The organism is Agromyces sp. NPDC058110, from assembly GCF_042884735.1.
Classification (GTDB): Bacteria; Actinomycetota; Actinomycetes; order Actinomycetales; family Microbacteriaceae; genus Agromyces.
This window is the reverse complement of the sequence record NZ_JBHVTI010000002.1, coordinates 486,716-663,011: the sequence shown is the minus strand read 5'-3', so window position 1 is coordinate 663,011 and position 176,296 is coordinate 486,716. Positions and strand designations below refer to the sequence as shown.

167 protein-coding genes are annotated in these 176,296 nt (G+C 71.7%); 44 read left to right on the top strand and 123 right to left on the bottom strand.

Annotated features, from left to right (window positions below):
• Positions 1–567: 567 nt before the first annotated feature.
• The gene (gene tyrS / locus ACFVS8_RS07615; RefSeq protein ID WP_387059727.1) at positions 568–1,869 is read right to left on the bottom strand and encodes a tyrosine--tRNA ligase; all 1,302 of its coding nucleotides are present in this window, start codon (positions 1,867–1,869) and stop codon (positions 568–570) included.
• 154 nt (positions 1,870–2,023) lie between these two features.
• Here tyrS and ACFVS8_RS07610 point away from each other — a divergent pair, with 154 nt between their 5' ends.
• Positions 2,024–2,695, top strand: coding sequence for a DNA-binding protein (locus ACFVS8_RS07610; protein ID WP_387059724.1), 672 nt, complete (start codon positions 2,024–2,026; stop codon positions 2,693–2,695).
• Between the two features lie 79 nt (positions 2,696–2,774).
• Positions 2,775–3,380 (top strand): hypothetical protein, encoded by a 606-nt coding sequence (locus tag ACFVS8_RS07605; protein ID WP_387059722.1) that lies wholly within the window; start codon positions 2,775–2,777, stop codon positions 3,378–3,380.
• A gap of 26 nt (positions 3,381–3,406) precedes the next feature.
• Here ACFVS8_RS07605 and ACFVS8_RS07600 read toward each other — a convergent pair whose 3' ends face one another.
• The 14 genes from ACFVS8_RS07600 to ACFVS8_RS07535 form a co-directional block, all read right to left on the bottom strand.
• Entirely contained in the window at positions 3,407–3,886 is a 480-nt protein-coding gene (locus tag ACFVS8_RS07600; RefSeq protein ID WP_387059719.1) for an AAA family ATPase, read from the bottom strand.
• A gap of 41 nt (positions 3,887–3,927) precedes the next feature.
• The gene (locus ACFVS8_RS07595; RefSeq protein ID WP_387059785.1) at positions 3,928–4,530 is read right to left on the bottom strand and encodes a DNA-3-methyladenine glycosylase; all 603 of its coding nucleotides are present in this window, start codon (positions 4,528–4,530) and stop codon (positions 3,928–3,930) included.
• Between the two features lie 121 nt (positions 4,531–4,651).
• Positions 4,652–6,094, bottom strand: a complete 1,443-nt coding sequence (gene argH / locus ACFVS8_RS07590) for an argininosuccinate lyase (RefSeq protein WP_387059716.1) — start codon at positions 6,092–6,094, stop codon at positions 4,652–4,654.
• The gene (gene argF / locus ACFVS8_RS07585; RefSeq protein WP_387059713.1) at positions 6,091–7,041 is read right to left on the bottom strand and encodes an ornithine carbamoyltransferase; all 951 of its coding nucleotides are present in this window, start codon (positions 7,039–7,041) and stop codon (positions 6,091–6,093) included. Before argF ends, argH begins: the two co-directional genes overlap by 4 nt.
• Positions 7,042–7,096: 55 nt before the next feature.
• On the bottom strand, positions 7,097–8,341 hold the full coding sequence (locus tag ACFVS8_RS07580; protein WP_387059711.1) for an acetylornithine transaminase: 1,245 nt from the start codon (positions 8,339–8,341) through the stop codon (positions 7,097–7,099).
• Positions 8,338–9,252, bottom strand: a complete 915-nt coding sequence (gene argB, locus ACFVS8_RS07575) for an acetylglutamate kinase (protein ID WP_387059708.1) — start codon at positions 9,250–9,252, stop codon at positions 8,338–8,340. Before argB ends, ACFVS8_RS07580 begins: the two co-directional genes overlap by 4 nt.
• Positions 9,252–10,403 (bottom strand): bifunctional glutamate N-acetyltransferase/amino-acid acetyltransferase ArgJ, encoded by a 1,152-nt coding sequence (gene argJ, locus ACFVS8_RS07570; RefSeq protein ID WP_387059706.1) that lies wholly within the window; start codon positions 10,401–10,403, stop codon positions 9,252–9,254. Before argJ ends, argB begins: the two co-directional genes overlap by 1 nt.
• Complete coding sequence (gene argC / locus ACFVS8_RS07565; protein ID WP_387059704.1) at positions 10,400–11,443, bottom strand: N-acetyl-gamma-glutamyl-phosphate reductase; 1,044 nt, start codon at positions 11,441–11,443, stop codon at positions 10,400–10,402. Before argC ends, argJ begins: the two co-directional genes overlap by 4 nt.
• Before the next feature lie 61 nt (positions 11,444–11,504).
• Positions 11,505–11,627 (bottom strand): hypothetical protein, encoded by a 123-nt coding sequence (locus ACFVS8_RS07560; protein WP_387059702.1) that lies wholly within the window; start codon positions 11,625–11,627, stop codon positions 11,505–11,507.
• 91 nt (positions 11,628–11,718) lie between these two features.
• On the bottom strand, positions 11,719–13,479 hold the full coding sequence (locus ACFVS8_RS07555; RefSeq protein WP_387059699.1) for a dipeptide ABC transporter ATP-binding protein: 1,761 nt from the start codon (positions 13,477–13,479) through the stop codon (positions 11,719–11,721).
• Entirely contained in the window at positions 13,476–14,336 is an 861-nt protein-coding gene (locus ACFVS8_RS07550; RefSeq protein WP_387059697.1) for an ABC transporter permease, read from the bottom strand. Before ACFVS8_RS07550 ends, ACFVS8_RS07555 begins: the two co-directional genes overlap by 4 nt.
• Complete coding sequence (locus ACFVS8_RS07545) at positions 14,333–15,367, bottom strand: ABC transporter permease (RefSeq protein ID WP_387059695.1); 1,035 nt, start codon at positions 15,365–15,367, stop codon at positions 14,333–14,335. The genes ACFVS8_RS07550 and ACFVS8_RS07545 overlap by 4 nt, the downstream gene beginning before the upstream one ends.
• The gene (locus tag ACFVS8_RS07540) at positions 15,354–17,000 is read right to left on the bottom strand and encodes an ABC transporter substrate-binding protein (protein WP_387059692.1); all 1,647 of its coding nucleotides are present in this window, start codon (positions 16,998–17,000) and stop codon (positions 15,354–15,356) included. Before ACFVS8_RS07540 ends, ACFVS8_RS07545 begins: the two co-directional genes overlap by 14 nt.
• An 11-nt stretch (positions 17,001–17,011) precedes the next feature.
• Positions 17,012–18,802 carry an amidohydrolase gene (locus ACFVS8_RS07535; protein WP_387059689.1) on the bottom strand — a complete coding sequence of 597 codons (1,791 nt, stop codon included), beginning with the start codon at positions 18,800–18,802 and terminating at the stop codon, positions 17,012–17,014.
• Between the two features lie 185 nt (positions 18,803–18,987).
• Here ACFVS8_RS07535 and ACFVS8_RS07530 point away from each other — a divergent pair, with 185 nt between their 5' ends.
• The gene (locus ACFVS8_RS07530; RefSeq protein ID WP_387059686.1) at positions 18,988–19,716 is read left to right on the top strand and encodes a TetR/AcrR family transcriptional regulator; all 729 of its coding nucleotides are present in this window, start codon (positions 18,988–18,990) and stop codon (positions 19,714–19,716) included.
• 29 nt (positions 19,717–19,745) lie between these two features.
• Here the strand turns inward: ACFVS8_RS07530 and ACFVS8_RS07525 are convergent, their stop codons facing one another.
• The 11 genes from ACFVS8_RS07525 to infC all read right to left on the bottom strand — a co-directional run bounded on the left by ACFVS8_RS07525 (position 19,746) and on the right by infC (position 29,555).
• Positions 19,746–20,153, bottom strand: a complete 408-nt coding sequence (locus ACFVS8_RS07525; RefSeq protein WP_387059683.1) for a DUF1801 domain-containing protein — start codon at positions 20,151–20,153, stop codon at positions 19,746–19,748.
• A 131-nt stretch (positions 20,154–20,284) separates the two neighbouring features.
• Complete coding sequence (gene pheT / locus ACFVS8_RS07520; protein WP_387059680.1) at positions 20,285–22,810, bottom strand: phenylalanine--tRNA ligase subunit beta; 2,526 nt, start codon at positions 22,808–22,810, stop codon at positions 20,285–20,287.
• 4 nt (positions 22,811–22,814) lie between these two features.
• Positions 22,815–23,855, bottom strand: a complete 1,041-nt coding sequence (pheS, locus tag ACFVS8_RS07515; RefSeq protein ID WP_387059678.1) for a phenylalanine--tRNA ligase subunit alpha — start codon at positions 23,853–23,855, stop codon at positions 22,815–22,817.
• Positions 23,856–23,879: 24 nt separating this feature from the next.
• Entirely contained in the window at positions 23,880–24,818 is a 939-nt protein-coding gene (locus tag ACFVS8_RS07510) for an amino acid ABC transporter permease (protein ID WP_387059675.1), read from the bottom strand.
• Positions 24,815–25,462: an amino acid ABC transporter permease gene (locus ACFVS8_RS07505; protein WP_387059673.1), complete on the bottom strand. Its 648-nt coding sequence runs from the start codon at positions 25,460–25,462 to the stop codon at positions 24,815–24,817. Before ACFVS8_RS07505 ends, ACFVS8_RS07510 begins: the two co-directional genes overlap by 4 nt.
• A gap of 70 nt (positions 25,463–25,532) precedes the next feature.
• Positions 25,533–26,396: a glutamate ABC transporter substrate-binding protein gene (locus ACFVS8_RS07500; RefSeq protein WP_387059671.1), complete on the bottom strand. Its 864-nt coding sequence runs from the start codon at positions 26,394–26,396 to the stop codon at positions 25,533–25,535.
• A 79-nt stretch (positions 26,397–26,475) separates the two neighbouring features.
• Complete coding sequence (locus tag ACFVS8_RS07495; RefSeq protein WP_387059668.1) at positions 26,476–27,264, bottom strand: amino acid ABC transporter ATP-binding protein; 789 nt, start codon at positions 27,262–27,264, stop codon at positions 26,476–26,478.
• A gap of 109 nt (positions 27,265–27,373) precedes the next feature.
• Positions 27,374–28,177 (bottom strand): TrmH family RNA methyltransferase, encoded by an 804-nt coding sequence (locus tag ACFVS8_RS07490; RefSeq protein ID WP_387059665.1) that lies wholly within the window; start codon positions 28,175–28,177, stop codon positions 27,374–27,376.
• A gap of 89 nt (positions 28,178–28,266) precedes the next feature.
• Positions 28,267–28,653 carry a 50S ribosomal protein L20 gene (gene rplT / locus ACFVS8_RS07485; protein WP_022890857.1) on the bottom strand — a complete coding sequence of 129 codons (387 nt, stop codon included), beginning with the start codon at positions 28,651–28,653 and terminating at the stop codon, positions 28,267–28,269.
• 32 nt (positions 28,654–28,685) lie between these two features.
• Positions 28,686–28,880, bottom strand: a complete 195-nt coding sequence (gene rpmI / locus ACFVS8_RS07480; protein WP_092968518.1) for a 50S ribosomal protein L35 — start codon at positions 28,878–28,880, stop codon at positions 28,686–28,688.
• A 54-nt stretch (positions 28,881–28,934) separates the two neighbouring features.
• Positions 28,935–29,555 carry a translation initiation factor IF-3 gene (gene infC / locus ACFVS8_RS07475; protein ID WP_387059782.1) on the bottom strand — a complete coding sequence of 207 codons (621 nt, stop codon included), beginning with the start codon at positions 29,553–29,555 and terminating at the stop codon, positions 28,935–28,937.
• Between the two features lie 309 nt (positions 29,556–29,864).
• Between infC and ACFVS8_RS07470 the strand changes: the two genes are divergently transcribed.
• Positions 29,865–30,290 (top strand): DUF1844 domain-containing protein, encoded by a 426-nt coding sequence (locus ACFVS8_RS07470; RefSeq protein WP_387059662.1) that lies wholly within the window; start codon positions 29,865–29,867, stop codon positions 30,288–30,290.
• Positions 30,291–30,341: 51 nt separating this feature from the next.
• Here the strand turns inward: ACFVS8_RS07470 and ACFVS8_RS07465 are convergent, their stop codons facing one another.
• The 9 genes from ACFVS8_RS07465 to ACFVS8_RS07425 form a co-directional block, all read right to left on the bottom strand.
• The gene (locus tag ACFVS8_RS07465; protein WP_387059659.1) at positions 30,342–31,121 is read right to left on the bottom strand and encodes a DNA-formamidopyrimidine glycosylase family protein; all 780 of its coding nucleotides are present in this window, start codon (positions 31,119–31,121) and stop codon (positions 30,342–30,344) included.
• Positions 31,108–35,646, bottom strand: a complete 4,539-nt coding sequence (locus ACFVS8_RS07460) for an ATP-dependent helicase (RefSeq protein WP_387059658.1) — start codon at positions 35,644–35,646, stop codon at positions 31,108–31,110. Before ACFVS8_RS07460 ends, ACFVS8_RS07465 begins: the two co-directional genes overlap by 14 nt.
• A gap of 97 nt (positions 35,647–35,743) precedes the next feature.
• Complete coding sequence (locus ACFVS8_RS07455; protein ID WP_387059655.1) at positions 35,744–37,207, bottom strand: pyridoxal phosphate-dependent decarboxylase family protein; 1,464 nt, start codon at positions 37,205–37,207, stop codon at positions 35,744–35,746.
• 80 nt (positions 37,208–37,287) lie between these two features.
• A complete protein-coding gene (locus ACFVS8_RS07450) occupies positions 37,288–38,055 on the bottom strand; it encodes an SseB family protein (protein ID WP_387059779.1) in 768 nt (255 codons plus the stop codon).
• Positions 38,056–38,134: 79 nt separating this feature from the next.
• Entirely contained in the window at positions 38,135–38,884 is a 750-nt protein-coding gene (priA, locus tag ACFVS8_RS07445; protein ID WP_387059653.1) for a bifunctional 1-(5-phosphoribosyl)-5-((5-phosphoribosylamino)methylideneamino)imidazole-4-carboxamide isomerase/phosphoribosylanthranilate isomerase PriA, read from the bottom strand.
• Positions 38,885–38,989: 105 nt separating this feature from the next.
• Entirely contained in the window at positions 38,990–39,628 is a 639-nt protein-coding gene (gene hisH / locus ACFVS8_RS07440; protein WP_387059650.1) for an imidazole glycerol phosphate synthase subunit HisH, read from the bottom strand.
• Complete coding sequence (gene hisB / locus ACFVS8_RS07435) at positions 39,625–40,239, bottom strand: imidazoleglycerol-phosphate dehydratase HisB (RefSeq protein WP_387059648.1); 615 nt, start codon at positions 40,237–40,239, stop codon at positions 39,625–39,627. The genes hisH and hisB overlap by 4 nt, the downstream gene beginning before the upstream one ends.
• 51 nt (positions 40,240–40,290) lie before the next feature.
• Positions 40,291–41,379 carry a histidinol-phosphate transaminase gene (locus ACFVS8_RS07430; RefSeq protein WP_387059645.1) on the bottom strand — a complete coding sequence of 363 codons (1,089 nt, stop codon included), beginning with the start codon at positions 41,377–41,379 and terminating at the stop codon, positions 40,291–40,293.
• 165 nt (positions 41,380–41,544) lie between these two features.
• A complete protein-coding gene (locus ACFVS8_RS07425; RefSeq protein WP_387059642.1) occupies positions 41,545–41,940 on the bottom strand; it encodes a LysM peptidoglycan-binding domain-containing protein in 396 nt (131 codons plus the stop codon).
• A 267-nt stretch (positions 41,941–42,207) separates the two neighbouring features.
• Between ACFVS8_RS07425 and lexA the strand changes: the two genes are divergently transcribed.
• Positions 42,208–42,897 (top strand): transcriptional repressor LexA, encoded by a 690-nt coding sequence (lexA, locus tag ACFVS8_RS07420; protein WP_387059639.1) that lies wholly within the window; start codon positions 42,208–42,210, stop codon positions 42,895–42,897.
• 59 nt (positions 42,898–42,956) lie between these two features.
• Here lexA and ACFVS8_RS07415 read toward each other — a convergent pair whose 3' ends face one another.
• The 3 genes from ACFVS8_RS07415 to hflX all read right to left on the bottom strand — a co-directional run bounded on the left by ACFVS8_RS07415 (position 42,957) and on the right by hflX (position 46,500).
• Complete coding sequence (locus ACFVS8_RS07415) at positions 42,957–43,505, bottom strand: dihydrofolate reductase family protein (protein WP_387059636.1); 549 nt, start codon at positions 43,503–43,505, stop codon at positions 42,957–42,959.
• Positions 43,506–43,747: 242 nt separating this feature from the next.
• Positions 43,748–44,734 (bottom strand): methylenetetrahydrofolate reductase, encoded by a 987-nt coding sequence (locus tag ACFVS8_RS07410; protein ID WP_387059633.1) that lies wholly within the window; start codon positions 44,732–44,734, stop codon positions 43,748–43,750.
• Between the two features lie 236 nt (positions 44,735–44,970).
• Positions 44,971–46,500: a GTPase HflX gene (gene hflX / locus ACFVS8_RS07405; RefSeq protein ID WP_387059629.1), complete on the bottom strand. Its 1,530-nt coding sequence runs from the start codon at positions 46,498–46,500 to the stop codon at positions 44,971–44,973.
• 155 nt (positions 46,501–46,655) lie between these two features.
• Here hflX and ACFVS8_RS07400 point away from each other — a divergent pair, with 155 nt between their 5' ends.
• Positions 46,656–47,264: a class I SAM-dependent methyltransferase gene (locus tag ACFVS8_RS07400; RefSeq protein WP_387059626.1), complete on the top strand. Its 609-nt coding sequence runs from the start codon at positions 46,656–46,658 to the stop codon at positions 47,262–47,264.
• Positions 47,265–47,364: 100 nt separating this feature from the next.
• On the opposite strand, the gene dapF is transcribed toward ACFVS8_RS07400, so the two are convergent.
• From dapF to ACFVS8_RS07350, 10 genes are all read right to left on the bottom strand, one after another.
• The gene (gene dapF, locus ACFVS8_RS07395) at positions 47,365–48,246 is read right to left on the bottom strand and encodes a diaminopimelate epimerase (RefSeq protein ID WP_387059623.1); all 882 of its coding nucleotides are present in this window, start codon (positions 48,244–48,246) and stop codon (positions 47,365–47,367) included.
• Between the two features lie 4 nt (positions 48,247–48,250).
• Positions 48,251–49,171: a tRNA (adenosine(37)-N6)-dimethylallyltransferase MiaA gene (gene miaA / locus ACFVS8_RS07390; RefSeq protein ID WP_387059620.1), complete on the bottom strand. Its 921-nt coding sequence runs from the start codon at positions 49,169–49,171 to the stop codon at positions 48,251–48,253.
• Positions 49,172–49,203: 32 nt separating this feature from the next.
• Entirely contained in the window at positions 49,204–50,790 is a 1,587-nt protein-coding gene (gene miaB, locus ACFVS8_RS07385; RefSeq protein ID WP_387059776.1) for a tRNA (N6-isopentenyl adenosine(37)-C2)-methylthiotransferase MiaB, read from the bottom strand.
• Positions 50,791–50,850: 60 nt separating this feature from the next.
• Positions 50,851–51,795 carry a RecX family transcriptional regulator gene (locus tag ACFVS8_RS07380; RefSeq protein WP_387059773.1) on the bottom strand — a complete coding sequence of 315 codons (945 nt, stop codon included), beginning with the start codon at positions 51,793–51,795 and terminating at the stop codon, positions 50,851–50,853.
• A 41-nt stretch (positions 51,796–51,836) separates the two neighbouring features.
• Positions 51,837–52,904: a recombinase RecA gene (recA, locus tag ACFVS8_RS07375; RefSeq protein WP_387059617.1), complete on the bottom strand. Its 1,068-nt coding sequence runs from the start codon at positions 52,902–52,904 to the stop codon at positions 51,837–51,839.
• Between the two features lie 248 nt (positions 52,905–53,152).
• The gene (locus tag ACFVS8_RS07370; protein ID WP_387059615.1) at positions 53,153–53,392 is read right to left on the bottom strand and encodes a DUF3046 domain-containing protein; all 240 of its coding nucleotides are present in this window, start codon (positions 53,390–53,392) and stop codon (positions 53,153–53,155) included.
• 109 nt (positions 53,393–53,501) lie between these two features.
• Positions 53,502–53,810: a helix-turn-helix domain-containing protein gene (locus ACFVS8_RS07365; protein ID WP_092968476.1), complete on the bottom strand. Its 309-nt coding sequence runs from the start codon at positions 53,808–53,810 to the stop codon at positions 53,502–53,504.
• Between the two features lie 342 nt (positions 53,811–54,152).
• Complete coding sequence (locus ACFVS8_RS07360; RefSeq protein WP_387059770.1) at positions 54,153–54,674, bottom strand: CinA family protein; 522 nt, start codon at positions 54,672–54,674, stop codon at positions 54,153–54,155.
• 16 nt (positions 54,675–54,690) lie between these two features.
• The gene (gene pgsA / locus ACFVS8_RS07355; protein WP_387059611.1) at positions 54,691–55,293 is read right to left on the bottom strand and encodes a CDP-diacylglycerol--glycerol-3-phosphate 3-phosphatidyltransferase; all 603 of its coding nucleotides are present in this window, start codon (positions 55,291–55,293) and stop codon (positions 54,691–54,693) included.
• 59 nt (positions 55,294–55,352) lie between these two features.
• Complete coding sequence (locus ACFVS8_RS07350) at positions 55,353–58,118, bottom strand: DNA translocase FtsK (RefSeq protein ID WP_387059767.1); 2,766 nt, start codon at positions 58,116–58,118, stop codon at positions 55,353–55,355.
• On the opposite strand from ACFVS8_RS07350, the gene ACFVS8_RS07345 reads away from it, so the two are divergent.
• The gene (locus ACFVS8_RS07345; RefSeq protein WP_387059609.1) at positions 58,117–58,320 is read left to right on the top strand and encodes a hypothetical protein; all 204 of its coding nucleotides are present in this window, start codon (positions 58,117–58,119) and stop codon (positions 58,318–58,320) included. The two genes, ACFVS8_RS07350 and ACFVS8_RS07345, sit on opposite strands and share 2 nt — an antisense overlap.
• Positions 58,321–58,416: 96 nt before the next feature.
• Here the strand turns inward: ACFVS8_RS07345 and ACFVS8_RS07340 are convergent, their stop codons facing one another.
• The 9 genes from ACFVS8_RS07340 to ACFVS8_RS07300 form a co-directional block, all read right to left on the bottom strand.
• Positions 58,417–58,908, bottom strand: a complete 492-nt coding sequence (locus tag ACFVS8_RS07340; RefSeq protein WP_387059608.1) for a GNAT family N-acetyltransferase — start codon at positions 58,906–58,908, stop codon at positions 58,417–58,419.
• Positions 58,909–58,980: 72 nt separating this feature from the next.
• Entirely contained in the window at positions 58,981–60,219 is a 1,239-nt protein-coding gene (locus ACFVS8_RS07335) for an ABC transporter permease (RefSeq protein WP_387059606.1), read from the bottom strand.
• Positions 60,216–61,007, bottom strand: coding sequence for an ABC transporter ATP-binding protein (locus ACFVS8_RS07330; protein WP_387059603.1), 792 nt, complete (start codon positions 61,005–61,007; stop codon positions 60,216–60,218). The genes ACFVS8_RS07335 and ACFVS8_RS07330 overlap by 4 nt, the downstream gene beginning before the upstream one ends.
• Complete coding sequence (locus ACFVS8_RS07325) at positions 61,004–62,038, bottom strand: efflux RND transporter periplasmic adaptor subunit (RefSeq protein WP_387059600.1); 1,035 nt, start codon at positions 62,036–62,038, stop codon at positions 61,004–61,006. The genes ACFVS8_RS07330 and ACFVS8_RS07325 overlap by 4 nt, the downstream gene beginning before the upstream one ends.
• Positions 62,039–62,238: 200 nt before the next feature.
• On the bottom strand, positions 62,239–63,915 hold the full coding sequence (locus ACFVS8_RS07320) for a ribonuclease J (RefSeq protein ID WP_387059597.1): 1,677 nt from the start codon (positions 63,913–63,915) through the stop codon (positions 62,239–62,241).
• Positions 63,916–64,022: 107 nt separating this feature from the next.
• Positions 64,023–64,997, bottom strand: coding sequence for a 4-hydroxy-tetrahydrodipicolinate synthase (gene dapA / locus ACFVS8_RS07315; protein WP_387059594.1), 975 nt, complete (start codon positions 64,995–64,997; stop codon positions 64,023–64,025).
• A 173-nt stretch (positions 64,998–65,170) separates the two neighbouring features.
• Positions 65,171–66,022 carry a DUF559 domain-containing protein gene (locus tag ACFVS8_RS07310; protein ID WP_387059592.1) on the bottom strand — a complete coding sequence of 284 codons (852 nt, stop codon included), beginning with the start codon at positions 66,020–66,022 and terminating at the stop codon, positions 65,171–65,173.
• A gap of 216 nt (positions 66,023–66,238) precedes the next feature.
• Positions 66,239–66,829 (bottom strand): dihydrofolate reductase, encoded by a 591-nt coding sequence (locus ACFVS8_RS07305; protein ID WP_387059589.1) that lies wholly within the window; start codon positions 66,827–66,829, stop codon positions 66,239–66,241.
• Positions 66,826–67,635 (bottom strand): thymidylate synthase, encoded by an 810-nt coding sequence (locus ACFVS8_RS07300; RefSeq protein ID WP_387059586.1) that lies wholly within the window; start codon positions 67,633–67,635, stop codon positions 66,826–66,828. Before ACFVS8_RS07300 ends, ACFVS8_RS07305 begins: the two co-directional genes overlap by 4 nt.
• A 204-nt stretch (positions 67,636–67,839) precedes the next feature.
• Here ACFVS8_RS07300 and ACFVS8_RS07295 point away from each other — a divergent pair, with 204 nt between their 5' ends.
• The 4 genes from ACFVS8_RS07295 (at position 67,840) to ACFVS8_RS07280 (ending at position 70,276) form a co-directional block, all read left to right on the top strand.
• Complete coding sequence (locus ACFVS8_RS07295; RefSeq protein ID WP_387059583.1) at positions 67,840–68,349, top strand: TlpA family protein disulfide reductase; 510 nt, start codon at positions 67,840–67,842, stop codon at positions 68,347–68,349.
• On the top strand, positions 68,336–68,833 hold the full coding sequence (locus ACFVS8_RS07290) for a DUF4395 domain-containing protein (protein ID WP_387059580.1): 498 nt from the start codon (positions 68,336–68,338) through the stop codon (positions 68,831–68,833). Before ACFVS8_RS07295 ends, ACFVS8_RS07290 begins: the two co-directional genes overlap by 14 nt.
• Positions 68,834–68,946: 113 nt before the next feature.
• A complete protein-coding gene (locus tag ACFVS8_RS07285) occupies positions 68,947–69,372 on the top strand; it encodes an OsmC family peroxiredoxin (protein WP_387059577.1) in 426 nt (141 codons plus the stop codon).
• A 1-nt stretch (position 69,373) separates the two neighbouring features.
• Positions 69,374–70,276: a TIGR01777 family oxidoreductase gene (locus tag ACFVS8_RS07280; protein WP_387059574.1), complete on the top strand. Its 903-nt coding sequence runs from the start codon at positions 69,374–69,376 to the stop codon at positions 70,274–70,276.
• Here the strand turns inward: ACFVS8_RS07280 and ACFVS8_RS07275 are convergent.
• Entirely contained in the window at positions 70,251–70,688 is a 438-nt protein-coding gene (locus tag ACFVS8_RS07275) for a hypothetical protein (RefSeq protein WP_387059571.1), read from the bottom strand. The genes ACFVS8_RS07280 and ACFVS8_RS07275 overlap by 26 nt on opposite strands.
• A gap of 25 nt (positions 70,689–70,713) precedes the next feature.
• The gene (gene dapB / locus ACFVS8_RS07270; RefSeq protein ID WP_387059568.1) at positions 70,714–71,523 is read right to left on the bottom strand and encodes a 4-hydroxy-tetrahydrodipicolinate reductase; all 810 of its coding nucleotides are present in this window, start codon (positions 71,521–71,523) and stop codon (positions 70,714–70,716) included.
• Positions 71,524–71,561: 38 nt separating this feature from the next.
• Between dapB and ACFVS8_RS07265 the strand changes: the two genes are divergently transcribed.
• Positions 71,562–72,098 (top strand): GNAT family N-acetyltransferase, encoded by a 537-nt coding sequence (locus ACFVS8_RS07265; protein WP_387059565.1) that lies wholly within the window; start codon positions 71,562–71,564, stop codon positions 72,096–72,098.
• Between the two features lie 114 nt (positions 72,099–72,212).
• On the opposite strand, the gene ACFVS8_RS07260 is transcribed toward ACFVS8_RS07265, so the two are convergent.
• From ACFVS8_RS07260 to ACFVS8_RS07225, 8 genes are all read right to left on the bottom strand, one after another.
• The gene (locus ACFVS8_RS07260) at positions 72,213–72,815 is read right to left on the bottom strand and encodes a histidine phosphatase family protein (RefSeq protein WP_387059562.1); all 603 of its coding nucleotides are present in this window, start codon (positions 72,813–72,815) and stop codon (positions 72,213–72,215) included.
• A 32-nt stretch (positions 72,816–72,847) separates the two neighbouring features.
• A complete protein-coding gene (locus ACFVS8_RS07255) occupies positions 72,848–74,233 on the bottom strand; it encodes a M16 family metallopeptidase (protein ID WP_387059559.1) in 1,386 nt (461 codons plus the stop codon).
• A 119-nt stretch (positions 74,234–74,352) separates the two neighbouring features.
• A complete protein-coding gene (locus ACFVS8_RS07250; protein WP_387059556.1) occupies positions 74,353–75,465 on the bottom strand; it encodes an aldo/keto reductase in 1,113 nt (370 codons plus the stop codon).
• Between the two features lie 170 nt (positions 75,466–75,635).
• Positions 75,636–76,469 (bottom strand): HpcH/HpaI aldolase/citrate lyase family protein, encoded by an 834-nt coding sequence (locus ACFVS8_RS07245; RefSeq protein ID WP_387059553.1) that lies wholly within the window; start codon positions 76,467–76,469, stop codon positions 75,636–75,638.
• Positions 76,466–77,032, bottom strand: a complete 567-nt coding sequence (locus ACFVS8_RS07240) for a MaoC family dehydratase (RefSeq protein WP_387059550.1) — start codon at positions 77,030–77,032, stop codon at positions 76,466–76,468. Before ACFVS8_RS07240 ends, ACFVS8_RS07245 begins: the two co-directional genes overlap by 4 nt.
• Before the next feature lie 9 nt (positions 77,033–77,041).
• A complete protein-coding gene (locus tag ACFVS8_RS07235; RefSeq protein WP_387059547.1) occupies positions 77,042–78,229 on the bottom strand; it encodes an acyl-CoA dehydrogenase family protein in 1,188 nt (395 codons plus the stop codon).
• The gene (locus tag ACFVS8_RS07230) at positions 78,219–80,414 is read right to left on the bottom strand and encodes an acetyl/propionyl/methylcrotonyl-CoA carboxylase subunit alpha (RefSeq protein ID WP_387059544.1); all 2,196 of its coding nucleotides are present in this window, start codon (positions 80,412–80,414) and stop codon (positions 78,219–78,221) included. The genes ACFVS8_RS07235 and ACFVS8_RS07230 overlap by 11 nt, the downstream gene beginning before the upstream one ends.
• A 172-nt stretch (positions 80,415–80,586) precedes the next feature.
• Positions 80,587–81,165, bottom strand: a complete 579-nt coding sequence (locus ACFVS8_RS07225) for a TetR/AcrR family transcriptional regulator (RefSeq protein WP_387059541.1) — start codon at positions 81,163–81,165, stop codon at positions 80,587–80,589.
• Positions 81,166–81,319: 154 nt separating this feature from the next.
• Between ACFVS8_RS07225 and ACFVS8_RS07220 the strand changes: the two genes are divergently transcribed.
• Positions 81,320–82,045, top strand: coding sequence for an MBL fold metallo-hydrolase (locus tag ACFVS8_RS07220; protein WP_387059538.1), 726 nt, complete (start codon positions 81,320–81,322; stop codon positions 82,043–82,045).
• Positions 82,046–82,104: 59 nt separating this feature from the next.
• Here ACFVS8_RS07220 and ACFVS8_RS07215 read toward each other — a convergent pair whose 3' ends face one another.
• The 3 genes from ACFVS8_RS07215 to ACFVS8_RS07205 all read right to left on the bottom strand — a co-directional run bounded on the left by ACFVS8_RS07215 (position 82,105) and on the right by ACFVS8_RS07205 (position 86,232).
• Positions 82,105–82,776 carry a GAP family protein gene (locus ACFVS8_RS07215; RefSeq protein WP_387059535.1) on the bottom strand — a complete coding sequence of 224 codons (672 nt, stop codon included), beginning with the start codon at positions 82,774–82,776 and terminating at the stop codon, positions 82,105–82,107.
• Positions 82,773–84,494, bottom strand: a complete 1,722-nt coding sequence (locus tag ACFVS8_RS07210; RefSeq protein WP_387059532.1) for a SulP family inorganic anion transporter — start codon at positions 84,492–84,494, stop codon at positions 82,773–82,775. The genes ACFVS8_RS07215 and ACFVS8_RS07210 overlap by 4 nt, the downstream gene beginning before the upstream one ends.
• 130 nt (positions 84,495–84,624) lie before the next feature.
• Positions 84,625–86,232, bottom strand: coding sequence for a carboxyl transferase domain-containing protein (locus ACFVS8_RS07205; protein WP_387059529.1), 1,608 nt, complete (start codon positions 86,230–86,232; stop codon positions 84,625–84,627).
• 124 nt (positions 86,233–86,356) lie between these two features.
• Here ACFVS8_RS07205 and ACFVS8_RS07200 point away from each other — a divergent pair, with 124 nt between their 5' ends.
• Both ACFVS8_RS07200 and ACFVS8_RS07195 read left to right on the top strand, forming a co-directional pair.
• Positions 86,357–87,010 (top strand): TetR/AcrR family transcriptional regulator, encoded by a 654-nt coding sequence (locus ACFVS8_RS07200; protein WP_387059526.1) that lies wholly within the window; start codon positions 86,357–86,359, stop codon positions 87,008–87,010.
• Positions 86,989–87,474 (top strand): GNAT family N-acetyltransferase, encoded by a 486-nt coding sequence (locus tag ACFVS8_RS07195; protein ID WP_387059523.1) that lies wholly within the window; start codon positions 86,989–86,991, stop codon positions 87,472–87,474. Before ACFVS8_RS07200 ends, ACFVS8_RS07195 begins: the two co-directional genes overlap by 22 nt.
• 30 nt (positions 87,475–87,504) lie before the next feature.
• Here the strand turns inward: ACFVS8_RS07195 and ACFVS8_RS07190 are convergent, their stop codons facing one another.
• The 4 genes from ACFVS8_RS07190 to pdhA all read right to left on the bottom strand — a co-directional run bounded on the left by ACFVS8_RS07190 (position 87,505) and on the right by pdhA (position 91,584).
• Positions 87,505–87,816 (bottom strand): 4a-hydroxytetrahydrobiopterin dehydratase, encoded by a 312-nt coding sequence (locus ACFVS8_RS07190; protein WP_387059520.1) that lies wholly within the window; start codon positions 87,814–87,816, stop codon positions 87,505–87,507.
• 164 nt (positions 87,817–87,980) lie between these two features.
• On the bottom strand, positions 87,981–89,408 hold the full coding sequence (locus tag ACFVS8_RS07185; RefSeq protein ID WP_387059517.1) for a dihydrolipoamide acetyltransferase family protein: 1,428 nt from the start codon (positions 89,406–89,408) through the stop codon (positions 87,981–87,983).
• Positions 89,405–90,415: an alpha-ketoacid dehydrogenase subunit beta gene (locus ACFVS8_RS07180; protein ID WP_387059514.1), complete on the bottom strand. Its 1,011-nt coding sequence runs from the start codon at positions 90,413–90,415 to the stop codon at positions 89,405–89,407. Before ACFVS8_RS07180 ends, ACFVS8_RS07185 begins: the two co-directional genes overlap by 4 nt.
• On the bottom strand, positions 90,412–91,584 hold the full coding sequence (pdhA, locus tag ACFVS8_RS07175; protein WP_387059512.1) for a pyruvate dehydrogenase (acetyl-transferring) E1 component subunit alpha: 1,173 nt from the start codon (positions 91,582–91,584) through the stop codon (positions 90,412–90,414). Before pdhA ends, ACFVS8_RS07180 begins: the two co-directional genes overlap by 4 nt.
• A gap of 164 nt (positions 91,585–91,748) precedes the next feature.
• Here pdhA and ACFVS8_RS07170 point away from each other — a divergent pair, with 164 nt between their 5' ends.
• The 4 genes from ACFVS8_RS07170 (at position 91,749) to ACFVS8_RS07155 (ending at position 94,108) form a co-directional block, all read left to right on the top strand.
• A complete protein-coding gene (locus tag ACFVS8_RS07170) occupies positions 91,749–92,213 on the top strand; it encodes an Lrp/AsnC family transcriptional regulator (RefSeq protein WP_387059510.1) in 465 nt (154 codons plus the stop codon).
• A gap of 7 nt (positions 92,214–92,220) precedes the next feature.
• Positions 92,221–93,111: a RimK family alpha-L-glutamate ligase gene (locus ACFVS8_RS07165; protein WP_387059508.1), complete on the top strand. Its 891-nt coding sequence runs from the start codon at positions 92,221–92,223 to the stop codon at positions 93,109–93,111.
• A 126-nt stretch (positions 93,112–93,237) separates the two neighbouring features.
• Positions 93,238–93,894 (top strand): ArsR/SmtB family transcription factor, encoded by a 657-nt coding sequence (locus ACFVS8_RS07160; RefSeq protein WP_387059506.1) that lies wholly within the window; start codon positions 93,238–93,240, stop codon positions 93,892–93,894.
• A gap of 1 nt (position 93,895) precedes the next feature.
• Positions 93,896–94,108, top strand: a complete 213-nt coding sequence (locus tag ACFVS8_RS07155; protein WP_387059504.1) for a hypothetical protein — start codon at positions 93,896–93,898, stop codon at positions 94,106–94,108.
• 102 nt (positions 94,109–94,210) lie between these two features.
• Here the strand turns inward: ACFVS8_RS07155 and ACFVS8_RS07150 are convergent, their stop codons facing one another.
• Positions 94,211–95,056 (bottom strand): SGNH/GDSL hydrolase family protein, encoded by an 846-nt coding sequence (locus tag ACFVS8_RS07150; RefSeq protein WP_387059502.1) that lies wholly within the window; start codon positions 95,054–95,056, stop codon positions 94,211–94,213.
• Between the two features lie 248 nt (positions 95,057–95,304).
• A complete protein-coding gene (locus ACFVS8_RS07145; RefSeq protein WP_387059500.1) occupies positions 95,305–97,587 on the bottom strand; it encodes a polyribonucleotide nucleotidyltransferase in 2,283 nt (760 codons plus the stop codon).
• Positions 97,588–97,913: 326 nt separating this feature from the next.
• Here ACFVS8_RS07145 and ACFVS8_RS07140 point away from each other — a divergent pair, with 326 nt between their 5' ends.
• On the top strand, positions 97,914–99,215 hold the full coding sequence (locus ACFVS8_RS07140) for a DUF4232 domain-containing protein (protein WP_387059497.1): 1,302 nt from the start codon (positions 97,914–97,916) through the stop codon (positions 99,213–99,215).
• On the opposite strand, the gene ACFVS8_RS07135 is transcribed toward ACFVS8_RS07140, so the two are convergent.
• Positions 99,178–101,292, bottom strand: a complete 2,115-nt coding sequence (locus tag ACFVS8_RS07135) for a glycosyltransferase (RefSeq protein WP_387059494.1) — start codon at positions 101,290–101,292, stop codon at positions 99,178–99,180. The two genes, ACFVS8_RS07140 and ACFVS8_RS07135, sit on opposite strands and share 38 nt — an antisense overlap.
• 136 nt (positions 101,293–101,428) lie before the next feature.
• Here ACFVS8_RS07135 and ACFVS8_RS07130 point away from each other — a divergent pair, with 136 nt between their 5' ends.
• The 7 genes from ACFVS8_RS07130 (at position 101,429) to ACFVS8_RS07100 (ending at position 111,065) form a co-directional block, all read left to right on the top strand.
• Positions 101,429–102,103 carry a TetR family transcriptional regulator gene (locus ACFVS8_RS07130; RefSeq protein WP_387059491.1) on the top strand — a complete coding sequence of 225 codons (675 nt, stop codon included), beginning with the start codon at positions 101,429–101,431 and terminating at the stop codon, positions 102,101–102,103.
• Positions 102,104–102,147: 44 nt separating this feature from the next.
• Entirely contained in the window at positions 102,148–103,089 is a 942-nt protein-coding gene (locus tag ACFVS8_RS07125; protein WP_387059488.1) for an ATP-binding cassette domain-containing protein, read from the top strand.
• A complete protein-coding gene (locus tag ACFVS8_RS07120; protein WP_387059485.1) occupies positions 103,086–104,750 on the top strand; it encodes an ABC transporter permease in 1,665 nt (554 codons plus the stop codon). The genes ACFVS8_RS07125 and ACFVS8_RS07120 overlap by 4 nt, the downstream gene beginning before the upstream one ends.
• 40 nt (positions 104,751–104,790) lie before the next feature.
• On the top strand, positions 104,791–104,979 hold the full coding sequence (locus tag ACFVS8_RS07115) for a DUF5302 domain-containing protein (protein WP_387059482.1): 189 nt from the start codon (positions 104,791–104,793) through the stop codon (positions 104,977–104,979).
• Between the two features lie 147 nt (positions 104,980–105,126).
• Positions 105,127–109,020 (top strand): DUF3376 domain-containing protein, encoded by a 3,894-nt coding sequence (locus ACFVS8_RS07110; protein ID WP_387059480.1) that lies wholly within the window; start codon positions 105,127–105,129, stop codon positions 109,018–109,020.
• A gap of 91 nt (positions 109,021–109,111) precedes the next feature.
• Positions 109,112–109,720 carry a DedA family protein gene (locus tag ACFVS8_RS07105; protein WP_387059477.1) on the top strand — a complete coding sequence of 203 codons (609 nt, stop codon included), beginning with the start codon at positions 109,112–109,114 and terminating at the stop codon, positions 109,718–109,720.
• Positions 109,721–109,832: 112 nt separating this feature from the next.
• A complete protein-coding gene (locus ACFVS8_RS07100) occupies positions 109,833–111,065 on the top strand; it encodes an oxygenase MpaB family protein (RefSeq protein ID WP_387059474.1) in 1,233 nt (410 codons plus the stop codon).
• Positions 111,066–111,199: 134 nt separating this feature from the next.
• Here the strand turns inward: ACFVS8_RS07100 and ACFVS8_RS07095 are convergent, their stop codons facing one another.
• The 3 genes from ACFVS8_RS07095 to ACFVS8_RS07085 all read right to left on the bottom strand — a co-directional run bounded on the left by ACFVS8_RS07095 (position 111,200) and on the right by ACFVS8_RS07085 (position 114,728).
• Positions 111,200–111,850: a CE1759 family FMN reductase gene (locus ACFVS8_RS07095; protein ID WP_387059471.1), complete on the bottom strand. Its 651-nt coding sequence runs from the start codon at positions 111,848–111,850 to the stop codon at positions 111,200–111,202.
• Positions 111,851–111,860: 10 nt separating this feature from the next.
• On the bottom strand, positions 111,861–113,084 hold the full coding sequence (locus ACFVS8_RS07090) for an LLM class flavin-dependent oxidoreductase (protein WP_387059468.1): 1,224 nt from the start codon (positions 113,082–113,084) through the stop codon (positions 111,861–111,863).
• Positions 113,085–113,246: 162 nt separating this feature from the next.
• The gene (locus ACFVS8_RS07085; protein WP_387059464.1) at positions 113,247–114,728 is read right to left on the bottom strand and encodes a M28 family metallopeptidase; all 1,482 of its coding nucleotides are present in this window, start codon (positions 114,726–114,728) and stop codon (positions 113,247–113,249) included.
• Between the two features lie 368 nt (positions 114,729–115,096).
• Here ACFVS8_RS07085 and ACFVS8_RS07080 point away from each other — a divergent pair, with 368 nt between their 5' ends.
• The gene (locus ACFVS8_RS07080) at positions 115,097–115,495 is read left to right on the top strand and encodes a thioredoxin family protein (protein ID WP_387059461.1); all 399 of its coding nucleotides are present in this window, start codon (positions 115,097–115,099) and stop codon (positions 115,493–115,495) included.
• A gap of 25 nt (positions 115,496–115,520) precedes the next feature.
• On the opposite strand, the gene ACFVS8_RS07075 is transcribed toward ACFVS8_RS07080, so the two are convergent.
• The 3 genes from ACFVS8_RS07075 to ACFVS8_RS07065 form a co-directional block, all read right to left on the bottom strand.
• On the bottom strand, positions 115,521–116,138 hold the full coding sequence (locus ACFVS8_RS07075) for a hypothetical protein (RefSeq protein ID WP_387059458.1): 618 nt from the start codon (positions 116,136–116,138) through the stop codon (positions 115,521–115,523).
• A 70-nt stretch (positions 116,139–116,208) separates the two neighbouring features.
• Positions 116,209–117,135, bottom strand: a complete 927-nt coding sequence (locus tag ACFVS8_RS07070; protein ID WP_387059455.1) for an LLM class flavin-dependent oxidoreductase — start codon at positions 117,133–117,135, stop codon at positions 116,209–116,211.
• A 9-nt stretch (positions 117,136–117,144) separates the two neighbouring features.
• Entirely contained in the window at positions 117,145–118,149 is a 1,005-nt protein-coding gene (locus ACFVS8_RS07065; RefSeq protein WP_387059452.1) for a DMT family transporter, read from the bottom strand.
• 138 nt (positions 118,150–118,287) lie between these two features.
• Here ACFVS8_RS07065 and ACFVS8_RS07060 point away from each other — a divergent pair, with 138 nt between their 5' ends.
• A complete protein-coding gene (locus ACFVS8_RS07060; protein WP_387059449.1) occupies positions 118,288–118,836 on the top strand; it encodes a CGNR zinc finger domain-containing protein in 549 nt (182 codons plus the stop codon).
• Positions 118,837–118,853: 17 nt separating this feature from the next.
• On the opposite strand, the gene ACFVS8_RS07055 is transcribed toward ACFVS8_RS07060, so the two are convergent.
• Positions 118,854–119,579, bottom strand: coding sequence for an HNH endonuclease family protein (locus ACFVS8_RS07055; RefSeq protein ID WP_387059446.1), 726 nt, complete (start codon positions 119,577–119,579; stop codon positions 118,854–118,856).
• 196 nt (positions 119,580–119,775) lie between these two features.
• On the bottom strand, positions 119,776–120,045 hold the full coding sequence (gene rpsO / locus ACFVS8_RS07050; protein ID WP_056658110.1) for a 30S ribosomal protein S15: 270 nt from the start codon (positions 120,043–120,045) through the stop codon (positions 119,776–119,778).
• Positions 120,046–120,712: 667 nt separating this feature from the next.
• Here rpsO and ACFVS8_RS07045 point away from each other — a divergent pair.
• Genes ACFVS8_RS07045 through ACFVS8_RS07035 form a run of 3 tightly spaced genes read left to right on the top strand, consistent with a single transcriptional unit; the run spans position 120,713 to position 122,161 of the window.
• Entirely contained in the window at positions 120,713–121,273 is a 561-nt protein-coding gene (locus ACFVS8_RS07045) for a hypothetical protein (RefSeq protein ID WP_387059441.1), read from the top strand.
• Entirely contained in the window at positions 121,270–121,770 is a 501-nt protein-coding gene (locus ACFVS8_RS07040; protein WP_387059438.1) for a hypothetical protein, read from the top strand. The genes ACFVS8_RS07045 and ACFVS8_RS07040 overlap by 4 nt, the downstream gene beginning before the upstream one ends.
• A gap of 4 nt (positions 121,771–121,774) precedes the next feature.
• Positions 121,775–122,161 carry a DUF488 domain-containing protein gene (locus tag ACFVS8_RS07035; RefSeq protein ID WP_387059435.1) on the top strand — a complete coding sequence of 129 codons (387 nt, stop codon included), beginning with the start codon at positions 121,775–121,777 and terminating at the stop codon, positions 122,159–122,161.
• A gap of 12 nt (positions 122,162–122,173) precedes the next feature.
• Here ACFVS8_RS07035 and ACFVS8_RS07030 read toward each other — a convergent pair whose 3' ends face one another.
• On the bottom strand, positions 122,174–123,349 hold the full coding sequence (locus ACFVS8_RS07030; RefSeq protein ID WP_387059432.1) for a CPBP family intramembrane glutamic endopeptidase: 1,176 nt from the start codon (positions 123,347–123,349) through the stop codon (positions 122,174–122,176).
• 177 nt (positions 123,350–123,526) lie between these two features.
• Between ACFVS8_RS07030 and ACFVS8_RS07025 the strand changes: the two genes are divergently transcribed.
• Positions 123,527–124,648, top strand: coding sequence for an FAD-dependent oxidoreductase (locus ACFVS8_RS07025; protein WP_387059429.1), 1,122 nt, complete (start codon positions 123,527–123,529; stop codon positions 124,646–124,648).
• A 19-nt stretch (positions 124,649–124,667) separates the two neighbouring features.
• On the opposite strand, the gene ACFVS8_RS07020 is transcribed toward ACFVS8_RS07025, so the two are convergent.
• Together ACFVS8_RS07020 and ACFVS8_RS07015 are read right to left on the bottom strand one after the other, a co-directional pair.
• The gene (locus ACFVS8_RS07020; RefSeq protein WP_387059426.1) at positions 124,668–125,552 is read right to left on the bottom strand and encodes a CPBP family intramembrane glutamic endopeptidase; all 885 of its coding nucleotides are present in this window, start codon (positions 125,550–125,552) and stop codon (positions 124,668–124,670) included.
• A gap of 10 nt (positions 125,553–125,562) precedes the next feature.
• Positions 125,563–126,453: a hypothetical protein gene (locus ACFVS8_RS07015; protein WP_387059423.1), complete on the bottom strand. Its 891-nt coding sequence runs from the start codon at positions 126,451–126,453 to the stop codon at positions 125,563–125,565.
• An 82-nt stretch (positions 126,454–126,535) separates the two neighbouring features.
• Here ACFVS8_RS07015 and ACFVS8_RS07010 point away from each other — a divergent pair, with 82 nt between their 5' ends.
• Positions 126,536–127,594, top strand: coding sequence for a M4 family metallopeptidase (locus ACFVS8_RS07010; protein WP_387059420.1), 1,059 nt, complete (start codon positions 126,536–126,538; stop codon positions 127,592–127,594).
• 25 nt (positions 127,595–127,619) lie between these two features.
• Positions 127,620–127,985 (top strand): protealysin inhibitor emfourin, encoded by a 366-nt coding sequence (locus ACFVS8_RS07005; protein ID WP_387059417.1) that lies wholly within the window; start codon positions 127,620–127,622, stop codon positions 127,983–127,985.
• Here the strand turns inward: ACFVS8_RS07005 and ACFVS8_RS07000 are convergent.
• The 8 genes from ACFVS8_RS07000 to ACFVS8_RS06965 all read right to left on the bottom strand — a co-directional run bounded on the left by ACFVS8_RS07000 (position 127,897) and on the right by ACFVS8_RS06965 (position 136,860).
• Positions 127,897–128,658, bottom strand: coding sequence for a lysoplasmalogenase (locus ACFVS8_RS07000; protein ID WP_387059414.1), 762 nt, complete (start codon positions 128,656–128,658; stop codon positions 127,897–127,899). The two genes, ACFVS8_RS07005 and ACFVS8_RS07000, sit on opposite strands and share 89 nt — an antisense overlap.
• Positions 128,659–128,784: 126 nt before the next feature.
• A complete protein-coding gene (locus ACFVS8_RS06995) occupies positions 128,785–129,156 on the bottom strand; it encodes an FKBP-type peptidyl-prolyl cis-trans isomerase (protein ID WP_157428182.1) in 372 nt (123 codons plus the stop codon).
• Positions 129,157–129,322: 166 nt separating this feature from the next.
• Positions 129,323–129,883 (bottom strand): DUF779 domain-containing protein, encoded by a 561-nt coding sequence (locus tag ACFVS8_RS06990; protein ID WP_387059411.1) that lies wholly within the window; start codon positions 129,881–129,883, stop codon positions 129,323–129,325.
• A 14-nt stretch (positions 129,884–129,897) separates the two neighbouring features.
• Positions 129,898–131,421 (bottom strand): aldehyde dehydrogenase family protein, encoded by a 1,524-nt coding sequence (locus ACFVS8_RS06985; protein ID WP_387059408.1) that lies wholly within the window; start codon positions 131,419–131,421, stop codon positions 129,898–129,900.
• A gap of 419 nt (positions 131,422–131,840) precedes the next feature.
• Complete coding sequence (locus ACFVS8_RS06980; RefSeq protein WP_387059405.1) at positions 131,841–132,500, bottom strand: hypothetical protein; 660 nt, start codon at positions 132,498–132,500, stop codon at positions 131,841–131,843.
• A gap of 261 nt (positions 132,501–132,761) precedes the next feature.
• Positions 132,762–134,051, bottom strand: coding sequence for a GAF domain-containing protein (locus ACFVS8_RS06975; protein WP_387059402.1), 1,290 nt, complete (start codon positions 134,049–134,051; stop codon positions 132,762–132,764).
• Positions 134,052–134,143: 92 nt separating this feature from the next.
• A complete protein-coding gene (locus tag ACFVS8_RS06970; protein ID WP_387059399.1) occupies positions 134,144–135,358 on the bottom strand; it encodes a PrsW family intramembrane metalloprotease in 1,215 nt (404 codons plus the stop codon).
• Entirely contained in the window at positions 135,355–136,860 is a 1,506-nt protein-coding gene (locus ACFVS8_RS06965) for an FAD-binding oxidoreductase (protein WP_387059396.1), read from the bottom strand. Before ACFVS8_RS06965 ends, ACFVS8_RS06970 begins: the two co-directional genes overlap by 4 nt.
• 75 nt (positions 136,861–136,935) lie before the next feature.
• Between ACFVS8_RS06965 and ACFVS8_RS06960 the strand changes: the two genes are divergently transcribed.
• Positions 136,936–138,558, top strand: coding sequence for a DNA-3-methyladenine glycosylase 2 family protein (locus ACFVS8_RS06960; RefSeq protein WP_387059393.1), 1,623 nt, complete (start codon positions 136,936–136,938; stop codon positions 138,556–138,558).
• Between the two features lie 100 nt (positions 138,559–138,658).
• Positions 138,659–139,330 carry a FadR/GntR family transcriptional regulator gene (locus ACFVS8_RS06955; protein WP_387059390.1) on the top strand — a complete coding sequence of 224 codons (672 nt, stop codon included), beginning with the start codon at positions 138,659–138,661 and terminating at the stop codon, positions 139,328–139,330.
• Between the two features lie 151 nt (positions 139,331–139,481).
• Here ACFVS8_RS06955 and ACFVS8_RS06950 read toward each other — a convergent pair whose 3' ends face one another.
• The 4 genes from ACFVS8_RS06950 to ACFVS8_RS06935 all read right to left on the bottom strand — a co-directional run bounded on the left by ACFVS8_RS06950 (position 139,482) and on the right by ACFVS8_RS06935 (position 144,445).
• Positions 139,482–140,462, bottom strand: a complete 981-nt coding sequence (locus tag ACFVS8_RS06950; RefSeq protein ID WP_387059387.1) for an ABC transporter substrate-binding protein — start codon at positions 140,460–140,462, stop codon at positions 139,482–139,484.
• A 112-nt stretch (positions 140,463–140,574) separates the two neighbouring features.
• Entirely contained in the window at positions 140,575–141,612 is a 1,038-nt protein-coding gene (locus ACFVS8_RS06945) for an ABC transporter permease (RefSeq protein WP_387059384.1), read from the bottom strand.
• On the bottom strand, positions 141,609–143,144 hold the full coding sequence (locus ACFVS8_RS06940; RefSeq protein ID WP_387059381.1) for a sugar ABC transporter ATP-binding protein: 1,536 nt from the start codon (positions 143,142–143,144) through the stop codon (positions 141,609–141,611). The genes ACFVS8_RS06945 and ACFVS8_RS06940 overlap by 4 nt, the downstream gene beginning before the upstream one ends.
• Positions 143,141–144,445, bottom strand: a complete 1,305-nt coding sequence (locus ACFVS8_RS06935; RefSeq protein ID WP_387059378.1) for an enolase C-terminal domain-like protein — start codon at positions 144,443–144,445, stop codon at positions 143,141–143,143. Before ACFVS8_RS06935 ends, ACFVS8_RS06940 begins: the two co-directional genes overlap by 4 nt.
• A 245-nt stretch (positions 144,446–144,690) precedes the next feature.
• Here ACFVS8_RS06935 and ACFVS8_RS06930 point away from each other — a divergent pair, with 245 nt between their 5' ends.
• Positions 144,691–145,692 (top strand): fumarylacetoacetate hydrolase family protein, encoded by a 1,002-nt coding sequence (locus tag ACFVS8_RS06930; RefSeq protein ID WP_387059375.1) that lies wholly within the window; start codon positions 144,691–144,693, stop codon positions 145,690–145,692.
• Positions 145,693–145,815: 123 nt separating this feature from the next.
• On the opposite strand, the gene ACFVS8_RS06925 is transcribed toward ACFVS8_RS06930, so the two are convergent.
• Both ACFVS8_RS06925 and ACFVS8_RS06920 read right to left on the bottom strand, forming a co-directional pair.
• Positions 145,816–147,282 carry an aspartate ammonia-lyase gene (locus ACFVS8_RS06925; RefSeq protein ID WP_387059372.1) on the bottom strand — a complete coding sequence of 489 codons (1,467 nt, stop codon included), beginning with the start codon at positions 147,280–147,282 and terminating at the stop codon, positions 145,816–145,818.
• 143 nt (positions 147,283–147,425) lie between these two features.
• Complete coding sequence (locus ACFVS8_RS06920; RefSeq protein ID WP_387059369.1) at positions 147,426–147,752, bottom strand: DUF4190 domain-containing protein; 327 nt, start codon at positions 147,750–147,752, stop codon at positions 147,426–147,428.
• Between the two features lie 121 nt (positions 147,753–147,873).
• Here ACFVS8_RS06920 and ACFVS8_RS06915 point away from each other — a divergent pair, with 121 nt between their 5' ends.
• Positions 147,874–149,214, top strand: a complete 1,341-nt coding sequence (locus ACFVS8_RS06915) for a uracil-xanthine permease family protein (protein ID WP_387059367.1) — start codon at positions 147,874–147,876, stop codon at positions 149,212–149,214.
• Between the two features lie 74 nt (positions 149,215–149,288).
• On the opposite strand, the gene ACFVS8_RS06910 is transcribed toward ACFVS8_RS06915, so the two are convergent.
• The 8 genes from ACFVS8_RS06910 to ACFVS8_RS06875 form a co-directional block, all read right to left on the bottom strand.
• A complete protein-coding gene (locus tag ACFVS8_RS06910; protein ID WP_387059364.1) occupies positions 149,289–150,740 on the bottom strand; it encodes an NCS2 family permease in 1,452 nt (483 codons plus the stop codon).
• A 101-nt stretch (positions 150,741–150,841) separates the two neighbouring features.
• Positions 150,842–151,186, bottom strand: coding sequence for a peptidase (locus tag ACFVS8_RS06905; protein ID WP_387059361.1), 345 nt, complete (start codon positions 151,184–151,186; stop codon positions 150,842–150,844).
• Positions 151,183–152,361 (bottom strand): anion permease, encoded by a 1,179-nt coding sequence (locus ACFVS8_RS06900; RefSeq protein WP_387059358.1) that lies wholly within the window; start codon positions 152,359–152,361, stop codon positions 151,183–151,185. Before ACFVS8_RS06900 ends, ACFVS8_RS06905 begins: the two co-directional genes overlap by 4 nt.
• A 101-nt stretch (positions 152,362–152,462) precedes the next feature.
• Entirely contained in the window at positions 152,463–152,945 is a 483-nt protein-coding gene (locus tag ACFVS8_RS06895) for an 8-oxo-dGTP diphosphatase (protein ID WP_387059355.1), read from the bottom strand.
• 25 nt (positions 152,946–152,970) lie between these two features.
• The gene (locus ACFVS8_RS06890) at positions 152,971–154,002 is read right to left on the bottom strand and encodes a 6-phosphofructokinase (RefSeq protein ID WP_387059352.1); all 1,032 of its coding nucleotides are present in this window, start codon (positions 154,000–154,002) and stop codon (positions 152,971–152,973) included.
• A gap of 170 nt (positions 154,003–154,172) precedes the next feature.
• On the bottom strand, positions 154,173–156,296 hold the full coding sequence (locus ACFVS8_RS06885; RefSeq protein ID WP_387059349.1) for a DEAD/DEAH box helicase: 2,124 nt from the start codon (positions 156,294–156,296) through the stop codon (positions 154,173–154,175).
• Between the two features lie 356 nt (positions 156,297–156,652).
• Entirely contained in the window at positions 156,653–157,384 is a 732-nt protein-coding gene (locus ACFVS8_RS06880) for a ZIP family metal transporter (protein WP_387059346.1), read from the bottom strand.
• Positions 157,385–157,386: 2 nt separating this feature from the next.
• Entirely contained in the window at positions 157,387–159,351 is a 1,965-nt protein-coding gene (locus tag ACFVS8_RS06875) for a DUF2207 family protein (RefSeq protein WP_387059343.1), read from the bottom strand.
• A 78-nt stretch (positions 159,352–159,429) separates the two neighbouring features.
• Here ACFVS8_RS06875 and ACFVS8_RS06870 point away from each other — a divergent pair, with 78 nt between their 5' ends.
• Together ACFVS8_RS06870 and mmuM are read left to right on the top strand one after the other, a co-directional pair.
• Positions 159,430–159,708: a metal-sensitive transcriptional regulator gene (locus tag ACFVS8_RS06870; RefSeq protein ID WP_092968329.1), complete on the top strand. Its 279-nt coding sequence runs from the start codon at positions 159,430–159,432 to the stop codon at positions 159,706–159,708.
• Positions 159,701–160,612, top strand: coding sequence for a homocysteine S-methyltransferase (mmuM, locus tag ACFVS8_RS06865; protein ID WP_387059339.1), 912 nt, complete (start codon positions 159,701–159,703; stop codon positions 160,610–160,612). The genes ACFVS8_RS06870 and mmuM overlap by 8 nt, the downstream gene beginning before the upstream one ends.
• A 37-nt stretch (positions 160,613–160,649) precedes the next feature.
• On the opposite strand, the gene ACFVS8_RS06860 is transcribed toward mmuM, so the two are convergent.
• The 7 genes from ACFVS8_RS06860 to ACFVS8_RS06830 form a co-directional block, all read right to left on the bottom strand.
• The gene (locus ACFVS8_RS06860; protein WP_387059336.1) at positions 160,650–161,570 is read right to left on the bottom strand and encodes a glycerophosphodiester phosphodiesterase; all 921 of its coding nucleotides are present in this window, start codon (positions 161,568–161,570) and stop codon (positions 160,650–160,652) included.
• Between the two features lie 59 nt (positions 161,571–161,629).
• Positions 161,630–163,156 (bottom strand): SDR family oxidoreductase, encoded by a 1,527-nt coding sequence (locus tag ACFVS8_RS06855; protein WP_387059333.1) that lies wholly within the window; start codon positions 163,154–163,156, stop codon positions 161,630–161,632.
• 54 nt (positions 163,157–163,210) lie between these two features.
• Positions 163,211–163,450, bottom strand: coding sequence for a hypothetical protein (locus tag ACFVS8_RS06850; RefSeq protein WP_387059330.1), 240 nt, complete (start codon positions 163,448–163,450; stop codon positions 163,211–163,213).
• Positions 163,451–163,457: 7 nt separating this feature from the next.
• Entirely contained in the window at positions 163,458–164,318 is an 861-nt protein-coding gene (locus ACFVS8_RS06845; protein ID WP_387059327.1) for an aldehyde dehydrogenase family protein, read from the bottom strand.
• Positions 164,315–165,919, bottom strand: coding sequence for an aldehyde dehydrogenase family protein (locus ACFVS8_RS06840; protein WP_387059324.1), 1,605 nt, complete (start codon positions 165,917–165,919; stop codon positions 164,315–164,317). Before ACFVS8_RS06840 ends, ACFVS8_RS06845 begins: the two co-directional genes overlap by 4 nt.
• Before the next feature lie 16 nt (positions 165,920–165,935).
• The gene (deoC, locus tag ACFVS8_RS06835; protein ID WP_387059321.1) at positions 165,936–166,943 is read right to left on the bottom strand and encodes a deoxyribose-phosphate aldolase; all 1,008 of its coding nucleotides are present in this window, start codon (positions 166,941–166,943) and stop codon (positions 165,936–165,938) included.
• 64 nt (positions 166,944–167,007) lie between these two features.
• On the bottom strand, positions 167,008–167,952 hold the full coding sequence (locus tag ACFVS8_RS06830) for a sugar-binding transcriptional regulator (RefSeq protein ID WP_387059318.1): 945 nt from the start codon (positions 167,950–167,952) through the stop codon (positions 167,008–167,010).
• A 117-nt stretch (positions 167,953–168,069) separates the two neighbouring features.
• Between ACFVS8_RS06830 and ACFVS8_RS06825 the strand changes: the two genes are divergently transcribed.
• The gene (locus ACFVS8_RS06825; protein WP_387059315.1) at positions 168,070–169,002 is read left to right on the top strand and encodes an ROK family protein; all 933 of its coding nucleotides are present in this window, start codon (positions 168,070–168,072) and stop codon (positions 169,000–169,002) included.
• Positions 169,003–169,130: 128 nt separating this feature from the next.
• Complete coding sequence (locus ACFVS8_RS06820) at positions 169,131–169,826, top strand: hypothetical protein (protein ID WP_387059312.1); 696 nt, start codon at positions 169,131–169,133, stop codon at positions 169,824–169,826.
• Positions 169,827–169,872: 46 nt separating this feature from the next.
• Here the strand turns inward: ACFVS8_RS06820 and ACFVS8_RS06815 are convergent, their stop codons facing one another.
• The 5 genes from ACFVS8_RS06815 to truB all read right to left on the bottom strand — a co-directional run bounded on the left by ACFVS8_RS06815 (position 169,873) and on the right by truB (position 173,875).
• Complete coding sequence (locus ACFVS8_RS06815; protein ID WP_387059309.1) at positions 169,873–171,105, bottom strand: CynX/NimT family MFS transporter; 1,233 nt, start codon at positions 171,103–171,105, stop codon at positions 169,873–169,875.
• Positions 171,102–172,031 carry a bifunctional riboflavin kinase/FAD synthetase gene (locus ACFVS8_RS06810; RefSeq protein ID WP_387059307.1) on the bottom strand — a complete coding sequence of 310 codons (930 nt, stop codon included), beginning with the start codon at positions 172,029–172,031 and terminating at the stop codon, positions 171,102–171,104. Before ACFVS8_RS06810 ends, ACFVS8_RS06815 begins: the two co-directional genes overlap by 4 nt.
• The gene (locus ACFVS8_RS06805) at positions 172,028–172,474 is read right to left on the bottom strand and encodes a hypothetical protein (protein ID WP_387059764.1); all 447 of its coding nucleotides are present in this window, start codon (positions 172,472–172,474) and stop codon (positions 172,028–172,030) included. Before ACFVS8_RS06805 ends, ACFVS8_RS06810 begins: the two co-directional genes overlap by 4 nt.
• Positions 172,475–172,586: 112 nt before the next feature.
• Complete coding sequence (locus ACFVS8_RS06800) at positions 172,587–172,955, bottom strand: hypothetical protein (protein WP_387059304.1); 369 nt, start codon at positions 172,953–172,955, stop codon at positions 172,587–172,589.
• Positions 172,952–173,875, bottom strand: a complete 924-nt coding sequence (truB, locus tag ACFVS8_RS06795) for a tRNA pseudouridine(55) synthase TruB (protein ID WP_387059301.1) — start codon at positions 173,873–173,875, stop codon at positions 172,952–172,954. The genes ACFVS8_RS06800 and truB overlap by 4 nt, the downstream gene beginning before the upstream one ends.
• Before the next feature lie 183 nt (positions 173,876–174,058).
• Between truB and ACFVS8_RS06790 the strand changes: the two genes are divergently transcribed.
• The gene (locus ACFVS8_RS06790; RefSeq protein ID WP_387059298.1) at positions 174,059–175,057 is read left to right on the top strand and encodes a ketopantoate reductase family protein; all 999 of its coding nucleotides are present in this window, start codon (positions 174,059–174,061) and stop codon (positions 175,055–175,057) included.
• A 158-nt stretch (positions 175,058–175,215) separates the two neighbouring features.
• On the opposite strand, the gene ACFVS8_RS06785 is transcribed toward ACFVS8_RS06790, so the two are convergent.
• A partial coding sequence (locus ACFVS8_RS06785; protein WP_387059296.1) for a hypothetical protein occupies positions 175,216–176,296 on the bottom strand: 1,081 nt, incomplete at its 5' end.

The window sequence follows — 176,296 nt, the reverse complement described above, 5'->3', positions numbered from 1 at the left end:
ACGCTGTTGAGTTCTCAAGAAACGGACGCACCCAAACAATCACCCGAACCAAGCCGGGCCCTCATTCAGGGCAACCTGTCAACCATACCACCACATCAAGCTGATTGAACCTGCTGTTGCAGCTCCGAACACCCAGTGATCAGCAGTCGGATCGAACCGACTACGAAAGGTGGAAGGAATCACACTCTAGACTTGAAATCACCGAGTCGCAATCGCGCCTACGAGGTTATTTGGCTAGAGCATCAACCCGACCGCCGCTCCGAACCTTGCGATTCGTTCCGGCCGCCGTGGCGACAGATAGAAACCTACCTGCGGGTTCGGTTCTCGGCCAAATCCGCGTTGCATCCCGGGCGTGTCGCGCCCCGGCTCGGCATCGATTCCCCGATCAGCCTGAGATCCGCCAAAGTAGCACCGCCGGCATCCGCACGTCGTCGAGTCCGACCCTGCCGTCGGTGCACCGACACGCAGCAGTGCCAGACGCAGATCGACCCCGTTCACCGCGAAGCGATGAACGGGGTCGATCCGGTTCCGCACTGCAGAACTCGGCGATGCCGAAGGTGGATTCGACTATTCGACGAAGATGCCGGCGAGCGTCTTCTTGCCCCGTCGGAGCACGGCCATGCCGCCCCGCGGAACGCGCCCCTCGATGGTCGCGGTCTCGTCGTCGATGCGCACGTTGTCGAGCGAGACGCCGCCCTGCGCGATGGCGCGGCGACCCTCGCTCACCGACTTCACGAGTCCGGTGTCGAAGAGCAGCTGCGCTACGGGTGCATCGGGCGAGGTCGTGGTGTTCGGCAGCTCACGGAGGGCCGACTCGAGCGTGTCCGCGTCGAGCGCCGACAGGTCGCCCTGCCCGAAGAGCGCCTCGGAGGCCGCGATGACGGCGGCCGTGGCATCCGCCCCGTGCACCAGGGTGGTGACCTCGTTCGCGAGCGTGCGCTGGGCCTCCCGGCGGAACGGCTCGCTCTCGACGAGCGCGGCGAGCCGCTCGATGCGCTCGCGCGTCAGGAAGGTGAACACCTTGAGGCGGCCGATCACGTCGGCGTCGTCGGTGTTGAGCCAGAACTGGTAGAAGCGGTACGGGCTGCACATCTCGGCGTCGAGCCAGATGGCGTTGCCCTCGCTCTTGCCGAACTTCGTGCCGTCGGAGTTCGTGATGAGCGGGGTGCCGATGGCGTGCGCGCTGCGGCCCTCGACCCTGTGGATCAGGTCGGTGCCGCTCGTGAGGTTGCCCCACTGGTCGCTGCCGCCGGTCTGCAGCACGCATCCGTACTGCCGGTACAGCTCGAGGTAATCGAAGCCCTGGAGGATCTGGTAGCTGAACTCGGTGTAGCTGATGCCGGCGTCGGAGTTGAGGCGCGACGCGACGGCGTCTTTCTTGAGCATGGTGCCGACGCGGTAGTGCTTGCCGATCTCACGCAGGAAGTCGATGGCGCTGAGGCCCTCGGTCCAGTCGAGGTTGTTGACCAGGCGCACGGCGTTGTCGCCCTCGGCGGAGAGGAAGCGACTCACCTGCGCCTGCAGGCGACCGACCCACTCGACGACCGTCTCCTTCGTGTTGAGCGTGCGCTCGGCCGTGGGGCGGGGATCGCCGATCAGGCCGGTCGAACCGCCGACGAGGCCGAGCGGCTTGTGCCCGGCGAGCTGGAGCCGGCGCATAGTGAGCAGCTGCACCAGGTTTCCGAGGTGCAGGCTGGGCGCCGTGGGGTCGAATCCGCAGTAATACGTGATCGGATCGCCGGCGAGGAGTGCTTTCAGCGAGGCTTCGTCGGTGGAGACGTGCACGAGGCCGCGCCAGCGGAGCTCCTCCCAGACGTCGTCGAATGCGGCGTCGTTCTGCTGGGATGCGAGGATCACGGGGTCTGACACCCAGCAAGGCTATCAGCGGGCGCCGGCGCGGGAATCGCTCATGGAGCGACCGCGTCTTCCGTTAAGTCAAGCCTGAAGCATTGATCTGTTTGAATAAAGCCTGTACCCTTGATGTCAGCAATGCAACGCTGAGGGATTGAGCGGAGGAGGCGCGATGTTCGTGATCACGGCGGATCAGGTGGGGAGCCGTCGAGGCGCCGATCGAGCGGGCGACCTGATTGCAGCGCTCGAGCGCGCGCACGGCGATGCGCTCCTGCTTCCGGCCGACCAGACGGCGGGCGACGAGATCCAGCTGGCCACGTCGACGGCGTCGACGGCGCTCGCGATCGTGCTCGACGCGACGCGCGACGGACGGTGGAGCGTCGGGCTCGGCGTCGGCGGTGTGCGGACCCCGCTGCCCGACGCGGCGCGAAAGGCCACGGGCACGGCATTCATCGCCGCGCGCGAGGCCGTGCAGGCGGCGAAGCGTGCCGACGGACGGTTCGCGCTGCGCGCGGCATCCGAGGTCCCCGAGTCGGGACTCGACCCAGGCACGACGACGACAGCCGAAGTCGGCGGCGCGATCGACGCAGCCGGTGTCGAGGCGCTCGTGCGCCTGCTCGTGCTGCTCAGGGAACGTCGGAGCGAGCCGGGCTGGGAGGTCGTCGACCTGGCCCGCGGCGGGCGCCTCCAGAAGGACGTCGCAGCCGACCTCGGCATCAGCCCGGCTGCCGTGAGCGCCCGGCTGAAGGCGGCCATGTGGCGTGCCGAGTCCGACGCGATCGCACCGCTCGAGCGGCTGCTCGCCGAGCTCGACGCCCGAGCGGACTCCGACCGCACACGCTGAGGCCGAGCGACCCGCGCACCGGTCGGGATCGCTACGCTGTTCGCAACCGCTCCGTGGACCCCTACGCCGAAGGAACCCCGTGTTCGATCCCACCGCCGTCACGAACGCCATCGCCTCGACGATCCTGTTCCTCGCGCTCGCCGGCGCTGCCGGGTTCTCGATCCTCGCGCACCTGCGGTTCCGAGCCGCCTTCGTCTGGATCGCGGCGGGAGCACTGCTCATCGCCCTGCTCTGCGCCTCGGCGCTCACCGAGCCGGCACCGGGCGGCTTCGCGCCGCTCGCGACCGCGCTCGCGTTCACGGCCGCGGTCTTCGGCGGCAGCCCCGCAGCCGCCACCGCGCTCAACCTCGCGATGGGCGGGAGCGTCTCGCCCGGCCTGCACGGCGGCATCATCGTGAGCGAGAAGGCGACGACCGCCGAGGAGCGCCAGGGCCTCGTCGCCGCGCCCAAGCGCGAGGTGCTGCGCGGCGGACTGGTCATCGGCTTCCTCGAGCGCATCGCTGCGGCCGGGTCGATCATCGCCGGGTTCCCCGAGGGCCTCGCGATCGTCGTGGCGGTCAAGGGCGTCGGCCGGTTCACCGAGCTGGAGGCGCCGGAGGCGCGCGAGCGATTCATCATCGGCACCCTCGCGAGCCTCATCTGGGCGTGCGCCGCGGCGCTGATCGTGCAGATCGCGGTGCACTGAGTCGCGCGGATCGAGGTCGCGTCGCCTCAGCTGACGATCTCGAGGGGACCCTCGTCGGGCGTGGGCGGCTCGAACCGCTCGAAGTACTCCGTCGCCGTCTGCTCGGTCAGCGGCCAATCGTCGGCATGCCTGCCGTGCCGGTCGCCGATCCGGCTCAGGATGGTCTCGAGGCTCGTCGCGACGTAGACGGTCTCGGGCACGACGCCCTGCGGTGCGAGCAGCTCGCGGAACTCATCGCGTTGTCGCCTGAACCAGAATCCGAAGTCGAGCACGACGTCGTCGCCCGCCGCGACCAGCCGCAGCAGGCGCGCCTTCAGCGCTACCGCCACCTCGGCGACCACGTCGGCCGGGGGCATCGTGGTGATTCCGCGATCCCAGAACTCCACCTCGAACGACAGGCGCGTCCAGCCGTCGCGCTCGAGGCGCTTGGCGTAGGTGGTCTTGCCTGCACCGCCCGGCCCGCACATCATCACGACGCGGGATGCTCGAATGCTGGTCGCTGCCACGGTTCCGAAGGTACGTGCCGCTACCGACATCGAGTGCGCGGTCAGGCGTGCGACTTCGCGTGCCGTCGGTACGGCGAGACTCCGGGGTCGCCCGGCAGCCAGAAGCGCCACGGGTACGCCGCTCCCCCGCCTGCCCCACTGACCCCCGTGCGCGGCCCCGACTCGGATTCCGGAGCCTCGGCGAGGACCTCGATCCGGAACGGGGGCGCGAGCAGGTCCGCACCGGTCGCGGCGAGCGGCACGCCGAGGGCGACGGCGAGCCGAGCCGGCCCGCGTGCGAGATCCCGATCGGATGCCGCGCCGCGCCGCCCGCGCGCGAGCTCGAGCCCCTCGACCACCGTGCCGCCCCGCAGCAGCACGGCCGATGCCCGGCCGTCGACGCCCGACACCACGTTCAGGCACGTGTGCATGCCGTAGGTGAAGTAGGCGTAGAGGTGCGCGGGCGCGCCGAACATCACCGCTGTGCGGGGCGTCTCGCCGCGGTGCGCATGCGAGCCGGGATCCTCCCCCACCCCGCGATAGGCCTCGACCTCCGACAGCCGCACCGCGACACGGCCCTCGTCGGAGTCGTACGCGAGCACGGCGCCGAGCAGCAGCGGTGCGAGCTCGACGGAGTCGCGTGCGAAGAACGCACGGTCGGGCACACGCCGCGCGTCGCACGCCGAGCCGCCGAGGGTCGGAACGACCTCGTCAGCGGCCCGGCGCGGCATCCGCTCGCTCATCGACGCGCCGTCGGATGCATCATCGGCAGTCGGCGTTCGGCGCTCAGCGGTCGGCGTCGGGAAGCCCCGCGACGAGGTGCCGCACGCGATCGGCGAGCAACGCGAATTGGTCGGCGACCCGTGCCGGAGCCGTGCCGCTCACGCCGTCGCGACTCGCGACCGAACCTTCGATCGTGAGCACCTCGCGCACCTCCGGCTCGAGCCGGGCGTCGATCTCGGCCAGGGCCGCGTCGTCGACCTCGTCGAGCTCGAGCGAGTGCTCCTCGGCGTAGCGCACCAGCGCTCCCGTGATCTCGTGCGCGTCGCGGAACGGCACGTGGCGCTTCACGAGCCACTCGGCGACGTCGGTCGCGAGGGAGAACCCGGCGGGCGCGAGCTCGGCCATGCGCTCGGTGTGGAACGTGAGCGTCGCGATCATGCCGGTGAAGGCGGGCAGCAGCACCTCGAGCGTCTCGACCGAGTCGAAGACGGGCTCCTTGTCTTCCTGCAGGTCGCGGTTGTAGGCCAGCGGCAGCGCCTTGAGCGTCGCGAGCAGGCCGGTGAGGTTGCCGATGAGCCGGCCCGACTTGCCGCGCGCGAGCTCGGCGATGTCGGGGTTCTTCTTCTGCGGCATGATCGACGAGCCGGTCGAGTAGCCGTCGTGCAGCGTGACGAACCCGAACTCGCGCGTGTTCCAGAGGATGATCTCTTCGGCGATGCGCGAGAGGTCGATGCCGATCATGGCCGACACGAACGCGAACTCCGCGACGACGTCGCGGCTCGCGGTGCCGTCGATCGAATTCTCGGACGGGCTCGCGAGGCCCAGGTCGTGGGCGACGGATGCCGCGTCGAGGCCGAGCGTCGACCCGGCCAGGGCGCCGCCGCCGTAGGGCGAGACATCCGCCCGCTTGGTCCAGTCGACGAGGCGCTCGAGGTCGCGCGACAGCGCCCAGCCGTGGGCGAGCAGGTGGTGCGCGAGCAGCACGGGCTGCGCGTGCTGCAGGTGGGTGCGGCCGGGCATGATCGCGGTGCGGTGCGCGTCGGCCTGCGCGGACAGGGCGTCGATGAGGTGCACGAGCTGACGCCCGATGACCGCGACGTGGTCTTTCAGGTAGAGGCGCACGAGGGTCGCGATCTGGTCGTTGCGGCTGCGGCCCGCGCGGAGCTTGCCGCCGAGCTCGGGGCCGACGATGCCGATGAGCGCGGCCTCGAGCGCGCCGTGCACGTCTTCGTCGGACTCGGTCGCGACGATGTCGCCGTTCGCGACGCGCGCCTCGAGCGTGTCGAGGCCGGCGAGCATGGTGTCGAGCTCTGCCGCGTCGAGGTACCCGGCACCGGCGAGTGCCCGTGCGTGGGCGCGCGACCCCGCGATGTCGTACGGGGCGAGCTGCCAGTCGAAGTGCGTCGACTTCGACAGCGCCTGCAGCTCGGGCGACGGTCCGCTCGCGAAGCGCGCACCCCAGAGGGCGCCCTCGTTCGTGCCGTGCTGGGCGGGGGTCTCGGTCATCGTGCGTTCTCCTCGGTGACGGCGGTGTTCTGCGCCAGCAGCCACACGAGCAGCGCCTTCTGCGCGTGCAAGCGGTTCTCGGCCTCGTCCCACACGACCGACTGCGGCCCGTCGATGACGGAGGCTCCGACCTCGTAGCCCCGATACGCGGGCAAGCAGTGCAGGAAGATCGCCTCGTCGGCCGCTTCGGCCATGAGCGCGTCGTCGACGCCGTAGCCGGCGAACTCGGCGATGCGCTCGGCCTTCTCGGCCTCCTGCCCCATCGAGATCCAGGTGTCGGTCACGACGACGTCGGCATCGGCCACGGCCTCGTGCGGGTTCGACGTGACGAGCACGGAACCGCCGGTCGTCGCGGCGATGCGGCGGGCGTCGTCGACGATGTCGGCGCGCGGCGGGTACCCGGCGGGCGTGCCGATGCGCACGTGCATGCCTGCGGTGACGCCCGCGAGCAGGTAGGAGTGCGCCATGTTGTTCGCGCCATCGCCGACGTACGCGAGCGAGCGGCCGGCGAGATCGCTGAAGCGCTCCTTGACCGTCAGCAGGTCGGCGAGGAGCTGGCACGGGTGGAAGTCGTCGGAGAGCGCGTTGACGACCGGCACCGTGGTGCCGGCGGCCATCTCCTCGAGGCCCGACTGGGCGAAGGTGCGCCAGACGATCGCGTCGACCATGCGTTCGAGCACACGAGCAGTGTCGGCGACCGACTCCTTGCCGCCGAGCTGGCTGTCGGCCGACGAGATGATCAGCGGCGCGCCGCCGAGGTCGGTGATGCCGACCGAGAACGAGATGCGCGTGCGCGTGGAGGTCTTGTCGAAGAACACGGCGACCGTGCGGGGGCCCTCGAGCGGTCGCTCGGCGAAGCGGTCGGACTTGAGGCGCACGGCGAGGTCGAGCACCTCGGCCTGCTCGGCGGGCGAGAGGTCGTCGTCGCGGAGGAAGTGGCGGGTCATGCGGTGGTTTCCGTTCGGTGGGTCGGCCTCGGCCGACGCGTCGGGTCGGTGGGGTTCAGGATGTCGCGCGCGCGACGTCGTCGAGTGCGGCGGCGAATCGGTCGGCGAAGGCGTCGATCTCGGCATCGCCGATGATGAGCGGCGGCGCGAGGCGGATGGTCACGTCGTTCGCGGCGTTCACGATGAGGCCGTGCGCGAGTGCCGCGTCGACGACCTTTCCCGCGACGGGCTGCGTGAGCCCCACGCCGATCAGGAGTCCGCGACCTCGTGTGGCCGCGACGAGCGGGGAGCCGATGGCGGCGATGCGCTCGCGCACCTGCGGGCCGCGGCGGGCGGCGTTGCCGACCAGGTCGGCGCGCTCGATCTCGCCGAGCACCGCGTTCGCGACGGCCGTCGCGAGCGGGTTGCCGCCGAACGTGGATCCGTGCTGCCCCTTCGAGTAGAGGTCGGATGCCGCACCGAACGTCACGAGTCCGCCGATCGGGATGCCGCCGCCGATGCCCTTTGCGACGGTGATGGCGTCTGGCTCGATGCCGGCGTGCTGGAACCCGAACCACGCGCCCGTGCGCCCGGCCCCGGTCTGGATCTCGTCGACGATGAGCAGTGCGCCGTGGCGACGTGTCAGCTCGCGCGCGGCCTCGAGGTAGCCGTCGGGCAGCTCGACCACGCCCGCCTCGCCCTGGATGGGCTCGACGATGAGCGCGGCCACCGCGTCGTCGAGCGACGCCTCGAGGGCCTCGATCGTGGCGGGGATGTGCTCGACGCCGCCCGCGAGCGGCTCGAACGCCTCGCGCATGTGCGGCTTGCCGGTGAGGGCGAGCGAGCCCATCGTGCGCCCGTGGAACGCGTCGACGAGCGCGAGCACCCTGGTGCGGGCGCCGCCGGAGTTGTTCAGTCGCGCGAGCTTGAACGCGGCCTCGTTCGCCTCGGCGCCGGAGTTGCCGAACCAGGCACGACCGTGCTCGCCGGCGCCCGCGAGGCGCACGATGCGCTCGGCGAGCTCGAGGGCGGGCTCGGTCATGAAGTAGTTCGACACGTGCGCGAGCGTCGCGGACTGGCGACTGACCGCCTCGACGAACGCCGGATGCGCGTGCCCGAGGGAGTTGACGGCGATGCCGGCGAGGAAGTCGAGGTACTCGGTGCCCTCGTCGTCCCACACGTAGGCGCCGTGTCCGTGGTCGAGCTTGCGGAGCGGCATGCCGATGGAGCGCATGATGCGCCGGTCGAAGCGCTGCTGCCAGTCGGCCTGGGTCTCGGAATGCGTCTCAGCCGGCGTCTCGGTCTGCTGCGTCTCGCTCATGCCGCCACCACCTCGGTTCCGATGCCCGCGGGCGTGAAGATCTCGAGGAGGATCGAGTGCGGCACGCGTCCGTCGATGATGGCGGCTTTCGCGACGCCTCCCTCGACGGCCTCGAGGCACGCGGCCATCTTCGGGATCATGCCTGACTCGAGGCTCGGCAGGAGCTCGGCGAGCTCGGCCGAGTCGATCTGCGAGACGAGCGAGTCGCGGTTCGGCCAGTCGTGGTAGAGCCCCGCGACATCCGTCAGCACGACGAGCTTCGCCGCGCCGAGGGCGACCGCGAGGGCCGCGGCGGCGGAGTCGGCGTTGACGTTGAGCGACTGCCCGGGGTGGTCGGCGTCGGGTGCGATCGAGGACACCACCGGGATGCGTCCGGCCTCGAGCTGGGCGATGACGGCGGCCGGGTCGACCTCGACCACGTCGCCGACCTGCCCGAGGTCGAGCTCCTCGCCGTCGACGACGACGCCGCGGCGACGTCCGCGGAACAGGCCCGCGTCTTCACCGGAGAGCCCGATGGCGAGCGGTCCGTGCTCGTTCACGAGCGAGACGAGCTCGCGGTTGACCTGGCCCGACAGCACCATGCGCACCACGTCCATCGCCTCGGGGGTCGTGACGCGGTAGCCGCCGCGGAACTCGCTCTCGATGCCGAGCCGTTCGAGCATCGACGAGATCTGCGGGCCGCCGCCGTGCACGACGACGGGCTTGATGCCCGCGTACCGGAGGTAGACCATGTCTTCGGCGAACGCCCGCTGCAGCTCGGGGCTGACCATCGCGTTGCCGCCGAACTTCACGACCACGGTCTCGCCGTGGAAGCGCTTCAGCCAGGGCAGGGCGTCGATGAGCACGTGGGCCTTCGCCGACGCCGTGGACTCGGCGTCGGCGGTGTCGGTCTCTGCGCGTGTCTGCATCATCAGCTCGCGTACGCGCTGTTCTCGTGCACGTAGTCGTGCGTGAGGTCGTTCGTCAGGATGGTGGCGGATGCCTCGCCCGCGTGCAGCTCGACGAGCACGTGCGTGGCGCGCGGCGTCAGGTCGACCTGATCGCGTGGCGCGTCGGGACGACCGGCATGGCACACGCGCACCCCGTTCATCGAGACGTCGACGAGGTACGGGTCGAACGGCGCCTGCGTCGTGCCGATCGCGGCGAGCACGCGGCCCCAGTTCGGGTCGTTGCCGAAGATCGCGGCCTTGAACAGGTTGTTGCGGGCGACCGAGCGCCCGACCTCGACCGCGTCGTCTTCGGTCACCGCGCCGCGCACCTCGATCGCGATGTCGTGACTGGCGCCCTCGGCGTCGGCCTGGAGCTGCTCGGCGAGGGAGCGGCACGCTGCGGTGACCGCGTCGCTGAACGCGGCGGCATCCGGAACCACGCCGGAAGCACCGGAGGCCAGCAGCGTGACCTGGTCGTTCGTCGACATGCATCCGTCGGAGTCGAGCCGGTCGAACGTGACCCTGGTGGCCTCGCGCAACGCGGCGTCGAGCTCGGCGCTCGGAAGGTCGGCATCGGTCGTGAGCACGACGAGCATGGTCGCGAGGCCCGGTGCGAGCATGCCCGCGCCCTTCGCGATGCCGCCGACGCGCCATCCGTCGCCCTCGACCACGACGGTCTTCGGCTTGGTGTCGGTGGTCATGATCGCGCGCGCCGCGTCGCCGCCGCCGTCGGCCGCGAGCCGGGCCGCGGCCGAGAGCACGCCCTCTTCGAGCACCTCGCCGTCGAGCTGGTCGCCGATGAGGCCGGTCGAGCAGACGAGCACGTCGCCCGCAGCGATGCCCAGGGCGGATGCCGCGGCCTCGGCCGTGCGGTGCGTGACCTGGAACCCCTCGGGGCCGGTGAAGCAGTTGGCCCCGCCCGAGTTCAGCACGATGGCCGACACGACGCCGTCGAGGATGACCTGCTGCGACCAGAGGATCGGGTTCGCCTTGGCCCGGTTCGAGGTGAACACGGCAGCTGCCGCGGCCGACGGCCCCCGGTTGACGACGAGCGCGAGGTCGAGGGCGCCGGAGCGCTTGATGCCCGCGGCGATGCCCGCGGCCTCGAAGCCTGCTGGAGCGGTGACGGTCACGGGGCGACTCCGTTCATGGGAAGGCCGGTGTACTCGGCGAGTCCGAGGGCGATGTTCGCCGACTGGATGGCGGCACCCGCGGTGCCCTTGACGAGGTTGTCGACCGCCGCGACGACGACCACGCGACCGGCGGCCTCGTCGATCGCGAGGCCGATGAGCGCGGTGTTCGCGCCGAGCACGTCGGACGTGCGCGGGAACTGGCCCTCGGGCAGCAGTTGCACGAACCGCTCGCCCGCATAGGCGTCTTCCCAGGCCGCGCGCACGGCCGCGGCATCCGTTCCGGGCACGATGCGCGCCGTCGAGGTCGCGAGGATGCCGCGGCTCATCGGCACCAGCACCGGCGTGAAGGAGATCGTGGGGTCTGCCGCGCCGGCCCAGCGGAGGGCCTGCTGGATCTCGGGGATGTGCCGATGGCTGCCGCCGACCGCGTACGGGTTCGCGGAGCCGAGCAGCTCGGACGCGAGCAGGTTCACCTTCGGGCTCTTGCCCGCACCCGACGGGCCGACCGCGAGCACCGAGACGAGGTCGCGGTCCTCGATGACGCCGGCACGGATGCCGGGGGCGAGCGACAGGGCGACGGTCGACGCGTTGCAGCCGGGCGCCGCGATGCGGCGAGCGCCCGTGAGGCGTTCGCGCTGCGTGCCCGACAGGCGCGGCAGCTCGGGCACGCCGTAGCTCCAGGCGCCGTGGTGCTCTCCGCCGTAGAACGCGGCCCAGTCCGCGCTCGACTCGAGCCGGTGGTCGGCGCCGCAGTCGACGACGAGCGTGTCGGGCGAGAGCTCGGCGGCGATCGCCCCCGACGTGCCGTGCGGCAGCGCCAGGAAGACGAGGTCGTGACCGCCGAGCGTCTCGGCGCTCGTCTCCTTCAGCGTGAGGTGCGTGAACGAGCGCAGGTGCGGCTGCACCGAGACGAGGGACTGGCCGGCGTTCGAATGCGCGGTGACCGTGCGCACCTCGAACTCGGGATGATCTGCGAGCAGCCGGAGAAGTTCTCCTCCGGCATACCCGGACGCGCCGGAGACGGCGACGGAGTACGTCATGGAATCCACCTTAAGGTCTGAACGAGCGTGGCGATGTTCCGGCGACGCCCCGCGTCAGGCCTCAGACCTGTGCAGGGGTCGCCGACATTCGGCGCTCGCCACGACGTCGGTTGCGCACGATCTCGGTGCGCGCGACCCCGGCACGCGCGACGCGTGCGACGAGGGCGGACCGGGTGGCGGACATGCGACGACCCTAGCGGCGGCACGACGCCGATCGCAAACCCATGACGTCACGTGGCCCGGGCCGCCGGCTCAGGGGCCGGCGGCGGGGCGGGTCACGACGCGACGGCCCCCGCACCGACGGGCCGCGGCACCGAGTCGACCAGCAGCTGCGTGTACGGGTGCTGCGGGGCGTCGAGCAGCTCGGCCGTGACGCCCCGCTCGACGATCTCGCCCCGGTGCATGACGAGCGTCTGCTCGCACACGCGCCGCACGACGGTGAGGTCGTGGCTGATGAAGAGCACGGTCAGGCCCTGCTCGCGACGCAGCTCGGCCACGAGGTCGAGCACCTGCGCCTGCACCGAGACGTCGAGCGCGCTCGTGGCCTCGTCCATGACGAGCACCTCGGGTTCGATCGCGATCGCACGGGCGATCGCGATGCGCTGGCGCTGGCCGCCCGACAGCGTGCGGGGGCGCGCGTCGGCGTGCGCCGCCGTGAGCCCGACGCGCTCGAGCAGTGCGACGGCGCGGTCTCGCGCCTGCGGGCGCCCGAGGCGGGTGTGCAGCCGGAGCGCGTCCTCGATGGCACGACCGGCGGTGATGCGCGGGTCGAGCGAGAGGTACGGGTCCTGGAAGACCATCTGCACGCTGCGCGCACGGGCGAGCCGTTCGGCCCGGTTGCGCGGGACGGCCGCACGGTCGCGTCCGCCGATCGTGAGCGTGCCCGTGTCGGCCTGCTCGAGGCCGACGATCATGCGCGCGAGCGTGGACTTGCCCGATCCGGACTCCCCCACCACGGCGAGCGCGGCGCCGCGTTCGAGCTCGAACGCGGCGTCGGCCACGGCGACGACCGGCGGCTTGCCGTGCAGGTGGTACGTCTTCGAGAGTCCGGCGACCGACAGCGCCGACGGTTCGGTACGGGCGGCGGCGGCCTGGTGCGCGGGGACCGGCTCGGAGCGGTCGTCGGGGCCGAGCGCGCGCACCGGGGCATCCGTCGCCCCGATGCCCCGGTCGGCGGCCGCGGGCTCGACCGCGAGGGTCGGCGTGGCGGCGACGAGTCGTCGCGTGTAGGCCGCCTCGGGCGCCACGAGCACCCGCATGGCCGGGCCCTCCTCCTCGACCCGACCGGCATGCATGACGACGACGCGATCGCAGACGGATGCCGCGAGGTTCAGGTCGTGCGTGATGAGGAGCATGCCCATGCCCCGGCTCGCCCGCTGCTCGACGAGCACCCGCATGATCTCGGCCTGCGTCGTGACATCCAGCGCCGTCGTCGGCTCGTCGCAGACGAGCAGCTTCGGCGAGCTCGTGAGCGCACCCGCGATCATGACGCGCTGCAGCATGCCGCCCGAGAACTCGTGCGGGTACTGCGCGAGGTGGTCCTCGGGGCGCGGGAGGCGAACGGCGGAGAGCAGGTCGATCGCGCGCGCCTCGGCCTCGGCGGGTGACAGCCCGTCGCAGAGCCGCAGCGTCTCGGTCATGTGGTCGCCGAGAGTGCGCATCGGGTTGATGCCCGCACGCGGGTCCTGGAAGATCATGGCCGCGGAGTGGCGTCGGAGCTCGAGCACCTCGCGCTTCGAGGCGCCGAGCACGTCGTGGCCGTCGAGCACGACGCGGCCGCCGCGCCGCGACCCGGCCGGGGTGAGGCCGAGCACCGTGCGCGCGGTCAGCGACTTGCCGGATCCGGACTCCCCCACGAGGCCGACCGTCTCGCCGGCCTCGACCCGCAGCGAGATGCCGTGCAGGAGGCTTCGACCGTCGGCGAGCTCGAGCGTGAGGTCGCGGATGTCGAGGAGGCTCGTGCCGGTGCCGGTCGGGGTGCCGGTGGCGGTGGCGGCGCCGGTCGGGGTGCCGCTGTTCGTGCTGGATGCGATCATGCGGGCGTTCCTCCGATGCGGTCGGAGAGCTCTTCTCCGATGATGTTGACGGCGACGACGGCGACCACCACGGCGATCGCGGGCACCAGGGCGGGAAGGAAGTATCCGCCCACGATGCCCGCCTGGGCCTCGTTGATCATCGCGCCCCAGTCGGGCGTCGGCGGCTGCACGCCGAGTCCGAGGAACGAGAGGCCGGCGAGCTCGGCGAGCACGTAGCCGAAGTTCAGGGTGGACTGGGCGCCGACGATGGGGGTGACGTTCGGCAGCACCCGGCGCAGCGCGATGAACGCGCCGCCGAACCCCGCGACGCGGTACGCGGCGACGTAGGGGCGCGACCGCTCGGCCTTCACGAGCGTGCGCGTCAGGCGGGCCACGAACGGGGCGTACGCGATGCTCATGGCGATGACGGGCGCGACGAGCCCCTTGCCGAAGAGCGCGACCGCCATGATCGCGAGCAGCAGCGAGGGGAACGCGAACAGCACGTCGAAGACGCGACCGAGGACCGCGTCGATCCAGCCGCCCCGCCAGCCGGCGAGGAGGCCGAGGAGCATGCCGATGATCGTCGAGCCGATGACCACGAGCAGCGGGCCGAGCAGGGCCGTGCGCGCGCCGTACATCAGGCGGCTCAGGAGGTCGCGGCCGAGGCCGTCGGTGCCGAGCCAGTGGGCGGGGCTCGGTCCTGCGTTCACGGCGAGGAAGTCGGGCGCGTCGGGAGGGTACGGTGCGAGGAGCGGCGCGAAGATTGCCGCGATCGTCATCACGACGAGCACCGAGAGGGCGACCGTGAAGGTCGTGCTGCCGATGCGTGCGCGGGGTGCGCGCAGCACCTTCATCGCGAGGGTGGGAGTCGTGGTCATCGTGCTGAAGCTCCTGCTGCCGATCTGGGGTCGATCACGGGTTCGAGGATGTCGATGATCGCGTTCACCACGACGAACGCGGTGACGACGAGCATCACGATGGCCTGCACCACCGGGAAGTCGAGCCGGTCGACCGACTGCACGAGCAGCGAGCCGATGCCCGAGAGCCCGAACGCGGACTCGACGATCGTGCTCGCCACGAGGAGGCCGGCGACGAGCACGCCGCTCACCGTCAGGATGGGCCCGAGCGAGTTGCGGAAGACGTGGCGGCGGATCACGGTGCCGCGCTTGAGCCCGCGGCTCGTGGCGACCTCGACGTGCTCGCGCCCCAGCTGCTCGACCATGGAGGTGCGGGTGACCTTGCCGACGAGCACGACGAAGACGATCGCGAGCGCGGTCGACGGCAGCACCAGGTGGTACACCATGTCGCCGAACCCCTCCCCCGACCCGAAGGTCGGGAACCATCCGAGCTGCACGGCGAAGATCGAGATCAGCAGGATCGATCCGACGAACGACGGGATCGCGCTCAGCACGGTCAGCCCGATCAGGGTGACCCGGTCGAGCACCCGGCCCCTGTTGAGCGCCGCGACGATGCCGGCCGTGATGCCCACCACCGCGATGCCGAGACCGGCCATCACGACGAGCATGAGCGTGACCGGCAGCCGGTCGCCGATGACGGTCGAGACGTCCTGCCGGTACTGCAGCGAGCGGCCGAAGTCGCCCTGCAGCGCGCCGACGACCCAGTTCAGGTACTGCTGCCACGGCGGAAGGTCGAGGCCGTACTGCGCGGTCACCTGGGCGACCGCCTCGGCGCTCGGCTTGCGCCCGCGGAGCAGGAAGCTCACCGGGTCGCCCGGCACGAGGAACCGCGAGAAGAACACGAGCAGCGACGCGAGGAAGAGCGTGAGCACCAGCCCGCCGAGCTTGCCGGCGACACGTCGGAGGCCGGCCGCGGTGAAGCGGCCGTGGGCGCCGGACCCCGCGGCCGCCGCCTGAGCGGCGACCGCGAGGGTCTTGCTATCGAGCGCCAATGGTCGCCGCCCACGGGAAGTACAGGAACGCGATCGACGGCGCGACCCCGGTGATGCGCTCACCCTGGTACGCGGTCATCGGCGTCGTGTAGAGCGGAAGCCACGGCAGCTCCTGGTTCGCGATGTGCTGCAGCCGGCTCGACAGCTCGGCACGCGCATCCGGGTCCTCGGTGCCGACCGCCTCGTTCGCGATCGCGTCGAAGTCGGGGTCGCTCCATCCGCCGTAGTTGCTGAACTCGCCCGTGCGGAGCACCGCGTACATCTCGAGCGGGTCGGGGCTGGAGAGGTACCAGGTGGTGAGGTAGAGGTCGACGCCCTCGCGCGCGCTCGGGTCGGAGAACAGCGCGGTGTAGGCGCTGGGCGTCACGGTCTTGATCTCGGCCTCGAGGCCGATCGACTGGGCGGCCGCGACCGTCGCCTGGGAGACGACGTTGAACTCGTTCGTGATCGGCGCGGTGGCGAAGACGATCTTCTGCCCGGTCGCGCCCGCCTCCTCGACGAGCTTCTTCGCGGCCTCGACGTCGTGCGGGTACTCCTCGAGGTCGTCGAAGGCCGCGTCGCGGGTCTCGTCGGACGCCCCGCCCCACACCGAGTCGGTGGTGAGGGCGTTCCACACCTCGCCGTAGCCCTTGGCGCCGGCCTGCAGGATGCCCTCGCGGTCGAGCGCCATGAGCAGGGCCCTGCGCACCCGGACATCGCCCAGCGGGCCGTCGAGGTTCGAGATCACGAGGTCGTTGACCGCCGTCGTCAGGCCGAACGACACCTCGCCCTTCGTGGCCTGCAACTGGGGGATCCCGTCGACCGGCAGCATCCAGCTGCCGTCGACGTCGCCCGACTTCATGGCGTTGACGCGGGCGGTGGGGTCGCCGAGGAAGACGAACCGCACCTCGCCCGACTTCGCGCGGAGCGAGTCGTCCCAGTAGTCGTCGTACCTGGTGAGGGTGATGGACTCGCCGGACTTCCACTCGGTGAGCTCGAACGGTCCGGTGCAGTTGACGAGCCCGGTCGAGTTGCCGTAGTCGGCGCCCTTCTCGGCGAGCGTCGCCGCCGATTCGACGACGCCTGCAGCACCGCCCATGCCCTGGTTGAACTGGCTGTCGGGGATCGCCGTGGTGACCGTGACCTCGCGATCGCCGGTCTGCTCGATCGACGTGACGTTCTGGTACACCGAGTACCAGAACGAGCCGACGGCCGGGTCGAGGTGGCGCTGCATCGACGCGACGACGTCGGCGGCCGTGAGCGGGCTCCCGTCGTGGAACGTGACGCCGTCGCGGATCTCGTACACCCAGGTGGTCGGCGTCGGGTTGCTGAACGACTCCGCCAGCGCGGGCGAGAGCGAGTAGTCGGGGTTCAGCCGCAGCAGCGACTCGCACACGTTCGAGAGCACCTGGTTGTCGGCGTAGTCGAACGCGTGGGCGTAGTCGAGCGAGTACGGCTCGGCGTAGCTCGCCCAGGTGAACGAGTCGATGTCGCCCGAGGGCGCGGTCGTCTGGCTCGTGAGCTCGAACTCCGGTGCGGCGGTCGGCGTGGGCGGCGCCGCGGTGCACGCGGTGAGCACGAGCGCGCCGGCGGCGAGGCCGGAGACGATCAGGGCGCCGCGGGTTCGACCGCGGCGGGAACGGGTGATGGGCATGTCGGGGCTCCTCAGTGTGCGGTGGCGGGGGCCGGGTCGGCCGGTGCGGACGGTGCGGGGACGGCCGGTTCGGACCGTGCGGGGACGGCTGCTTCGGGGGCGGATGGTGCGAGGTCGGAGGCTTCGGGCTCGGATGTCGCAGGGACGCGCCCGGAGACGAGCTCGCCCTCGATCCAGGTCGACGTGACGCAGGCACGGTGGATCTCGGCATCCGGAAGACCGAACGGGTCGGGCTCGATGACGACGAGGTTCGCGAGGTAGCCCTCGCGCACGTGGCCGGTGTCGTGGTCCCGGTGGTTCACCCAGGCGCTGCCCGACGTGTAGGCGGCGAGCGCCGTGGCGAGGTCGAGGCGCTGATGGGCCCCGCCGAGCGGCGGCACGTCGGCGTCGGCCCCGGGCACGACGCGCGTCATCGCGATGTGGATCGCGGCGAGCGGGTCGGCCGACGAGACCGGCCAGTCGCTGCCGGCGGCGAGCCGCGCGCCGTGGCGCACGAGGTCTCCGAACGGGTATTGACGCGCCTCCGAGCCCTCCTCGAGGAACGGCAGCGTGAGTTCGTCGAGCTGCGCCTCGTGCGCGGCCCACAGCGCCTGCAGGTTGGCGACCGCGTCGAGCGGGGCGAATCGCGCGGTGTCGGCTTCGGCGACGACCTGGAGGTGCGCGAGATGGTGTCGGCCGTCGGTCGCGCCGTTCGCCTCGCGGGCGGCCTCGACGGCGTCGAGCGCCTCGCGCACGGCACGATCGCCCAGCGCATGGAAGTGCACCTGCATGCCCGCGGCGTCCAGCGCCGTCACCGCCATTCGCAGCAGGTCGGGATCGACGAACGAGAGGCCGCGGTTGCCCGTTGCGTGCCCGTGCGCGTCGCGGTACGGGGCGAGCATCGCGGCCGTCTGATTCTCGGCGACGCCGTCGACCATGATCTTCACCGTGCCGAGCGAGAAGCGGGCCGGGTCGCGGTCCGAGGCCAGGTCGTCGCGGCGCCTGAGCATGGTCTCGACCTGCTCGAGCCCGCCCGAGCGCTCCCACCACTGGGCGCCGACGACGTGCACCTTGAGCGCGCCCTCGTCGATCGCCCGGAGGTAGGCCGAGGTCGGATCCGGCGTGCCGGTCGAGGCGCCGGCGACCAGGGCATCCTGCCAGCCGGTGATGCCGAGCGAGAGCAGCAGCTCCTGCGCGCGCAGCAGGCCGCGGTACGTGAGGTCGTCGTCGATCGCGGGCCGCACGTGGGCGAAGAGGTCGGCGGCGCCCTCGTGGAAGGTGCCGGCCGCCTGACCGTCGTCTTCGCGCTCGACTCGACCGTCGGAGGGGTCGGCCGTCGTGGCGTCGATACCGGCGAGGCGGATCGCGGCGGTGTTCGCCCAGGCGCTGTGGTGGTCGCGGCTCATGAGCAGCACGGGGCGGTCGGGCACGACCGCGTCGAGCAGTCCGCGCGTCGGCGCGCCACCCGGGAAGTCCGACATCGACCATCCGCCGCCGAGGATCCACGGCTCGTCGGGGTGGTCGAGGGCGTAGGCGAGCACGCGGGCGACGGCGTCGTCGGCATCCGCTGCGCCGCTCAGGTCGCACTGGAGGAGCTCGACTCCCCCGCCGACGGGGTGGATGTGGGCGTCCTGGAACCCGGGCGAGAGCAGCGCCCCCTCGAGGTCGATGACGCGGGTGCCGTCGCCGACGAGGTCGGCGACGTCGTGCTCGGGAGTGATCGCGGTGATGCGCCCGCCGGTCACGCCGACGGCGTGGCCCAGCAGGGGCGTACCGGTGCCGGTGAAGACCGGGCCGCCGGTGAAGAGGATGTCGACTGCCACATCCGCCTCCGTTCTCGTTCGATGTGGAGGCGACAGTACTGGTCGATCGACGCGACGTCAACAGTGTTGACATCACCGTTGTCCAAGTTGTTATGATCGCTCCACGGCGCACTGACCGCGCGACGCCGGCCCGGCGTCGCGCGTGGCAGGATGGTGCGCATCTCCGTGCGACAGAAGGGTGTTCGATGGCGACCGCGACCGGACCAGGCCGAACCGCCGCTGCCCGCGGCACTGCGAAAGTGCGCCTCGATCGCGAGACGATCGTCGCGGCCGGCCTCGAGCTCGCCGCACGCACCGGCACCACCGTCATCTCGGTGCGCGACCTCGGCACCAGGCTCGGAGCCGACCCGACCGCGATCTACCGGCACTTCCGCAACAAGGAGCAGCTCATGCAGGCGCTGCTCGACGAGCTCAACACGCGCGCCGTCGCCGCGGTCACCGCCGACCCGACGGAGTGGCGCGACCGCCTGCGCCAGCTGGCGAGCGCCACCTTCGACGAGTTCGCCGCCCACCCCGCGATCGCGGTCGAGGCCGTCGTGCTCACCACCCACGGCCCCGGCGAGCTCGACGCGATCGAGCTCATGCTCGACGCGTTCACGCGAGCCGGCCTCGGCGACGACGCCGTCGTGCACTACTACGCCCTGCTGGCCTCGCACACGCTCTCGACGGCGGCCGGCATCGCCCGCAGCCGCAGCGCGCTCCCCCCGGGCGACCACGATGCCAGCCCGTGGTTCGACGGACCGATACTGGCCGACCCCAGGACGCACCCCCGCACGGCCGCACTCGCGCTCGAGATCGCCGAGCTCGAGGACCGCGAGCTCTTCCGGATCGGCGTCGAGTCCGTCATCGAGTCGGCCGAACGCGCGGCCTCGGGATCAGGCGCGGGTTCGCGCGGTGCCGGTTCAGGAGCCTGAGCCGCCCGAACGCAGCGGATGCACCGGCCTCACCCGCGGGCCTGGATCCACGACCGATCGATGAGCGAGGTCAGCACCTCGAGATCGACGTTCGCGAGTCGCCCCACCCAGATGCAGTCGACGCCGAGCTTGATCTTGCCGAGCCGCTCGACGAGTGCCTCCCCGCCGGGCAGCTGCAGCCCGTACAACGACATGTTGGCCTTGCGCGGCGAGAAGCCCACGATCGGCCACTCGCCGGTGCGGCCCGAGGCGTAGCTGTAGTGCTGCACCCCGTACCCGATGATCGTCGGGCCCCACATGACCGCGTCGGTGTCGGCCACGCGGTCGAACAGTTCGCGCAGCACCAGGGCGTCCTCCCGCCGGCCGGCGGGCTCGACCCCGTCGATGAAGTCGGCGACGGATGCCCCGGTCGGCTGGGTCTTCGCTTCGGCGCTCATGCCTCAGGGTAACGCCGGCGGCGGGTCGCCCGCATGCGTCGCACTCGCGCGGCGGCGGAACGCCGAACGCCGGGCGGGACGAGAGTCCCGGCCGGCGCTCGTGCACTCGCGCGCTCCTGCGCTCCGTGCGGCTAGTCGCGGATCGCAGCCCCCGTGCGCTCGCCCGCAAGGGCGGCGCCGGCCAGCTTCGCCTCGCTCGCCTCGGCCGCCGTCAGCGTGCGGTCGGCAGCGCGGAACCTGAGCGCGAAGGTGAGGCTCTTCGACCCGTCGGGCACCCCCTGGCCGCGGTAGTCGTCGACGAGGTGCAGCGACTCGAGCAGCTCGCCCGCGCCCTCGACGACGGAGTCCGCCACGACCGCTGCCGGCACCTCGACGCCCACGACGAGCGAGAGGTCCTGCGTCGCCGCGGGGAACGTGCCGATCGTGCTCGCCTCGGGCTGCACGACCGCTCCCGCGATGACGGCGTCGAGGTCGAGCTCGAGCACCGCGACCACGCGGGGAAGGTCGGCCGCTTCGGCGATCGCGGGCAGCAGTTCGCCGGCGAACCCGACGGTCGCGCCCCCGACGCGCAGCTCGGCCGTGCGGCCTGGGTGCATCGCCTGATGCAAGCCCTGCACGACCTCGATCTCGGCGCCGGCCGCGAGGCCGACGCGGCGCACGGCGTCGAGCGCGTCGACGACACCTGCCGCGATCGCGGCCTGGCCGGGCTGCTTCGTGACCGAATCGCCCACGAAGAGCGCCGCCACGTGCCGGGGCTGCGGCGGGATGCCCGCGTCGAGCTCGGCCAGCGCGTCGTCGCCCGGCAGTGCCGCGCCGACGGGCAGCTCGCTCGAGCCGTACTCGCGGCCGGCCTCGGGCAGGAACACGAGCCCCTGCTCGAACAGCGCGACGTCGACGAGACCTCGGGAACGATTGCGCTTGGCCGCACCGATGAGCCCGGGCAGCAGCGAACGACGCAGCAGCGCGTTCGTCGCGTCGAGCGCGTTCGCGAGCTTCACGGATGCCACCGGCGAGCCGTCGACGCTGCCGTAGAGGGCGTTGTCGGCCTCGTTCGAGAACGGGAACGAGAGCACCTCGGTCGCGCCCCCGACGGCGAGCGCGTCGGCGACGCGTCGTCGGATGCGCTGCGAGCGTGTGAGTCCGCGACCAGGAGGCGCGACGGGCAGCACCGACGGGATGCGCTCGTACCCGCCGAGGCGGGCCACCTCTTCGACGAGCTCTTCGGGGCCGGTCAGGTCGGGGCGCCACGCCGGCGGGACGACCGAGAAGCCGCCCTCGACCCGCGTGATGACGCCGCCGACCTCGGCGAGCGCATCGTGCACCTCGTCGTCGGAAGCGGCGATGCCGGTCACCCGCTCGACGTAGCCGTCGGGCAGCAGGATCGCGGCGCGCTCTGGCACCGTGCGGATGATCGAGCCGCCGTCGTCGGCGGTGCCGCCGGCGAGGTCGACCATGAGCTGGGCGACGCGGGCGACCGCGACCGGTCCGATGGTCGGGTCGACGCCGCGCTCATAGCGCTTGGCGGCCTCGCTCGGGAGCTTGTGCCGACGGGCGGTGCGTGCGATCGACACCGGATCCCAGTGCGCGGCCTCGATGAGCACGTTCGTCGTGGTGTCGCCCATCTCGGTCTCGGCGCCGCCCATGACCCCGGCCAGGCCGATCGGTCCGCGGTCGTCGGTCACGACGACGTCTTCTGCGTGCAGCGTGCGCGCCTTGCCGTCGAGGGTCGTGAACGGCTCGCCCGCGGTCGCGCGGCGCACGACGATGCCTCCGCGGAGCGCGTCGAGGTCGTAGCCGTGGATCGGCTGGCCGAGTTCGAGCATGACGTAATTGGTGATGTCGACGAGCAGCGAGAGCGAGCGGATGCCGGCGAGCTTCAGTCGCGCGATCATCCACGCGGGCGTCGGGCGCGAGGGGTCGACGCCCCGCACGATGCGGGTCGCGAACGCCTGCGACGCGATGTTGCCGCGGATCGGCGCCTGATCGTCGATGACGACGGGGAACCCGCCGGTTGCGGCATCCGTCGCCTCGGTCTGGTGCACGGGATCGCGGAAGGCGGCACCCGTCGCGTGCGCGTACTCGCGGGCGACGCCGCGGATCGAGAACGCATAGCCCCGGTCGGGCGTGACGTTCAGCTCGACCGCGGTGTCGTCGAGCCCGAGGAGCTTGATGGCGTCGGTGCCCACGGGCGCGTCGATGCCGAGCGTCGACAACCGCAGGATACCGTCGTGGTCTTCGCCGAGGCCCAGCTCGCGAGCCGAGGCGATCATGCCGTCGGACACGTGGCCGTAGGTCTTGCGCGCCGCGATCGGGAACGGGCCGGGCAGCACCGCGCCGGGCAGGGTCACGACGACCTTGTCGCCGACGAAGAAGTTGCGGGCGCCGCACACGATGCCGTGCACGGCCTCACCGCCGTCTGCCGCGGTCTCGCCGTCGGGTGCGACGCGCACCTGGCACCAGCGGATCGTCTTGCCGTTCGACTGCGGTTCCTCGACGAACTCGAGGACCTCGCCGACGACGATCGGGCCCACGAGGTCGAACGTGTGCACGTCCTCCTCTTCGAGGCCGACCTCGACGAGGGCGGCGTGCACCTGCTCGGGCGTCGTCCCGGGGACGAGCTCGACGTACTCGGCGAGCCAACTCAGCGGCACTCGCATGTCTTCAGACCACCATTCCGAACTGCTGGGAGAACCGGACGTCTCCCTCGACCATCTCGCGCATGTCCTGCACGCCGTTGCGGAGCATGAGGCCCCGCTCGATGCCCATGCCGAACGCGAACCCCGTGTAGACGTCGGGATCGATGCCCGCCGAACGCAGCACGTTCGGGTGCACCATGCCGCAGCCGCCCCACTCGATCCAGCGCGGGCCCGTCTTGAAGGTCGGGTGCCAGAAGTCGAGCTCGGCCGACGGCTCCGTGAACGGGAAGTAGCTCGGGCGCAGTCGCACCTTGGCCTCGTCGCCGAAGATCGACTTCACGAAGTGGTCGAGGGTGCCCTTGAGGTGGGCCATCGTGAGGCCCTTGTCGACCGCGAGCCCTTCGAACTGCATGAAGACGGGCAGGTGGGTCGCGTCGAACTCGTCGGTGCGGTAGACCCGGCCCGGGGCGAGCACGTAGATCGGCACCTCGCGGTCGAGCATCGAGCGCACCTGCACGGGGCTCGTGTGCGTGCGCATCACGAGGTGCGCCTCGGGCGGGTCGACGAAGAAGGTGTCCTGCATGGCGCGCGCCGGGTGGTCGGCGTCGAAGTTCAGCGCGTCGAAGTTGAACCACTCGCTCTCGACCTCTGGGCCTTCGGCGATCTCCCAGCCCATGCCGGTGAACACGTCGCACACGCGGTCTTCGAGGAGGGCGAGCGGATGCCGCGAGCCGGCGCTGTAGCGCGACGGCAGCGCGGTGACATCCACCGTCTCGGCCTCGAGCTGGGCCGCGGCCTCTGCGGCGACGATCTCGGACTCGCGCGCGGCGAACGCCTGGTTGACCCGGCCACGCGCGCCGCCGACCAGCTTGCCGAGCGCGGCCTTCTGGTCGTTGGGAACGTTGCGGAGTTCGGCGTTCAGCTGGGCGAGTTCGCTCTTCTCGCCGGTGTGCTCGGCGCGGACGGCCTTCAGCGCGGCGGAATCGCCGGCCGAGGCGATCGCGGCGAGCGCCGCGGCGACCGCGGACTCGACGGACTGCTCGGTGATTTCACGGGGCTCGGACACAAGGAACGAGTCTAGCGGCCCCGGCTAGCGCGGGCTGTTGTCTTCGGACTGCCGGGCCGCCGCATTCGCCTCGGCGACGAGCAGTGCCTGGCTCGGGTCCTCCGGCAGGTCGCCACCGCCGCCGGTGCGACCGGGTCGAAGACGGCGATCGCCGCGCTTGGCCAGCCACCGGGCGAACCACGACAGCGAGAGGTTCATGATCAGGTAGAGCACCCACGTGACGATGAACAGCGAGAAGAGGTAGCGATTGCCGAAGAAGCTCGACAGGTTGTTGAGGGTGACCCTGAGCAGCTCCTGATAGCCGACGATGTACCCGAGCGATGTGTCCTTCAGCAGCACGACGAGCTGGGCGACGATGATCGGCAGCATCTGGCGGAACGCCTGCGGGAACTCGACGAGGAGCTTCGACTGCAGCGGTCGCATGCCGAGGCTCAGGCCGGCCTCGCGCTGACCCCGCGGGAGTGCGGCCAGGCCAGCGCGGAGCGCCTCGCCGATGAGCGCGCCGTTGTAGACGGCGAGCGCCCACACGACGGCCCAGTACTGGCCGGTCGAGCCGACGAGCAGGATGAACAGCATCATGAGCAGCACGGGCATGCCGCGGAAGAACTCGATCACGACGGCCGTGGGGATCCGGATCCATGCGGACTCGGCGCTGCGCAGGAGCGAGAAGACGACGCCGAGCAGGACCGCGAGGATCGCAGCCACGATGGCCGCCCGCAGGGTTCCCCACACGCCGTTGAAGATGATGAAGCCCCAGACTTCGGGGTCGGCGTAGATGTCCCAGCGGCTCGGATCGAACATGCCCGGCAGCGTGACGCCGCCCGACTCGCGGGGTGCGTTCAGGGTGAGGACGATCCACACGATGCCGGCGGCGACGAGCACGCCGGCGATGATCGAGAGGACGAGCGACCTGCGTCTCGCCTTGGGACCCGGGACGTCGAAGAGCACGTTCGCACCGGTCATCGCTGCACCACCCATCGGCGTTCGAGTTGGGCCGCCAGAAGTCCGAGCGGCACGGTGATGAGCAGGTAGAACGTGGCCACGCCGAGCAGCACCGCGATCACGGCGTTGCCGTTCGCGTTGGCGAGCTCCTTGCCGACGGTGAACAGCTCGACGACGAAGAACCCGCCGGCGACCGACGTGTTCTTGGTCAGCGCGATGAAGACGTTGATGAGCGGCGGGATCGTCATTCGGAAGGCCTGCGGGAAGATGACGAGCGTGACCGTCTGGCCGAATCCGAGCCCGAGACTGCGGGCGGCCTCCGCCTGGCCGACCGGCACGCCGTTGACACCCGATCGCAGCGCCTCGGCCACGAACGGCGAGGTGTAGACGGCGAGGCCGATCATCGCCGCGCTCGAGTACGGCAGCCGCGACCCGAGGTACGGCAGGATCAGTGCGCAGAAGAAGAGCACGAGCGTGAGCGGGGTGTTGCGCACGATCTCGGTGTACACGGTCGCGAATCCACGCAGTGTGCCGACCGGGGAGATGCGCATCGCCGCGACGAGCGTGCCGAGCACCAGCGCCGCGAGGCCGCTCACGATGAGCAGCAGCACGGTCATGCCGAATCCGTCGAGATAGCGCGGCAGGTTGTCGATGACGACGTCCACGTGGCTCCTTCAGCATGGGAGGGATGCCGCGTGCGACCGCTCGTTCGCGGCCGCACGCGGCATCCGGGGTTCAGTTCTCGTAACGGTCGACCGCGGGCGGGTCGACGAACGGGAGCACGGTGCCGGCCGTGGAGTTCCACGCCTCCTCGTAGCGACCGTCGTCGTACGACTCCTCGAGCACGTCGTTGATGAACATGCGGAAGTCGGTGTCGTCGAGCTTCACGCCGATGCCGTACGGCTCCTCGGTGAACGGCTCGCCGACGACCTTGAACTCGCCCTCGTTCTGGGCGGCGAGACCCGCGAGGATGACGTTGTCGGTCGAGACCGCGACGACCTCGCCCGCGCGCAGCGGCTCGAGGCAGTTCGTGTAGGTGTCGGTCAGCACCGGCTCGGCGCCGATCTCGGCGAGCTTCTCGGCCGGGGTCGAGCCCGTCACCGAGCAGACCTTCTCGCCGACGAGGTCGTCCTCGCTCGTGATGTCGTCGTTGTCGGCGAGCACCAGGATCGACTGGCCGGCCATGTAGTACGGCCCGGCGAACGAGATGACCTCCTTGCGCTCGTCGTTGATCGTGTAGGTCGCGACCACGAGGTCGACCTGGCCGCTCTCGATGAACGGCTCGCGGTTCGCCGAGACGGTCTCGACCCAGTTGATCTTGTCTTCGGCGATGCCGAGCTCGGAGGCGATGATCTTGCCGATCTCGACATCGAAGCCCTCGGGCTCGCCCGACGGGCCCGCGAGGCCGAACAGCGGCTGGTCGAACTTCGTGCCGATCGTGATCTCACCGGCCTCCTGGAGCCGGGCCATGGTCGTTCCGGCCTCGAACGTGGGCGCCGGTTCGTCGGATCCGGCGTCGTCGCTGCCGCTCGTGCAGCCTGCCAGTGCGAGCGTCGCCGCGGCAGCTGCGGCGACGAGTGCGATCCTCATGCGTTTCATGGGTTCCTGCCTCTTCTCGTGTGCGGTGTGTCCTGACCGCTCGTGGCGGCCGAGGTCTCGTGGTCGAGCCGTGCTCGGGCTAGTGCTCGAGGATCTTCGACAGGAAGTCCTTGGCACGGTCGGACTTCGGGTGGTCGAAGAACTCGGCGGGCGTCGCCTCCTCGACGATGCGGCCGTCGGCCATGAACAGCACCCGGTCGGCGGCCTTGCGCGCGAAGCCCATCTCGTGGGTCACGACGATCATCGTCATGCCGTCTTTCGCGAGGCCGACCATGACGTCGAGCACCTCGTTGATCATCTCGGGGTCGAGCGCGCTCGTCGGCTCGTCCATCAGGATGAGCTTCGGGTTCATGGCGAGCGAACGGGCGATCGCGACGCGCTGCTGCTGACCGCCCGAGAGCTGTGCGGGCAGCTTCTTCGCCTGGTTCGCGACCCCGACGCGATCGAGCAGCTTCATGGCCTCGGCCTCGGCGGCCTTGCGCGACATCCGCTTCACCCTGATCGGGGCGAGGGTGACGTTCTCGAGCACCGTCTTGTGCGCGAACAGGTTGAACGACTGGAAGACCATGCCGACGTCGGCGCGCAGCTTCGCGAGCGCCGCGCCCTCGTCGGGCAGCGTCTGACCGTCGATCGAGATCGATCCGGAGTCGATGGTCTCGAGCCGGTTGATCGCCCGGCAGAGCGTGGACTTGCCCGAGCCGCTCGGCCCGATGACCACGACGACCTCTCCGCGGTTCACGACCGTGTTGATGTCGTTCAGCACGTGGAGCTCGCCGAAGTGCTTGTCGACGTGCTCGACGACGACGAGCGGCTCGCCGCGGCGCACCGAGATGTTGGACGTCGGCGGCGCTGGCTGGGTCGGCTCCATACCCCCCAAACTAGGGGCTGCGACGAGGTGAACACAGGGGGGCCACGTCGTTGGTTACCTTTTCGTGACCGTCGCCGTGACATTCACCGCGACCCGGCACTCGCCCGGCTCAGCTGCTGCGGTGCGCGAAGGCGCTCTCGTACAGGCAGACGGATGCCGCGGTCGCGAGGTTCATCGACTCGGCATGCCCGTAGATCGGCACCGTGACGACCCGGTCGGCGAGCTCGAGCTGCTCATCGGTGAGGCCGCGCGCCTCGTTGCCGAACAGCCACGCCGTGGGCTTCGCGAGGACGCCGTCGGTGCGGGCTTCCAGCAGGTCGTCGCCCTTGACGTCGGCCGCGAGCACCGTGAGCCCGGCCGCCCTGGCGCGCACGAGCACGTCGGCCAGGTCGGCGCCGACCGCGACCGGCACGTGGAAGATGGATCCGGTCGAGCTGCGCACGACCTTGGGGTTGTACAGGTCAACCGCGCGACCCGTGAACACGACCGCGTCGGCGCCCGCGGCATCCGCTGCCCTGACGATGGTGCCCGCGTTGCCGGGATCGCGCACCTCCTCGAGGATCGCGATGAGTTTCGGGGCGGCCGCGAAGACGTCTTTCACCGCGGTCGGGAACTGGCGGCACACGGCGACGAAGCCCTGCGGCGTCACCGTGTCCGCCATGGCCTCGAGCACCTCCTCGGTGACGTACTCGAGGTCGACCTCGGCGTCGGCCGCCGCAGCGGCGATCTCGGGGTGGCGGTCGAGCGCCGTCGGGGTCGCGAACAGCTCGATCACGAGTTCGGGGCGGAAGGCCAGCGACTCGGACACGGCCTGCGGGCCCTCGAGCAGGAAGAGCCCGCTCTCGGTGCGCGACGCCTTCTTCGCGAGCTTCGCGACCGACCGGACACGGGGAGAGCGGGGGTTCTCGAGCATGAGGCGATTCTAGGGCGGGAACGCCGAACGGCCCGGCACCGCTTGCTGCTGCAGGGGTGCCGGGCCGTTCGACGTGGTGAAGCTGCTGCTTACGCGGCGGTCTTCGGGGCCGAGGTGTCGGCCGGGAGCGCCTTCTTGGCCGACTCGACGAGCGCGGCGAAGGTCGCGGGCTCGTTCACGGCGAGCTCGGCGAGGATGCGGCGGTCGACCTCGATGCCCGCGAGGCCGAGGCCCTGGATCAGGCGGTTGTAGGTCAGGCCGTTCGCACGCGAGGCCGCGTTGATCCGCTGGATCCAGAGGCGACGGAAGTCGCCCTTCTTCTTGCGGCGGTCGTTGTACGAGTAGACGAGGGAGTGGGTGACCTGCTCCTTGGCCTTGCGGTACAGACGCGAACGCTGGCCGCGGTAACCCTCGGCGCGCTCGAGGATGACGCGACGCTTCTTGTGGGCGTTGACCGCCCTCTTCACTCTTGCCATTGCTCTGTTTCTTCCTTAACGGGTCTCGCGGCTCAGTGGCCGAGAAGCTTCTTGATGACCTTGGCGTCGGGGGCCGACACGACCTTGTCCTGGTTCAGACGGGCCTTGCGCTTCGAGGCCTTGACCTCGAGGTTGTGGCGCATTCCGGCCTGCTGCTTCTTGATCTTGCCGCTGCCGGTGATCTTGAAGCGCTTCTTGGACCCGGAGTGGGTCTTCTGCTTCGGCATCTCGTGTGTCTCCTTGGTTCTGCCGCCAACTCGTGGCGGACGTGGGTGTCTGGCCTACGCCTCGGCGGTTTCGGCCGTCTGCGACTCGGTCTCGCCGTCGGCATCCGCCGCCGGCCGGGCCTTCGCCGCAGCACGCTGTGCATTCGCCTCGGCCTTGGCCTCGGACTTGTTCTTGAGAGGGGCGATCACCATGACCATGTTGCGGCCATCGATCGTGGGGTTGTGCTCGACCGTGCCGAACTCGGCGACGTCTTCGGCGAAGCGCTGCAGCAGGCGGACGCCCATCTCGGGACGCGACTGCTCGCGGCCGCGGAAGAGGATCATCGCCTTGACCTTGTCGCCGGCCTTCAGGAAGCCGATCGCGCGCTTCATCTTGGTCTCGTAGTCGTGCTTGTCGATCTTGAGGCGGAACCGGACCTCTTTGAGGATCGTGTTCGCCTGGTTGCGCCGGGCCTCTTTCGCCTTCTGCGCAGCCTCGTACTTGAACTTGCCGTAGTCCATGATCTTGGCGACCGGCGGCTTGGAGTTCGGAGCGACCTCGACGAGGTCGAGGTCGGCTTCCTGCGCAAGGCGCAGGGCCACCTCGATCTTCACGACGCCGACCTGCTCTCCGCCGGGACCCACGAGGCGGACCTCGGGAACGCGGATACGGTCATTGGTACGGGGATCGCTGATGCGGGTACTCCTCTACTCAAGCTTCTTCACTCGACGGGAGACCGGATGCCGCCCATCGTTCCGAGAGCGAAGATCCACGCATGCCGCACGGAATCACACCGTGCAACTCTGCGGCCCCCTGTGCCTTGCGGCTTCTACTCCATGCCGTTGCCGGCGATGAAGCGGAGGGCAAACAACCCGGTAACCTTGATGAAGCGGTAAGCGCGGGTGGGAGAATCTCCACTTTCGCACTGGGACAAGCCCAGCCGTACCGGGGACGAGCCCCGGCAGACCGGAGCAGTGCTCCGGACCGAACGAGTCTAGCAGAGGATGTCTGTGAGCAAGAATTCAGACGAGTCCACCTTCGTCGACGGGGGCCACGATGCCCATCTCGACGGCCACGACGACGATCAGCGCGAGCTCGTCGACGCCGTCGACGACGCCACCCGCGACATCGCCGATGTTCCCGCCGTCGAGATCATCACCACGGCCGCGGTGCACCTCATGAGCGCCGCCGCGGTGAAGGTCGGCCTCGCCGACGACCCCGAGTCGCAGATCGACCTCGACGAGGCGCGGAAGCTCATCAACGCGCTCGCCGGCCTCATCACGGCAGGCGCCCCCGAGATCAGCGACATGCACGCCCGGTCGCTCCGCGACGGCCTCCGCTCGCTGCAGCTCGCGTTCCGCGAGGCATCCGTGATCGCCGACCCCATCGGCCAGGGACCCGGCGAGAAGTGGACCGGTCCGGTCAACTGACCGCGCTTCACGGAGGGGTCGTCGCTTCATGCGGCGGCCCCTCCGCCGTGCTCAGCGCTGGCAGTTCGGACACCAGAACGCGATGCGCTGCTCGAGTTCGCTGCGGCCGAGCTCGCCCCGTTCGATGCGCGTGCCGCACCGACGGCACGGCTCCCCGGCGCGGCCATAGACCCAGAGCCGCTGCCCGCGCCGGTCGACGCCCGTCGTGACGCGCGCGGCGCGGTCGCGGTTGGCGACGATGAGGCGCCTGCCGAGTGCGACCACGACCGGCACGTCGGGCACGGTCGCGACCTCGCGATCGGGGCGGATGCCGCGGAGGAAGCACAGCTCGTTGACGTAGACGTTGCCGAGCCCGGCGAGGTTGCGCTGGTCGAGCAGTGCGACCGCGATGGGCACGTCGGCGTGCGCTCGGAGGCGACGCACCGCCTCGTCGGCGTTCCAGTCGGGTCCGAGCAGGTCGGGCCCGAGGTATGCGAGTGCGGCCTCGTCGTCGCCGCGCGCGAGCACCTCGACGAGTCCGAGCTCGAAGCCGATGGCCGTGGCCGTCGGCGTCTCGAGCACGACGCGGGCCAGGTGCGCGGGCTTCGGCCACCGCTCGCCGGGTCGGAGCACGCGCCACTCGCCCTCCATCTTCAGATGCGAATGGATGCTCCACTCCCCCGTGCGGATGAGCAGGTGCTTGCCCCGGCTCACCACCTCCTCGACCACCTCGCCCGACAGGTCGGCAGCCGCGTAGCGCGGAACGCGGAAGTCCGTGCGGACCAGCTCGGACCCCGCGAGCGCCGCGCGGAGTCGGCCGGCCGCCCGGAAGACGGTGTCACCCTCTGGCATCGAGCCGGAGCCCCTTCGGGGTCTCGCCGAAGCCCGCGGCGCGCAGCGCGTCTCCGAACGGCGTGCCGAGCACGAACGCGCCGTTGACGCTCTCGACGGCGAGGCGGCGCACCCGGCCGGTGCGCACCAGCGCGGCGATCGCGTCGGCGGCCGCGCGCAGCACGACCGGGTCGTCGTGATAGGCCAGCATCGTCTTGCCGCCCCGCTCGACGTACGCGACGAGCTCGCCGTCGGAGACGACGACGAGGGCCCCGGCCTTGCGGGCGGCGCGATGCGAGCTCTCACCCGGCGGATCTGGCCACGCCAGTGCCGCGCCGTACGCGTTCGCCGGGTCGGTCGCCGCGAGGGCGTGCACCCGAGGCGGCTCGCTCGGGCGATCATCGCGATCCGCGAACCCGCGCAGGCGGTCGACGGCTCCTGGACCGGCGAACTGCGCGGCGCCGAGGCCCTCGACGAAGTAGCCGCGCCGCGCTCGACCCGACTCCTCGAACCCGCTGAGGGTGCGGTAGAGCAGCGCGAACCCGCCGAGCACGCCCTCGGCGACGACGGTGCCCCGCGTCACGAGCCCGTGGCGGTCGAGCATGGTCTCGGCGAGCGCGTGGGCCCTGCGCGTCGCGTCGTCATCGGGCACGGGGAGGATCGACCAGCGACCGGCGACCGACGGCGGCCCCGACCGCAGCACCGCCGAGGAGGCCCTGGGCAGCGAGCGGCCCCGCATCATGCGCGACCGCGGAGCGGGTCTCGTCGCCCGGTGCGCGCTGCGCCCGCCCGCGATGAGCGACCGCACCGGGGCGAACGTGTCGTTCGTGACGAGCCCCGCCCACACGAGCCCCCAGAGCGCCTCGACGAGCTCGTCGTCGACGATCGGGGCGTCGAGCGTGCCGAACCGCCCGACCGCGTCGGAGAGCTGCCGGAAGAAGTAGGCCCCGCCCGACCCGAGCGCGACGAGCACCTCCCGCTGGAGGGCGGTCGTCTCGACTCCGACGGGCGGATCGAGCGTCAGCGGCGCGGACTCGGCCAGGTGCAGCGTGATCCAGCCGTCGTCGCCCGCGAGCGAGCCGGAGCCCGCCCAGAGGACCTCGCCGGCGGCCATCAGCTCGTCGAGCATCGCCGGGCTGTAGTCGGACACCCTCGCGGGCAGCACGAGCGACTCCCACGCCGACGCCGGCAGGCGCACTCCCTCGAGCTGCTCGACCGCCGAGAGCACCCCGTCGATGCCGTGCAACGGTCGCCCGATGCGCTGCCACTCCGGCAGGAACCGCGCGAGCACGGCCTGCGGCACCGGCTCGACCTCGTGCCGGAGGGCGGCGAGCGAACGCCGTCGGATCTTGCGGAGCACCTCGGCGTCGCACCACTCAGTCGCGGTGCCGTGCGGGCGGAACTCCCCCTCGACGACGCGGCGCTCGTCGGCCAGCCTGCGGAGCGCGCCCTTCGCGACCGCGACGCCGATGCCGAACCGGTCGGCGGCCTCCTCGGCCGCGAACGGCCCGTGCGTGCGCGCGTAGCGGCTCACGAGATCGCCGAGCGGGTCGCCGACCTGCTCGGCGAACGCGACGGCGACCCCGGGCGGCACGGGCACGCCGAGCGCGTCGCGAAAGCGCCCGACGTCTTCGATGGCCGCGACGTGCTCGCGACCCGCGAAGGTCAGCCGCACCGCACGACGCGCCGCGACGAGCTCGTCGACCGCGACCGCGGGATCGGTCTCGGCCTGCACGCGCTCGGCGATCTCGTGCACCGTCAGCGGACCGAGCCAGCGGAGCAGGTCGGCGACGCCCTCGGTGCCGCGCACCCGGCGATCGTCGGCGAGCCGCTGCAGCTCGCGCTCGGTCGCCGCGATGACGCCGGGATCGAGGAGCTCGCGAAGCTCGACCCGCCCGAGCAGCTCGCCGAGCAGCGCGGTGTCGATCGCGAGCGCGGCCGCGCGGCGTTCGGCGAGCGGCGAATCGCCCTCGTACATGAACGCGCCGACGTAGCCGAACAGCAGCGAGCTCGCGAACGGGCTCGGCGAGTCGGTCGTCGTCTCGACCAGGCGCACGCGCCGCGCCGCGACATCGCGAGCCAGCTCGATGAGCGCCGGCACGTCGTAGACGTCTTGGAGCACCTCGCGAACGGTCTCGAGGATGATCGGGAAGGTCGGGAACGCACTCGCGACCTCGAGGAGCTGGGCGGAGCGCTGCCGCTGCTGCCACAGCGGCGAGCGCCGGCCCGGCTGGTAGTTCGGCAGCAGGAGCGCCCTCGCCGCGCACTCCCGGAACCGGCTCGCGAACAGCGCCGAACCGCCGACTTCGTCGGTCACGAGCTGTTCGAGCTCGTCGGCCTCGAACACGAACAGGTCGGCGCCGGGCGGATCGACGCCCGTGTCGGGAATGCGCACGATGATGCCGTCGTCGGCCGCGACGGCGGCCCCGTCGACCCCGTGCCGCTCGCGCACCCGTGCCGCCACGGCGAGCGCCCACGGCGCGTGCACGGGCATGCCGAACGGCGAGTGCAGGATGACCCGCCAGTCGCCCAGCTCGTCGCGCGTGCGCTCGACGACGAGCGTGCGATCGGAGGGCACGTGGCCGGTCGCCTTCGCCTGATCGGCGAGGAAGCCCACGAGATTGCGCGCCGCGAACGCGTCGAGGCCGGCCGAGGTCACCCGCTCTCGCGCTTCGGCCTCGTCGACGGCCGAGATCTCGCGCATGAAGGCGCCGAGGGCCCGCCCGAGCTCGGCCGGCCGGCCGAGCCCGTCGCCCTTCCAGAACGGCACTCGGCCGGGTTGCCCGAACGCCGGCACCACGTTGACGCGATCGAACGTGATCTCCTGGATGCGCCAGCTCGTGGCGCCGAGCGCGAACACGTCGCCGACCCGGGACTCGTACACCATCTCTTCATCGAGCTCGCCGACCCGGCGCCCGCCGGACTCGTCGCCGACGAGGAAGACGCCGAACATGCCGCGATCGGGGATCGTGCCGCCGCTCGTGACCGCGAGCCGCTGCGCGCCGGGCCGCCCGACGAGGGTGCCGGCCTCGCGGTCCCACACGAGGCGCGGACGCAGCTCGCCGAACCGGTCGGACGGGTAGCGGCCCGCGAGCAGGTCGAGCGTCGCCTCGTAGGCCGACCGAGGCAGCACCGCGAACGGCGCGGCCCTGCGCACGGCGTCGAACCACGCATCGACGTCGAGCTCGTCGACCGCGGCCGCCGCGATCGTCTGCTGCGCGAGGATGTCGAGCGGGTTCGCCGGCACGCGCATCGTCTCGATCGCCCCGGCGAGCATGCGCTCGCTCGTGACGGCCGCATGCACGAGGTCGGCGCGCTGCTTCGGGAAGATCACGCCGCGCGACACCTCGCCGACCTGGTGGCCGGCGCGGCCGAGCCGCTGCAGCCCGCTCGAGACCGACGGCGGCGACTCGACCTGCACGACCAGGTCGACCGCGCCCATGTCGATGCCGAGCTCGAGGCTCGAGGTGGCCACCACGCAGCGCAGCCGCCCGCTCTTCAGGTCGTCTTCGATCTCGGCGCGCTGCTCCTTGCTCACCGACCCGTGGTGCGCGCGGGCGAGCACCGGCGGCGCACCGGAGGTCTGCCCCGACTGAGCCATCACCGCCGCCGGCGGGCCGCTGCCGGCCGCCGCGACGACCAGCGCCTCGCGCTCGGACGCCTCGAGCGCGAGCTCGTTGAGCCGCGCCGTGAGCCGTTCGGCGAGGCGCCTCGAGTTCGCGAACACGATCGACGAGCGATGCGCGAGCACCTGATCGAGGATCGCCTCCTCGACGTGCGGCCAGATCGAACCCGTCGCGTCGTCGCTCGCGGGCAGCTGCGCCATGTCCTCGACGGGCACGACGACCCGCAGGTCGAACCGCTTCTCGCTCGGCGGCGCCACGACCTCGACCGGCGCACTCGCGCAGAGGAACCGCGCCACCTCCTCGACGGGGCGCACGGTCGCCGAGAGCCCGATGCGCTGCGCGGGCTTCGGCAGCAGCGCGTCGAGGCGTTCGAGTGAGAGGGCGAGGTGCGCGCCGCGCTTGGTCGCGGCGACCGCGTGGATCTCGTCGACGATGACGGTCTCGACCGTGCGCAGCGTCTCGCGCGCCTGGGAGGTGAGCATGAGGAAGAGCGACTCGGGCGTCGTGATCAGGATGTCGGGGGGCGTGCGCAGCAGCGCCCGGCGCTCGTTCGCGGGGGTGTCGCCCGACCGCACGCCGACGCTCACGTGCGGAGGCTCGACGCCCAGGCGCTCGGAGACCCGCGCGATGCCCGTGAGCGGAGCCCGGAGGTTGCGCTCGACGTCGACGCCGAGCGCTTTCAGCGGGGAGAGGTAGAGCACCCGGGTGCCGGGTGCGGTGGGCGCGGGCCCGCTGTGCAGCCGGTCGATGGCCGAGAGGAACGCCGAGAGCGTCTTGCCCGAGCCGGTCGGTGCGACGACGAGGGCGTGCGCGCCGCGACCGATGGCCTGCCATGCGGCGGCCTGCACGGCGGTGGGCGCGCGGAAGGACTCCGCGAACCAGGTTCGCGTGGCGTCGGAGAAGGCCTCGAGCGCATCCACCCCTCCATCCTGCCGTCGACCGCCGACACGCGTCAGCCCCGACCGACGGGAAGGTGCGCCAGGGTGGTGCGACAGGTGCGACGGGGAGGTGCCGCCGTCAGCCGGCCAGCACCCGCCGGACGGCGTCAAGCGTCGCCGCGGTCGCCGCGGCATCCGTCGACCGATTGCTGACCGAGAACCGCAGCACGTCGCGGCCCCGCCACCGCGACGGGTGCGCGAGCGCGACGCCGTCGTCGTCGAGCGCCCGTGCGAGCTCGGCGACGTCGTGCCCGTCGAACGCGGCGCAGACCTGGGTGAAGACGACCTCGTTCAGCACCTCGACGCCCTCCATGGCCCGCAGGCCCTCGGCGAGCGCGGTCGCGGCGTCGGCGAGACCGTCGACGAGTTCGGCGACCCCGTCGCGCCCGAGCGTGCGCAGCGCGGCGTAGGTGGGGACGCCGCGTGCGCGCCTCGAGAGTTCGAGCACCCGGTCGGCGGCGTCGATGCCGGTCGCCGCCGCCGGCAGGTACGCGGCGTGCATCGTCATCGCCGCCACGAGCGGCGCCGGGTCGGCGACGGCGACGATGCCCGCGTCGTACGGCACGTTCAGCGTCTTGTGCGCGTCGGTGGCCCACGAGTCGGCGAGCTCGACCCCCGCGACCAGGTGCCGGAGCCGCCCGCTCGCGGCAACCCAGAGCCCGAACGCGCCGTCGACGTGCGCCCACGCGCCCGCCGCGTGCGCGACGCCCACGCACGCCTCGAACGGGTCGGATGCCCCGGAGTGGATGTTGCCCGCCTGGAGGCACACGATCGCCGGACTCGGCCGGTCGTCGCCCGATCCGTCGTCGCCCGATCCGTCGTCGCCCGCCCCGTCATCGCCCCGGCCGTCTTCCCCGGCGGCCGAACCGGCGCCCACCGCGAGCGCCGCCTCCAGCGCCTCGGGCAGCATGCGTCCCTGATCGTCGGTCGCCACGTCGACCGGCCGGCCGAGACCGAGCCACCTGAGCGCGACGTCGACCGACGGATGGTGGTCGTCGCCGGCGAAGACGCGGATGCGCGGCGCGCCCTGGATGCCGTCGACGGCGTCGTCCCACCCGACGCGTTCGAGCACGGCGTGGCGGGCCGCCGCGAGTGCGACCAGGTTCGCCGTCGTCGCGCCCGTGGTGAACCCGGCGACCGTTCCGCTTGGGAGCCCCAGCAGGTCGCACAGCCACTCGGCGGCCAGTTCCTCGGCGCCGTTCACCCCCGGCGTGACCTCGCGGAGCGCCGCGTTCTGGTCCCACGCGCTCACGAGCCAGTCCGCAGCGAGGGCCGATGGCGCGGTGCCGCCGATGACCCAGCCGAAGAAGCGGGGCGACTGCATGGCGATGAGCCCCGGCTCGACGGCCGCGCTCAGCGACTCGACGACCTCGACCGGATCGACGCCCGCATCGGCGAGGTCTCGCCCCAGCGCGTCCTTCACCTGTTCGACGTCCGCGCGCGCCACGATCGACCGGGTGGGCATGCCGTCGAGCCACTCGCGCGAGAGCCTCGCCGCTGCATCGAGCGGGTCGTGGAATTCGTCTTCGGGTCCGGGCACCATCGCTCACCTCGGCGCGATTCTCCACCCACCCGCCACGCGCGGCAACCGGTGAGACGAGGAGCGGGCGGACGGATGCCGCGTCAGGCCGTCGGGCGCAACCGCACCTTGAGCGAGTCGACGCCCGTCGCGATGACGTCGTCGGCCGCCCAGCGCTGCGCGAGGCGCGCCAGCACGGCGTCGAGCTCCGTGCGCTCGAGTCCGGAGACGAGTTCGAGCTCGACCACGAGCTCGGGGCCGACGAGCCTGGCCCCCGGATCTCCGTCGACGAGTCCGACGCCGAGCACCGCCAGCTCGGTCGCCACGGACCGCTCGAACGCGGCGCGGACCGCGTCCGACTCCCCCGCCGGGCACCAGTCCAGGCCCTGGGCGACCGCCCACACGGCCGCACGACGCAGGCCGAACTCCGTCTCCGACCCGGGATCGAGGATGACCCGGTCGGTGCCGTCGTCGGCCGCGGCCAGCGCGACCCTGACGCCGTCGGCCGGCACCGGGCGTGCGACCGGGTTCCACCGCTGCATGGCCTCGACCGAGCTGAACACCGGCAGCACCGGATTGCCGTCGGGCCCCTGCACGGTCACGATCGAGAGCTCCTGGCTCTTCTCGATCGCGTGGCCGTGCTCGCCGATCTCGGTGCCGCCGTCGCCGAGCTGCGCGAGCAGCGGGATGAGCAGGCGCGAGGTCGCGAACGCCTGCACCACATCGGTCGGCCCGCCGTCGCCAGAGCGGAAGCGCGCGATCGCGGCGAGCAGGTGGGGCGGCGCGCTGCCGTCGTCGTGCGCGTGGGCGTTCTGCTCGAACGAGCGGCCCGCCCAGGGCGTGCCCGCCGAGTCCGTGCGACCGCCCGGCATCCGATGGTCGTCGGTCACCGGCGAGGCCTCGAGGTCGCGCGCGCGGTCGCCCGGCTCGGCGCCGGACGGAGCTGCCGGGTCAGTGGGATGCGACATCCAGCGCCTCGGGCAGCGTGAACGCGCCCGCGTACAGCGCCTTGCCGACGATGGCGCCCTCGAGGCCGAGCGGCACGAGCTCGCGGAGCGCGGCGATGTCGTCGAGGTTCGAGATGCCGCCGGAGGCGACGACCGGCCGGTGCGTGCGGTCCATGACCTGGCGCAGCAGGTCGAGGTTCGGGCCCTGCAGCGTGCCGTCCTTCGTGACGTCGGTCACGACGTAGCGGGCCGCCCCGGCCTCCTCGAGGCGGTCCATGACCTGCCAGAGGTCGCCGCCGTCCTTCGTCCAGCCGCGTGCGGCGAGCGTGGTGCCGCGCACGTCGAGGCCGACGGCGATGGCCTCGCCGTACTGCGCGATGACGGATGCCGCCCACTCGGGGTTCTCGAGCGCGGCCGTTCCGAGGTTGATGCGCTTCGCGCCGATCTCGAGCGCGTGCTCGAGCGACTCGTCGTCGCGGATGCCGCCCGAGAGCTCGACGTTCACGCGCCCGCGGACCTGGCGGATCGCCTTCTTCAGGATCGCGCCGTTCGACCCCCGGCCGAACGCCGCGTCGAGGTCGACGAGGTGGATCCACTCGGCGCCCTGATCGGCCCAGTCGACGGCCGCGTCGATGGGGTCGCCGTAGTTCGTCTCGGTGCCGGCTTCGCCCTTCGTCAGGCGGACGGCCTTGCCTCCCGCCACGTCGACTGCCGGCAGCAGCACGAGACGGGGGGTCTTGTTGAACTCACTCATCACTGTCCTCGGAATCGGATGCCTCGGGAAGGCGGCATCGGCACAGTCACAGAAGCTTAGTCCGCGCCGCCGCGAGCGGCTGGATCGTGTGACGCGGCGCGGCGCTCAGTCGAGCGAGCCGAGCCAGTTCGACAGCAGGCGGATGCCGGCGTCGGCCGACTTCTCGGGGTGGAACTGCGTCGCCGACAGGGGGCCGTTCTCGACCGCGGCGAGGAACGGGCCGCCGTGCTCGGCCCACGTGAGGCGCGGCTTCGGGAACGGCGGCATGACGTCGAGGCTCCAGCTCTGCGCGGCGTAGGAGTGCACGAAGTAGAAGCGCTCGTCGGCGATGCCGTCGAAGAGCACCGAGCCCTCGTCGGGCGTCACGGTGTTCCAGCCCATGTGCGGCAGCACGGGTGCGGGCAGCTCGGTCACGACGCCGGGCCATTCGCCGAGGCCCTCGGTGTCGGAGCCGCGTTCGACGCCGCGCTCGAAGAGCACCTGCATGCCCACGCAGATGCCGAGCACGTGACGCCCGCCCGCGAGGCGGCGGTCGATGATCTCGTCGCCGCGCACGGCCCGCAGCTGATCCATGACGGCCTTGAACGCGCCGACGCCGGGCACCAGCAGGCCGTCGGCCTCCAGCGCAGCCGAGCGATCGGACGTGACCTCGACCTCGGCGCCCGCACGCTCGACGGCCTTGGCCGCGGAGTGCACGTTGCCAGACCCGTAATCGAGCACGACCACCCGTCGTGTGCGGGTCACAGGGCGCCCTTCGTCGAGGGGATGCCCGACACCAGCGGGTCGTACGCCTTGGCCTGGCGGAACGCACGCGCGAACGCCTTGAACTCGGCCTCGGCGATGTGGTGCGCGTCGCGGCCGCCGAGCACGTTGACGTGCACCGTCAGCCCGGCGTTGAAGGTGATGGCCTCGAACACGTGCCGCACCATCGAACCCGTGAAGTGCCCGCCGATGAGGTGGTACTCGAACCCGGCCGGCTCCCCGGTGTGCACGAGGTACGGCCGCCCCGAGATGTCGACCACGGCCTGCACGAGCGCCTCGTCGAGCGGCACGAGCGCGTCGCCGTAGCGAGAGATGCCGCGCTTGTCGCCGAGCGCCTGGCGGATCGCCTGGCCGAGCACGATGCCCACGTCTTCGACGGTGTGGTGCACGTCGATCTCGATGTCGCCCTTGGCCCGCACGGTCAGGTCGGTGAGCGAGTGCTTCGCGAACGCCGTCAGCAGGTGGTCGTAGAACGGCACCGAGGTCTCGATGTCGCTCGTGCCCGTGCCGTCGAGGTCGATCGACAGGTCGATGCTCGACTCGCTCGTCTCGCGCTGCACGCGCGCGGTCCGAGGTGCGTTCGTGGTGGTCATGCGTCCATCCTATTCAGCCCGGGTTCGTCGGGTCGGGCGCGGTCGTGCGGCTCAGACGGCGGTCGCCGGCGCGAACGCGGCGATCGCCTCGAGGAAGGCCGTGGTCTCGGTCTCGGTGCCCGCGGTCACGCGCAGGCATCCGGGCAGGCCGATGTCGCGGATCAGGATGCCGCGCTCGAGCAGCGCCTCGAACACGGCGTGGGGGTCGTCGACCCCGCCGAAGAGCACGAAGTTCGCGCCGCTGCGGTACGGAGCGAAGCCGAGGCGCCCGAGTTCGGCGACGATCCGTTCACGCTGCCCGCGGATCTCGTCGACCATCGCGAGCATCTCGTCGGAGTGGGCCAGCGCGCCGAGCGCGGCCGCCTGCGTCAACGCGGAGAGGTGGTACGGCAGGCGCACCAGCCGCAGCGCGTCGACGACGGCCGGGTCGGCCGCGAGGTATCCGACGCGGGCGCCGGCGAAGGCGAACGCCTTGCTCATGGTGCGCGAGACGATGAGGCGCGGGCGACCCTCGAGCAGGGTGAGCGCACTCGGCGTGCCCGGGTCGGCGAACTCGTGGTACGCCTCGTCGACCACGACGATGCCGCTCGCCGCATCGGCGACGGCCGCGATCGTCTCGATCGAGAGCGGGGTGCCCGTGGGGTTGTTCGGGGCGCAGAGCAGCACGATGTCGGGGTCGAGCTCCCGCACGGCGGCGACCGCGGTCTCGGGAGAGAGCTCGAAGTCGTCGTCGCGGGCGGCGGCGATCCACTCGGTGCCGGTGCCGGCCGAGAGCAGGCCGTACATGGAGTACGTCGGAGCGAAGCCGAGCGCGGACCGGCCGGGCCCGCCGAACGCCTGCAGCACGTGCTGCAGCACCTCGTTGGAGCCGTTCGCCGCCCAGATGTTCGACTCGTCGAGCCCGTGGCCGAGGTACGCCGCGAACGCGCGGCGCAGGTCGGTGAACTCCCGATCGGGGTACCGGTTCAGGTGCAGGATCGCCGCGGCGACCCTGGCCACGATGTCGTGCGCGACGGCCTCGGGGATGGGATGCGTGTTCTCGTTGACGTTGAGCGCGACGGGCACGCTCTTCTGCGGGGCGCCGTACGGCGCGCGGCCGCGAAGGTCTTCGCGGATGGGCAGGTCTTCGAGGGAGGTCACCCGATCAATGCTAGCGAGCACCGATGAGCGCCCCGTCCGCCCGTGACGCCGCACGACGGCTGCCTTCGCCCTGGTCGGAACCGGCCTGGCGCCCGGCCGGGACGGCCGCCGGACGCCCGCGCTACCCCTTCAACCGGACCGCCGCCGCGTGCAGCCGTCGAGGTCTTACGGATGCGCCGGGAGGGCGAGCCGCTGACCCGGCTGCACGACCGTGCCGTCGAGCCCGTTGAGACGGATGATGTCGTCGATGATGTCGCGGGGGTCGGCCTGCGGAGCGAGCGACTCGGCGATGCTCCAGAGCGACTCGCCGTCGGCGACCGTGAGGTAGGTGAGCGCCGCACCCTTCGCGCCGTCGACATCTGCCGCCGCCCCGCCGCTGCCCAGCACGAACGAGATCGCCAGCAGCACGAGCGGAATGGCGGCGAGCGCGGTGAACACCGCGCGGCCCCGCCTGGTGAGTCGGAGGTGACTGCGCGCGGTGGCGGGCTCGCGCCCGGCCTCGACCGCGACGGCGGGGTCGGCGTACGACCCGAACGGACCGGCTACCAGCACTGCACTCATCTCGCACCTCCTGGGGTGATTCGCACTCGGCCCACGGTCGGGAGGACCGAATGCGAAACTCTGTTCCGAACATACCTTCGAATTTCGAACTCCGCAAGAACCCGGTACCGGAGAACTTCGGCTCCGGATCTCGCGACACACTCGAACAGATGTTTGCCGCACCCCTTCGGGCCGGATACAGTTTCGAATGTCCGACGACAGTCGATCAGACACCACCGACATTCGATCGGTCCGGCATCGGAACGGTCAGCAAGAGGAGCGACGACGATGAGCACCGAACTCGACGACCAGCGCGAGTCCGGCCGCAGCCGTCGGCGCAAGAGCCTCAGCGCCAAGCAGATCTCGATCCTCGAGGTCATCCAGCGTTCGGTCTCGGGCCGGGGCTACCCGCCGAGCATGCGCGAGATCGGCGACGCGGTCGGCCTCTCGTCGCTCTCGAGCGTGACCCACCAGCTCAACCAGCTCGAGCTCGCCGGCTACCTGCGCCGCGACCCGAACCGGCCCCGTGCGCTCGAGGTGCTCATCGAGCTGCCCGGCACCGAGAGCCGCACGCCCTCGAACGCCGAGCCGACCCCGGTCGGCGACGCGGCGATGGTCCCGCTCGTCGGCCGGATCGCCGCCGGCGTGCCGATCACCGCGGAGCAGCAGATCGACGAGGTGTTCCCGCTCCCCCGGCAGCTGGTGGGCAAGGGCGAGCTGTTCATGCTGAAGGTCGTCGGCGACTCGATGATCGACGCGGCCATCTGCGACGGCGACTGGGTGGTCGTGCGATCGCAGCGCACCGCCGAGAACGGCGAGATCGTCGCGGCCATGCTCGACGGCGAGGCGACGGTCAAGGTCTTCCGCCAGCGCGACGGCCACACCTGGCTGCTCCCCCGCAACAGCGCGTTCGAACCGATCCTCGGCGACGCCGCAGAGGTGCTGGGCAAGATCGTCGCGGTGCTCCGCGCCGTCTGAGCACGCAGCTCCGACGGTGCGAGCTCCGGGCCGGCCGTGACGGCCGAGTCCGCGGGGTCCTAGCGCGATCGCGGCACGTACTGCATGGCCACCGCCCCCGAGCGGTACTCCTCGCGGCCCACGAGCTCGAGATCGAGCGGCTCGTCGAGTCCGGCGAGGAGCGTCGGCCCGTGCCCGACGCCCCTCGGGTGCACCACGAACTCGTACTCGTCGATGAGCCCGAGCCGCGCGAGCTCGGTCGGCAGCATCACGCCGCCCGTGAGGATCGGGCCGCCAGGTGCGCGCTTGAGCTCCCGCACGGCCGCCTCGAGCCCGCTCCGCACGAGCTCCGCGTTCCAGTCGACCGAGTCGAGCGTGCTCGAGACCACGACCTTCGGCGCCGCGTCGATCACGCTCGCGAACGGCTGCGTCCACTCCGGCATGCCCGGCGCGAGCGGCGGCCGCCACGCCTCCTCCATCATGAGGTAGGTGACGCGCCCGAACAGCAGCACGCCCGCCTGCGCGAGCAGGTCGGCCGAGCGGCGATGCAGCTCCGCGTCGACGAGTCCGACGCGGTGGTCGACGCATCCGTCGAGCGTGACGTTGATCGAGTACTTGAGCGCGCGCATGGGGCACAGGCTACGCGGCCCCCGGCGGGACGGCGAGGGTCGGATGCCGCGTGGTCCGCGACATCCGCCCCTGACGGAGTCCGGCCCGCGCGGGCCGGTCGCGACGCCGTCTGCACGACCGCCGACTCGCGCACCGCCCTGGCCGCCGGGATGAGGTGCTCGAGCGCGGACGGCCTCGTCGTGGCCGTGGGCCCTTCAGGCTTGGACGCCGACGAGCGTCCCGGTGGGGACGGCGCGTACGGTCACCGTGCGGCGTCGCGCTCGTTCGCGAGCTGGTGCGGGGTGGCGAGTCCGAGTCGCCCGACGACGTCGAGCACGGCCTCGTGGCGGTTGTAGGTGTAGAGGTGCAGGCCGGGCGCACCGCCCGCGATGACCTCCGCGGCGAGGCGCGTGGCGAAGTCGATGCCCAGTTCGGTCTGCGCGGCGGCGTCGGGTTCGACCTCGAGCGCGATGGCGAAGGCATCGGGCGGCCGCACGCCGGTGAGCTCGGTGAGCCGCGAGAGCCGCTTGGGCGTCGTGGTGGGCATGATGCCGGGCAGGATCGGGATCGTGACCCCCTCTGCACGCGCGCGCTCGACGAATCCGAGGTAGTCGGAGGCCTCCCAGAACAGCTGCGTGATGGCGAGGTTCGCGCCCGCGACCTGCTTCGCGAGCAGGATGTCGACGTCGCGCGAGAGGTCCCTCGACTGCGGGTGGCCCGTCGGGAACGCCGCGACGGCCACCCGCGTGGTGCGCGTGCGCTCCTGGATTCGGCTGGCACGCGGGTTGCCCGCCACGGCGACCTGGTCGAAGGGTTCGCGCTCCTGCTGCACCCGGTGGATCAGCTGCACGAGCTCGGCCGCCGACGCGAGGTCGCCGAGCGGGGCATCGGGATCCGCCCCGACGGGAGGATCGCCGCGCAGGGCGAGGAAGCTCCGGATGCCGGCGTCGAGGAACCGCCGCACGAGCTCGTTCGCCTCGGCGTGGGACGAACCGACGCAGGTCAGGTGGGCCATGGGCTCCACGACGGTGCTCTCGAGGATGTAGCGCAGCACCGTGAGCGAGCGGTCGCGCGAGCTCCCGCCCGCGCCGAACGTCACCGAGATGAATGCCGGGTCGACGTCGGCCAGCCGATCGATCGTTCGGCCGAGCGCGAGGGCAGCGGCATCGGTTCGGGGCGGATAGAGCTCGAACGACAGCGGCGTGCGTCGGCTCGGTGCCGTCGCGGGGTCGGGCTCGGTCGGTGCCATCTCGCTCCAGGGTCGGTCAACCGTGGGCGGGACGGGCACACGGGCCGCGCACCTCGGCCGTCACGGCTGGTGGTTCGCGGGCGGGTACCGGGCTCGGCTGTCGCTCCAGATGATCGGCATCCGGCCGGTCACGTTCGTTCAGGGGCGACGATACGCGGGTTTCGCGACATCCGCCGCACCTGTGACGATCGGTGACGCGCCGGGCCGGGACGCCTCGCGACGAGGTCGCGACGACCTCACGACGAGACGGAGGCGGATGCCGCGGCGAACCCCGCGAGCTGCGCAGCCTGCTCGGGCGAGGCGAACGCCTTCACCCTGGTGCCCGCGTCGACGTACTCGACCGAGACCACCCGGCCCGACTCGTGCAGCAACGAGACGATGTCGCCCCGGTCGTAGGGCACGAGCAGGTCGATCTCGACGGCCGGATCGGGCAGCATGCGCGTGATGGCCGAGAGCACTTCGTCGATGCCCTCGCCCGTGCGCGCGGAGGCGAACACCGCGTCGGGGGCGAGGCCGCGCAGCACGAGGCGCTCCTCGGGTCCGACGAGGTCGGCCTTGTTGAAGACGATGAGCTCGGGGATGTCGCGGGCGCCCACGTCGCCGATCACGTCGCGCACGGTCGCGATCTGCCCGGCGGGATCGGGGTGCGCCGCGTCGACGACGTGCACGATGAGGTCGGAGTCGCCGACCTCCTCGAGCGTCGAGCGGAAGGCCTCGACGAGCTGGTGGGGCAGGTTGCGCACGAATCCGACGGTGTCGGCGATCGTGTAGACGCGTCCGTCGGCGGTCGTGTTTCGTCGCACGGTGGCATCGAGCGTCGCGAACAGGGCGTTCTCGACGAGCAGTCCGGCACCCGTGATGCGGTTCAGCAGGCTCGACTTGCCGGCGTTCGTGTAGCCCGCGATCGCGACCGAGGGGATCGCGTTGCGCCGTCGGTTCGCACGCTTGGCGTCGCGGGCCGGCTTCATGCCCGCGATCTGCTTGCGGAGCTTCGCCATGCGCGAGTGGATGCGACGGCGGTCGAGCTCGATCTTCGTCTCGCCGGGACCGCGCGAACCCATGCCCGCACCGGCGCCGCCGACCTGGCCACCGGCCTGCCGCGACATCGACTCGCCCCAGCCGCGCAGTCGCGGCAGCAGGTACTCGAGCTGCGCGAGCTCGACCTGCGCCTTGCCCTCGCGGCTCTTCGCGTGCTGGCTGAAGATGTCGAGGATCACCGCGGTGCGGTCGATGACCTTGACCTTGACCACGTCTTCGAGGGCACGCCGCTGGCTCGGCGCGAGCTCGGTGTCGGCGATGACCGTGTCTGCGCCGACGGCCGCGACGATGTGCCGCAGCTCCTCGGCCTTGCCCTTGCCGAGGTAGGTGCTGGGGTCGGGGTGCGGACGCCGCTGCAGCAGCCCGTCGAGCACGCGGGCTCCCGCGGTCTCGGCGAGGGCCGCGAGCTCGCGCATCGAGTTCTCGGCGTCGGCCTGCGATCCCTGCGAGTACACGCCGATGAGCACGACGTTCTCGAGCCGCAGCTGGCGGTACTCGACCTCGGTGACGTCTTCGAGCTCGGTCGACAGTCCGGCGACGCGGCGGAGTGCCGCGCGGTCTTCACGTTCGAACTGGTCGCCGTCGGTGGTCGAGGTGCCCGAGGCATCCGTTCGCATGATCGACGTCGCGTCGTCGGCGCCGAACCGCGCCACGCTCGCGGACGAGTCCGCGGTACGCAGCACCCGGTCGACGGCGTCGTCGGTGGGGCGGTCTTCGGCTTCGTTCATTCTGTCAACCCTACTTCGCTCTTCGTGCTTCTGGCTCCGTGCCATCGGCTTCGTCCTTCCGCGCCGTGCTTCTGCGTTGTGTTCTGCGCCGCCGCGTCGTGCTGCTGCCCCCGCCGTGCGGCGGGCACCCATGCGGGGTGCGCTACCGTGCTGCCATGGGCTCCGATTACTACTTCTCCGCGACCCCTCGGAGCAACGCCAGCACCCGCACCATCCGCGTCCGTCTCGCCGGACGCGACCTCGAACTCTCGACCGCGGCCGGGGTGTTCAGCCCCGAGCACCTCGACCAGGGCACCAGGGTGCTGCTCGACTCGGTTCCCGAGCCGCCCGCGACCGGTCACCTGCTCGACCTCGGCGCCGGGTGGGGGCCGATCGCGCTGTCGCTCGCGCTGCAGGCGCCGGATGCCACGGTCTGGGCCGTCGACGTCAACGAACGCGCACTCGACCTCGTGCGCGGCAACGCCGCACGTCTCGGCCTCACGAACGTCAACGCCGTGCTGCCCGCGGATGTTCCCGACGACGTCGTGTTCGGCACGATCTGGTCGAACCCGCCGATCCGCGTCGGCAAGCAGGAGCTGCACGCCATGCTCGCGCAGTGGCTCCCCCGACTGCCCGACGACGCGACCGCGTGGCTCGTCGTGGCCAAGCACCTCGGCGCCGAGTCGCTGCAGCGCTGGCTGGGCGAGGAGCTCGGGCTCGACGTCGAACGCGCGGCGAACTCCAAGGGGTTCCGCGTACTCGCGGCGGAGCGCCGGCCCGCCTGACGGGCGACTTCGCGCGGACCGCGTGCCGCGGCATCCGCCCGACGTCCCGGCAGCACCGTCTGGTGAGGGGCCCGATGAGCCGGGCCGCGGATGCCTCGGTTCAGGCGAGCGCGAGCACCCCGTCGAAGACGAGCTCCGCCGGGCCCGACAGGGCCACGTGCTCGCCGTCGGGCGCGTCGAGCATGCGCACGCCGACGACCCCGCCGGGCACCTGCACGCGCCACTCGTCGGGCGCCCCCGACCCCGCCCAGTAGCGCACCGCGAGCGCCGACGCCACGGCACCGGTGCCGCACGAGAGCGTCTCGCCGGAGCCGCGCTCGTGCACCCTCATGCGGATGCGGCCGACGCCCGCCTCGACGAGCGGCTCGGCGGGCACCACGAACTCGACGTTCGCACCCGCTTCGGGCACCGGATCGAGGATCGGCAGGTAGGCGAGGTCGAGACCCTCGAGCTCGTCGTCGTCGGCGAGCGCCACGACCACGTGCGGGTTGCCGACATCGATGCCGAGGCCCGGCCGGGCCACCGGCAGGCCCTTGGCCCGCACGAGCGGCTCGCCCCCGGCGCGACGCCAGAGGCCCATGTCGACCTCGAAGCCGTTGTCGGCGAGGCTGACGCACCGCACGCCCGCGCGTGTGCCGATCGCGAGCTGCTCCCCGGGCGCGAGGTCGACGAGCCCCTGGTCGATGAGGAACCTCGTGAACACGCGGACACCGTTGCCGCACATCTCGGACACCGAGCCGTCGGCGTTCCAGTAGTCCATGAACCAGACGGCTCCAGGATCTTCGTCGAGCGCCGCCGCGCCGTCGCCGAGGTTCTCCGAGCGTACGGCGCGGATCAGCCCGTCGGCACCCACTCCGAAATGGCGGTCGCACACCGCGGCGATCTGCGCGGGCGACAGCACCGTGCCGCCGTCGGGATCGGCGAACAGCACGAAGTCGTTTCCGGTGCCGTGGCCCTTGGTGAAGCGCAGGTCGAAGGACATCTGCTCAGTCTATGGCCGCCTCGAGCGCCACCCGTTCGCGCCGGGCGACCGGGTCGGAGGCGTCGAGCTCGACGGCCTCCCGATACCGCCGGAACCAGCTCACCTGGCGCCGCGCGTAGGTCCGGGTGAGCTGCTGGGTGCCGGCGATCGCCTCCGAACGGGTCATCCGACCCTGCAGCTCGGCGAGGGCCTGCGCGTAGCCGATCGCCCGCCGCGCGGTCACGCCGCGCTCGAGGCCGAGCGGCACGAGGTCGCGCACCTCGTCGACCAGGCCGTCACGCCACATGCGCTCGACGCGGGCGTCGAGACGCGCGACGAGCTCTTCACGCCCGGTGCGCAGGTGCACGATGCGGTGCGGCCGCCAGGGAACCGGCTCGTCGGGCAGGCGGGCGGCCTTCGGCTCCCCGGTCACCTCGATGACCTCGAGGGCGCGGACGATGCGGCGCCCGTTCGCCGCATCGACTCCGGCCGCCGTCTCGGCGTCGAGCTCGCGGAGGCGCTGGTGCAGCAGGCCGGGACCGAGCTCGACGAGCTCGGCCTCGAGGCGCGCCCGGATCACGGCATCCGTGCCGGGGAACCTGAAGTCGTGGATCACCGACGAGACGTAGAGACCCGAACCGCCGACGAGCAGGGCGACGCCGCCCCGGTCGACGATGTCGTCGATCGCGGCTCGCGCGTCGCGCTGGTAGGCGGCCACGGATGCCTCGTCGGTGACGTCGAGCACGTCGAGCAGGAGATGCGGCACTCCGCGGCGCTCCTCGAGCGTGAGCTTCGCCGTGCCGATGTCCATGCCGCGATAGAGCTGCATGGCGTCGGCGTTCACGACCTCGGCCGTCCGGCCGGCGCGCGCGATCGCCTCGGCGAGGTCGAGCGCGAGGTCGGACTTGCCGGTGCCGGTCGCGCCGACGATCGCGATGAGCGTCATTCCTGGTCGATCCTGTGCCTGCCCCGCCGCGTTCAGCGGAGGTCGTCGTCGACGTCGTAGATCGGGAACGTGCCGAACCCGGGCTTGATGAGCGGCTCGGCCGTCGGGGGCAGCACGCGCACGGTCGGCAGCCCGAGCGAGACACGGGCGGTGCCGCCGCTCGACGTGCCCGCACCGGGTGCCGCCGGCACGCCGCAGCTCTCGGCCTGCGACCGGTCCCACGCGTCGCCCGAGCGGGTGCGCCGGATGACGAGCGCCGCACCGTCGACCGAGTCGGCGATGAGGTGGAACGGCGCGGCTTGGGTGATCGTGACGCTCACGACGTCGCCGGGGCGCGGCTGGTCGCTGCCCGCAGGGACCTCGAAGTGCACGAGGCGGCTGTCTTCGGCCCGCCCGCTGAGCCGGTGGGTCTCGGCGTCCTTCTTGCCCTCGCCCGTGGAGACGAGCACCTCGACCGACCGGCCGACGAGCTTCTGGTTCTCCTCCCACGAGATGCGCTCCTGGAGCGCGGTCAGGCGCTCGTAGCGCTCCTGCACGATCTCCTTCGGCACCTGCTCCTCCATGGTCGCCGCGGGCGTGCCCGGACGGATGGAGTACTGGAACGTGAACGCCGACGCGAAGCGCGCGGCCGCGACGACGCGCAGGGTCTCGAGGAAGTCCTCCTCGGTCTCGCCGGGGAACCCGACGATGATGTCGGTCGAGATCGCCGCGTTCGGGATCTTCGCGCGCACCCGATCGAGGATGCCGAGGAACTTCTCGGAGCGGTACGACCGGCGCATGGCCTTGAGGATGCGGTCGGAGCCCGACTGCAGCGGCATGTGCAGCTGCGGCATGACCGCGGGGGTCTCGGCCATGGCGTCGATGACGTCGTCGGTGAAGGCCGCCGGATGCGGGCTGGTGAAGCGGATGCGCTCGAGGCCGTCGATCTCGCCCGCCGCGCGCAGCAGCTTGCCGAACGCCTGCCGATCGCCGAACTCGACGCCGTAGGAGTTCACGTTCTGGCCGAGGAGGGTGACCTCCATGGCGCCGTCGTCGACGAGCGCCTGCACCTCGGCGAGCACCTCGCCGGGGCGGCGGTCCTTCTCCTTGCCGCGGAGCGACGGCACGATGCAGAACGTGCAGGTGTTGTTGCAGCCGACCGAGATCGACACCCAGCCGCTGTAGGTCGAGTCGCGCTTCGTGGGCAGCGTCGACGGGAACACTTCGAGCGAGTCGAGGATCTCGAGCTGGGCCTCGTCGTTGTGCCTGGCGCGCTCGAGCAGGCTCGGGAGCGAGCCCATGTTGTGCGTGCCGAAGACCACGTCGACCCATGGCGCCTTCTCGAGGATGACGTTCTTGTCCTTCTGGGCGAGGCAGCCGCCCACCGCGATCTGCATGCCCGCGTGGCGACGCTTGATGCCCGCGAGGTGCCCGAGGTTGCCGTAGAGCTTGTTGTCGGCGTTCTCGCGCACGGCGCACGTGTTGATGACCACGATGTCGGGCTCTGCGCCGTCGTCGGCGGGCACGTAGCCGGCAGCCTCGAGCGAGCCGGAGAGGCGCTCGGAGTCGTGCACGTTCATCTGGCAGCCGTAGGTGCGCACCTCGTAGGTGCGCGGAGTGACGGCGTCGTCGGCTGGCATCGTCGCCTCGACGGAATCGGCGATCGCGGGCTCGTGAATGGTGCTCATGGTCGCACCAGTTTACGAGCCGTCGGCTGCGAGCACCTCCGTCACGACCTGCCGCACGACGTCGCCGCCGTATCCGCGGCGCTGCAGGAACGCCGACAGCCGTCGCTCCGCGGTCTGGCGGTCGAGCCCGCGGAGCTGGCGGGCCCGCCGCTCGGCGGTCGTGCGCGCGTTGTCGAACTCGGTCTCGGGGTCGAGGTCTTCGACCGCGTTGCGCGCGGCCTCGGCCTCGATGCCGCGCCGGGAGAGCTCCTGCAGGATCGCGCCGCTGCCCTTGCCCTTGCGCGTGGCGTTCACGTGAACGAGCTGTTCGGCCAGCCGTGCGTCGTCGAGGTACCCGAGGCGCTCGTATCGCGCGATCCACTCATCGACCTCGAGCTCGTGCAGCCCGTGTTCGACGAGTACGACCCGGACCTCGGAGATCGAGAGCGCCGAGCGCCTCAACCTCGAGACCACGAGCCGGTCGATGCGCTCATCGCGTTCGGCACCCGTCTCGAGCGGGCCCTCCTCGTGCGCCGCACCGCGCCCGAACGAGCGCGATGGGCGTTCGTCGCCGCGACCGGAGGGCGAGAACTCGTCGACAGGCGCACCGGTCGCGGCACCGCGGCTCGCCGCCGTGCCGGGCCGCTCGGGTGACCCGTCACGATCGGACCGACGACCGCGACGGAAGTCGCTGACCCGGGCTCCGCCGTCACGGCGGGTCGAGTCTTCGCGCTGCGAGGGGCGCGGCCGACGCGCGACCGCCGCCTCGCGCTCCGGCACCCCGGCATCGACGTGGTCGGCATCGGCCCGATCTACGTCGGCCCCGACTGCGCTGGCCCGATCTGCGTCGGCCCCGTCTGCGCCGACCCGATCAGCGCCGTCGGCCTCAGCGTCGTCGGGGCGGGCGCCCGTCACTCCGGGCACCGCCCACGGGAGGTACGAGACCGGGGCGAGGTGCTCCGATGCGTCGTCATGCATCACGGCGGCTCTCCCCGGTCTCGTCGATCACGGCTTCTCGCTCAGGCGCCCTTGCGAACCTGCTTGGGCGCGATCGGCTCGACGTTGGCCGGTGCACCAGCCTCGGCGCCCGCCTTGCCGATGCCGAGCTTCACGAGGATCTTCTGCTCGATGTCGGCCGCGATGTCGGGGTTGGAGAGCAGGAAGTTGCGGGCGTTCTCCTTGCCCTGGCCGAGCTGGTCTCCGTCGTAGGTGTACCAGGCGCCGGACTTCTTGACGATGCCCTGGTCGACGCCGTAGTCGATGAGGCTGCCCTCGCGCGAGATGCCGACCCCGTAGAGGATGTCGAACTCGGCCTGCTTGAAGGGCGGCGCCATCTTGTTCTTGACGACCTTGACGCGCGTGCGGTTGCCGACCGCCTCGGTGCCGTCTTTCAGGGTCTCGATGCGACGGATGTCGAGTCGGACGGACGCGTAGAACTTCAGAGCCTTGCCGCCCGCGGTGGTCTCGGGGCTGCCGAAGAACACGCCGATCTTCTCGCGCAGCTGGTTGATGAAGATCATCGTGGTGTTCGTCTGGTTGAGGCCACCCGTGAGCTTGCGGAGCGCCTGCGACATGAGGCGGGCCTGCAGGCCGACGTGCGAGTCGCCCATCTCACCCTCGATCTCGGCACGGGGCACGAGCGCGGCGACGGAGTCGATCACGATCAGGTCGATCGAGCCCGAGCGCACGAGCATATCGGCGATCTCGAGCGCCTGCTCACCCGTGTCGGGCTGCGAGACGAGGAGCGCATCGATGTCGACGCCGAGCTTCTTGGCGTACTCGGGGTCGAGCGCGTGCTCGGCGTCGACGAACGCCGCGATGCCGCCCGCGCGCTGCGCATTGGCGATCGCGTGGAGCGTGAGCGTGGTCTTGCCGGAGGACTCGGGACCGTAGATCTCGATGATGCGGCCGCGGGGCAGGCCGCCGACGCCGAGCGCCACGTCGAGGGCGATGGAGCCCGTGGGGATGACCTCGACGGGGGCGCGGTCTTCGCTGCCGAGCCGCATCACCGAGCCCTTGCCGAACTGGCGGTCGATCTGGGCGAGTGCGGTCTCGAGGGCTTTCTCGCGGTCTACTGCGGATGGCATGTGGGGCTCCTTCGGTGGATGATGCGGCTGCCTCTAGGCTGTCGTTGCTCGTGCGGGCCGTGACCCGCGCGTCTGGCGACAAGGCGGTTGCGGTGTGTTCCGACGCATCGACCGTATGGCCGGCCACCGACATCCGACACGATGATCGTGACCGATGTGGAGAGCCGCGTCGTTCCTCCTGCTGTTGAGGAGCCTACCCCCTGAACCGAACGGATGTTCGAACGCCGCGCCGCGTGTCGAACACGTGTTCACCCGAGCGGCGCGCCGCCTCCGGGCGCCGGACGCCCGACGCCGTGACGCCTCGCCTCGGGAACGTCTGCCGCCTCGCAGAGCGCGAGCCACACCGTTCGCGCGGCGACCCCGTCGGAGAGCGCCTCCTTGGCCGTGCGGCCGCCGACACCGGACAGCGCGAGGTCGTTCACGACGACGGCTCCGTAGGCCGAGCCGAACTCCTGCTCGACGGCGAACTGGAACTCGCTCAGCTTCACGGCATCTCCTCGAATACTCTGGCGGCGGGCGCACAGAGGCTCGCCGCACTGCGGGAACGCACGAACGGCCGGTCTCGCGACCGGCCGTTCGGCATACGGATGTCTTGGGTCAGCGCACCATCAGGCCCGCGTCGAACTCGGCCACGAGCTCGTCGGGAAGGCTGTCGGGCACGACCGAGAGGCTCTCGAGCACCGCGAGGCGGTCTCCGACCTCGTGCATGATCACCGAGATGGGCGTGTCGAGCGCTTCGGCGACCGACGCAAGGATCTCGGACGAGGCCTCCTTCTGACCGCGCTCCACCTCGCTGAGGTAGCCGAGCGCGACACTCGCCTTGGACGCGACCTGACGAAGCGTGCGGCCCTTCTGCAGTCGGAAGTCCCTCAACACATCGCCGATCTCCTGTCGAACCAGAACCATCGGGAACCTCCTTCAATCTGCCTGCGGCTCCCCCGGAGCCGGAAACGGGAGCGTCAGTCTACCTGAAACTCGGTGCTTCCAACTTAGCGTCGCACACTGGGGCTTTCTTGTGAACCTGCTCGATGTAACAGGGTCTTCACACGCCGTATTCCTGCATCGCGGACTTCTCGTTCGACGGGTCCGAGCGGTGCTGCCCGACGCACGAGACACCCGTGGACGACCGGCCACGGCCTCGCGGTGCCGCTCGGACGCGCCAACGCCCGGGACCGCGCCACCACTTCAGCGCGCCCGCTGCTGCGACTGCGGCTGCGACTGCGGCTGCGGCTGCCCACGCGCCCGCGCCTACGCCTCGGCGAGCACCGACGCGAGCACCGCGACGATCGCGGCCTCGACCGTCGCCCGACGGATCTCGTCGCGATCGCCGTGCAGGTCGAGCTCGAACGCCTCGACGCGCTCGGCAATCGCGACGCCGACGAAGACGACGCCGGGCGGGCGGCCGTCCTGGGGATCCGGCCCGGCCACTCCCGTGGTCGAGACCCCGATCGCGGCGGGCACGCCGTCGACGGCGAGCGCCCTGCGCACGCCGTCGGCCATGGTGCGGGCGACCTCGGGGTGCACGGCGCCCTCCTGTTCGAGGAGCGCGGCCGACACGCCGAGCACCGAGTGCTTCACGGGCGTCGCGTAGGCGACCACTCCCCCGCGCACGACGGCGGAGGCCCCGGGGATCCTGGTGAGCTCGGCGACGACGAGGCCGCCGGTGAGCGATTCGGCGACCGCGATCGTGAGCCCTCGGGCCACGAGGAGCGCGATGAGCTCGGCCGCCGGATCGGCGCCGGCACTCGGATCGGCGTCGGCCGGCGGCATCCGCTCGCCCACGGCGTCAGCCCCCGGTGCGCTCGCCGCGCGACAGCCGGATGGCGTCGCGCACGTAGAGCAGGCCCGACCACAGGGTGAGCGCGAGCGCGAGGCCCATGAAGATCCAGTTCACCCAGAAGACCCAGTCGCCGAAGACGGTCCAGAGGGGCACGAGCGCGAGCGAGATCGCCGCGGCCTGCACGACGGTCTTGAGCTTGCCGCCGGATGACGCGGGCACGACGTTGCCGCGGCGCAGCTCGACGAGCCGCCAGACCGTGATCCCGACCTCGCGGACGATGATGAGCAGCGTCACCCACCACCAGAGCTCGCCGAGGATCGAGAGGCAGACCAGGGCGCCGCTCGTCAGGAGCTTGTCGGCGATCGGATCGAGGATCTTGCCGAGGTCGGTCACGAGCCCGCGCGAACGCGCGATGTGCCCGTCGATGCCGTCGGTGGCGATCGCCACGATGAAGAGCACGGCCGCCCACCACCGGAGCGCGCCGTCGGCTCCGTCGTCGACGAGGAGCATCCAGAAGAACAGCGGTGCGAGCAGGATGCGGACGATCGTGATCGCGTTCGGCAGGTTCCAGTTCGCCGATCGCGATGGGCTTCCGGCGGAGGAGGTCATAGGGGCAAGGATAGCCCGATGCCGCCTGCCGAGGTGGCGCCCAGGCGCGCGGCGGCGCGTCAGTCGCGGCCGGTCAGGCCCCAGGCGTCTTCATCGGAGTCGCCCTCGACCTCGGGCAGCCCACGGGTCGCCCGGTCGACGGGGTCGTCGTCGTAGCGGTCGTCGGGGTCGAACCCGTCGGCGACGGCGGGTGCCGGCGCCGGCGCGGCGGGTGCAGCGGGCCCGCCCGGCGCGCCCGGTGCCGGCGCCGGTGCGGCCGAACCCGCGGGCTCCTCGCCGCGCAGGCGCGCCATGACGCCGGGCAGCTGCTCGGCCGTCACGAGCACGTCGCGCGCCTTCGAGCCCTCGGAGGGCCCGACGATCTCGCGCGACTCGAGCAGGTCCATGAGCCGCCCCGCCTTCGCGAATCCGACGCGCAGCTTGCGCTGCAGCATCGAGGTCGATCCGAACTGCGTCGACACGACGAGCTCTGCGGCCGCCAGCAGCAGCTCGAGGTCGTCGCCGATGTCGGCGTCGATCTCCTTGCGCTCGACCGCCGCCGCGACATCCTGGCGGTACTCGGGCCGCGCCTGCCGCGTGACGTGTGCGACGACCTTCTCGATCTCGGCCTCGCTGACCCACGCGCCCTGCACGCGGATCGGCTTGGAGGCGCCCATGGGCAGGAACAGCCCGTCACCCTGGCCGATGAGCTTGTCGGCGCCCGGCTGGTCGAGGATGACGCGCGAGTCGGTGACGCTCGTGACGGCGAACGCGAGGCGCGACGGCACGTTGGCCTTGATCAGGCCCGTGACCACGTCGACCGACGGACGCTGCGTCGCGAGCACGAGGTGGATGCCCGACGCACGGGCGAGCTGGGTGATGCGCACGATCGAGTCCTCGACGTCGCGCGGGGCGACCATCATGAGGTCTGCGAGCTCGTCGACCACGACGAGCAGGTATGGGTATGGCTTGAGCTTGCGCTCGCTGTCCGGCGGCAGCACGATCTCGTTGTTCACGACGGCCTTGTTGAAGTCGTCGATGTGGCGGAAGCCGAACGACGCGAGGTCGTCGTAGCGCATGTCCATCTCTTTCACGACCCACTGCAGCGCCTCGGCGGCCTTCTTGGGGTTCGTGATGATGGGCGTGATGAGGTGCGGCACCCCGGCGTAGGGCGCGAGCTCGACGCGTTTCGGGTCGATCAGCACCATGCGCACGTCGGACGGCTTGGCCCGCATGAGCAGCGACGTGATCATCGAATTCACGAAGCTCGACTTTCCGGAACCCGTCGAGCCAGCCACCAGCAGGTGGGGCATCTTGGCCAGGTTCGCGACGACCTGGCCGCCGCCGACGTCTTTGCCGACGCCGATGGTCATCGGGTGCTTGGCGTGCGCCGCCGCGCCGGATCGGAGCACGTCGCCGAGCGTCACGATCTCGCGGTCGGCGTTCGGGATCTCGACGCCGATCGCGCTCTTGCCCGGGATGGGCGAGAGGATGCGCACCTCGTTCGAGGCCACCGCGTAGGCGAGGTTCTTCGAGAGCGCGATGACGCGTTCGACCTTGACGCCCGGACCGAGCTCGATCTCGTACTGGGTGACGGTCGGGCCGCGGCTGAACCCGGTGACCTTCGCGTCGACGCCGAACTGGTCGAGCACGCCCGTGATCTGGCGCACGACCTCGTCGTTCGCGGCCGAGCGCGACTTCGCGGGCGCACCCGCCGCGAGGGTGGAGGCGGCCGGCAGGTTGTAGGGCCGGTCGGGCAGGTCCTCGTCGGGCTCGAACTCGCCCTGCGCGGGGGCGACGGATGCCGCGGGGCCGGCGTCGCCGGCCGCGAGCGCGGCTGCGTCGACGCCCGAGATCACCCCGGTCGCCCCGGCGTCGTCGTCTTTCAGCGCCGTTCCGCCGGGATGGACCTCGCCGGTGAAGCCGCGGAGGGCCGTCTCGGCGCGCTGCAGGTCGTCGAGCACTTCGGCGCCGTAGGCCGTGCCGCCGCCCGCGCCGTCGATGGGCGAGTCGAACGCACCGGCCCCGGGGGCCTCGCCGAACACGGCGGTGAGCCCGTCGGCGCCCGGCTCCTGGAACTCGGGGTCGACCTCCCGATTGGAGTCGTTCCGGCGCCACCAGGGCAGCATGCCCGACTTGCCGCCGGCCTCGTCGACGTCGCCGTCGACGTCGAGCGACTCGAGGCCGTCGAGTTCGACCGGCACCGACTTGCGACCGCGTTTGGGCTTCTCGGCCGCGCGCTCGGCGCGCTCCGCGACCTCGGCCTCGTCGGGCTCGGGGGCGCCGAACAGCCAGGCGTAGAGCTCGCGGAACCGCGCGGGGATGCGGTTCGGCGGGGTCTTGGTGATGATGAGCAGCGACAGCAGCAGCAGCACGATGACGACGATCGTCGCCCCGACCTGCGTGATGAGCAGCGCCAGCGGCTCGGCGAGCATCCACCCGAGGATGCCGCCGGCACGCGCGAGCACCGGCATGCCCTCGCTCGGTGCGGGCCTGCCGCCGAAGAGGTGGCAGAGCGCCGAGATCGTGAGCAGCAGGAGCGAGAGCCCGATGCCGATGCGCGTGTTGTCGTGCACCGAGCTCGGGTGGCGGAACAGCCACACCGCGAACACGAGCAGGATCACCGGGAGCGCGAACGCGACCCGACCGAACAGCCCGCCGAAGGTCCAGGTGTCGAAGGCCTGCGCGACGGGTTCGTTGATGAAGAACCACTCGACCACGGCGCCGGCGACGGCGAGCAGCACGAGGAAGAACGGCAGGCCGTCGCGGCGCTCCTCCTTGCTCAGCGTCTCTGGGCCGAGCGCGCGCGCAGCGCCGCCCGTGACGTGGGCGAGGCCCATCCACATGCGCACGATCGGATTCGGACGATCGGATGCCGCGGCCGCCGCCTTCGCTGAGGTCGCGCGCGTGGTCGTGGCGGGCAGCTTCTTCGTCGGCGCGGTCTTCGCGCTCGACGCCTTCGCACTCGTCGACCTCGAACCCGCGCGCGCAGGCGTGCCGGAGGCGCGCCCGTTCGACCTGGTGCTCGTAGCCATGCGTCTACGTTAGGGCCGACCGCCGACGATGGCCGCGAGGAGACCGCGAGTGTCCGCGATCCGCGTACTCACGGGCATCGATGCGGAAGCGTACGATGCCGGGCCGCGATCAGCCGAGCAGGCGGACCATCGTGTCGCGGTTGCCCCGCGAGGCGACCACCGAGAACCCCTCGCTGCGATAGAGGCTCTCGGCGAAGTTGCCGTGCTCCACGCTCAATGCGAGGCGCGCGTAGCCCGCCGTGCGCGCGGCATCCGTCAGCGCCCGGATCAGCGCCCGCCCGACGCCCTGGGCCCGCCACACCGGCCGGACGCCGATGATCAGCTCGGGCACGCCCGCCGCGACGAAGCCGTGCGCGGGCACGTCGGAGGCGAGCAGCCGGTACCACGCGGCGCCGATCGGCCTGGCCTGCTCGTCGACGGCCACGAAGCCGCGATCGGCCGGACGTTGCCAGCCGGCGATGTAGTTGCGGTAGACCGGGTCGCTCAGCACGGCCGGGCGCGGCCGGATCGAGTCCGCCCGCCAGTTCGCCGCCTCGACCACCATGTCGGCGAGGAAGGATCCGTCGCTGACGACAGCCGGGCGAATCGTGAAGTCCGCCATGGCCGGATGCTAGGCCACATCCGTTTCGGGCGTGTTTCGCGGCATCAAGCCCCGCCCTGGCCTTCGGCCCGGTCAGAACCGGATCGCGTCGATCACGCGCACGCGCACCGCGGTGAGCGCCGGCAGCAGCCCGGCCAGTGCCCCGACGAGCACCGACGCGCCGATGCCGATGAGCGCCGCATCGATCGGGAACGGCGGGAAGTCCTCGACCATCCCCTGCCCGACCAGCTGCTCGAACAGCGGGCTCTTGACGGCGACGATCGCCAACGCGACCCCGATGCCGCCCGCGACGGCCGTGCCGACGACGCTCTCCATCATGACCGAGAAGAACACGCGACCGCTCGTCGCGCCGAAGCTCCGCCTGATGCCGATCTCGCGGATGCGGTACTTGACCGTCACGAGCGAGATCGTCACGAGCCCGAGAGCACCCAGCAGGAGAATCACCACCGCGACGCCCGCGACCACGAGCTTCAGCACGAGCAATGGGTCGTCACCGCCCCAGGAGAGGTAGTCCTGCCGGTAGACCTCGGCCTGGGCGCCTGGCACGGCGGACTGCAGCTCGGCCCGAAGGCGCTCGGTCAACTGGTCGCCGACCTCGACCGGCACCCAGGCCTCGTACTGGTAGCCGTTCTCGTTCGGGCCCACGAGCCCGAGCCGCTCGACCGCGTCGGCGAGCACGAACGAACGCGGGTACGTCTCGTAGTCAGACGTGCGCACGACGCCGACCACGACCGCCGTCACCGGCCCGTCGGCTCCGCGCAGCTCGACCGTCGGATGCGTCGCGAGCGCCGGCGACCCGAGGTTCTGCCAGAACGGCACGTTCACCACGACCGCCGGGGCGAGCCGCTCGGCGTCGCCCTCGTCGAACCACACGCCCTCCTGCATCGGCGTGCGGTGCATGATGCCGTAGTCGGCGTCGACGATCGTCGAGTCGACCTGCGTCACGCCGTCGACGAACTGCACGGTCAACGCGCCGTAGCCGACACGGGACTCGTACTCGATCCCGTGGCGGGCGACGACGTCGCGCCACGCCCCGGTGACGCCCTGCGGGTCGACGACCGCGCCGTCCATCGACGTCGAATAGACGTTCGCGCTCAGCATCGCGGGCCGCCCCGAGTTGCGTTCGTTGCTCTCGTTCAGCGCCTGCTGGGCGACCGCCGCCGCGCCGAGCACGGTCGTGAGCGCGAACACGGCGATCGCCACGCCCACGAGCGACAGCAGCACGCGGGTGCGATGGATGCGCAGCTCCTCGGCCGACTCGACGAACGTCGACACGATGCCGGTCAGCGTGCGTCCGAACCAGGACATCATGCGGGCACCTCCGCGGGTTCGCGATCGGCTTCGGTTCCGGATGCCTCCGGCGAGCCGGTCGGCGCGGTTCCGGATGCCTCGTGCCCGCCGGCTGCGGTGTCGTGCCCGTCGAGCGGCACCAGCCGCCCCGCCTCGAGCCGCAGGTGCCGCACCGCGCGCCGCGCGATCGCCGGATCGTGCGTGATCGTGACGAGCGCCGCACCCGTCTCGCGCGCGACCTCCTCCATGAGCTCCATCACGACCCCGCCCGTCTCGAGGTCGAGCGCGCCCGTCGGCTCGTCGGCCAGGATCAGCCTCGGGCGTCGCACGAGCGCACGGGCGATCGCGACGCGCTGCTGCTCCCCGCCCGACATCCGATCGGGCATGGAAGTCAGGCGCTCCCCCAACCCGACGCGCTCGAGCATCGCCGTCGCCAGGCGCTCGCGGCGCCAGAACGCCGTTCCCCGGTCGTACAGCAGCGGGGTCATCACGTTCTCGATCGCGGTGCGCCCCGGCAGCAGGTTGAACTGCTGGAACACGAACCCGATCGACGCGCCGCGCAGACGCGCGAGGCGCCCGTCGGAGAGCCGACGCACGTCGGCGCCGTCGAAGCGGATCTCGCCGTGCGTCGGCCGGTCGAGCAGCCCCAGCAGGTTCAGCAGGGTCGACTTGCCCGAGCCCGAGCGCCCCACGACCGACACCCGGTCGCCGTCGTCGATCGAGAGGTCGACGGCCGAGAGGATCTGGAGCGGTGCCGCATCGGGCAGCTCGACGGTGCGGCCGACCCCCTCGAGGGCGATCAAGGTCACTTGCCGACGCCCATCACCAGGTCGTTGCAGGCCATCGGGTCGATCGAGCAGTCCGGCTGCGCCGGCGCGCCCGGCACGAACTGCAGCACGGCATCGCCCTCGGCGAGCCCCTCGACGATCTCGACGTTCGCACCGTCGGTCAGTCCCAGCTTCACCGGGTGCTCGGCACCCTCGCCGTCATCGCCCACCAGCCACACGACGCCCGACTCCGATCCGCCCTCGACCGCGGTCGTCGGAACGGTGAGCACGTCGTCGGCGCTTCCGGCGGCGATGGTCACCTGCGCCGTGAGACCCGAGAAGACCTTGACGTCGCCCGGAACGGCGCATCGAACCGTCGCGCCCGAGCCCCCGCCCGCCGGCTCGGCGCCCGTGTCGGAATCGCCGGATGCCGCGGCATCCGTGGTCGAGATGGTGAGCCCCGTGCACGCGAACGGCGCAGGGCCGCCCGCGATGACGATCTCGGCCTCGGCCGGGAGCTGCGTGAGCCGGTACTGCTGCTCCGGACTGAGCTGCGCCGTCACCTGGAACGACGGCGGAGCCACGCGACCCGCCGCCTGCCCGACCGTCACCGGCTGCTCGGGCAGCACCTCGAACCCGGTCAGCGTCCCGGCGATCGGAGCCAGCACCTGCTCGAAGTGATGGGTCGGTTCGCCGATCGTCACGACGGGCTGCCCGTCGGGGCCCGTCGTGGTCGTCTCGACCGGTTCGTCCTCGACCTTGACGTCGAACAGCACGTCTCCGGCGCCGACCTGCTGGCCCGTTTTCACGAACACGTCGTCGACCGTGCCGTTGGCCGTCGCCTTGATCGCGATCGCCGGGTCGGGCGAGACGGCTCCCGACAGCACCACGTCGTTGCGGATCGACGCCCGGGCGACCTGCACCTGCGGCTCCTCGATCGTGCCCGTGGGCTGCAGCGCGGCCTCGGCCTGCGGCGCGTCGGGGAAGAACGCGAGCTTCACGAGTGCGACGGCGATCGCCGCCACCAGGACCATGCGGAGGATCGGGAAGATCCACTTGCGCCAGACACCCACGGCTGCGCCTCCATCGGTAGGGTTCGGAAGGGTCGCCCGATGCTATCGGCGTGCATGCCCCCGATGGAATCCGCCGGGAGGATGAATCAGGGGCGGATCGGGGATGACCCCGACCCGCCCCTGCGAATCACCCGGCTGCGCCTCGACACGCGGCCGGACGCTCGGCTACGCCTCGATACCCTGCCGGTCGCTCATCCCGGCTACGCCTCGATGACGAGCGGCACCAGCATCGGACGGCGGCGCAGGCGACGGTTCACCCACGTGCCGACCGTGCGACGCACGATCTGCTGGAGCGCGTGCGGGTCGCGGATGCCGTTCTGCGCGGCCTCGAGCAGCGCGTTCGAGATCTTCGGCTTCACGTCTTCGAAGACCGAGTCGTCTTCGGCGAACCCTCGCGCGTGGATCTCGGGGCCGACGATGATGCGGCCCGTCGTGGCATCCACCACGACGATGACCGAGATGAAGCCCTCCTCGCCGAGGATTCGGCGGTCCTTCAGGTCGGCGTCGGTGATCTCGCCGACGGTCGAGCCGTCGACGTAGACGAAGCCGAGGTCGAGCTGCCCCGACACGCGCATGTCGCCGTCGAGCAGGTCGTAGACCGTGCCGTTCTCGCCGATGAACGTGCGCTCCTCGGGGATGCCCGTGTCCTGCGCGAGCTTCGCGTTCGCGAAGAGGTGACGGTACTCGCCGTGGATCGGCAGCACGTTGCGCGGCTTCAGGATGTTGTAGCAGTAGAGCAGCTCGCCCGCGGCGGCGTGGCCCGAGACGTGCACCTTCGCGTTGCCCTTGTGCACGACGTTCGCGCCGAGCTTCGTCAGGCCGTCGATGACACGGTACACCGCGTTCTCGTTTCCGGGGATCAGGCTCGACGCGAGGATCACCGTGTCGCCCTCGCCGATCTCGATCTGGTGGTCGCGGTTGGCCATGCGGCTGAGCACCGCCATCGGCTCGCCCTGCGAGCCCGTCGACATGTAGACGATCTTGTCGTCGGGGATGTCGCCGGCCTTCTTGTAGTCGACGAGCACGCCCTCGGGCACCTTCAGGTAGCCCAGTTCGGCCGCGATGGTCATGTTGCGCACCATGCTGCGACCGAGCAGCGCCACCCGGCGGCCGTTCTGGTGCGCCGCGTCGAGCACCTGCTGCACCCGGTGCACGTGGCTCGAGAAGCTCGCCACGATGACCCGTCGAGGGGCCCGCGCGATGACCTCGTCGAGCACGGGGCCGATCGCACGTTCGAGGGGCGTGAAGCCCGGGACATCCGCGTTGGTGGAGTCGACCATGAACACGTCGACGCCCTCCTCGCCCAGGCGCGCGAACTCGCGCAGGTCGGTGAGGCGGCCGTCGAGGGGCAGCTGGTCCATCTTGAAGTCGCCGGTGGCGAGCACCGTGCCCGCATTCGTCTTGATCGCGACCGCCAGCGCATCGGGGATCGAGTGGTTGACCGCGATGAACTCGAGATCGAACGGGCCGATCTGCTCGTCCTGACCCTCGCGCACCGTCAGGCTGTAGGGCTTGATGCGGTGCTCCTTCAGCTTCGCCTCGACGAGCGCGAGGGTCAGCTGCGACCCGATCAGGGGGATGTCGGCGCGCAGGCGCAGCAGGTACGGCACCCCGCCGATGTGGTCTTCATGGCCGTGCGTGAGCACGACGCCGACGATGTCGTCGAGGCGCTCCCTGAGGAACCCGAAGTCGGGCAGGATCAGGTCGACCCCGGGCTGGTGCTCCTCGGGGAAGAGCACGCCGCAGTCGACGATGAGGATCTTGCCGTCGATCTCGTAGCTCGTCATGTTGCGGCCGACCTCGCCGAGGCCGCCGATGGGGATGATGCGAAGCGTTCCCGCGTCGAGCGGGCTCGGTTCGATGATGACGTCGGGCATGGGCCCTCCTTCACGTTCGGTGTTCAGTTCGGTGCCGGCCCTGTGACCGGCGGATGTCTCGGGACGGAGGTCGGTGCGCACGGCGGCGCGTCGCGACATCCGCTCGTCTATCGGGTGGTGCCTGCGACCTTCGGCAGCGCGCCGCCGGCGGCGGCGTTGCGGTCGGGTCGGAAGTTGCGGAAGTCGACGCCCTCGATGCCGCGCACGAGGTCGATCTCGTCTTCGATGAGCGCGGCCTCCCACTCTTCAGGGCCGACGAGCGGCAGGCGCACGCGCGGGCTCGAGATGCGGCCGAGGCCGTGCAGGATGTACTTCGCCGCGACGGTGCCGGGCACGTGCGTCATGACCGCGCGCACGAGCGGCTCGAGTTGCTGGTGCGCGGCCGTCGCGGCGACGAGGTCGCCCCGGTTCACGGCGTCGACCATGGTGCGGTACGGCGCGGGCGCGATGTTCGCGGTGACGCCGATGAGCCCCGTCGCACCGATCGAGAGGTGCGGCAGCGCGTTGGCGTCGTCGCCCGAGAAGTACATGAGGTCGGTCTGGTTGAGCACCCGGCTGACCTCGGAGAAGTCGCCCTTGGCGTCTTTGACGGCCAGGATGTTCGGGTGCTTGGCGAGCCGCAGGATCGTCTCGTACTTGATCGGCACGCCCGTGCGCCCCGGGATGTCGTAGAGGATCACGGGCAGGTCGGTCGCGTCGGCGACCATGCGGAAGTGCGTGAGGATGCCCGCCTGGGTGGGCTTGTTGTAGTACGGCGTGACGATCATGATGCCGTCGGCGCCGGCCTGCTCGGAGTGCTTGTAGAGCTCGATCGCGTGCGCGGTCTCGTTCGAGCCGCCGCCCGTGATGATCTTCGCGCGGCCCGCGGCCACGTCTCTGCCGACCTCGACGAGGCGGATCTTCTCGGGGTCGGTCAGCGTGCTGGTCTCACCCGTGGTGCCCGTCACGACGATGCCGTCGGCGCCGCCCTCGATCAGGTGGTCGATGTGCTTCTCGACCCCGGGCCAATCGACCTCGCCGTCAGCCGTGAACGGCGTGACGAGCGCGACGAGTACCTGTCCGAAGGGGTTTTCCTGAGTCACGCCCTCAAGGCTATCGGGTCGGGCGGATGCCGCGTGGCGCCGTGTCGCCGGGCGTCGCGTTGGGCGGGCGGCGCTACGCGGGCTCCGGAATGTCGCCGATCGACCGGGACACGCCGCGTGGATCGGCGATCGTCCGGCGCGGCGGAGCACCGTGACGACATCTCGGAGTCGGCTCACCCCGCCGCTGGCCGCCGCGACCGATGCAGTCCCAGGTCGATCGTCGTGAGGATCGCGGAGAGCACGGTCGGCCAGTCGTGCATGACGAGTGCGTAGTCGAACCGAAGGGTCGTGAAGCCGAGGCCCGCGGCGATCGCGTCTCGGACGAGATCCTTGTGCCGCATCGAGGGCCCGTCGTGGTTCGCCCTGCCGTCGACCTCGAGGATGACCCGATCGCCGAGCAGGAAGTCGACCCGACCGACTCCTGCGATCGAGACCTGGGAGCGCAGATCGATGCCGTGCTCGCGAAGCCGCAACCGCAGCAGCGACTCGAGGCCGCTGTCGGCGTCGTCCCTCGCCACGTCGAGCATCCACCGAGCACGCGCGGGGAGCCTCCGCTGCAGATCCTCCAGCATCGCCGGCGGAACCAGCCGCTGCCGGAGCGCCGACTCGAGCGCCACGAAGAAGGCCTCGTCGCCACGGCACGCGAACAGCTGCAGGAGGGTCCTCACGCACGTGGTCGTGCGGCCGAGGCGCACCCCGCTCACGCGGTGGGTCACGCAGCGGCATCCGTCGTGCGCGTGGACGCGGTCGCCTGCGGCGACGGCGATGTGCGGAACGTCGTCGACGTCGAGCACCCACAACCCGAGCAGCCTCGCGGCGGTGACGCACCCGGGCACTCCCCCGTGCGCTGCCGCCACGACGAGTTCTCGCGGGGCACCCGCGACGGCGTAGACGCCCTGCCGCACGCGATCGATCGTTCCGCTTCGGAGGGCAAGGCGGATCGCGTGCTGTCCGATGCCGCGTCGGTGCAGGTCGGCGGTGCGGGCGAGCGGAAGGTCATGGAAGGCTCGGCGGACCGGATGCATGTCTGCACTGTGGCAGCCTGCCGCCGAACCGCGCCGAGTTGCGCACGAATCCGTGGGCTGTCGAGACGCGGTCGGGTTCGGGAGGATGAGTCGCCGGTCTCCGAGCTGTCATCCCGATCCCGTGCCACGCCGACTACGCCTCGGAACACACGGCGTGTCTCGCCCGACCCGCGACATTTCGGAGGGGACCCCGGGCTCGGTCAGGCCCGGGCTCGGTCAGGCGCGGGTGTACGTGACGAACCGGTAGCGGATGCCGCTGGCAGACGTCTGCTCGTCGCCGCGCGACGCAGCGAACTCGGTGCCGACGGGCGGCGCCAGCACGTCGCCCGGCGCGGGCGCGAAGCCGCCGTCGGAGTGGCGCAGCTCGGTCACCTCGAGGCGGTCGGCCAGGCCGATGAACGCGCGGAACAGCTCGGACCCGCCGATGACCCAGACCCGCTCGACGTCGCCCGCCGCGGCGAGCGCGGCATCGATCGAGGCCGCGACCTCTGCGCCGTCGGCGAGCCAGTCGGCCTGCCGGGTCACGACGAGGTTGCGCCGCCCGGGCAGCGGCCGGTAGCGCGGGTTCAGCGAGTCCCAGGTCTTGCGCCCCATGACGACGGGAGCGCCGAGGGTCACGGCCTTGAAGTGCGCGAGGTCTTCGGGCACGTGCCACGGCATGCCGCCGTCGCGGCCGATGACGCCGCCCTCGGCCTCGGCCCAAACGAGCCCGATCGCGGGACGGATCGGGCCGGCGGCAGCGCCGGCACCCGTGGAGACCGAGTGCTCGACGGGCGACGCCGACCCCGCGGCATCCGCTGCGCTCATACGGCGACGGCGCCGCGGATGGCGGGGTGGTGCTGGTAGTCGACGACCTCGAAGTCGTCGTACTCGTAGTCGAAGATCGAGTCGGGCGTGCGGGTCAGTCGCAGCGTCGGCGGCGCGAACGGCTCGCGCTCCAGCTGGAGCCGCACCTGCTCGACGTGGTTGTCGTAGATGTGGCAGTCGCCGCCCGTCCAGACGAAGTCGCCGACCTCGAGCCCGGTCTGCGCGGCGATCATGTGCGTGAGCAACGCGTACGACGCGATGTTGAACGGCACGCCGAGGAACAGGTCGGCGCTGCGCTGGTAGAGCTGGCACGACAGCCTGCCGTCGGCGACGTAGAACTGGAAGAGCGCGTGGCAGGGCGCGAGCGCCATGTCGGGGATGTCGGCCGGGTTCCACGCCGAGACGATGAGGCGGCGCGAATCGGGGTTCGTGCGGATCTGCTCGACGACCTCGGCGATCTGGTCGATCGTCTCGCCGTTCTCGGTCGGCCACGATCGCCACTGCACGCCGTAGACGGGCCCGAGCTCACCGTCGGCGTCGGCCCACTCGTCCCAGATGGTGACGCCGTGCTCGCGCAGCCAGCCGACGTTCGACTCGCCGCGGAGGAACCAGAGCAGCTCGTACGCGATCGACTTGAAGTGCACGCGCTTGGTGGTCACGAGCGGGAACCCCTGCGAGAGGTCGAACCGCAGCTGGCGCCCGAACACGCTGGTGGTGCCCGTGCCGGTGCGGTCGGTCTTGCGCGCGCCGTGCTCGAGCACGTCGCGCAGGAGGTCTTCGTACGGGGTGCTGATCGTCTCGGACATCGCATCGATGCTATCCCGGCCGGCCGACATCGCGGCCGCGACTCGAGGGTTCGGCGAGCGGATGCCGCGGGGCGGCGCCGTGGGCGCAGCGACCGCGCGGCGGGCGCGGCGGGCGCGGCGCGCGAGCGGCGGGTGCCGCGACATCCGCCGTCATCCGTCGTCACACTCGCCGCCCGGCTCCGTGGGCGCTCGTAGCCTTGGCGCATGGACTGGCAGGCGGCGCTCATCGCGGGCCTCGGCCTGCCCGCGATCGCCACGGTGCTCGGGCTCGTCTGGAAGGCCCGCACGGGGCGCGTCCGAGCCGTCGCGGCGCCGCCCGTGCCGGCTCGCGTCGACCGAGCCACCTCCTCGGTCGCGGAGACGGATGCCGCGGCCACCCGCCGCACGTCTGCCGCCGCGCTCGGACTCGACCACGACGAACTCGGCGCCGACGCGACGCTCGTGCAGTTCTCGACCGAGTTCTGCAGCCGCTGCCCGGCGACGGCCCGGCAGCTCGCCGGCATCGCCGACGACTACGCCGGCGTGCGCCATGTCGAGATCGACCTCACGCACCGCGCCGATCTCGCCGACCGCTTCCACGTGCGGCAGACGCCGACGACCCTGATCCTGCGCGCCGACGGAACCACCACCGCGCGCATCGGCGGCGTGCCGCGACCCGCGGCCGTGCGCACCGAACTCGAGACCCTCATCGGGAGCCCCCATGTCGCATCCTGACCCCGTCGACGCCGATCGCGCCGCAGCCGCCCCCGGAGCGCCGGCCGGCATCGACCCGCGCGCGCCCCGGTTCTCGGCCGCGATCACGGCCGTGCTGCTGCTCGCGGTCGTCGTGCTCTCGGTCGCCGGCCTCGACGTCACCGCGTGGGCCCTGCTCACCGCGCTCTCGGCGCTCTTCCTCTGGGGCGCGGTCGCCGGGGTGAAGCGGCATCCGTTCGGCGTGCTCTTCCGCACGTTCGTGCGCCCGAGGCTGGCCCCGCCCGCCGAACTCGAGGACCCCCGACCGCCGACCTTCGCGCAGCTCGTCGGCTTCATCGTGACGATCGTCGGCGTGGTGCTCGGCCTCGTCGGCGTCGAGTACGCGGTCGCGATCGCGGCCGGCTTCGCGTTCGTCGCGGCGTTCCTGAACGCGGTCTTCGACTTCTGCCTCGGATGCCAGGTCTACCTGCTGCTCGTGCGCGCCCGCCTCGTGCAGCGGGCCTGACCCCGACCGTTCGACCGCCGCCCGACCGACGCGCGCCGCCGACGCGAGATCGCCCTGCCGTTCGGCGAGGCACCCGGGCTAGGCTGAAGGCTCCGGCTCGACGAGGAGGACCCATGGCCGTCACGAGTGAATCGACCACCGTCTGGACCGGCACGCTCGCCGGTGGTTCGGGCACGACGAAGCTCGACTCCTCCGGAGTCGCCCAGTTCCCGGTGAACTGGAAGGCGCGCTCCGAGGGCGAAGCCGGCACCACGAACCCCGAGGAGCTGCTCGGAGCCGCGCACTCGTCGTGCTACTCGATGGCGCTCGCGCACGCCCTGACCGGTGCGGGGCACGCGCCCGAGTCGATCCAGACGACGGCCGCGGTGACGTTCGAGGCCGGCCGCGGCGTGCTCGGCAGCCACCTGCTCGTGAGCGCGCGCGTCCCCGGCCTCACCGAGGCGGAGTTCGAGGCGTTCGCTGAAGACGCCAAGGCGAACTGCCCGATCTCGAAGGCCCTCGCCGGCATCCCGATCACGATCGAAGCCGAGCTCGCCTGACGTGCGGGTCCTGATCGCCGGAGCGTCCGGCTTCATCGGCACGGCGCTCGTCGAGCGCCTCGCCGCCGATGGGCACGACGTGCTCCGCCTGGTGCGCCGCCGGACCACGTCGCCCGACGAGGTGACCTGGTCGCCGGCGGCGGGCATCATCGACTTCACGGTCATGGACCGCGTCGACGCCGTGATCAACCTGTCGGGCGCCTCGCTCTCGCACCTGCCGTGGACGAAGTCCTATCGCGGCGAGATCCTCGAGTCGCGCGTGACCGCGACGCGGACGCTGGCCGACGCCATGCGCAAGGCGCGCACGCCGCCCGCCGTCTTCCTGAGCGGCTCAGCGGTCGGCTACTACGGCAACCGGCCTGGCGAGCTGCTCGCCGAAGGCTCCCCGGCCGGCAACGGGTTCCTCGCCGACATCGTCGAGCGATGGGAGAAGACCGCCGCGCTCGCGCCGCACGAGACGCGCACGGTCAACCTGCGCACGGGCCTCGTGATCGGGCGCGGCGGGGCGATGAAGCCGGTCGGCCTGATGACGAAGCTCGGCGTCTCGGCACGGCTCGGCACCGGCGGACAGCACTGGCCGTGGGTCGCGCTCGACGACGAGGTGTCGGCGATCGTGCACCTGCTCGACTCGCCGCTCGTCGGACCGGTCAACATCGTGGGGCCGACCCCCGCGACCGCCGACCGCGTCATGGCGGCCATGGCCGAACGCATGCACCGGCCCTATGCGCTCGCCGTTCCCGAGCGCATGCTCAACCTGGCGCTCGGGCAGGCCGCCGACGATCTGCTGCTCGCGAGCGCGAAGGTCGTGCCGCAGCGGCTCGCCGACGACGGGTTCGTGTTCGCGCACGGGACCGTCGAGTCCGCGATCGACGCGATGCTCAGCGCGCCCGCTCGAGCTCGATAGCCCTGCGCACCGCACGGCGTGCGCGGCGGCGGTCGCCTGCGGCGTCGTAGGCCATGCCGAGCCGCATCCAGGCGCGCCACGAGTCGGGCTCGGCCTCCGCCTCGGTGCGGAACCGGTCGAACTCGGCGTCGGCCGATGCCCGATCGGCGCGCCCGCTCGGCGTGGTCGCGATGCCGAGGTCGGTCGCGCCCTCGGCCTCGAGGGTCTGCACGAGCCGCTGCGAGCGGACGCCGAACGAGACCTCGCGCCAGATGGCCCACGCCGCGATGATCGGCAGCACGAGGAGCGCGACGCCCATGACGATCGCGATCGGCTCGCCCGTGCCCACGAACTGCACGGCGCGCCATCCGACGAGGGCCACGTAGATCGCGAGCAGCACGACCATCGAGATGGCGCCGATCTTGGCGCTCATGCGCGGCATCCGTTCGTCATGGGGGTCATTCGGATGCCGCGGCCGACGCCTCGGCCCCGGCCGGCGCGGTCGCCGGCGTCGGGGTCGGGCCGGCCGCGGGGAGGTCGAGGCCGAGCAGGGCGCCGAGGCCCACGGTCACGCCCGTGGCCTCGACGGCGCGGCGGAGCGCGAGCAGGATGCCGGCCTCGTAGGAGCTCGGCGACAGGGTCGAGTGCGCGATGGTGAGGGTCTCGCCGTCGCCGCCGAGCACGACGCGCTGCTCGGCGAGCAGGCCCGACATGCGCAGGCTGTGCACGGGCACGCCCGAGACGAGCTGACCGCGTGCGCGCTGGTCGGCGTGGGGCGCTTCGACGGGGCCTGCGGCGGCGCGGGCCTCGCCGATGAGCTCGGCGGTGCGCACCGCGGTGCCCGAGGGCGAGTCGACCTTGCCTGCGTGGTGGGCCTCGACGATCTCGATGGAGTCGAACCACGGCGCGGCGAGGGCGGCGAACGCGGTGCCGAGCGTGCTGCCGATCGAGAAGTTCGGGACGAACAGCACCGCGCCGGCCTCGTCGTGGCCCTTCACGAAGCGCTCGATCTCGGCGATGCGGTCGGCCGACCAGCCCGAGGTGCCGACCACGATCGGGATGCCGGCGCCCGTGGCGAACTCGACGATGCCCGCGCTCGCGGCCGGGTGCGTGACGTCGAGCACGACGTCGGCGCCGAGCAGCTCGTCGAGCTCGGACTTCGACGACAGCGCCGCGTGCAGTTGCATGTCGTCGGCCGCCTCGATGAGCGAGAGTGCCAGTTGCCCCATCTTGCCCGTGGCCCCGGCCACGGCGACCCGTTTCGTCACGTGCCTCACCCTACCAACCGCCGATTAGGCTGACCTGCATGCAGTCAGGAACGGTGCCGGCCTACCGAGCGGTGAACGTCAGCGGTGCGGAGGCGCACGGCATGCTCGAGGCGTACTTCGCCGAGCGGGCGGCCGGATTCCCCGTCGAGCAGGGCGAGTACCGCCCGACGTTCCCGACCGACGCCGCGTTCACCCCGCCCGACGGCGTGTTCCTCATCGTCGACGGCGAGCCGGCCGCATCCGACGGCGGGGCTCCGGATGCCACGGGGCCGACGGCCCTGGGCTGCGGCGGCATCAGGCGCATCGACGCCGACCCCGCCACGGGCCTCGTGCGCTACGAGGTCAAGCACCTGTGGCTCACGGATGCCGCGCGGGGCCGTGGCACCGGGCGTGCACTGCTCATCGAGCTCGAACGCCGCGCCCGCGCGTTCGGCGCCGAGGAGCTCGTGCTCGACACGAACGCGAGCCTCGCGGCCGCGGGCGGCCTCTACCGCTCGAGCGGATTCGTCGAGATTCCCCCGTACAACGACAACCCGAACGCGACGACCTGGTTCGCGAAGCGGCTCGTCGGCTGAGTCGGGCGACGCGACCGCGGTCGCACCGACGCCGCGCGGAGACATCCGGCATCAGACATCCGGCATCGGGCGGACGGACTGACGCGAGGCGACACACCGGCGCGGGAAGCCGCGTCAGACCGCGAACGGCTCTGGCAGCCCCGTGCGCAGCTCGAAGGGCAGGTGCGCCAGGTCGTTGTGCACGACGAGGTTCCACGGGCGGCCGGACTTCTGGGTGAGCACGGTGAGGCCGCAGTTCGCCTGGTTGATCGAGAGCCAGCGCCAGTCGGGGGCGCCGAGCACCTCGCGCACGAACCAGCCGATGACGAAGTTGTGCGTGATGAGCAGGTCGTGGCGGTCGTCGCGGTGCGAGCGCAGGAACTCCGAGGCGGCGTCTTCCATCTGGGCGGTGCCCGCCTCGATCTCGGCCTCGGTGACCGAGCCGAAGAACGCGTCGTAGGCCTTGGGCGTCGCGGGCGCGGGCCCCGACGGGATGCAGTCGAAGAGCAGGGCCGACGGCTCGGGCGAGAGCGCGGGCATCTTCGCCGCGATGATCTCGGCCGTCTCGGTCGCGCGCTGCAGCGGCGAGTGCCAGGCGTTGTCGAACGGGATGCCGCCGAGCCGCTCGGCGAGGAGCTCCGCCTGACGGCGGCCGCGCGGCGAGAGCGGGCCGTCCTGCAGCCCGTGCTCGGCGTCGAGCTGTTCGCCGTGGCGGACGAGGTAGAGGTGGTGTGGCACGATGCGCTTCCTGTGGTGGTCGGGTCGGCGGCCTAGGCTGCGTCAGAGGTCGGTGGAAGGTCGATCGTGTTCGCGAAGTCGGCCTCGTCGGCAGCGCCGACGGCGACGAGCGAGAACGGCCGGGAGGCGAGGTCGGCGGCGAGCTCGCGCACGTCGTCGGCGGAGACCCTGGCGATGCGCCGCAGCGCCTCGTCGAGGTCGACGAACTCGCCGAGCGTGAGCTCGGCTCGGCCGAGCCGCGACATCCGCGTGTCGGAGTCCTCGAGCGCGAGGGCGGATGCCCCGGCGAGCTGCCCGGAGGCGCGGCGCAGCTCCTCGGGCGTGATGCCGTCGCCCGCGAGGCGTTCGAGCTCGGAGCGCATGAGCTCGGCGACCGTGGGCGCCTTCGACGGCGCGCATCCGGCGTACATGCCGAAGAGTCCGGCGTCGGAGTACGCGGGCGCGAAGGAGTACACGGCGTAGGCGAGCCCCCGCCGCTCGCGCACCTCCTGGAAGAGGCGCGACGACATGCCCGAGCCGAAGACGGTGTTGAGCACGCTCATGGCGGAGCGACGCTCGTCGGTCGCGACGAGGCCCTGCGTGCCGAGCATGAGGTTGACCTGCTCGATGGGGCGCTGCACGACCGTGAGCTCTCGGGGCGCGGCCAGCACCCCGACCTCGACCGCACGGCGCTCGACCGGCACGGCCTCGACCGAGAGATCCCACCCGCCGGCCGTCAACGCGACCTGCAGCGCGGCGACGAGCTCGTCGTGGTCGACCGCGCCGGCGGCCGTGACCACCAGGTCGTTCGGCCGGTAGTTCGCGGCGTAGTGCTCGAAGACGGCCTCGCGCGTCGCCCGGTTGATCGTGTCGGGGCTGCCGCCGATCGGCCGGCCGAGCGGGTGCTCGCCGAGCACCGCCTCGAAGAAGCGCTCGTTCGCGACGTCGCCCGGGTCGTCGCCCGCCATCGAGAGCTCCTCGAGGATCACGCCGCGCTCGTTGTCGAACTCGACGGGGTCGAGCAGCGACGACGTGAACATGTCGGAGAGCACCTCGACCGCCATCGGCAGGTCGCGGTCCTGCACCTTGGCGTAGTAGCAGGTGTACTCCTTGGCCGTGAGCGCGTTGTGCTCGCCGCCGACGGCGTCGAAGGAGATCGCGATGTCGAGCGCGGTGCGCGTGGGCGTGCCCTTGAAGAGCAGGTGCTCGAGGAAGTGCGTCGACCCGAACGTGGCCGGGTGCACCGGGCCGGCCGCGGTCTCGTCGCGCGACCCCACGGCCACCCAGAACCCGATCGTCGCGCTGCGGCTGCCCGGCATGTGCTCGGTGAGCACGCGCACGCCCGAGGGCAGGATGCTGCGTCGCACGAGCGCGTCGCCGGCAGCGGTGAAGGAGAGTTCGGCAGTGCCGAGCGGGAGGTCGACGGCGCCGGTGTTCATCCCTTCCACCCTAGGCCACCGCGTCTCGGTTCGCTCGGCGACCCGCGCTGCCGACCGCCCCCGGCCCCCGCGGGCGCTCGAGCCGGGGCGATCGCGCCGATCCCGCCGGCCGGCGGTCGTCAGTGCGAGGCGCGGTCGAGCTCCACGAGCTCCGATCGGTGCAGCTCGACGGATGCCGCGGCGATGAGCGCGTCGACCTGATCGGCCGACGTCGCGCTCACCACTGGGGCGACCACGCCCGGCTTCGCGAGCAGCCACGCCAGTGCGATGGTCGCGGGCGCGACGCCGTGGGCCTCGGCGATCTGGTCGAGCGCGGCGAGCACGCGCAGCCCGCGTCGGCCGAGGTGGGCGCCCGCGCGCTCGCCCCTGGCGTCGTGCCGCACGTCGCTGCGGCGACGGATGCCGCCGGCGAGGAACCCGTTCGCGAGCGCGAAGTACGGCATGAGCGCGAGGCCCTGCGCGTGCGCCACGAGCTCGGTCGCGCCCTCGAATCCGTGGCGCTCCATGAGGCTGTACCTGGTCGTGAGCGCCTGGAACCTCGGCAGCCCGTTGGCCGCGAGCACGCGCGCCTCGATGAGGCGCTCGGGCCCGAAGTCGCTCGCGCCGACGGCGCGCACCTTGCCGGCCTCGACGAGTGCGCCGACCGCGCCGAGCGATTCCTCGAGCGGGATCTCGGTGTCTTCGCCGTGCAGGAACAGCACGTCGATCCGGTCGGTGCCGAGCCGCTGCAGGCTCGCGTCGACCGCGGCGCGGATGGCGAGCGGAGCGAGCCCCGGCAGATCCTGGTTGCGGCCGACCTTCGTCATCACGTGCATGCGGTCGCGCGATCCGCGCGAGGCCATCCACGCGCCGATGATGGATTCGCTGCGCCCTGCGGCGTAGCTGTCGGCGGTGTCGATGAGGTCGCCGCCCGTGCCGGCGAACCGGTCGAGCACTGCGAACGCGTCTTCCGAGCCGAGGGTCCAGCCGAACGTGCTGCCCCCGATCGCGAGCCGGTGCACGCTCATGTCGGTCTCGCCGAGCCGCGCCCGGAGCGGAACGTAGATGGGGCCGGAGAACATGTTGCTCGACACGACCTCCGCGCGATGCGCCGGCGTGCGGGGCTCGTCGATGAGCGCCGTGCCGTGCGCATCCGCATGCTGGAATGCGTCGTGTTCCGCGATCGCGACCGTCGAGCCGTGATCCGATTCACGGTGACCGTCGCGCCCCCCTGCCAAGTGCCGTCTCGCCACTTCTCCTCCTCCCCAGGATTGCAATGAGAATACGTTGACTTCCGCGTATTTCCGGGGAACTCGGGGTGAACCGTTACCGAATCGTTTCGGCGGGTCCCCCGAACGGATGACAAATGATGCCTCCGCAGGTATGGTTCGGAGCCGCTGCCCCGATCGGATCGGATGCCGCGTCAGCTCGCCGGCGGCGTCTCGGCGCGCCGCACCAGGGCCTCGGCCTGGCGCAGCACCGGCCCGTCGACCATCGTGCCGCGGAAGGCGAAGACCCCGTGCTCGCCGTTCGCGGCGGCGAGCACGGCGCGCGCCCACTCGAGCTGCTCGGCATCGGGCCGGTAGGCGTCGCGGACGGTCTCGACCTGCGACGGATGGATGCAGGCGGTGGCCGCGAATCCCAGCGCGGCGGCGTCGCGGGCTTCGTCGGCGAGTCCGTCGAGGTCGGCGATGTCGAGGTGCACGGCGTCGACGGCCGCGGCCCCGTGCGCCGCGGCGGCGAGCTGCACGTGCGCCCTGGCGTGCGCGGCGACCCCGCGATAGGCGCGCCCTGCACCCTCGTGCCTGCTCGACGATCCGCCGAGCGAGGCGACGAGGTCTTCGGCGCCCCACATGAGCGCCGACACGTTCGGCAGGGCGGCGACGGCCTCAGCGGCGAGCACGCCGCGGGCCGTCTCGCAGAGGGCGATCACCTCGAACGGCTCGAGCTCGACGAGGTCGGCCGTGCCCTCGCACTTGGCCAGCATGACCGTGCGGTACGACGTGCCCGCGAGCATGGCGACATCGGCGGCGAACGCCTCGGTCGACGCCGGGTTCACGCGCACGATCACGCGTTCGGGATCGAGGGCGGATGCCGCGACCGCGCGTCGCGCGTCGGCCTTCGCCTCGAGCGCCACCGCGTCTTCGAGGTCGAGGATCACGGCGTCGGCGCGTTCGACGGCCTTCGCGAATCGGTCGGGCCGGTCGGCCGGGCAGAAGAGCAGGGCCGGGCCGAAGCGGAACGGCGGCCGGGTCATCCGCTCGCCCCATCGCTCGACCTCGCCGGTGCGCCCGTCGCACCGCGCTGCCCGGAGCCGCGCTCCCCAGCCTCGCGCGTGTGCACCAGCATCGTGCGCGAGGCCGTCGCGACGACGACGCCGTGCTGGTTGCGCGCGGTGTGCTCGAGCACGACGACGCCCTCGCCCGGGCGCGAGTTCGACAGCCGCTTCGAGGCGACGACCGACTCGCCGTACAGGGTGTCGCCGACGAAGACGGGGTTCGGGAAGGCGACCTCGCCGAATCCGAGGTTCGCGACGAGCGTGCCCTGGGTGAGCTGCCCGACCGACTGGCCGACGAGCGTCGACAGCGTGAAGAGGGAGTTCACGAGGATGCGGCCGAAGGGCTGCGTCGCCGACCACGCCGCGTCGAGGTGCAGCGGCTGCGGGTTCATCGTGAGCGTGGTGAAGAGCACGTTGTCGGCCTCGGTCACGGTGCGTCCGGGGCGGTGCAGGTAGCGCACGCCCTCCTCGAACTCCTCGAACCAGAGCCCCCGCTGCACGACCTCGCGCATCGGCTGCGCCTCGCCCGCGGCATCCGTCATCGCCTGCTCCTAGCCCACCGGCACGAGCTGCTCGGCGCCGATGCCGAGCTCCCGCGTGATGATCATGAGCTGCACCTCGGTGGTGCCCTCGCCGATCTCGAGGATCTTCGAGTCGCGGTAGTGCCGCGCCACGGCGTTCTCGTTCATGAAGCCGTAGCCGCCGAAGATCTGCGTCGCGTCGCGCGCGTTGTCCATGGCCGCCTCCCCGCACACCATCTTGGCGATGGATGCCTCGAGCGTGAAGGGCTTGCCGGCATCGAGTTTGCGCGCGGCGTCGTGCCACGCGAGACGCGCCTGGTGCACGCGGGCCTGCATGCGGGCGATCTTGAACGCGATGTGCTGGTTCGACCCGATCGACGTGCCGAACACGCGTCGCTCGCCCGCGTAGCGCAGCGCCTCCTCGAGGCACCCCTGCGCGGCGCCGGTGGCGAGCGCGGCGAACGCGACCCGCCCCTCGTTCAGCGTGCGCAGGAAGTTCGCGTAGCCGCGTCCCCGTTCGCCCAGCAGGTTGCCGGCGGGCACGCGCACGTCGCGGAGCGTGAGCGGGTGCGTGTCGGAGGTGTGCCATCCGACCTTGTCATAGCTCGGCTCGACCGTGAAGCCCGGCGTGTCGTTCGGGACGATGATCGTCGAGAGCTCGGGCTTCGGCTCGCCGTCGCGGCCGATGCGCTGCCCGGTGACGGCGGTGATGGTCACGAATCGCGTGATGGGGGTGCCGGAGTTCGTGATGAACTGCTTCGAGCCGTTGATGATCCACTGCCCGCCGACGAGGTCGGCGGTGGTCGCCGTGGCGCCCGCATCGCTGCCGGCCCCCGCCTCGGTCAGCCCGAACCCCGCGAGCGCGCGGCCCGACACGAGGTCGGGCAGGTACTCGGCCTGCTGCTCGGGGGTGCCGTGCCGGTAGATCGGCATGACGCCGAGGCCCACGCCCGCCTCGAGCGTGACGCCGATCGACTGGTCGACGCGGCCCAGGGCCTCGACCGCGAGGCACAGCTGGAAGTAGGACTTGCCCTGACCGCCGACCTCCTTCGGGAACGGCAGCCCGAACAGCCCCATGTCGCCCATCTGCGCGATGATCTCCATCGGCAGGCGGCGCTGAGTGTCGTACTCGTAGGCGGCCGGGGCGACGACTCGGTCGGCGAAGTCGGCGACGTCGTCGGAGAGGCGCTGCTCCTCGTCGGTGAGGTCATACTGCATGCGTTGGCTCCTGTTCGTGTGCCTCCCGGGTCGCGGGAAGGGCGGATTCGGGTTCGGATGCTGCGTCGCGGGTCTCGCTCGCAGGTTCGATGCGCGCGACCGACTGGTCGCGCGAGACCAGGTCGCCGACGGATGCCGCGAGGCGCACGGTCCCGTCGGCGGTGGCGGTGATGCGGTGCTCCATCTTCATGGCCTCGATAGCGACGACAGGGTCGCCGGCCGCTACCCGGTCGCCGTCGGCGACGAAGACGGCGGTCACCGTGCCGGGCATCGGCGCGCGCAGTTCGGGGCTGAGCGCGACGCCGCCGCGCTCGGCGAGCGCCCGACGGGCCTCGGCGCGCGCTCGACGGTCGACGGGCGTGAACGCGGTCGTGCCCGCTCGGTCGTGCACCCAGACCGTGCCGTCGGCGGCGATGCGCACCACGGGCTCGGCCGCGCCCTGGTCGCGGTCGCCCGACGGAGTGGTAACGGCACCGGCACCCTCGGCGACCGCCGAGGCCTCAACGGCCTCGGCAGCCCCCGCCACCTCGACGATCTCGGACGGGTCGTCGCGCAGGGCGAGCAGCACGGTCGGCGGGCGATGCGCGCCGACGCGCCAGCCGGCGGCATCCGCCCAGGCTTCGGGGCCGTCGGATGCCGACGCGAGCGGCGCGCGGTCGCCGGCGGCACGGGCGGCGGCGGCACGGGTACGGGCGGCGAGCACGGCGGATGCGGCGGCGGCCAGCTGCTCGGGCCGCGGAGGCTCCGCGGCGGCCGGAGGCATCCGCTCGATGAGGTTCGTGTCGAGCGCGCCCGCCTGCACGTCGGGCTCGGCGATCAGCCGCCGCACGAACGAGAGGTTCGTGTCGACGCCGAGCACGACGGTCTCGGCGAGCGCGGCGTCGAGCCGGTCGAGCGCCCGGGCCCGATCGTCGCCGAACGCGATGACCTTCGCGAGCATGGGATCGTAGTCGGCCGTGATGCGCTGCCCGGTGCGGATGCCCCCGTCGACGCGCACGCCCTCGCCGGTCGGAGGCGCCCACTCGAGGAGCTCGCCCGTCGACGGCAGGAACCCGCGCTCGGGCGACTCGGCGTAGACGCGCGCCTCGATCGCGTGCCCGGTGAGGCGTACGTCGTGCTGCGCGAAGCCGAGCGGCTGGCCCGCGGCGATGCGCAACTGCTGCTCGACGAGGTCGATGCCCGTGACGAGCTCGGTGACGGGGTGCTCGACCTGCAGGCGGGTGTTCATCTCGATGAAGAAGAACTCGTCGGGGGCGACATCCGAGACCAGGAACTCGACCGTGCCGGCGCCGAGGTAGTCGACGCTGCGCGCGGCGTCGCAGGCCGCGCGGCCGATGCGCTCGCGCGTGGCCTCGTCGAGGAGCGGCGACGGAGCCTCCTCGACCACCTTCTGGTGGCGGCGCTGGAGCGAGCACTCGCGCTCGCCGAGGTGGATGACGGTGCCGAACGCGTCGGCGAGCACCTGCACCTCGATGTGCCTGGGCCGTTCGATGAGACGTTCGAGCAGCAGCGTGCCGTCGCCGAACGAGGTGCGGGCCACGCGCCGGGCTGCCGGGACGGCCGCGGCGAGCTCGGCCGCGTCGCGGGCGATCTGCATGCCCTTGCCTCCGCCGCCGGCCGAGGGCTTCACGAGCAGGGGGAAGCCGACGCGCTCGCCGGCGGCGAGCAGTGCGGCGTCGTCGGGCTCGGCGTGGTCCGCGGCCCGGGCGTCGCCGGGATCGCCGAGGTCGGCGTCGGAGACGCCGGGCACGACCGGCACGCCGGATACCGCGACGTGCGCCTTGGCGCGGATCTTGTCGCCCATGACGGCGAGCGCCTCGTCGCCGGGGCCGATGAAGACGATGCCGGCCTCGCGGCAGGCCTGGGCGAACCCGGCGTGCTCGGAGAGGAACCCGTAGCCCGGGTGCACGGCCTGCGCGCCGGTCTCGAGTGCGGCGGCGATGAGTCGGTCGGGGTCGAGGTAGCTCTGCGCCGCGGGCGGCGGACCGATGCGCACGGCCTCGTCGGCGAGACGCACGTGCGGGGCGTCGGCATCGGCATCGGAGAAGACGGCGATCGAGCGGATGCCGAGGCGACGCAGCGTGCGGATGACCCGGACCGCGATCTCGCCGCGGTTGGCGACGAGCACGCGCTCGAACGGACGCGCGCCGGCGTCGGTCGTGCCGGGCCGGGGATCGGAGTGCATGCCCATCTGCGTGCCGTCTGCCTCTCTGCAGGATGCACGCCGTCGAAACCGGTTAGCGTGCACTAACTGGATTCGATGTTAGTGACCACTAACTGAAATGGCAAGGACACGCCGGCGCTGCGTCGAGGAGGGAGCTCGGCGCGGACGGGGCTAGCGCTCGGCGCGGACGGGGCTAGCGCTCGGCGCGGACCTGACCGGCGACCGCCGCGACCAGTGCCTCGACGCCGAACGCGAACGCGCGGTCGACGTCGCCGCCGAGCCGGAATGCGCCGGCGAGCTCCATGCTCGCGAACCCGGTCGCCCAGGCTGTGAACGTCCGTGCCGCGTCGAGCGCGTGCTCCTCGCCCGCGAGGTCGCCCGCCGCACTCAGCACCGCGGCGCTCGACGCGCGCAGCGTCTCGCCGTCGAGGTGGAGTTCGGCGCCCGGCGCGAACACGATGCGGAACGCGACCGGTCGACGGCGCGCGAAGGCGCGGAGCGCATGGGCGAGCGCGACGAGGCGGGCACGCGGGTCGTCGCCCGCCCGCTCGGCCGCACGCCCGGCATCGTCGCCGAGATCGCGGAGCGTGGCGTCGACCACGAGTGCGATGAGCGCGTCGCGCCCGCTCACCCGCTTGTACAGCGACGGGGCCCGCACCCCCACCCGGTCGGCGACGGCCTGCATGGTGAGGCCGTCGAGACCGCCGAGCTCCAAGAGCTCGCGGCCGGCCTCGACGATCGCGGCGAGGGAGGTGCGTTCGGGCGTCGGCATGGAACTCCTTCTCGGTGCGGTGCGGATGCCGGCGCTGAGCGACATCCGATTCCGTATGGCTATTGACGTTAGCCATGATAGCTATGTATCGTAGCCATCGCTACCCCGGATCCGGCCGCACCGGCCGGGACCGCTACGAAGACCGGAGCATCGCATGCGACTCGCACCCTCACTGCACCGCGTCGGCAACGACATCGTCGCCGTCTACCTCGTCGACGCCCCCGAGGGCGTCACCGTGATCGACGCCGGGCTCGCCGGCCAGTGGAAGGAGTTCGTCGCCGAACTCGACGCCATGGGCCGCACGCTCGACGACGTGCGCGGCGTCGTGCTCACGCACGGCGACAGCGACCACATCGGGTTCGCCGAACGCCTGCGCCGCGACCACGGCGTGCCCGTGTTCGTGCACGAGGCCGACGCCGCCCGCGCGCGAGGCGAGACATCGACGAAGCCCGAGTGGGGGCACGTGAAGCTCGGCGCGACCGCGCGATTCCTCTGGTACGCCATGCGCAAGAACGGCCTGCGAACGACCCCGCTCACCGAGGTCGTGCCGGTGCACGACGGCGACGTGCTCGACCTGCCGGGCTCCCCCGCGGTCATCGGGCTGCCCGGGCACTCCCCCGGCAGCATCGCGATCCACGTGCCGGCGGTCGACGCCGTGTTCGTCGGCGACGGCCTCACCACCCGGCACGTGCTGACCGGGTCGACCGGGCCGCAGCCGGCGCCGTTCACCGACGATCCGGCCGAGGCGCTGGCGTCACTGCACCGCATCGCCGACCTCGGGGCGGCCTGGGTGCTGCCCGGGCACGGGTCGCCGTGGCACGGCGGGGTCGAGCAGGCCGTGGCCGACGTCGAACGCGCGGCAGCGGCATCCGGAGCCTGAGACCGCCCTCGGTCGTGCCGGGCACTCGAGCGCCCCCTGGGGGCTCGTCGCGAACGGGCTCAGAAGCTGCCGATGCCCTTGCCGACCAGCGAGATGCCGATCACGAGCAGCAGCACGGCCATGATGACCGCGTTCTCGTGCGCGAGCCACACCCGGAGCGCGTCGAGCGGACCCCTGAGCTTCGCCGACGCGAGCAGGTACGCGATCACGGGCACCGCCACGGTCGAGGCCGCGATGAGCACGTAGATCGCGGCGACGAGCACGATCTCGCCGGTCACGAGGCCCGCCGACCCGATCTCGGTGCCCGCCCCGGCGGCCATGAGGAGGTTCTTCGGGTTCACCGCCGAGAGCAGGAATCCGAGGCCCAGCGCCCCGCCGAACGAGACCTTGTCGATCGCCTGCATCCACTTCGGCAGCACGGGCTCCTGGCCGGACTTCGGCCGCTTGCGCCACTGGCCGAGCGCGAGCACGAGCAGTCCGAGGCCGAGCAGCAGCCGGATCACGCCCTGGATCGGCCTCGACGCATCGGGGTCGCCCTCGGGGAGCACCGAAGCGAGCAGGGTGAAGACCGTGACGGCCACGACGATTCCCGCCAGCCAGCCCAGCAGGAACCCGACGCTCGTGACCCGCGCCTTCGGCGAGAGGAGCATGAAGATCGCCGCGATGATCGGGATCGGGCTGATCGCGACACCGAGTGCGAGCGGCAGGACGGCGCCGATGGTCTGATTCACGAAGTGCCCTTCTCGGTGGTCGCGGGGTCGGTCGCCGTGGTCGCCGTGGTCGCCGTGGTCGTTGAACGGTCGGGCGAGAGCGCCGCGATCGCCGCACGGTTGGTCTCGAAGACCCGCTCGTCGTGGAACAGCCCGAGCTGCACGAGGCGCAGGCGAGCCGGGTCGCGCATGCGGCTGAACGAGAGCGCGACGCCGCCCGACGCGAGCCAGAGCTTGAGCGCCTCGAACTCCTCGGCACCCGTGACGTCGACGTCGGTCACGGCCTCCATGTCGATGATGACGTCGCGCACCGGGCCGCCCTCGGCGGTGCCGGCCGACGAGACGGCGCGCTTGACGGCCTCGGCGAAGACGCTGCCGTTGGCGAAGAAGAGCGGCGCCGCGAGACGCACGACGACGACCCCCGGCGCCGTGGTCGTGCCGACCGGTGCGTCCTCGAGCAGCGACTCCGCCGGGTCGCCCGTCGCCTCGAGCACGTCGATCGCGGGATTCGCCGCACGCTTGGCGAGGTTCACGAGCGCGAGCACGAAGGCGACGAGGATGCCCGGGATCGCACCCACGAACAGCGTCACCAGGAAGCAGACCGCGCCGACGAGGAACTCGAACCGGTCCTTGCGCCAGAGGTCGGCGAACTCGCGGATGCCGAGCAGCGGGATGATCGCGACGCCCACGACCGCGCCGATCGCGGGCGACGGGATGTCGGCGAGCAGCGCCGTGCCGAACAGGAGCAGCAGCAGCGTGCCGACGGCGAGCACGAGCGAGGGCAGCTGGGTTCGGGATCCGGCCTGGTCCATGGCGGCCGTGCGCGAGGTCGAGGACCCGACCGAGAAGCTGCCCTGCGCACCGGCGGCGACGTTCGCGAGGCCGAACGCGAACAGGTCGCGGTTCGCGCGGAACGGGTAGCGGTGCTTCTCGGAGTAGGAGCGGGAGACGAGCAGGCCCTCGGCGGTCGTCACGAGGGTCAGCGCCATGGCCGACGGGATGAGCGCGGCCCAGACGGCCCAGTCGAGGACGGGCCACGTCAGCGCCGGCGGCCCGGCGGGCACCTCGCCCAGCACGTCGACGCCGGCGTCGTCGAGGTTCGCGACGACGACCACCACCGTCGTGAGCACCAGCACGACGAGCGCCCACGGCACGGCCCGGAGGAACCGCTTGCCGAGGAGCAGCACGGCGACCGACGCCGCCGAGATCGCGAGCGACCACGGGTTCGTGCTGCCGAGCCCCGTGACGAGGCCGACGAGCTTGTCGACGAACTCGCCGCCCGAGTCGATCTTCACGCCGAGCATCTTCGCGACCTGGCTGACCATGATGTCGAGCGCGAGTCCGCCGACGAACCCGACGAGGATCGGCTTCGACAGGAAGTTCGCGAGGAACCCGAGCTTGAAGACCGAGAGCAGCGCGAACATGACGCCGCAGAGGATCGCCTGCGCGAGCGCCATCGTCGCGTAGTCGGCGCTTCCGGCGGCCACGAGCCCGCCGATCGACGAGGCGACGAGCGCCGCCGCGGCGGCGTCGGGCGAGGCCACGACCTGGCGCGACGAGACGACGAGCGCGTACACGATCGTCGGCACGATGAGCGCGTAGAGGCCCGCGGTGGGCGGAAGCCCCGCGATCTGCGCATACCCGATGTTGAGCGGGATCGCGATGGCGATGAGCGTCACGCCGGCGGTCAGCTCGGTGACGAGGTTCCTCGTCGTCAGCCCAGCCAGTGGTCGTTGCATGCCCCGCCTCCCGGTCGCACGCGCGAACGCCTCGCGTACCCGAACACTCTGGCACGCGGCCTCGGGTCAGCGGCGGATCCCGTGCCGTGTCCGGCGGCCGATCCGACGGCTCACGCGCGGATCCGACGCCTCACATGCGGAACAGCCCGAAGGCCGGCTCGGGCAGCGGCGTGCGGCTCGCCAGCTCGAGCGCCATCGCGAGCACCGTGCGCGTGTCAGCCGGGTCGATGATGCCGTCGTCCCAGAGCCTGGCGGTCGAGTGGTACGGGCTGCCCTGCTGCTCGTACTGCTCGCGGATCGGGGCCTTGAACGCCTCGGCCGCGGCATCCGACCACTCCTCGCCCCGCACCGCGAGCTGATCGCCCTTCACGGTCGAGAGCACGGATGCCGCCTGCTCGCCGCCCATGACCGAGATGCGCGCGTTCGGCCACATGAACAGGAACCGCGGCGAGTACGCGCGCCCGCACATGGAGTAGTTGCCGGCGCCGAAGGATCCGCCGATGACGACCGTGAGCTTCGGCACCCGGGTCGTGGCGACCGCGGTGACCATCTTCGCGCCGTGCTTGGCGATGCCGCCGGCCTCGGCGTCGCGGCCCACCATGAAGCCGGAGATGTTCTGCAGGAACACGAGCGGGATGCCGCGCTGGTCGCAGAGCTCGATGAAGTGGGCGCCCTTCATGGCCGATTCGCTGAACAGCACGCCGTTGTTGGCGACGATGCCGACGGGGTGGCCGTCGAGGTGCGCGAAGCCAGTGACGAGCGTGTCGCCGTAGTCGGGCTTGAACTCGGTGAACTCGCTCGCGTCGACGAGCCGCGCGATGACCTCGTGCACGTCGTAGGGCTGCTGCACGTCGACGGGCACGGCTGCCGTGAGGTCCGCCGGGTCGACGGCAGGCGGTCGGGGCTCACGCACCGCCCACGCGCGCGGCGCCTGGGCGGGCAGCGTCGCGACCATGTCGCGCACGGTCTCGAGTGCGTGCTCGTCGTCGTCGGCCAGGTGGTCGGTGACCCCCGAGATGCGGGAGTGCAGGTCGCCTCCGCCGAGCTCCTCGGGCGTGACGACCTCGCCGATCGCGGCCTTCACGAGCGGCGGGCCGCCGAGGAAGATCGTGCCCTGGTCGCGCACGATGACCGACTCGTCGCTCATCGCCGGCACGTAGGCGCCGCCCGCCGTGCACGAGCCGAGCACGGCCGCGAGCTGCGGGATGCGCATCGAGGAGAGCTGCGCCTGGTTGAAGAAGATGCGGCCGAAGTGCTCGCGGTCGGGGAACACGTCGTCCTGCATGGGCAGGAACGCGCCGCCCGAGTCGACGAGGTACACGCAGGGCAGGCGGTGCTCGCGCGCGACCTCCTGGGCCCGCAGGTGCTTCTTGACCGTCATCGGGTAGTAGGTGCCGCCCTTGACCGTGGCGTCGTTGCAGACCACGACCACGGGCCGGCCGTGCACGAGGCCGATGCCCGTGATGATGCCCGCGCCGGGCGAGTCGCCGCCGTACATGCCGTCGGCGGCGAGCGGCGAGAGCTCGAGGAACGGGCTGCCCTCGTCGAGCAGGCGGTCGACGCGGTCCCGCGGCAGCAGCTTGCCGCGCGCGACGTGGCGGTCGCGGGATGCCTCCGGCCCGCCGAGCGCGGCCTCTGCGAGGCGTCGGCGCAGCTCGCCGACGAGCTCGGCGTGCGCGTCGGCGTTGCGCCCGGCCGCGTCGCCGGATCGGTCGATCGCGGTCGTGAGTGTCGTCATCGGCCCTCCGCCTCGTCGCGTGTCGCGCCGGTTCGGGCCGAAGAGGACCGACCCTTGTGCGACGTCGCGATTTTCGGTTAGTGTTCACTAACTCGATTCCCGAGGTTAGCGAGCACCCATCGAAATGGCAAGCACACCCGCACAGGCCCCCGCGGCACCGGCTCACCCGGTCGCCGCGCACCCGGCACCGGCGCTCACCGAGCGCGGCCGGCAGAAGGCCGACCGCCGCGCGGCGATCCTGAGCGCTGCGGCGCGCCAGTTCGCCGAGCGCGGCTACGCGGGTGTGACCATCGAAGACCTCGGCGCCGCCGTCGGCGTCAGCGGGCCCGCCGTCTACCGCCACTTCTCGGGCAAGTCGGCCGTGCTCGCCGCGATCCTCGAGGACGCCAGCCGTTCACTGCTCGACGGCGCCGAACGGGTGCTCGTCGAAGCGCCCGACGCGGCGGCCGCGCTGCGCTCGCTCATCCGCTTCCACGTGGACTTCGCGCTCGGCCAGGCCGACGTCATCGCCGTGCAGGACCGCGAACTCGAGCACATCGACGTCGCGGTGCGCCACGAGGTGCGGTCCCTGCAGCGGCGGTACGTCGAACGCTGGGTCGCCACCCTCGCAGAGCTCAGGCCCGACCGGGCCGAGGTGGAGCTGCGGTTCCGGGCACACGCCGCCTTCGGACTGCTCAACTCCACACCCCACAGCGCCCGCACCCCTGGGCGCAGACCCGCCGACGGCACCGTCCGCGGCATCCTCGAGGAGATGGCATGGGCGAGCCTCATGTCGTGAGCCTGCGCGCGACCCGCGACACGGATCTCGACACCCTGTTCCTGATCGGGCACGACCCCGTCGCCGTGCGGTCGACCCGACCGGCCCCGCCCGGCACCGACGATCGCGCGACGGTCGAGGCGCGCTGGCGCGTGCTCATGGCCGACCCCGCGATCGACCTCCGAACCGTGCGCGCCGACGGCGAGATCGTCGGCAGCGTCGCGCGCTGGTACGAGCAGGGCGCGCCCGAGGTCGTGACCTGGATCGACCGCGCGCACCGGGGGCACGGCATCGCCACGCGGGCCATGCGGATCTTCCTCGAGGTGCTCGACGAACGGCCCGTCCGGGCGCATGCGACGAGCGACGACGCCGGGTCGGTGCGCGTGCTCGAGCATCTCGGCTTCGAACCGGTCGGCACCGAGGGCTCGTCTGCCGGCCCGGCAGGCGGCACCGACGTCGAGGAGCTCCTCTACCTGCTCCGCTGACCCGGGGGTCGCGCGCGCAGGAGAGCCCCGCTACTCCGCCCGCTGCGCCCCCGCCGCGACGGCGAGCACGTCGATGCGCTGGGCGAGCTCGAGATCGCGGGAGGTCACGCCTCCCACGTCGTGCGAGCTCAGCTCGAACACGACTCGGCCCCACCCGAGGCGCACGTCGGGATGGTGGTCGAGCTCGTCGGCGACCGGGGCGACCGCGTCGAGCACGCGGACCGCGCCGGCGAAGTCGGGCGTGCGGTAGGCCGCCTCGAGCCGGTCGCCGTCGTGCACGAAGGCCGTGCGCGCGAGGGCGTCGGCGGTCTCGGCGGGTGCGAGGATGCGCTTCGGGTCCATGGCCCCATCCTCCTCCCCCGACGCGCCAGCGCGACCGTCCGGCGGACGAACGTCGCGGAATCCGCCGGTTCGGCTCCGATCCGATCCGATCGCGGCATCCGGATCGCCGGGCGAGCAGGCAGCCGGAACGGGCCGACCGAGGTCGACCCGTTCCGGCGGCGGGGTCAGATCATGGTCAGCGCCCGCGCGGGGTCGCGCAGGATCGCCCCGACGTCGGTGAGGAAGGCCGCGGCCTGCTGCCCGTCGACGAGGCGGTGGTCGAACGACAGGCTCAGCGTCATGACCTCGCGCAGGGCGATCTCGCCGCGGAACTCCCACGGCTGCCGGCGTGCGGCGCCCGTGGCGAGGATCACGGCCTCACCGGGGTTCAGGATCGGCGTGCCGGCGTCGACGCCGAAGACGCCGACGTTCGTGATCGAGAGGGTGCCGCCCGTCAGATCCGCCGGACGCGTGCGCCCCTCCCGGGCGGTGACCGCGAGCTCGCCGATCGCGTCGGCGAGCTCGATGAGCGTCAGGCGCTCGGCGGCCTTCACGTTCGGCACCACGAGCCCGCGCTCGGTCGCCGCCGCGATGCCGAGGTTCACCGAGCCGAACTGCACGATCTCCTGGGCGTCCTCGTCCCACTTGGCGTTGACGTCGGGGGTCCGCCGGGCGGCGAGGCAGACGGCCTTCGCCACGACCGCGAGGGGGGTGACGCGGTGCCCGGCGAACGCGGGGTCCTCGCGGAGGCTCCGCACGAGGTCCATGGTCGAGGTGACGTCGACCGTGAGGAACTCGGTGACGTGCGGCGCCGTGAACGCACTCGCGACCATCGCGGCCGCCGTGTGCTTGCGCACGCCCTTGATCGGGATGCGCACGTCGGCTGCCGCGGGCATGTCGAGACGCTCGCGCGCTGCGGAGCCGGAGACGGCCGGCGTGTCAGCGTCGACGGGCGCTCCGACTCCGGATGCCGCGGCCTCGACGTCGGCACGCGTGACGAGTCCGCGCTCGCCCGTGCCGCGCACGAGTGCGAGGTCGATGCCGAGGTCGTGCGCGAGCTTGCGCACGGGCGGCGTCGAGCGCGGGCGCTCGGACGGCATCGCGGGCGCATGATTCGTCGACGACGGTGCGACCGCGGACTCCGCAGCGACGCCCGCCCCGGCCGCTGCTTCCGGCAGGGTCGGCACGAGGTCGGCCGCGAGCGCGGCACGCCTGGCGCGGCGTTTCGGGCCGGACTCGGCACGGGCACCGTAGCCGACCAGGTTCGGGCCCGACGCGGCATCCGTCGACGCCTCCACGACCGGCGCGGCTGCGACCGGGGCGGCCGCGGCATCCGTCGGCGCCGTCGCCGGAGCAGCGGAGTCGCCCTCGCCCGTGTCGCACGAGAACAGCGGCTCCCCCACGTTGACGGTCTCGCCCTCGCCCGCGTGCAGCGCGGTGACGACGCCGGCGAACGGCGACGGCAGCTCGACGACGGCCTTGGCGGTCTCGACGTCGGCGATGATCTGGTTGAGCTCGACGCGGTCGCCCACGGCGACGCGCCAGGCGACGATCTCGGACTCGGTCAGTCCCTCGCCGAGGTCGGGCAGCGGGAAGTCGCGGATCATGGTCATGCCTCCACTCCGCTCAGCGAGTTCGGGCGGCCGAGCACGCGGTCGACGCCGTCGAGCATGCGGTCGAGGTCGGGCAGGTGGTGCCGTTCGAGCTTCGCGGGCGGGTACGGGATGTCGTGGCCGGTGATGCGCACGGGCGCGGCCTCGAGGAACTCGAAGCAGCGCTCGGTGATGCTCGCCGCGATCTCGGCGCCGAGCCCGAGCTGCTGCCCGGCCTCGTGCGCGATGACGAGGCGTCCGGTGCGGCGCACCGAGGCGGCCACCGTCGTGAGGTCCATCGGCGAGAGCGAACGCAGGTCGATGACCTCGAGCGAGACGCCCTCCTCGCGGGCGGCGGTCGCGGCGTCGCGGGCGGTCTGCACGAGCGCGCCGTAGGTCACGAGCGTGACGTCGGTTCCGGATGCCACGACCGAGGCGACGCCCATCGGCTTCGCGTCGGCGAGGCTCGCCGTCTCGTCGACCTCGCCCTTGACGTGGTAGCGGCGCTTCGGCTCGAAGAAGAGCACGGGGTCGTCGCTCGCGATGGCCTGCTGGATCATGACGTAGGCCTCGGCGGCATCCGAGCAGGCCACGACCCGGAGGCCCGCGGTGTGCGCGAAGTACGCCTCGGGCGACTCGGAGTGGTGCTCGGCCGCGCCGATGCCGCCGCCGAAGGGCACGCGGATCGTGATGGGCATGCGCACGTTGCCGCGCGAGCGGTAGTGCAGCTTCGCGACCTGCGCCACGATCTGGTCGAACCCGGGGTAGATGAACCCGTCGAACTGGATCTCGACGACCGGGCGGTAGCCGCGGTACGCGAGGCCGACCGCGGTGCCGATGAGTCCGGCCTCCGACAGCGGCGAGTCGACGACGCGGTGCGCGCCGAACTCGGACTTGAGGCCGTCGGTCACGCGGAACACGCCGCCGAGCGTGCCGATGTCCTCGCCCATGAGGACGACGCGGTCGTCGCCCGCGAGGGCGCGACGGAGGCCGGCGTTGATGGCGCCGCCGAGCGTGAGCGTGGTCATCGTGCGCCTCCCTCGGTCGTGGCGGAGGCGCTCGAGGCGTTCGCCGGGGCATCCGTCGCCTGGTCGTCGAACTGCGCGAGGTACCTCGCGTAGTGCTCGCGCTGGCGCTCGAGGTGGGAGTTCGGCTCGGCGTAGACGTGGTCGAAGACGCTCATCGGCTCGGGATCGACCATGGTGGCGATCGAGGCGCGCAGCGCACCGGCCGCGCGCGCGGCCTCGGCCTCGACCTCGCGGTCGAGCTCGTCGCGATCGACGCCGGATGCCGCGAGCAGGGCGCCGACCCTCGCGATCGGGTCGCGCGCACGCCAGTCGGCGAGCTCGTCGTCGGTGCGGTAGCGCTTCGGGTCGTCGGCCGTCGTGTGCGGACCCATGCGGTACGTCACGGCCTCGATGAAGGTCGGGCCGCCCCCACGGCGGGCGCGATCGAGTGCGACCCTGGTCGCTGCGAGCACGGCGAGCACGTCGTTGCCGTCGACGCGGATGCCGGGCACGGCGAAGCCGTCGGCGCGGTTCGCCAGCGGCTGCTTGGACTGCAGCCCGACGGGCTCGGAGATCGCCCAGCCGTTGTTCTGGCAGAAGAACACGACAGGTGCATCGAAGCTCGAGGCGAACACCAGGGCCTCGTTCACGTCGCCCTCGCTGGTCGCGCCGTCGCCGAAGTACGCGACGGCCGCGGCATCCGATCCGTCCCAGGCCGCGCCCATCGCCCAACCGGTCGCGTGCAGCGACTGCGCGCCGATGATGATCTGGGGCACGGCCATGCCGAAGTCGGAGGGGTTCCATCCCGACGACGCCGCGCCGCGCCACACGCGCAGCACGTCGGCCGGGTCGATGCCGCGCACCCAGGCGACGCCGTGCTCGCGGTAGCTGCCGAACACGAAGTCGTCGGAGCGCAGGGCGCGGGCGGAGCCCACCTGCGCGGCCTCCTGCCCGAGCAGCGGCGGCCAGAGGCCGACCTCCCCCTGGCGCTGCAGGGCGATGCCCTCGGCGTCGATGCGACGCAGCACCGACATGTCGCGGTAGAGCCCGCGGAGCACCTCGGTGTCGACGTCGACGACCCAGCGGTCGAGTTCGGGATCGGGGCGGCGCTCGCCCTCGGGCGTGATGAGCTGGGCGAAGCCTGCCGGGCGGGTCAACAGCCCGGTCGAGGTGGGTTCGGATGGGGTCATGGGTGGATCCTCGCTCTCGACGACCGCCTCGTGGGCGGTCGCACCCGGCGGCACTGCCGGATCCCGCGAGCGTACGTCGAGATGGCACAGCGCTCAAGCATTCGAGATTCCGTTGAGCATGTTGCTCAACCAGACCCGTCGAACGAGTGCTATCGTCTGGCGGTATGACCGGTTACGACGATGTCGACCGAGCCCTCCTCGAAGCGATGGGCCGCGACCCGCGCGCGACGGTCGTCGCGCTCGCCGATCGCCTCGGGCTCTCGCGCAACACCGTGCAGGCCCGCATGGCGAGGCTCGAGGCATCCGGCGCCTTCCTCTCGTTCGAGCGGAGCATCGACCCGACGCCGCTCGGCTACCCGCTCGAGGCGTTCGTCTCGGTGCACCTGCGGCAGAAGCAGCTCACCGAGGTCATCGACCGGATCGCCGAGATCCCCGAGGTCATCCAGGCGCACGGGCTCTCCGGCACCGTCGACCTGCTCGTGCGCGTCGTGTGCCGCGACGCGCACGACCTGTTCCGCATCGACGGCGAGATCCTCGCGATCGACGGCGTCGAGCGCACCGAGACCTCGCTCGCGATGGGCGAGGTGATCCCCTACCGCCTCGGTCCGCTGCTCGAGCGTCCGAGCTGAGGGCGACATGCGGGTCGCGGTGCTGCGCTGCGGGCGACTGCCGAGCTTCGTCACGTGGGAGATCGCCGACGTGGAGTCGCTCTTCGACGACGATCGACGCCTGATCGACGCGCTCCGTGATCGCGGCGTCGACGCCGAGCCGGTCGCATGGTCGGCCGACGGGGTCGACTGGGATGCGTACGACGTCGCCGTGCTGCGCAGCACGTGGGACTACGTGGATCGCACCGAGCTGTTCCTCGAGGTCATGACGACGATCGACCGCTCCGGATGCACCCTGCTCAACCCGCTCGATGCCGTGCACTGGAACGTCGACAAGCGCTACCTCGACGACCTGGCCGACTGGGGCGTGCCCATCGTGCCGGTCGTCAGAGGGCTGCCGGCCGAGGCGGCCGCGCTGGTCGCCGAGGTGGAGAGCACCGGGTGGACCGAGCTCGTGCTGAAGCCCTCGGTCGGCGTCGGCGGCGCCGGGGTGGTGCGAACGGATGCCGCGGGACTCCCCCGGCTGCTCGCATCGCTGCCGCGGGCGGCCGAGGTGATGGTGCAGCCGTTCGCGCCCTCCGTGCTCGACGAGGGCGAGCTCTCGTTCGTGTCCATCGGCGGGAGCCAGAGCCACGTGCTGCGCAAGCGTCCGGCCCCGGGCGACTTCCGGGCGCACGGCATCTACGGGGGCTCGGTCGAACGCTCGGTCGCGTCTCCCGGCGATGTCGCCGAGGTCGAGGCGATGCTCTCCCGGCTGCCCTTCGACCTCCACTACGCGCGGGTCGACGTCGTTCGCCTCGACGGCCGGCTCGCGGTGCTCGAACTCGAACTCGTGGAGCCGATGCTCTACCTCGACCGCGCGACGGGCGCCGCCGAACGCCTCGCCGAGGCGACGATCGCCCGCTCGAGCCGATCCTGAGGGCGGGCCGACGAGCGCACGCTCGCGACGCGCTTCGGAGGCCGGCCGACGATCGTGGACGGCATGCAAAGATTCCCTTGCAAAGAAATCCTTGCAACATATTCTTTGCAGAGGTATCTTTGCAATATGGCGAACAACGACCCCGCAGATCTCGGCGCACAGCCCAGCAGCACGCGCCACCCCGGCATCGACCACGTGCTGCCGTCGGCGAGCCTCAAGTCGCTCGCCCACCCGCTGCGCGTGCGCATCTACGACGAACTCTCGGCGTACGGCCCCATGACCGCGAGCGGGCTCGGTGAGCGGCTCGGCGAGTCGAGCGGCGCGACCAGCTACCACCTGCGCCAGCTCGAGCGCGCGGGCCTCGTTCGCGAAGACACCACGCGGGGCAAGGGCCGCGAACGCTGGTGGGAGCGCACGCCCGGCTCGGTCGCCATCCCCGACGCGCGTTCGCTCCCGGCCGGCAGCGCCGAGCGCCTGGCCGCCAAGCTCGTCGAAGACGAGTGGTTCCGCTCGCGCGAGACGAACTTCCGCGAGTTCCTGCTCGAGGGCGACCAGGTCTTCGGCGACGAATGGCTCGACATCGCGACGAGCGACACCATCAACCTGCGGCTGACGCCCGAGCAGCTCGCCGCCCTCGTCGCCGACATCGACGTCGTGCTCATGAAGTACATCGACGCGCACAAGCGCACGCCGACGCCCGGTTCACGCCCGGTGCAGATCCACATCAACGCGTTCCCGCTCATGCGCGGCGAACCGACCGACGACACCACGAAGGAGCTCTGACATGACCGCCGCACTCCTCTCCCCCGGTTCCGGAGCCGTCGCCGCACTCGCCGTGCGCAGCGGCTTCGGCCTCGCCGAATGGGGCCTCCGCCGGGCGGCCCGGCGCAACGACCGCGACCGCCTCGCGGCCAGGGCCGAGGCACGCGCACTCGCCGCATCCGCGCTCGCGGAACGCGACGCCGTGATCCGCAGCAGCGTGCAGTACCTGTCCTGACGGCCGCACGCGGCATCCCTCGACGGATGCCGAGCACGACGGATGCCGCGCCCGAGTCGATCGGGCGCGGCATCCGCCATTCCGGGGCCGGCGTCGGGCGGCTCAGCGGGCGAGCACCCGATCGTTCGCGAGCGCCCTCGCGTAGCCGAGCCCGTTGCCGAGCGCGTTCGGGTGGAAGTTCGCGGCGGCGAGGAGGTTCGCCGGGTCGAACGCGATGAACGGCAGCTTCGACCCGATGCCGTGACCGGCGAATTCCTGGGTCACGTCGACGAGCGTCACGCGAGGATTCGCCGTGGCCGCCACGGCACCCGCGATCACGGCGTTCAGCGCATCGCTCGACTGGTTGACGAGATCGCCGAGCGGCGCGACGCCGGGGTTGAACAGCCGCGGATAGTTCAGCACCACGACCTTGGCGTTCGGCACTGCGACGGCGATCGCGGAGTACAGCCCGACGAGCTGCGGCCCCAGCGCGGCGAGCTTCGCAGCGCTCGACGCGAGTGCCGACTTGCACGGGTCGACCGTCGGATCGGGATTCAGCGCGCAGGCCGCGAGCAGTTCGTTCGATCCGGCGTCGATGCCGCCGACGGTGAGCGTGACGAGCCTGGTGTCCGCGCTCACCCCCACGAGCTGGGCCGCCGTGTCGGCCACCGTCGCGCCCGAGCAGGCCCGGTTGGCCGTGAGCCGATAGAGGCTGAAGGCCGCGGCGATGGTCGGATAGCTCGCGTATCGGCTCTGCTTGCAGTCGTCGGACCGATAGGGCGGCGCCCCCTGGCCGGCGGTGAACGAGTCTCCGAGGGCGACGTAGCCGCGCGGCGCCGGAAGCCAGCCGGCCTGCGCGCTCGAGGCACTGCCCGCCGACACGTCAGTGGGCAGTGCCGCAGCGGGCGCGGCAGCGAGTCCCGCGACGAGCGCGGTCGAGATCAGGGCGAGGGCGCCCAGCCGTGACACGAACCCTCGACGAACATGAGCATTCTTCGACATGGCGCGGAAGATACTCCCGCTCCCCGGGCGCAGCCATCCCCCACTTCGTGTGACGGCCTCGGCTGCGCGGAGGTCGCGCCCGTGACCCGCACCGGCCCGGCCCGCAGCGGGCCCGCCAGCTGAGTCCGGCATCGAAGGTGCCGGCCCCTCCCCGGAACGACGGATGCCCCGCCCGAACGGATCGGGCGGGGCATCTGCCTGCGTCAGAAGCGTGACTACGCGTCGGCGCCCTCAGCGGGCTCCTCGGAGTGCGTGCCGGCGGTCTCGCGACCCTCGGTGTCGGCTTCGTCGGCGATGACCGGAGCGAGCGAGAGCTTGCCGCGGTCGTCGATCTTGGTGATCTCGACGAGGATCTTCTGGCCGACGCCGAGCACGTCTTCGACGTTCTCGACGCGCTTGCCGCCGGCGAGCTTGCGCACCTCGCTGATGTGCAGCAGGCCGTCCTTGCCGGGCAGCAGCGAGACGAACGCGCCGAAGGCGGCGATCTTCACGACGGTGCCGAGGAACTGCTCGCCGACCTCGGGGTTGGTCGGGTTCGCGATCGCGTTGACCTGGGCGCGGGCGGCCTCGGCCGAGGGGCCGTCGGTCGCGCCGATGTAGACGGTGCCGTCCTCCTCGATGGAGATGTCGGCGCCGGTCTCGTCCTGGATCGCGTTGATCGTCTTGCCCTTGGGGCCGATCAGCTCGCCGATCTTGTCGACGGGGATCTGCACCGAGATCACGCGGGGCGCGGTCGGGGCCATCTCGTCGGGGGCGTCGATCGCGGCGTTCAGCACGGCGAGGATCGTCGTGCGGGCGTCCTTCGCCTGCGTCAGCGCGCCGGCGAGCACCGAGGCGGGGATGCCGTCGAGCTTCGTGTCGAGCTGGATCGCGGTGACGAACTCCGAGGTGCCTGCGACCTTGAAGTCCATGTCGCCGAGGGCGTCTTCGGCGCCGAGGATGTCGGTGAGCGCCGCGTAGCGGGTCTCGCCGTCGATCGTGTCGGAGATGAGGCCCATGGCGATGCCGGCGACGGGTGCGCGCAGCGGCACGCCCGCGTTCAGCAGCGACAGGGTCGAGGCGCACACGGAGCCCATCGACGTCGAGCCGTTGGAGCCGAGCGCCTCGGACACCTGGCGGATCGCGTAGGGGAACTCCTCGCGCGTGGGCAGCACGGGCACGAGGGCGCGCTCGGCGAGAGCGCCGTGCCCGATCTCGCGACGCTTCGGAGACCCGACGCGACCGGTCTCACCGGTCGAGTAGGGCGGGAAGTTGTAGTTGTGCATGTAGCGCTTCTTGGTGACCGGGCTCAGCGAGTCGATCTGCTGCTCGAGCTTCAGCATGTTCAGCGTGGTGATGCCCAGGATCTGGGTCTCGCCGCGCTGGAAGATGGCCGAGCCGTGCACGCGGGGCACGACCTGCACCTCGGCGTCGAGCGGGCGGATGTCGGCGAGGCCGCGGCCGTCGATGCGGACGCCCTCTTCGAGCACGCGCGTGCGCATGACCTTCTTGGTGACCGACTTGTAGGCCGCGGAGACCTCGGCGTTGGCCGACTCGGGCAGCTCGCCCGCCTCGACCTTGGCCGCGACGTGCTCCTTGACGCGCGCCTTGAGGGCGTCGTCGGCGTCCTGACGCTCGACCTTGCCGGCGATCTGGTAGACGTCCTTGAGCTCGGCGGCGGCGAAGGCCTCGACGGCCCCCTTGACCTCGGCCTGGTAGGGCGGGAACGTCGGGTAGTCGGCGACGGGCTTCGCGGCGGTCTTCGCGACCTGCTGCTGCGCCTCGACGAGCTGCTTGATGAAGGGCTTCGACGCCTCGATGCCCTGCGCGATGACCTCTTCGCTCGGCTTGACGGCGCCGGCCTGGATGAGGTTCCACGCGTTGTCGGTGGCCTCGGCCTCGATCATCATGATCGCGACGTCCTGCGAGCCGTCGGCCTCGGTCACGACGCGACCGGCGACGACCATGCTGAACACGGCCTCGTCGAGCTGCGAGTGCTTCGGGAACGCGACCCACTGGCCGTCGATGAGCGCGACGCGCACGCCGGCGACGGGGCCGGAGAACGGCAGGCCCGAGAGCTGCGTCGAGAGCGACGCGGCGTTGATGGCGAGCACGTCGTAGAGCTCGTCGGGCTCGATGGCGAGCACGGTCACGACGACCTGCACCTCGTTGCGGAGGCCCTCGACGAACGAGGGGCGCAGGGGGCGGTCGATGAGACGGCAGGTGAGGATCGCCTCGGTCGAGGGGCGGCCCTCGCGACGGAAGAACGAGCCCGGGATGCGACCCGCGGCGTACATGCGCTCTTCGACGTCGATGGTCAGCGGGAAGAAGTCGAAGTGATCCTTCGGCTGCTTCGAGACGGACGTCGCCGAGAGCAGCATGGTCTCTTCGTCGATGTAGGCGACGGCCGAGCCCTGCGCCTGCTGGGCGAGGCGGCCGGTCTCGAAGCGGATGGTGCGGGTGCCGAACTTGCCATTGTCGATGACGGTCTCGGCGAACGTGATTTCAGGACCTTCCAAGAGGTCTCTCTCCTTTGTTTTTCGTCGCACCCCGTATGGGCGCGACTCGTACGTCAGGAGCAGGAACAGGCAATACGAATCGCATCAGGTCGATGCGTTCACGCTGGCCACCAGTAGAAGTCCACCATTCGAGTCGCTGTCGATTGGTGATCCACCACAGGGGACCAGCTTCCTGCCGGCCTGCTCCGTCAGCCGCCTCCGGCACCGCGCACCTGCGCGGCGACCCTTCGGCAACCTCGTCAAGCCTAGCAGAGGGCCTGTTTTTCACCCGTGAACAGCGGATGTCGCGTCGGCGCCGCGCTCGCTCGGGACACTAGGTTCGTGGAATGACCACGCCCCGCACCGGTGCCGACTCGACCTCCCGGCTCCGGCCGGCCCCACTCGCAATCGTCGGCGGCATCGCCGGCATCCTCTGGCTCGGCGTCGGCGCGCTGAGCTGGTCCGCGATCTCCGCGGCGAACCTGCACGGCCTGGAGGGGGCGATCCTGCCGGCGACCGTACCGCCGTCCGTCTGGATGTGGCCGATCGTCTGGACCACCCTGTTCGCTCTCACGGCGGCGATCGGCGTCGGGTTCGCGTATGCAGCGCTGCTGCGGCTCACCGCGCCCACCGGCGACACCGCAGGAACGGCCGCGCCGTGGCGGGCGTGGTTCCTCGCCGTCGCCGTCGGTGCCGCGATGGGGCTCGCGACCGACGGCCTCACGATGATCGGCTCGTTCTTCACCTACGGCGCCGTCCTGTGGAGCAGTGGGATGGGCGCGTTCGCGGCTGCCGGCGCCTATTGGGGCCTGCTGTACGGATGGATCCCTGCAATCGTCGAAGGCCGAATGCGCCGCCGAGCCCTCGCAGCCGACACACCGGCCGAGCTCGCCGCGGCTGCCCCCGTCGGTGCCCCCGCGTACGGCCCCGACGCGCACCGTCCGCTCGCCGCGACCGACGCCGTCTCAGCGCCCGCGATGGGGCCTCGCCCCGGAGTGCCGACGAAGACCCTGGCCTTCGCCGGCGTCGCGGTGGCGGTCGTGATCGCGCTGGTGACGATCGGCGTCCTCGGCATGCGGGAGGCGCGGGTGGCGGATGCTCAGGACGTGGCGATCGCCGAGGGCGCGGATCCGTCCCGCGGCGCGCTTCCCGATCCGCTCGCCGAGGGCGTTCCCGTCGCCGACCGCGCCGAGCCGACCGACGCCGCTCAGACCGCCGCCGATCCCGACCGGTGCACGCCGGAGCAGGCGATGCTGCTGTTCGGCGAGAAGGACGCCGCGACCGGCCACCGCGTGCAGTCGATCCGCCTGATGAACTTCTCCAACCGGCCCTGCACCGTCGAGGGGTACCCCGACGTCGCGTTCGGCGACCAGAACGAGCACGCGCTCAATGTCCTGATCGAGCACGGACATTCGTTCATGGCGGACGATCCCGGCGTCACGCGGGTCGAGGTGCCCGCGAACGGCTACGCGATCGCCTACCTCGGGTGGGATGCCGGCGTCACAGCCGACGCGCTCGTCGCGACCTCGCTTCACGCCGCGATGACTGCCGGCGACGAGCGCGGAAGCTGGCCGCTCGAGTCCGACATCGTCGAGGGCTCGACGATCTCGGTCACCGCGTGGGAGCCGGCGGTCGTGCCGACCTCGTGAGCGCCTGATGCGCGTCGAGCACGGGGAGCAACGCGGGGCGCTTGGCATCCAGTCCGTCGCCCGCCGTGCGACCCCGCACGCGCCTGGCCACCCACGGCACCGCGTGCCGCACGATCCACTCGGCGTCGCCGACCTGACGATCGGTGTCGATCTCGGCCGCGACGTCGGCGCCGGGCTCGTGCGCCGCCTGCTCGAGCTCGGCGAGCGCCGCGGCATCCGGTACGCCGAGCCGTCTGGCCGCCTCGTAGGCGAGCGCGCGATGCCCGGCGGAGTTGAGGTGCACCCGATCCTCGGCCCACATGCCCTTGACCGTCAGCGCGGGCAGCGCCGCCACGTCGAGCACGATCGCGCCGGTGTCGTGCCCGATGCCGACGATGCGGTCGGCGAACGCGGCGACCCGCCGTTCGTACAGTCGCGAGGCGGGTCGCTGCGGCATGAACGGGGTGACGAGCAGCACGTCGGCGCCGGTGGCGCGCAGGCCGGCGACCGAGGCCGCCAGCCGGTCGGCGAGCCCGTGCACGTCCGGCCTCGGACCGACCAAGTCGTTGCCGCCGATGAGCACGCTGACGAGATCGGCGCCGAGGTTGATCGCACGCGGCGCCTGCTCGTCGACGACGTCGTCGACCTTGCGGCTGCGCACCGCGAGGTTCGCGTACGCCACGCGCTCGCCGGCCGGGCTCGCGAGCGCGAGCAGCATCGCGAGCCGGTCGGCCCAGCCTCGGTACTCCCCCGCGGCCATGCGCGAGGTGTCGCAGAGGCCCTCGCTCAGCGAGTCGCCGACGGCGACGTACCTGGTCCAGCGCGGCGGCGCGGTCGGGGCGGGCTCGGCAGGGGCGACTTGCACGGACGGCGCGACCTGCACGGTCGGCGCGACCGCGACGGGCGGTGCGGATGCCGCGGTCCAGCGTCCGAGGGCACCGACACGAGGCCCGGCCGTCGCGCCCCCGCTCGCGGCGACGGCCTCCTCGTAGTGCCCGAGCAGCTCGTCGCCGAGCACGTCCCACCCGCGCCCGCGCACGGCGGCCCGCGCATTGACGGCGAACGCCCGGCGCTTCGCATCGTCGCCGACGAGGTCGCGCACGCGCTCGCGGAACTCCACGAGGTCTCCCGGCCGATAGAGCCACCCGTCGACGCTGTTCTCGACGAGGTCGAGCGGCCCGCCGCGGCCGGTCGCCACGACGGGCACGCCGCTCGCGAGCGCCTCCTGGATCGTCTGGCAGAAGGTCTCGCTCTCGCCGGGGTGCAGGAACACGTCGAAGCCGGCCATGGCCTCGGCGAGCGCGTCTCCGCCGAGGAATCCGGTGAACACTGCGTTCGGCAGCATGCGTTCGAGGACCGTCCGCGAGGGCCCGTCGCCGACGATGACGAGCCTGGTGCGGGGCAGGTCGGCGATCGCCCGGAGATCCTCGACCTGCTTCTCGGGGGCGAGCCGCCCGACGTAGCCGATGACGACCTCGTCGGCAGCGGCGCCCGCGATGTCGCGCCGCCAGGCCGCGGTGCGACGGGTCGGCGCGAATCGCTCGGTGTCGACGCCGCGCCGCCAGAGGGCGATGCGGTCGGCATCGACGCCGAGGCCCGTGAGCCGGTCGACGGCCGAGGTCGAGGGTGCGAGCGTCACGGTCGCACGAGTGTGCAACTTCGCCAGGTGGCGGGCGAGCGCGGGCGCGGCACCGGGCACGCCGTAGCGTTCGGCGTACGAGGGGATGTCGGTCTGATAGACCGCGATCGACGGGATGCCGAGCGCCTCCGCGGCGTGCACGCCGCGCCACCCCAGCACGAACGGCGACGCGAGGTGCACGACGTCGGCCTCGTGCTCGCGCAGGAGCGCGGCGAGCCGGTGCGCTCCAGCGAGCGTCACGCGCACGTCGGGGTAGGTCGGCAGCGGCACCGAGGGCAGCAGCACGCTCCTGGCCCCGTGCAGCGACCCGTCGAGCGACGGATCGGCGGGCCCGGAGCGGGGTGCGATGACGAGGGCGTCGTGGCCGCGGCGCTCGAGGTGGCGGAGCACCTGGAGCAGGGAATGCGTCACGCCGTTCATGTGCGGGAGGAACGATTCTGCGAGGAGTGCGACCTTCACACGACCAGCGTGAGGCCTGATCGGACGCGGTTTCGCCGATCCGGGCCGTGGTCGGCGAAGGTTCACCTGCTCGTCGCCGGGGGTTGGGTCGCCGTCCCTCTGGACGTCGGTTATACACGCGTGTAGCATCCGATACATGCGTATAGCCGAGCACGAGCGCACCGCCGCCGCAGCCGACGCGACCGACCTCACGACGCGCGCCCGCCTTCGTGACGCCGCCATCGAATGCTTCGCCGCAGAGGGCTTCGGGGCGTCGGTGCGAACCATCGCCGCCCGGGCGGGCGTGAGCGCCGGACTCATCCGCCACCACTTCGGGTCGAAGGAGGCGCTGCGCGCCGAGTGCGACGACGCCGTGCTCGAACAGCACCGCACGCTCAAGACCGACGGGCTCGCCTCCCCCTCCGCCGCCATGGCCCAGCTCGCCGAGGCCGACGAGTACGGGGTCATGCTCGTCTACATCCTGCGCAGCGTGCAGGAGGGCAGTCCGGCCGGTCGGGCGTTCGTCGAGCGCATGATCGAATCGGCGCTCGCGTACTCCGAGCAGGCGGTCGCCGACGGTGTCCTGCGCCCGAGTCGCGACCCCGAGGGCCGCGCACGGCTCATGGTGACGCAGTCCGTCGGCGGGCTCATCGTGCTGCTCTCGATGCACCCCGAGATCTCGCTCACCGACTTCAAGACCGTGCTCGCGAAGACCTTCGAGCAGATCGCGCTGCCCTCGATCGAGCTCTACACGTACGGCGTCTTCGCCGACAGCTCCTACCTCGACCAATACCTCCTCTACATCGGCGATCCGCCCGCGGCCGGCGCCTGACGCATCCCGCGCACGATCACCGCACACACTTCGAAGGAGTCACCATGTCAGCATCAACCCCGGCGATCGAGGTCGCCGGCCTCGTCAAGCGCTTCGGCGCGGTCACCGCACTCGACGGCCTCGACCTGCGCGTCGAGCAGGGCCGGGTCATGGGCTTCCTCGGGCCGAACGGCTCGGGCAAGTCGACCACGATCCGCATCCTGCTCGGCATCGCCAGGGCGGATGCCGGGTCCGCACGCCTGCTCGGCGGCGACCCGTGGCGCGAGGCGGTCGAGCTCCACCGTCGCATCGCCTACGTGCCCGGCGACGTGAACCTCTGGCCGAACCTCACGGGCGGCCAGGCGATCGACATCCTGTCGCGCCTCCGCGGCGGCATCGACCGCGTGCGCCGCGACGAGCTCGTCGAGCGCTTCGACCTCGACCCGTCGAAGAAGGCCCGCGCCTACTCGAAGGGCAACCGGCAGAAGGTCGCGCTCGTGGCCGCACTCGCCTCCGACGCCGAGCTGCTGATCCTCGACGAGCCCACGTCGGGCCTCGACCCGCTCATGGAGGGCGTGTTCACCGAGACCGTCCGCGACCTCGCGAGGCAGGGTCGCAGCGTGCTGCTCTCGAGCCACATCTTCGCCGAGGTCGAGAAGCTGTGCGACGAGGTGACGATCATCCGGGCCGGCCGCACGGTCGAGGCCGGCTCGCTCGCCGACCTCCGACACCTGCACCGCACCTCGGTCTCGGTGCTCCTGCCCGACGGCGCGGGCACGCTCGCCGAGCGCACCGACCTGCACGACCTCGCCGCAGACGGCGAGCGCGTGAGCTTCACGGTCGACGACGCCGACCTCGGCGGCGTGCTCGCCGACCTCGCCGCCCGTTCGCCGCGGTCGCTCGTGACGACGCCGCCGTCGCTCGAGGAGCTCTTCCTGCGGCACTACGGCGTCGGCCTGCCCGCCGACAGCGCCGACGAGGTCGCCGAGGGGGTGCGCGCATCATGACCGCCGTCGCCCAGGCGCCCTCGCGCCCGACCTCGTCGACCCCGGGGCACACGCCCCCGGTCGCCGCCTTCACCGCGTTCCCCGAGCTCACCCGCTTCATCCTGCGGCGCAACTGGCTGCGCCTCGCGCTCTGGGTGGTCGTGCTCGTCGGCATGGTCGCGATGGTCTACGAGTCCCAGCGCGTCGCGTTCCCCACGCAGGAGTCGCGCGACGCCTACGCGGCGGTCGCCAACACCCCGGCGGTCGCCGCGCTCACGGGCCTCCCCTACGGCGCAGGCACGCTCGGCGGCATCCTGAACATCAAGATCTGGATGACCCTCGCCGTGTCGATCGGCTTCGCCTCGATCTTCCTCGTCACGCGAAACGGGCGCGCCGAGGAGGAGAACGGGCGCACCGAGCTCGTCCGCGCCGGCGCCGTGGGGCACCACGCCTACAGCCTCGCCAACCAGCTCGTCGTCGGCGGCCTCAGCGTCGCGATCGGCCTGCTCATCGGGCTGACGTGCATCGGGCTCGGGCTGCCGGCCGAGGGGTCGCTCGCCATGGGCGCCTCGATCGCCGGCGTCGGCATCGCCTTCCTCGGCATCGCCGCGCTCGCAGGGCAGCTGACCTCGACGAGTCGCGCGGCGAACTCGCTCGCGTCGATCGTGCTCGGCGTCTCGTACCTCGTGCGCGCGATCGCCGACGTGCAGGCCGAGGGCGACACCCCGAGCCCGCTCAGCTGGGCCTCGCCCATCGGGTGGGCCCAGAACATGCGCTCGTTCGGCGAGAACGTCTGGTGGCCGCTCCTGCTGCTCGTCGGCCTCGGCATCGGCGGATGCCTCGTGGCGGGCGTCGTCGAGTCGCGCCGCGACGTGGGCGCGGGCGTGCTGCCCGACCGGCCCGGCCGCGCGGCCGCGTCGCGCGCGCTCGCCACGCCCCTCGGCCTCGCGGTGCGGCTCGAACGCGGGCCCATGATCGGGTGGCTGCTCGGCGGACTCGTCGGCGGACTGTTCTACGGCGGCGTCGCCTCAGCCATGAGCGACCTGCTCGACTCGGGCAACGCCTTCGCGAAGGCGTTCACCGGCCAGGCCGACTCGATGCTCGACGGCATCGTGGGCCTCTTCGTCATGGCCACCGCCATGGTCGCCGCGGCGTTCGCCGTGCAGAGCTCGACCTCGGTGCGCCTCGAGGAGGCATCGGGGCGGCTCGAACCGCAGCTCGCCGGCGCTGTGTCCCGCATCGGCTGGGCGCTCACGCGGTACCTGCTCGCGAGCGTCTGGGGCATCGTGATCCTCGCGACGTCGGGGCTCGTCTTCGGGCTCGCGTTCTCGGTCACGCAGGGCGACCCCGACCAGGTGCTGCGCATCTTCACGGCGTCGCTCGCCTACATCCCGAGCCTCCTGCTGCTCGTCGGCGTGACCGTGCTGCTCACGGGGTGGCTGCCGCGCCAGGCGATCCTCATCACGTGGATCGTCTACGGCGCGAGCGTCGTCATCGCCATGTTCGGCCCGCTGTTCTCGCTCTCGGAGGAGCTCATCGACGCGACGCCCCTCGCCGCGACGCCGCGCGTGCCAGGCGTGGAGTTCGACGCGGCACCGCTCGTGGTGCTGGGTGCGGTCGCGCTCGCGTGCTGGGCGCTCGGTCTCTGGCGCTTCCGCACGCGCGACCTCACGCAGGCGTGAGCCTGGCCGCCCGCCCGACCGGCGCGCATAGACTCGACCCATGAGTACCGACGACGACAAGGCGACCACCGGCCCCTCCGACGACGTCAAGCGCAAGTTCCGCGAGGCCCTCGAGCGCAAGAACAACCAGCAGCGCGGCGGCGAGGCGCACCTCGACGGCCGCGGCGCCGTCGACCACGCCCACGGCAACGCCTCGACCAAGCAGGAGTTCCGCCGCAAGAGCGGCTGAGCCCCGGGCCCCGCCCGCCCGCGGCATCCGGCCCGCCTGCGGCCACCCGGCCCGCGTGGCGGGTCGGTGCGCGCCCTGATGCCGGTCCCGCGCGCGGCTCGCTAGCATGTGGGCGACCGATGCAGGTCTTCCGCGAGGGGGCGACCGATGTCCGAGCCGTTGGTACCGCACGACTACGTGATGCTGCGGTTGGACGCCCCCGTGGGCGGGCAGGGCGGCGCGCCGGCCCCGCGCGAGTACGGCACGTTCCCGGAGCCCGCCGGCACCGATCCCGCGCCCGGGTTCGCCGGCGACGTGAACCCCAGGGTGTTCCTGCCCGAAGGGGGGCGGCCGTACGCGGCACGCGGACTCCGCGTCGCGCTCGCGATGAAGGGCGGCGTGAGCCTCGCGGTGTGGATCGGCGGGGCGGTCGCCGAGCTCGACGTGCTGCGTCGCATCCGGGTGTTCCGCGTCGGCGAGGGGCCGGCCCAGGCGCTGCTGATCCGTCCCGCGCCCGACGGCGCCGGGGGGATCGCCCCCGACGAGGAGCTGCTGCTGCGCGCCGACGCGTACGCTCGCGTGCTGCACCGGCACGGATACGACCGCGTCGAGTTCGACGTGCTCGCGGGCGCGAGCGCGGGCGGCCTGAACGCGGTCATGTACTCGGTCGCGCAGCGCTCGGGCGTCGGCCTCGACGGGATCCTCGGCACGTGGCTCACGACCGGATCGGCGTGGGGCCTGCTGCAGACTGGCAACCCGGCGCAGTTCGACTCGGTGCTGCGCGGCGACACGTACTTCTGGCCCGAACTCGCGAGCGCGCTCGAGCGCATCGCGGCCGGCGACGTCGGCGGCGGCTCGGGCGACGGCCGCGGCGGGAACGGCGACGGGGCGCCCCGTGCCGAGACGGCGGCCGCGCGGGCGGCGCTCGCCTCGCCGCACGTCGTGGTCGACCTCTCGGCGACGCTGATCGACGCCACCGACACGACCGAACGCGCCACGGCCGAAGGGCGCGCGCACTTCCGGTTCGTGGGCGACGACACCGACCCGGTGCCCGACCGCGGCATCCCGGGCCGCTCCCCCGATGCCGACGCGCCGGCCGCGTGGTCGCGCCTCGCGTACGCCGCCCGCACGACCTCGTCGTTCCCGGGAGCGTTCGAGCCGGCGCTCATCTACTCGGGCACCGAGGCGCTCGACCAGTCAGGTGCGGACGGGACGCCCGACATGCGGAACGTCTTCAGCGCCCATCGGCAGGATGTCGCGAGCCGCCCGTTCCGCGTCGTCGACGGCGGCGTGCTCGACAACATCCCGATCGACCGGGCGCTGCGGGCCGTGCGCAACGTGCCGGCGAACGAGCACGTCAACCGGGCGCTCGTCTACCTCGACCCGTCGCCGAAGGAGCGCGCGAAGGCGCTCGTGCGCGCCACGGAGTACGACGGCGACGGGCCCGTTCGCCCTCCGCAGCGCGCGAAGGTGCGCGACGACCGGCTCTCGCGCATCCTCTACGCCGTGCCGACGGCCCTGCGCAAGCGCACCAGCGAGTCGGGCGAGGACGAGATCGACCAGGTCTACGCCGACCGCACGACCGCGCTCGTGCGCAAGGGCCGCGACGAACTGCTCGCCGTACGACTCGACGCGACTCCGACGAGCGACGAGCATCCGGCCGACCCGGCCCTCGGCTCGCTCGCCGCGTACACCCGCATGCGCTCCACGACCGACGCCGAGCTGCTCGGCACGGTGCTCGCCCGCCCCGGCGAGTGGACGCTCACCACGAACCTGCAGTCCCGGCCCCGGCGACGAGCCCTCGACCGACTCAGCATCCAGCGCGTCGCCGCGGCGCTGCGACGCGTGCTCGACGACCTGAGTCGCGACGGCGCGCTCGGATCGATGCCCGGCGAGCCCGACCTGCCGCCCATCGCCGACGACGTGATCTCGCAGGGCTCCCAGACCCTCGTCGACACCTCGTTCTGCGTGCTCGCGTGGGTGCGGGCGCTCGAGGACCAGGCCTTCCGCACCGTCGGGCTCCACGCGTTCGACGATGCGCTCGCCGCCGGACAGGTCGACGACGCGCAACGCACGCGCGCCGCGGTGCGCGAGGAGCTCTACGCGGCGCTGCGCCGTTCGCGGGACCTGCGCGACCGCAGCATCGCGGCCGCGCTCGACCGCGTCGACGCCATCGCCCCGGCGGACGCGCCGCTCACGGCCGCGCGCGCCGAGTCGGTCGCCCGAGTGTGGATCGCCGCGAACGGCGACGACCCGACGACCCGGGCCGCCCAATGGGACCGGCTCGACGCGATCGTGCGATGGCTCCAGCGGGCGAACGCCGTGCTCGCCGGCATGCCGGGCCAGGCGGAGTGGGCGGAGTCGCCGTGGCACCGAATGCCGGCGGAGGGTTCGCCCCTCCCGGCATCCGACCTGCCCATGTTCTTCGGCGGCAGCGGAATGCCGACCGCGTCGTCGCTCGTGCGGTTCCACGTGATCGGCTCCGACACGCAGCCCGCCGACGTCGCCGGGTACCGGACCCTGCTCGACGCGCAGGTGCTCGACGGGTACAAGGCGGCACTCGCCAAGCCCGTGGAGGACCTCGCCGACCCCGAGACGCTGCGCCGACTCATCGACGACCGGGTGCTGTACTCCTCGTCGAAGCTCGCGGGCCTGCGGGTCGCGAACTTCGCCGGATTCCTCAGCACCGACTGGCGCCGCAACGACTGGTGGTGGGGCCGGCTCGACGCCGCGGCGGGCATCGTCGAGTTCCTCGAGTCGATGGATCCGGCGCCCGGTTCGACGCTCGTCGCGGGTTCCGAGGTCGGCGGCGTGCAGGCCGCGCTCCTCCGCGAGATGAACGCGAGCGACGAACGCCCGTACGGCTCCGCGGTCGCAGCGGATCCGGGGCGGATCCGGGAGCAGATGGTGCGCGGCACGCAGGACCTCGAGTCCCTGCGATCCGGCTATCGCATCGCGCTCGCGTCGCGGGTCGCACGTTCCGCCTCGGCGGCGCTCGTGCGCGGGACGCGCAGGCTGTCGCCGATGCGAGCGGGCCAATGGCTGCTGCGCCCGCTGCTCGTGTTCGCGCCGCTGCTGCTCTCGACGCCGAGGCTCATCCTCGCGCTGATCGTGATCGCGTGCGGACTCATGCTCTCGGTGCGCCAGCTGACCGGCCAGCTCGACGAGTCGGCCGGGTTCTCGCGGAGCATCGTCTGGGCCGGGCTCGCCACGCTCGTCGCGGCGGTCATCGTGATCGTGCGGCTGGTCACGGCGGCGAACGCTGCACGGACCCGACGGCTGCGCATAGACGCGTTCCTGCGCGACGACGCGGAGAACCGGCTCGTCGACTCGACGCGGGCCCGTCGGGTGGCGGCGACGGCGCAGGAGCGCGCCCGGGCGCCCCGCATCACGCTCGTGGTCATCACCCTCGCCCTGCTCGGAGCGCTCTTCATCGTGTCGTGGCGGTTCGGCCTGTGGACGCTGCCGTTCTGGGTCGCGCTCGTGACGCTCGTCGGCATCACCGAGCTCACGCACCGGCAACTCCAGACGGTGGCCGTCGCGCGCAGGCGCCGCCCGATGCGGTGGGCGGTGCTGGTGGGCTTCACGGCACTCGCGCTGGCTGTGACGAGCGTGCTGCCGCCATGGCTCGACGGCGTCGCCGAGACGGCCAGGTCGCCGCTCGCGTTCGTCACCGACGAGGTGTGGGGCGAGCTGCTCTGGCGCCTGATCGCCGCCGCGATCGTCGTCGCGGGCGTCACGGTCACGTCGTTCGCGACGACCATGCGGCTGCGCCATCTGCTCGTGGTGCTGGTCGCCGCGGAGCTCACGATGCTGCTCGCCGTCACGGCGACGACCCTGCTCGCCGCGCTCGACGACACCGCGAAGGGCACCGATCCGGTCGCCGTCGCCGTCGCCGCGGGCATCACGACCGCGCAGGGCTGGGCCGCCTACCTCGTCACGGCGTGGGCCGTCGGCACCGTGCTCTGGTGGGCGCCGTGGTTCCGCGGCTTCGAGACGCAGGCCCCGCCGCCGACCGACGCCGTGTGGGACCTGAAGCCCGGCTCGCTCGTCGACGACTAGGGCTGCGCCGGGCGCACGGCGACGGATGCCGCGGCGGGCCGCCCGCGGCATCCGGAACCTGCCGTTCACGTCGGCGGGGTACAACCGACGCGTGGACCTCGACGCGATCGCCGCCTCGCCGTGGGTGCTGCCCGTGCTGTTCGGGTTCGTCGTGGGCGACGCGTTCCTCGTGGTGCTGCCGAGCGAGACGCTCGTGGTGGCGCTCGGCGCCCTCGCCGCGTCGACGGGATCGCCGTCGCTGTGGGCCGTCGTTCCGGTCGCGGCGGCCGGGGCGGTCGTCGGCGACCTGTGCTGCTACCTGATCGGCCGGCGAGTCGGACTCGACCGGTGGGCGTGGCAGCGCCGTGGCCGTGTGAGCCGGGCGCTCGAGCGAGCCCGCACGACCGTGCACCGCCGCACTGCCGTGCTCGTGTTCACGGCGAGGTACGTGCCGTTCGCGCGCATCGCCGTGAACCTCGCCGCCGGGGCCGGCGGGGTGCCGCTTCGGCGGTACCTGCCCCTCTCGCTCGCCGCCGGGCTCGCGTGGGCCTGCTACAACGTCGGGGTCGGCGCGGTGATCGGCGCCGCGTTCGGCGATCAACCGCTCGTCGCGACGCTCGTGTCGATCCCCGTGGCGATCGCGTTGGGGCTGCTCGTCGACCGGATCGTCGCGGGGCTCGGCCCCGGTGGTCGGAACGGGGGCTTGCGGGAACCGTCGTGACCTCAATATGTTAACGACGAATCACATGTGACGGACGGACTGCACGTGCTGGACACGACCTCGACGACGAGGCCGCGGCGGGTCCGTCCCCTTCGAGGAAGCAGGTGGCCACATGCCAGAGATGAACCGACGAACCGTGCTGACCCTCGGGGCCGCGCTCGGCCTCGGCGGCGTCGCGACCTCCGGCGGTGCCGCCTGGTCGTGGTCGCCGTCGGGCTCGGTCGCAGGCGCGGCCCGCACCGCGCTCGGCGGCGGATCGACCGTCGACCCGCAGTGGGTGTGGGACGACGACATCGACCGCATCATGGCGAACGTCATCACCTCGGGGCAGGTTCCCGCGGTGAACCACGCGATGCGCAACTGGACCTACAACAGCCAGGCGGTGCCGATCGGCCTGCCCGCTGAGCTCCGCTCCTTCCTGCAGGCGAACACGAAGCTGCCCGAATGGGCCGACAAGTGGAAGCTGCGTCGGGCGGCCGACTTCAACCGCCGCAAGGACACCTACCTGTTCCTCATCTACGGCATCGGCGGCGGCATCATGTCGACCGTCATCCCGAGGGAGGCGCGATCGGTGTACTGGTCGAAGGGCGGCGCCGACATGCAGGATCGCGCGGCGAAGACCTTCAGCTTCGGCTACGACCTCAGCGACATCGACGCGTTCGAGTGGACGGGCGAGTTCCTCGTCACCTCCAACCGCACCCGCATGGTGCACGCGGCCGTGCGCCACCTGCTGCCGCAGTCGCCGCACTGGCAGGCGAGCGGCCACGACGAGCAGATCCCGATCTCGAACCACGACATCCTCGTGACCTTCCACAGCACGGGCACCTACGCACACAAGAAGCTCAAGGACTGGGGCGTGCCGATGTCGACCGCCGACCAGGACGCCTTCCTGCACTCGTGGCAGGTCGCGCTGCACATGCTCGGCGTGCGCGACGAGTACATCCCGGCAACGTGGGACGCGGCGCACGCGCAGGCCGACCAGATCCTCACCCCGAAGCTCCAATGGACACCGGAGGGCCAGGAGCTCGCCGAGGTGCTGCTCGGGCTCACGGCCCAGGTCGACCTCGGCGTCACGCGCGGGTTCCTGAACGAATTCGTGCGCTACCAGCTCGGCAACGAGGTCGGCGACTGGCTCGGCCTCGAGCGCGACCCCGCGTCGGAGGTGATCATCCGCGAGGGGTGGCCGCTGTACATCAGGTTCCGCGAGTCCATCATCCCGATCGCACCCGCGAGCTTCTACATGTTCGACCAGTTCGTGCGGGCGCTCGCGATGGTGTTCCTGAACAAGGGGCAATCGCTCACCACGACGAAGATCACGGTGCCCGACATCAACCGCCCGAGCTGAGTCCCATCGGCCCGCCGAAGCGGAGGCGGAACAGCGGATGCCGCGGCGACACGTGGGGCGAACCCCGACGTGCCACCGCGGCATCCGTCATGTGAATTTGAATTCACACGGCTCGCAAAGGGGGCTGCGCGCCGCTACTCCCCCGCGAGCCCCCCGATGAGGTGGCCGCCCTGCCGGTCGAGCGCGAACGGGTCGTTCACCAGGCCGGTGCGGTCGGTGCGCTCGACGAGGTCGGCGAACTCCTTCGCCCCGCGGAAGATGCGGTCTGGCAGCGAGCGCACGCCGTCGCCGCCGTCGCCCCAGTCGCTCGTCGCGGCGTAGACGCCCATCGTCACGGGGATCGCGTGCAGGTAGGTGAAGAGCGGGCGCATCGCGTAGTCGATCGCGAGCGAGTGCCGCGGCGTGCCGCCGGTCGCTCCGAGCAGCACGGGCAGGTCGGTCAGCGCCTGCGTGTCGATGACGTCGATGAACGACTTGAACAGGCCGGCGTAGCTCGTGGTGAAGATCGGCGAGACGGCGATGAGGCCGTCGGCCGCGGCGACCGCCTCGAGGGCGGCCTCGAGCTTCGGCGGCGCGAAGCCGAGCAGCAGGTTGTTCGTGATGTCGTGGGCGAGGTCGCGCAGCTCGAACGTCTGCACCTCGACCTCGATGCCCCGCTCGCGCAGGATGCTCGAGGCGTCGGCCGCGAGCCGGTCGGCGAGCTGGCGGGTCGAGCTCGGGGTCGACAGGCCCGACGAGATGACGACGATGCGCTTGACGGCCGTGGCGCCGGTGGTGTCGGTCATGATGGGATCCTTATCGCGTCGCGGCGGGGCCGAAGGCCGAGCCGGTCTTGACGGGTGCGGCGGGCGTCGCGGCCGTGGCGCCGGCGTCCTGGTAGGGCGAGGGCCCGGCGAGGTTGTCGCCGCGGTTCGCCTTGGGGGTCGCCTGGCGGGGCGCCTCGTCGCCGTACTTCGCGGCGACGAGCGAGGCGTGCGTCGGGGCATCCGGAACCTCGGCGGGGCGGTCCTTCGCGAACTCGCGTCGCAGCACCGGCACGACCTCCTCGCCGAGCAGGTCGAGCTGCTCGAGCACGGTCTTGAGCGGCAGGCCCGCGTGGTCGATGAGCCAGAGCTGGCGCTGGTAGTCGCCGACGTAGTCGCGGAAGCCGAGCGTTCGGTCGATGACCTCCTGCGGGCTGCCCACGGTCAGCGGGGTCTGCTGCGTGAAGTCCTCGAGGCTCGGGCCGTGCCCGTAGACGGGCGCGTTGTCGAAGTACGGACGGAAGTCGCGCACCGCGTCCTGCGAGTTCTTGCGCATGAACACCTGGCCGCCGAGGCCGACGATCGCCTGCGCGGCGGTGCCGTGCCCGTGGTGCTCGAAGCGCTGACGGTAGAGGGCGACCATGCGCTGGGTGTGCGACGCCGGCCAGAAGATGTGGTTGGCGAAGAAGCCGTCGCCGTACATGGCGGCCTGCTCGGCGACCTCGGGCGTGCGGATCGAGCCGTGCCAGACGAACGGCGCGACGCCGTCGAGCGGGCGGGGCGTCGAGGTGAAGCCCTGCAACGGCGTGCGGAACCGGCCCTGCCAGTCGACGACGTCTTCGTTCCAGAGGCGGTGCAGCAGCTCGACGTTCTCCGTGGCGAGCGGCAGGCCCTGGCGGATGTCCTTGCCGAACCACGGGTAGACGGGCCCGGTGTTGCCGCGGCCGAGCATGAGGTCGGCGCGTCCGCCCGAGACGTGCTGCAGCATCGCGAAGTCCTCGGCGATCTTCACGGGGTCGTTCGTAGTGATGAGCGTCGTCGCGGTCGTGAGCTGCAGGGTGTTCGTCTGCCCGGCGATGTAGGCGAGCGTCGTCGTGGGCGAGCTCGACCAGAACGGCGGGTTGTGGTGCTCGCCGAGCGCGAAGACGTCGAGCCCGACCTCCTCGGCGTGCTTGGCGATCGTCAGCGTCGCCTGGATGCGCTCGGCCTCGGTGGGGGTGCGCCCGGTGGTCGGGTCCTCGGTGATGTCGCTGACCGTGAAGATTCCGAATTGCATGGCGCCCCTCCTGGGTGTCCGTCTGATCCTTCAACTATATGCGTTTGCATACATCAGGTCCAACGGATGTCCCAGCCAGAGTATTCCCGAGCGCCCACGACGAAAGCGGGGGCGCCCGAAGGCACCCCCGCCCGGCCGCCTCGACGGCGGCGTTCCCGATCGTCAGGCCGCGTCGAGCGGCCCGTGCGAGTGGCCGTGATCGGGCGCGAGCCCGCCGCCACCCGGGTTGTTGACGGTCAGCTTCGGGCCGGCCGGGTTCTTCGGCAGGAAGTCGCCGATGCTGAGCCACTGGCCCTTCACGCCGTTGACCGCCTCGGTCGACGCCCCGAACTCGAGCACGGCGGTCGCCACCGCACCGAGGTTCGTGTAGAGCGCCTTCTTGTCGATATTGGCGATCGTGTCGCAGACCAGGTGGTAGCACGGGTCGTACTGTGCACCGGCGGTGCCGCCCCAGATCGCCGCCTGCTGCTCGGTCTTGACGACCTCGGCGCCGGTGAAGAGCCCGCCCGACGGGATGCCCGCCAGGATGAACGCCTCGTAGTCGCTGCGGCCGCTGAACTCGGCGTCGTCGTACGGGGCCTTCACCGCGGTGTAGTAGCGCTCGAAGAGCCGCTCGATCGCCTCCGAACCGGGCGGCACGTCGACCGGGGCCGGCCAGCTCGACTGGTTCGCGTCGTACACCATGTAGATGTAGTTCGGCGAGGCCACCATGTCGAAGTTCATGTAGAGGGCGATCTTGTCCAGCTCGGGCTGCGGAAGGCTGTCGACCCACGCCTGCGAGCCGAGCAGGCCGTCCTCCTCAGCACCCCACCACGCGAACCGGATGGTGTTCTGGGGCTTCAGCTTGCCGAGCTTCTGCCCGATCTCGAGGAGCGCCGCGGTGCCGCTGCCGTTGTCGTTGATGCCGGGTCCGGCTGACACCGAGTCGAGGTGCGCGCCCGCCATCACGACGTTGCCCGTGTTCTTGCCAGGGAGTTCCGCGATCACGTTGATCTGCGGGCGCTGCTCGGGCAGCGGCACGAACACGGTCGCCGTCGAGCCCGCGGCCGCGAGTGCCTCACCGGCGGCGTAGGTCGTGCCGACCACCGGAACGGCGAGCGGTTCGGTGTTCTCGCCGAACAGGGTGCCCTGCAGCAGACCGGAACGCTCGGGCGTGTTGCCCTGGTTGAACTCGATGACCGCCTCGGCGCCCGCCGCCTGCGCGTTCTGCGCCTTGACGCCGAACTCGCAGGTTCCACGCTGGATGAGCGCGATCTGCGAACCGGACGGGTCGTCGAAGCCGAGACCCGCGAAGTCCTCGGGCTCGCAGCCGCTCGTGACCGGGTCGGGCAGCGGCTGGCCGAGCACGACGTCGACGGGGATGACGGTGCCGGTCACGGTGCCGTACCCCGTGCCGGTCATCGACTCGGACTCGTGGGTGGTCGCGGTCGGAGTGAGCTGCTGGAGGTTCGCCGGCCCGACGTAGGTGTAGTCGAACTGGTGGGTCGTGACCTTCCAGCCGGCCTTCTTCATGACCTTCTGAACGTACGCAGCACTGGCGTCGTAGCCGGGAAGGCCTGCGGCCCGGTTGCCGCCGTTCGCATCGGCGATCTTCTGCAACTCCTGGAGGTGCCCCACGACGCCGTTCGCGCTCACGCACTGCATGAGTTTCGAGACGCTGTCGTTGGACCGGACATCGCACGCCTTGGATGAGGGTGCGGCCACCGCGGCGCCCGCGGGGACGAGGGCCAGTGCCAGGACCGCAGATGATGCGGTCGCGAGCAGCTTGGCCCGACGGGAAAGCCGTGCAGATCGATACATGCTTCTCCTCTCGGGGACGGGTGTCGGCGTTGACACCCTGGGGCGTCGACATCGACGCCCATGGGGCCAGAGAGTACCCAAGCTCGGCCCCCGAAGACAGGGTTGACTCCGCACTGCTTTCGGGGTAATAGTGATGGATTCTCAGCTTGCCCTGCGGCTCCGATCAGCGGTCGCAGGGGCGAACGCTCATCCCGCGCCCGTACGCTGGAGGCATGGCTACCGTTCCCCTGACACTTGAGACCTTCGAGAAGACGATCCTCGAGGGCGGCACCGTGTTCGTCGACTTCTGGGCCGGCTGGTGCGGCCCCTGCATGCAGTTCGCGCCCAACTACGAGGCCGCGTCGGAGGCGAACCCCGACATCGTGTTCGCCAAGGTCGACACCGAGGACCAGCAGCAGCTCGCCGCCGCGATGAACATCACGTCGATCCCGACGATCATGGCCTTCAAGGACGGCATCGGCGTCTTCGCCCAGGCCGGCGCCCTGCCCCGACCCGTCTTCGACGACCTCGTCTCGCAGGTGCGCGCGCTCGACATGGACCTGGTGCGCGAGCAGATCGCCGCCGAGCAGTCCGGCGCCGAGCCCGAGAACGCCGGCACCCCGACGTCCTGATCGGGCGGATGCCGCGGCGGGCCGCCTAGGCCGTCGCCGACGCCAGCGCCTCCGCGAGTCCGCTCGCGTCGAGGTCGACGCCGTGCGGGCGCGAGTCACCGGTGATGCGCGCGGGCACGCGCACGAACGCACCCTCGGCCCGCAGCGCGTCGAGCCAGTCGAGCCACGGCTCCGCCGAGGCATCCGAGAGGAAGCCGGCGTGACGCGGCCGATCGCCGCCCACGAGCTGCACGCCGACCCGGTAGCGCCGCGAGAGCCAGCGGCTCGCACGGGGCACGAGCACGGCGTGCTGGTCGGCTCCGCCATGGATGCGCGCGAGGTCGATCTCGGCCTGGTGCCGGTGCACGTCGACCACCGGGATCACGCTGCGCACCTCGCGTTCCCGGCCGGGCGCATCGACGATCTCGAGCCCGTCGAGCGTCGTGAGCCCGCCCCACTGATCGGGATTCGAGCGCGTGCGGGCGGCCCGGACCAGCGCCACGACGAGCCAGGCGAGCGACGCCACGAGTGCGACCTGGAACGGCCAGAACAGCCAGGCGGGCGAGCTCGGACGCACGAGGCCCGTGAGCACGAGCAGCACGAACACGAGCAGGTACGGGGTCGGCTCCCACGCGAGCAGGGACTTCGAGCGGGGTGCGGGCATGCCTGCCAGCGTAGCGAAGCGAACCTGTGCCGAAGCCCGCAGCGCAGGCGTCGTCAGCGCCTCGCCGGCGTCACCGGAGCCCGGGCAGTCGCGAGGCCACCTCGTCGAGCACCGCTTCGCTGCCCGCGTAGATGCCGTCGGCCCGCGGCCAGTGCACGACGACGTCGGTGAAGCCGAGCTCGGCCGCGCGGCCGACGGCGTCCTCGAAGGCGCCGACGCTCTCGAGCGCGTACCGCGCCGACGAGTCGAGCAGCAACGTGCGGGACATGCCCGCGGCATCCCGCCCGGCGGCCTCGCACGCGCCGTCGAGCCGTCGCGAGAGCTTCGCCGCATAGGCCCACCACTCGTCGGTGTCGTCGATCGACCCCGCCGTGGTGACCCAGCCGTCGCCGAGGCGCACCGCGAGCGCCATCGCCTTCGGCCCGTCGGCGGCGATGAGCAGGGGCATCCGGGGCGACTGCGCGGGCGCGCCGACCATGCGCGCGTCGACCGCGGTGTACCAGTCGCCGTCGAACGAGATTCCCGGGGAGTCGGATGCCGCGGCATCCGTCGCTCCCCCGGCGCCGTCATCGACCGTCTCGTGCCGCAGCAGCACGTCGAGCGCCTCGGTGAACTCGGCGAACCGCTCGAACCGCTCGGTCGGCGTCAGTTCGCGCTGGCCGAGCACGAAGGCGTCGAAGCCCGTGCCGCCCGAGCCGACGCCGAGCAGCACCCGCCCGCCGGCGATCTGGTCGACCGTCGCGATGTCCTTCGCGAACGGCACGGGATGCCGGAAGTTCGGCGAGGCGACGAACGTGCCGAGCTCGATGCGCTCGGTGACAATCGCGGCAGCCGTGAGCGTCGGCACGGTCGCGTGCCAGCGTTCGCCGGCGAGCGAGCGCCACGAGAGGTGGTCGTAGGTCCAGGCGTGGTCGAACCCGTACGCCTCGGCACCGCGCCACAGGCGGGCGGCCTCGGGCCAGTCGTACTGGGGAAGGATGCAGATGCCGAAGCGCATGTCGGAAGCCTACGTCGCGGGCCGCTCGGCCGGCACGGGGTCGGGATCGAACGACAGGTCGGCCTCGATCGCGGGCGTCGCGCCCGGCACGAGATCGGGTGCGACCGCGAGGGCCGGGCGCTCGAAGCGCACCAGCACGATGCCGCCGAGGATCAGCAGGCCGCCGAGCATCTGCACCGGGCCGATCGCTTCGCCGAGCAGGATCCACGCGACGATGCCTGCGAACACGACCTCGGACAGCCCGAGGAACGAGGCGAGGCGGGTGCCGAGGATCTGGATCGCCATGATGCCCGAGACGTAGGCGAACGCCGTCGAGACGGCTCCGACCGTGAGCACCGGCACCCACCAGGGCGCGGTGCCGCCGAAGTAGGGCATGCTCGTGAAGTTCGCCTCGAACGGCACGAGGCCGACGAGGAGCGAGAGGCCGAGCACGAGGCATCCGATGAACAGGCCGACGGCCGCGAGCGAGATCGGCGGGATGCCCGTGTCGCTGCGTTCGCCGAGCACGTAGTAGACGGCGACGCCGATCATAGCGATGGCCGCGAACGCGATGCCGAGCGGGTCGAGCGCGCCGCCGGCCGGGCCGATGACGAGCACGAGGCCGACGATCGCGACCACCGAGCCGGCCAGCACGACCACCTGCGGCATGTGCCGGGTGCGCACCCAGGCGAGCGCGACGAGCGCCACCGGTGCGAGGTACTCGATGAGCAGCGCCGTGCTCACCGGGATGCGCGAGATCGACATGTAGAACGCGAGCTGCACGCCGGCGACCGCGATGACCGAGTACGTGAGCACGGTCCACTTGGCGCGCCAGAGCGGGCGCAGGTCGAACCGGAGCGCGAACAGACCGGGCACGACCAGCAGCAGCGCACCGACGAGCACGCGGAAGAACACGGCGGCGCCCGGCGACCAGCCCGACTCGAGCAGCGGTTTCACCACGGCCCCGCCCGCGCCGAACGCGAGGCCCGACCCGAGGCCGAGTGCGATGCCGAGGATGCCGCGTGAAGCGCGCATGGCTGTTCCGTTCCTGTTCGTGCCGTGATGCTGCGAGGTGCGCGTGCGGTTGTGCCGATCCTGCGCGAGCCGAGGGCACTGTCATGCCCGAAACTCGTTATGCTCGTGACAGTACTCGTGCACCAGGTCAGGAGTCAAATGTTTTTCACCCATGACACGGAGTCGGCGCTCGCCTTCGTCGCCGCCCTCACCGACACGGATGCCGCGGCATCCGATTCCGGCGACGACGAACTGCGCACCGTCGCGCAGCTGAGCGCGCTCATCACCGCCTGGAAGTACTCGGGCCGCCACGACCGCGACGCCCGCGAGCTCGCCGAGGTTCGCGACGCCCGCGAGCAGCTGCGCGCGATCTGGCTGCTCGACCGCGACACCGCCGCCGACGCCGTCAACGCCCTGCTCGCCGACGCGCACGCCCTCCCGCGGCTCGTGCGCCACGACGACCTCGACTGGCACATCCACGCGACCGCTCAGGAGGAACCGCTCGCCACGCGCATCCTCGTCGAGGCGGCGATGGCGTTCGTCGACGCCATCCGCTCCGACCAGATGGAGCGCCTGCGCATCTGCGACGCCGACGACTGCGAGAGCCTCTACGTCGACCTCTCGAAGAACGGCTCGCGCCGCTTCTGCACCACGCGCTGCGGCAACCGCATGGCCGTGCGCGCCTACCGCGCCCGCGCGGAGGCCTAGCGAGGCCGCGGGCGACCTCAGGCCGGGCAGCCCTCGTCGACGCGCGCCATGGCCGCGAGGTCTTCAGGCGCGACCGTGAGGCCGTACGCGAGCAGCACGCCGGCGAACCGATCGACGTAGGTGCAGGCGTAGCCCGCTGCGGGAGGCATCCATTCGGCCGGGCCCGAGTCGGACTTGGACTGGTTGGCCGGACCGTCGACCGCCGAGAGGTTCGCCGGGTCGTTCGCGAAGTCCTCGAGCCGCTCGGGCGCCCAGGTCGACGCGCCGTGCTGCCACGCGTACGAGAGCGGCACGACGTGGTCGATCTGCACGGCCTCGGAGGTCTCGGGCCCGCGCACGAACGAGATCGAGGCGCCCGTGTAGGGGTCGTGCAGCGTGCCGGTGCGCACGATGCAGCCGTTGCTGTCGGCCCGGAAGGCGATGTCGACGAGGTCGCGGATCAGCACGTCGTTGCGCGTGTCGCAGCCGTTGCCGTCGACGTCGGCCCACGCGTCGCCGAACCGGTCGCGGTCGTAGGGCGCTGTCGACGAGGCAGCCGCGACGACGAGCGCCGCGAGGTCGGGGTCGGTCGGCACGCCCGCGGGTGCGCCGGAGGCCGAGCCCGTCGCCGGCGGGAACCACCAGTCGCCCGCTTCGGACCTCGTGCCCTCTGGGCCGTAGAGGTACACCCAGACGGCGACCGCGAGCACGATCACGAGCAGGGCGGGCAGGGAGAGGCGTCGGGAACGGCGGCGTCGGGGCATCCGATCATTCTGTCGTGCCCTGGCGACACCCGATGACGCCGGGCGGCCGCGCAGCGCGAGCCGCCCACCCGCGGCACCCGTCGCCGGGAATGACGAAAGCCCCCGGCGTGCTCCGAGGAGCAGGCGGGGGGCTTTCGCAAGAAGCTCGCGGAATCAACGAGAGCCGCAGCGCCGCACGAATGCGGTGTGATGCTGCTTAGCGGCGCAGGCCGAGACGCTCGATGAGCTTGCGGTAGCGGTTGATGTCGACGTCGGCGAGGTAGCCGAGGAGACGACGGCGCTGACCGACGAGGAGCAGCAGGCCACGACGCGAGTGGTGGTCGTGCTTGTGCTCCTTCAGGTGCTCGGTGAGGTCCTTGATTCGCTTCGTGAGGAGCGCGATCTGGACCTCGGGGGATCCAGTGTCACCGGGGTGCGTCGCGTACTCTTCGATGATCGCCTTCTTGACGTCTGCTTCGAGTGCCATAGATGGGATCCCCTCTCTCTTCGTTGCGCGCTGCCCGGGGCCGAATGCCTGGGCTCTCTTGATGCGCGGCCGTTTCACGGCAACCTGAAGAGCTTACCAGTTCCCGGATGCCGCGGCGAATCGTCGTGGGCACGGGGCGGTGCCGCCGCGTCGTCGCCGGCGGCGTGAGCCGGTGCGTCGCGACGGGTTCGGGGAACCGGGCGGGGGCGCGGCCTGGGGGAAGGAGGGTGCGCCCGCGCCGCCCGGTCTGCGGCACCCGACCCCTGGGGGACGGGGAGTGGTGCCGCACGTCGTCGATGACGACTCGGACCGCCGCGCGAAACCGGGGGGTGGATCTCGCGGCGCTCCGGATCGGAACCTTCCGGACGCTGCTCCCGGAGCCGTTCGGCTCGACGGGATCGGCGCGGTCCGTTCCTGATGAATCCACCGTACGACGGATCCGACGGACGCGCTCGAACTCTGTGGTCTGACCACACAGAAGCGCCTGATCCGGGGCGAAACCTGTGCGTCGACCACAACGACGCACAGGTACCGCACAGCATCACGGCCACAGCGTCCGGCGCGTTCGGAATCTCGGGGCGCTGCGGCCCCCGATTGGGGGCGAGATGGGGCGATCCGGTCGTCGCTATGGTGTGAGGATTCCTCATATTGCTCGAGACGGGGCGACATGAACACCAAACCTGCCGGGACGGTCATCGCCGTCATCGCCGTCGTGATGCTCCTGTTGTTCGCCGGAATCTGGACCTGGATCCTCGTCCTCTCGCTGATCGATGCCGCTGCCGGGAACCCGGCCTCGATCGGCAACGAGTTCGTCGTCGCGGCGGGAGCACTGAGCACGCTCCTTGCGAGCCTGACCTCGGCGTCGATCGGATCGGCGATCGCCGACGTCAAGGGCCAGAAATCGGATGGGAAGGGCGGCTCCCCCGCATCTTCGGTCATGACGGTCGAGAAGGTCGCCGCCGAGTTGAGCTGGCGGTCCAAGGCGGCGATCGTCGTGTACATCCTCGTCGGGCTGGGCGTGCTGGGCGTCTGGCTCGTGATGGACACGCTCAGCCCAGAGGTCGTGACCGCCTTCGCGCTGTCGCTCGTCGGCTGGCTCATCGGCGCCGCCGGAATCGTGTTCGAGAGCCCGCCGACGTCGAGTCCGCTGACCAAGGCTGAAGCGGCCCCAACCGCGGAGGCGACCAAGGCGAAGCCTCGGAAGTCGGCGAGGAGGTTCAGCATATGAGCACCGTCCAGGTCCCCCGGACCACGCTCGACTTCATCGCGGTGGCGATCCTGCTGGCCTTCATCGGCATCTGGACCGCCGTGATCATCCGTTCGTGGCTCCAGATTTCCGGCGACGGCGAAACGCAGGTCACACTGAGCGACGGCCTCACTGCGGCGGCCGGCGCGATCACGACGCTGATGACGACGAGAACGGCGTCGGTGCTGGGATTCACGATCACGCGGATCGAGGATCAAGCCGGCGTGGACCTCAATGCCTCCACGCTGACCGCAGGGCTCAACTGGGCCACGCGCTGGGCGATCTACGTGTACCTGTTCGTCGGGGTCGGCGTCGTGGTCAACTGGCTCCTGCTCGGGGCGCAGTCACCGGAGGTCGTGGCGGCGTACTCCCTCGGCATCCTCGGTTGGCTCGGCGGCGCAGCAGGCGTCGTGTTCTCGACGAAGGCGACGACCGACGGGTCCACCCGATCCGCCGACGGCGGAGGGGTGTCAGACTGACGCCATGCCGTTCACCGTCAAGCGCATCTACGACCCGGCCGAGGCATCCGACGGGTTCCGCGTGCTCGTCGACCGGCTGTGGCCGCGCGGCGTGAGCAAGGAGCGCGCCGAGCTCGACGGGTGGATGAAGGATGTCGCCCCCTCGCTCGATCTGCGGAGCGAGTGGCACCACGCCGCCGACCGCGACGCGACCTTCGACGGCTTCGCCGCACGGTACCGACACGAGCTCGACGAGAATCCCGCCGCCGACGCGCTGCTGGTGCTCGGGCGAGAGCGGGAGTCCGAGCGCGTCACGCTCCTGTTCGGCGCGCGCGACGAGCACGCGAACCACGCGCTCGTGCTGCTCGACTGGCTGCGCGAGCACGGGGCATCCGTCGAGTCACCTGCATGACCGTGCGATCGGTCAGCGGAGCCGCGACTCGGCGAGCGTGAGGCCCGGCTCCGGCTGCTTCCACAGCTGACGCGTCACCACGAGCACGGCGATCGCCGCGGCGAGCAGGATCCAACCCGACCACCCGAGCACGCTCCCCCAGAGCGCCCCCGGGTCGGCCAGCGAATCGGCGTCGACGAAGATCATGAACTGGGTCGTGGCCGTGTTGATCGCGCCGTGCGCGACGACCGCGGGCCAGACCGACGCCGAGCGCAGCCGCATCCACCCGATGACGACGCCCGTGAGCACGCAGAACACGACCATGCTCGCGAGCCCGAGCAGGTCGGTGCGCTGGTAGTTGTAGCCGAGCAGGATCAGCGGCGCATGCCAGAGGCCCCAGATCGCGCCGGAGAGCAGGAGCGCCCAGATGGTGCCGAGCGGTCGCAGCACCGGCAGCAGCCAGCCGCGCCATCCGATCTCCTCGCCGAACGCGGCCACGCTGTTGACCGCGGTCAGGAACGGCAGCGACACGAGCGTCAGCAGCACGACGACGGATGCCTCGATGGGCACCGCCTGCCCGCCCGCGTTCCCGTTCAGCGCGTCGATCATCGCCTGCACGCCGCTCAACCCGACGAAGTCGACACGGAGCAGTCCGATTGCGTGCCCGACCAGGAGCGCGAGCAACGGCAGCAGGGTGAAGGTGACGAATGCGAGCGCGATGAAGAACCAGGTGCGACCCGCCGGCCGGATCGGCGTGAGGCCGAGCGAACGCGGGATGCTCGCCGGACGCCGCACCCACAGCACGACCACGAGCGTCGCGAGTGCGGGCGTGAACATCATGGCCGGCGCCAGCAGACCGAACAGCGGATGTGCGAGGCCTTCGTCCGAGGTCCACAGCGGCAGCGCGACGAGCCACGCCCCGACGAACGCGATCACGACGAACACGCCGACGGCGACCCAGGGCACGCGCACCGGGATGATCGGGGCGGCGGCGACGTTCTTCGCACGCTGGCGATTCGCGGCCTCCTCGCGCCGCGACGGCAGCGCGGAGGCCCCGACAGCCGGAGCGACGTTCGCATGGGCGGAGGCACGCATCGGTGCTGCGGCGTAGTCGGGTACGGCAGGTGCCTCGATCGGCGCGGGCGCCGGGGTACCCGGAGCGGGCGCAGGGGCGGGCGCGGGAACGATCGGCGTGGAGTGCTCGGTCATGCCTCAATGCCATCAGGAGGGGCGGCACGGGCGCGTCCGTCGTGCGGTGGATTCCGCTCGTGCGGATGCCGCGGCATCCGTCCCTCGACGGAGACTGCGTGTGCAGCGACGGCACCCGAGCCGGCCGACCCGCCGCGCCGGTGGAATACGCCCCCGCACGGCGTCGTTTCCATACATGTGCATGAGCCTGCGATCCCGGTCGACGTCGTGGTGATCGGCGCGGGCCAGGCCGGGCTGTCGGCCGGGTATCACCTCCGGCGGCGCGGGTTGACGCCCGTCGGCTCGCCCGAGGCATCCGCTCGCACGTTCGTCGTCCTCGACGGCGAGGCCGCACCGGGCGGCGCGTGGCAGCACCGCTGGGCGTCGCTGCGCATGGCCACCGTGAACGGCATCCACGAGCTGCCCGGGTTCGCGGTGCCGCCGGCCGACCCAGCGGCCTCCGCCATGGATGTGCTGCCGGCCTACTTCGCGGAGTACGAACACCGCTTCGACCTGCAGGTCGAGCGCCCGGTCCTCGTCCGCGCCGTGCGACGGGCCGACGACGACCCGAACGGTCGGCTGCTGGTCGAGACCGAGACAGCCGACGGCTCCCGCACCTGGGCCGCGAGGTTCGTGGTCAACGCGACGGGCACGTGGACCCGCCCGTTCCTGCCGTGGGTTCCGGGGGCCGACCGCTTCCGCGGACGGCAGCTGCATGTCGCCGACTACGTCTCGGCCGACGCCTTCGCCGGGCGTCGGGTCGTCATCGTCGGGGCGGGGGTCTCGGCCGTGCAGCTCCTCGACGAGATCTCCCACGTCGCCGACACGTTCTGGGTCACCCGCCGCGAGCCCGAGTGGGTCGAGGCGGACTTCGACCTCCCCGCGCGCACCGCCGCGATCGCGGGCGTCGAGGCGCGGGTGCGCCTAGGCCTGCCGCCCGGCAGCGTCATCTCGGTCACCGGCATGCACTGGACGCCGTGGGCGCGCGCGGCCGAGGCGCGCGGCGTGCTCGTGCGGCACCCGATGTTCGCGTCGATCGAGGAGCACGGCGTGCGGATGCCCGATCGCAGCTTCGAGCCCGCCGACGTCATCCTCTGGGCGACCGGGTTCCGGCCGGCGGTCTCCCACCTCGCGCCGCTCGGGCTGCGCACCCCGCAGGGCGGGTTCCGGGTCGCCGACACGCGTTCGCTCGACGATCCGCGGTTGTTCCTCATCGGGTACGGCCCATCGCAGTCGACCGTCGGGGCGAACCGCGCCGGGCGCGAAGCCGTGCGGCGGATCGTCGCCGAGCTCGACGCGCCCGAGGCATCCGCGGCCTGAGCGCGCCGGCGGGTCGGCGCTACGGCGCGAGCAGGAAGATCGCCGGCCACCCGGTGTGCGCGTACACGATGACCGCGAACACGACGGCGTCGAAGAGCATGTGCACGGTGAAGACGTAGCCGAGCGACTTGGTGAGCTTGAACGTGTAGCCCTGGATGAGCGCGAACGGGATCGTGAGCAGCGGGCCCCACGACTGGTACCCGAGTTCCCACAGGAACGACACGAACACGATCGACTGCAGCAGGTTCGCCTGCCACGTCGGGAAGTGCCGCCGCAGCAGCACGAACACCGTGCAGATGAAGAACAGCTCGTCCCACGTGCCGACCGCGATGACGCCCACGAGCAGCCGCCCGATCTCGTCGGGCTCGGTCACGGTCGGCCAGTTGAGGTACACGCCCGAGGTGATGAAGTAGAACGGCAGGATCAGCCAGCCCGCGAGCGTCACGAAGATCAGGTAGAGCCACTGGGTGCGGGTCCAGCGGTTGCCCGTGCGCCACGGGAAGCGGATCGTGCGCTCCCGGTACAGGAACCGCGAGATCAGGAACGGCACGAGCACCGCGAGACCCAGCACGACCGCGAAGCGCACCATGCCTGCATCACTGAGGTCGGCCTTCATCGACGCCGTCGAGATGATCACCTGGCCGACCGCGATGAGCGCGAGGTCGGCGAGCAGCCGCTCGGTGCGACCCGAGCGGTCGCAGAGCCACGCGGCGACGAGCCCGACGGCGAGCATCGCGTAGCCCGCGATCGGCAGCAGGAACCCGAACAGCAGCACCGCGGCACCGCACACGAGCAGGGCGGGAACCAGGGCGAGCGGATGCTGCCGCAGCGCGGCCGGCTCGATCGCACGGTCGGATGCCGCGGGCCCCGCCTCCGGCGCCGGGTCGTCGTTCGTGCGCGGCATCCGCCCGCTCCTACTCGTCGTCGGCGAGCGCGCCGCGGGCCACGGCGGCGACCCAGCGGCAGAGGAACACCGCACCCGCCTCGTCGTGGATGAGGTCGCCGGCCGTGAGCACGGGGTATGCGGTGGCCGGCACGCCGTCGGCCGGTCGCACGTCGACGTGGCGCACCTGCTCGCCGCGCTCGTGCAGCCAGGTCGCCATCGCGTAGTCGCCGCGCGAGTCGCCCACCGTGCGCCAGTGCTGCGGGCGGATGCCCCGCTCGGCGAGCAGCGCGACCGCCCGCTCGGCGCCGAGGTCCTTGCCGAGCCGCACCGACTCGATGTCGGTGGAGATGATCGTGGGGTCGATGCGCCAGTGCACGCGGCCCGCGCCATCCGGTCGCTCGTGACCCTCGCGCACGGTGCCGAACCCGCGCTCGGCGAGCGCCTCGTGCGCGTGGTCGTCGAAGCCCGGCTGGGCCGCGAGGTAGTCGGCGTTCTCGACGTGCACGTGCTGCTCGACCGAGACCATGGCCCGCTTGGTCTCGTCGAAGAAGCCGAACTCGTCGAAGTGCGCCGCGACGTACTCGCGCATCGCGTCGGAGAAGTCGGTCGGCATCGCGAGGTCGAGGTCGACGAACACCTCGCCGAGGCCGTCGGTGTCGATCGAGGCCCAGACCGCCCCCTTCTCGCAGATCGCCCACACGGGCGCACCGGGTTCGAGGCCGGCGGCCAGCAGCGGCGGCACGACCTGCTCGGCGATGAAGGCATCGGAGCGGCCGGTGTTGAAGATGACCGGGACCCCGGCGTTCGCGAGGGTCGCGAGGTCGCGCGCGATCGACGGGATCGCGATCGAGCGGGTCACGGGGCTCGCGATGGGGCCGTCGACGTCGAGCAGGAGGCCGAGGAGCGGGGTGGTGGTCACCCGTCAAGCCTACGAGGAACGGCGGAGCGCCGCTCCGGCGCGGCGGCGGGCGGATGTCGGGGGCTGCTGCCAGCATCGACGCATGCCGACGATCGTTCCGCCCTACCTGCTCGACCGCATCGCCGAGGCCGCGGGTGCGCGGTACCCGCTCGCCGCCGAGGCCGCGAGGCGCGCCCTCCTGCGCGAGCCGCCCGCCCGGCTCGGCCCCGACTCCCCCGGGCTCCCGCTCGGCCGGGACTCCGACCAGCCGAGCGCCCTGCCCGACGCGCCTTCGGCACCCGAACGGCGTATCTCCGACGCCGAGGGCACCGAACGGCTGCCCGGCCGGCTCGTGCGGCGCGAAGGCGAGCGGGCGACCGGCGACGAGGCCGTCGACGACGCCTACGACGGCCTCGGCGACACCCACCGCATGTTCGACCGCGTCCTCGGCCGCGACTCCATCGACGGGCGCGGCATGCCGCTCGAGGCCACCGTGCACTTCGGCGACAAGTACGACAACGCCTTCTGGGACGGCGAGCGCATGGTGTTCGGCGACGGCGACGGCGAGATCTTCCGCGGCTTCACCGATTCGCTGAGCGTCATCGGGCACGAGCTCGCGCACGGCGTCACCGAGCACACCGCGAAGCTGCGCTACCAGAACCAGTCAGGTGCGCTCAACGAGCACGTCTCCGACGCGTTCGGAGCGCTCGTCGAGCAGTACGCGCTCGGTCAAGACGCCGAGGCGGCGACCTGGCTCATCGGCGAGGGCATCTTCACCGACGAGGTGCAGGGTCGAGCCCTGCGCTCGATGCTCGAGCCCGGCACGGCCTACGACGACGACGTGCTCGGACGCGACCCGCAACCCGGGCACATGCGCGACTACATCGAGACGACCGACGACAACGGCGGCGTGCACCTCAACTCGGGCATCCCGAACCGGGCGTTCGCGCTCGCGGCCCGCAGACTGGGCGGCTTCGCCTGGGAGCACGTCGGGCGCATCTGGTACGACACGCTCACCGCAGGGCGGCTCGACGAAGACGCCACCTTCGCGCAGTTCGCCGACGAGACCGTGCGGCAGGCAGGGCTCCGCTTCGGCGAGGCGTCGCGCGAGGCCGAGGCCGTGCGCGAGGGATGGCGCGAGGTCGGGGTCCTGTCCGCGTAGGCGAACGAGGGGTACCGTGGGCGGCATGGACGTCTTCGTGGCGCGCAGCGGCGGCCTTGCCGGCATCCGACTCACCTGGCATGTGAAGGTCGACGATCAGCCCGACGCCGACGACTGGTTCGTGCTCATCGAGGAGCTGCCCTGGAACGACGTGCCCGAACCGCCGGCGCAGCCCGACCGGTTCACGTGGGACATCCGGTGCGAGCCCGACGAGCCCGCTTCGACCTCCGCGAGCCCCGCCGAGCCGGAGCCCTCGGCGGGCCAGCCGCCCGCCGAGTCGGCGACGCTCGCCGAGGCCCAGCTCACGGGGCCGTGGCGGCAACTGGTCGATCGGGTTCGCGAGACGGCCGAGCCGAAGCGCGAAGCGCCGCGAGCACCCCGATCGCGATGAGCAGCTGCGCCGCCAGGTAGGTGGTCATGACCGTGAGGTCGTGCAGCGCGAAGTCGTACCCGGGCAGGAACCGGCCGAGTCCCAGCACGGAGTCCGACGTCACGAAGAGCGCGCCGCCGATCGCCATCACCGGGCCCCGGGCCGCGGCGAAGGCCGCCATGAGCCCCAGCACGAGCCCATAGAGCGCGACCGGCACGAGGAGCGCGCCGGTGTGCGGACCGAGCAGCGCGATGAATCCGCCGAACCACACGACGTAGACGAGCGTCCAGAGCGGCGGCCGCCGCCGGGTCGACGCGGCGATGCCCGAACGGACGGTGCCCCGGTCCTGGCCGTCGCCCGACCGGCCGTCGTCCGACCGGCCGCCGCCGCGGCCCGGCAGGCGCACGAACACCGTGATGTACGCGACGTGCGCGAGCAGGAACGCCCCCAGCCCGACGACGAACATGCCCGGGAACGAGAGGGCGACGTCGCCCGCCCACGACAGCGCGATCGCGGCCAGGAGCATCCACGGCAACGCGAGCGGCACGGGCCGCGTGCGGCGGGCAGCGAGCACGACGCCGAGCGCGAGCAGCGGCATCAACAGCGCCTTGGTCGCCGTGATCGACCAGCCCGGCCCCGTCTCGAGGAGCACGAGGTGGACGGCGCACAGCACGAGGTAGGGAGTGAACGTCATCGGCACCCGCCGATCGTAGCCGAGCGGATGCCGCGTGCCGCACGCCCGCCCATCCGCGCGCACGACGAAGGCCGCCGGCGTGCGCCGACGGCCTTCGGGTGGTTCAGTGGTGCGGGTCTCGGGCGCTCAGCTCACGCCGAGCAGGTCGATCACGAAGATCAGGGTCTGGCCCGAGAGGCGGTGTCCGCCGCCGGCGGGGCCGTAGGCCTTGTGCGGCGGCACGATCAGCTTGCGGCGACCGCCGACCTTCATGCCCGGGATGCCCTCCTGCCAGCCGGCGATGAGCGCCTGCAGCGGGAAGTTGATCGACTGGTTGCGGCTCCACGAGGAGTCGAACTCGTCGCCGGTGTCGTACTCGACGCCGAGGTAGTGCACGTCGACCGTGGAGCCGGGCGTCGCCTCGGCGCCGTCGCCCACCACGATGTCCTCGATGACGAGGTCTGCGGGGGCGGGGCCCTCGGGCGCGTCGATCTCGGGCTTGCTGTTCGTGTCAGTCATGGGTTCCATCCAACCCGACGCGGATGCCGCGGACAACCGTCCACACCCTCTTGCGCTGACTGCGAACATGTCGCAGTCTTGAACCCCTAAGAACTCGTCGTCCCGCAGAGTCGTCGGCATTGCCACACCGCAGGGCGGCGAGTTTCTTTGCGTCCGGCGGCCCGGCTCATTCCTCCATGAGCCGCGACCTGATCATGAACCGCACCCCCTCAGGCGCCTCCACCGAGAACCCGCTCCCCCGCCCCTTCACGACGTCCACCGTGAGGTAGGTGTGGCGCCAGTAGGCGAACTGCTCGGCCGACATCCAGAACGGCACGACGCGCGACGCGCCGGCATCCGCAGCCCTTCCGTGTTCGCCGACAGGCCCGCCCGCGGCATCCGCCCCGCCTTCGCCGCCCGACCCGCCCGCGGCATCCGCGCCGTGTTCGCCGCCCGACCCGCCCGCGGCATCCGCCCCGCCTTCGCCGCCCGGCCCGAGGTCGAGCTTGCCGAGCAGCACGTCGGCGTCGCTCGTGATGAACTCGCCGGCTGGGTAGCACATGGGCGAGCTGCCGTCGCAGCATCCGCCCGACTGGTGGAACATGAGCGGCCCGTGCTTCGACCACAGCATCGCGAGGAGCTCGGATGCCGCGGGGCTCAGTTCCACCCGCGGCATCCGATCCCCCGCGACCGTGATCGAGGCGACGACCCTGCCGAGCGCCCCCACGCCCGGTACGTCAGTGCTCATCGCGGTCCCCCGGATCAGAAGAACCCGAGCGGGCTCTCGTTGTAACTGACGAGCAGGTTCTTCGTCTGCTGGTAGTGGTCGAGCGCGGCCTTGTTGTTCTCGCGGCCGATGCCCGAGGACTTGTAGCCGCCGAACGCCGCCCCGGCGGGGTACGCGTGGTAGTTGTTCACCCACACGCGACCGGCCTGGATGTCGCGGCCGGCCCGGTACGCCTCGTTGCCGTTGCGGCTCCAGACGCCGGCGCCGAGCCCGTAGAGGGTGTCGTTCGCGATCTCGATGGCGTCGGCGTAGTCGGTGAAGCTCGTGACGGCGACGACCGGGCCGAAGATCTCCTCCTGGAAGAGCCGCATGCGGTTCTGGCCCTCGAAGATCGTCGGCTGCACGTAGTAGCCCTCGCTGAGGTCGCCGCCGAGGTCGGCGCGTTCGCCGCCGAGCAGCAGCTTCGCGCCCTCCTGCTTGCCGATGTCGATGTAGCTCAGGATCTTCTCGAGCTGGTCGTTCGAGGCCTGCGCCCCGACCTGGGTCTCGGTGTCGAGCGGGTTGCCCTGCTTCGCCTGCTTCGTGCGCTCGATCGCGTCGTCGAGGAACGTGTCGTAGATCGACTTCTGGATGAGCGAGCGGCTCGGGCAGGTGCACACCTCGCCCTGGTTGAAGGCGAACAGGCTGAAGCCCTCGAGCGCCTTGTCGTAGAACGTGTCGCGCTTGTCGGCGACCGACTCGAACACGATGTTCGGGCTCTTGCCGCCGAGTTCGACGGTCGACGGGATGATGTTGTTCGACGCGTACTGCAGGATGAGGCGGCCCGTCGTCGTCTCGCCGGTGAACGCGATCTTGCGGATGCGGTTCGACGAGGCGAGCGGCTTGCCCGCCTCGACGCCGAAGCCGTTCACGACGTTCACGACGCCGGGCGGCAGGATGTCGGCGATGAGCTCCATGAGCACGAGGATCGACGTGGGCGTCTGCTCGGCGGGCTTCAGCACCACCGCGTTGCCCGCGGCGAGCGCCGGCGCGAGCTTCCACACGGCCATGAGCAGCGGGAAGTTCCACGGGATGATCTGGCCGACCACGCCCAGCGGCTCGTGGAAGTGGTACGCCACGGTGTCGTTGTCGAGCTGCGTGAAGCTGCCCTCCTGCGCGCGGATGAGGCTCGCGAAGTAGCGGAAGTGGTCGCTCGCGAGGGGCAGGTCGGCGTTCAGCGGTTCTCGGATCGACTTGCCGTTGTCCCAGGTCTCGGCGACGGCGAGCAGTTCGAGGTTCGCGTCGATGCGGTCGGCGATCGCGTGCAGCACGCGGGCGCGCTCCGTGGCGCTCGTGCGACCCCACGCGGGGGCGGCCTTGTGCGCGGCGTCGAGCGCGGCGTCGATGTCGGCCGCGGTGCCGCGGGCGACCTCGGTGAACGGGCGGCCGTTCACGGGCGAGATGTTCTCGAAGTAGGCGCCCTCCTTGGGCTTCACCCATTCGCCGCCGATGAAGTGCTCGTAGCGGGGCTTGAACTCGATCAGTGCGCCGGTGGTGCCGGGCGCGGCGTACACGGTCATCGTGTCTCCTTGACGTCGTTGTCTGATTGACCAGTGGCTGGTTCCCCCGCACCGCGCAGGCGCACGGCGCGGGGGTTGCAGATCACGGTAGGAGCGCGGCCGTTGCGACCGGGTTGCCCGAGGGTTGCAGGTGCGTTGCAACGCGCCAGCAGAGGCGTGGGCGCAGGCGCGGCTGGCGCAGGCGCGCGCCCGGGCTCGGGCTCGGGCTCGGGCTCGGGCTCGGGCTCGGGCTCGAGCTCGGGCTCGGGCTCGGGCGAGCGGATGCCGCGGCTCGGGCGATGCGGTCGGGTGGCCGTCTCGAAATTCAGGACATCCGCGGAGACGGGTCGCGGAGAGCGCCCGTGGTGGCCGATCTCCTGAATTTCGTGACGCCGCGGCTCAGCGCTGCGCGTCGGAATCCGCCCGTTTCGGGTCGGCGATCACAGCTCGCCGCTCGCTGTCGAAGTCGGCGCGATCGTCGCTGCCGCCGCCTCGATCAGCATCGTCAGCACCTCGGTGTACTCCGCGTCGCTGACCGGCATCAGCCACGGCGAGGAGAGCTCGACCGGGACGATGCCCAAATGGTAGGGGCGGCCTCGCTCCTGCCCGGAGATCACGATGGCACGCTCGGCGAAGTCCGCGAATCCGGCCGTGCCGACGGTGATGCTCTCGATGCGATCGAATCTCAGCTTCGCGCCGGCCGAATGGCCGGCGCGTGGAACCGCGTGGAGCGTGATGGCGCGGTCCGAGATCTCCATCACCTGATACGTGCGCCTCGCGTGCGTGTACGACTCGATGAGCCCGATCTCCCTCGGGGGAAAATGCGAGAAGGCCGCAGTCGTGCGCACGATGAGCCCTTCCCCCGCGAGTCCGCGTGCGTCGCGAAGCGCGCGGACCCTCCGGCGGGCCAGTCCGAACCCGACGATCTGGCCGACCACCGCCACCGCGATGAAGAGCAGCACGACGGTGAGCTCGGTGCTGCCGCTGCGCACCACGACGCTGACGACGTACACGGCGACGACCAGCCAGACGGCGAGCAGAACGAGGCCCGGAAGCCGACGCCGCGGCAGACCCGGCCGGGCACGGCGAGCGAGCAACATGCTCTCCTGCTCCCTCGAGGCCAACGGGGCTCCATCCGTTCGGCGCGATCATGCGCATGGCTCGGACCCTCGCGCACGGGGAGGCGCCGGTTCCGCGGATCGATCCTGACATAGGGCGCCGCCGGTGCCATGCACGCCGAGCGGATGCGGCGGCTCAACCGATGCGGTCGGGTGGCCGTCACGAAATTCAGGAGATCTGCGGAGATGGGTCGCGGAGAGCGCCCGTGGTGGCCGATCTCCTGAATTTCGTGTCGCCGCGGCTCAGCGCTGCGCGGCCTCGAGCCGTTCGAGGTGGGCGACCACCGAGGCCCGGCGTGGGGATCGCGGCGGCAGCACGCCGAGCAGGGCGCGCCACACGTCGGCGTCCTGCCGGTTCTCGTCGCGCTCGGCGAAGGCGGCCAGGAGGTCGGGCGCGGCATCCGACAGCATGGATTCGCGCAGGCGACCGGCGAGCTCCTCGCGGATCTCGACGATGCCGGGGGCGGTCGACGCGGGCAGCACCGGGCCGACGTACCGGTCGAAGGCCCGGCGCAGCGACCCGCGCGCGAGCAGGTTCGCGACGGATGCCGCGTCGAGGTCGACCTCGCGCGCGAGGCGGTACGGGCGGGACTCGAGGGCCGGCTCTCGCGCGGCGTCGAGCACGCGGCGCAGGCGCACGAGTTCGGCGCGCACGGTGACGGGCGAGACATCCTGTTCGGACAGGAGCGAGGCGAGGCGCTCGGCTCCGAGTCCGCGCGGATGCCACGCGAGCAGGGCGAGGATCTCGGCGTGGCGCGGGCTCAGCTCGGTCGAGCCGAGTCTCGGGCGATGCTCGCCGAGCACGCTGAGCGGTGTGCGGACGGCCTCGGCGGCGGAGACCGGGCGCGCCCGTGCCCGACGGATCGTCGCCTTCACGGCCGACTCGAGCCGGGCGATGCGCAGCTCGGCCTCGACGGCGGCGACCGTCGCCGACACGAGCGACAGCGCGTGCGGTGCGACCGCCAGATCGGTGCCCGTGATGTCGATGACGCCGAGGATCTCGCCGGTCGCGGGGTCGTGCACGGGAGCGGCGGTACAGCTCCAGGGGTGCACGATGCGGTTGTAGTGCTCGGCGCCGCGGATCTGCACGGCGCGGTCGAGCGCGAGGGCGGTGCCGGGGGCGCTCGTGCCGACGCTCGCCTCCGACCAGTCGGCGCCGGCGACGAAGAGCATGTCCTCGGCCCGACGTCGCAGCCCCGCGTCGCCATCGACCCAGAGCAGGCGACCCTGCGCGTCGCCGATCGCGATGACCAGTCCCGATTCGTCTGCACCTTCGACGAGGAGACGACGGATGACGGGCATGACGGGCGCCAGGGCGTGGCCCGCGCGGTAGTCGCGGAACGCGTCTTCATCGAGGTCGAGGCGCGGCAGCGCCCGATCGGGATCGATCGCGCCGCGGATCGCGCGCTCCCACGACTCGCGCACGACCGGCCGCAGCACGGGCGGCGCGGATCCGGCGGCGATCGCGTCTTCCTGGAGGTGCAGCAGCCGATCGCGCAGCATCGGACTCTGCGGGTACTGCGGCACGGGCATGCCGACTCCGATCGCCGTCAATCTGGATGCGGCAATCCTACGTGCCGAGCGCCGGGAACGGCAGTGCGCTCAGGCGCCGGACCGGTCGGCGCTCAGGCGCCCGGCCCCGCGATCGCACGCCGGTCGGCGGCGACGAGGTCGAGCAGCTCGCGCTCGTCGGCGATGCGTCGGGCGTCGGCACGCCCGGTCACGATGGCCTGCCGGGTGAACGCCAGCCGCGTGGCGTCCGCGATGAAGCGCTTGACCTGCTCGGTGCGCGGGGGCACCTGCGACCGGCCCCACGCGAGCGCCGCGCTGCGGCCGGCCGGCGAGGCGAGCCCCTCGACCTCGTCGGGGTTGAACCACCCCGCTGCCGCGTACTCGAGCAGCCTGGCGCGCGTGATCGAGCGTTCCTGGCGACGGAGCAGCACGGTGATGACGATCGCCGCGATGAAGATGGGCACCTGCACGAGCAGGTACAGCGCGACCGCGTCGGTGGCGAAGGTCAGCGACCCGTTCCAGAGCGCGTGCAGCGCGATCGCGCACGCGAGGCCGCCGAGGAACCAGACGAGGATGCCGGGGCCGCGCGTGCGCCGCGCGCCGAGGCCGATCGCGAGCCCGGTGCACGCCGTGAAGAGCACGTGCGCGAACGGCGAGAACAGGCCGCGCACGACGAACGTCGCTCCGAGCGCCGCGCTGCCGCCCTCGATGAGCGCCGATCCGAAGTAGAGGATGTTCTCGGTGAACGCGAATCCGGCGGCGACCGTGGCGGCGTACACGAGCCCGTCGACCGGTCCGTCGAAGTGGCTGCGCGAGAACGTGAAGAGCAGCAGCACGCCGAGGCCCTTCGCGACCTCCTCGACGATGGGCGCCTGCACGACGGCCTGCATCGCCTCGTCGGGCCCGGTGTTGAGCGCGAACGCCATGGCGAGCTGCACGCCCGTGTCGACGAGGAGCGCGATCGCGACCGAGACGGCCGCACCCCACAGGAACGCGAACCACAGCGCCCAGCGCGGCTCGGGCTCCCAGCGGTCGATCCAGCGCACCGCGAGCAGCACGATCGCGAGCGGCGCCAACGCGAGGAGGCTGCCGATCAGGAGGGTCGGGATGCCGAGGGCGACCGCGAAGTACGCGATGACGAGCACACCCACGAGTACCGCGACCGCGATGCCGATCGGCGCGAACGCCCCCGCGCCGCGCCGGGTCGGCACGATGACCGGAGCCGGGGGCGGCATGAACGACCGGGGCGACGGCCCCGGGTTCACGACGGGCCCGGTCCGGTAGGCCTCGGGCGACGATCGGTACGCGTCGGGCACGGGATCGGTCATCGGTCCTCCTCGGGAACGGCGGGCTGCGGCGTCGAACGGACGGGCTGCGGCGTGGCGAGCCCTGGCTGGCGCGTGGTCGGCGCCGTCGTCGCGCCGGCCTCGAACATCACGCCCGGACTCAGGATGCCGGTCGGGTCGAACAGCGCCTTGATGCCGCGCTGCAGCTCGAACTGCAGGTCGCCGAGCTCGTCGGCCAGCCACCTGCGCTTCAGCACCCCGACGCCGTGCTCGCCCGTGAGCGTGCCGCCGAGGGCGACCGCCTCGCGGAACATCGCGTCGGCCGCCGCCCACACGTGCTCGGGCACCTCGCCCGGGTCGCCGCCGTCGTCATCGGCGCCGAACACGAAGTTCGGGTGCAGGTTGCCGTCGCCGGCATGCGCGAGCGTCGGGATCTCGAGCCCGTGCTCGCGGCCGATGCGCTCGATCGCGCGGAACATCTCGGGCAGCCTCGAGCGCGGCACGGCGACGTCCTCGATGAGCACCTGCCCGCGCGAGGCGAGCGCGCCGTGCCACGCACGACGGATCGCGACGAGACGCTCGCCCGACGCGGCATCCGTCGACCGGCTCACGCGCCCGCCGGCGGCGGCGAAGGCCGCCTCGATCACGTCGGCCTCCGCAGCGGCACCGGCCTGGTCGGTCTGCGCGAGCAGGAACGCCTCGCCCGGCGCGAGCGTCGCGAGGGGCGTGCCCGCGAGCGCACCGGTGCCGAGGTGCTCGGCCACGCGGGCGATGCCCCCGGCGTCCATGAGCTCGAGCATGGCCGGCCGCACGCGCGAGGCGGTGACGGCTGCGGATGCCGCGGCCGCCGTCTCGACGTCGGGGAACGCCGCCGCGATCGTGACGACCTCGCCGGCGGGCAGCGGACGCAGGCGCACCGTGGCCTCGACGATGACGCCGAGCGTGCCCTCGGAACCCGTGAGCAGTGCCGTGAGGTCGTAGCCCGTGACACCCTTGACCGTGCGGTGCCCGGTGCGCAGCAGACGCCCGTCGGCGAGCACGACGGCGAGCGCGAGCACCGACTCGCGCGTGACGCCGTACTTGGCGCACAGCAGGCCGCCGGCGTTCGTGGCGATGTTGCCGCCGATGGAAGAGATCGCGCGGCTGGCGGGGTCGGGCGCGTACCAGAGGCCGAGCGGGGCGACCGCGGCGGCCAGGTCGCCGTTCAGCACGCCGGCCTCGACGACCGCGAGCTCGTCGGCCTCGCTGATCTCGAGGATGCGGTTCATGCCCGCGAGATCGAGCACGAGGCATCCGTCGCTCGAGATGGCGCCGCCCGCGAGGCCGGTGCCCGCGCCCCGCACGACGACGGGGGTGCCGCTCGCGTGCGCGAGGCGCATCACCTGCTGCACGTCGTCGACGGATGCCGCGTGCACGACCGTGATCGCCCGGTGCGCACTGCGCCAGCCCGAGCGGTCTTCACGCAGCGCGTCGAGCTCGGCCGGCGCCGTCGAGACGCAGGAGCCGAGGGCGGCGGTCAGCTGGGCGAGCACATCGGAGGGCATGGGCCCAGCATATGGGCGACCGCTGATGTCCGATTCCCGCCATCGGATGTCGGTGGCGCGTGTCAGGGTTGAGGCATGCCCAGCACCGCAACGACGTCGCGAACGCTCAGCGAGCAGTCCGTCGACGACCCCGTCTTCGCCGAGCGCTACCGCGCCATGCAGGCGCGCGACGCCCGCTTCGACGGGCAGTTCATCACCGGCGTGCACTCGACGGGCATCTACTGCCGACCGAGCTGCCCGGCGGTCTCGCCCAAGCCCTCGAACGTGACGTTCTACCTCACGGCCGCGGCCGCGCACGAGGCCGGGCTGCGCGCGTGCAAGCGGTGCCTGCCCGACGCCGTGCCCGGCTCCCCCGAGTGGAACCTGCGCGACGACCTCGCGGCCCGCGCCATGCGGCTCATCGCCGACGGCGTGGTCGAGCGCGACGGCGTTCCCGGGCTCGCCGCGCGCCTCGGGTACACGCCGCGGCACCTCACCCGGGTGCTCACGGCGGAGCTCGGCGCAGGTCCACTCGCGCTCGCGCGCGCGCACCGTGCGCAGACCGCGCGCACGCTGCTGACCTCGACGTCGCTGCCGGTGGCCGACGTGGCGTTCGCGTCGGGGTTCGGCAGCATCCGGCAGTTCAACGACACGATCCGCGAGGTGTACGAACGCAGCCCGCTCGAGGTGCGCGCCTCGGCGCGGGTGCACGAGCGAGGGCGCCCCGACCGCATCGGACCGGCCGACCTCACCCTCGTCGATCGGCGCGACGCCGAGCGTGCGAGCGCCGAGTCGCCCGACGAGACGAGCACCGCCGCGGGTGCCGGCGCCGGTGCCGGGGTCGTGCGCTTGCGGCTGCCCGCGCGTGCGCCCTTCGACGCTGCGGGTGTCTTCGCCTGGCTCGCCGCGCGCACCGTCTCGGGCGTCGAGCACGCCTCGGTCTCCCCCGACGGCGCCCCGCGGTTCGCACGCACGCTGCGCCTTCCCGGCGGGCCCGCGCTGCTCTCGCTGGAGCCCGGCGGCGACGCCGCCTCCCCGAGCATCGAGGTCGAGGCCCGGCTGGCCGGGCTCGGCGACCTCCCGCCGCTCGTCGCGCGTGTTCGGCGCCTGTTCGACCTCGATGCCGACGCGCAGGCCATCGACGCCGCGCTCGGCGCCGAACCGGCGTTCGCCGCGTCGGTCGCCGAGGTGCCCGGCATCCGGCTCCCCGGCTGCCTCGACCCGCACGAGCTGGTCTTCCGTGCGCTCATCGGCCAGCAGATCTCGGTCGCGGCGGCCCGCACGGCCCTCGGGCGGCTCGCCGCCGAGCTCGGCGAGCACCTTGCCGAAGCTTCCGACCTCGCGCTGCTGTTCCCCACGGCCGAGGCGATCGCCGAGCACGGCGCGGAGGTGCTCCGAGGGCCTGCGGCGCGCATCCGCACGATCGTCGACGTCGCCAGACGACTCGCCTCGGGCGAGCTCGTGGTCTCGTCCGACCGCGAGCGGCACGACCTCGAGGCGAAGCTGCTCGAGATCCCGGGCATCGGCCCGTGGACCGCCGGCTACGTCGCGATGCGCGTCACGGGCGCGCCAGACGTGCTGCTCACCGGCGACCTGGCGCTCCGCAACGGCGCCGTCGCACTGGGGCTGCCCGGCGATGCCCGCGCACTCACCGCGTACGGCGCCCGGTGGGCACCGTGGCGCAGCTACGCGTCGATGCACCTCTGGCGCCACGCCTGATCGCGGGCGCTGGTCGCCCGTCGCACCCTGCCTTCGGCACCCCGCCGAAAGATCGGATGTCTGCGCCGATTTCGGCGCCCCGCCGCGCTACGATGCACGAATGGCCGTCACCGACGAAGCGATCCTCAAGATCAAGGAGATGATCCTCACCGGCGAACTCGCTCCGGGTGAGCGACTCCCGCCCGAGAAGGAGCTCAGCGACCGGCTCGGCCTGTCGCGCTCATCGCTCCGCGAGGCCGTCAAGGCCCTCGAGGTCATCCGCGTCCTCGACGTGCGGCGCGGCGACGGCACCTACGTCACCAGCCTCGAACCGCGCCTGCTGCTCGAGGCGATGTCGTTCGTCATCGACCTGCACGACGACCAGTCGGTGCTCGAGATCTTCGCCGTGCGCCGCATCCTCGAGCCGGCCGCCGCCTCGCTCGCGGCCCGCAACGCCGACGAGGCGACGATCGAGCGACTGCGCTCGGTGGTCACGAGCGTCGACGAGGCCACCGACGTCGAGGGGCTCGTGACGCACGACCTCGAGTTCCACCGCGGCATCGCCGAGGCCACCGGCAACGCCTACCTGGCGAGCCTCATCGACTCGCTCTCGGGGCACACCGTGCGGGCGCGCGTGTGGCGCGGCATCACCGAGGAGAACGCGGTCGACCGCACCCTGCACGAGCACCATGCGATCCTCGACGCGATCGCCGCGGGCGACGCCGACCTCGCGCAGGCGCTCACGGTCGTGCACGTCAGCGGCGTCGAGCAATGGCTGAGATCTGCCCTCTGACCGGGCATCCGACCCCCTCACTCGACGACGAGCCGAGCACTGACTGCTCGCCCGAACTCGGCTGCACGCCCGAACGCGACTGCACGTCGCAACCCGAAGGCATGCAGAAGGGGCGCCGACTCCCGTCGACGCCCCCGGCTGCTCGGTCGGCCTACTCGTAGAGCACGGCCTGGATCTCGTCGTCGTCGATGTTCGTCGAGTCGTACCAGTAGAAGCCCGTGTCGATGGTCTTCGGCAGGTCCTTGCCGTCGATGGCCTCGACGGCCGCCTTGACGGTCTCGTAGCCGATGCCGACCGGGTTCTGCGTGATGGCGCCGATCATGAGCCCGTCGCGGATCGCGTCCATCTGCGCCTTGCCGGAGTCGAAGCCGACGACCGCGAGGGTCGCGGGGTCGATACCGAGCTCCTTGACGGCCTGCACGACGCCGATCGCCGAGCCCTCGTTCGAGCCGTAGATGCCCTTCAGGTCGGGGTTCGCGGCGATGATCGCCTTGGCGAGGTCGGCCGACTTCGCCTGGTCGCCACCGCCGTACTGGATGTCGACGATCTCGATGTCGGGCTCGTTCTCCTCCATGTACTGCACGAAGCCGTCGCGGCGCTCCTGGCCGGTGACCGAGGTCTGGTCGTGCACGACGAGGGCGACCTTGCCCGTGTGGTCGATCGCGTCGGCCATGTGCTTGGCGGCCTCGGCCGCGGCCGCGAGGTTGTCGGTCGCCGCGGTCGTCACGGGGATGTCGCTGTCGACGCCGGAGTCGAAGGCGATGACGGGGATGCTGCTGTCCTTCGCCTGCTGCAGCAGCGGGCCGGCGGCCTGGCTGTCGAGCGCGGCGAAGCCGATGGCGGCGGGGTTCTTGTCGAGCGCGGTCTGCAGCATCTGGATCTGCTGGTCGACGTCGGCCTCGGTGTCGGGGCCCTCGAACGTGATCTCCACGTCGAACTCCTCGGCGGCCTGCTCGGCACCGGCCTTCACGGCCTGCCAGAACTGGTGCTGGAACCCCTTCGAGACGAGGGCGACGTACGGCTTGTCGCCGCTCGCGTCGTCGCCTGACGAGCCGCTGTCGGCGCAGCCTGCGAGTACCAGGGCTGCGGCGACGAGACCGGCGACGGTGCCGATCGTGCGCTTCTTGAACATGATCACTCCTTGTTCTTTCGGATTTCGGTGATGCGGGTCGGTGCGGGACGAGTGGTGCGATGGTGCGGATGGTGCTCCCGTCGGGCGGATGCCGCGGTCGACGGTCGTTCGGTCAGGCGCGCCGGCGGCGCAGCATGTCGAGGTAGACGGCCACGAGGATCACGACGCCGACGGCGACGGACTGCCATTCCTGCGGCACCGAGATGATGCGCAGGCCGTTCGTGAGCACCGCCATGATGAGCGCGCCGATGACGGTGCCGACGATCGACCCCTTGCCTCCCTGCAGCGAGGTGCCGCCGATGACGACCGCGGCGATGGCCTCGAGCTCGAGGCCCATGCCGCCGGTGGGCTGCGCCGACGAGAGCCGCGAGGCGCTCAGCACGCCGGCGAGGCCCACGAACAGGCCGGCGAGCGTGTAGATGATGATCTTCCAGCGGCGCACGTTGACGCCCGAGAGCGCCGTGGCGGCCTCGTTCGAGCCGATCGAGAAGGTGTACCGGCCGAGGATCGTCTTCGACAGCAGCACCGCGGCGATGACGATCATCACGATGAAGATCGCGACGCCGAGCGGGAACCGGATGCCGGGGATGATCGACAGGTTCATGATCGACTGGAAGTCGGGGTGGTCCTTGAAGTAGATCGGCTTGGTTCCCGAGATCACGAGCGAGAGCCCCGCCGCGATGAGCATCATGCCGAGCGTCGCGATGAACGGCGGGATGCCGAGCACCGAGATGTTGACGCCGTTGATGAGGCCGATGAGCCCGCCGAACAGGATCGTCGCGATGACGCCCGCCCAGAGCGGCCAGCCCAGGTAGGTGAGGAACACGCCCGCCATGACGCCCGACAGCACCATGCCCGTGCCGATCGAGAGGTCGATGCCGCCGGTGATGATGACGAAGGTCGTGCCGAGGGCGAGGATGCCGGTCACGGTCGCCGCGGTGAGGATCGAGACGAGGTTGTTCGCCGTGAAGAAGTGCGGGCTGGCGAGCGAGAACACCACGACGATGAGGATCAGGCTCGCGAATGCCAGCAACTGCTGCAGCGAGCCGCGCAGGCGTGCGAAGCGCGGGGTTCCCCGGTCGATCGCGGCGAACGCCGTCGTCGATGGATCCCGGTCGGGCTTCGGCGGGGTCACGGTGGGGCTCGTCATGCGATCGTTCCTTCGCTCGAGAATCGGGTTGCGTAGTCCATGAGGTTCTCCTGCGTGGCATCCGCGTTGTCGAGGATCGCCGTGAGGCGGCCCTGTGCCATGACGGCGATGCGGTCGGAGAGCCGCAGCACCTCGGGCAGTTCGGAGGAGATCATCACGATCGCCTTGCCCTGCTCGGCGAGGCCCTTGAGCAGCGCATAGATCTCCTCCTTCGCGCCGACGTCGATGCCGCGCGTCGGTTCGTCGAAGATGAGCACGTCGCAGTCCTTCGCGAGCCACTTCGCGATGACCACCTTCTGCTGGTTGCCGCCCGAGAGGTTGCGCACGAGCTGGGCGCTCGAGGGGGTCTTGATGCGCAGCTTCTCGATGTAGTCGCGGCCGGTCGACTCGATGCGGGCGTCGTTGACGAACCCGAGGGCCGACGTGTAGTCGCGCAGCGCGGAGAGCACGATGTTCTCGCGCACGCTGCGCTCGAGCAGCACGCCGAGGTGCTTGCGGTCCTCGGAGAGGTAGCCGATGCCGTGCTTGGAGGCCTCGGCCGGGTTGCCGATCGACACGGGCGCGCCGTGCACGCGGATCTCGCCGGACTCCTTCGGGTCGGCGCCCACGATCGCGCGGGCGACCTCGGTGCGACCGGCGCCCATGAGCCCGGCGAAGCCGAGGATCTCGCCCGCGTGCACCTCGAAGCTCACGTCGCGCAGCAGCGAGCGGGTCGACAGCCCCGAGACCGCGAGCACCGGTTCGCGCGTGCGTTCGGGGGCGCGCGGGTTCGGTCGCTGCTCCCCCGAGATCTCGCGGCCGACCATGAGCGAGATGACCTCGCGCTGGTCGGTCTCGGCGGTGATCCGGGTGCCGACGTTGCGGCCGTCGCGCAGCACGGTGATGCGGTCGGAGATGCGGGTGAGCTCCTCCATGCGGTGCGAGATGTAGATCACACCGGTGTCGGGCCGCTTGAACCGGCCGATGAGCTCGAAGAGCACGTCGACCTCCGCGTCGTTCAGTGCGGCGGTGGGCTCGTCCATGATGAGCACCTTCGCGTCGAACGAGAGGGCCTTCGCGATCTCGACCATCTGCTGCTTGGCGACCGTGAGGTTCTCGACGCGTTCGCTCGGGTCGAGCGCGAGCCCGAGGCCCTCGAAGAGCTTGCGGGCACGTCGGTTGAGCGAGCGCTCGTCGAGGAAGAACCCCGCCGATCGCTGTTCGCGGCCGATGTAGATGTTCTGCGCGACCGTGAGGTCGGGCATGAGGTTGAACTCCTGGTGGATGATCGAGATGCCCAGTTCTTGCGCATGCTTGGGGCCCTCGATGGTGATCTGCCGGCCGTTCAGGCTGAACGACCCGGCATCGGGCACGTAGATGCCCGCAAGCAGCTTCATGAGCGTCGACTTGCCCGCGCCGTTCTCGCCGACGAGCGCGAGCACCTCGCCGCGACGCAGCTCGAGGTCGACGTCGTCGAGCGCCTGCACGCCCGGGAAACCCTTGCTCACGCCGTGCAGGTCGAGCAGCGGGGCGGATGCCTCGGCCGCAGTCATGCCCGGACCTCGCCGGCGTGCGCGCCCCGCCAGGCGTACTCCTCGATCGAGGAGGCGTGCATCTCGGTGCCGGCGCCCGGAGCGACCGGGGCGAGGTATCGGCCGCGCTCGACGACGACGGGAACCGTGAAGTGCTCGTGCAGGTGGTCGACGAACTCGATCATGCGGCCGTCCATGGTCGTCGACACGGCGACGTAGTCGAACATCGACAGGTGCTGCACCGCCTCGCAGAGCCCGACGCCGCCGGCGTGCGGGCAGACCGGCACGCCGAACTTCGCCGCGAGCAACAGGTTGGCGATGTTCTCGTTCACGCCGCCGACGCGCGTCGCGTCGATCTGCATGACGGCCATGCCGCCGGCCTGGAGCAGCTGCTTGAAGACGACCCGGTTCGCGACGTGCTCGCCGGTCGCCACCCGGATCGGTGCGACGCCGCGGGCGATGGCGGCGTGGCCGAGGATGTCGTCGGGGCTCGTCGGCTCCTCGATCCAGGCGACGTCGAACTCGGCGAGTTCGGTGACCCAGGCGATGGCGTCGGCGACGTCCCACCGCTGGTTCGCGTCGATCGCGATCGGGAACCCGGGGCCGACCGCCGCCCGGGCGATGGCGAGGCGCCGCCGGTCGTCGGCGAGGTCGCCGCCCACCTTGAGCTTGATCTGCGGGAACCCGTCGGCGACGGCCTCGCGGCAGAGGCGGTCGAGCTTCTCGTCGGAGTAGCCGAGCCAGCCGGGGCTCGTCGTGTAGGCCGGGTACCCGACGGCGAGCAGCTCTGCCTCGCGGGCGGCGCGACCCGGAACCGCGGCGCGGAGGATCTCGAGCGCCTCGTCGCGGGTGATCGCATCGGAGAGGTACCGGAAGTCGACGGTGTCGACGAGCTCTTCGGGGGTCATGCGTGCGAGGAGCTGCCAGAGCGGCAGGCCGGCGCGCTTGGCCTTGAGGTCCCAGAGCGCGTCGATCGCGGCGCCGATCGCCATGTGCATGACGCCCTTCTCGGGGCCGAGCCAGCGCAGCTGCGAGTCGTGCGCGAGCAGCCGCCATGCGGCGCCCATGTCGTCGAGCAGCGCCTCGACGTCCTGCCCGACGAGGTGGCCCCTGAGCGCCTCGAGCGCGGCGACCTGCACGTCGTTGCCTCGCCCGATCGTGAAGACGAACGCGTGCCCTTCGTGCCCGTCGCCCGCGTCGGTGCCGATCACGAGGTACGCGGCCGAGTAGTCGGGGTCGGGGTTCATCGCGTCCGACCCGTCGAGCTGGAGGGAGGTCGGAAAGCGGATGTCCGTGGTGTCAACGCTGACGATCGTGCTCATGAGGTCCTTTCGTGGGCAGGACGAGCATAAACATCCGATGTCTACGGCGTCAAGCCTTCATCCGCAGTCGATTTCGGAGATTTTGACCGGAATCAGGCCCGAGACTTCGGATGTCCACGTGCGACCCGCGCTCTCGGGCCGCGGCGGGCCCGCAGACCGGGGTCATCGACATCGTGTCGGATGCCTCCGATGATCTTGTACGTCTCGCACAGGTCGGAGGCGATTCGGCCCGTTAGCCTAGACAGGTGAGATTTGCGCACCTCAGAGTCGACGGCCAGACGACCCCCCGACTCGCGGTGGTCGACGGCGAATCCGCGATCTTCCTCGACGAGGTGATGCGCCGTGCGCCCCGCGACCTGCAGGACCTCATCGAGCAGGGCCCCGAGGGGCTCGCCCGGGTGCGCGCCGCCGTCGGCGCCCCCGACCCCGCGGTCAAGACCGCGAGCGACGACGCGCTCTCGACCGCCGAAGCGGCATCCGGCGAGGCATCGGCATCGGCATCGGGCGGCGCATCCGCCGACGCGGCCTCCGAGGGTCCGGCATCCGTCGACCCCCGCACGCTCCCGCAGCACCGCGTCGCGGATCTGCGCTTCTCCTCCGCCGTGCTGCGCCCGGCCCAGGTCATCGCGATCGGCGCCAATTACGCCGCGCACGCCTCCGAGCTGAAGCTCCGCTCCGAGACCGCGATGACGATCTTCTCGCTCTGGCCGAACTCGCTCACCGCCCACGGCGCGACGACCACGTGGCCGGCCGACCTCTCCGAGGAGGTCGACTACGAGGCCGAGCTCGGGGTCGTCATCGGCCGCCCCGCGCGCGGCGTGCACGCCCGCGACGCGCTCGACTACGTGTGGGGCTACACCGTGGTCAACGACATCACCGCGCGCAACATCCAGTTCAGCGAGGCCCAGTGGTCGAGGTGCAAGTCGTTCGACGGCTTCACGCCGACCGGGCCCGTGGTCGTCACCGCCGACGAGATCCCCGACCCGCAAGACCTCTGGCTCACCACGAACCTCGACGGCAGCATCATGCAGGACGCCTCGACCGCCGAGATGGTGCGCAGCGTCGCCGAGATCATCGCGCTGCTGTCGCGCTCGGCCACGATCCCGCCCGGCACGCTCATCTCGACCGGCAGCCCGGGCGGCGCGGGCTACTCGCGCAAGCCGCCGGTGTTCATGCGCGACGGCTCCACCGTCACCGTGAGCATCGAGGGCATCGGGTCGCTCACGACCCACTGCCGCGTCATCTGACGCCCGTCCACTCCGACGCCGCCGAACGCACGGGCGGATGCCGCGGCATCCGTGTCGCGCGGCGTGCGCGCCGCTGCACGAACGCCGCGGCGCGCCCGAACGGTGCGCCGCGGCATCCGCGGATCACTCCGAGGGCTCGCCCTGCAGCTCGATCACGGGGATGGCCTGCGTGATCGGGCCGATGCCCGAGAGCTTCGACGGCACGAGCTGCGCCTCGACGGCCTCGCGCGTCATGAGGCCAGCCTCGACGACGAGGTCGGCGACCGGTCGCCCGGTGTGCAGCGCCAGCTTCGCCAGGGCGGATGCCTCGGCGTAGCCGATGAACGGGATGAGCGCCGTGATGACGCCCACGCTCGACGCGACCATGTCGGCGAGGCGCTCGGTGTTCGCCGTGATGCCGTCGACGCAGTTGACGCGGAGCGTCCAGCAGGCCTGGCGCATCCAGGTGATCGACTGCAGCAGCGAATGCGCGATGACCGGCTCGAACGCGTTCAGCTGCAGCTGCCCGCTCTCGGCGGCCATCGTGACCGTGAGGTCGGCACCGGCGATCGCGTAGGCGACCTGGCTCACCGCCTCGGGGATCACGGGGTTGACCTTGCCCGGCATGATCGAGGAGCCGGCCTGCTTGGGCGGCAGGTTGATCTCGCCGAAGCCCGCCTGCGGGCCCGACGAGAGCAGGCGCAGGTCGTTGCAGATCTTCGAGAGCTTGATCGCGCTGCGCTTGAGGGCGCTCGAGAAGGTCATGAACACGCCCGTGTCGCTCGTGGCCTCGATGAGGTCGGGCGCGGTCACGAGCTGGTGGCCGGTGATGACGCCGAGGTGGGCGACCGCGCGGCCCGCGTAGCCGGGGTCGGCCGTGATGCCCGTGCCGATCGCGGTCGCGCCGAGATTCACCTCGCCGAGCAGCTTGATGGTCTCGCGCAGGCGCTCCAGGTCTTCGCCGAGCGTGGTCGCGAACCCGTGGAACTCCTGGCCGAGCGTCATCGGCACGGCGTCCTGCAGCTGGGTGCGACCGACCTTCAGCACCTCGTGGAACTCGCGGCCCTTGGCGCTGAACGAGCGGCGGAGCAGCTCGAGCTCGTCGAGCATGGTGGTCAGCGAGTAGGTCATCGCGACCTTGAGCGCGGTCGGGTAGGTGTCGTTCGTCGACTGGCTGCGGTTGACGTCGTCGATCGGGTGCAGGATGTCGTAGCGACCCTTGGCGTACCCGGCGAGCTCGAGCGCGACGTTCGCGATGACCTCGTTCGCGTTCATGTTCGTCGACGTGCCCGCGCCGCCCTGGATCACGCCGACGACGAACTGCTCGTGGTAGGCGCCGTCGATGATGCGCTGACAGGCCTCGTCGATCCACGCGGCCTTCTGGTCGTTCAGCACGCCGACGTCGTGGTTGGCGCGAGCGGCGGCCTGCTTGACGGCGGCGAGCGCGATCACGAGTTCGGGGTAGACCGAGATCGGCCGCTTCGAGATCGGGAAGTTCTCGAGGGCCCGCAGGGTGTGCACGCCCCAGTAGGCGTCTGCGGGGACCTCCACCGTGCCGAGCGAGTCGGTCTCGGTTCTGGTCGGGGTTGGATTGCCTGACGTCGTCGTCACGAACACCTCCGGGTCGGTTCGTGATCGAGCCTACTCGCGGTGTCCCGACCGGTTCCTGAGTGCGCCGTCGATCGCGATCGATCGTCCGGACGCGACCGTCGGCCGGTCGATCCGACCGGCCGACCGCGGGGCGGCAACCCCGCTCAGGCGAACGCGAACGGCAGGAAGGGGAGCATCGCGAGGCCGAAGAGCAGCGCGCCGAACGTGACGAGCACGGTGCCGGCGAGCATGACGCCGTTCAGCACGATGCCCCAGATCGCCATCGTGCGCGAAGCCGGCTCGCGCTTGAGCGCCATGATGCCGAGCACGAGGCCGACGGCGGGCACGAAGAACGTGAAGCTCGCGAAGATCGAGACGATGCCGAGCACGAGGCTCGAGATGCTGAAGCCGTTCGACTCCTGCACGGCGGCGGCCGCGGTGGGAACCTCGGCGAACGGGGCCGGTGCGGTGGTCGTGGCGGTGGTGGTCATGGGAACTCTCCTGTTCGTGATGATGCTCCAACGCTACGAGCCGCGCCGACGGCACGACATGGGGCAAACCCCCCGATACGCTCTCAGGGATCCCCGACGGGTCGTGATCGAACGGAGCGACATGAACTTCACCTGGACCCTGCACGGCGACGGAAAACGCGTGCTCCCCGGGCAGGTGGTCGCGCCCGGCGAACGCCTCAGCTGGCCGCGCACGATCGGGCTCGGCGCGCAGCACGTCATCGCGATGTTCGGCTCGACCTTCCTCGTGCCGATCCTCACCGACTTCCCGCCCGCGACCACGGTCTTCTTCTCGGGCATCGGCACGATCCTGTTCCTCGTCATCACGCGGAACCGCGTGCCGAGCTACCTCGGGTCGTCCTTCGCCTTCATCGCCCCGATCACGGCAGCCCTTGCGGCCGAGAACGTCGCCGACCCGATGGGCGCCGCCCTCTTCGGCATCGTCGTGGTCGGCGTGCTGCTCGCGGGCATCGGCCTGATCGTGCAGTGGCTCGGCACCGGCTGGATCGATGCCCTGATGCCGCCCGTGGTGGCCGGCGCGATCGTGGCCCTCATCGGCTTCAACCTCGCGCCGACGGCCCGCGACAACTTCATGAAGGAGCCGCTGACGGCGCTCGTGACGCTGACGGCGGTGATCGTCGCGAGCGTGCTGTTCCGCGGCATGCTCGGGCGCATGTCGATCCTGGTGGGCGTCGTGCTCGGCTATCTCGTCGCCGCCCTGCTGGGGCAGGTCGACTTCGGTCCGATCGAGGACGCCGCGTGGGTCGGCCTGCCCACGTTCCACCTGCCGTCGAATCCGTTCGCCGACGCCGCGATCTGGGGCTACCTCCCGGCGTTCCTGCCGGTCGTGCTCGTGCTCGTGGCCGAGAACGTCGGCCACATCAAGGGCGTCGCCCAGATGACGGATGCCTCGATCAACCGCTCGACCGGCCGCGCACTGTTCTCCGACGGGCTCGCGACGACCCTCGCGGGCTTCTTCGGCGGATCGGGCACGACCACCTATGGCGAGAACATCGGCGTCATGGCGGCGACCCGCGTGTACTCGACGGCCGCCTATTGGGTCGCGGGCGCGGTGGCGATCCTGCTCGGCCTCTCCCCCAAGTTCGGCGCGGTCATCAACACGATCCCGCCGGGGGTGCTCGGCGGCGTCACGACCGCGCTCTACGGCCTCATCGGCATCATCGGCGTGAAGATCTGGGTCGACAACCGGGTCGACTTCTCGCGGCCCGTGAACCAGTTCACGGCCGCGACCGCCCTGATCATCGGCATCGCCGACTTCACGTTCGCCGTCGGCGGCGTCTCGTTCAACGGCATCGCGCTCGGCACGATCGCGGCCATCGTGATCTACCACCTCATGACGGCCATCGGCCGGGCGCGCGGCACCGACGACGCCCGAGAGGCCGCGACTCCCGATGGAACCGAGGCAGCCGACCGCGCGGGCTGACCCGGGCTCGCCGCGACAACACGGATGCCCCGTGGCCGGTCGGCCACGGGGCATCCGTCGTTCGAGCGGTCGGCTCAGGCGCCGAAGAGCGCCTCGATCGGCCCGCGCGCGAAGTACAGCACGAAGCCGGCGGCGACGACCCAGAGCAGCGGGCTGATGGTCTTCGCCTTGCCCGACAGCGAGCGCACGACGACCCAGGCGATGAAGCCCGCACCGATGCCGTTCGCGATCGAGTAGGTGAGCGGCATCACGATGACCGTGAGGAACACGGGCAGCAGCACCGAGAAGTTGCTGAGGTCGAGGTCGCGGATCTGGGCCATCATCATGGCACCGACGATGACCAGGGCGGCCGCGGCGACCTCGCTCGGCACGATCTGCGCGAGCGGGGTGAGGAACATCGCGAGCAGGAACAGCACGCCCGTGATGATGTTCGCGAAGCCCGTGCGGGCGCCCTCGCCGATGCCGGAGCCCGACTCGATGAAGACCGTGTTCGACGAGCCGGAGGTCAGGCCGCCCGCGACGGCGCCGACGCCCTCGACCACGAGCGCGCTCTTCAGGCGCGGGAAGTTGCCCTTCTCGTCGGCGAGCCCCGCTTCCTTCGAGAGGCCGGTCAGGGTGCCCATGGCGTCGAAGAAGTTGGTGAAGACCAGCGTGAAGACCAGCATGACGACGGTCAGGATGCCGACCTTGCCGAAGTCGAAGCTCACGTCGCCGACGAGGCTGAGGTCGGGCACTGCGAACAGGCTGCCGTTCAGCGCGGGCACCGACAGGCCCCAGCCGCCCTCGTTGTCGACGCTCGAGCCGAGGTGCCAGATCGCCTCGATGACGACCGCGAGCACGGTGCCGGTGACGAGGCCGATGAGCAGCGCGCCCTTGACCTTGCGGGCGACGAGCACGCCGGTGAGCAGCAGGGTGACCACGAAGACGAGGGTCGGGACGGTCGCGATCGATCCGCCGATGCCGAGCCCGACGGGCGGCGAGTTCTGGCCGGTCGCCGTCACGAGGCCCGCGTCGACGAAGCCGATGAACGCGATGAACAGGCCGATGCCGACCGTGATCGCGATCTTCAGCTCGTAGGGCACGGCGTCGAAGATGAGGCGGCGGAGGCCGGTCGCGGCGAGCAGCACGATGATGAGGCCGTTGATGACCACGAGGCCCATGGCCTCGGGCCAGGTGACCTGACCGACGACGCTGAACGCGAGGAAGGAGTTGATGCCGAGGCCGGCCGCGAAGGCGAACGGCAGGCGCGCGACGAGGCCGAAGAGGATCGTCATGACGCCCGCGGTGAGCGCGGTCACGGCGGCGACCGCGGGGAACGCGAGCTGGTTGCCGTCGACGTCGACACCGGCCGACAGGATGATCGGGTTCAGCACCACGATGTAGGCCATCGTGATGAAGGTCACGAGGCCGCCTCGCACCTCGGTGCCGATCGTCGAACCGCGTTCGGTGATCTGGAAGAAGCGGTCGAACGCGCTGATTGGCTTGGCGCTCTCGGGTCGCGTGTCGGGGGCGGTCTCTGTGGTCATCCGGGAACCTTCGATGAGGGACGGGCGCTCGGGTGCGCCCGACGGGTGGACTGTCGGGAATTGAGTTATAGCAGGAGTGTGCCGGCCGGCAGAAGGGCCGGTCAGCTGAAGATCTTGAAGAGGTGCTCGCCGATGATGAGGTAGACGCCCACGAGCACGGCGAGCGCGCTCAGACCGAAGCTCGCGTAGGCGCCGACGAGTGCGAGGCGCTTCTGGCCGTCGGTGAGCGGGCTCTTGCGGGCCGCCTTCGCGGCCTGCTTCTCGGCCTTGCGGATCTCGGCGGGGGTCACGATCGTGATCGCGTCGGTGAACTCGGCCGGCGTCACCACGGGCGTGCGCCCCGAGATGGTCAGCAGGCGGATGCCGAGGGAGTACGCCGACACGACGACGCACGCGCCGACGAGCGCCGACACGAGCACGAGCACGAATGCGAGCCAGTCGATCACTTGGACACCTTGCCCTTCGGCTTCGGGTTGCGCTTGATCTTCACCGCGCGACCGGAGTCGGCGACCTCGCTCGTGACGTTCGAGGCCGAGACCTCGCTGCGCTGGGAGAGCAGGAAGATGCCGACGATCACGCCGGCGCCGACCACGGCGTCGAGGATGACGCCGACCGGGCCGAGCAGCGCGATGAACGCCGCGATCGCGCCCACTGCGCCGGCCGCGGGCAGCGTGAGCAGCCAGCCGACGCCGATGCGACCGGCCGTGCGCCAGCGCACCTTCGAGCCGCGACGGCCGAGGCCCGAGCCGATGACCGAACCCGAGGCGACCTGCGTGGTCGAGAGGGCGAAGCCGACGTGGCTCGAGGCGAGGATCGTCGCGGCGGTGGCGGTCTCGGCGGCGAAGCCCTGCGCGGGCTTGACGTCGGTGAGGCCCGTGCCGAGCGTGCGGATGATGCGCCACCCGCCCATGTAGGTGCCGAGCGCGATGGCGACGGCGCAGGTCACGATGACCCAGGTCTGCACCTCGCTGCCCGCGGTCTGCAGGCCGGCGGCAACGAGCGTGAGCGTGATCACGCCCATGGTCTTCTGCGCGTCGTTGGTGCCGTGCGCGAGCGCGACGAGCGACGACGAGAAGATCTGCGCGAAGCGGAAGCCGGACCGGCCGTCGGGCTTGCCGTCGTAGCGACGAGTGATGCCGTAGGCGAGCTTCGTCGCGAGGTAGGCGATGAGTCCGGCCGTGAGGGGCGCGAGGATCGCGGGCAGGATGACCTTCGAGACGACCACCGCGAAGTCGACGGCGCCGATGCCGGCACCCACGATCGCGGCGCCGATGAGGCCGCCGAACAGGGCGTGGCTCGACGAGGACGGCAGGCCGAGGAGCCAGGTCACCATGTTCCAGACGACGGCTCCGATGAGGCCGGCGAAGATCAGCTGGGGCGTGATGAGCACGCCGCCGTCGCCCTCCTTGATGATGCCGCCCGAGATGGTCTTGGCGACCTCGGTCGAGAGGAAGGCGCCGACGAGGTTGAGGATCGCGGCGAGCGCGACCGCCACCTTCGGCCGCAGGGCGCCGGTCGCGATGGGCGTGGCCATCGCGTTCGCGGTGTCGTGGAAGCCGTTGGTGAAGTCGAAGAAGAGGGCCAGTGCGATGACCAGCACGACGATGAGGGTGAGATCCACCGGCATCTTTCTTGGATCGGACTCGGATCGGTGCAGAGAGTCACCGGATGAACAAGGCGAGCGCCGACAACGATGAGGAAACGGCGAACGCCGGGTAAATCCTACGCGACGCCGTTGCGCTCCTCTACCACGCTCGCGAGGTCGGCTCCGAAGACGAACGTGCGCCGCACCGAACCGCCCGCGAGCACGCCGGGCAGCCAGAACCGCGCGTCGTCCCACATGGTCGCGTAGGGCACCTCGTCGAGCGCGAACCACCGCGGTTCGAGCTCGTCGGATGCCTCGGGCTCGCCGCTCCAGCGGCGCGCGACGAACACGCTCGACTCCTGGCTCCACGACTCACGGTACGGGAACCGGTACGTCAGGAGTCCGCGCGGCTCGAGGTCGTGCGCCTCGACGCGAATGCCCGTCTCCTCGTGCACCTCGCGCGCCACGGCGTCGATCGCGGACTCCCCCGGCTCGAGCTTGCCGCCCGGTCCGACGAAGTTGCCGACCCCGAGGCCGTGGCGTTTGCGCCCCAGCAGCACCTCGGTGCGACCGTCGTGCTCGCGGAGCAGGTAGCAGACGCAGACCTGTGGCAGCGGCATCCGTTCGCCTCGATTCCCGGCGGGCTCAGCCGAAGAGGATCTTCGCCTCGTCGTAGCGCGCCTGCGGAACCTGGTTGAGCGAGCCGACGGCCTCGGCGATCGAGACGGTCTCGATGTCGGTGCCGCGCAGCGTGACCATGGAGCCCCATGCGCCGTCGTAGACCGCGTCGACGGCCGCCATGCCGAGACGGGTCGCGAGCACGCGGTCGAAGGCGGTCGGCTCGCCGCCGCGCTGGATGTGGCCGAGCACGGTCGCCCGCGACTCGATGCCCGTGCGCTCCTCGATCATGGGGGCGATGAGCTCGGCGATGCCGCCGAGGCGCGGGCGATTGAACGCGTCGAGGCCCTTGTGCGAGTGCGCCTCCTCCATGCCCTCGAACTTGAAGCCCTCGGCGACGACGACGAGCGGCGCACGGCCGCGGTCGCGCACCGACTCGACCCACTCGGTGATCTGCTCGATGGTCTGCGGCTGCTCGGGGATGAGGATCGCGTGGGCGCCGCCGGCCATGCCGGAGTGCAGGGCGATCCAGCCGACGTGGCGGCCCATGACCTCGAGCACCATGCAGCGGCCGTGCGAGTCGGCCGTGGTGCGCAGGCGGTCGATCGCCTCGGTCGCGATCTGCACCGCGGTGTCGAAGCCGAAGGAGTAGTCGGTGGCCGCGAGGTCGTTGTCGATGGTCTTCGGCACGCCGATGACCTTGATGCCGCCCTCGTCCCACAGACGACGGGCCGCGGTGAGCGTGCCCTCGCCGCCGATGGCCATGATCGCGTCGATGCCGTTGCGGTCGAGCATCTGCTGGATCTTCTCGGGGCCGCCGCCCTCGCCCTCGAACGGGTTGGTGCGGCTCGACCCGAGGATGGTGCCGCCCTGCTTGGCGAGGCCGCGCACGTCGTGGCGCACGATCGGCATGAGGTCTTCCTCGACGACGCCGCGCCAGCCGTTGCGGAAGCCCACGAACTCGGTGTCGTACGAGATGACGCCCTTCAGCACGGAGCCGCGGATGACCGCGTTCAGTCCGGGGCAGTCGCCGCCAGAGGTGAGGATTCCGATCTTCATGACGCCAGGGACTCCTTGTGTTCGGTGGATCGTCGTTGGAGCCGCTTCATCGGGGCACGACGTTCGGAAGTCTAGCGAACCTCGACTCTCCCGCCATGCCCGTGAACGGGTCGCGAGCCGAGGTCGCCAGATGCCGAAAGCATCGCGCCAGAATCGCCCCCGGAGCGCCCCTAGAGCGCCCCGTCGAGTGCCGCGCGCAGCAGGTGCTGCAGCGCGTCGAGCTGCACCGAGTCGGCGGATCCGGGCTCGACGTCCTGACCGTCGAGCGCGCGTGCCGCGAGCCCCTGCTTGGAGTCGATGAGCTCGGCGATGCGCGCGTCGATCGTGTGCGCGGCGATGATGCGCCACGCGGTGACCGGCTCGTCCTGACCGATGCGGTGCACGCGGTCGATGGCCTGCGTCTGCTCGGCGGCCGTCCAGCTGAGCTCGGCCAGCACGACGTTCGACGCGGCCTGGAGGTTCACGCCGACGCCCGCCGCGGTGAGCGAGCAGACCGCGACCGCGACATCCGGGTCGTTGTTGAACGCGTCGATGGCGGCCTGGCGCTGCAGAGCCGTCTGGTCGCCGCGCAGCGAGACCGTGCGCAGGTCGCGTGCGGCGAGCGCCGACTCGGCCTGGTCCATGACGTCGATGTGCTTGGCGAAGAACACGACCTTGCCGACCGAGCGTGCGAGCTGCGCGGCGTAGTCGGCCGCGAGTCCGGCCTTGGCCTGGCCGATGCGGCGCACCATCGTGAAGACGTTCTCGCCCGACTTCGCCGACTTCGACTCCTCGAGCTCCGCGCTCGCGACGGCGCGGATGAACTGGTCGCGCAGGTCGTCGTCGAGGTCGCCGACCCGGAGGTTGCGCGACTCGACGAGCGCGCGGAACCGGCCGACGAGGCGGTTGCCGAGCTCGCGTTCGGCCGCGCGCACCGAGCGCCCCAGCTCGTCGTCGAGTTCGACGGGCAGGTCGGCGATGCGCTTGGCCGGGAGGTCGGCGGCGACGTCGACCTTGCGGCGACGCACGATGCCGAGGTCGATGACGGTACGGCGGGCCGACGCGTAGAAGCCGGACTCGGCGGGGGTGAGCCCGTTCTCCTCGAGCAGGCCCAGCAGGCGCGGCGACGGCTTGTCGCCGTCGATCCAGCCGAGGAACTGCCAGATCGCGCGGAAGTCGTCGACGTCGTTGATGAGCGGCGTGCCGGTGAGGGCGAGCAGCAGCGGGTCGCCGCCCGGGGTGCCGCGACGGATGCGGTCGGCGAGCGCGAGCACGTTGCGCGAGCGCTGCGACTGGAGGTTCTTGATGAAGTGGGCCTCGTCGACGACCATGCCCTTGAAGCCGAGGGTCGACAGCCACGCCATGTGGCGGTCGAGCACGTCGTAGTTCACGACCACGACGTCGGCGAAGGCGTCGAGCGTGTCGCCGTCGCCGTGGATGACGGTCGCGCGGCGGTGCGGGGTCCACCGCTCGACCTCGCGGGCCCAGTTCATCTTCACGACGTTCGGCACGACGGCGAGCAGCGGGTACGCGTCGGCGACGGATGCCGCGAGCACCGACTGCGCGGTCTTGCCGAGGCCGGGCTCGTCGGCGAGCAGGAACGTGCGGTGCCCGTCGCGGGCGGACTCGATGAACCGGGCCTGGTGCTTCATGAGCTCGAGGCCACGGGGCGCGAGCCGGTCGATCTTCGGCGCCTCCGGAAGCTCCATCGAAGCGGCCTGGCCGCCCGAGCCCTGCTCGAAGGCCTTGAACAGGGGGCCGAGCAGCTCCCAGTTCGCGAGTCGGCGCACGGGAGCCGCAGGCGCGACGGGCTTCGAGAAGTCGGGGGCGAGGAACGGGTTCGCGAGCTGGCGCGACTTCACCGAGGCGGGGATCACCTGGTTCTCGGCGAGCACGGGCTTGACCTCGGCCTCGCGCGTGATGATGAGCTCGTCGGGGCTGAGCTCGGCCCCCGACTCGAGCAGCCAGTCGCGGCGGAACCGCTGCGCGACCGTCGAGATCGAGGCATCCGGTTCGAGCAGGGTGATGAGGCTCGTGTCGCGCGCCGCAGTCTTCGCGAGGATCTGCGCGATGCCGTCGAGGCGCTTCAGCAGCTCGGCGCGGGCGTTGTCGGGCACGTCGGAGTCGGACTTCACCCTGGCGCGCTCCTCGCGCATGAGCAGCGCGATGACCTGGAATTTCGTCCGGTTGGTCGGGCCGAGCTTGCCCTTCTGCGCCTTCTGCTCGACCTCGCGCACCTTGCGCGCGAGGATCGGGATGATGGGTGCGTCGTCGTCGCGCGAACGCGTCCGCTGACGCTGCCTCGTCTGGGCCATGATCCTCCGGGGTATCGGGGCTCGTCTCCTGGGCGCCTGCCCGTCGCCGATCGCGGCGGCCGGCACCGCTCGACGCATCGGCGGATGCCGTCGGTGCAGTTCGGGCGAACCCCCGCTCGAGGAGGAGACCTGATCGAGCAGGAACACTGCTGGTGGGTGAACACTGCAGGAGGTTGAACACTGTTCGAATGAACACTGACCGAGCAGCGTGCGGGCGGGGCTCGCACGGTCGGACGAAGAACGGTTCGCCTGGGCGCAGGCTCCATTCTAGCCGCAGTGCGCCGGATGCCGCGAAAACACGCGGCAACGCGCGGAGCGAGGGCCGCGCGCGATGCTCGTTCCGCGCCCGTCGCCGCTCAACCCGCGACGTGCACGGCGTAGCTCAGCAGGAACCCGGTGGTCGCGAGCAGGCCCGTGAAGGCGTGCGTCGTGCGGAACGCCTCGGGGATCATCGTGTCGCAGATCATGGCGAGGATCGCGCCGGCGGCGAGCGCCGTGATGAACGCCGTGAGGCCGCCGCTCGCACCGTCGAGCAGCACGAAGCCGAGGAGCGCCGCGATCGCGCTGGCGACGGCGATGCCCGTCCAGAGCAGGAAGACGTACCTCGCGCCGCGCCCCTCCTGCTTCAGGGCCGCGGTGCTCGAGAGCCCCTCGGGCACGTTCGAGATGACGATGGCCACGAGCACCGGCACACTGACGCCGGTGCCGCCGACCATGCTGAGGCCGAGCACCGCCGACTCGGGCACGCCGTCGAGCAGGGCGCCGAGCGCGATGCCGACGCCCGTGCCGCTGTCTTCTCCCTTGCCGCGCGGATTGCGCTGGTCGAACCGGTCGAGCAGGGTGTTCGCGAGCACGTACACGACCGCGCCGACCGCGAACCCGCCGACCGTCGGCCAGAATCCGCCCTCGTCCTGCGCCTCCAGCACGAGGTCGTACGCGAGCGCCGAGATGAGCACGCCGGAGCCGAACGCCATGACCGAGGCGACGATCGTCGCCGGCACCTTGACGAACCACGCGATCGCCGCGCCGACGACCAGCGCGCCGCCCGCGACGAGTCCGGCCATCGCGGCCCAGAACCAGTCCCCCACGATCAGACCCCTCCGCCGCCTCCGCCGCCTCCGCCGCCGCCCGACGACCCCCCGCCGCCGGAACCCGACGACGACGAACTCGACGACGACCCCGACCACGACGTGGTCGACGTGGTCGTGAACGCGGAGACCGCGACCGCGAACCTGGCCGCGTCGAAGGCCGAGGAGCCGGCGTACCAGCCGGGCTCCTGCCCGGTCACCTCGTAGAGCGACGCGAGTTCGCGCAGCCACTGCTTCTCGAGGCCGAAGAGCGCGGCGTACGGCAGCAGGCGCTCGGTGAGGCGGAGCACCTCGGCCGGGTCGGCCGAGCCGACCGGCGCGGACGCGGATGCCGCGGCATCCGTCCCCGGGGGCACCCCGGCGGCCGGGGCGGCGCGCACGGGGTCGCGGAGCGCGCCGGTCGGGCTCTGCAGCATGCGGATGCGGTCGGCCTCGGCGAGCCGGATGAACAGTCGCAGGCCCTCGAGGTGGTCTCGGAGCCTGCGGCCCTCGACCGTGAGCGGTCGCACGCCGACGACCGTGACGATCACCGCGAACGCCGCGAAGCCTGCGGCGAAGAGCGTGAGGAACGGCCATCCGCCGCCCATGACCTGCTCGAGCGCGATCACCGCGGCGATGAACGCGCCGACCGCCGCGAGGCCCGCGAGCACGGCGAGCAGGATGCGGGTGCCGACCATGGGGCTGCGGCGGAGCCCGGTCTCGACGACCCGGTGCGCGATCGCCGAACGTATCGCGAGCAGCCGCTTGCCGAGCGCCGTCGACTTGGAGTCCAGCGCGCGCTCCTGCCCGACGGTCGGGTAGTCGCTGAAGAGCGCCCGCACGACCGACTGGGCGTCGAGGTCGCCGAGCGGACCGCCCAGGAACTGCACCGAGTACTTCTTGCCGCCGCGGTCGAGGATGCGCACCTCGCGGGCGACCGCCCGCTCGAGGATCGTCGCGGTGACCCCGCGCGACGGCTGGCCGACGAGGTCGGCGGCCACCAGCGCGCTGACGCCCTCCGGCGGTTCGTACTGCGCGATGATCGTGCCGCGGGGCGCGCTGCGCCACCTCGTGAGCCGGAGCACCAGGGCGAGCACGAACATCGCGAGCGCGATGGCCGCGAACACGGCCGAGGCGACCGCGGCGGGCGACGAGGTGAAGGCCTCGTCGCGCGGCTCGAAGGTGCCGGGCTCGAAGGCGGCGGCGATCGTCAGGTTCTCGTACGGCCCGACCGCGTCGGCCTGCGCGACGAGCAGGGGCTGCTCGGCGGTCTCGCCCCGCTGCAGGGTCTCGCACGGCGTGCCGCTGCCGGCACTGCCGCGGTAGCACGCGGCACCCCCGGTGAATGCCGCGGCGAGCGACTCGTCGACGCGGAGCTCGGCGCGCACGACGCCGAACGGCTGCGCCCACCCGGTGCCGTTCACGTCCCAGTAGAACTCGTCGACGACCGCGTCGTCGGGCTGGAGGGTGACGTTGTGCTGGCGATAGGCGATGACGTAGGTCTGCTCGCCGTGCACGTACGCATCGCCGGCGATCGTGACGAGCAGGAACTCGCCGTCGTCGTCCTCCTCAGTGCTGAACGCGCGCGGATGCCCCGCGGCATCCGTCACCGTCTGCACCTGCACGTCGACGGGGTGCCCGTCGTAGTCGAGCGGGATGGCCCGCCGGATGCCGCGGTTCTGGTCGAACTCGGGGAAGACCGCGACGAGCGTCTCGGTCGTGTCGAGCACCGACCGCCCGTCGACGTCGCGCCCGAGCTCGTACACGGCGTCGAACGACGCGAACGTGAAGTCGTCGACCCCCGCCGGCAGTGCGGCGACCGCGGAGGTCGCGGCGGTCGCGGATGTCGCGGATGTCGCGAGCGCCGGCCGACCGGAGTCGACCGCGGTCGTCGATCGGGGCGCAGCTCCGGCCGCGGTCGCCGGGGCGACGGCCACGGACAGGGCGAGCAGCGCGGCCGCCGCACCGCGGAGCAGGCGGGTCGTCATGCGCCAACGCTAGCGCCTCGCGCGCGAACGGGGCACGGTACCCCCCGGGGTACGGCCGCCCCGGGATACCATGGAGAGGTGATCGAGGACATCAAGAAGCGCGCACTGCACCGCACGAAGATCATCGAGGGGCAGCTCCGAGGCATCGAGAAGATGATCGAGAACGAGGACTACTGCGTCGACATCATCACGCTCTCGCTGGCCGTGCAGAAGTCGCTCGGCTCGCTCAACAAGCTCCTCGTCGAGAACCACCTGCGCACGCACGTCAGCGAGATGTACGACGCCGGCGGCGAGCAGCGCGAGGCCGCGGTCGCCGAGCTGATCCGCATCTTCGAGCTGTCGAACAACCGTGGGTGACGAGGGCGTCGACGGCGCCGACGCGCTGCTCGACGGCCTCGCCTCGCGCCCGCTCGTCGTCGACGGCGGCCTCGGCACGCTGCTCGCCGGCCGAGGAGCGGATGTCTCGGCGCCGCTCTGGAGCGCGCAGACCCTGATCGAGCAGCCCGAGGCGATCCTCGCCGCGCACCGCGACTACTTCGCCGCCGGCGCCGACGTCGCCGTGACCTCGTCGTACCAGGTGTCCGAGAGCGGGTTCGCCCTCGCCGGTCGCGACGCCGCGGAGGCGAGGCGCATGCTCGCGCGGAGCGTCGAGCTCGCCGCGCGCGCCCGCGACGAGGCGGGCGCCGGCTGGGTCGCCGCCTCGATCGGCCCCTACGGCGCCTCCCTCGCCGACGGCTCCGAGTACCGGGGCGACGACCGGCTCTCGGTCGCCGAGCTGCGCGCATGGCACCACGACCGCCTGCGGATCCTGGCCGACTCCGGCGCCGACCTCGTGGCGGTCGAGACCATCCCGTCGCTCCGCGAGGTGGAGGCGTTGCTGCACGAGCTCGACGGCGCCGCCGTACGTGCCTGGCTCTCGGTCACGCCCGACGGCGAGCGCCTGCGCACCGGCGAGCCGCTCGCCGACGCGTTCGGGCTGGCCGCGGCATCCGACCGGGTCGTCGCCGTCGGCGTGAACTGCTGCCCGCCCGAGCAGGTGCTGGCCGCCGTCGGGATCGCCCGCTCAGTGACCGGCAAGCCCGTCGTTGCCTACCCGAACAGCGGCGAGACGTGGAACGCGACGACGCGCACCTGGCACGGCACCTCCGGGTTCGACGCCGGGCTCGTGCGGGCCTGGCGCGACGCCGGTGCCGGGCTCGTCGGCGGATGCTGCCGCACGACGCCCGCCGACATCGCCGCGATCGCGGCCGCCCTGGCCTGAGCCGGGCCGGCCGCCGCCCGGTCGACGACGCGAGGGCTCACGTGCCCGGCGCCGTCACCGCCAGCCACTCGTCGAGCTCGCTCGGTTCGTCGGTGATGATGCCGTCGACGCCGAGCGCGCCGACCTCCTCCCACTTCTCATGGGAGTTCAGCGTGTAGCAGAGCACGGCCACCTCGGCCTCGTGCAGCTCCTCGAGCGCCTGGGGCTGTGCGACGACGGACTTCGCGGTCGTGCCGAACCCCACGAGGCCCAGTCGCTGGGCGAGCGGCACCGGGTCGGCCGGCAGCTCGCGGATCAGCATGATGCGCGGCGTCGACGGCGAGATCCGCTGCAGCGCGAAGAGGGTCTCGAGGCTGAAGCTCTGCAGCACCACGCGCCCGCGCAGTCCGTGGCGCTCGATCCGGTCGACGACGGTGCGCACCTCATCGCCCGTCCAGTCGGCCTTCAGCTCGACGAGGGCGCGGGCGTCGGGGCGCTCGGCGAGGGCGGTGAAGAATTCGTCGAGCGTCGGCATCCGCTCCCCCGCGAAGGCCGGGCCGTACCAGGCGCCGACGTCGAGGGCGCGGAGCTCTGCCGCGTCGAGGTCGCCGACCGAGCGGTGGTCGCCCGTGATGCGCTCCAGGTCGGTGTCGTGGAACAGCATCGGCTCGCCGTCGCGGCTGAGCTGCACGTCGGTCTCGACGTAGGCGAGACGGTCCATCGCGAGCTCCAGCGAGGTCATCGTGTTCTCGGGGGCGCTCGCGCGATCGCCGCGGTGGCCGACGATGAACGCGGGCTCACCCGGGCCACGAAGTGCGCCGAACACGTCGCGCGCCGTGGCGCTCGTGGGGATGCCGATGACGATGAGCAGGGCGGAGACGGATGCCACGCCGACGGCGCCGAGCAGCACGCGGACGGGGCGCCTCGGCGGGTGGGCGAGGCGGTGCAGCAGGCGGGTCACGGGTTCGGGCCTTTCCACCGATCGCGCCTCCTTGCGCGATGGTGCCCGTTACTCTAGCAAACGGCGTTACCGTTTCGTTATCTTTTTCTGGCGCGCTCGTCGGCCTCCGCCTCGGCCGTGATGCGGTTCGCCATGCCCGAGAAGATGACGCCGTGGAACGGCAGGATGCCCCACCAGTACAGCCGCCCCGCGAGCCCTCTCGGGAAGAAGACGGCGCGCTGGCGGTAGCGCGAGCCGCCGGGCGTGCTGCCGCTCGACCAGTGGCTCGACGCGTCGCCCGGATCGCCGGGCCGGCCGGTCGCCTCCGAGGCCGACAGCTCGAGCCACGCCCGGCCCGGAACCCGCATCTCGGCCCTCAGGCGCAGGAAGGAGCCGCGTTCGATGGCCTCCACGCGCCAGAAGTCGACGGCGTCGCCGACGTGCAGCGTGTCGGGGTCGAGGCGACCCCGGCGCAGTCCTACGCCGCCCGTGAGCTTGTCGATCCACCCCCTGAGCGCCCACGCGAGCGGGAACGAGTACCAGCCGTTCTCGCCGCCGACGCCCTCGATGACGCGCCACAGCGCAGCGGGGGCCGCCCGCGACATCCGCTCGCGCTCGTCGACGAACACCGTGTGCCCCGCCCATTCGGGATCGCTCGGCAACGGGTCGCTCGGCGCCCCGGCGACCTCGGCGTTGCGCCAGCTCGTCTCGACCTCGCCCGCCCGCTCGCGCTCGAGCGCGAGGCGCACCGCCGTGCGATACGGCAGCAGCCCCTCGGCGGGCGGCGGGATGACCGCGTCGATGTCGTGGTCGTGCATGACGCAGTCGAACTGCAGCGACTCGATGATCGGCACCGCCAGGCGCCGGGGGATCGGCGTCACGAGGTTGACCCATTGCCCCGCGAGCCACGGCGTCAGCACGGGCAGCGCGGCGATTGGTCGCTGCGGCAGCCCGGCCTCGACCGCGTAGCCGTTCATGAGCTGTCCGTAGCGGTACACGTCGGGGCCGCCGATGTCGAAGGCGCGGTTCACGTCGGGCGGCACGTCGACGGCCGCGATCAGGTAGTGCAGCACGTCGCGGACCGCGATCGGCTGGATGAGGCTGCGCACCCACCTGGGGGCCGGCATGTACGGCAGCACCTCGGTGAGGTGCCGGATCATCTCGAACGAGGTCGACCCCGACCCGATGACGACGCCCGCCTGCAGCACGATCGTCGGGACGCCCGACGCGAGCAGGATCTCGCCGACCGCGGCGCGCGACCGCAGGTGACGAGAGAGCCTCCCCTCCGGATGCAGCCCGCCGAGGTAGACGATGCGTCGGACGCCGTGCCGGAACGCGGCATCGCCGACGCCGCGGGCGATCTCGAGCTCGACCGCCTCGAAGTCGCCGCGACCGCCCATCGAGTGCACGAGGTAGTAGACGGCCTCGACGCCCGCCATCGCGCGATCGACGGCGTCGGGATCGGCGAGGTCGCCGGCCACGACGTCGAGCGACGCGGCCCACGGCACGTCGCGCAGGCGCTCGGGGCGCCGCACGAGCACGCGCACCTCGTGGCCCGCCGCGAGCAGCCGCGGCACGAGCCGACCGCCGATGTACCCGGTCGCGCCCGTCACGAGGATCCGCACGTCGCCCCCTCGATTCGTGGCGCGCGGCCCTCGGCCGCGCTCGTGGCGCAGCCCTCAGCCGCGCTCGTTCCCCCGACGATAGTTGCCGCTCGCCCTGGCCAACAGGTGCTGCACCCGGGAATCGTCTGCACGTTGCAGCGCGTCGATGAGTCGCGCGGCGTCGCCGCCACCCACCGTCATCACGGGCCGGCCGCCGCGATACACGATCACGCCGCCCCGGCCCGTGAGCCGGTAGTCGAACGGGTCGGACTCGAGCCTGCCCCGTTCGTCGGACGCGCCCCTCCGCCCCGACATCGAACGCCTACTTCATGCTCTTCGTGTGCCAGACCGTCTTCGTCTCGGTGAACGCGGTGATGCGCCCGAGCGCCGGCGCCGCGGCATCCGTGCCCTGCTCGGGACGCAGCACGCGCTTCAGCGTGTCGGCCGCGGCGATCTCGAGGTCGACCCAGTCGAGGTCGCCCGCACCGACGAGGTCGAGCGCGTTCACGTCGGCGTGGCTCGCGAGCCACGGTGCGATCTCGGCGGGCGAGCCGGTGAGCACGTTGACCACGCCCTTGGGCACGTCGCTCGTGGCGAGCACCTCGGAGAGGCTGATCGCCGACAGCGGGTACCGCTCGCTCGCGACGACGACGACCGCGTTGCCCGCGACGAGCGCCGGGGCGACGGCCGAGACGAAGCCGAGCAGCGACGAGTCCTGCGGCGCCACGATCGCGACGACGCCGGTCGGCTCGGGCACCGAGATGTTGAAGTACGGGCCCGCGACCGGGTTCGCGTTGCCGGCGACCTGGGCGAACTTGTCGGCCCAGCCCGCGTACCAGACCCAGCGGTCGATGGCCTCGTCGACCTGGGCGGATGCCGCGGCGCGGGTCGCGCCCTCGGCCTCCTCGATCTCGGCGACGAACTGGGCGCGACGGCCTTCGAGCACCTCGGCGATGCGGTACAGCACCTGGCCACGGTTGTAGGCGGTCGCCCCCGCCCATGCGCCGACGCCCGACCTGGCAGCGACGACCGCGTCGCGGGCGTCTTTGCGCGAGGCCTTCGCGGCGTTCGCGAGGAACGACCCGTCGGCGGCGAGGATCTCGTAGGTGCGCCCCGACTCGCTGCGCGGGAACGCGCCGCCGATGTAGAGCTTGTAGGTCTTCGGCACGGCGAGGCGGCTCATCGCTTCGTTCCCTTCGTGGCGGCCTGTTCTGATCGGCGCTGTGCAGGTCGTGCGGCACGCGTGCGGCGCGGCTTCTTCTCGGGCTCGGATGCCGGCGCGGCTGCAGCCGATGCCGCGACCGCGGCACGCGACGAACCCCGCGAGACGGCCGCCTGGCCGCCGATGGGGGCGGGTGCGAGGTACGCGGCGAGTCCGTGACGGCCGCCCTCGCGGCCGTAGCCCGACTCCTTGTAGCCGCCGAAGGGCGACGCCGGGTCGAACCGGTTGAAGGTGTTCGCCCACACGACGCCGGCGCGCAGCTGGTCGGCGACGGCGAGGATGCGGCTGCCCTTGTCGGTCCAGACGCCGGCCGACAGGCCGTACGGGGTGTTGTTGGCCTTCGCGATGGCCTCGGCGGGCGTGCGGAACGTGAGCACCGAGAGCACCGGGCCGAAGATCTCGTCGCGCGCGATGCGGCTCGAGGTCTGCACGCCCGTGAAGATCGTGGGCGCGTACCAGAACCCGTTCTCGGGGATCTCGCACGGCGCGGTCCAGCGCTCGGCGCCCTCGGCCTCGCCGATGTCGGACAGCTCGCGGATGCGCTCGAGCTGCTCGCGCGAGTTGATCGCGCCGATGTCGGTGTTCTTGTCGAGCGGGTCGCCGAGGCGCAGCGTCGACAGTCGGTTCTTCAGCCGGTCGACGACCTCGTCGTGGATGTTCTCCTGCACGAGCAGGCGGGAACCGGCGCAGCACACGTGGCCCTGGTTGAAGAAGATGCCGTTCACGATGCCCTCGATCGCCTGGTCGATGGGCGCGTCGTCGAAGACGATGTTCGCCGCCTTGCCGCCGAGCTCGAGGGTGACCTTCTTCTCGGTGCCGGCGACCTGCTTGGCGATCGCACGGCCGACGGCCGTCGATCCGGTGAAGGCGACCTTGTCGACGCCGTCGTGCGCGACAAGTGCCGCGCCCGTGTCGCCCGCCCCGGTGATGATGTTCACGACGCCGGCGGGCAGGTCGGCCTGCTGGAGGATCTCGGCGAAGATGAGCGCCGTGAGCGGCGTCGTCTCGGCGGGCTTCAGCACGACCGTGTTGCCGGCGGCGAGCGCCGGGGCGATCTTCCAGGCGAGCATGAGCAGCGGGAAGTTCCACGGGATCACCTGCGCGGCGACGCCGAGTGCGCGGGGGTTCGCGCCGAGGCCCGCGTGGTCGAGCTTGTCGGCCCAGCCCGCGTAGTAGAAGAACCACGCGGCGACGAGCGGCACGTCGACGTCGCGCGACTCCTTGATGGGCTTGCCGTTGTCGAGGGACTCTGCGACGGCGAGCTCGCGGGCCCGCTCCTGCACGAGGCGCGCGATGCGGAAGAGGTACTTGCCGCGGTCGCGCCCGCTCATCTTCGACCAGACGCGGTCGTAGGCGCGGCGGGCGGCGGCGACGGCGAGGTCGACATCGGCCTCGTTCGCGTTCGAGACGGTCGCGATGCGGGCCTCGGTCGCGGGCGAGATGGTCTGGAACGGCTCGCCGCGGCCGTCGACGAACTCGCCGTCGATGAAGAGGCCGTACTGGTCGCGCAGGTTCAGCAGCGCCGTCGATTCGGGCGCGGGTGCGTATTCGAGGAAGCTCATGGTTCGGTGTCTCGTCTCAGTCGATTGTGACGTAGTCGGGGCCGGAGTAGTGCGAGGTGGTCAGCTTCTGGCGCTGCAGCAGCACGTCGTTCAGCAGGCTCGAGGCGCCGAAGCGGAACAGGTGCGGCACGAGCCACTCCTCGCCCACCGTCTCGGCGACGGTCACGAGGTACTTGATCGCGTCCTTCGAGGTGCGGATGCCGCCCGCCGGCTTCACGCCGATGCGCTGGCCGGTCGCGAGGTGCCAGTCGCGCACGACCTCGAGCATCAGCAGCGTCACGGGAAGGGTGGCGGCCGACGGCACCTTGCCCGTCGAGGTCTTGATGAAGTCGCCGCCCGCGAGGATCGAGAGCCACGACGCGCGCCGCACGTTGTCGTAGGTCACGAGCTCGCCGGTCTCGAGGATGACCTTGAGGCTCGCGCTCGTGCCGTCGGCGCGACGGCACGCCTCCTTCACGGCGGCGATCTGGTCGAACACCTGGCCGTAGCGGCCCGCGAGGAACGCGCCGCGGTCGATGACCATGTCGATCTCGTCGGCGCCGGCGGCGACCGCCTCGGCGGTGTCTGCGAGCTTGATCTCGAGCGACGAACGGCCGCTCGGGAACGCCGTCGCGACGGCGGCGACGGAGATGAGCCCGTCGTCGGGGTCGCCGTGGGCGCCGCCCAGCGCGTCGACCGCGGAGGGCACCATGTCGCCGTACACGCAGACCGCGGCGACGCGCGGCGTCGTGGCGTCCGCGGGGTCGGGGTTCAGCGCCTTCGCGACGAGCGAGCGCACCTTGCCGGGCGTGTCGGCGCCCTCGAGGGTCGTGAGGTCGATGAGCCGGATGACGCGGTCCAGCGCCCAGGCCTTCGAGGTCGTCTTGATGCTGCGGGTGCCGAGCCCGGCCGCGCGCTGCTCGAGGCCGACCGCGTCGACGCCCGGGATGCCGTGCAGGTACCTGCGCAGCGTCGCGTCGTCGGGTTCGCCGCCGAGCACGGCGAGCGCGCGCTCCCTGGCGGTGATGAGGGATGTGCCTGTCATGGTGAGGACCTGGCTTTCGAGAGTTCGAGGTGCGGGAGTGGTCGGCGTGCGCGCGCGGCGCGCGTCAGCCGTCGAGGAGATGGAGGGCGGTGGCCTCGTCGGTGACGAGCACCGAGCAGAGGCCGCTGCGCACGACCGCGTCGGCGACCGCGTGCTTGGCGCGGCCGGCGATCACGGCGATGCCGAGGGATGCCTCGCGCAGCTCGTCGAGCGTGAGCCCGACGGTCCGTGCGTCGAGGGCGGGGTCGACGATGTTGCCGTCGGAGTCGATGTAGCGGCCGACGACGTCGCCGACGGCGCCCTTGGCCACGAGCAGGTCGACGTCGGATTCGGCGAGGTAGCCGCTCTCGACGTGCACCGAGGTGTGGTCGGCGGCGCCCGCGCTGAACAGGTAGGCGTCGGCCGAGCGCGCCAGGTCGATGACGCCCGCGACGACGCGGTCGGACTCGATGGCGTGCTTGGTCTCGAGGCGTTCGAGTATGGCGGGGCTCGGCAGCAGCGTGGCGCTGCCGCCGCCCTTCTGCGCGATGCCCACGGCGGTCGCAGCAGCGGTGCCCGGGCGACGGTTGAGGCTCACGCCGCCGTTGATCTGCACGACGTTGACGCCGGTCGCCCACCCGTTGCGCAGGTGCTGCGAGATCTCGAACAGCGTGCGGCCCCAGCTCACGCCGAGCGTGCGCGGAACCGGTCGCAGGGCGGTGAGGTAGTCGGCCGCCGCCTGAGCGGTGCGCGCCTGCAGTTCTTCGGCGGAGGCGACTCCGGCCGAGGAGACCACGACGGCGTCGGTGAGCCCGCGCTCCTCGCGGAGGCGGCGCTCGATGGGCAGCCGCCGGGCGCGCGGGTGCAGGATCTCGATGCGGATGAAGCCCTCCTGCTTCGCCTGCGCGAGGAGTCGCCCGACCTTCCACCGGGTCAGCCGCAGCGCCTGCCCGATCTCGTCTTGGGTCTTGTTCTCCTCGTAGTAGAGCTCGGCCGCCCGGATCGAGAGGAGTTCGTCGATCTCGTCCACACCTGTCCTTCCGCTCCCTCCAAGGGTAGGCAGCCCGGCGCTCATCGGCAACACTCGCGTGCAATCGTGCTCAGATGAGCAGCAGGGCGGCGGATGTCGCAGCCTATGCTGATGGCCATGCCCACGTCTCTCGCGCTGGCCGTCGACTTCGGCGGCACCAAGGTCGAAGCCGCCCTCGTCGACGACCGCGGCACCGTGCTGGCCGCGTCGCGGCACCGTCGGCCCACCGGACCGACCGCGACGAGCGGCGAACTCGAGCAGGCCGTGCGCGAGGTCGTGCTCGGCGCCCGCGACGCGCTGCCCGCCGATGCGGCCCTCATCGGCGTCGGCATCGGCTCGGCCGGGCCCATCGGCGTCGCCCAGGGCACGGTCTCCCCGCTCAACGTGCCTACGTGGCGCGAGTACCCGCTCGCCGCGCTGGTCCGCGGGCTCGTGCCCGACGCACCGGTCGTGCTTCGCATGGACGGCGTCTGCATCGCCCTCGCCGAGCACTGGATCGGCGCCGGACGGGGCGCGCACAACCTGCTCGGCATGATCGTGTCGACGGGCGTCGGCGGCGGGCTCGTGCTCGGCGACCGTGCGGTGCCGAGCCCCACCGGCAACGGCGGCCACATCGGCCACATCGAGGTCGGCGGCTTCGACGACCCCTGCCCCTGCGGCGGACGCGGATGCCTCGAGGCCGTCGCCTCGGGTCCCCGCACCGTCGCGTGGGCGCGCGCGCAGGGATTCACCGGTGAGACCGGCGAGGATCTCGCCGCCGCGCACGCCGCGGGCGATCCGGTCGCCCTCGCGGCGGTCGAACGCGCCGGGACCGCGATCGGCCGCGCCGCGGCATCCGCCTCGAGCCTGCTCGACCTCGACGTCGTCGCGATCGGCGGGGGCTTCAGCCGGGTCTCCCCCGCGCTCTTCGAGCACGCTCGCGCCGCGCTGGCCGAGCGCGTCACGTTCACCTACGTCACCCGCACGCGCATCGTGCCGTCGGCGCTCTCCGACGAGGGCCCGCTCATCGGCGCGGCCGCGCTCGTGCACCGGCCCCACCTGGTCGTCTGAGCCGGTCTCGACCGATCCGGCAGCGACTTGACACGTGATCACCCGCCTCGCGATGCTGATCGCGCGAGAGTCGATCGTCGTGAACGTCGGCCTCGCACTCCACCCGAACGCACCGCAGGAGTTCTCCGATGGCCGACACCCGGGCCCGCCCTGACGCAACCGAGCCGACTCCACCGGTGTCGCTGGAAGGCCACGTCGCTGCGAATCCGGCGAACCGTGCGGCGTCGAGTGCGAACCTGACCCGGCACACCGAGAAGGTGTTCACCGTCGCGGTTGCATTGGCACTGACAGGCCTCACCTGGTGGGGCACCAGTGCCCCGATGCTGTTCCGAGCGCCTGCGACGAGCACGACGGGCGGCCCAGCCGAGTCGGGCGCCTACGTCTACACCGCATCCGACCTCGACTTCGAGATCACCTTTCCGGGTCGCCCCGATGTGCTGCGGACGGAGATTCCCCTCGGGGACGGCGAGATCGCGAAGTACACGGTGTCCTGGTCGGACCCCTCTGGCATCTACGCGCTCGCCTATGCCAGCCATCCCACCGACGACGTCATCGACTCCGGGGCCGAGATCGGGCCGTCTGCACGCACGGTCCTCGAGGACAGCGTCGACGACATGGTCGCTGCCGCAGGTGGCGTGCTCCAGGAGTCGGTGGAGAGCACACTCGGCGGCGAACCGTCCCGAACGGGGATCATCGTCGTCGAGGGCGGCGAGATTCGCTTCACCGTGACCATCCGCGACGGAAATCCGATCGTCCTCACCTCCGGCGGCCGGTCTGCACAGTCGCTCGAACCGTTCGCCGAGACGCTGCACTTCATCGACTGAACCGGACCCGGGCGCCCGAGGCGACCGATTCCGGGAGCGCCGCGGGTCAGCGTTCGTCTTCGAGGTAGCCGGGCCTGGCCGCGAGGAAGCCGGCGATCGCCGCCGGCACCGCGGTCGCCGCGAGGATCACGAGCGGCACCGTCCAGCCGTCGGTCGCCTCGTGCACGAGGCCGATGCCGATCGGCGCGACGGCAGCGATCAGGTAGCCGACCGACTGCACGACGCCGCTCAGCGCGATCGATCCGTCGTGCGTGCGCGTGCGCAGGTTGATGAGCACGAGCGCGAGCGGGAACAGCAACGGGCCGAGCCCGACGAGCGCGATCCAGAGCCAGACGGCCGCCCCTGGCGCGAGCAGCAGCCCGCCGTAGCCGAGCAGGAACGAGAGCACCGAGACGACGACCAGTGGGCGGACCATGCCGAAGCGCGCCGCGAAGATCGGCACGAGCAGCGCGGCCGGAAGCCCCATCGCGGCGAAGAGCGACAGCAGCGCACCCGCCTGCGCACTGGTCACGCCCGCGACGTCGACGACGATGCGCGGCAGCCAGGCGAACATGACGTAGGCGTTCACCGACGACACCGCGAAGATCGTCGCGAGCGACCACGCGATCGGCGAGCGCAGGGCGCGCCGCACTTGCCCGCCCTCGGCCTCCTCGGGCATCTCGGCGGGAGCGCCGGCACGCGGGTGCACCAGCAGCGCGATCCACGGCACGAGCGCGACGAGGGCGACCACCGCCCACTCGCCGAGCGAGACGCGCCAGCCCGCGGCATCCGCCACCGGCACGGCGATGAGGGGCGGCACGAAGGTGCTCACCGAGATGATCGACACGTAGAGCGTCGTGACGAGCCCGACCCGATCGGAGAAGTACCGCTTGACGAGCGGCGGCAGCAGCACGTTGCCGACCCCGACCGCGGCGAAGACGACGACGCTCGCGGCGATGAGCGTGACCTGCTCGGGCGCGAGCCCGCGCCCGAGCAGCCCGATCGCGAGCAGGGCCAGCGCGAGAACCGCCAGGCGCTCGAGCCCCAGGCGCTTCGCGATGATCGGGGTCAGGATGCCGAAGAGCGCGAAGCACAGGGGCGGGAGCATGCCGAGCAGCCCGACCAGTGCGGGTGGCAGCGGGATGTCGGCGTCGATCTCGGCGATGATGGGCGACAAGGAGGCGACGCCCGTGCGCAGGCTCGCCGCCACCAGCAGGATGCCGAGCAGCGCCAGCGTGCGCCCCGGCCACAGCGGCCTCGGCGGCTCACCCGACGGGATCGCCGGGATGGCCCCGGTCACGCGAGGATCTGCTTCGCGCGCTCGACGTCGCCGCGCATCGTCTCGATGAGGTCGGGGATGCTCGTGAACGCGACCATGCCGCGGATGCGCTCGACGAACTCGACGTCGACGACGTGGTCGTACAGGTCGAGGTCGCGATCGAGCACGTACGCCTCGACCTGCTTCGGCGCGACGCCCTCGAACGTCGGGTTGTCGCCCACCGAGATCGCCGCCGGGTACCTGGTGCCCGCATCGGTCAGCCAGCCCGCGTAGACGCCGTCGGCGGGCACGAGGCCCTCTGACTCGGGTGTGAGGTTCGCCGTCGGGAAGCCCAGTTCGCGCCCCCGCTTGGCCCCGTGCACGACGATGCCCGACACGGTCGGCGTGTGCCCGAGGAGCGCGGTCGCGTGGCGCACGTCGCCCTCGGCGAGGATCTCGCGGATCCACGTCGACGACACCCGGCGCTCGCCCTCGGGCCGCACGTCGTCGACCACCTCGACCTCGAAGCCGTAGGTGCGGCCGAGCTCGATGAGCAGGTCGACGTCGCCCGCGCCCTTGGCGCCGTAGCGGAAGTCCTTGCCCACGAGCACGACCTTCGCGTCGAGCGCGTGCACGAGCACCCGCTCGACGAACTCGGTCGCCGGCACCGACGCCAGCGCGCGGTCGAAGGGCAGCAGCAGCGTCGCGTCGACGCCCGTGGTCGCCAGCAGCTCGAGCTTCTGCCGGTTGCTCACGAGCGGCTCGGGGCACTTGTCGGGGGCGAGCAGCGCGAGCGGGTTGCGGTCGAACGTGACCGCCGCCGTCACGAGCCCGCGCTCGTCGGCGATCGCGCGGATGCGCTCGATGAGCGCGCGGTGCCCCTGGTGCACGCCGTCGAACTTGCCGATGGTGACCGCGCTCGGCCCGAAGCCCGCGGGAACGCCGTCGATGCCCTTGAAGGTCTTCACGCGGCATCCGTTCCCGAGCGGTCGGCGGAGGGCTTCGATGCGGTCGCGGCGTCGCCCGGCTGCTGAGCGCCCGGCCGGTGCGTCGCGAGCCACCACATGCCGAGCACCGGGAGCACCAGCGGGATGAACAGGTACCCGCGGCCGAACCACGTCCACACCGTGTCGTGCGGGAACAGCTCGGGATCGAGGATGCTCAGAGCTCCGACGACGAGCACTCCGGTGAACTCGAACACGAGCGTCGCCCACGCGACGCGGTACCAGACCCGCCCCTGTCGCACGAGCGCGACGGTCGCCACGATGTACACGACCGCCGCGAGCGCCGAGAGGGTGTACGCGAGCGGCGCCTCGTCGAACTTCGTCGCGATCTGCAAGAACGACCGGCCCGTCGCGGCCAGGGCGAGCACGGCGTACACGGCCACGAGCACGCGGCCGACGCCGCTCATGCGCGACCGGGTCGGCGCGCCGGTGGCGGAGGAGTCGGCGGCGGCGGCGTTCACGGAGTTCGCGGTGTTCGCGGGCGATTCAGACATGTCGTTCGATTCTCTCAGACGCCGGTCAGGCCAGCTGCACGGTCCAGATCTGGAACATGCGGTACAGCATGACCGCCACGGCGAGCGCCCCGACGCCCAGCACGACCGTGCTCCACCTGCTGCGGTCGAGCAGCGCCCAGAAGATCGCCGCCGGCGGCACGAGCAGCGCCGCGAACAGGTACACGCCGAACTCGAGCGCATTGCCCGTCGGCACGTTGCCGAACGCGGGCGCGGCGATCGAGATCACGACCTGCACGATCAGGAGCAGCTCCACGAGCACGAGCGAGCCGTTCGACAGGTCGCTCGGCACGCGGCCCGCGAACCCGAGCACGATGCAGAGCAGCCCGGCCGCGATCGCGACCGCGAGCTGCACCCACATGAACCACTCGATCACGAGGCGTCCTCGGCCGGGAACCCGGCGACGACCTTGAGCGTCTCGCCGCGCCGCTCGACGATCGCGACCAGACGGCGGGCGCCGCTCTCCGCGACGGCGATCGCCGCGATCGGGGCGCCCTTCGCGGTCTCGGGCGCACCGGCCGCGTCGATGCGCTTGCCGTGGCCGAGGTCGATCGCCTGCTGGGCGTCGACGTGCACGACCGAGAGCGCCCGCTCCGCGGCATCCGCGGCACCGATGAGCGCCGATGCCACGTCGAGGTCGTCGAGCACGGATGCCTCGGCGACCTGGAACCGGCCGACGCGGGTCCTGCGCAGGGCCGTCAGGTGCCCGCCGACGTCGAGGTCGGCGCCGAGGTCGCGCGCGAGCGCCCGGATGTAGGTGCCCGAGGAGCACTCGACGCGCACGTCGACGTCGACGAACCCGTCGGCCTCGCCGCCCCGCCGCACGGCGAGCACGTCGAACGCCGAGATCGTGACGGTGCGGGCCTTCAGCTCGACCTGCTCGCCCTCGCGGACGCGCTGGTACGCACGCTTGCCGTCGACCTTGATCGCGCTCACCGCGCTCGGCACCTGCTCGATGACGCCCGTCAGCTCCGCGACGCCCGTCGCGATGCGCGCGTCGTCGACCGCGTCGATCGCGTCGGCGGATGCCGCGTCGGTCAGTTCGCCCTCGGCGTCGTCGGTACTCGAACCCGCGCCGAGGCGGATCGTGGCGACGTACTCCTTGTCGAGGCCGACGAGGTACGTCAGCAGTCGTGTCGAGCCGTTCACGCCGAGCACGAGCAGGCCGGTCGCCATCGGGTCGAGTGTGCCGGCGTGCCCGACGCGGCGGGTTCCGGCGAGCCGGCGCGTGCGCGAGACCACGTCGTGGCTGGTGATGCCCTGCGGCTTGTCGACGAGGAGGATGCCGCTGTTCACGCCGTACAGGCTAACAGCCGGGAGTGTGCGGAGCCCGGCGCTCCCGACGTGACGGATGCCGGACGGACGACGGATGCCTGGCGGATGCCTGGCGGATGCCTGGCGGATGCCTGGCGGATGCCGCAGCCGGCGACCGTGCTGGCTGCGGTCCGCCGCGGCATCCGCTCGCCCTACGCTTGACGGGTGAGGATCGGGATCATCGGGGCCGGCGCGCTCGGCGGCACGTTCGCGGCGCTGCTCGCACGGGCCGGCCACGACGTCGAGGTCGCCGCGCGCCTTGCCGTGCTCGACGCGATCCGCGCGAACGGCATCCGGCTGAGCGGCGGGTACGGCGACGTGATCGCCGAGGTCACCGCCTCGGAGCGCTTGACGGTGCACCCCGAGCTCGTGCTCGTGTGCACCAAGGCCCAGGACGCCGAGGCCGCGATCGCGGCGAACCGCGGCCTCATCGACGGCGCACCCGTCGTCGTCGTGCAGAACGGCCTGGAGGGCGTCGACACCGCCGCGCGCCTGCTCCCCCGCTCGGACTGCTTCGGCCTGCTCTCGCTCATCGCGGCCGACCACTCCGAGCCCGGCGTCGTGCGTGTCGCGGCGACCGCCGAGAGCCGTCTCGGCCGGGGCGACGGGCCGGCCGACGCCGAGTCGATCCGGATCGCCGAGGTGCTGTCCGCCGCGGTGCCGGTGCATGCGGTTGACGACTTCCGTGGGGCGCAGTGGACCAAGCTCGTCGTGAACATGGTCAACGCGATCCCGGCGATCGTCGGCGGCACCCTCGGCGAGGTCGTCGCCGACCCCGGGCTGCTCGGCGTCCTCACGGCGTCGATGCACGAGTGCGTGCAGGTCGGCATCGCGAGGGGCGTGCGTTTCGGTGAACTGAACGGATTCGATGACGCGTCACTGCGCGAGTTCGCCTCGACGCCCGTCACCCGGGCTGCCGCGGTGCCCGCCGACCTGGTGGCGCGCATGGGGTGGGAGTCGAATCGCGGTTCCACCCAGCAGAGCCTGCGCCGAGGTCAGCAGACCGAGATCGACTTCCTGAACGGCGCCGTCGTGCGCGAGGCGACCATCGCCGCGCTCGACGCCCCCGTGAACGCGGCCTTGATGGCGCTGGTGCACGAGGTCGAGCGGTCGGGGCACTGGCTGCCCGCGTCGCGGGTGGTCGACCTGCTCGACGAGCGCTGACCGACTCGAGCGAGCGTCGCGCCCGCGCACGTCGCTCACTCCGGGTCGTGCCCGCGCGCGCCGTGCCCGCGCGCGCCCGTCGCGCACGCCGTCGGAGCCGTCTCAGAACGCGGAAGGGGGCCCGGCGAACCGGACCCCCTCCTCACTGCGCGATGTCGCTACGCGCGCTTGCGGCGCACGCGCGCGATGACCACGAATGCCGCGCCGGCGAGCACGATGATGCCCGCGACGATCGCGATCGTGGTTCCGGCGAAGCCGGTGCTCGCGAGACCGGTGCCGGTGCCGCCGCCGGTGTTCGCCAGCGGCACGCCGCCGTCGCCGCCGTCACCGTCGCCGCCGCCCGGCGGCACGACGGTCGGGCCGTTCGCGCAGTCGGGGGTGGCCGGCGGGTAGGCCAGCTCGACCGACATCTCGGGGTTGACGACGAGCGTCGCCGAGGTCACCGTGCGGGTCCACGCGAAGTTGCCGTCGGTCTCCTGCCACGTGCCGTCGGCGAGCTGCTCCCAGCCCGGCCATCCGGTCGGGGTCACGCCGTCCTCGGCGACCGAGGCGCCGGGCCAGAGCTGCTTGCCCGACAGTTTGCCGTCGACGAGTTCGCCGAGCTCGATCGTCTCGGTGTTCGTGCCGTCGCTCAGCACGAGCGACACGACGTCGCCCGTCGACTGGTGGTCGGGGTCGGTCAGCGCGACGTCGTAGAAGATCCACGGGGCGTCGGCCAGGCAGACGCCCGTCGCGACGGACCCGTCGAGCGTCGGCTGGATGCAGTCGGCGTCGTCGAGTGCGAACTCCCACACCGTTTTGACGTCGGCGGGGAACGCGAAGCCGGCCTTCGGTGCGGCGACCACGGTCACGACGCCGTCGGTCTCGCTCTGGCTCCAGTCGACCGTCTCGGTGTCCTCAGGAACGACGAGCACCTCGTTGTCGGGGCCGCACGCGTCGGCGAACGCGGGCTCGCCCTCGAGTTCGGTGAGGCAGGGCTCATCGTCGATCGTGAAGACCCAGGTCGTCTTCGCGCCCTCGGTGAACGTGGAGCCGGGCTTGGCCGTGGCCGTGACCGTGATCACGCCGTCGGCCTCGACGGAGGTCCACTCGATCGTGTCGGTGCTCTCGGGCACCGTGAGCTCGTGGTTGTCGGCGCCGCACTCGTCGGCGAAGGTGGGCTCGCCCACGACCTCGATGACGCAGGGCTCGTCGTTCACGTCGAACGTCCACGACGTCTTCGTGTCCGCCGGGAACGCG

Bases quoted from the DNA above. Each gene is read 5' to 3' on its own strand.
- ACFVS8_RS06915 (WP_387059367.1), top strand. From the start codon at position 147,874: ATGAACTTCACCTGGACCCTGCACGGCGACGGAAAACGCGTGCTCCCC.
- argF (WP_387059713.1), bottom strand. From the start codon at position 7,041: ATGACCCGCCACTTCCTCCGCGACGACGACCTCTCGCCCGCCGAGCAG.
- ACFVS8_RS06910 (WP_387059364.1), bottom strand. From the start codon at position 150,740: ATGACCACAGAGACCGCCCCCGACACGCGACCCGAGAGCGCCAAGCCA.
- deoC (WP_387059321.1), bottom strand. From the start codon at position 166,943: ATGACAGGCACATCCCTCATCACCGCCAGGGAGCGCGCGCTCGCCGTG.
- ACFVS8_RS07540 (WP_387059692.1), bottom strand. From the start codon at position 17,000: ATGCCCATCACCCGTTCCCGCCGCGGTCGAACCCGCGGCGCCCTGATC.
- argH (WP_387059716.1), bottom strand. From the start codon at position 6,094: ATGACCGAGACCCCCGCCCAGCACGGCACGAACGAGGGCGCCCTCTGG.
- ACFVS8_RS06990 (WP_387059411.1), bottom strand. From the start codon at position 129,883: ATGAGCACTGACGTACCGGGCGTGGGGGCGCTCGGCAGGGTCGTCGCC.
- ACFVS8_RS07070 (WP_387059455.1), bottom strand. From the start codon at position 117,135: ATGCGCTTCGGCATCTGCATCCTTCCCCAGTACGACTGGCCCGAGGCC.
- priA (WP_387059653.1), bottom strand. From the start codon at position 38,884: ATGAGTGAGTTCAACAAGACCCCCCGTCTCGTGCTGCTGCCGGCAGTC.
- ACFVS8_RS07060 (WP_387059449.1), top strand. From the start codon at position 118,288: ATGTTTTTCACCCATGACACGGAGTCGGCGCTCGCCTTCGTCGCCGCC.
- ACFVS8_RS06980 (WP_387059405.1), bottom strand. From the start codon at position 132,500: ATGTTGCTCGCTCGCCGTGCCCGGCCGGGTCTGCCGCGGCGTCGGCTT.
- ACFVS8_RS06970 (WP_387059399.1), bottom strand. From the start codon at position 135,358: ATGACCGATCCCGTGCCCGACGCGTACCGATCGTCGCCCGAGGCCTAC.
- ACFVS8_RS07560 (WP_387059702.1), bottom strand. From the start codon at position 11,627: ATGTCCGCCACCCGGTCCGCCCTCGTCGCACGCGTCGCGCGTGCCGGG.
- rpsO (WP_056658110.1), bottom strand. From the start codon at position 120,045: ATGGCACTCGAAGCAGACGTCAAGAAGGCGATCATCGAAGAGTACGCG.
- ACFVS8_RS06885 (WP_387059349.1), bottom strand. From the start codon at position 156,296: ATGGCCCAGACGAGGCAGCGTCAGCGGACGCGTTCGCGCGACGACGAC.
- ACFVS8_RS07425 (WP_387059642.1), bottom strand. From the start codon at position 41,940: ATGAGTGCAGTGCTGGTAGCCGGTCCGTTCGGGTCGTACGCCGACCCC.
- ACFVS8_RS07300 (WP_387059586.1), bottom strand. From the start codon at position 67,635: ATGTCCGAGACGATCAGCACCCCGTACGAAGACCTCCTGCGCGACGTG.
- ACFVS8_RS07245 (WP_387059553.1), bottom strand. From the start codon at position 76,469: ATGACCCGGCCGCCGTTCCGCTTCGGCCCGGCCCTGCTCTTCTGCCCG.
- hisB (WP_387059648.1), bottom strand. From the start codon at position 40,239: ATGACCACCACGAACGCACCTCGGACCGCGCGCGTGCAGCGCGAGACG.
- ACFVS8_RS07365 (WP_092968476.1), bottom strand. From the start codon at position 53,810: ATGGTTCTGGTTCGACAGGAGATCGGCGATGTGTTGAGGGACTTCCGA.
- pdhA (WP_387059512.1), bottom strand. From the start codon at position 91,584: ATGACCCCATCCGAACCCACCTCGACCGGGCTGTTGACCCGCCCGGCA.
- ACFVS8_RS06985 (WP_387059408.1), bottom strand. From the start codon at position 131,421: ATGACCGTGTACGCCGCGCCCGGCACCACCGGCGCACTGATCGAGTTC.
- lexA (WP_387059639.1), top strand. From the start codon at position 42,208: ATGAGCACCGAACTCGACGACCAGCGCGAGTCCGGCCGCAGCCGTCGG.
- ACFVS8_RS06890 (WP_387059352.1), bottom strand. From the start codon at position 154,002: ATGAAGATCGGAATCCTCACCTCTGGCGGCGACTGCCCCGGACTGAAC.
- ACFVS8_RS07200 (WP_387059526.1), top strand. From the start codon at position 86,357: ATGGCAAGCACACCCGCACAGGCCCCCGCGGCACCGGCTCACCCGGTC.
- ACFVS8_RS07125 (WP_387059488.1), top strand. From the start codon at position 102,148: ATGTCAGCATCAACCCCGGCGATCGAGGTCGCCGGCCTCGTCAAGCGC.
- ACFVS8_RS07465 (WP_387059659.1), bottom strand. From the start codon at position 31,121: ATGCCAGAGGGTGACACCGTCTTCCGGGCGGCCGGCCGACTCCGCGCG.
- ACFVS8_RS07320 (WP_387059597.1), bottom strand. From the start codon at position 63,915: ATGCCCGACGTCATCATCGAACCGAGCCCGCTCGACGCGGGAACGCTT.
- ACFVS8_RS07195 (WP_387059523.1), top strand. From the start codon at position 86,989: ATGGGCGAGCCTCATGTCGTGAGCCTGCGCGCGACCCGCGACACGGAT.
- ACFVS8_RS07255 (WP_387059559.1), bottom strand. From the start codon at position 74,233: ATGAACACCGGCGCCGTCGACCTCCCGCTCGGCACTGCCGAACTCTCC.
- ACFVS8_RS07410 (WP_387059633.1), bottom strand. From the start codon at position 44,734: ATGGCACCGACCGAGCCCGACCCCGCGACGGCACCGAGCCGACGCACG.
- ACFVS8_RS06920 (WP_387059369.1), bottom strand. From the start codon at position 147,752: ATGACCACCACCGCCACGACCACCGCACCGGCCCCGTTCGCCGAGGTT.
- ACFVS8_RS07415 (WP_387059636.1), bottom strand. From the start codon at position 43,505: ATGCGCGCGCTCAAGTACTCGATCAACGTCACGCTCGACGGATGCGTC.
- ACFVS8_RS07155 (WP_387059504.1), top strand. From the start codon at position 93,896: ATGACCGCCGCACTCCTCTCCCCCGGTTCCGGAGCCGTCGCCGCACTC.
- ACFVS8_RS07380 (WP_387059773.1), bottom strand. From the start codon at position 51,795: ATGCATGACGACGCATCGGAGCACCTCGCCCCGGTCTCGTACCTCCCG.
- ACFVS8_RS06995 (WP_157428182.1), bottom strand. From the start codon at position 129,156: ATGACTGACACGAACAGCAAGCCCGAGATCGACGCGCCCGAGGGCCCC.
- pheT (WP_387059680.1), bottom strand. From the start codon at position 22,810: ATGCGAGTGCCGCTGAGTTGGCTCGCCGAGTACGTCGAGCTCGTCCCC.
- ACFVS8_RS06935 (WP_387059378.1), bottom strand. From the start codon at position 144,445: ATGAGCACGATCGTCAGCGTTGACACCACGGACATCCGCTTTCCGACC.
- ACFVS8_RS07350 (WP_387059767.1), bottom strand. From the start codon at position 58,118: ATGTGGATGGGCCTCGCCCACGTCACGGGCGGCGCTGCGCGCGCGCTC.
- ACFVS8_RS07045 (WP_387059441.1), top strand. From the start codon at position 120,713: ATGAACACCAAACCTGCCGGGACGGTCATCGCCGTCATCGCCGTCGTG.
- ACFVS8_RS07305 (WP_387059589.1), bottom strand. From the start codon at position 66,829: ATGAGCGCAGCGGATGCCGCGGGGTCGGCGTCGCCCGTCGAGCACTCG.
- rplT (WP_022890857.1), bottom strand. From the start codon at position 28,653: ATGGCAAGAGTGAAGAGGGCGGTCAACGCCCACAAGAAGCGTCGCGTC.
- ACFVS8_RS07090 (WP_387059468.1), bottom strand. From the start codon at position 113,084: ATGCAATTCGGAATCTTCACGGTCAGCGACATCACCGAGGACCCGACC.
- ACFVS8_RS07580 (WP_387059711.1), bottom strand. From the start codon at position 8,341: ATGAGCGAGACGCAGCAGACCGAGACGCCGGCTGAGACGCATTCCGAG.
- ACFVS8_RS07095 (WP_387059471.1), bottom strand. From the start codon at position 111,850: ATGACCGACACCACCGGCGCCACGGCCGTCAAGCGCATCGTCGTCATC.
- pgsA (WP_387059611.1), bottom strand. From the start codon at position 55,293: ATGACCTCCTCCGCCGGAAGCCCATCGCGATCGGCGAACTGGAACCTG.
- ACFVS8_RS07240 (WP_387059550.1), bottom strand. From the start codon at position 77,032: ATGACGGATGCCGCGGGCGAGGCGCAGCCGATGCGCGAGGTCGTGCAG.
- miaB (WP_387059776.1), bottom strand. From the start codon at position 50,790: ATGCCAGCCGACGACGCCGTCACTCCGCGCACCTACGAGGTGCGCACC.
- ACFVS8_RS07035 (WP_387059435.1), top strand. From the start codon at position 121,775: ATGCCGTTCACCGTCAAGCGCATCTACGACCCGGCCGAGGCATCCGAC.
- ACFVS8_RS06950 (WP_387059387.1), bottom strand. From the start codon at position 140,462: ATGTTCAAGAAGCGCACGATCGGCACCGTCGCCGGTCTCGTCGCCGCA.
- ACFVS8_RS07335 (WP_387059606.1), bottom strand. From the start codon at position 60,219: ATGATGTCCTGGTTCGGACGCACGCTGACCGGCATCGTGTCGACGTTC.
- ACFVS8_RS07495 (WP_387059668.1), bottom strand. From the start codon at position 27,264: ATGGAGCCGACCCAGCCAGCGCCGCCGACGTCCAACATCTCGGTGCGC.
- ACFVS8_RS07285 (WP_387059577.1), top strand. From the start codon at position 68,947: ATGGCCGTCACGAGTGAATCGACCACCGTCTGGACCGGCACGCTCGCC.
- ACFVS8_RS07290 (WP_387059580.1), top strand. From the start codon at position 68,336: ATGTCGCATCCTGACCCCGTCGACGCCGATCGCGCCGCAGCCGCCCCC.
- ACFVS8_RS07110 (WP_387059480.1), top strand. From the start codon at position 105,127: ATGTCCGAGCCGTTGGTACCGCACGACTACGTGATGCTGCGGTTGGAC.
- ACFVS8_RS06945 (WP_387059384.1), bottom strand. From the start codon at position 141,612: ATGACGAGCCCCACCGTGACCCCGCCGAAGCCCGACCGGGATCCATCG.
- ACFVS8_RS07065 (WP_387059452.1), bottom strand. From the start codon at position 118,149: ATGCGCGCTTCACGCGGCATCCTCGGCATCGCACTCGGCCTCGGGTCG.
- ACFVS8_RS07085 (WP_387059464.1), bottom strand. From the start codon at position 114,728: ATGCAGTGCGTGAGCGCGAACGGCGTCGTGGGGCACCTCCAGGAGTTG.
- ACFVS8_RS06840 (WP_387059324.1), bottom strand. From the start codon at position 165,919: ATGAGCTTCCTCGAATACGCACCCGCGCCCGAATCGACGGCGCTGCTG.
- hflX (WP_387059629.1), bottom strand. From the start codon at position 46,500: ATGAACGAAGCCGAAGACCGCCCCACCGACGACGCCGTCGACCGGGTG.
- ACFVS8_RS07345 (WP_387059609.1), top strand. From the start codon at position 58,117: ATGCGCACGATCGGATTCGGACGATCGGATGCCGCGGCCGCCGCCTTC.
- ACFVS8_RS07140 (WP_387059497.1), top strand. From the start codon at position 97,914: ATGACCACGCCCCGCACCGGTGCCGACTCGACCTCCCGGCTCCGGCCG.
- ACFVS8_RS07080 (WP_387059461.1), top strand. From the start codon at position 115,097: ATGGCTACCGTTCCCCTGACACTTGAGACCTTCGAGAAGACGATCCTC.
- ACFVS8_RS07230 (WP_387059544.1), bottom strand. From the start codon at position 80,414: ATGCACTCCGATCCCCGGCCCGGCACGACCGACGCCGGCGCGCGTCCG.
- ACFVS8_RS07470 (WP_387059662.1), top strand. From the start codon at position 29,865: ATGTCTGTGAGCAAGAATTCAGACGAGTCCACCTTCGTCGACGGGGGC.
- ACFVS8_RS07005 (WP_387059417.1), top strand. From the start codon at position 127,620: ATGGACGTCTTCGTGGCGCGCAGCGGCGGCCTTGCCGGCATCCGACTC.
- ACFVS8_RS07510 (WP_387059675.1), bottom strand. From the start codon at position 24,818: ATGACCGGTGCGAACGTGCTCTTCGACGTCCCGGGTCCCAAGGCGAGA.
- ACFVS8_RS06940 (WP_387059381.1), bottom strand. From the start codon at position 143,144: ATGACTGCGGCCGAGGCATCCGCCCCGCTGCTCGACCTGCACGGCGTG.
- ACFVS8_RS07055 (WP_387059446.1), bottom strand. From the start codon at position 119,579: ATGCCCCGACGCCGCCGTTCCCGACGCCTCTCCCTGCCCGCCCTGCTC.
- ACFVS8_RS07220 (WP_387059538.1), top strand. From the start codon at position 81,320: ATGCGACTCGCACCCTCACTGCACCGCGTCGGCAACGACATCGTCGCC.
- ACFVS8_RS07115 (WP_387059482.1), top strand. From the start codon at position 104,791: ATGAGTACCGACGACGACAAGGCGACCACCGGCCCCTCCGACGACGTC.
- ACFVS8_RS06960 (WP_387059393.1), top strand. From the start codon at position 136,936: ATGCCCAGCACCGCAACGACGTCGCGAACGCTCAGCGAGCAGTCCGTC.
- ACFVS8_RS06820 (WP_387059312.1), top strand. From the start codon at position 169,131: ATGGCCGACACCCGGGCCCGCCCTGACGCAACCGAGCCGACTCCACCG.
- ACFVS8_RS07555 (WP_387059699.1), bottom strand. From the start codon at position 13,479: ATGATCGCATCCAGCACGAACAGCGGCACCCCGACCGGCGCCGCCACC.
- ACFVS8_RS06955 (WP_387059390.1), top strand. From the start codon at position 138,659: ATGGCCGTCACCGACGAAGCGATCCTCAAGATCAAGGAGATGATCCTC.
- ACFVS8_RS07310 (WP_387059592.1), bottom strand. From the start codon at position 66,022: ATGCATCCGGTCCGCCGAGCCTTCCATGACCTTCCGCTCGCCCGCACC.
- ACFVS8_RS07525 (WP_387059683.1), bottom strand. From the start codon at position 20,153: ATGAGCGCCGAAGCGAAGACCCAGCCGACCGGGGCATCCGTCGCCGAC.
- ACFVS8_RS06965 (WP_387059396.1), bottom strand. From the start codon at position 136,860: ATGCCCTCCGATGTGCTCGCCCAGCTGACCGCCGCCCTCGGCTCCTGC.
- ACFVS8_RS07040 (WP_387059438.1), top strand. From the start codon at position 121,270: ATGAGCACCGTCCAGGTCCCCCGGACCACGCTCGACTTCATCGCGGTG.
- ACFVS8_RS07550 (WP_387059697.1), bottom strand. From the start codon at position 14,336: ATGACCACGACTCCCACCCTCGCGATGAAGGTGCTGCGCGCACCCCGC.
- ACFVS8_RS06875 (WP_387059343.1), bottom strand. From the start codon at position 159,351: ATGACGACCCGCCTGCTCCGCGGTGCGGCGGCCGCGCTGCTCGCCCTG.
- ACFVS8_RS07360 (WP_387059770.1), bottom strand. From the start codon at position 54,674: ATGCCGCCGGCCGACGCCGATCCGAGTGCCGGCGCCGATCCGGCGGCC.
- ACFVS8_RS07400 (WP_387059626.1), top strand. From the start codon at position 46,656: ATGGGCTCCGATTACTACTTCTCCGCGACCCCTCGGAGCAACGCCAGC.
- argB (WP_387059708.1), bottom strand. From the start codon at position 9,252: ATGATGCAGACACGCGCAGAGACCGACACCGCCGACGCCGAGTCCACG.
- ACFVS8_RS07295 (WP_387059583.1), top strand. From the start codon at position 67,840: ATGGACTGGCAGGCGGCGCTCATCGCGGGCCTCGGCCTGCCCGCGATC.
- ACFVS8_RS07170 (WP_387059510.1), top strand. From the start codon at position 91,749: ATGACCGGTTACGACGATGTCGACCGAGCCCTCCTCGAAGCGATGGGC.
- ACFVS8_RS07185 (WP_387059517.1), bottom strand. From the start codon at position 89,408: ATGACCATGATCCGCGACTTCCCGCTGCCCGACCTCGGCGAGGGACTG.
- ACFVS8_RS07210 (WP_387059532.1), bottom strand. From the start codon at position 84,494: ATGCAACGACCACTGGCTGGGCTGACGACGAGGAACCTCGTCACCGAG.
- ACFVS8_RS07500 (WP_387059671.1), bottom strand. From the start codon at position 26,396: ATGAAACGCATGAGGATCGCACTCGTCGCCGCAGCTGCCGCGGCGACG.
- ACFVS8_RS07120 (WP_387059485.1), top strand. From the start codon at position 103,086: ATGACCGCCGTCGCCCAGGCGCCCTCGCGCCCGACCTCGTCGACCCCG.
- ACFVS8_RS07160 (WP_387059506.1), top strand. From the start codon at position 93,238: ATGGCGAACAACGACCCCGCAGATCTCGGCGCACAGCCCAGCAGCACG.
- recA (WP_387059617.1), bottom strand. From the start codon at position 52,904: ATGCCATCCGCAGTAGACCGCGAGAAAGCCCTCGAGACCGCACTCGCC.
- ACFVS8_RS07225 (WP_387059541.1), bottom strand. From the start codon at position 81,165: ATGCCGACGCCCGAACGCACCTCCCTCGCCGCGATCGTCGAGGCCGGC.
- ACFVS8_RS06850 (WP_387059330.1), bottom strand. From the start codon at position 163,450: ATGTCGGGGCGGAGGGGCGCGTCCGACGAACGGGGCAGGCTCGAGTCC.
- ACFVS8_RS07190 (WP_387059520.1), bottom strand. From the start codon at position 87,816: ATGGACCCGAAGCGCATCCTCGCACCCGCCGAGACCGCCGACGCCCTC.
- ACFVS8_RS07165 (WP_387059508.1), top strand. From the start codon at position 92,221: ATGCGGGTCGCGGTGCTGCGCTGCGGGCGACTGCCGAGCTTCGTCACG.
- ACFVS8_RS06975 (WP_387059402.1), bottom strand. From the start codon at position 134,051: ATGCCCGTGCCGCAGTACCCGCAGAGTCCGATGCTGCGCGATCGGCTG.
- ACFVS8_RS06825 (WP_387059315.1), top strand. From the start codon at position 168,070: ATGCCCACGTCTCTCGCGCTGGCCGTCGACTTCGGCGGCACCAAGGTC.
- ACFVS8_RS07100 (WP_387059474.1), top strand. From the start codon at position 109,833: ATGCCAGAGATGAACCGACGAACCGTGCTGACCCTCGGGGCCGCGCTC.
- ACFVS8_RS07490 (WP_387059665.1), bottom strand. From the start codon at position 28,177: ATGCTCGAGAACCCCCGCTCTCCCCGTGTCCGGTCGGTCGCGAAGCTC.
- ACFVS8_RS07180 (WP_387059514.1), bottom strand. From the start codon at position 90,415: ATGACCACGCTCACGCTCGGCGGCGCCATCAACGCCGGCCTCCGTCGC.
- ACFVS8_RS06805 (WP_387059764.1), bottom strand. From the start codon at position 172,474: ATGAGCGGCGTCGGCCGCGTGCTCGTGGCCGTGTACGCCGTGCTCGCC.
- ACFVS8_RS07530 (WP_387059686.1), top strand. From the start codon at position 18,988: ATGGCGACCGCGACCGGACCAGGCCGAACCGCCGCTGCCCGCGGCACT.
- ACFVS8_RS07075 (WP_387059458.1), bottom strand. From the start codon at position 116,138: ATGCCCGCACCCCGCTCGAAGTCCCTGCTCGCGTGGGAGCCGACCCCG.
- ACFVS8_RS07275 (WP_387059571.1), bottom strand. From the start codon at position 70,688: ATGAGCGCCAAGATCGGCGCCATCTCGATGGTCGTGCTGCTCGCGATC.
- ACFVS8_RS07450 (WP_387059779.1), bottom strand. From the start codon at position 38,055: ATGCCGGGCGGTCGCACGGACTCGGCGGGCACGCCCTGGGCGGGCCGC.
- ACFVS8_RS06895 (WP_387059355.1), bottom strand. From the start codon at position 152,945: ATGCCGCTGCCACAGGTCTGCGTCTGCTACCTGCTCCGCGAGCACGAC.
- dapF (WP_387059623.1), bottom strand. From the start codon at position 48,246: ATGTCCTTCGACCTGCGCTTCACCAAGGGCCACGGCACCGGAAACGAC.
- ACFVS8_RS07000 (WP_387059414.1), bottom strand. From the start codon at position 128,658: ATGACGTTCACTCCCTACCTCGTGCTGTGCGCCGTCCACCTCGTGCTC.
- ACFVS8_RS07020 (WP_387059426.1), bottom strand. From the start codon at position 125,552: ATGCCGCGCACGAACGACGACCCGGCGCCGGAGGCGGGGCCCGCGGCA.
- argC (WP_387059704.1), bottom strand. From the start codon at position 11,443: ATGACGTACTCCGTCGCCGTCTCCGGCGCGTCCGGGTATGCCGGAGGA.
- ACFVS8_RS07010 (WP_387059420.1), top strand. From the start codon at position 126,536: ATGCCGACGATCGTTCCGCCCTACCTGCTCGACCGCATCGCCGAGGCC.
- ACFVS8_RS06845 (WP_387059327.1), bottom strand. From the start codon at position 164,318: ATGAGCCGCCTCGCCGTGCCGAAGACCTACAAGCTCTACATCGGCGGC.
- miaA (WP_387059620.1), bottom strand. From the start codon at position 49,171: ATGACGCTCATCGCGATCGTCGGCGCGACCGGCACCGGCAAGTCCGAC.
- ACFVS8_RS07340 (WP_387059608.1), bottom strand. From the start codon at position 58,908: ATGGCGGACTTCACGATTCGCCCGGCTGTCGTCAGCGACGGATCCTTC.
- ACFVS8_RS07610 (WP_387059724.1), top strand. From the start codon at position 2,024: ATGTTCGTGATCACGGCGGATCAGGTGGGGAGCCGTCGAGGCGCCGAT.
- ACFVS8_RS07030 (WP_387059432.1), bottom strand. From the start codon at position 123,349: ATGACCGAGCACTCCACGCCGATCGTTCCCGCGCCCGCCCCTGCGCCC.
- ACFVS8_RS07265 (WP_387059565.1), top strand. From the start codon at position 71,562: ATGCAGTCAGGAACGGTGCCGGCCTACCGAGCGGTGAACGTCAGCGGT.
- ACFVS8_RS07235 (WP_387059547.1), bottom strand. From the start codon at position 78,229: ATGCAGTATGACCTCACCGACGAGGAGCAGCGCCTCTCCGACGACGTC.
- ACFVS8_RS07455 (WP_387059655.1), bottom strand. From the start codon at position 37,207: ATGGTGCCCGGACCCGAAGACGAATTCCACGACCCGCTCGATGCAGCG.
- ACFVS8_RS07130 (WP_387059491.1), top strand. From the start codon at position 101,429: ATGCGTATAGCCGAGCACGAGCGCACCGCCGCCGCAGCCGACGCGACC.
- rpmI (WP_092968518.1), bottom strand. From the start codon at position 28,880: ATGCCGAAGCAGAAGACCCACTCCGGGTCCAAGAAGCGCTTCAAGATC.
- ACFVS8_RS07205 (WP_387059529.1), bottom strand. From the start codon at position 86,232: ATGACGACACTCACGACCGCGATCGACCGATCCGGCGACGCGGCCGGG.